Here is a 230686-nt window from a genome sequence, read left to right as displayed (position 1 = left end):
ATTACGGATTACCTCATTCAGAAGGGGCATCGCAAGATTGCTTTTGTCAGAGGCAGCAAAACTTCCGTGGGCAGCAATTACCGGTATCAGGGGTATTTGCGCAGTTTGAAGCGTTTCCATCTTGATCTGAATAAGACGATTATCTTTGAAGCGGGCGGCAACGGATATGATCACGGGTATGATATCGCGGATAAAATAATCGGCAAAATTACGGATGCTTCCGTCGATGCTGTGTTTTTTGCGACTGATGATCTGGCGGTGGGCGGTTTGCGCAAATTTTTGGAGCACGGCATTCGTGTGCCTGAAGACGTTTCGATTGTCGGCTACAACAATTACCCGATTTCCAAAATGGTCATGCCTCCGATTACGACGGTCGATCTGCATCAGCAGAAGATCATGAAACGGATCGCGGTTACACTGATCGATTTATTGGAAGGAAACAAAACGAAGGCTGAAGTGCTGAAGAAGCTGCACAAAGGCAATATTTTATACTCCGAAATTATTGAACGAGGCTCGGTCATAAATAGAAATTAGCAGGAGAGAGGGAGAGAAACTGTATGAGTGAACTAAAGCTGCCCGATGACTTTCTATGGGGAGGCGCCGTTTCGGCCAACCAGTGCGAAGGGGCATGGAATGTTGGCGGTAAAGGCGTCAGCACGGCAGACGTGGCCGCCGCAGGGAAGCATGGCGAAGCCAGGCTTTATACTGAAACGATTCAGGAAGGGGTTTATTATCCAAATCATGACGCCATCGATTTTTATCATCGGTATCAGGAGGATATCGCGTTGTTCGCCGAGATGGGTTTCAAGTGCTTCCGGACAAGCATCCATTGGACGCGGATTTTTCCGAACGGGGATGAAAAGGAGCCGAATGAAGAGGGGCTGGCCTTCTATGACCGTCTGTTCGACGAATGTCTAAAGTACGGGATCGAACCGGTGGTGACGATCTCCCATTATGAAACACCGCTGTACTTAGTTCAGAAATACGGCTCCTGGACAAACCGGAAGATGATCGACTTCTATCTAAACTTGTGCAAGGCGCTGTTTAAGCGGTTCCATACCAAAGTCAAGTATTGGATGACGTTCAACGAAATTAATGTCATCACGCTCAACCCGGAGGTTGCTGCGGGAATCCGGCCCGGGCAGGGCGACTCCAGAAGCCAAACGCTGTACCAGGCGGCGCATTATCAGTTTGTGGCCAGCGCGAAAGCCGTCAAGCTTGGGCATGACATTAACCCGGAGCTTAAAATCGGAATGATGATGCTCTACCCGCTCTCGTACGCCGAAACCTGCTCGCCGGAGGACAATCTGGAGAATATGCATAACATGGATCTGCACTATCTGTTTTCCGATGTCCAGGTCAGAGGCTATTATACGCCAAAGGCCAAAAAGTATTTTGCCCGCAACGGCATTGTCCTTGATATTACTGAACAGGATCTTCAAGACCTGCAGGCGGGCACCGTTGATTATATCGGCATCAGTTATTACATGTCCCTGGTGACAAGCGCGACCCCCGAACGGAAAATTAAAGTTAAAGGCAACATGCTGGACGGCATCGTGAACCCTTATCTGGAAAAAAGCGACTGGGATTGGCAGATTGACGCCGTAGGCCTGCGCATAGCGCTGAATAACCTGTATGACCGATACCAGCTGCCGATTTTCGTGGTGGAAAACGGACTCGGGGCCATTGACGTCAAGGTTGAGGGCGAGCCGATCCAGGATGACTACCGGATCGCTTACTTAAGCAAGCATATCGCCCAGATGAAAGAGGCCATCCTCGTCGACGGAGTAGATGTTATGGGCTATACAGTATGGGGATGCATCGATTTAGTCAGCGCTTCGACCGGGGAAATGAAGAAAAGATACGGCATGATCTACGTTGACCGTAACGACCAAGGCGAGGGTACGCTGCAGCGTGAGCGCAAAAAGTCCTTTGAGTGGTACAAAAATGTCATTCGCACCAATGGGGAAACGTTACTCTAAGGCAGAAGGAGTGGAACCGAAATGAAATTTCCTAACTTGTTCAAACCGATCCGAATCAAAAATGTTATGTTCAACAATCGCATCATCGCCACGCCGGCAGGGCCTTACAACGATAAAGCCATTGGCGGCGCCGGCGTCATCATTACGGGAAGCGCTAATGTCAGCCGCAAACGGGCCAGTTACTCGCGGCCGGACGAACCATACATTTTCGATAAATATCAGATCGAAGCTACGCGCAACCGAGTCGTCATTGCGCATCAGGCAGGTGCCAAGGCTTCGCTGGAGCTGATCCACTCCGGGCAATATGCACGGGTCGACGATTATGCGATCGGGCCTGTTGACCTGGTCAGAGCGGATGGAACCATCGTAAAGGCGATGGATGAGCAGATGATGGAGGAAGTGGCCAACGACTGGGCGGAGACGGCCTTGCGCGCCAAGGAAACCGGCTTTGATCTAGTCATGCTCCATTTTGCACACGGCTGGCTGCCGGCAGAGTTCCTGTCCCCGCTGTTCAATAAGCGGACGGATGAGTACGGCGGTTCTTTCGAGAACCGAATCAAATTCCCGAAGATGATCATCGATCGTGTACGTCAAGCCGTCGGCAATGATTTCATCGTCGATATGCGCATCAGCGCCTCGGAGATTGTGAACGGCTCGATCGAATTTAAAGATGTGCTGGAGTTTATTAAAATTGTGGAAGATAAGCTGGACATGGTGCATATTTCAGCCGGTCTGGATATCAATTACGAAGGCAATGTCCATATGGCGCCTACTATCTTCAAGGAGCATATGCCGAATGTGGAATGGGCCGCCGAAGTGAAGCGCCATGTGAAGATACCTGTCGCCGTCGTCGGGGCCATTATGAGTCCTGCGGAGGCCGAATCCATTATCGCGGAAGGCAAAGCCGACTTTGTCGCTTTGGGCCGGCCGTTGATCGCAGATCCTTTCTGGCCGCAGAAAGCGAAGGAGGGGCGGGACGAGGATATCGTACCTTGCCTGCGCTGCCAATACTGCTATCATATTTCAACCGAACGAAAAAATGTCGGCTGCTCCGTCAATCCGCGTTATATGCGGTACGACCTTGTTCCGCTGCAGCTTCCAAAATCGGATAAAGCGAAAAAAGTAGTCATTATCGGCGGTGGCCCAGCCGGAATGAAGGCTGCTCTGGTGGCGGAGGAACGCGGGCATGAGGTGATTCTGCTGGAGAAGGGCAACTCCTTAGGCGGTGCGCTCCGTTATGCTGAATACGAAGAGCTCAAGATTGACCTGTACAATTATATGAAGTATTTGATCGTTCAGATCAACAAGTCCAAGGTGGAGGTCCGGCTCGGCACGGAAGCAACGCGGGAAGTTGTCGAAGGATTGCAACCGGATGCAATCATTATCGCTATCGGAGCCTATCCATTTACACCTCCGATCAAGGGCGTGCAGCAAGACCATGTCTACGGTGCGCTTGATGTGTATACCCGGATGGAGGAGATCGGCCAGGATGTGGTGCTTATCGGCGGGGGCTCGACCGGCTGTGAGCTGGGGATTGAGCTTGCCAGACACGGCAAGAACGTGACCATCATGGAGTCCGGTAATCTTCTGGCCAAGAACGGCAACATCTTGTACCGCGTCGCCCTGGGTCAAGCCATGGACAAGCAGCCGACGCTGCACACCAAATTGAACGTGAAGGTTCAGGAGATTACCGCGAACGGTGTTGTATTTGAAGCGGAGGGTGCACAGCACATAATTCCTGCCGATACGGTCATCCTTTCCACAGGAATGAGAACCAACCCGCAACTGATCGATACATTTTACGGCATCGTACCGGATACGTTTGTAATCGGCGATGCCAATAAACCACGAAATGTGATGGATGCAACCCGAGAAGGATACTTTATTGCGAAAAATTTGTAGACCGGAGGGAACCATATGTTCGGATTTAGAAAAAAAGCGGCGGAACCCGCAATACTAGAGATCGCTTCCCCGATTCAGGGAACGATTCTTTCCTTGGACAACGTTGAAGACGAAGCCTTTTCGAGCAGAGCGATGGGCGAAGGCATTGCGATTGAACCCCATGAAGGCAAGGTCGTAGCGCCATTCTCCGGCAAGCTTGTTCATCTAATGGAGAAGAGCAAACACGCCATGATTCTAGAGCATGATTCCGGCGTACAAATTTTGATCCATGTCGGGATGAACACCGTATCGCTCAAAGGCGAAGGTTTTATCGCCCATGCTTCGAGCGGAGACCGGATCACCAAAGGCCAATTGCTTCTGGAGTTTGACATTGCCGCCATTCAAGAAGCCGGATATCCCGTTGTAACTCCCATCATTGTTCCGGGGGGTCAAGAGATAATCAAGCAGGTGGATACTTCTAATCCACATAAGGATGCTATCATTAAAGTGACGTATTAATCGATCAGAATAGAATCAAGTCCCAAACACCCCCAAGCGCTTTTCACGCATGGGGGTGTTTGCGGTTAAGGACGGATTGACCTTCAAATATAATACTGCATTAATCGTTCGATCCCAATCTTGCTTCCAATTCCTGTCTGACCTTGCTTTCATTTTTCTCATATTTTACATACTTCAGCATAATGATCGCTCCGACCGCGAAGAAGATGGCCGGCAGCCAGGTGAAGCAAAATTTAATGGCGGCCAATGATTGAGGGGTCTGTACCGCATTGGCCACATAACCCGCGCTATCCAAGATCATGGAAGGGATAAAGCTGCCAAGGCCCGAGCCCAATTTGATACAGAATGAAATTCCGACCGCCGTCAGAAATCCGCTGGCTCTAATGCCGCTTTTCCATTCCCCGTAATCGACCGTATCCGAAAGCATGGCGAAAGGCAAAGTAACCGCGATCCCGGTTCCAAGCGAAGCCAATGTCCATCCGATAATAATCAGCGTGATGTTGCTGCCGGCGAACCCGATCATAAGTTGGCCCAAGGCTGCCAGCGACAATCCGATAATTTGCGTATGGGACTTTATAAGCCGTTTGACCAGATAGGGCAGCACGGTGATCGAGATCATTTGAACAACGACAAGACCGTTTAATATAGCGGCCAAATTCTTTTGTCCCAAATTATACTCGGAGTAATAGATCACCGTCGACGATCTTGCCGTGTTGGCGATCCAATAACAAATGAATACGATAACAAGCGTAATCCAAGGCCAGTTCCCTTTAATGGCGCGGAAGCTTTGACGTATAGATACGGATTTGGCTTTCTGTGTCGTACCGATTTCTTTCGTTCCGCCGAAAGCGAACAGAAGAAGCAGAATAGCGGCGACTGCAAAAATGCCTACGGTAACGCTAAATCCCACTTGATCGTTTCCTTTACCGAAGAAATCAACCAACGGGAGCGCAAACGAAGCAGTAATCAAATACCCGATCATTCCTCCGTTGCTTCTCCAGGAGTTTAACCGGACTCTTTCATCGGAATCGTAGGTCAGATTCGGCAGCGCCGACGACATGGAAGCACTGATGCCCGTGTAAATAATACCGGCCAGAATATAGGTTACCATGGCATAAATTGTTTTTCCGGTTGTCGATAAATCCGGAACGAGAAAAGCCAGAAATACGGAAATTCCGAAAGGAATGGAAAGCCATAACCAGTAAGGGCGGCTTTGTCCCCATTTTGTCCGCGTGTGATCGATAACAATTCCCCAAACCGGAGCGTCCAGTGCATCGAAGAAGCGCGCTATAAGCAAGATCATACCTGCCGCCGCAACGGAAATTCCAAATACGTCCGTATAAAAATACATGATGTAACTCGTAAGGGTACAATAAAGCAAATTCCCCGCCGTATCGGTACTGGCGAACGCCAGTATTCGTTTTAAAGATAATTTCGATGTTTTTGGATCGGTGTCCGTCTTCTTGTCAAAGTCTGGAGTAGTCGTAGTTGCCATTTCTAGTTGTGCCTCCTCTACTGTTTAAAAGGAATAAACCGGCCGTTGGAATAAAGAATTTGGTTTGTGATTTCCCCGTTTTGAGAAATATAGTGAACATCGGCATCATAAAAATGATATTCCGTCGGATACGGAGCGTAACTCCGAATTAACAGGCCATGCTCTGTAAGTTCAATACATCCATTGATCGCCTTGATTTGATCGCCTTCTTTATAAAGGAAGGTTTTCTTACCGAATCCATCGAGGTATGCTGCAAGTTCTTCTCCCATATCCCAGTCGGCGGTTTCTTCTTCCTTATTGAACAGCTTCGAGAAAATTCCGCCATCCCGGTAAAAGGTGGATTGTCCGAACCGATTTCTTGATAAATCGGGACGATTGATATTAGGGCCCCCGACACTATAGGTGGATGCCGCTTCCCCGGTATTCAGCCTCCGGTCGGTCGCTTTCGCGTCCGTATCGTAGCAATATAAAATGCCTGCGGTAGCTCTATAAGCCGCCTTTAAATAGCGGGTATCCCGCAATTTCTCGTATACCTTTAGTGTAGCCGCCGCAGTTAATCCGCCCCATAGGGAGTGAATCATATAAGAGAGGGCTTCCCACCAGCGGTCCGGATTTTGCGCTCGGAAGTCATTGGAGAAACCGATGTTGGCAAGCAGTAATTCTCCGTATTTTTCGGCCGCTTCGATATGACCGGAGCTCGCAAGTGCGCCTGCCGCCGGACCGAATCCCGCATTATCGTAAAAATGCTCGGTTACCGCCGCTTTATAAGTGTCGCTGTCTTTGGCGACATTTCCGGCTATATCGTACCATAGCGCTTGTATTTCCCTATATTTATCCGCCAATCCCCGGTTTTTTATTTCCTCCAGCAAACCGTCGATATATAAGAAGAAGGTCCCCAGCATTTGGGCTTCTTCTTTTCCTCTAACCGTGTGGTGCAAGTCGGGATTTACCCGCAATCGGAATACTTCCGCCGCCCACTCCAAATAAGTGTCGGGGCTATTGTGCTTCAATATGCTTGGGTCAAAACGCGACAATAAATAGAACACATGACCTATATATTCGAAATCCATGCACCGGTAGAATTCACCGTAAAGGAAGGAAGGCTTTGAAAAGTCTCCATTCACAAACCATTTGGGGCGAATGTAGTTGACGCAGCTTTCTTCCACCTTTTGCACTTCGGAGATATCAGGTTGGTTGCCCAATAAATTTTTTTTCAGAACAAAACTGAGCTTCCCCAACGACTCGCCTTGATTGGAAATCGGGGAATAGGAATGCGGAACTTCTCCTTCGGCACCGCTGTAAAGCACGTTGCTGATATATTCCGCCCTATTGTTGATGATGTTTTGGATCGGACGCATTACATTAATAACCACGCTATCGATTTTTCCGTTATCGAGTTCGATGGAAATTTTATGTTCACCGGGTTCCCTAAATATCAAAGCGGCTTGATAACCGCTTTCACTTCGATTCATGGAAGACATTATACTTTGCGTCTTGCAGGCTTCATTCGCATCCTTGTACTCTACGTAAGCATCCTTCAAAGAAATATCGGAAGATAAAGTAAACGAGAAATCATAAGGCTGATGGATGATGGCTAGCGGTTCAAAATGATATACGGGATGCCCGTATTTCTTGCCGACCTGATAGAAATCTTCCTGATTCTCAAATTCCTCAAGCACAAATCGCCAAGCCTTTTCTTCGTTCGATGTCAGTGAGAATCCATCTTTGGAATAGATCCAATCGGAATTGGTAAATCCTTGAGGATATCCGCCCGCCAAAACCAATTGGTGAAACAAAATGCCGTCCAATGAAGGGGAAACGTTTTCGAAAAAATGATTCTCGTATTCGCAATAGGTTCCGACGGATTTGGTTTCGCCATCCAGCTGATAAAGGCCCAAATGGGGAGCGGAATTGCTTCTTCTCACACACGCCAATTTGGTGAAGCTCTTCGACACGGATGGAAACACGGCTGTTGAATGATGGGTTTGAATGTTCAAATCGTTAATGCGGTACATCACATAAGCAAATGATGACCAGACTCTAAAATCGGAAATCAAGACTTCATGATTTGTACGATTGATTAATTGAATCGACCAAAACAAGGCGTCCGCCGACTGTTTCAGGTCGTAATTAAAAATGATCTCCACCTCGTCAAAAACATAGGTTACCATCGCCGTTTCTTTGGACAAACTCAAATTTCCGTCCACATCATCGCTGCTATATTTTTTATCGTTCACAGCAATCCAAAAATTCCCGAATAATTTATCCTTGTCCTCATAATGTACTCTTTCCAAATAATCCTCATCGACAACCCAATTCATCCGGTGCGGGTCGTTCTTTAGAATCAGTTTTGATACATTTCCATTCGGGCTAAAATCAACTAAAAATTTCCGGTTCTCCACATGGCAACCTCCTTTGTTTCATGGGAACAGTAAAATATGAAGATAATTAAAGAAACGTGAAGAAAAATAAAGGAAATAAATTTTTGAGAAGCGCTTACTGTAATCGCTTACTATTAAGTATAATAGAAAATAACAAAATTAAAATAAACGATCCCAATACCTTTTTATACATTTTCACTTTTATGAATACCAAGTCTTAGTAATGGAGGGGACATTCAATGAATGGAGATTTAATGATTTCGATCGCGATTCCGCCTTTTCCCATATTTATTGAAGGAAACTTCACGGAGTATGGCATAGGCGCTCTGCATCCCGACCGAAAGAATCTGGAGTATTTCGACATTATTCTTGTTAAAGAAGGAGCCTTGTACTTGGTGGAGGAAGGGGTGGAATATACGGTCGGAAAAGATGAAATGTTGGTCTTGCTGCCGCATAAGCATCATTATCCGCTAAAGCCGACGGATGAAATAACAAAATTTTATTGGATACATGTCTATGTCACGGGCAACTATGAACAAAGCAGTCAAGCAAGACCGCTGGAGTCCGGTATTCCGATTCCTTCGCTTCACTTTCATAATAAATTTCATACCATTCATCTCTCCAAGAAATGTAAGCTCATTGATACGGACGATATTTACCGCAAAATACAAGAGCTGCTGGAAGGTACGACAAGGAAAGATACAAATATAACATTTTGGGATATTCAACAGCGTTTTTTTTCTCTATTGAATCTCTTGGACGGGCAAAATCAGGCGAAAGATTCAAGTGTTGTGGTCGCCGAAAAAGTAGAACAATTCCTTCGCGCGAATTTTAACAAAGATATTACTAACGAAACTTTGGTGACCAAATTTAATTTGCATGAGAATACCATCGCCAAATATTTAAAGCAGCATTACGGCTACACGCCCATGGAATATTTAAAGGAATATAGGTTGGAACGGGCAAGAGATCTCTTGCTTAAAACGGATTATTCCATACAGAAAATAGCAGAGCTTTGCGGTTATCGCTGGGTTCCCTACTTTTCCCGGTTGTTCAAACAGAAATTTGATATTTCGCCGCTTCAATACCGGAAGAATCATATTGGGACACAAGCTTAAGCTTCTGATTCTTCTTTGCAGGCAAAAAAGCACCCCTTAGAAATTCACCGGATAAACCACAGGGGGTTATTCCAGCGTCATTCTGTGGGGTGCTCTGCAAAAATCGCATCTAACGGTATTGTTTATTACTGGAGGATCTAACGAAGATAGAGACGATACAGCCAATGATTAGTAACAAAATGGGAAATCCAATCAACATGATGAGGGCTGAGTATATTCCTTCATAACTGGTTGTGTTGATGACAATAGGAATATTTACTCCGACAAATGAAAGAATGAAGAAAATTACCCCGATGGCAAGTCCAATAAGACCGAATATTTTAATAATTCCTGCCTTTGAAATTGATGAGCTTGTACTCATAGTCCGATCCCTCCCTCCGATATTCATATTCCCTAAGTAGTACGTGATAGGCTACTTCTTGAAATATATGCCGAGATTAATAATATGATACTAATTAATATATAAGTGAAACTTAATATCCATGGGTTTATTCCTATGTCTGTAACCCAGTTTGTCCCTTCTGTTGATGTTGTAACCATGAAGTCAAGATAAGGCATTTTGTTAATTGGACCTATGTACCAAATGATCATATATAATATCTCAAATGTACGGTTTGTTTTAGTAAGTACCCCTGTGGCAAGCCCAAAGCTAGGGATGAGTAGGGCAGCCGAAATCCAATATGCCACATGCGGGGCATCACCTTCCAAAATAAAACGAATCAGCATGCCAATCCCTGTTATACATGTCAGTAACAAGCCTGAGAACCAAACGGCAGTTAGCTGACGGAAAACAAAACGCGGACTCGAAGCTACGAGAAAATAAGTCTGGTAGCGATATTCCCGATTCCCCATTCCGGACCAGAACACTAACGGCCAAATCCAAGTAATGGGCCAGATCATCCATTGAGCCGAAATGTCAAGCGGCATAGATAGACCTAGGATGATCAAGATCATAGCCACAATATACCAACCTGGTGCAATACCCTTCATCATTAAACGCCATTCGGCAAATACCAGCGGCAAGAAGGATTCACGAACGGTTACCGGTGTTAGTGTCGCTGCACGGACTTCAGAGTCCGAAATTTTATTACCTAAATTCATGCCTTGAATTGCCTCATCCAAAGGGGTTGCGGATTCTTCCTGGTCGTTATCAACTGCATAGGGGACTTCCTGGAAGCGACGAAAGATTACAGCAGCCACTAATACCAGCAGGAAGGCATAAAGGAAAAGTATTAGTTGCTGTCCAATTAACGATTCTGTCCATTGTATGCCCTGCCATTCGAATAGCTGAATAGGTTTCTCGCCGAGAGTCAGGATACCTATGCCGTATGAACCTGAAAAGTTCGGCTCCAGCGCGGTAAGATCATTGACCATTCTGTCTGTAATGATGTCGGTCCCATAGGGGATGTAACTGGAGCAAGTAACGTATACGATAAAAATGATAAAGTAAATCACATTTCCGAGCGCGCCTTTTAAAGGCTTGCATGTTTCAAATAAAACGGAGAGAGCGGAAACGACGGCTAGCGTTGGAAAAGTCAGGAAGAGGAACGGCGATATCAAGTCCCATAATTCAATCTTCATAACCTCTTCGCGTACCAGTTGCATAATTATCGCCATTAAAATAACCACAAAGACGATAATGGACAAAACGGCAAAGTTGCTTATTGTTTTACCAATCAAATATTTCAGCTTACTTACGGGGGTTGCCGCGATAATTTGCCCGAAACCCGATTGTTCATCACGCTTTATACTATTTTTTACTAAATAAAATCCAAACAGCGAAAGGAATAGTGTAGTAGAAATGGCAACCGATGCTCCTACCCAAGCGGAATTGTAGATCCCGCGATAATAATCCAGATAAAGCGTCACATAACCGCCATCCGCAGGCGGAACAAAGAAGTAGGCCACCATGATCATAATCCCCAAAATGACCAGAAACGAAAATCGTCTAATCCTCTCAAGAAGATCAGCTTTTGCAATATTATATATTGTGCGGAATACTTCCACTGTAAGTTCCCTCCTGGGTACTCTTAATGTACAAATAGGCATCTTCTAGGGTTGGAGATACTTCAATGGAGCCGGGCAGCGGCGGTTGATCGGAAACAATGCGAAGTTGCAGGCCGTCCTCTCGGCGAATGGTGCTACTGATTGTCCACTTGGAGCGGGCTTCTTGAAGCTCATGATCCGCAATGACAACAGACCACACCTTGCCGTGTACTTTATGTAGGAGTTCTGAAGGGGATGATTTAGTTAGTAATTGACCCTTCGATAAAATGGCGATCTGATCGGCGGTTGCTTCTACATCAGATACAATGTGCGTAGAAAGGATAATGATTCTTTCCCCTGATAAATCCGTTAATAGATTACGAAAGCGAACCCGTTCTTCTGGGTCAAGGCCTACGGTCGGTTCGTCAAAGATAAGCAGTCTGGGATCATTGAGCAATGCCTGGGCAATTCCAATTCGCTGGCGCATCCCTCCTGAGAAGCTGCCGATCGGGCGTTTTAAAGTATCGTGTAAATTTAACAGCTCAAGTATTTCCAATATCCGTGGTCTGATTTTACTGCTGTCCAGGCCCTTCAATGCGGAAACATATTCGAGAAATTCTACGGGGTTCAATTGTGGGTATACGCCAAAATCTTGAGGTAAATATCCGAGGGTACGACGCAATTCATCGGGTTTTTTACGAATATCCGTCCCGTCCCAATTCACTTTTCCATTCGAAGGTTGCGAGATGGTTGCAAGAATTCGCATCAGAGTAGATTTACCTGCTCCATTGGGTCCAAGTAAACCTACAATTCCTGGTTTTAATTGCAGGTTTATATCCTGTAATGCCCATGAGCTTTTCCTGTACTGCTTGCTAACTTGTTGAATGTTGAGCAGCATTCCCGTGCCTCCTTAAGGAAACAAATATAATTTTTGGAAAGTAAATAATTGTAAGTCGATTATATGTTTTGCTTACTTACTTGTCTATAAAAGAAGAAGCGCATCACAGGTATATCGCCTTTCAAGCGGGTAAATAATTTACAACGAGCAAATTCATTAGCCGGAAAAGGGGTTGGTAGCCAGTGGGCAGAAAGCTATTACTGACCGGGGCGGCCGGAGTAATTGGGAATGTACTCTACAAGGGTCTGAAACAAGACGACAGGTATGACGTAATTGGAGCGGATATTGAGGCTGATGAAGCACAAGGGATCGTTAAATTGGATATAGCGGATGAAGCGCGGCTGTTGGAACTGACAAAGGGAGTCGACACCGTTCTTCATTTCGCCTGGATCAAGGACAACGAAGACTTCCTCGGAAAAGTGCTGTCAGGCAACGTGAGCGGGGCATATAAGCTATTTGAGGCGGCGGTGGAAAATGGCGTGCGGCGCGTTATTTTTGCCAGTTCCAATCATGCTACCGGTTACTATAGAACGGACGAGAAACCGGGCCCGATGGACCCTTACCGCCCGGACAGCTTCTATGGACTAAGCAAATGCTACATCGAGCTGCTGGGACGATTGTACTCGGATCAGGGTAAACTCTCTTCATTTAATATCAGAATCGGCAATTTCCCGGGGGATGACCGGCCTCATTCGGAGCGGGCAGGGCATATCTGGATTTCCGAACGGGATATGCTGCAGCTGGTTGTTTGCTGTATTGAAGCGGATGAAAAGATGGCCTATTTGAATTTGTACGGCACCTCCGCCAACAGCGACAATTATTATAATATTGATTATCTGGAGGAACTTATCGGATACAAACCCCAGGATGATGCGACCGAATTGCTTGAGCAAGCCAAGGCGGCGGGACGCAAGATACGCCAGGATGAGACCATTTACCAAGGCGGACAAGAGTAAGGAGCAAATGGGCTTTTGTTAAAGATGAATTGTTTATCTTAAGTACATGTGGGGAAAATCTTCCATAGGGAGTAGGAAGCAATTAAGACTGCTGAGACAGTCTCGCTGTTAAGGAGTTATAGAAGGGTAAAGAAATGGCATGCCACCTTCACAAAATGAGGGTGGCTTCTTAACTTTGTCGGAGTTGTAAAAATTGGAAGGGGGTACTATACTCAAGCTATCTTTAAATAAGAGGTGGTCAGTTTGCATAAGTTGAAACTAACATTAATGTTACTTATAGCTTCACTCATGCTCGGATTACTAGGTTGTACAAGCTTGCCGGCGGCAAACACTGTAAAGTTGAAGGTGATGACTCACGACAAAGAAAACAGATACTTTAATAATCAATATGGTGATATGTTCCATGCCCAGAACGATTCGATTAAGATTGAGCTTATTAGACCCAAAAGTATAAAACTTGAGAAGACGGCTCCGAACTATGTGCAAGCTCTCCAACAATCTATTGAACAAGAACAACTGGATGTTCTTCAGCTAAGTATTTATGACTATAAACTGTTGTCAGCAGCAGGGTTCTTGTTAGATCTTGACCCGTTAGTAGCGCGGGATCAATACAATATCGAAACAATTTTTCCTTCAATCACTAGCTTACTTAGGGAGCAAGGCGGTGGAAAGTTGTATGGTTTTGCGCCTACATTCCAGCGACAAGTCATCTTTTACAATATGGACCTGTTCGATCAATATGGAATTGAGCCGCCACACGATGGAATGACTTGGCAAGAACTTATCGGCTTAGCAGGACAATTTCCCACTGGTGGAGATGAGCAATCCAGGATATACGGCGGGTTCACGAGTTTTGGGTTAAACAAAGAAAACCCTCTAGATGAGCTAGGTGTGAGGATCGGTTTATCTATGGGATTAAAGGCAGTTAACCTTGATACAATGCAAGTTACAATGGATACAGAAGGTTGGAAGCAAGCGTACGAACAAGCTCAAGCGGCATTATCAACGAATGCCCTGCACAAAGGTGGATTTAACACGGATGAAGACTTCAATGAACAGCAACCTTTTGCTATGGGAAGACAAGCAATGTTGATCGCTGAAGAACCTAGCTGGGCATATAGTGTACTTGACTATATAAAAAGTGGTAAATCAGGGGTTAAACCCTTTAGAGTAGGGATGGTGGTAGGTCCAGCGGATCCATCTAACCGAGAAATAACAAGAGATCTGAACTTGAATAATGATTATGTATATGCGATTCGTGCTAACTCCTCCAATGTGGGTGCTGCATGGGAATTGTTGAAGTTTATGCAGGGTGATGAGGTTGCAGGCAAATTGGCGAGAAGGCCTGACAATGGAATACCTTCACGCATGGGTCAAACAAGCGATTTTTATGGAATTAACCTGGATGGATTCTATCACTTAACCTCAGTGCCGCCGAGTAATTACTATGATGATCCTAATGATAATATTATTACGGATGAATTCAAAGAAAAATATGGGGAGATTATCTATCGTGAATTGACCCAAGTAGAGGAGTCTCGAAAATCCCTGGATGACGCACTACAGACGATTCAACGAGATGCGCAAGCTGCCCTTAATGAAGAAGTCCTTGCCAGGAAAGTTAATGGAGAAAATGGGGATTTAAAGCCGGACAATGGCCTGACAACAGACATGACCATCAATTGGGATGATTTTAAGACGGTACCTTTTAAATGACTATGCTGCATGTTAAGCAGAGATAGGAGTCGATGATGAACAGAACGTGGTTGCAAGTAGTTATGATGCTTGTTGTCAGTTGCCTGTTAGTAGTAGGTTGTACAAGTGAATCCAAGGGGCCGATTGAACCGAACGAGAATCAAGAGACGACCGCGCTAAAGGTCATCTACCATGATTCGGAATTATTCTACAAGCAATATGGAGATGGGTTCACCACGCTTAATGATCATATCCAATTGGAAGTAATCAGTGATGCGGATATTTACGAGGATATGGGGGACAAGACGAAGGAAGAGGTGTATGCACAGTTTATCCGGGAAGAACAGCCGGATATCTTGATTCTTGATGCTCATCAGTTTAAAAACCAAATTAACGATGGAATACTGGCTGAACTTGATTCGCTAAAGACTAGAGATTTCTATAATCTGGATGGGTTCGTTCCCGGTCTTGTTGATCAACTTAGAGAAATAGGCGCTGGTCAATTGTATGGCCTTACTCCGTCGTTCTCGAGCAAGGCGATATTTTATAATAAGGATCTGTTTAGGAAGTATGGCATAGAGTTTCCATCTGATGGACTGAGTTGGTACGACATCCTTGATCTTGCCCGTCGTTTTCCTACGGAAGGGGATGAACAGACCCGAGTTTACGGATATAGCGGTGGAGATGTGTATGAAGCCCCCATGGATCTAGTTACACTGATTGACAAGATGAGCCGGGCTGAAGGATTGTCGATCGTGAATACAGATAAGATGCAGGTGACCATAGATACAGATGCGTGGAAGAAAGTGCTTCAGACCGCTATCGAAGCTGACCAATCGGGAGCTATCTTTAATTCTATGGATGAATTATTCACCAGTGGAACGAAAGAGGAGTTTTATGATAGCCAACAATTTCTCATGGGGCGTTCTGCTATACATATTGGATCTGTAACATCGCTAGCGCTTATGGATCATTTCAAGAATGATATGAATGATTATGTACCCTTTGAACTCGGTATTGCCGCTGGACCCGTCGATCCCCTTGATCCTACATCAACCTATGTAACTCCAGGTGATATATTCGCTATTAATATAGCATCAGTCCATCAAGATGCAGCATGGGAATTTATTAAATATGTGTGCAGTGAAGATTATGCTCGTGCCAGCTCCGAATCTAATGAATTGTTGTTAGGTCAGCAACTGTTATTAAGTCGATCAGGATTTATGCCTGACTATGAAGGAATCAGTTTAGAGCCGTTCTATCAACTTAAATCAAAATTGCTAAAGCGTAGTGATGAGTGGTACAAGATACCTGATCAATTCTTCAACGATTTTGCTGCGATCTTAAGTCGAGAACTAGAACTTGTAGAGAAAGGACAAAAATCCCTTAATGAAGCAGTAGCAACAATAAAGTCCGAAGCGCAAACGGTGCTTGATCAATCTGTAACTGAAATGAAATTAATGGAGTCCGTTAAATAGTACGCTAGTTTTTTAATCAATCCAGCTAAATTTTGATTCTATTTTGGATCCTCCATTTCCGTGAGATTTTAAAACAAATCGTGCATCACCCTCATATAAACTGCATTTCTTTAATGTTACTATTACGATGAAGTATGACAATCCTGAGCAGAAGTAGGAGGGTTAAAAGATGTTCGTATGGAAGCGTTCTCTTTCGATTTTGGCAGTGACAGCTTTGATAGGAATCCTGGCTGCCTGCGGCGGAAACGGAGAGACCAGAAACAATGCCGCATCCACCGCAAAGCCTGCCAACAATGCGCCGACGGAACAGACGGCGTCAGACAACGAGCCGGTCAAGCTGCGTATTATGTGGTGGGGTTCCCAGCCGCGCCATGAGGCTACGTTGGCCGCGTTGGATTTGTACACCAAGAACAATCCGAATGTTACATTCGAACCGGAGTATTCCGGTATGGACGGATACTTGGATAAGCTGTCGACGCAGGCCGCGGCCAAAAACGCACCGGATATCGTTCAGCTCGATCCGGGCTGGATGCCGGACTGGATGTCCCGCGATCAGTTGATCGATCTGTCGCCTGAGGTCGATGTAAGCAAATTCGATGAGAAATTGCTGTCCGGTGGACAGCTTAACGGCAAGCAGTATGCCATGCCGCTGGGCTCGGTCGCTTTCGGGATGGTCTATGACAAAGCGGCCATGGATAAGCTCGGAATTGCCAATCCGCAAAATGGCTGGACCTGGGATGACTTTTTCGCTTTAGCCAAGGAATCCAAATCCAAACTTCCGAAGGGGCAATATTTCTCTTTGGATTACGGCGGCAATTACTTTGTGTATTCGGCGTACCAATACGCCAAGGGAAAAGGGCAGGTTATCACGGATGACGGCCATTTCAACGTCGATCAAGCCACCTTTGTGGAATGGGCGGCGAAATTCGAAGAGCTGCGCAAGGAGGGATTGGTTCCGCCGGCAGACGTCAATGCGTCCGATAAAGAAAATGATCCGCAAATGGACTTGATGGCGGCGGGTAAAGTGTTGATGCGTTACAGCTTCTCCAACAACCTGGGTACTTGGGACAGCATCAAACCGGGCGCTTATGCGCTTGTGACGATGCCTCGCGCCGAAGAGGCGGGCGGATGGCTGAAACCGTCCATGTTCCTGGCCGTTACCAATAACTCCAAGTATGCCGTAGAAGCCAAGAAATTCGTCGACTGGTTCGTGAACAGCCAGGAGGCGGCGGACATCCTGCAAACCTTCCGCGGGCTGCCGGCCAATAAGGATATCGCCGCTTCCCTGGAAGCGGGGATGAGCGAATTGGATAAGGTCGGCTTGGGACTTCTGCGCGCCACGGAGCCGGATGGCCAGAAATGGTCGGCCGGAGCAGGCGGCTGGACGAACTTTATCGACAAAGACTGGGTGCTGGTTCGCGATCAGCTCATGTTTGAAAAAGTTACACCGGAGCAAGCTTTTGAACAACTGAAGGAAGCCGCGCAATCTTACGAAAAATAATCCAAGGATGAAGGCCCGGGACTGTCTTGTCCTGGGCCTTAAAATTATTGGAGATGGGAGCACAGGAGGGATTTTGGATGAGCACTTCTTTTGCGTATCACCCTGGGAATGGGTATGAGGCTTGGCTGCAATACCGCCGGGCCGATCGGGGAACAAATGATGAACGGTTTACAGAATATCATCATATTGTCGCATCGGTGCAGGATGAGGTGATGCGTTCTGCAGTCGATGAGCTGTCGGACGGCCTGAAGGGAATCACCGGCAGATCCGTTTCCATTACCGAAGATGCGGTATCTACGCCTTGCATCCTGCTCGGAATCTTTGGCGCAAGCAAAGCGATAGACCAGGCTATCGATGCCGATACAGCCCGTGCCGTCAAAGCGGAAGGCTTTGCCATTCAAACGGACAGCCTTACCCGTAACATTGCTGTCGGTGCGGCGACCTCCGCGGGCCTGTTGTATGGTGTATTTCACTTGCTGCGAATCATGGGTGCAGGCGGTGCCGCCGATCGTTTAAGCCTGGTTGAGAATCCCGTCAATCCCCTGCGTATGATCAACCAATGGGACAATATGGATGGGAGTGTGGAGCGGGGGTATGCCGGGAAATCGATTTTTTTCGAAAACAACCGGATAACGGGGAATCTTGAACGCATTAAGGATTACGCCCGGCTTCTTGCCTCTTGCGGTATTAATGCGATCGCGATTAACAATGTAAATGTTCATCGGGTGGAGAGCCGCCTCTTGACCGAATTTCTGCCGGAAGTTGCTAAGCTGGCGGAGATTTTCCGGAGTTATGCCATTAAATTGTTCCTAAGCATCAACTACGCCAGTCCCATGGAGCTCGGCGGCCTCCCGACGGCGGATCCGGTGGCTTCGGACGTCCGCGAATGGTGGCGCTTGGCGGCCTCCAACGTATACGCCGCTGTTCCCGATTTCGGCGGATTTTTGGTTAAGGCCGATTCGGAGCACCGGCCGGGGCCGTTCACCTACGGCCGGGATCATGCCGACGGCGCCAATATGCTGGCCGAGGCCTTGAAGCCATACGGCGGCATCGTGATCTGGCGCTGTTTCGTGTATAACTGCAAGCAGGACTGGCGCGATCGCACTACGGACCGGGCGAGAGCCGCCTATGATCATTTCAGGCAACTGGACGGAAGCTTTATGGACAATGTCATCCTGCAAATCAAGAACGGTCCGATCGATTTTCAGGTGCGGGAACCGGTTTCTCCATTGCTTGGGGCCATGCCGCGGACGAATCAAATGATCGAATTTCAAATTACCCAGGAGTATACCGGGCAGCAGCGGCATGTCTGCTATCTGGTCCCCCAGTGGAAAGAGATTTTGGATTTCGACACCCATCTTCAAGGGATGGGGACTCCCGTCAAACGCATAGTGGACGGAACGGTTCATGGCAATCCTTACAGCGGCTTCGCCGCCGTCTCCAATATCGGAGACGACACCAATTGGACGGGACACCCGCTAGCCCAGGCAAATCTATACGGCTACGGGCGTTTGGCCTGGAATCCGGAGCTATCCTCCGAGGAGATCGCCGGGGAATGGATTACCTTGACCTATGGCAACCGTGAGCCGCTTTACGGGATAATTCAAGACATGCTTATGAGTTCATGGGAGATATACGAATCCTATACGGCTCCGCTGGGCGTCGGGTTTATGGTCAACCCGGATCACCATTACGGACCCAATGTGGAGGGATACGAATATTCGCCATGGGGGACGTATCATTATGCGGATTGCCATGGCATTGGAGTCGACCGCACGACGGCGACCGGAACCGGGTATACATCTCAATATGCCGGTCCAAATAGGGAAATGTACGAGTCGCCGGCGACTTGTCCCGACGAATTGCTGCTCTTCTTCCACCATGTTCCCTATACCCATCCGCTTCATTCCGGCAAAACCGTGATTCAGCATATTTACGATACCCACTTTGAAGGCGCCGAGCGAGCGGAACGGTTGTTGGCAGCCTGGGAACGGGTAAAAGAGCATATGGACGAAGAGGCATTCCGACAGGTCGCGGACCGTCTTGCCGAGCAGGCCGAGCACGCCAAGGAGTGGCGGGACCGAATCAATACGTATTTCTTCCGGAAAAGCGGCATTGCCGACGAGCGGGGAAGAACGATTTATTGACGTCGCATTATTTATTGGGAGGGGCGGTGGATACCGCTCCTTTTTTATCGTTATATTTTGAAAGAATTCGAGCATTGCTCTCATTTAGCGCGAATTGTACCGACTGTATACTTAATCTATACCATAACGATACATAAGAGGTGACCGCCTATGAACCGTACTACAGCCGCCGTTACCCGATCCGCCGCGAAGCCCAATAAAAGGCCCTTCTTTCGAGGCAGATGGAGCGCTCCGCTTACGGGCTACTTGTTTATCTCGCCCTGGCTGATCGGTTTTTTTGCACTGACGGCATATCCGTTATTCTTGTCCCTGTACTATTCGTTCACCAATTATACCTTGATGCAGCCGATCGAATGGATCGGTACCCGCAATTATGAGCGGATCTTTACCGCGGACCCGAAATTCGTTGATTCCGTGAAGGTTACCTTTACGTATGTTCTGGCTTCGGTTCCCTTGAAGCTTATCGCCGCCCTGTTTGTCGCTATGATCCTAAGAAAGGCGGTAAGAGGAATAAGCATCTATCGCACGGCGATTTATTTCCCTTCGCTGATCGGCGGCAGTATCGGGGTCTCCCTGCTCTGGCGCAACATTTTCGGGGTCGACGGGATCTTCAACAAGATCATCGGAGTTTTCGGTTTGGAAGGAAAGGGCTGGATTACAAGTCCCGATACAGCGCTCGGTACGCTGATCCTGCTGACGGTCTGGCAGTTCGGCTCCACCATGGTCATTTTCCTGGCGGGACTAAAGCAGATCCCGAATGACCTGTACGAGGCGTCCGCGGTTGACGGGGCGAACAAGGTGACCCAATTCTTCAAGATTACCTTGCCGATGCTTTCGCCGATTCTCTACTTCAATTTAATTATGGGCGTCATCGGCGCCTTCCAGATGTTTACCTCCGCTTTCGTCATTACGAACGGCGGGCCGATGAACGCCACTTATGTGTATGCCTTGTATTTGTATGAAAGGGCATTCAGCCGATATGAACTGGGGTATGCCTCGGCACTGGCCTGGATCATGCTGGTCATGATTGTATTGGCAACGATTCTCATCTCCTACTCTTCAAAATACTGGGTATTCTATGAAACCGAATCCGGAAGGGGGAAAGGGAAATGACACAGCCAAAATGGAAGCCGGCTATCCGTCATGTGTTCATGATCCTGTTCAGCTTCATTATGGTATATCCGGTTCTGTGGTGGATCGGAGCTTCGCTGAAGCACAGCACCGAGCTGACTTCACCCGGGATATTCCCGGCCGTTCCGCAATGGAGCAATTACGTCAAGGGCTGGAACTCCATTCCGGGTCATACGTTTACGGACTTTTATCTCAACACCTTCGGGCTTGAAATTGCCGTCATCGCGACGACCCTGATCTCCTGCACATTGGTAGCCTTCGGATTTGCTCGGCTTGATTTTCCGCTGAAGGGCTTCTGGTTCTCCATCCTGATGCTGACGCTCATGATGCCGGCTCAGGTGCTGATTATCCCGCAATATGCCCTGTTCTATCAATTGGGCTGGGTAAATACGTATCTTCCGTTCATTGTTCCTCATATGCTTGCGGGCGGGGCCGGCGGGACCTTCTTCGTCTTCCTGCTGATTCAATTCATACGCGGTATCCCCAGAGAGCTGGACGAATCGGCCAAAATCGACGGTTGCTCCTGGTTCGGCATTTACTGGAGGGTCGTTATTCCTCTTACCCTGCCGGCAATCGTCACTGTGATGATCTTCTGCTTCCTGTGGAATTGGGACGATTTCCTGGGGCATCTCCTGTATCTGAATACGGTTGAGAAATACACGGTCGGCCTGGCGCTGCGGATGATCAACGATTCCCAATCCGCGCAGGAGTGGGGACAATTACTCGCGATGTCGCTGGTCTCCGTTCTGCCGGCAACACTCATCTTTATGTTCCTGCAGAAGTACTTCGTGGAAGGGATTGCGACTACGGGAATTAAAGGATAATATGTAGAAAGCATCTGTCCGAAACGGTAAAACGTCGAACTCCCTTCGCCGTTTTACCGTTTATTTCGCCTGAATCGGAAAGGAAGATAAGCCTTTGACCAATCCTTTTAAAAAATTCAGGATCGACCGTCTTTTCTTTCATAGTTTTGCCGCCGTGCTCATTGTGGTGATTGCCGTCATCGCATGGACAAGTTACTCCAATTCGTCCAAAGCGCTCGTAGAGACCACCTCTCACTACCAGCAGCAGCTGCTGGATGAACTGAATAATGAAATTTCAACCCGGCTCGTCATGATCGAGCAGATTTCTCTGTCCAGTTCACGCGACACCGAGCTGATCGATTTTCTCCTGAACAGGCAGGACGAATTCGAGCGCCACCGCAGACGCGTAGCCGTAGAAAGCGCGCTGGCGAATTTGACTTATGCCATCCCTTTGATTCAAGGGATTGATCTTTATATGAATAATCCGATCCCGAGCGAAAGGCAAAGCTATATTCAGTTTCGGGATTTTGGGACATTAGACAACCGTGAGTTCTCCAAATGCCTGGAAAAGAACGATTTTTGCTGGTCGCAAGAGTATCCGTTCCCCAGCTCGCAGGGGGAGGTCCCGGTGCTTAGCTTCGCCAGAAAAATCGTATACGATGACGATTATCTGGGCGTTCTTGTCATACATATCAAAGCGAACGAAATCCGGAAGCTGCTGACCGGCAATTCTGACGGATCCAATCGAATCCTGGCCAGTATCGAAGGGCAGCAGATCATGAAGATCGGCGATCCGCTTGATCAGAGCGACTGGTCCGAGTGGATCAATCTTAAAAACGGTAAATCGGGCTATGTCCATATCAAGGGGACTGATAAATCCGCAAATACGCTGCTGGTCTATTCCAGGTTGGATAATTCCGTCTGGACGCTGATCGAATTCACCTCGTGGAACCAGATTACTTCAAGCAGTCTGAAGCTGGCGGAATGGATCGCCCTTATCGGTATCGCCGCCGTGCTGCTGGTATTGCTTCTGACCCACTATATCAGCAATCAATTCACGAAGCCGATCAAGCAGCTTGTTACGGCGATGCGCATGTATTCCGTTGGCGGGAGCAAGGTCGATTTGCCGCAGGATTACCAGAATGAATTCGGTTATCTGTTCGCCGGGTACCGCAAGCAGAACGAGCGGATCGAGGAGCTCTACCTCTCGCTTGAACGCCGGCATGAACAGCAAAGAAAAGCCGAAATCGAAGCGCTTCAGGCCAATATCAATCCGCATTTTCTCTATAATATGCTGGATCAGCTGAACTGGATGGCGATCGAGGCCGGTCAGGAGGAGCTGAGCCGTATTTTGGAGTTGATGGGCCGAATGTTCCGGATCGGATTGTCCAACGGGAATAGCTTTATCACGATCGAAAATGAGCTGTTGCATATTCAATGTTATTTGGAAATTCAGCAGCTGCGCTGGGGCGACGGCTTGGAATACCGGATTGAGGCGGCTATGGAACTCCAGGAATTATTCATACCGAAGCTTACATTGCAGCCGTTCGTGGAGAATTCGATTGTCCATGGATTTAACAAGCAGCGTTGCGGCGAGGTTGTCATTCTGATGGAGAAAGCCGGGGATGCGCTTCGGGTGATCATCGAGGATAACGGAGCCGGACTGAAGCAGCCGGTAGAAAGGCAGCAGAAACGCCATACGGGAGGCTACGGCATACGCAATGTGAGAGAAAGAATCGCCGGGTACTTCGGAGAGGCTTACGGCGTTACATTGACGGAACGCGAAGAGGGCGGAACAAGGGTGGAGATCATGCTGCCGCTGTTAACGGAGCCCCCTTCAAAACCCGATGTATAGATACATAAATAGCATATGGCTGATAGTTTAAAATTCGTAAGCGCTTTCCTCGCGATGGAGAAAAACAGCTTTCATCGTTGCTGCCGGTTCTTGCAGAGTTTAAGGAGGTTGAAACAGGTATATGTGGAAAATCGCAATCGTAGACGACGAGCGCCAGGTGCTGCAGGGAATGAAACGTGCCATTCCATGGGATAAGCTGGAGGCGGAATGGGTCGGGGAGGCCTTGAACGGGGAAGACGGTCTGGAGATGATCCGTTCCGCACGCCCGGATATCGTGATCACGGATATATATATGCCGGTCATGAATGGGCTGGAAATGATGGAGCAGCTTAGGAAGGAAGGCTACCGCGGCAAGATCATCATATTGAGCGGGTATTCGGACTTTGAGCATGCAAGACAGGCGCTCAGGCTGCAGGTCAGCGATTATGTCTCCAAGCCCATCAGTCTGCCTACGCTTACGACTATTTTAAACAATGTGATCCGGGAGCTTACGGAAGAAGAAGGGGAACGAAAAAAGCAGGGGGAGCTAGAGTTTAAAATATCGCTGTATGAGCCATTCGTTAAGAAGGAATGGATCCGCTCCGCGGCGATCGGCACCCTGGACCATACCTATAAGGACAGTATCCATCTTCCGCCGTCCTATCGTTATTGGCTGGGACGCAAACATATGACGGTGGGCATCGATCTCCTCCGCAACGAGCGGGCAGGCTGTTTGTCCGTATCCGACTGGAATCTGTTTCGCTTTGCGGTCAGCAACATTGCTTGTGAGGTTGCCCGCAAGCTGTTTCCGGATATCGAATACACGGAGCTTCACAGCACCAGAGCGTTATTGATCATTCATCCGCAAGAAGAGGAGGGGGAGCGGCTGGAGAAAAGACTGGAGGAGCTGGGGATCCGGCTGGCCGACAGTATCGGGAGCTATCTGAAGCTGGCGGCGCGAATAGGGATCGGAGGTTTAAAGGAGGCGTGGACGGAGATTTCCGATTCGACGGAAGAAGCCTTTCGGGCCATAGACCGGGGAGCGGCGAGAATCGCTTCGGCCTATGAAGTATATCTATACCGGGAGGATCAGGGGGGAGAACAGGAGAGCGTCGCTCTCTTTCCGGTCAAATTGTCATATAGGCTTGCGAGCGCGATGAAGTCCTCGCAGGAAGCTGAAGCGCATCAGCTTGTACAAGAATATATGACCGCTCTGAAGCAGCGCACAGGAATATCGCCTGTGCATGTTCAGATGCTTGCCAGCGAGCTTTGGGGAATCATTGCCTATGCTTTATACGAATCCGGCATGGTGCTGGAAGAACTGTTTACGCATGACCAAATTGCCAAGGAGATCAGTGCTCTGGTCCTACCTGATCAATTGGCGAACTGGCTGAAAGATAAAATAACCAAGATTTGCGGCAGCAAGCAATGGAAAGGGAGCAGCAAACACCGGCAGGTCGTCGATTTCATGACCGGTTATATTCATGAGCATTACGCGGAGGACCTTACCCTTGCCGAGTTATCCGATAAAGTGTATATATCGCGGAACCATCTGTCCATTATTTTTAAGAATATAACCGGAGAAACCTTCAATACTTACCTCACCCGGGTGCGAATCGAGAAGGCGCGCGAATTGCTTCTGGAACGGAATATGCTTGTCTATGAGGTGGCGGAACGGGTCGGCTACAGAAATATTCCTTACTTCAGCACGCTGTTCAAGAAAATTACGGGAATGAACCCTACGGAGTTGATTAGATAAAAATGAATGGAGCCATCATAAGGAATCCTATGATTTGGGCGGATGTGCCGGACCTGGATGTCATCCGGGTCGATTCGTTATTCTATATGGCCAGCACCAGCATGCATTCCATGCCCGGGTGCCCGATCATGAAATCGGAGAACTTGAGAGATTGGGAGATCGTGAATTACGTTTACGATACGCTTGAAGATAACGATGCTCATCGTTTATCCGACAGAGTCGGTATATACGGCAAAGGAATGTGGGCGCCCAGCCTTCGCTTCAAGGACGGGATGTACTATGTCTGCTTCTCGTGTAACGACATGGGGCGGTTTTATGTATATCGAACGGAGGATATCGAACACGGAAAATGGGAGCGTTCGGTGATTCCCGGCCTCCGCCATGATCCGAGTCTGTTGTTCGACGATGGCCGCGTATTCGTGATTTACGGAAACGGAGATATCCGGATTACGGAGCTGACGGAAGACGCGACGGCTCTCAAACCCGGCGGAATCGATCAACCGCTGCTCCAAGGCGAACGGGAAGGAATCAATTTGCGAATCGAGGGCTGTCACGCTTACAAGCTGAACGGATATTATTACTTATTCTTTATCGAGTGGCCGGGAATCGGCAATCGCCGGAGAAGACAGATATGTTATCGCTCGCGCGATCTTCTGGGACCCTATGAACGAAAAATTCTTCTGGATGACGATATGGGATATCAAAATAATGGGGTGGCTCAAGGGGGAATTGTCGACACTCCGGATCACGACTGGTATGCCGTGTTGTTCCAGGATCACGGTGCCGTCGGCAGAATTCCCTGGGTGCTTCCGATGACCTGGGAAGATGATTGGCCCGTGATCGGAGCGGACGGAAGAGATCCCCGCGTCTTTGAGACGAAGCTGCCGGAGGCGAGTCCAAAGCCGATCGTGATCAGCGATGAATTCGATTATGGCGACAATCGCCTTGCCCTGAACTGGCAGTGGAATCATAACCCGGATCCCCGGCTATGGTCCGTTACGGAACGCCCGGGCTATCTGCGGCTCCGCACCGGAAATTTGTCGGACAGCGTGTTGCGCGCCCGCAACACGCTGACGCAGCGGACCGAAGGTCCCGTATGCCGTGCGGAGACATTGCTGGATGTCTCAAATTTGAAGCCGGGCGATCGGGCGGGATTGGTTGCCCTGCAAAACGGGTTCGGGACGGTCGGCGTCGAGGCGGATGAGGGCGGCGGCTTCCAGATCGCCATGTGTGTCAATGATGGAGAGGGAAGACCGGAAACCGTGGAGAGCATTCCGTTTTCAGGAAACCAAATCCATCTTAAAATCAGGTTTGATTTTCGGGAAAGCGTGGATCAGTCCAAATTTTACTACTCGGTGGACGGAGCGAATTGGAAGCGGATCGGACGGATATTGGAAATGAAATATACGCTGGATCATTTTATGGGCTACCGGATCGGTTTGTTCAATTATGCTACGAAACAGTCCGGTGGCTATGCCGATTTCGATTATTTCCGTTATTTCAAACAACTCTGATAAAAGGTGAATTACCCGCCCCGCAAGCCAATGTACAGTTTTTAAATAAATAATTTGAGAGGTGCCGCGCCATGGCAATGATTCAAGTGAATTTCAGTTCCACAGCAATGCGAAGAGAAGTCCCTTTTACAGCGCTGATTCCGTTGGACCGCCCGGGCATCCCTGGATATCGGCCGACGGAACGCGGTTCAATGAAGACATTATATTTGCTGAACGGATATTCCGGCAGCAATATGGACTGGATCGTATTTTCCCGGATCCGCGAGTTGGCAGACAGGCTGAATATCGCGGTTATTATGCCTTCCGGCGAAAACCACTTCTATATAGATGATGAGGATAAAGGGGAATTGTACGGAGAGTACCTGGGGAATGAACTGGTTGAATTCACGCGAGGGCTGTTTCCGCTGAGCCGTGACAGAGCCGATACATTTATCGGCGGCTTATCCATGGGAGGTTATGGAGCGATTCGCAACGGTCTCAAATACGCCGACCGATTCGGCCGGATCATTGCGTTATCCTCCGCACTCATTACCTATAAGATTGCCAATGCGTCTCCCGGGTATAGCGACGGCGTAGCCGATTACAAGTACTTTAAGCGAGTTTTCGGCGATCTTGATCAACTGACGGGGAGCGACAAGGATCCGGAAGCACTCGTAGCGCGTCTGAAGGAAGACGGGTCTCCGATTCCCGATATCTATATGGCCTGCGGGACCGAGGACTTCCTGCTGGATGTCAATCGGCGGTTTACCGGATATCTGAATCGTGTGAATGTGGACCACGTCTATATCGAAGGTCCGGGTGCTCACACATGGGATTTCTGGAACGACCATATCGGAGAAGCGCTGGAATGGGCCGTAGGAGACCGGGATTCTGCGCATTAGCCCGAGTCCGCCAAGTGGCGGTTCAGGGAAGCCGAACGACAATGTCGTTCGGTTTTTTATCTGTGAAGGTCGATATCTTGATTCCGTTTATTTAAATTTTTAGCTATTGTTTCCATAAACTACCTTGACAGTAGAAGCGCATAGGATATAGCATGAAAATATTGGCAGGGCAAAAGTTACTTGTCAGTTAAAAAATTCAAAATAGTATATTCCAGGAGGTGAAGGATTAATAAGGAAGCGTTAATAGTTTCGAGACAAATTTTTGAGAGGAACCCACAATGAAGAGCGCCAAACTTCCTATTACGATGTCCCCGCCTATTCGAGTGTACCAATACAGAGCTTACCCTCTGTCGGTGACGGCGAATTATCCGGAAACGCTTGCCTGGTTTCACAGCAATTTTATTCATCTGAAGTGCAACTTGAACTTTGGAGAGATGCAGGATCTGAATATCGACTTCATCGCCGGCAATATCTACGGGGGAATACCATGGCTTGAATACGTCGATTGCGACTTTAACCGTGGAGGCGAGGCGGATGAACACGAGATCTGCGGAAAGATCATATCAAGCATTGATGAAGGATATTATTATTACACGTTTGTGGACGAGTTCTATATTCCTAATAGGGTTGCGTATCAAAGATTTAATAACAACCATGATTTATTCATATTCGGATACGACCTGGTTCGCAGCAGATTCCATATCGCCGGCTTTGACGAGAAGATGAATTATGTGGAATCCGATATCGGCTTCGATGATTTTGTATGCGCTTCAAAAAACTGCAATATTCATTCTTCAAATTTGATCAGAATGAAACAAAACCAGGATTATTCTTTCGATAAAAACAAGGTGATTGCTAAGTTTGAAGACTATTTGCATGCAAGAAATTGCGCCGGAAGGCTGTCGGATTATGATTTTAATCATGAAACAGAGCATATGGACCATTTGAACCAGCATTTGATGACCGAAGACTGGGGATTCGGAATGGACATCTATGAACAAATCAGTTTGTACTGCGGCATGCTGCCCCAGAAAAGAGTGAAGCTGGATATACGCCCTTTTCATTGCTTATGGGAGCACAAAAAATGCATGCTGGAGCGATTGAAATACTTCCATGAAAACCGGCTCATCAATGATTCGGGGCTGATCGACACTTGCCAAGAAATTATGGTACAAGCCGATAATATCAGACTGTCCGTTCTTAAGTATACGCTTACGAATAACGAAGATATTCTAACGAGAATAAACGTCAAGATTCATGAAATCCATTCCAAAGAGCTTGGGCTGCTGCCCAAGATTATTCATCAGCTAAAGACAAGCTAGGAGGAGTAAAATGAAAATCCCCAACATTAAAAAGCTTGAAATCGATATCACTCATGCCTGTTCGCTTGCTTGCTTAAATTGTGACAGAGGGTTGTCGTTAATGCCCGGAAACAAAGACACGCATATGGATGTGGAACAAATCCGGAAATTGGTGAGCCAATCCGTTGCCCTTAACCACCCGTGGGAACAAATCAGAATTATGGGCGGCGAAGCTACGATTCATCCCGATTTCGAAGAGATCGTCCGCATTTTGTTTGCTTACAAGGAAGAACATAACCCGTCGCTGAGATTGATAGTTTCCAGTAATGGATATACCCCTGTTACAAAGAAGAAATTAATGTGGCTGGAGGAAAACTATCCTACGATAATGATCGAGAACACCAACAAAGTCGATAATTATCAAAAGGGATTTAATATAGTTCATCAGGCTCCCTGCGATCTCCCCAAAAACAAGGAGCATGAATATACGGGATGCTGGACCACGGAAGCCTGCGGCCTCGGATTAAACCGTGCCGGATTTTACTGCTGCGCCGTCGGCGGGGCGATCGATAAGTTCTTTAAATATAATATCGGAATCAAAGATTTGGCGGACGCCACGGTTGAAAACATGTCCAAGATGTTCAACCCCCTCTGTTCGAAATGCGGCAGATACGAGCATCTTAATGTAGACGACAACAACATCCAATTGGTCGTCTCCGAAACCTGGGAAGAGTGTATGGATAATTTTGACGAGAAGGTATTATTGGACAGATACTGATCTGCTACTTCAAATAACCCGTAAGATTGAGGTATATTGTATAATATGGTAAGATAACAATAGAAACAAGGAGGCTGCGCCACAGCCTCCCCGGTACAACACTTGGGTGGGAAACCTCCAAAATGTTGAGCAGAGAATAATCCGCACCTTGGCGCTAACCTGGGCGGGTTATTTTCGTTTATTCAGATATGTGAGCAGCGCGAGAATAAATACAGAACCCAAATTATACCACAGGTGTCTTCGAAATAGGCGGACGCTTGTGGTATTTTTATGGGAAATGGCTGGAGCGAGATTCAGCCCCGGCTTGCCGATCTCCGGCCGGAGGTTTATCATAAATTTGATATGTTTATGACTGTAAGGAGGATGGAAAGATGCAGTCCGGAACCGGAACAGAGAATGAGCACATGAAACCCATTAACGATAAAATGATTGAAATCCGGCGTCATCTTCATCGCCATCCGGAGGTGGCGAATGAGGAAGTGGAGACGACCCGGTACATCCGGGAGCGGCTTACGGAGGCGGGAGTGCGGATCGCTGACTATCCGCTGCGAACCGGGCTGATCGCCGAGATCGGCGGCCACCGGGAAGGGCCGGTGATCGCGCTGCGCGCCGATATCGACGCGCTGCCGATCGAGGAGCAGACGGGCTTGCCCTACGCGTCGACGATTCCCGGGAAAATGCATGCCTGCGGGCATGATTTCCATACGGCGGCGATGATCGGAGCCGCCGTCCTGCTGAAGGAGCGGGAAGCGGAGCTGCCGGGCACGGTCCGGCTGCTGTTTCAGCCGGCGGAGGAAACGGCGACGGGGGCGAAGCAGGTCATCGCGAGCGGCGCGCTGGAAGGTGTGCAGGCCGTATTCGGCATGCACAACAAACCCGATCTGCCGGTAGGCACGATCGGGATCAAGGGCGGCCCGCTGATGGCGGCGGCCGACGGTTTTGTGATTGAGGTTGACGGCGTAGGCACCCACGCCGCCGTGCCGGACGCGGGCGTCGACCCGATCGTCGCGGCCGCGCATATCGTGACGGCGCTGCAATCGGTCGTCAGCCGCAATGTCAGCCCGCTGCGGAGCGCCGTCGTCAGCGTCACGCAGATTCATAGCGGGACGGTGTGGAACGTCATCCCGCAGCGGGCGGTGATGGAAGGTACGCTGCGTACCTTTGATCTTGCGACACGGGAGCTCGTGATGGAGCGGTTCGCCCATATCGCCGAGACGGTGGCCGCGGCCTTCGGCGCGACCGCCACGGTGCGCTGGGTCGAAGGCCCGCCGCCGATCGACAACAACGACGCCTTGGCGGAGCTGGCCACGGGTGTGGCGGCCGAGCTGGGGTACAACCCGATAACGCCGCAATTATCTTCGGCGGGAGAAGACTTCGCCGTCTACCAGCAAAAGGTGCCGGGGCTTTTCGTGTTCATGGGCACCGCCGGCACGCGGGAATGGCATCATCCCGACTTTACGCTTGACGAGAGCGCCCTCCCTGTCAGCGCCGAGTTCTTTGCACGGCTGGCGGAGCGTGCGTTGCAGCAATTAACAAACTGAGAGCGACAGCCAGAATTAGCATATTCACAATAATATGATATAGAGGGGCAAAATAAAAATGCTTAGGAAAAGCGTTTCTTTATTTATGTTCTTTATAATAATTATTTCTGGCTGTTCCGCAGAAAAAGAAAAACCGTCAAACTTCAACTTAAAAGTTCTTGCCTGGAACGAAACCATATTTAATCGGCAATATGGAAGCTATTTTCTGGCGACACATCCGGATGCCAACTTGGAGGTCATATCGATTATCGAAACCATGGATCCGGAAACCAATGTTACGCAAACCATCGAAAATCTGATTAATAAAGAAAGCCCGGATGTTGTCTCGGTTCCGATGGAATCTTACCTCGTTCTAAGGGATAGCGGCAAATTGTCTTCGCTTACCAAACTGGTTCAAAGCAAAGGCTTTGACTTAACGGCTTTTTCGCCGGCCGTTATTGAATTTTTACAAGATGAGCAGGGACAACTGTATGGGTTAACCCCGGTTTTTACCGGACAGGCCTTATACTACAATAAAGATCTCTTTGATCGTTATGGTATCACGTACCCGACAGACCAAATGACCTGGGATGAATTGTTCAAATTGGCGCAAAGATTTCCCGAGGAAAATGGAAATAATGCTTCGCAATATGGCTTATATCATAAGGACGCGTCAAATCCGTTTTTGATGGCGCTGAAAATTGGCGAATCCAGCGGCCTTTCTTTTAGCAATAACGAGCAGATCACTTTATACACGGAATCATGGAGTCAAATCTTCAAGAATGTTACGGATTGCTTTAAAACTAATGTTTGCTATGACCCCAACGGAATCAAATCTAATGATTCTACACGAATTGAGCAAGTTGAACGCAGCGCTTACCCTTTTTTGATCGGAAATATAGCAATGGCGATAGACGAATCAACCCTTTATAAGACACTAACAAATACCGCTAGACAACAAGCTCCGGTGGATTTCGATTGGGGAACGGTTTCGCTCCCGGTAAGCGCGGATCATCCGAATACCGGCAATAGCGTTTATATGAACGAAATATTTGCCGTTCCTACCGTAGCCAACGAACCTGATGGAGCATGGGAATTCCTGCAATATGTATCCGGTGAAAATTACGCGAAATTATTGCCGCAGATCAATACGGTGGATTTGCCGACGAGGCCGAATTTGGAGACGATGGATGAAAGGGAGAAGTCCTTTTATCATATTGAGCATGTTAATATCACGCTTATTAATCAAATGCGCAAGTTTCCCCTGGCTTTTCTCCCAAAAATAGATGAAATCTCTCAAAAACATATGGGAGCAATCATGTCTGAGCAGCATACGGTTCGGGATGCGCTTCAATCCATGGAAGAGGAAATTGAATTCACGTTGGAACAATTGGACGCCGATTAAAATGTCAAAGCGAACCCCCCGTAACCTGAATTCAGGTTATGGGGGGTTCGCCGATGGCGGAGATTATACCTCATCATAAAGCTGCTGCAAAAATGTAATGCTCGCCTCCATATCCGGTTCCGGGGTGCTTTCGAGAATCCCGTGGATATGGGGGCGTTTATATTTCATATAGTGAAGAATGGGGCGGAAATGCAGCCGCCCTTTACCTACCGGGACGATTTCGATTCGTCCCTGTTCGACGATGAAGTCCTTCAAATGGATGACGGCGATCCGGTCGCCGAGCAGCTCGATCGCTTCGGAAATAATGTCGTCCTGCCGCAAATAGTTAGCCGGGGACATGAGATTCGCGCAGTCGAGAATGATCTGAAGATTGTTCGAAGGCACTTCGTCCAGCAGCCGCTTCGCCAGAGGCGCCGAATGAAGCGGGTGGTTTTGCCCGGCTTCGATCCCCACCGTCACGCCGAAGCGCTCGGCTTCGGCTACCATCACTCTGACGGAAGCTATAACCTTCTGGAAAGCCGCCTCCGTAAAATTGTCTGCCGTATAGCCTTCGCCTACGCTGCCGGTCTCCGTGCCGACGAGGCTGGCGCCGAAATCTCTGGCCAGCCGCAGATGCGTGCCGAAGTCGCGCAAGGCTTTCGCCCGTTTGTCCAAGTCCGAATCCACAATGTTGACATAGCAGCCGAGCACGGCGATATGAATGCCGGCCTGCCGGAAAGCGCCGCCGAAATAGGCGGCGGTTCCGGGGCTGATCGCGGATAAATCCGGGGCGCCTAAGGGAAATGACTTCTTTACGGCGAACTGGATATGGGAGAACGAATGCCGTTTGATTTTCCCGATGAGCTCATCCAGTGGAGCCCGCGCGAAATCATGGGCACGGACGCCCAAATTTAGCGGGGGAACTGCAGGGGCTGCTTTATTCACCATCGATAATTCCTTCCTTTCAACAGCAAAATAAGATTCCGATTTAGATATAATGTATAGAATTTTAGATTTTGTGAGGTACTCATCACGCCGGCGAGGTGTCATTATCTAAGGCGTAGACCGGAAATCAAGAGCATAACGCTATTTTTAAGCCAATCTGACTAAATGATTATTTACGAAATTATACAAGAATAATTATAATCTGTGAGTGTATAAAAAAGCATGAAGGAGACTGAACATTTCAAAATTTGTGGAGGATCAAGATGGCACAAATAGACCTTAATGCCGAATTTTATTACGACTCAGCAGGCGAGCAAATTGGGTTTCTGCAGCGCATAGGAAATTGTTTTACTAGAAATGTGTACTTTTTCCTAAGGCAATATATAGATCCCCATATGTTAATGAAGGCTTATGTGGATGACTTTTCAACCCGCTTGCATATTATCCCCTTGCGACAAGGTGCTTTCATTGGAGCTAAATGAAATTAATGATGCATCCAATTATGTGATAAAGAAAAATCGATTTGAATCCCGGGATCGGGGGGAAGAAGCGCTTGAAGTCATAGATTCTCTTCTCGACAAAGGAAATGTAGTTTTTGTTAATACATTAATGAAAGCCGTCCCCTATTACAAAACTTACAAAAAAGAACTTAACAAAGATGATGTCGAACTTGCGGACAGTCATTATTTCCTCATAGTCGATAAAGATGATGAAAGATATTATTATTTGGACAACTATTTGAACCATAACAAAGCGAATTTTACGCCCTATGAAAAAAACAAAAGCATGGGGGTTGCGAACAAAGCCGAATTTGTCCAAGCTTTCAATTATCAGTTCCGATGCTTCACCATTGATATCAATGCAAAAGAGCTGGCTAAACTGCCCGGCAGATTCCATGAATTGTTCAATGCGATTATAGAAAACTATAAAGGTACAGACAGTAAAAGCGACATACTATCGGGCAGAAAAGTAATTGAAAAGTACATTGAGTACTGCGACAGCCGCGCTATAAAGCTGGATGATGCCATACCCAGGCGAGACCATAATGTATACTCTTTGTCACGTACTATTTTCACCAGAAGTACGGACAGAAAGAGAATTCTATTGAAAATATTAAAAGAAAAAGATGATTCCGAGGAAAGCAGATTATGTTTGGTCCACTCGCTGGAACGAAACATCGCAAGCTGGGAGCTGGCGATCAATGGGATTACCAAAAGACATTTTACGAAACAATATGTTCTTGATCGACAACTTGGACAATGCTTTAGTAATATACTGGAAACGGAAGACTCATTGTATGATGTGATGGAAACTGAATTGGATTATTTGTGCTATACCGTATAAGAATCCCCCGCAAAGGGGGATTCTTTATTTCCGGCGTGGTGCAAGCATCTTGTCGCCCTGCCGAAAGCGCCGCCGGATTTGGCGGCGCTTTCCAGGGCCGAATGATATATTGTAGACAAATCCGTTTACAGTGGCCGGACCTCTCCGCCGGGCAGCACGGCTTCGGCAGACCCAATGAGATGACTTCTCAGTTGCTGCAGGGCGTCGCATTGTTTAATCGCCTGTGCCACCAGCCTGGCGATCTGCCGGGCCCCGACATCGGAGAAATGAGTGTCGTCGCTGATGCCGTCCGGGTAATTCGGGTGAGCTCGCTCCGGCAAATGCATGAACAGATGACGGCTTCCTTCTTGCCCAAGTGCTCCGTACAGCTGCTGCGAGGCCGCGAAAATATCGAGCAGCGGCGTGTTTGTCTCCGCCGCGACCTGCCGCATGACTTCCGGGTAAGCGCCGACGGCCAGCGGATCGGGCGCGCCGTCTTCCAGGAAGCGCCGTCTGCTGACGGAGGTCAGCAGTACCGGCGCGGCGCCGGCCCGGCGGGCGCAGGCAATGAACCGCTGCAGATTGCCCGGGTAATCCCGCTCCGGATCGGCGTAGCGGGCCGGGTCCTCCTGTTTACCGTCATTGTGGCCGAACTGGATAAACAGGTAGTCTCCGGCTTGCAGATCCTTCTCGATCGCGGCCAGCCGCCCCTCCGCAAGAAATGATTTAGTGCTCCGCCCGTTGACCGCGCGGTTATCGACCTGAACGGACGGGCCGAAATAACCTTGCAAATATTCGCCCCAGCCGGTCATCGGCTTCTCCGAGGCGCCTTTCAGCGCCGCCGTGGAGTCACCGGCTATAAATAAAGTACAAGACATCGAAAATTCCTCCTGCTTCTACATGCTTCGAACATGCTCTCAACACGTTTCCAACACGTTACCGCCAAGTACCAACACGCTCCCAGGGACCTCCGCTAAAACCCAAAATAGTTCGCGGCGTTGTTATACGCGATATCCTCGACCATCCGGCCGAGCAGGCTCAGATCGTCCGGCGCTTCGCCGCGTTCCACCCACTCGCCGATCAGCTCGCACAGGACACGGCGGAAATATTCGTGGCGCGTATAAGAAAGGAAGCTGCGCGAGTCGGTAAGCATGCCGACGAAGCCGGCAAGCAGACTGTGTTCGGCGAACAGGGACAACTGTTCGCGCATGCCGCTGCGGGTATCGTTGAACCACCAGCCGGAGCCGAGCTGCAGCTTGCCTGGGGTATCCTTTTGGAAGCAGCCCATCAAAGTCAACAGCGCAGGGTAGTCCTTCGCGTTCAAGGAGTACAGAATCGTCTTCGGCAGGCCGGACCCGGTCTCGGCGCGGTCGAGCAGCTTCGAGAGCGATTCGGTCAGCGGCAGATCGTTCAGGGCGTCGTACCCGGTGTCGGGGCCGAGCCGTCCGAACATTGGCGTATTGTTATTGCGGTAGGCGTGAATGTGAAGCTGCATCGTCCAGTCTTTTTCCCGGTAAAATCCGATCAGGGCCGTGAGCAGCTCGGTACGGTAAACGGTCACTTCTTCCTGAGAAAGGGCTTCTCCGTTCAGCCGTTTGCGGAACGTGGCTTCGACCGCGGCGGCGTCGCCGGCTTGATAACGCAGCACGTCCAGCGCATGGTCGGACAGGCGGCAGCCGTGATCATGGAAGAAATCGACCCTGGCCCGCAGCGCCGCAAGCAGGTCGTTGTACGAAGCTACCGCCATCCCGGAAGCGGCTTCCAACCGCTTCAGCCAATCCGGGAAGCCCGGCGCGTCGATGTTTAACGCTTTGTCCGGACGGAAGGTCGGCAGAACGCGGAAAGCCGGCTCTTCTTCCTTCAACAACTTGTGATACTCCAGATTGTCGGCGGGATCGTCCGTCGTGCAGACGAGCTTGACGTTCGCGTTTTTGATAATATTCCGTCTTTTGAAGTCTTCGCCGGCCAGCTTCTCGTTCACCTGCTCCCAGATGCGCGGAGCCGTTTCTTCATTTAATAGCTCTTCGATCCCGAAGAAGCGGCGAAGCTCCAGATGGGTCCAACTGAACAGCGGATTGCCGATCGCCCGCGGCAGCGTCCGGGCCCAGGCCAGGAATTTGTCGTAATCGGAGGCGTCGCCCGTAATATGGGATTCCGGAACCCCGTTGGTCCGCATTAAACGCCACTTGTAATGATCTCCGTACAGCCAGGCTTCGGTAATGTTTTTGAAAGGCTTGTTCTCGTAAATTTCTTTCGGATCGAGATGGCAGTGGTAGTCAATAATCGGCATGCGGGCGGCATGCTCATGAAACAAAGCTTGAGCCGCCTGGGTTGACAGCAGAAAATGTTCGTTCAGAAACATGGATCATGGCTCCTTTATAAGGTTACTCCGGTTTTAAAAATAGCCAGCTCGCGCACTTCGTTCTGTTCGTTGCGCGTTTTGCGCCCGCTGGCGACGGCGATGATATAATCGATGAATTGCTCCAGCACTTCCTCCATCGGGGTTTCCAACAGCGGCCCCGCGTTGAAATCCATCCAGTGCTGTTTGTTGGCGTACAACTCATTATTGGTGGCGACTTTCACCGTCGGCACAAAGCTGCCGAACGGCGTGCCGCGCCCGGTCGTAAACAGCACAAGCTGGCAATCCGCGGCGGCCAGGGCGGAGGAAGCGACGAGATCGTTGCCCGGCGCCTGCAGCAGGCTGAGGCCTTTTTTGCGCAGCTTCTCGCCGTATTGCAGCACGTCGACCACGGGAGCGGTGCCCGCTTTCTGCGTACAGCCGAGCGATTTGTCCTCCAGCGTGCTGATGCCCCCGGCCTTGTTGCCCGGCGAAGGGTTCTCGTACACCGGCTCGCCGTAAGAGAGGAAGTACTGTTTGAAATTGTTGATCAGCGACACGATGTCTTCGAACACTTGCTTATTTTCCGCGCGGGCCATCAGCATCTTTTCGGCCCCGAACATTTCCGGCACCTCCGTCAGCACCGTCGTTCCGCCCTGGGAGATGAGGAAGTCGGAAAAGGCGCCGAGCAGCGGGTTGGCGGTAATGCCGGAGAAGCCGTCGGAGCCGCCGCATTTCAGGCCGACATTGAGCTCGCTGAGCGGGACGGGCACGCGGCGGTCGTCCGAGGCCGCCGTGAAGATCTCCTCCAGCAGGGCGAGACCGGCCTCGACCTCGTTGCCGACCTCCTGGGCGACGAGGAATTTGACGCGGTCCTCGTCATAGTCGCCCAGTATGCTGCGGAATTCGGAGACGATGTTGTTCTCGCAGCCGAGCCCGAACACGAGCACCCCGCCGGCATTGGGATGATTCACGGCATCGAGCAGGATGCTGCGGGTCATCTTGTGATCGTCGCCGAGCTGCGAGCAGCCGTACGGATGCTTCAGCACCGTCACATTGTCGAAGGTGCCGAGATCGGGATGCAGCGCCTTGAATTCGGTGATCATCATCTCGGCGATGCCGTTGACGCAGCCGACGGTCGGCACGATATACAGGTCGTTGCGGATGCCGACCTTGCCGTTGCTGCGGCGGTATCCGTCGAAAGTCAGCCCCCGGTTGGGATAGGTCACCGGATGCAGGTCGGGTACGTACTCGTAGGTTTCTTCTCCGGCCAAATTCGTCTTCAAATTATGGGTGTGCACATGATCGCCTTTGGCGATCGCCGTAATCGCATGGCCGATCGGATATCCGTATTTAGTGACGATCGCCTCCGGCTCAAAATCGGTCAGCGCGATTTTATGGCCTTGCGGAATATCCTGATTGGCCTTGTAGGTCTGTCCTTCGAATGCGATCTCTTCCCCGGCTTGGATCGGACGGAGGGCGACGGCCACCGTATCCCGGGCATTCATTTTCATTAATCTTTGCATGCTATCCCGCCTTCCAAGCTTTGCTGCAGGGCGCTGCGGCTGCCCAGCTCATCAAGCTTCCGTAATCCGGCTTCCAGCTCTTCGGCCAGACCGGGTACGGACGACAAATCCTCTCCCCAGAGGCCGGCATTTTGGAGAATAACTTGAATAAAAGATTGCGGATTCTTCCAGGCCTCATCAAATACGGCCAGCACCTCCGGACTGTCCTGACGCTGAAGCTTATCGCCCCGGTAACCGAGCAGGAGCGCCGCAAAGGAAAGGGTCATCAGCTTCGGCAGTTCCCCGCGTTCTCTCCGGTAGCGCAGAAGGACGGGCAAGAGGCGGGTTTTGAACTTGGAAATGCTGTTGAGATAAATGGAAGTCAGCTCGTGCCGGATGAACGGATTCTTAAAGCGCTCCTGAACCGCTTCGGCGAAAAATTGCAATTCCTCGCGCGGCAAATCCAACATTGGGATCAGCTCTTCGTCGATCAGCTCTTTGACGAATGCGGAGAACACGCCGTCGTTCATGACGTCTTCCACGGTTTCCAGGCCGGCCAGCAGACCGAGGGACACCATGGCCGTATGCGGGCCGTTCAGCAGGTGAACCTTCCGTTCCCGGTAAGGGGTCATGTCTTCGGTGACGACGACATTCAGCCCGGCTTGCGAAAGCGGCAGCTTGTCGGCCAGCCACGCCGGCCCTTCGATGACCCAGAACAGGAACGGCTCGGCGGTGACCATCAGATTGTCGCGGTAGCCCAGCTCCTCAGCCAGCGCTTCCGCTTTGTCGCGCGGATAGCCCGGCACAATCCGGTCCACCAGGCTGCAGCAGAACGTGTTTTCCCGCTCCAGCCATGCCGTAAATTCGTCGCCGAGCTGCCATTCGGCGGCATATTGCAGCACGATCTCGCGCAGCTTCTCGCCGTTGCGGTCGATCAGCTCGCAAGGGATGATGATGAAGCCTTTCTTGCCCAGTTGAAAGCGCTTGTAAAGCAGGGCCGTCAGCTTGCCGGGGAAGCTCTTCTGCGGCGCGTCGTCCAGCTTGTCTCCGGGGTGATAGGCGATTCCGGCTTCGGTCGTATTGGAGGTGATGAATTCGAGCTCGTCATTCTCCGCCAAGGCCAGGAAAGTGTCATAGTCCGTGTACGGATTCACAAGACGGCTGACGCTGGTCATAATTTCCCGGTCGCTGACCGTCTCTCCGTTCAGTATACCGTTCAACAGCACGGTGTAAAGGTAATCCTGCTCGGCCAACATCTCACCGAGGCCCTGTCCGAGCGGCTGGACCAGCACCGCGCTGCCTTGGAACAGGCCTTTGTTGTTCATTTGCTGCAACTGCCAATCCACAAAGGCGCGCATAAAGTTTCCTTCCCCGAACTGGATCATCCGCTCGGGATAGGAGGGCAAATCGGGAAACGTACTTCTGGAAAGCGGTTGTGTCATGTTCATGTCTCGCTCCTTTTCAAAGGTTAATAATGTTTATGCACACGTGAACATTTTTATTTAAAAAAAGAGGGTGAACTCTTTTTTTAACAAAAGGAAGCTTAATAAGTCACCGACGTGACTTCGTCTTCAATTGGATAAATCCAATGAAAAGCGGCAGTAGAACGCCGATCTTCGATCCCGATTGGAAATATCCAATCAAAACGGCGATATTCGGCGGTTTCCGGCGGAAATGGGACATGCTCATTGGAATTTTCCAATCAAGCCAGGAATAAGAGTTACCGATGCCTGGTTTCATTGGAAATTTCCAATGGGGCAGAGCCGGTGCCCGGTCATGTGCCACGTCCATGGGGCAGAGAGCCGATGCCCGGTCATGTGCCACGTCCATGGGGCAGAGCCGGTGCCCGGTCGATGTGCCTTTCAACAGTCAAGCCGGCGAGCCCAATCGATGTGCCTAGCCATACCCCGACCCGACACCTCACCCGGCGCCATACTCCAAGGGAGCCGATTCAGCGCTCCGATGCGCCTCGCGATCGTTACGGTCGCCTCAAACCTCCAGCTTCGCAACGGTTTGGCGGATCATCAGCGTCGTTTTCACCAGCGATTGCTCCGGCGGGATTTGCGGGTCCTGCATGAGCTCAATCAGCTTTTCGGTACCCAGCTCGCTGATGTCGGCAATCGGTCTGCGGATCGTGGTCAGCGCGGGGTTCGTATATTTGGCGAACACGATATCGTCAAACCCGATCAGCGATACATGGCCCGGAATCGCGACCCCGGTCGCGTAGCAGGCGTTCATCGCGCCGATCGCCATATCGTCGTTGGCGCAAAACACGAGTGTCGGCGGGACCGGCAGGGCAAGCAGACGGTTCATCATTTGATGTCCGCTCTCGATGCTGTAATCGCCGGCGGCGAAATAATCGGAGCTGGACGCCAAGCTGTGGGCGAGCAGGCTGTCAAGAAAGCCCTGCTTGCGTTCCGTCGAGGACTTGAACCCGGCTCTGCCTTCGATCATCGCCAGCCTGCGGTGTCCCTGGGCGATGGCATAATCGATCGCTTCACGTACGCCGCCCTTGTCGTCGGAGACCACGTTCATGATCCCGGGATCCTCCAGGTGGCGGTTCAGCACGACGAGCGGGATGCCCGCTCTTTTGACATGGTAAATGAACTCATTGTCCGCGTCGCTCTGGCTCATGACCAGAATGCCGTCGAAACGCTGCGGCGATATGCTGTCCAAATGCTTGATGCTGTCGATCCCGTGTACCGTCAAACTGTAATTTTCGTCCAGCGCGTGATTGATCCCTTTGATGACGTCGACAAGAAAACTGGCCGAGGTTCCCTGATCAATACTGGAAAAAAACAGGCCGATGGTATACGATTTCTTCATGACCAGGCTTTTGGCGTTGAAATTGGGAATATAATTTAGTTCCGCCGCGATTTTTTCGATTTTGTCCCGGGTTTCTTTCTTGATCAGAGGATTTCCGTTCAGCGCTCTGGAAACCGTCGTATGCGAAACACCGGCGACTTTGGCGATGTCTTTAATCGTAACCATAGGACCTCTTCTTCACAGGGAATTGAAATTTGTTTTAACGATTTCATTCTAATTCCGATTTCCTAGATAAGTCAATGGTTTTATGATTTGCACACGTGAAAAATGTTATTGTACCCCGCTTTATGAAAGCGCTATAATGACAGTGATACTTGAGAAAAGGAGCGGCATAGATGCATAGAGGAAGATTATTCTATAAGATATTCATCCCCATTCTCGTGCTCGGGACCGGTCTTGTAGTCAGCTTTGCCAGCTATATCTATTTCAGCACGGTGAGCTCCGTGAATGAACGGATCGCCGACAGCAAGCAGAACTTTATTTTGCAGACCAAAAACAATTTGGAGCAGCAAATCCGGTCGATCGAATACGCATTCGATACGTACAGCACGACGACCTCGTTCAGCGATGTAGTCAAAAATCCGATCACCGAGCAGGATTTCATCGCTTACCAGAACGTAAACACCCAGCTTAACTACATCGCCACCATGGGAATGGAGCGAACGGATTACACACTGATCAGCCTGGTGCACAACTGGCAGATATCGAACGAAAGATTGACGAAATTGAGTGAAGAGGAACGGGACGACCTGCTCGAAACCTACGTGCTGAATAAAGACGAGAGCCTGTTCTGGGTCAAAACGGACCATGGGATTCGTTTTGTCAATACTCTGCCTGTGTTCTCCAAAAATAAACAGGCGATCGCCCTCTCGGACATCTCGCTGGAGTCGCTGAACCAGGCGATTCAGACCGAGGACGGCAGCGTGGTTTATATTTTAAATCGGCAAGGCGAACTGATGTATGAGAGTAATCCGGAGGAGCCCGCGCTGACCGGGAATCAATTCAAGGAGATTATTGCCGGGATCGGGGATGATCATGAACCGACGGGAATGTTGTCCCTGGAACTGTCAGGCGGCCATGCCTCCCCGTCAAAAGTCATCTATGCCGTATCCGAATATAACAACTGGATTTACCTGACGCTGCTGGATCAACACGAAATCGCCGGCGCCTTGAAGACGACCCGGTTCGGGATCATCACGATGGGAGCGGTGCTGACGCTGTTCATCATCATGGTCGCTTATATTTTGGCCGTATACTTTACAAGGCCGATCCGGCAAATCAAACGCAGCCTGTCCCTGGATAACGACGAGGCCTCCTCCAAGAACGAAATCGAAAGTATCATCCATTCCATCGATACGATTTTGACGGAGAAAGAAAGCCTCGAGAACCTGATGGAAGCCGAAAAACCGCAGCTTGAAACGCAGTTGATCATGAATCTGTTCCGCAATCGCGTTACGGCGGACGAACTGGCCGTGAAGCTGTCCAGGCTGGGATACAGGCGGATGGATGGTCACCTTTACGTTACGATGCTGATCCAGCTCGACAATTTGGGCGAACGCGAAATCTCGGACAAGGATGTGCTGCTGCTGGCGGTCAACAAGCTGGTGGAGGAACAGATTCCGCCGGAGCGCCGGATGCTGCCGATTATTTTGAACGATAAGACCCAGGCGACCATTCTGATGTTCACGGGCGAAACCGAGCAAGAAATACGCAAGCGGCTGATGGAACAGGCTACGACCTTGATGAAAAGCGCCCGGGAATATTTGAAGGTGTCGATCAGCATCGGGCTCAGCAAAACATACGACAGCCTGCTGGAAAGCAAAGAAGCCTGCGAAATGAGCAAGCAAGCACTGCATCACCGCCTCAATCTGGGCAAGGAATCGATCATCTTCTATGAAGATATCTCCCGGGTCATCTCAGGTCCGGTACTGCTTCATTATCCGGTGGAGCTGGAGTCCCAGCTGTTCGACGCCATTCGCCTCGGGGACGAGCATGAGGTCAGCCGGAGTTTGTATTTGCTGCTGGCCGAGATGATGAAGAAGAATAAGCATTCGATGAATTTCGAGGTGGCCCTGGTCCGGTTCGTAAACAATCTGATTCAACTGGAGCAGCTGCTCGGCATCGAGGTTCTGCTGAAGCAGAACAATTACGCTCTGTACCATGTGCTGCTGGATACGCGAAATCCCGAAGAAATCGAACGGATGCTGGTGAAAGAAATCATTTTTCCGATGGTCAGAAGCATGAAAGACAAGACGAACAAACAGTTCCGCAGTCTGTCGGAAGAAATCGCCGTCATCGTCAGATCCGAGTACGACCGGGAATTGACGCTGGAGCAAATCGCAGACCGGCTTCATTATAATCCGAACTATTTAAGCAATATTTTCAAAAAAGAATACGGCACGACCTTTAGCGATTACCTGATGAACTACCGGCTGGAAATGGCCAAAAAGTGGCTGGTCGAGACGGACATGACCATCCGGGAAATCGCGGAGCGGCTCCAATACCATAAACCGCAAAATTTTATCCGTTCGTTCCGGAAGAAAGAGCATGTCACGCCGGGCGAATACCGCAAAGCAAGGCAAGCCGTGTAGGAAAAAAAGGAGCCTTTTCACGAGAGAAGGCTCCTTTTTTGGTCTCTTGTCTGCGCAACATTCTTGAATGATGATGGGGTCCCAGCAAAGCAACCGGATTCGGCTCCAGAGCCGTCGCCTCACCTTGCTGGGAGCGGTTTAGCCTTTGACCGAGCCGAGCATGGCGCCTTTGACGAAGTGCTTTTGCACGAATGGATAGGCGATCAGCATCGGCAAGGTCGCGACGACGATGACGGCCATCTTGATTGATTGGGCGGGCGGAACAATAGCTACGGAGCTGTTGTCCCCCTGCATGCCGCTGGACACGATGACGATCTGCCGCAGCAGCACCTGGATCGGCCATTTCAAGGAGTCGTTGAGATACAGAATGGCGTTCATGTACGTATTCCAATAAGCAACCCCGTAGAAGAGAGAAATCGTTGCGACCGACGGGAGCGACAAAGGCAGCATAATTTTGAGGAACACGCCGAAGTCGGTGCAGCCGTCGATTTTGGCCGACTCTTCCAGAGCGTCCGGCAACGATTGAAAGAAGTTGCGCATAATGATCAGGTTGAATGCGTTGATCGCGGTCGGAATGATCATCGACCAGTAGGAGTCGATCAGATGCACGCTTTTTACCACCAGGAAGGTTGGAATCATCCCGCCGCTGAACAGCATGGAAAAGACGACAACGAAATTGATGGGATTTCTGCCGTAGAGATATCTGCGGGACAATCCGTACGCCATCAAAGCGGTCAGGGCCATGCTAACTAAGGTTCCGACCAGGGTGACACCGACCGAAACGCCCAATCCTCTAAAAATCGTCGGTGTCGAGAAAATGTACTTATAAGCGTCCAGGGAGAACGTAGTCGGAAACAGGACGAATTTCTTGGCTACGATTTCCTGGGTTGAAGCAAAAGAACTGGCGATGACATTGACAAAAGGCAAGAGACAAGCCAGAGCAATGAGCGCGAGTAGAGCGCCGTTGACAATCGTAAATATACGATCGCCGATAGAATGTTTTTTTCGTAAACTTTGAGCCACTTGAATATCCTCCTCATTCGTCGTTTGACAATTCCACCTTAACAACGAAGGAAGGATTACGTATATAATCCGCAATTGAGGTCTTTTTCGGACCGCGAAAACGGGGACGGTTACAGGCATGCTCACCAGCTTAGCTCGTAATCACCAAATAAGGCGAAACAGCCGGAAACGCCCGTTCCGAGCGGGTTCTGTAACCGCTGTCATCTGATGATTATATACGGAACGTTCTTCGTCCGTTAAGCTAAGAGCGAAATAGGAACGATCCAAGGAGGTTGCCTCAGTGAAAGCATCAAGTGTAGCACCGGTGGACGTGAGATCGGAGCCCGGACTCAAGCGGAAGAGCTCGCCCTTTCTCACCAGCTTAAAACGCAACAAATTATTGTATCTCATGATTTTCCCAGGGCTCGTCTACTTCATTGTATTCAAGTACTTGCCGATGGGGGGATTGGTGATCGCCTTTCAGGATTACCAGCCTTTCCTGGGGATCGCGGGAAGCCCGTGGGTAGGTTTCAAGCACTTCATCCGTTTATTTACGGAGCCCACGTTCTTTATGTTATTAAGGAATACGCTGATTTTGTTTGCCATGAACATCGTGATTTTCTTTCCGCTGCCGATTATCCTGGCGCTGATGCTCAATGAAGTTCGAAACAAATGGTTTAAAAACGCGGTACAAACCATGATGTATCTCCCCCATTTCATGTCCTGGGTTATCATCGTATCCATTACGTACGTGTTCCTGAATGTGGATGGTGGGGTAATCAACGAGTTGCTTGCCGCACTCGGTTTTAACAAGATTAGCTTTTTGACTTCCCCGGAGTGGCTGCGGACGGTGTATATCCTGCAGATCATCTGGAAGGAGCTCGGATGGTCTACGATCATTTATTTGGCGGCGATCACGGTCGTGGATACGCAGTTATATGAAGCGGCCGAAATGGACGGCGCAGGGCGCTGGAGAAAAACGTGGCATATCACCCTGCCGGCCATTCGTCCCGTCATTATTACCCTATTGATCCTGAAGATCGGCAGCACTTTGGATCTCGGTTTCGAGCATATGTACCTGCTGCTTAATTCCTTGAACCGCGAGGTGGCCGAAATCTTCGACACCTACATCTACACGGCCGGCCTGAAGAACGGACAGCTGAGCTTCAGTACGACGGTGGGGCTGTTCAAAGGCTTGGTCGGCTTGATTCTGGTAATGCTCTCCAACAGGCTGGCCAAGAAATTTGGGGAAGATGGAGTGTACTAATTAGTACAATCTATAAATTTACTTAAAGAGGGGTAGAAAAATGAAATTAAAAATGAAGCAGTTGACCGTATTATTGCTCACCAGCATCCTCTTGTTGTCCGCTTGCGGTTCGAACTCGAACGGCGGCGGGGCCCAAGGCGCCGGCGGAAACACCCAATCCGGCGCCGGGGGCGGAAACGCGGCGGTGGAAGAACCGGTCAATATTACCTGGATGAATATGCTGCATACGCCTACGACGCCAACTGGCGACGTCCAGAAGCTGATCGAGGAAAAAACGAATGCAAAAATCAAGTTTTCCTGGGTGCCTGACGCATCCAAGGAGGAACGGATCAATACCGCAATGGCGTCCAACTCGCTGGCCGATATCGTCTCCTTGACGATTCTGGATAACGCATCCGTACGGAACGCGCTGAAGTCGGGCATGTTCTGGGAGGTTGAGTCTTACCTGGACGAATTCCCGAATCTGGCGGCGATTTCCGATGAAAAACGGCAGGCAGCTTCGATCGCCGGTAAGCTGTACGGGGTGCCTTTCCTGAAGGACGTGGCGCGTAACGGCGTCGTGATCCGCAAAGACTGGCTGGATAAGCTGGGACTTGAGGTTCCGAAAACGACCGATGAATTGATGGCGGTGGCCAAAGCCTTCACCGAGCAGGATCCGGACGGCAACGGGGTTCAAGACACTTACGGATTTGTCGACCGTAACGACTTGATTTACGGGGCATTTAAGACACTGGGTTCTTACTTTGGCACTCCTAACTACTGGGCCGTGAGCGATGACGGGAAATTTACGCCGGAGTTCGAGACCGAAGGTTACGTCAAGGCGATGGACTATATGAAGGAATTGTATACTAACGGTTATATCAATAAGGATTTTGCCGTGACGGCCAAAACGGACCAGCAGGCAGCATTCTCTCAGGGCAAAGCCGGTATTTATGTCGGAGCCTTGTTTGACGGCAAAAACCTGCTGAATGACGCGAAAGGCATTCAGGACGACATGGAAATCCTGCTCGTTAATAATATTACTTCAACCGGCAACGAAAGCGACCGGGCGATCTGGGCCGGGAACGGCGGGATCGGCGGGCTGCTGGCTTTCCCTAAATCCGAGGTCAAAGATGAAGCGGAATTGAAGCGCATTCTGAAATTCGTGAACGATCTGATGGATGAAGAAATCTACACGCTGATGACCTATGGCATCGAAGGCGTTCACTACTCCGTCGACGCGGATATGGCCGTAACGATTTTGGATCAGAACAAATGGGAACAGGAAGTTCAGCCGTTCTCCTCTTCCCGTCCGAAGGAGCCCGGTTATAAAATTCACGATGCCGATCCGCTTAAAGTCGAAGCCTCCGCTCTGATATTGGATAATGAGCAATACGCGGTCTTTAATCCGGCAGCTTCGCTGGAATCGGAAACCTTCACGTCGATGGGCTCCGAATTGCAAAAAATCATTACGGACGCCACTTATAAATACATTCTCGGCGCCCTCGATTTGAACGGGTTCAAGGCGGAAGTCGAGAAATGGAAGAACTCCGGCGGCAGCAAGATCATCAGCGAGTATGAAGCCGCTTATAAAGAAGCCAATTCCTGATCCCTCTTCCTGACGGGAAGATAGAAACGGAAAACCATTAATAAACGGGTCCTTTCCATGAATCTGTGGCAAGGACCGTCATTTTTTCACCGGGAGGATGTATGAATCAGATGAACTGGGCTATTAAAACCGCCGAATCCGTCATGGAGCGGACGCCGAAATTGTATGAAGGCAATGAGAATAAAGAGAAATGGTCTTATGATTACGGCGTGGTGTTAAGAGGCTTTGCGCTGCTGTGGAAAATGACGGGAGACCGCAAGTATTTGCAATATATCCAGGATAATATGGACCATTTTATCCGGGAAGACGGAACTATTCTGGGGTACCGGCAGGATGAATACAATATCGACCACATCAATAACGGCAAACTGCTGTTTCCGCTATACCGGGAAACGGGCCTTGAGAAGTACCGGAAAGCGGCCGACCTGCTGAGAGCGCAGCTCGCCAGCCATCCGCGCACATCGGAAGGGGCGTTTTGGCACAAGCAGATTTATCCTTATCAAATCTGGCTGGACGGACTTTATATGGGGGCACCGTTCTATCTGGAATATTTGCTGACATTTGAAGGCGGAAACGGGCTGGACGATGTGACCAAGCAGTTTATTTTGTGCGAGAAGCATACCAAGGACGCCGATACGGGGCTGCTCTATCATGCCTGGGATGAGAAAAAAGTACAGCCTTGGTGCGATCCCGCCACCGGATTGTCCCCGAATTTCTGGGGCCGTTCCCTGGGCTGGTACGTCATGGCTTTGGCGGATACGCTGGAACTGTTGCCGAAGGAGCACAAGGATTATGCCGAGCTTGTCCGGATCCTCAAAGAGGTGCTGGCGGCGCTGCGAGCATTTCAGGATGAAGCCAGCGGCGTTTGGTACCAGGTCGTAAATATGGGCGGCCGCAAGGGCAATTATTTGGAGGCGTCGGCTTCCAGCATGATCGTGTTCGCCATCGCCAAGGGAATCCGGCTTGGGGTGCTGGAGGCAGGCGAATGGCAGACGACGCTGGATAAGGCTTACCAAGGTCTCATTACGGAATTTGTGCTGGAGACGAAGGAAGGCTGGGTCAACCTGAATAAGAACTGTCAGGTGGCCGGGCTGGGCGGACATGACCGCCGGGACGGCACGTACGCTTATTACATCAGCGAGCCGATTATTACGAACGATCTGAAAGGAGTCGGAGCGTTCCTGCAAGCCTGCGCGGAGGTTGAAGGACTTCGAGGACAGTAGAATATACGGATTGGAGGAATAACGATGCAAGTATATAACATTACGGATTTCGGCGCGGTCGGAGACGGAAAGACGCTCGCGACCGATGCGATTCAATCCGCCATCGACGCCGCGAGCGCGGCCGGCGGGGGGACGGTGTTTGTCCCGGCGGGAACATTCCTGACCGGCGGCATTAGGATGAAAAGCCATATCGAGCTGAACCTAAGCCCCGGCGCCGTGCTGTCTTTCAGCACGAACCCGGAGCATTATCCGGCGGTCACCTCCAGATGGGAGGGCGTGCTTCAGCAGGTGCATATGTCGTGTATTTTCGGCCAGGACCTGGAAAATGTCGCGGTCACGGGCAGTGGAACGCTTGACGGAAACGGCCAGCCGTGGTGGGACAAGAAGCGGAACGCGCCGGAGAAGCTGGAAATCCCCCGGCCAAAGCTGATCAGCTTCGACAGCTGCCGCCGCGTGCTGCTGCGGGATCTGAGGCTGGTCAATTCCCCAAGCTGGACCGTCAATCCGATCAATTGCTCCGATGTCACGGTCGACCATTTGTCCATCCTCAATCCCGCCGATTCGCCGAATACGGACGGGGTCAATCCGGAATCGTGCCGGAATGTGCGAATCAGCAATTGCCATATCGATGTGGGGGATGACTGCATCGCGATCAAGGCGGGCACCGAGGATACGGCGGAGCGGATTCCCTGCGAGAATATCACGATCACCAATTGCACGATGGTGCACGGCCACGGCGGCGTGGTGCTGGGCAGCGAAATGAGCGGCAGCATCCGCAATGTGACGATCTCGAATTGCGTATTCCAGCACACCGACCGCGGCATCCGCCTGAAATCGCGGCGCGGACGCGGGGGAATCGTGGAGGATATCCGGATTAGCAATATCGTGATGGAGGACGTCATTTGTCCGTTTATTTTGAATCTTTACTATTTCTGCGGCCCGCGCGGCAAGGATAAATACGTCTGGGACAAAAATCCTTATCCCGTGACGGAGGAAACGCCATGCTTCCGGCGAATTCATTTTGCTAATATTACCGCGCGCAACGTTCATGCATCGGCCGGATTCCTGTACGGCCTTGCCGAGCAATACATTTCCGAGATTACATTCGATCATATCGATATTTCCATGGCGGAGAACGCGATCCCCGGAGTTCCGGCCATGATGGCGGGAATCAGCGAGATGAACAATCGCGGCTTCTTCCTCGGGAATGTAAGGCAAATCCGTTTCCACCATGTCACGATCGAGAATCATGAGGGTCCGGCTTTTTATGTGGAGAACGGCGAGCAAGTTACCGTGGAGCATTGCGAATCGAGGAACACGAAGCAAAGCGAACGGCTGCTGGAACAGGTCACGATTGCGCCGTCTGAACAAGAAGCGGGAGAAGTTTAAAGGAGGAGACTGACGATGATTACGGAAAACAAGCGGGCGGGTTATGTCCAGAACCCGATCTTGCCGGGGTTCAATCCGGATCCTTGTATATTGCGGGTCGAAAATGTTTATTACATCGCGGTATCGACATTCGAATGGCTCCCCGGGGTCAGAATCTATGAGTCCGCCAATCTGGCCGATTGGGAGCATACGACGGACATCTTAACCCATCAAGTGGACTTGAGGGGGAATCCGAAAAACTGCAGCATTTGGGCTCCCCAGCTTAGCTATCATGACGGGTTGTTCCATCTCATGTACACCGATGTGAAAAGCACGAAGCGGCCTTTCAAAGACTGTCATAATTACTTGATCACGGCGCCTTCGATCCATGGCCCTTGGTCGGAGCCCGTATATCTTAACAGCAGCGGCTTTGATCCGTCCTTGTTCCATGACGACGACGGCCGCAAATGGCTGCTCAACTGCCTGTGGGATTACCGCATGACTGAGAGCAACAAATCCTGCGGGATCGTGATCCAGGAGTATGATCCGGCTCTCGGCAAATTGATCGGCGAACCGAAGAAGCTGTTCGATTGCACGCCGTTGCAAAAGACGGAAGCGCCCCACATCTACAAGCAAAACGGCTATTACTACCTCATTACGGCCGAAGGGGGAACCGGCAGCGGGCACGCCGTTACGGTGGCGCGCTCGAAGGAACTGCTCGGCCCTTATGAAGTGGATCCGCTGAATCCGATGCTGACCTCGCGCAACGATCCCGGTCTGGCGCTGCAATGCGCCGGCCATGGCAGCCTGGTGCAGACGCCCGACGGCGATTGGTATATGGCGCATTTGTGCACGCGTCCGCTGGAGGGGCAGTTCGCCATCCTGGGAAGGGAAACCGCGCTGCAACAAGTGTATTGGGACGAGCAGGGTTGGCTCCGCCTGACCGCGGGCGGAAATACGCCGCAGCTCGTCGTGCCGCTGCCGGGCGGAGCCGTACGGAAAGACGGCGGGAATGATTTTCATGATGATTTTTCCGGCCCTGGGCTGAAGAAAAATTGGAACACGCTGCGCATAATGGCGGATGAAAGCTGGTGCTCGCTGTCGGCCAGAGCAGGCTATTTGCGGATTCAAGCGGGCGAATCGCCGCAAAGCTTGTTCCAACACCATATCGTGGCGGTCCGTCAAACGGACAAATCATTCCGCGCGGAGACGGCCGTGGAGTCCGCTCCGGTGTTATATTTGCAAATGGCCGGGCTGCTGCTCTATTTAAACGAGGATAACTATTGTTATGCCTATGTCAGCCATGAAGAAGGGCGGGGCAAGGTGCTGCGGCTCATGTGCTGCGAGCGGGACGAATTCGAGCTTGAGCCTGTCCTGATTGACGTGGATCAAGCCTCGCAGGTTCAATTGGCGGTAGACGTATCCGAGTTGAACGGCCAATTCTATTATCGTTTGGACGACGCGGAAGATTGGCGGCCGTTAGGCGGACCCCGGAATATCGGTTTCCTGTCGGGCGGATTTACCGGCAATTTCGTCGGTATCGGCGCGCATGACATGAACCAATTCGGCGGCAGCTACGCCGATTTTGCATACTTCAAATATACGGGAAGGGATTCCGCTATATAAGGAGGACGAAGCTAAGATGGAATGGAACCCGGTCACGGAGCGGGAAAAATTGTTGAGCTTGCTTGGCGATCTCCCGTTGGAAGGCCCGATTTCAGCCAAGCTGTTAAAATCGGAAGAGCGGGACGGCTATTTGCTGGAAACGCTGGTCCTCGATCTCAACGGGATCGAGCCGGTACCGGCCTTTTTCGCCAAACCGCGGGAAGGAGTGGGGCCGTTCCCGCTCGTTATCTTTAACCATTCCCATGGCGGCAATTACGCGAACGGCCGCAATGAGCTGATCCGCAACAGTCCTTATTTGCAGGAGCCGACGTTTGCCAAGGTACTCACGGGTATGGGCTGCGCCGTTTGCTGTATCGACATGTGGGGCTTCAACGAGCGGGGCGGTAAAACCGAGAGCGAGCTGGTCAAGGAGATGCTGTGGACCGGCCGGGTGATGTGGGGCATGATGCTGCACGATAACCGCCGCCTGCTCGATTACATGTGCGGCCGCGAGGATATCGACGCCTCGCGGGTCGCCACGATCGGCATGTCGATGGGCGGGCTCATGGCCTGGTGGCTGGCCGCGCTCGACGAACGGGTCAAGGTGACGATCGATATTTGCGGGCAGGTGGAAGCCCGTACGCTGATCGCCAAACGGGGACTTGACCATCACGGCTTTTATTCCTATGTCCCCGGACTGCTGAAGCATTTTGCGACCCTGGACATCCAAAAGCTGATCGTGCCGCGCCCGCGCATGAGCCTGGTCGGCAGGAACGACCGGCTGTGTCCGCCCGAAGGCGTGGAGCTGCTGGCGGACGGGCTTCGCCGAGCCTATGAGGAGGCGGGGAAGCCGGAGCATTGGCAGCCGTTCATCGGTGGGGGCGGACACATGGAGACGGCGGAAATGCGGGCGGCCTGGCAGCCGTTTTTGGCACGGCATCTGAATTTGCAACTGCCGGGAGAGCTTGAGCCATGATTGTGCTGGTGGGCCAAGAGTCCTTATGCGATTTCGCCACGATTCAGGCGGCGGTGGATGCGCTGGAGCGTCTGCCGTCCGAAGAACCGGCCGAGATCCATATTTTATCCGGCGTTTATGAAGAGTCTGTCCGCATATACCGCTCGAATCTGTCCTTGGTCGGAATCGGACAGGTGGAAATCGTCATGAACCGCTATGCCAGGGAGCGGGACGAGCATGGGAACGAGATCGGCACATTTGCCACGCCGACCTTGTTCTTGGGCGGCAGCCGTTTGCTTGTTGAAAATATTATTATCGCCAACACGGCGGGGCAGGGGGAGAAAATCGGCCAGGCGCTGGCCGTGTATGCGCACTGCGATTTGACCGTGTTCCGGAATTGTACTTTGAAGGGCCATCAGGATACGCTGTTCACCGGACCCCTGCCGCCTTCCCCTAAGCGACCTACTTCGAAGTTCGGCGGCGTTCCGCTGCGGGAGCGGCATGCCCGCTTCCGTCAACTGTATCAAAACTGCCGGATCGAAGGGACGGTCGATTTCATCTTCGGCGGGGCGACGGCCTATTTCGAGCAATGCGAAATCCGCAGCCTGTGCCGTGTGGAAGAAGGCGCCGTGAGACCGGCGTATATCACGGCAGCCTCCACGCCGCAGGAACAAGCATACGGTTATGTATTCCGGGATTGCTATTTGACTGCGGCGGAGGATGTCCCGGAAGCCTCGGTCTACTTGGGGCGGCCGTGGCGGGAATTCGCGAAGACGGCCTTTGTCCATTGCCGGACCGGCGGGCATATTCATCCGGTCGGCTGGGACAATTGGAATAACCCGGCCAACGAGCGGACCGTACGTTACGGCGAATACGGCGTCAAGAATGCGGCGGAGCTTAAAGGGCAGCGGGCTCCTTGGACGGAATGTACCGTGGAAGCCGGAGATATGTGGAGCAAGGAGCAGGTGTTTGGCGGCATTTCCTTTTTCGAGACAGGAAAGTTGATATTCGATTGAAGATGCTAGGTTAATGTAGATTTGATGACCGGGTATTGATCAGCCTGTAAATAATTAGATGATTGTTATGCTTAAAGGAGAGGTTTGCAATGACGACTACGGTGTCTCCGGACAATTCGGCCGGGCCCGAGGTAATTACATTCGGGGAATCGATGGGGCTGCTAATCTCGGACGATTTGCGGGGGCTGGAGTACGACTCTGAACTGGACATGTCCTTCGGCGGAGCGGAAAGCAATGTCGCCATCGGATTGGCGAGGCTGGGCTTCCGGTCCGGCTGGTTCGGGCGTCTGGGCAACGACCCGCTGGGCCGCCGCATTTACAAGGCGATTCGGGGCGAAGGGGTCGACGTGTCCCGTGCGGGATTCGCGGAGGATGCCCCGACCGGGCTGATGCTGCGGGAGAAGGCGCTCGGCAAAAGCTCGGTCTACTACTACCGCCGCCATTCCGCGGCCAGCATGATGTCGCCGGAGGATCTGGACGAAGCCTATATCGCCTCCGCCAAAATCCTGCACATCACCGGCATCACCGCTGCGCTTAGTGCCTCCAGCAGGGAGACGGTGTTCAGGGCGGTGGCGCTGGCGAAGAAGCACGGGACGAAGGTGAGCTTCGATCCGAATCTCCGCCTCAAGCTGTGGAGCGCGGAGGAGGCCAGGGGGCCGCTGCTGGAGCTGGCCGCTCAGGCGGATTATTTCCTACCGGGCCTCGATGAATTGCGGCTGCTCTACAATAAGCAGCGGCTCGAAGAGTTGATCCCTGAGCTGAACCGGCTGCCCGCGGTGAAAATCATCAAGGGCGGCGAGCAGGAAACCTATTTATTGGAAGATGGAAAATTGAGCAGCGTGCCTTATTTTCTGGTCGACCAGGTGATCGATTCCGTCGGCGCGGGCGACGGTTTCTGCGCGGGCTTCCTGGCCGGTTTGCTGCGCGGAGATTCCCATACCGAAGCGATCCGGCTGGGAAATCTCATCGGCTCGATGGTCATTCAGGCCCCCGGGGACTGGGAGGGACTGCCGACCCGGGAGGAAGTCCAGGGCAGGTTGAACGGACAGGTGCATGTCGAGCGATAGCGGATGGATGGATAGTAAAGTAATCCAAACGAAAATGGAAATTAACTGTAATTTCTGTTGCTAATTTCGAACAATTCACCTACTACCAAGAAATAGATGCAAAACTTGTAGTTATTCGTGCTCATTTAAGTCCAAACGGCCCATAACTCGCCAATTAGCTGGACTTTTTCCGGTTAATTGAAGGGATATGGGCTATTCCCGTAAAATTAACTGCATGTTTTCCACTTAATTAACACCGTTTCACTCCAAAAGTAAATTCTCCATTAACCTATCGCCCCATTTATACCCCAGCACTTCCTCCACGTCCGCGACCTGGGCGATTAAAAGATCAATCTCGACCTCCGGATGCCGGCGGGCCAGATTTGGAAGCGCGATGCCCAGCTTTTCTTCGTTCCGGCTTTCCAATATAAGATCCTCCAGAAGTACAGACACTCCGGTAAGATCGCCGTATTGCTCGGGTTCAAACCGTTCGAAAGGGCCCGCAAGCGGTAAATACAAATTCCGGCCGAGGTCCAATTCTCCGGGCCGAGGCCGTATCACAAGCTGCAAGGGGCGTATGTCCTCCACCGTAAAATCGCAGTAAAGCGCCAGTCTCATCTTTAACGCCCGCTCTTCCCGCCGCTAAGCTGGCGTTCCAATTGGGACATGACGCGTTTTGTTTCCCGGGACCAATCGGCCACTTGTCGCTTTGTCTGCCGGTCCGATTCTCGGGCGGCCGCCAGCAGGCTGCCGTACAGCACCCGCCGCTGGATTTGGTCCAGCCGCCGCTCCGCGAGATCGTACGGTACACGAAAGCTCTCCGCGAGAAACGGTATCGCCTCGGAGCGCTGATCCGGTACCGGCAGCTTGGCGAACATATAAAACGGAATCGCCGCATACAGCACGAATTGCTCGGCCTCGGATTCCTGGGCATACTTGAACAAAGCGGGCATCGCCCGCTGATCCCCGGCATGTCTTAGACAATGGCACAGTTCATGGAAAAAGATCACCCGCGCGGTGACATCGTCCGCATGCTTGTTGAGGAATATCACTTGTTCCTCATTATCGGAAAAAGAAGGGCACTCCTCATATACGAGCGCTACGCCGAAGGCGCGGGCGATATGCTCGATGTCGTGCTCGACCGTACTCACGATGCCGTGTTCCTTATATTTGGCGCTGATCCACTGCTCCAACTCGGTTTCCCGGTAGTAGGAGAATAACATAAAATCACCCCAAAAGAGAATGTATGTTCGGTATGTATCGGAAAAGAAGGGCCCTCTTGAAGGGCCGGCTTCTGTCTGTTCGTCGGTTGATATTGCCTCGTTGATTTATTATTCGACGCGCGTATCCCAATTCCTCTATTTTTTCTCCGTATCGCCGCCTAGTAATTTTTTCTTCTGTTCGCGGTAAGCCCTCAGGGCGGCTTCCATCATCGCGATCTCATCCGCCGTATACGCTTCGGGCCCGCCGTAAAAGGATAAGCTCATCTTCTCGTCGGAGGGAGACGGGTCGTCGGTCCGACAGAGCAGATAATCGGCGTTCGTATCCAGCGCGTCGACGACGCTTCGCAGCGATTCCGGGTCAGGCTTGCGGTCGTTCGTCTCGTAGCGGGACAACTGCACGACGGTAAGGCCCGCTTTAAGCGCGAGGTCTTTTTGCGACATTTGTTTTTTTTCCCGAAGAAATTTGATCCGATCCCCAAGACTTTGCATAGAAACTCCTCTTTTTCCGTTTAGGCCAGCATATCATATATTACCGAATCGGTAAATGGGTTTGCAGGAAAATATTATCTTGGAAATCAATTGACATTACCAAATTGGCAATTTATAATGAATTATAGTTACCGAATTGGTAAATTAAAAGAGATTTTGATTGTAATTAGCGAATGTATACGGGATGGGAAGGATTTTTCAGGCTGAATCATCTAATAGTGGGAAATGTCCATATTACCAAATTGGCAACTAAATATAGAAGAAACTATCCTGGGAGGGATCGCCGTGGGAAGAAAACGCAATAACATTATGCTGACCGTATTTGAGACAATGCCGATGGATTACGCAGCCACGAGGGCGGCGGTAGAGAAGCGGCTGGAAGAAGTCCGGCAGTACCGGCAAATCGGATATATCCGCCGGGAAGCGGCGGTCACCGTCAGCTATGAGCCCAGATATCACGGGGCTACCCATGTGATCAGCAAGCCCGCGGAACAAACGGCGATCTCCAATGTCGACCTTGAGGCGGAGCTTGCCCGCAAATCCGAGCTGTTGGAGAAGGCGATGAACGGCCTAACCAAGATGCAGCGCGAAGTCATCGAGCGAAGCTACCTCGACGACGAAGGCGAATACGATTTCATCAGCTGCGGGGAAATGGGCATCAGCGACCGGACATACCGCCGCATCAAAGCCGATGCGATCCGCATTTTAGCTGTGGCGATGAAACTGGAGGTTTACGAGGATCGTTACGTAATCAACAGGGACGAGCCTGCGGAAAGAGAAAGTCAGGGCGAGGTACGGAATGAGAGCCAGGATCAGAGTCAGGGCCAGAGACAGAGCATGAAGAGCATATGTTAGTGTAACGGAGGGTAAGTTAGTTAGTGGGGGAATAAGTGAGTAAGTGATTAAGTAAGTACTGAGTAGAGAGTAAATAAGTAAGGGATAAGTAAGAAAGTAAAAGAGTAAGTGAATGCTGGGTAAAGAGTAAATGTGTAAGTAAGAGAGTAAGAAAAAGAAGTGTACAAGTAGGTAAGTCAGTGGGGAGTAAGCGAGTAGAGAGTAACTGAGCAAGTAAGTAATGAGTAATGGAGTAACTGTGGACAGGTGCGGAGCGAATAACGAAAAATAAATATGAGATAAGAATGCAACCGGCGGATGCCGGTTTTTTAGTTTCTACCCGGGCAATTTAGCTGGAAAATATGCAGCTAAATTCCGGTGAATCGGCTAATTTTACGAATTAGATGGAAAATCTGCAGTTAATTTGGCCGCCGGAGCCTTTTTGAGAAGAAAATACGTTGATTAGCTGGAGGTTTTCCAGTTATTTTTAGAATAGTATAGAAATTGGATGAATTAGCTGTAGGAAATACAGTTAATTCGGATCCAACAAGGAGAGTTAGGCTTGTCGGCGATATGCCTTATGTTGACGGGATGTCTAGGGAGCAAAAAGAAAGTCAATTCCCGCCCCCTTTGGATGGATCAAATCCTGGATACCGTCCAGGTTTCCGAAGTCAATGTTTCTCGCATACTAAAAATAAACGAACAAACGTTCCTGTTTTTGTCCGGTGAATGCCCGCTGCTTGTCCATTCGCTCGACTTTGGGCGTGGTAAATTTGTATTGTGGAAATCTTGACCACATCAAAATAACGCGAAAGCCGCTGATCTTCTTCAGCGGCTTTTCTGTTTGGGAGGGAAGCGGACTTGAGCGCACGCAAAAACAATAAAAATCCGCCGGTCAGAGACTTGGCGGCGGAAGAGGAATGGATGCAGCCGGAAACCTGCATCGGCTGCATCTGGGGCCGCTTTGAAGGAACCCGGCAGTTTTGCAGTCTGCCGAGGTGCGTGTTGGAGGGGTACAGCCTTCGCAAGGTGATGCCATGATTGAGGTGACCGCAAACGGCCTTCGCGAAGGGATCATCGCCCTGCTGTCGGAACGATTCCCGGATACCGGGATTTACGGAGAAGGCGGAGAAAGTTCGGAGCCGGGAACGCAAGCGGAGGCGGAAGCAGAAGCAGGAGGAGAAGCACCCTATTTTATTGTAAAGCTGCAGAACATGGCGCAGGAACAGGAATTGGGCAGGCGCTACCGCCGCACATTGTCTTTTTTGGTGAAGTATGTTCCGGCAGCCGGTCAAGCGGAGGCATCCCTGCACGAAACCGCGGAGCTGCTGTTCGCATTGTTCCGGGAAGCGGAGATCGGCGGAGCCAACTACAGCGGAAGGAAGATGAAATATGAAATTGCCGAAAATACGCTGCATTTCTTTTTTGAGTTCCATTTTCTGGTCTGGCTGCCGGCTCCGGACGAGCCTAAAATGCAATCCCTTAAAGAGGAGGGCCATACGAAAAATGGCGGCTAAAAAAACACCGAACCCGCAGGAAACTCCGGAAACTCAAAATGAAGTGAGGTTCGCCAAACGTCAATTTTTGACGTCCGCCCGGTTTACGGGCAAGCAGAAGGATGTGCTGACGATTGTGCTAGATGAGTCTCAGCGTTACACCGCGACGGAAGCGGAGCGGAAAATGAATGAATTTATTACAAGGAGCGTGAATTAATTATGGCAGGCGGAACTTTTACGGTGCAAAACAAAGTAAGACCCGGCGTATACATTAATTTCAAATCGGAGGCCAAATCGCTCGGCACTCTCGGGGATCGGGGGATCGCGGCCATTCCGGCCCCGCTCACATGGGGGAAAAGCGGGATCACCACGCTTGAATCGGATACTTACATGGAGCAGGCTTTGCCGCAGCTCGGCTTTCGGCCGACGGACGAAAGAATCGCCCATATTACCGCGGCGATGGCCCATGCCGGCAAGCTTTTGATCTACCGTGTAGGAGCAGTTGGGGGCAAAAAGGCGGCCGAGACAATCGGCAATCTAACGGCGACTGCCAAATATACCGGTACCCGCGGCAACGATTTGCAGATCGTGGTGCAGGCGAGCATCGATCAAACGGGAGCTTTTGACGTCCATACTTTGCTGGACGGTGAGGAAGTCGATGTTCAAACGGTAAGCGCCGTGGACAAGCTGGCGGCAAACGACTATGTGGACTTCTCGGGCACCGGCGAATTTACCGAGACGGCGGGGGTCCCGCTCGAAGGAGGCACCGACGGAGCCGGAACGGCGGGGGAATACGCCGATGCGTTCGCCGCTTTTGAAGCGGAGGAATTCAACGTGCTCGGCGTGCCGGTGACGGATTCGGCGATTAAGCAGCTGGCCGTTGCTTTTACGAAGCGTCTTCGCGATGAAGAAGGCAAGAAGATTCAAACAGTGCTGCACGATTATCCGGGTGCCGACTATGAGGGCGTTATCAGCCTGAAAAACAGCGTCGTCACTTCCGACGGAGTCGTGGTCGAGCCGACGGATTTGCTGTGGGAAATCGCGGCGATGCAAGCGGCGGCCGATGTGAATGAATCCTTGACCTATGCGGCGATTCCGAATACGGTCGACGTTTCGCCGAAGTATACACATTCTGAAATTGTCCGGGCCCTTGGCAACGGGGAGCTGGTTCTTAGCGTATCCAACGGGCAGGCGGTGATCGAGCAGGATATCAACACGCTGAAATCTTTTACTCCCGAAAAGGATAAGAAATTCAGCAAGAACCGCGTGGTACGCGTGCTGGACTCGACGGCCAACGATATCCGGAAAGTTTTCAGCAACAGTTATATCGGTAAAATCGATAACAACGCGGACGGCCGCAATTTGCTGAAAGGCGAAGTGATCGCTTATCTGGAGCGGCTTCAGGGACTTGGCGCGATCCAGAACTTCGATTCCCAGGCGGATATCGAGGTGCTGCAGGGGGATGAAGTCGATGCCGTCATGATCTCGCTAGCGATTCAGCCGGTAGACAGCCCGGAAAAAATCTATATGAACGTTTCCGTTAAATAAGGAGGAGTAACCCATGGCCTATTTTAATAAACAGGATGCAATCAGCGGGAAACAAGGGAAAGCGTACGTCATTATCGACGGCCGCAATGAGGAGCTTTTTTATGCCAAAACGGTAGAAGCCACGATCGAAAAGAACAAAGTTGACGTCCCCGTGCTGGGCAGAACGAATACGCCGCAGCGCTCCGCCGGCTGGAAGGGCAGCGGTACGCTGACGATCTATTACGTATCCTCGGTGTTCCGGCAATTGATGCGGAAGTACATTCAGACCGGCACCGATTTCTGGTTCGATCTGCAAATTATTAACGAGCAGCCCGGCAGCAGCGCCGGAAAACAAACGGTCATCCTCAAAAACTGCAACCTCGACAGTGTAATCGCCGCCAAATTCGACGCCACCAGCGACGATATGCTGGACGAGGAAATGCCGTTTACTTTTGAGGATTATGACATTCTGGAGCAATTCAACCCGATTCAGGGAGTATAAAGGAGAGAGAACGCGATGAGTAATTTGAGCCTGTTTTTTGCGCAAAATGTCGTTTCGGAGATTACCCAAGAGGCGATCATTTCCACCCGCTTCAAGGATGAGGCCGGCCAGCCGGTCCCTTGGAAGCTGCGGAGCATGACGGAGGAGGAAAACGAGGCGATCCGGAAATCCGCCCAGCGTAAAATCAAGGAAAAAGGGATCGTCACGCTAGATACGAATTCGGACGAATACCTGGCCAAGCTGGTTGTCGCCAGCGTTGTTTTCCCCGATCTGAAGGATGCCGAGCTTCAAAAATCGTACGGTGTACTCGGCGCGGATCAGCTGCTGCGGAAAATGCTGCTGCCCGGCGAATACGCGACCCTGCTGCAAAAGGTGCAGGAGATCAACGGCTTTGACAAAGACGTAAACGAGCTGGCGAATGAAGTAAAAAACTGATTTTAGAGGGCGACGGTGAGGCGAATGTGGCCTACTACGCCCTCCACAAGCTTCACATCATGCCGTGGGATTTCGTCGAGCTGGACCCGCGCAAAAAGGCGGCGCTCATCGCCATGATCCAGGTGCGCATCCAGGCGGAGAAAAAAGCGGCGAAAAAGTAGGACGTGCCCATCAAGGAAACTATTCTATAAAAATCGAAGCACTCTCTGATATTCGGAGGGTGCTTTTCATGCTTTTTGGAAAGGAGGTCCGAAGCTTATGCCAACGATGTCCACCGCTTTGCAATTGTATGACGGGATGTCTAATGCTGTGCAGGTGTACGACAAAACGATGCGAATGGTCCAAAGTTATTACAAACAATTGGACTCGGTGTCGACGGGGATGCATACAAGCATTACGCCATCTGTTAAAGCTTATAAGGAACTATCGAATGTTCAGAATAAAGTGATAGCGTCAGAAACTAATATTGCAGAAAAGACAAAGGAAGCCGACAAGGCCCAGAGTAATTTTGGAGCAAAAATCAAGCAAATGGGGATCGATATTCCTGCTGCATACAACAAAGCCAAATCAGCCATCCAGCAGTTAAAGCCCGCCATGGATTTTAGCGACGCATATGTGAACACCTTTTACCAGCTCGACAAGGTGAATGACAATTTGCAAACGACGGATCAATTGCATAACAAAGTATTTGCCGCCGCCCAGAGAAGCAGGGGAGACTACATGAGCATGGCTAACAGTGTTGCCGAAATGGGAAAAGCGGCGCCAAACGCTTTCAAAAGCAACGATGAGCTGATCGCGTTCCAGGAACTGCTGCAAAAGTCTTATCGCATCGATGGGGCAAGTGAAGCCGACCAGCAAAGCGCGACCGGCCAATTGACCCAGGTGATGGCCGCCGGACAGTTTCAGGGCAGTGATTTTAGCTCAATGATGGAATATGCCCCCGTACTGGCCGACGCGGTATCCAGGTATACCGGAATGAGCAAAACGGAGCTGCAATCTTTGTCCGATAGCGGAGCGCTTTCGTCGGACGTTATCAAGAACGCGATGTTTGCCGCGACGGACGAGATTAACGGCAAGTTCTCCGAAGTGCCGAAGACGTTTAGCGATCACTTCACTAATCTTAAAAATACAGCCATTCAGAATCTCGATCCGATCATCAGTAAGGTAAGCGAAATATTGAACAGTCCTGCAGTCGGGATGTTCATGTCCGTTCTGGGGGCCGCGTTGGACTCGGTATTTTCTTTATTTGATCCGTTAATTTCGGGTGCGGAGCAGTTTATCGCGGTCATCACAGATAATTTGCCGCTTATGGCGGGGCTGCTTACTACAATTGCAGCTGTCATCATTCCCCAAATGATTATCGGTTTGTGGAATATGGTCGAACCGCTTCTAATTCAAGTGGGTCAATGGATGCTAATCAATTGGCCGATCTTGCTCATCGCGGGACTGATCGGGCTACTGGTCGGCGCGCTCTTATATTTCGGCGTATCCGCCCAGGAAATCGTCGGGACCGTAGTGGCTGTATTTTTTGGGCTTTATGCGCACATTTACAACATATTTGCTTTAGTTTATAACCTGCTTGTCTCTTTCGTTGAATTCTGGATCAACCTGTTTATCGATCCGGTATATGCCATTAAGAAGCTGATTTATGATCTGGCAATGACTTTTGGAAATTACATTTACAATATGCTGCGGGCGGCCGAGGATTTTGCCGGGGGATTTATGAAAGCAATTGTTGCCGCGATTAATGGGGTGCTGAAAGGCATTGACTGGTTGCTGGAAAAAATAAACAATGTTTTCGGAACAAATTACAGTGTAAAGGGTCAATTTCTCGATGAAACGAATTCTCATGCTATTAGCGATAATTTCAAGAGCATGATGGACTCTTGGGAGGCCCCGGTCAGCGATAAAAATGTCGTCAGCCTTGAGCGTATGGAATATAAGGTGATCAGCGATTTTAGCAATAAAGGTTATGATGTCGGGGTTAATGGATATAATTCTTTGGCTAACTATAAGGATCAGTCACAAAACCCTTCCGATCTACTGGATGCATCTTCCAGTCCATTTACGGCCGGTCCAAATGCGGCAAGCGCGTTCGATTCCGGCGGCCAGATGTCCGGTCTTCCGGGCAACATTCCGAATGTCGGCAGGGTGAATGAGATCGGAAGCGTGGAGGAAGAGGTCGAGATCAGCAGCGAGGATCTGAAAATGATGCGGGAACTGGCCGAGATGAAATCGATCCAAAATTTTGTCTCCTTGACCCCGACCGTTCAGGTGACGACAGGGCCGGTTTCGAATGAGGCGAACATCGATATGATCGTGGCCAGAATCGAGCAGACACTGGAAGAAGAAATCGCATCTTCCGCGGCGGGGGTGTATGCATGAGCGAATATTCATTGACGCTGTCCGTGAACGCAGACGCAGAGGAGATCGCATTGCCCGTGCTGCCGGACAAGATCGAATTCTCCGAAGCCGGCAACAGCAAGGCCTACGAGATTTCCGGCTTGGGCGAAATCAATATCATCAAGAACATGAAGCCGGTGGAGATCGCTTTTGACGGCCTGCTACCCGCGCGCTGGTTCCCCGGGGCGGCTATCCCGCGAGAAGAAGCCTGGCTGCCGCCCTCTTTTTACCTCAAGAAAATCCAGGATTGGCGCAAAAAGAAGCTGCCCGTCAAGATCGTCGTCAATTTGACCGGGATGGAAGTCAGCTTGTTCGTAAGCATCGAAAAATTCACCTGGTCGGAAAGCGGCGGCGCGGTCGGCGATATTCAATATCAAATCTCGCTCAAAGAATACCGAGCTTTTTCCGCGAGGAAAGTTCAAGTCGCCGAACCGGCTGCGGCGGCGCAAACCGGCACGGAGACGAGTACGGCACCCGCCAATACGCCGGCACGGCCGGACACGCGGGTTCAACCCAAAACCTACACCCTGGTCGCCGGGGACTCCTTATGGAAGGTCGCCAAGCGTTTTCTAGGGGATGGGGCCAAATACAAGCAGATCCAGACGCTGAACGGAATCAAGGACAGCGAGCTCAAAAAGCTGCCGATCGGCAAAGTGATCAAACTCCCGTGAAAGGAGGAGCCGCCATATGCTTGAAGTATTGCTCGACAACAGAGACGGCGTCGTCTGGGACATTTCCGAGCTCGTCAGCGACGCCACCTGGAAAACGTCGCGGATAGGCAAGCCGGGCAGTTTTGATTTTACGATGATCAAAGGCGATAAAATGACGCTGACGAACGGGGCTGTGGTACGGGCCAAATGGGATGGAACTCCGCTTTTTTACGGCTATGTTTTTACGATCGGGAGCGGTCAGGATGAAGACGTCAGTGTGAAATGTTACGACCAGATCCGGTATTTATCCTCAAGCGAAACCTATGCCTTCAAAAATATGACCGCCGGTGCCGTCGTAAAGCGGATCGCGGACGATGCGGGTCTCAAATGGGGACATATTTCCGATACGAAATATAAAATTCCCACTTTGGTCGAGGATCAGAAAATGATCGATACGATCTGCAAAGCGCTTGATCATACCATCATTAATACCGGGATCACCTATAATTTCTATGACGATTTCGGGGCGCTGGCCCTGCGGAATGCGGAGGAGATGAAGCTGGATCTGGTCATCGGCGATGAAAGCTTGATGTACGGGTACTCTTTTGAAAAAAGCATCGACAACGACACCTATAACCGGATCAAGCTGATCCGGGACAATCAGGAAACGGGCAAGCAAGACACGTATGTCGTTCAGGACAGCGCGAATATCGCGAAGTGGGGACGGCTTCAGTTGTTGCAAAAAGTGGACGACGACAAGAACGAGGCGCAAATTGCGGAAATGCTCGATATGCTGCAGCAGCTGAAAAACCGGGAAACGAAAAAGCTGAAGCTGGAAGCGCTGGGCAATCCCGCCTTGCGGGCCGGCTGCTATGTGGCCGCGAACATCGCGGCTTTGGGCATCGACCAGTATTTTCTGGTGGAGGAATGCTCGCACAGCTTCAGCGGCGAAGATTATACGATAAGCATGGAATTGAAGGTGATCTGATGGCGCTGGGAGATAAAATACGTAAGCTGGGCAGCGACGCGGTGAGCGCCGGGAACCCGGTGGCCGTGCTGTTCGGCAAGGTAACGCGCACGAATCCTCTCGAGGTGAATGTCGACCAAAGGTTGACGCTCGAGGAGGATTTTTTAATTTTGACGGAGAGTCTGCTGCGGTATGAGGCCGATCTGACCCATTACCATCTGTCAGGCGGCGGGGCGACCCAGGACGCGCTGACGGATAAGCTCGTCATCCGGCCGGGGCTGCAAACGGGCGATACGGTGCTGCTGCTGCGGGTTCAAGGCGGTCAGAAATATGTCGTCTGGGACAAGGTGGTGACGTCATGATTCCGATTGGCGGAAGCTTGACCGGCGATGCGCAGATCGTCCGGGAAACCAGCCAGACCTATGCCATAGATTTTCAGCGCAATGCGATTACGGGAATGACGGACGGCTTGGATGCGGTGAAACAGGCGTGCGGCAAAATTTTTCGGACGGAACGGTTCGCCCATTTAATCTATGAGAGCAACTACGGATTCGAAAGTCAGGGCTTGATCGGACGAAGTCCGGGATATGTGCGGGCCGAGCTTAAACGGCGGATTACGGAAGCGCTCCTCCAGGATGACCGGATTTCGGAGGTAACGGATTTGGAAATCACGACGGAGGGGGATGAAGCGGTCGCCAGCTTCACGGTGCATTCGATATTTGGCGATTTCAGATCGGAGGTGAATACTTATGGCGGATAGTGTGACTTATGAGGCCATTTTGTCGCGGATGCTCGGGCGGGTCCCCGCCGCGATAGACAAGCGTCAAGGCAGCGTCATTTATGACGCGCTGGCCCCTGCCGCCGCGGAGCTCGCGCAAATGTACATCGAGCTGGAAAACAACCAAACGCTGTCCTTTGCCGATACGGCGACTGGCGAATTTTTGGACCGGCGCACGCAGGAGTTCGGCATCAACAGGGAGCCCGCTACGAAAGCAAGGCGTAAGGGGCTCTTTTTTGCGTCCGGAAATGTTCCTTTGGATATACCTGCCGGCGCCCGTTTTTCTACCAAAGAACTTACTTATACCGCAGTCAGCAAACTGGCGGCCGGGGAATGGCTGCTTGAATGCGAAACGGCCGGCGCAGCGGGAAACCGGGATTTCGGTACCCTTTTGCCGATCGATTATGTGGAAAGCTTGGCTCGCGCGGAGCTATCCGACGTGCTTGTCCCGGGCGAGGATGCCGAAACCGATGACGCCTTGCGTCAGCGGTACATGGAGGTCGTGAATGAGCAGCCGTTCGGCGGCAATATCGCGGATTACAAGCAGAAGCTGGGGGCGATCGACGGGGTCGGGGGCGTGAAAATTTTCCCGGCTTGGAACGGCGGCGGTACTGTCAAAGCCGCGGTGATAACGACGGATTACGCATCGCCGTCGGCAGCGCTGATCGCGGAGGTGCAAACCTTGATCGATCCGGAGGAAAACGGCGGTCAGGGCATGGGGTTCGCCCCCATCGGACACCGGGTAACGATCGCGGGAGCGGAAGAGGTTATGGTCTCCGTTTCAGCCGTGGTCACGTTGTCCAATGGGACAACCATCGGGCAGGTACGTAGCGATATCGAAGCCGCCATCGGCGCCTATCTGCTCCAGCTCCGGCAAAATTGGGCTGCGGAAGCCTCGCTTGTCGTGCGGGTGGCTCAGATCGAATCGCGGATGCTAACCGTCCCCGGCGTCGTCGATGTATCGCAAACAATGCTGAACGGTTCGGCGGCGAATTTGTCGCTGGACAGCGAGCAGATCCCCGTGATTGGGGAGGTCGTGCTTAGTGAATAAACTGCTGGACTATTTGCCGGAGTTCTATCATGATGTGACGGAATTCGTTGCATTGACGGAAATTGAAGCTTCGGAGTTCCTTACCGTCCAGGAAGCTATGGATAAGCTGCTCGATGACCAGTTTGTCATGACGGCTTCGGAGCAGGCGATCAAACGGCGCGAGAAAATGCTCGGCATCCAGGCCGATCCCAAGACGGAAAGCCTCGATTTCCGACGCAAGCGCTTGGTCAACCGCTATTCGACCAAGCCGCCGTTTACAGTGCGGTATTTGCAGCAGCGGCTGGATTTTTTGGTCGGCAGCGGGATGACGCTGGTCGGCATTGATCTAGCCGAATACGTGCTGACTGTCACGGCGAATATCGATAACGCGGATGTTTTTAAGGAAGTGGAACGAACCGTTAGCGTGATCAAGCCGGCGAATCTGATTTACCGGCAGAAGACATCGTTAGCTGATGTCATCGGCCTGGAAGAGACGATCGCCGCGCGGCCAATCACGTGGAATTACAAATTGGACGGGTCCTGGAAGCTCGGCGAGCAAGCCTTTACCGAGCTGGGACCGGAGGTGGCGGTAAGATGATGAAAGCAAGATTTTTAACCGAAATCGCAAATTACACGAATACCAAAATTGCCAAAGTCATTTTGAACGATACCGTGGAAATCGCCGATTTCACGATCAAGCAAGTTACGGAGTCGACGATCGGGATGCAGTATATGATCCCGTCTTCGCAAATCTCGCTGGTGACCAAGATCGAGCTGGCCGATGCCTCGGGGCGGGTGATCAGCTCGAACGAAGTGTATGTGCCGATCGCCTCGGACACGCTGCTTTTGCACACCATTCAAGTAAAGGAGGCTGCATCCTAATGGCAAAAACCGATTGGAACCTGCACGACACCGTGCGGCCGGAAGATATGAACGAGTTGGGCGAGGAGTTAAACAGCCACGCCGCGGCAATCTCGAAGCTGGAGACCCGCCTCGACACCGGCGAGTACGCCGACATCACCCTGCAGCCGGGCCTGCAGGTCATCTCCGCCGAGCGCGACGCGCGGTTTAGGTTGGGGGAGGTGAGGGGGCGGACGTTGGTAAATTTATTGGGAAGTGATGGCTCAGGCGAAGTGCTTAATAGACTTGCTGCTTCAGTTGCTACTGTAACATTAGATACATCCACAAATTCTTCCGCCAAAACAAGTTTATTAGTCACTTCAACTGGTACTTCGGCATTTGGAGTTTATAAAGATTTTTCGGTATTTGATAAATCTAAATACTATATTGCACTAGCTTCAATTAAAATTGGAACATCATCGAGAGCCGATCTAAGAATAACAAAGAGCGATTTTACTGTTGTTAAATCATCAGGCTATCACACGAATCAAAATTTTCAAACTTTCTTTGTATCCTTCTCTCCAACGGAACTTGAATCGATAGATACGCTTAGATTATATGCTCGTTTTGAGGGCGGTTCGATAGGACTGACTGGAAATGTGAATTCTATTCGTTTATATGAAATATCAAAAGATGAGTATATAGCCCTTTCTGGCATGACAACAGCACAAATTGAATTAAAATACCCATATACAGAAGGTATTAAGGGTGTGGATAGTCCCTATGTGATCCGTTATGGGGAAAATTTATTGCCGCCGTTTTATGAGTGGACTCAACATCCAAGATTGAGTGTGATTTCACGATATAAAGCCCAAATTAATGCAACGGCGGACTTTCACAACACTTATTATAGAATGCCACTCCCAGTAGGTGAGAAGTTTATATTTTCTGGAGAATTTTCTGGAGATGTTGGCGGATATATTCATATAAGAGCATATGATTCTGCTGGAGCTATAATTCCCGATTTAAATATTATTACTCCTCAATTCAAAACAGGACTGCACTCACTAAAATTCACTGTGCCCAATGGAGCAGAATTTGTCGAAATAGTATTTACCAATATTGGAATAGGTACTTTTACTTTGGAAAACCCAATGTTGACACTGGGCTCTGAGTCTAAAACATTTAAACCACTTAAAGACACTATGCTTGCTTTTCAAACAGAGTTACATGCAAATCCAACGGACGGAAGCAGCCCTGACGAATTATTTGAAAAAGACGGACAATACTTCAGACTAGCGAAATGGAAGAAGGTTGTTTTAGATGGGTCACAAGATTGGCAACATCCTACGGGGGCTATTTTTTCAGGATACAAACGTGTAACTATTCCTTTTTCCGAAGGCAATGGAGCGGCTACTAATAGTCAGGTTGCAACAAAGTATAATGGCTCCTTATTAACAAATTTTACGGCAGGCGATACATCCGCCTTCACGGGCGGAGACCAGATCGTTCTTAATTCATCCTTTAACCACAAAATTCAAATGACAGTACGAAATACTGATAGTGGATGGGGGGAACTTGCAGAATCAGACACGTTCAGTGGGGATGGAGCTACTAAGTCATATATATTGACGCCGACTAATACTAATACACTGATACCTAGTACAATTTCTATTAAAATTGGCGGAGTAGCTACGACAGCTTTTTCGGTGAGTGGAAATGTGATCACTTTTACCACAGCGCCAACATCTGGTACAAGCAATATTGTTGTGAGTTATACTTCGGCGTATGTTCCATCTGTGGATGAGATTAAAGCTTATTTTATGGGGTGGAGGATGTATATTGGGGGGTCTGCAACAGGAGAACCTTATAACGGTACTGGCACAAAGTCATGGGGTAAAATTTATAGTGGAGTCGGCAGTGTGAGTGGGATTCCTGGACTTGTAGCTAGTAGCGGAACAACAACCTTACCGACAACGATGAATGACCAGGGGTATACTCCTTACCAACTCTTATATCGCCTTACTTCCGGAATCGTCGAACCGATTGTATCTGAAGGTGCATTAACTTTGCATGAAGGGAAAAATATGATCGAAATTGGTACGGGGATTGTGTTACGGGAGAGAGTTACACCCCAGTACTTTTCAACAACTGATAGCTGGTATGTAAATAGTTCATATGTTGGATGGGAAGCATCACGTTTAAAAAACAAGACACTAAAAATATTGAGCCTTTATGATGACTCTTTGAAAGATAATAATTGGAAGATAGAACTATCAGGTACTACAGTATATGGTGACTCATTTGGCAAAGAAAGGGCCTGCATAAACAACTCCAATTATAATAAATCCGGAGTTTATTCAGTTACCTATATCAAACTCGATAAATTTCCCATCCAGCCAATCAGCGGAAACGTTGCTATGAATGAGAATATGCAACTGTCTGATCTAACTTCAGGTATAGCCGAAGCATTGCACCGTGTAAGTGTCGTAGAGCAAATTCCAAAATCAAAAATAGTAGAACTTTTTAGCGGTAACGTAGGTACTGCTGGAACCGTAATTAATTTTCCGGTAGATATTACACAATTCGATTATTTAAAAGTTACTGTAAATAATAACGGTTATACTGATCATATTTGGCAGTATAAAGATAGGAGTTATTTTTATTGCAGACAGCCTAATATAACGGATACAGGAAGTTCATTAGCACTTTCTATCTCAGAAATGAGATTGGATTTGCTGAATAATTATTCTGCGGTATTCTCTTTTACCAATTTATGGCAATGGTATCCGACAGTAAATTATGTAGTTCCTGTGGCAACCCCGAACAGTGTTTCTTCGGATACGCTTAAATTAGCAAAAATATCGGGTGTAAAGGTGTGAGACTATGAGACTGTCAGTGATTCTTGATTCGAATAACTTTGTTCAAAGTTATGCTCAAATTGGAAAGTTAGATGGAGGTATACTGCTAAATTTAGATAAAGAAAGTACTTTACCGAACTTGGGAAATGGAAGGTACATCGCTTTATTAAACGATGGAAATGTAATATCGGGACAGGAGAATGAAACGTCAGGTTATATCGTACCAATTCCCGCACCAAAGGCCCTATACTCACCACGTTTCAATCTGCCAGCTTGGCAAACCTACCAAGCCGCCACCACCGCAGCCGAAAAAGTCTACCAAGTCGCATACACTGCTTGGGCCTCACTCCCCGAAGGCGAGCGCGGCGAGCCCCCGGTATACGCTGCGCCGGAGCAACCGGAGCTATGGGGCGAAGGCCTGACGCCGGAAGAAATCGAAGCTCTGACGGCACCTCAGCCTCAAGAGCCAACCGAGTTGGATCGGATCGGGGCCGAACTGGTTACCCGAGAGCTTGAGGCGCTAGAAATCAAGCAGCAGAACGAAGCGCTCGGGGCACAGGTAGTTGGCCTGGAGCTCCGAGTGCTGGGACTCGAATCCGTGAACGAAGGGAGCGAATAGAATGTTTGAGAATGATTTTGAGCGTCTGAAATATTACTACGAAAAGAAATGGGCTAAGGAGGGACAGCTCCGACAATATGTCTCATTCGGAGTCATCACCCCGGAGGAATTCGAGCTTATTACCGGCACCGTTTATTAGTAAAGTTGCCATACAATTCTCTCAGAAATTTACTTCCTGAGAATGGCCGCCCGTTTGTCCGGTTTTAGCCCGATGCTTGTCCATTCATCCTAAGATTTACATGGTAAATTTATATTGTGGAAAACAAGTGAGAGACGCGGGACTCCGCAGAATTCGAAATAACAAAAAGTCGCTGTTATATTAGCGGCTTTTTGTTTTTCTCTCGCAACCTCGCCGCATACCGGAAAGGAGGTGAAATATCATTCTTGACCAAACGCTAGCTGTCATCCGCAATAAGCTGCTGGAATCCGTTCCCGGGCTAAAAGAAATCTATTATGCTTCAGCCCCAGCGGATATGAATCTTGCCAAACCTTATGCGGTCCTGGCCCATGAAGCCGATAGCGCAGGCAGTCCTTGGAAAGGGCTGAGGCATCTTATTCAGATCCGCCTTTACGCTTCCAGGGCACCCGGCACCACTACAGAACTGGATTCGCTGACCGAATCCATTACCGGAGTCTTGGACAAGCAGTTACTTGCAGATGAATCCATAGGGAATTGGATCACGTTCTTCGAGGATCAATCCGGTTCGGACATTGTCGATGAGGAACGCGATGCAATCACACGGAATTTACAATTCGCAGTTCTATCCCCGCGTCCTTTGACCGAGGAAGTTCAGGTTACCAGTGACCCTTGGCTCTCGATGCTAGTTTCCTGGACACAGAACACCTTAGGAGCGGACTGGTCCGTTTACAGCGGCAATTGGCCGGCAAAGGCGTTCGCGCCCTCCATCCTGTGGCGGATTACGGAGATGAATGTCGTTCCGAGCGGGCCGTTGCATTACGAGGTGCGAAAGCGTCTGACCGCTTTTATTCAAGCCCAGGATGCCAACCAGGAACACGCAGTTTTACTGCAACTGGTGGAGGCTTTAGGCTCGGCGGTAAAAATTCCGCTTGCGGCGGATGAACGGAAATTTGTCAGGGTGGTCAGTCCCGAAGTTAGTACCAAAACTAAGGCCACGGGTTATGAGGCTACGGAGGAAGGGCCGCTTACGGTGAGCTTGAGCCGGAGGACGGCAGCCTCCAAATTGGCGGAAGAAGGAGCGCCGCTGATGCAATTCGTTCATTATGAATCCCATTTGAGGTGAGAAACATTGAAAACGACCAAAAAAGAATCGACCAAAACCAAGGCAACTCCTGCATCAGTTCCGGTCTATTCGCTCGGTGAACTGGCCGAAAACAGCCAGACGCTTCTGGGCGTCAAGCCGGAAGTGCTGATCGGTGCCGTACACGGGACTAGCCCGGAGGCATTAAGTGTTCAAAAGGCAAAACAGCTTGTCCAACAATTTTTGAAAAGGAAGGTGCAGTAATATGGCAGGAGGAAATTGGAGCGTAAGTAATCAGCCGGTGCTTCCCGGCTTGTACATGAATTTTGTGAGCGCGGCGGGAACGGCGATCCAGCCGGGCGCGCGCGGCGTTGTGGTGGCCCCGGTAAAAGCCCATTGGGGACCGGTGAATCAATTCGTCGAGGTAAACAATGAATCCGCGATCCGGGAATTGTTTTCGGATGATGAGACGGACGGCGCAACCGCGTATACGACGCTGTATCTCGCTTTGCTGGGCGGACCTAAGCAACTGCTTGCCTACCGGATCGCAGACAGCTCGGCGGCGGCAGCGCAATTGACGCTGCAAAATACGGCGGCAGCCGAAAACAGCGTTGTACTTAAAGCGAAATACCAAGGCAAGCGCGGCAACGATTTTAAAGTCACGATTCAACCGAGCTTGTCCCTGGCCGACACCAAGGAATTGAAGCTGTATGAAGGCGGGACTTTGCTTCGCACCATCATGATCGGTGACGGGGAAGCGGACCGGGCCGTGGAAGCCATTAACAATGATGCGGGCAACCATTGGATCATCGCGGAAAAAATCGCAGATGGCATTCTCGCCGACGTATCCGGGGTGTCTTTTGCCTTCGGCGAAAGCGGCATTTCCGGAATTACGAACGCGGATTACGTAAAAGCCACGGAGGCTTTTGAGACGCAGGACTTCCATGTGCTGACGCTCGACGGAGTGACCGATGCCGCATTGCGGGCCAGTATCGTATCCTGGCTGAAGCGTGTCCGCGGCGAAGGAAAAGGCATCATCGCGACCTTCGGCGGCACGGCGGCCGAGGATTCCGGAGCGGATGCGGTAAACAAAGCCGTTTCGCGCAGTACGGCGATCGATTTTGAAGGAGCCGTCAACGTCGGGACGGGTGCGATTATGAACGGCGTAACGTATTCCTCGGCCCAGGTTGCCGCGTGGGTAGCCGGGTTGATTGCCGGCCAGTCCCTGAAGGAATCGACCACGTATGCGGCGGCGCCGTTTGAGGACGTGACCCGGCGCTGGACCCGGTCCGAGCAGGAGACGGGCGTGCAGAACGGCGTCTTTTTGCTGGTGCATGACGGGCGGAAGGTGAAGGTGCTGCGCGGCGTGAACACGCTGGTTACGCTGCAGGAAGGCCGGAACAAAGGCTGGAAGAAAATCCGCAAAATCCGCGTACTCGATCAAATCAATGCCGATTTGCAGCGCACCGCCGAGGACAATTATATCGGCAAGGTGAACAACACCGAAGAAGGACGCCTTGCGCTGATCGGCGCCGGGAAGCAATATTTGCAATCTTTGGCGCTGGACAATGTCATTGAATCCACCGGTTTCGATGTGACGCTGGATCCGCGCTTCTACGGCAGCACGGCTCAATACCAGCCGGAAGACGATCAGGTATTCCTGGCGTGGACGGCGGACGACACCGATGTGATGGAACAAATTTTCGGCACGTTTTACGTGCAATAATTTTGAGGGGGAATAGCAAATGGCACAATATCTTGATCCAGGCCGCATCATTATGGGGACGTACGGCCAGATTTTTATCGACGGGGTGTGGCAGTCCAACCTGAACCATCTGGAGGCGAGCGTCGAAGCGGAGAAACGCGAATTGAACCTCGTCGGTACGGATTACACCGTATTTAAACTGGGCCGCAAAAAAGGCACCGGCACGATGAGCGGCTACAAAGTCTCGTCCGATATGATCGAACGCGGCTTCCAGAAGTTTTCGATTATCCACAAGCTCGATGATCCGGAAGCTTACGGCTTTGAACGAATCGAGCTGATCAACTGCATGGTTGACAAAATCCAGCTCGCCAACTGGACGGCCGGCGAAGAAGTGACGGAAGAAACGGCGTTTACGTTTGAATCGTACGAGTTGAAAGACCCGATTTCGGTATCCTGATTTTAATAACACAGCGTTAAGGGAGGAAGCTCTGGGATGAGTTTGGAACAACTGAATGAACAGGACATTTTGGACGGTCTCTTCGAGACGGCAGCGAATCTGCCGGAAGAGACCGTTTTTATTAGCCGTTTGAGTTTGCGGATTACCCTGCGGGGTTTGACGTCCAGCAAGGTGGATTCGATTCGCGAGCGCTGCACGATCCGCAAGACGACGAAAGGCCAGACAACGGAAAAAATCGACAGCGAGCTGTTCAATGCGGCGCTCATTAAGGAAGCGACGGCGGCTTTGGAAGTCGTTAAAAAGCTCGAGCAAGGCGGCGAACAAAGCGTGAAATTAAGCGGCTGGGGCGACGACCGGCTCATTAGCCGCTTGAAGCTGTCCGGTGGCGAAGAGGCGGTGCGCCGTATGCTGCTGGCCGGGGAACTGGACGCGGTCGGCGACAAGGTGCTCGAAATTTCCGGCTTTGGGGTAGACATCGACGACGTAAAAAACTGATCGACTCCGGCGGCATGACGACGCTGCTGTTCCATTTGTGGACACGGCATCATCTTCGCCCCGGGGAGTTCTGGTCTCTTCCCAAAGGAGAGCGCCTATTGCTGCGGGCTTTTTCGGAGAGGGAGCTGGAGCTGATGTCTCCGCCTTCCTCGCCTTAACGCTTTCGGCCGGTGCTGTACGGAGAAAGGAGGTGGCATGTGGCTAATAAAGAAATTTTGGGATTGGAAATTGAAGTGGACAGCGGAGAGATCGACGAGACGGAGAAAAAACTCAGTAAGTTGGATAAGCTGCTGGAGCAAACGCAGAAGCGCGCCGCGATCTTGGGCAAAACAAAAATCGGGCCAAAAATCTCGCTGGACGACCGTTTCTCTTCGGCGGCTGAGAAGGTGACGCGTACCTTGTCGCAAATTCAGCGTACTAAGGTCAGCCCAATCGTTCGCCTTGGGGATCAAGTGTCCACTGCCGCTGCGAAAATCCAAGCTTCATTAATTGCAATGAGTATGAGACGATGGCGAGTTTCGGTGGCGGGGGTGGATTGGGACGAGGTTGTTGGCGGCTCATTTTCGGAGTGGATGGGCTCCGAAGGAAAGGCCACCATGAAGCAGATCTCATCTACTATAAGTACTGCTCTTGGCAGCGGCTTGAAAGATGCAATGATGGGGGCACTAGGACTAGCCGAACCGTCAAAAGAGATGTTACCCAGAAGGAGAGTCGATTTTGCGGAAGAGGACCGAAATCTGCTGCAAGAAAAGAACGGATCACCTTATGCAGAAGCTGGAAGAAAAGCGGGGGAGCAGTTTTTTCAAGCATTTCTGGGCACTTTTGATCCTAACCAGGTTACGGATACTTTGAATAAAATACAGTCTAAGAACAAAACAGAAGATGATAAGGCATCAAAGTGGTCTGAAAAAGCTAGTGAGTTTGGAGAACAATTAGTAATGGCAGTAATAGTGGAGTTATTGATGAAATTTGGAGAAAAGCTGATTAGTAAGGGACGGTTAAAGGGAAATCTGACTCCGGCCTTACCAACAACCGTAACTACAACACCTAAGGTAACTCCAGGAGGGGCAGGTTTGGAAGTTCCGGAAAGCCTTCCTCCACGCTCGTTCACCCATAGAAATTGGCTTACAAGATTAATTTATAATGTCGAAAATATCGGAAAAATAGCTCTACCTATAGCATTTTCAGCCGGAGTAGTGATTTCTTCTTATAAAATTCAAAAGTTTTATGAAGAGAAGGGTTTGCAAGATGTTGCGGAAACAATACCTAAAAGATTTTGGGCGTTTTTAACTGAGCCATCGGTTTCTGAGAAAAATGAGAAACCCGCTGAAAATATGAATTTTTTCGAAAAATTGAAAGACCAGGGGAACTATTTGGTTAATGATTACTTTAATGATCTGTGGAAATCGATGAAAGCTAACTGGGAAGTCTTAGGTGGTGATGGGAAGTATAGTATATCTGATGATGGATTAGTGCAAATTGTTAATTCACAAAATGGTTCTATACTGTATAGCGATTTAAGTAATAACAGGTTTAGTGAACAATCAAACGATAAAAATTTAATGCAATATAATTCTATGAATCCCAACAACCTATCAGGTAGTAATGTTAATGAAAATTTACCTAATCTGAACATCCTTAAAATAATGGAAAGCTTTCAGAATCCGGGACAGAGCACAACCATCAACGTTACGATCCCTTCCGGAGCGGTAAATCTTTCAGTGAACAATAAAGACGAACTCAATTACGAGGAAATCGGAAATGTGACTGCAAGAATGATTAATAACGAAATCCGTCTGGCGATGCAAAACATGGAATAAGGAGGGAAGCGCGCATGGATATTCACTTGATAGACGCAGCGGGAAAAGATTTTCTCTTTCCGGTGAATCCGGAAGAAATTACGATTTCCCGGCAGAAGTCGCTGGAGACGGTCAATATCATGTCTCTCGGGGAATATGACTTTCCGTCCGGAGAGAAGGTGAAGGAAATCGCCTTCTCTTCTTTTTTTCCGGCGGTGTATGATGCTAGCTATTGCAAATACAGCGAGATCCCCGATCCCCAGGAAGCGATGAACGAGCTCACCCGGATGATGAACAGTATCACGCCGGTGAGGCTTATTATTTCCGAAACGGCGGTCAATGTGCTGGTGACGATTTCCGCGCACAACACCACGTTTAAGGGCGGGGAGCCCGGAGACGTGTATTTTGATCTGACGGCCCGTACTTGGCGGGACATGAAAGTGCATACGAACGCGGCGGCCGCCCAAACGGCGCAAACCGCCCAGCCATCCCGTCCGGATACGAAGCCGAAGCCGAAAACGTACACGGTCAAATCCGGGGATACGCTGTCGAAAATCGCCAAGCTGGAGCTGGGCAGCAGCGCCAAATGGCAGGCGATCTATAACGCAAACGTCAAAATCATCGGCCCCGACCCGAACAAAATCAAGCCCGGTCAAAAGCTGGTGATGCCGTCATGAGTTACGAGGTGGTGCTGCAAAATAAGTATTATCTTCGCGAGCTGATCGAAAGCATTTCCCTCAGCGATTCGCTTGATCAGATCGCCTATCAGGGGTCCATTACCCTAAAAGTTTCGGCGGATTTCCCGGGCATCGAGCCCGGACAGGAGATCCGAATCAGCGGCGTGCCGTTCGGCGTGACCAACCCCGTTTATTTGCTCCATCCCGGCGTAGTGTGGGACTGCAGCAGTTCGATCAGCCAAACCAAGCATATGACGCTGACGGTCTATGACCGTACGATTTATTTGGCGAAGTCGGAGGACGAGTGTCTTTTTGCGGCGGGGGGAACCGCATCTCAACGCTTGAAAAAGCATGCCGCCGATTGGAATATCAAGCTTGCGAACGTCCCCGATACGAAAACCAAACTCAAAAAATCGGTTTACCGTGCCCAAACGATTTACAGCATGATTATGGCCGATCTGAAGGAAACGGTAAAATCCGGCGGGGAAATGTATATTCCCCGGATGACTCCTTCCGGGCTGGGTCTGTTCAAAATTGGCGGCAATGAAACGGTATGGAAATTGGAAGGCATCGAAGAAGCGACGCAAAGCCGCACGCTGGAAGAAACGGTGACCAAAGTCAAAGTACTCGGCACGGAAAGCAATGAGAATGCGTTGACACCTGTGCTGGCGATCGTTTCAGGGCAGACGGCGGAGTACGGCGTGCTTCAGAAGATCGTTCAGGATGAGGATGTCAAAACAGCCGATGCCGCCAAAAAACTGGGCGAATCCATGCTTAAAGGCAAAGGGGCAAGCTATTCCGTCTCCTGCACGGATCTCAATACGATTCGCGCCGGGGATAAAGTGAATTTTAACGGTATGGGGCTGATCGTTACGTCGGTGAATCACCAGCTTGGCGAGCCCGGCCACATGACGCTGGAGCTGTCTACTTTTGAAGATGTGAAAAGGAGGTATTTTCTTGAGCAATAATCCTTATACGGCGCTCGCGGTTACCTTGCGGGAAAATGCCCTCCACAAAACGAAAGAAGCTCTCTCCGGGATTACCGCCGAGCTCGGCACGATTACGGCTTCCGGGTTGAAGCTGGACCAGTTCAAGCATGAGATCGGCGACTATATGGTGGCGGAATTTCCGGGAACTTTGAAGCTGCCGGAATTGAAGCTTTCCGGGACTGTTACCGGAATTAAAGATGGCGAAGGGAGAAATGTTCAAGGAGAGGGCGGGTTCTCTTTTCAACCGTCGGAAACCGAAGAAGTTTCTCTCAAGCCGGTATTCAAGCCCGGGGACCGGGTACTTGTCATCCCGCTGAACGGAGGGCATGACGCAATTGTGATATGCAAGGTGGTGGGCAGAGGTGGCTAATCTTTTTCCCGAAGATATGAATGGATCCTGGGACACCGGGGAAACGGCGGAAATGCCGATCGAGGGTGTTCAATTCGGGCGAAGCTGGCGGTTTGATTTTGATCAAGGGGAATTCGTCATGACCCCCACGCGCAAAATCGCCGCGGCCGACGGCACGGAAGCCTGGGTGATGTGGTGCCAGAAAGCGATCCGCACCCCGCGCTACAGACATCTCATTTATTCGCGGAATTTCGGGCAGGAATTCGATGAACTGATCGGCAAGGGCTATACTCGGGCCGTACAGGAAAGCGAGATTCAACGGATCGCCAGGGAAACACTGTTGGTGGATCCCCGTACGGCCGGCGTGGAGGAGTTTACTTTTACCTGGGAGGGCGAATGCTGTTATTTTACTTGCCGGGTAACGAATATTCATGACGAACAATTAACATTGGAAGGGAGCGTGAGCTGATGGCGGAGCTGCCGCTTTTTTTGCAGGAGCAAACAGAAGACGAAATTATGCAGCGGATGCTGGAAAAAGTGCCATCGGATATCGACAAATCCGAGGGTTCTTTTATTTGGGACGCCCAGGCTCCCGTCGCTTTCGTGCTGACGGAGGCGGCGGGGTGGGCCCGGCAGGTGCTGAAAAACGGCTTTGCCGGAACCACCTACGGCGATTATCTGACGCTGCGCGCGGCAGAGCACGGGGTAAGCCGCCGCGAGGCCGTGGCCTCGACGGGCTTCGTGAAATTTACCGGGACCTCCGGGAAAACAATCCCATCGGGGACGATTGTGGCTACGCCCGCGGATGAAATCTCCGGGGAAGCGAGCATCGAGTTTCAAACGACGGCCGCCGTAACATTGGGCGAAAACGGGGAAGGCATGGCTCCGGTGGTAGCCATGGTTGCCGGTAAAGACGGAAATATCCCCGCAGGGGTCATCGAGATCATGTCCGTGCCGATCAGCGGGATTATCTCGGTAACGAACCCGGAAGCCATCACCGGCGGCACGGATGTGGAGTCGGATGAGTCGCTGTTGGAACGTTTTTATGCCCGTGTGCGGAATCAGGGAACGAGCGGAAACAAGGCGCAATACATTCAATGGGCCGGGGAAGTCTCCGGGGTAGGCGGCGTTCAGGTCGAGCCACTTTGGAATGGGCCGGGGACCGTGGGGCTATATTTGCTGGACATGGACAAACGCGCGGCCAATTCCGATATTGTGGCGGCCGTGCAGAAGTACATCGATCCGACGATGGACGGTCAAGGGGAAGGCGTGGCACCGGCAGGCCCGGTCGTCACGGTGATGGCGGCGGAAGAGGTGCCGATTAACATCTCCGTTCAGCTCACGCTGGCATCCGGCGCTTCGCTGAGTGAGGTTCAGGACCAATTTGAAAGCGGGGTTACCGCTTATCTCAAGCATAGCGCTTTTTCCGATTCGCTCGTCCGCGTGACTCGGATCGCTTCCGTTTTGTTGGATATTTCATCGATTATCGATTATTCCAACCTGACGGTAAACGGCCTGAGCGATTCGAACATACCAATTAACTTCGGCCAGGTTGCGGTGCTCGGGACGGTGGATGTGCATGAGTAGTGCTGTGATGACGAGCCCTTTGGGCAAGGAGATGTTCTCCTATCTGCCGGGGTATTATGAAAATTCCCGGATTATCCGGGTGGATATGAATGCCAAGGGAAGCGAACTGGACGAGCTTTACCGAGCGTTAAACGAAACGCTGGATCAGTTTTTTGTCCGGTCGGCGACCTGGGGATTGGATCAGTGGGAAGCCGAGCTCGGGATCGCAACCGACCCGGCCAAGCCGGTCGAGCAGCGCCGTGCGGTTGTCGAATCCAAACTGCGCGGTACCGGCCAATTTTCCGGACGAGTGATCAAAAATGTCGCCGAAGCCTACGACGGCGGAACGGTCGACGTGACCTTCCAACCCGCGGAATGGACTTTTACGATCAAGTTCATCGACACGATCGGGATCCCTCCCAACTTGGAAGATCTTAAGGCGGTTATTGAAGAGATCAAACCAGCTCATTTGGCCGTGGAATATGCATTCAGCTACTTGTTGATCAAAGATTTGCACGGAGTTTTAAAGCTGAGCGAAATGGAACAAATCCCTTTATCGAAATTTGCAGGAGGTGGTTCGATTGGCTAGTAATACACCTAATCTTAATTTATTGAAGAAAGACCCGGTCACGGATGGAAATGATACATTCAACATTCAGACGATGCTGAATGATAACTGGGATAAGATTGATGAGGCGATGGGGGAAGTTCGAGAGGAATTGGAGGATATTGAGATTGAGATTCCTCCGGCTTCTCTGACTGAGGCGGGGATTGTGCGGCTCTCGAATTCCACAAGCGGAACCTCAGAGAGCCTGGCGGCCACGGAGAAGGCGGTGAAGGCGGCATATGATGCAGCGGCAACGGCGCAAACAGCAGCAAACACGGCAAAGTCAAATGCCGCTACAGCTCAGTCAACAGCAAATACGGCTGTAACAAACGCGGCAGCAGCCCAGCAAACAGCAAATACAGCTAGAACGGAGGCTGCCGCTGCTCAAACAACGGCTAATACTGCAAATACTGGTGTAACAAATTTAACGAATACACGAGTAGCAACAAGGGTTCAAAATGGGAAGCTTCAATTTCTTAATGGCTCTACTTATAAGGATGTTGATTCGCTCCCAACGGGTAGTATAAGTATTTTTGTTAATGGTTTAACTGGAAACGATAATAATGCCGGGACCAATACCGCTCCTGTCAAGACAATTACCAAAGCCATATCGTTACTTCCAAAAGTAAGTTCCTATGAAAGAAGTATTAACATCATGAATGCATCAGCTGCCACTTATAATGAAAGGGTTAGGATAGATAACTTTGCTGGCGGAACAATTGACATAATTGATTTGGGCGGTGGTGCAGTAACAGTGGCTGCATTTGACATACGAAATAACTATGGTGTCGGGATCTTTATCCATAAAAATAGCAATACGCTTAATCTTGATGCAAGTTTGCTAGGAAACGGATACAACCCTGTATACGCGACTGACAATCCAGGATGTAGAATTACATTGGAAGGAATCACCTGTTATGGAACGCTCGGGACAGCCCTTCTTTTTTACGATACTACTGAAATTTATTTAGAAGATGTAATCATAGGGGCCAAAGGAACAGGAAATAAGCTAACCAATGGGGTAAGTATTAATAGAGGGACTTTGTATTTGAATGATGTTGACTCAGTATCAGATAGCCAAATGACATACGGGGTGGCAGGCGAAGATGCAACTATCTTTGGATGGGTGACCTTTGGTACTACTTCGAGAAGTTTTAACAGATGTGTGTACATTGACGATGGTAACATCATAACAAATGACTAATAGGAGGGACTGCTTATGGATGCAATTCTTTATAGCAATGTGCCGGAAAATGATCCTGCTAAAGCTGTTGTTGATATCATTCCAGAAGTAATATCGGTAACAGATACATCGATTAAGGCCAAAAGCAGAACTATTCATGGGATTAAGAAAGAGTATGTAAATTTCATTTTGGTTGAGGATTCATCTGGAATTGCAATAGGAGATACACTTCCCGATAATTTACCAAACATTCAAATGCCATTAAATGAAAATGACGAACTTAAGTCAAGGGTTGCAGAGTTGGAATTGGTGATATCAAAATTTATTAGCGGAAGGCCAAGGACAAATGACAAATATTGTAACACAAAAAAGTTAGATTAATTTCAAATGTTATATAACAAGATATTTATGGAAAGAACCATGAATCAAAATAAATTAACTATAATCGTTCTGACAATTTAACAACCTTTCAAACGCAGAAATTTTAAAGAAATGCCGGATACAGATTTTGTTGGCCTATGCGATTATGCCTAAATTGCGTTCACATTAAGTTTCGATGAGTGACTTAGGGGTTTATTTTGTTCTTTTGCGTGCGAATACAATTCAATCTCAGAATAGAAGTGGTGATTTAATTCGTCGAGTTAGGTAGGGAGTAATCAGGCGATTGTTTAGCTTTCCATTTATGACTACAGTAGCGACAACATTGGTTTTTGTATGGCTTCAAAAGACTAAAAGTTTCAGCACCAGATGGTAGCGCCTTTTTCCAGCCCTCGGCACCCCGAGGGCTATTTCTTTACAAAAAGGGGGAGACATCATGGAAGACACGGTTCAATCGGAAGTGCTCCAGCGGATCACCAGGGTGGAGACGAAGGTCGACAACATGGATGAGAAGCTGGACCGGGCGATCTCGGCCAAGGAGACGGCGGTGGAGGCGCTGCAGTCGGCCAAGTCGGCGCACCAGCGGTTGGATAAGATCGAAGACGGCCAGAAGTGGTTATGGCGGACCATCGGGGCTTCCGTCATTACGATCGTGATCGGCGCGATCCTTACGGCCATCCGGTTACAAGGCGGAGGTTAAGAATAGGTTCTATTTTTGAGATTTCTTGGTATAAAAGATAATATACAGCAGCATAGTCCAAGCAGTTCTTCCTCTCAACCAATACAATAATCCCAGGAGGTGATCCTATGGCGACAAAGTATACCAAGGCGAAATTTTTCGAATTGCTGGTACCGGTCGTGATTCAGGTCCGGCAGGAAGGCAGCCAAATATTTCCGTCCGTCCGGCTGGCCCAAGGTTGGCTGGAAACGGGCGGTACGATCAATGACTGGAACAATCTTGGCGGATACAAGGTCGGCAGCGGCAAAACAACGCCGTACTGGAACGGGGCCAGCGTCAACACCGCGACCAAAGAGGTTTACAATGGCGTGACCGTTACTACCCGAGCGAATTGGCGGGCTTACAACAGCATCTACGATTTTTACAAGGACCAGGACCTGCTGTTTGAAAATAACCGATACGCCCGCGTCCGGGCCGCCCTGACGCCGGAGGAGCAATGCCAGGCGCTCTTGGCCTGCGGTTACGCCACGGACCCGGAGTATGCGAATAAATTGATTAGTATCATCAAGGCGAACAGTCTGAAAAAATACGATAAGGAGGCGGACGGAGACATGGCAAAAATTGCCGAGCTGGAAGCGACCGTGGCCGCGCTGGAAACGCGGATCGCGGCATTGGAGAAGATCGTGAATGTTAGCGGGAACCAGGAACCCCCGAAGTGGGCGCATGAGGCGATCGGGGCCGCCAAGGCCGCCGGCGTCATCACCACATCGAACGACAAAGGACGGGCCGAGCTGATTACCCTGCAAATGCTGTATAACGCCGGTCTGTTGGACGCGGATATCCTCGCCGCGATTAAAGCTTTAAAGAAAGGGACCAAATAAGATGAAAATCAATTGGCAATCCAAATTGTCGAGCCGAAAATTTTGGGCGATGATCGTGGCCGTGGCCACTTCCGTTTTGGGAGCCGTCGGCGCTTCCGACGACACGACCGTGAAAGTGACGGGCATTATTACGGCGGTAGGCGCATGCGTAGTTTATATGCTCGCGGAAGCGTACACCGATGCCAACAACAACGGCGACAACAAAAAGGAATAAACTTATAGCGTAAACCCGTTTCATCGATCATTTTCCCCAGTATACCGAGAACAAAATATACACCACATAACCCGCGGCAAGCAGGATCGCAAATGCGCTGATCCAGAGCACGCCTTTTCCCCAGCTGCGGAACCGGCCTTTGATTTTCCACATCGCGCTTTCCCTCCTGTTTCTTGCTTTTCTAATTACTTAAGTTATTATCCACGTTTTTAAACCTTATCGAGATCCTGGAAATTCCGACCATCGCCAATCTCCGGCAAAACCGGAGTTTTTTTCTTATTGAATAAAGAACGGATGTTCGCATATAATACAAACAAACGTTCTTATTTGGAGATGGTACTGGTGAAAAAATACATCGGCCGGATCGTCGAAATCATCTACGTGGACCGGGCGGGGCGCGTATCGCAGCGGCGGATCGAAGTTCACGCGATCAAAAACGGTCTGGTGCGGGCAACCTGCTTGACCACCGGGCAGCCCAGGGCTTTTCGTCTGGACAATATATTGGCTTATGCCCCCGTGAAGGGCGGGAAAAGCCATGCTTCCTGACCTGGAGCGCAAGCTGCTGCGCATTCTGGTCAATTTCTCCCTCCAGCAGCGGCGGATGCCGATGATGGGGGAGCTTACCCGCAAGACCGGCAGAAAAGACAAAGACCTCCTCGATGGGCTGCGCCGCTTGGAGCGGGAGCGCTACATCGAATGGCCGGACCCGCCGAATCCGCAAAACATCCGCATACTGGAAATATCCGACCGTGAAGCTCTTTAATGAGATACTGGTGGAGGGGACGCCTTAGGGCGTCCCGATCTGTTTTTTTCGGATATTATCGTAATTTTGTGGGATATTTCTTTTCCTTCGCGAGCGCTAAGATTACAATAAGCGTACGAATGAATGTAAACGCTTAATTGCAAAATCCGGAGGGAGAGAGCAATATCATGGCAAAAGTGGTCTACCTGCCGCTCGACGAACGACCGTGCAATTATCTGTTTCCGCAGCGGCTCGCCGAAATGACCGATCTGGAGGTAGTCGTACCCGACATCAACATCCTTGGCCGCAAGAAACAACCGGCCGACACCGCGGCGGTCCGCCAGTGGCTTTTGAACGAGGCCGAGGGAGCGGACTATTTGCTCGTGTCCATCGATCTGCTGATCTATGGCGGGATCGTGCCGTCGCGGCTGCATCATTTGACTTTTGAAGAGTGCCTGGAGCGCCTGTCCGTGCTGAACGAAATCAAGGAGCGCCATCCAAGCGTCAAGATCCACGCGTTCAATCTCATCATGCGCGTCCCCAACAACAATAAGGACGAAGAAGAGCCGGATTACTACAAATTTCACGGCGGACAAATTTTTAAATACAGCTATTTGACCGACAAAAGCGAGCGAAGTCAGCTATCCGAAGCGGAACATGCAGAGCTGGAGCAACTGAAGGCGGCGATTCCGCCGGAATATCTGAACGATTTTGTCGGGCGCCGGGCGGTCAATCAGCAGGTGAACCACTATACGCTGAAGCTGGCCCATGAAGGCGTCATCGAGCATTTGGTCATCCCGCTGGACGACAACTCGGAGTACGGCTTCTCGCCGAAGGAGCAATCGCTCATGATCTGCCGCGTCGAGGAACTCAACATTATGGACCGCGTGCTGATCTACCCGGGAGCAGATGAGATCGGCTGCACGATGTTTGCGCATATTTTTTGCGAGTTGAAGCAGTATAAACCGGAGATTTTCGTCCGTTATTCCTCGACCCGGGGACCGCTGATCAAGCCGAAATACGAAGACCGCAGTCTGGGTGAGAGCATAAAATCGCATATCACCGCGTCGGGGGCCGTGATGGCGGACCATTCCGGCGACACTTCGCTGGTGCTGATCGTCAACTCGCCGGCGGTGGATCAGGCGGGCATGGCGGAGCAGATCCCGTTCCGGGACCGGCATCGGTCTTATTTCTCCGAGATTCATTACCGGGAAATCGCCGAGGCGATGGAGTCTTACCTGCGTAAAGGCAAGCATGTTGCATTAGGCGACGTGGCGACGTGCAACGGCGGCGATGCCGTGCTGATGAATCTGCTCAAGCAAAAAGGGCTGCTCGACCGCCTGACGGCCTATGCGGGCTGGAATACCTCGGGCAATACGCTCGGTACGGTGATCGCCCATTTCGTAATTATTTCGTACTATTTGGAGCGCCCGGATCATGCGCGTTATTCCGAAATCCTCCGGGAGAGCCGGAAGTTTTATTATGAGCGTTTGGTCGAGGATTTTATTTATCAATCCATCGTCCGTCAGGATATGTTGGCGAATGATCTGCCGGGACTGGGTGCAAGCTACTATGTGATCTCTCATTGCCTGGATGAAGTGCACGGGATACTGGCCGCTAAAATGAATCAGGCCACCGAGCGGTATTTCGGGGATATTTCGGAGGGACGGATCAAGCTGTCGCATTTGAATTTCCCTTGGACGCGCATGTTTGAAATCGGCTTCGGTTTGGATTTGGAACCCGTCACAGAATAAGAATCTCTCACTAAACATTATAACGTTATATTTACTTCGTTTAACTTAAGTGCTATTGTAAACATTATAACGTTATATAATTTGCGCATCCGATCCATAAAATAAAGAAGGTGTAGATCATGGCAGATACATTGGTGCTCCGCCGCGTGAGACGCGTGAGCGGAGAGGAAATCGACATCGTGATCAAAAATGGCGTGATCGCGGCAATTACCGGACCCGGTCAGGGTCAAGCGGAACGGGAATGGGACGGCAGCGGCGCCTATGTGTCGAGCGGCTGGATCGATATGCATGTCCATGCGTTCCCGGAGTTCGATCCGTACGGGGACGAAATCGATGAGATCGGCGTCCGCAGAGGCGTCACGACCATCGTCGACGCCGGCAGCTGCGGAGCCGACCGGATCGCCGACTTGATCGCCAGTGGGAAGCAAGCAAAGACCAATTTGCTTGCTTTCCTGAACATCTCCCGGATCGGCCTGCTCCGTATCGACGAATTGTCGCATATGGAGTGGATCGACCGGGAAATGGTCAAGCAGGCGATCTCCAAATACGGCGGTTCCATCGTCGGACTCAAGGCGCGCATCAGCCGGAGCGTCGTCGGCGACAGCGGCGTCGAGCCGCTGCGCGTGGCCCGGGAGCTGTCGGAGGCGACGGGGCTGCCGCTGATGGTGCATATCGGATCGGGGCCGCCGGATATCCGGGAGGTCATCCCGCTCTTGGCGCGAAAAGATATCATCACGCATTATCTCAACGGGAAGAAGAACAATTTGTTCGACGACGAAGGCCAGCCGCTTCCGGTGCTTACCGACGCGGTGGAGCGGGGCGTGCATCTGGACGTCGGGCACGGCACGGCCAGCTTTTCGTTCCGGGTGGCCGAAGCCGCCAAACGGCACGGCATCGACCCGGATACGATCAGCACCGACATCTACCGCGGCAACCGGCTGAACGGGCCGGTGTACAGCATGGGCCATGTACTGTCCAAGTTTTTGCTGCTCGGCTATCCGCTGGAAGAGGTGATCGCCGCGGTGACGACGCGGGCGGCGGCCTGGCTGGGCAAGCCGGAGCTGGGGCGGATCCGCGAAGGCGAGATTGCCAATTTGACATTGTTCACACTGGAAGACGGTCCTGTCGTATTGAACGATTCGGAGGGTGAAGAACGGACGGCCAGCCAAGTAATCCAAGCAAAAGGAGTTGTGGGAAATGGGGAATTCATTGAATGCGAAATACGGGCTTAAGCGCGTTATCAACGCCAGCGGGCGCATGAGCATCCTCGGCGTGTCCGCGCCGAGCGACACGGTAATGGAAGCGATGAAAAAAGGCGGGCAAAGCTATGTCGAGATCGCCGATCTCGTAGACAAGGCGGGCGACTATATCGCCCGGCTGCTCGGTTCCGAAGCGGCGGTCGTCGTCAATTCGGCCTCCAGCGGCATCGCTCTCTCCGTCGCCGCGCTGGTGACGCGGGGGAACCGGCGGCTCAGCGAGCGGCTGCATCAGGACATCATCCCCCGGAATGAAGTTATTATCTTGAAAGGCCACAACGTACAGTACGGCGCGCCGATCGAAACGATGGTCTATTTGGGCGGCGGCCGTTTGGTCGAAGTCGGGTATGCCAACGAAGGCCGGGCGGAACACATCGCCGACGCCATCACTGATAAGACAGCAGCGATCTTGTACGTCAAATCTCACCATGCTGTCCAGAAGAACATGATTTCCGTCGAGGAAGCCTGGGAAGTCGCACAGCGCAACGGGATTCCGCTTATTGTCGACGCGGCGGCCGAAGAGGATTTGCAAAAATACGTCACCTGCTCCGATCTGGCGATCTACAGCGGCTCCAAGGCGATCGAAGGCCCGACCTCCGGCATTGTGGCGGGAAAACGCACCTATATCGAATGGCTTAAGGTGCAACTGCACGGGATCGGGCGGAGTATGAAGGTCGGCAAGGAAACGAGCTTTGGTCTGCTCCAGGCGCTTGACGAATACATGGTCAAAGAGGACAAGAGCAAGGAAGAAAAAGCTTCACTGGAGGTACTGTTCCCGTTGAATGACATTCCCGGCGTGAAGGTGTCGATCGTCCAGGATGAAGCGGGCCGCGAGATCTACCGTGGACGCATTCATATCGATCCGCATCTGACGGGAACGACCGCGAAAGAAGTCGCGGTGCAGCTCCAGCAGGGAGAAATTGCGATTTACACGCGGGATTACGGGGTAAGACAAGGATATTTCGATATAGATCCACGTCCGCTGCTCGGCGACGACATCGATGTGATCGAATCGAGAATACGCGAATTGACGGGAGGCAAATAATATGTCGTTGATTGAGAAACGTTTTTACAAGGGGCGCGTTGCTTTAAACGTGCTGGCCAAAGATATTCCGAATGCCAAAGACGTATTTGAGGCGGCGGAAGGCCATGTGCTGGTCGGCGTCCTGTCCAAGGCCTATCCGACCGTCGAGGAAGCCGTCACCGCGATGAAGGCGTACGGCAAGGAAATCGACGACGCGGTGTCGATCGGCCTGGGGGCCGGCGACAATCGCCAGGCCGCGGTAGTGGCCGAAATCGCCAAGCATTATCCCGGCAGCCACATCAACCAGGTGTTTCCGGCCGTCGGGGCGACCCGGGCCAATCTCGGTGACAAAGACGGCTGGATCAACAGCCTGGTGTCCCCGACGGGCCGTCCCGGGTATGTGAACATCTCCACGGGACCGCACAGCGCGGCGGGCAGCGAAGCCGCGATCGTACCGGTCCGGTCGGCGATCGCGCTCGTGCGCGACATGGGCGGCAACGCGCTTAAGTATTTCCCGATGCAGGGTCTAAGCCGCGAAGAGGAGTACCGCGCCGTGGCCAAAGCCTGCGCCGAGGAAGGATTCGCGCTGGAGCCGACCGGCGGCATCGATATGGACAATTTCGAGGCGATTTTGAAGATCGCGCTGGAGGCGGGAGTTAAGCAGGTGATCCCGCACGTGTATTCTTCGATCATCGATAAAGATTCCGGCAACACCAACATTCAGGATGTGCGGGATTTGCTCGGCATCATGAAAAAACTGGCGGATACCTATGCCTAAAACGGTGGCGGCTTTCGGCGAAGTCATGATGCGGCTTGCGGTCCCGGGGTATGACCTGCTGTCGCAGGCGAGCAGCTTGAATTACTCCTTCTCCGGGACCGGCGTGAACGTCGCTTCGGCGTTGTCCCGCTTCGGGCACACCGGGCTGCTGGTCACCCGCCTGCCGCAAAATCCGCTCGGTGAAGCGGCCGCGGCGTATTTGCGGAAGCTCGGAATCGGTAGCGATTTCGTGCAGCGGGGCGGAAGCTACCTCGGGCTCTACTTCCTGGAGAACGGCTTCGGCGCCCGGCCGAGCCGGGTCACCTACAGCAACCGGCTGGAAAGCAGCTTCAATACGGCGCCGGAGGGCGCGTATGATTATGCCGCGATCGCGGACAAGGTTGACGCGGTTCATTTCTGCGGCATTACGCTTGCGATGAATGACGGCGTCCGCGCCCATATGAAAGCCCTGGCCCAAGCCGTGAAGGCGCGGGGCGGCACGGTCATTTTCGACTGCAATTACCGGCCATCTCTGTGGGGCGAGCAGGGCTACGCCGCGGCCAAGCCGCATTATGAAGAGATGCTGGCATTAGCCGATATCGTGTTCATGAACGAAAAGGACGCCATGCTCACGCTCGGCATGCACACCGCCGCCAAGGAACGGGATGAACAGCTAGCCGAGTTGATCCCGCTGGTCGCGGAGCGTTACGGAATCCGCGCGATCGCGGGTACGCACCGGGAGATTCACGGGGACAACTCCCACTCTCTGCGCGGTTTTCTGTATAAGGACGGCAAGCTGGTCCGTTCGAAGCGTCTGACGTTCTCCGTCTATGATAGAATAGGGGCTGGAGACGCGTTCGCCAGCGGGATTATTCACGGCGAACTGGAGCGTTTCGAAGCGGAGCGGACCGTGAATTTCGCGGCGGCGGCGGGGATGCTGGCCCATACGGTGGCGGGCGATACGCCGATGGCTTCGGAGCAGGATGTTCTCCGGGCCGTGGAAAGCTCCGTAGGCGATGTGGAAAGGTAGTGGAGTGAGAGTGAGCTTATCCCGGAAAGACCGGCCATTATATTTGCAGATTAAACATATCATCAAAGACCGGATTCTCCACGGCGAGTATGCCCTTGGCAGCAATATTCCGTCCGAGCCGCTCCTGGAGCGGGAATTCGGCGTCAGTAAAATCACCGTCCGCGGCGCGATTCAGGAGTTAGTTCAGGAAGGCTATCTGGAAAAAGGCAGCGGCCGCGGCACCAAGGTGATCCGCAACAAAGCGGCCTCGAAGCTGTCGAAGTGGAAGCATTTCACGGAGATTCTGGTCGAGTCCGGCCACTGGATCAAGAAGGAATGGCTGCGGGCGGAAACCGTCCGAAACGCGGCCGGCACGGAGCCGCACCGGCTGTTCGGCGAGCGCTGCCTGAAGCTGGAGCGAGTCTATTATTTGGACGATGCGCCGTACATTTATTACGTGCACTACTTGCCGGCCGAGCTTGAATCCGCACTGACGCTGTCTGAACTGAAAGGCCAGTCGCTCTACGAGCTGCTGGAGGAGCAAGGCATCGTCTTCGGCAAGCTTCAGGACGAGTTCGGCGTCGCTCTGGCTCCGCCGGAGGCGCGGGCAGTGCTCGGCCTGGGAGGAGGGGCGCTTGCTGGAGCGTCCGAAGCGTCCGAATCGGCCGAACTCGAAGAGTCCCGTGCAACCGGAATCCTGGGTACTCCCCTGCTCAAGCGCAGCCGCTATTCCCGCGACGAACAGGGCGGCATTATTGAATACAGCGTTGGGTATTACAACACGGAGCTGCAAAATTATATCGTCAATTACGATGTTTAGCCATGGGCTAAACCGGACAGAGCCGGGACGGCAAGTGATGATGCCCTTCGTCCCGGCTTTTTTTAATGGACTTGGGAGCCGTTATTTTGCGCAGATTCGCCGATCACGGAAACTTGCGGACACCAGCACCTTTATTTGGCCGGATAAAGCCTATTTTACCCCCGAATTCGTTAAATAGCGGCTCTAATGTCCGCTAGCCCGTCAAATCCTCCGATTTCCCAAAACAGCGTCCCACGTGTCCGTTTGTGAAGAAGGTAGATCGCGAACGGACGGGATATCGCATTAATAAGGCAGTCCACCCCTCCCATCGGCCTCACATCACATGCCACAAAAAACACCCCGATTATTCAGATGTTTTCTAAAGTTCACAGGATATTATGGTTTTCGGTAGCGCTTTATAATGGCTATAAAGGACGAACACACATCATAGCTGCAAGAACCAATTGAATTGAAAACTAAAGGGGTTACACACGAGGAGGCACACAAATGAAGATTGAGAGACATCCGGACAATCCGATTGTGGTACCGGGGGGTTACGAATGGAGAAAGGTAACCGTTTTCAATCCGGCGGTTATCATCGATAACGGGAAGTTTTACATGATCGAGCGGACGGCCGGGTCGCTGACGCCATGCAAAAACTTTCTCGGTTTGCTGGAAAGCGAAGACGGCGTGCATTTCACGCATGTGAAGGACGAGCCGATCGTTACGCCGGACATGCTCGGCTTCCCGTACGGAAGCGTGCAGGATCCGCGCATCGTCAAAATCGACGATACGTTCTACCTGAACTACGCGCTGCGCCCGTGCGCCATGAGCTATTATCCGACGGGGCGGGGCGTGCCTGAGCGCTCGATCCCGGAATATCCGGACGGCTGGGGCGAACAGGAGGGGCACTGGCTGACCCGCTCGTCGATTCTGACCTCCAAGAACCTGATCGATTGGGAGTTCCTGACCGACACGACGCCGCTGGACATCAACGACCGGGACAACATCCTGTTCCCCGAAAAAATCAACGGCAAATACGTGCTGCTGCGCCGTCCGGAAGAATATGTCGGCGAGCAATACGGCACGGAGAAAGCGGGCATGTGGATCACCTATTCCGACGACCTGATCCATTGGGAGGAGCCGAAGCTGTTGGCCAAAGGCGAGAATCCGGCCTGGGAGGGACGCAAGATCGGCGGGTCGACGCCTCCGGTTAAGACGGATCGCGGCTGGCTGGTGCTGTATCACGGCGTGGACGACGATGTGGTGTACCGCGTAGGCGCCATGCTGCTCGATCTGGACAATCCGGAGAAGATTATCGCCCGGACGCACAACTTCATTATGGAGCCGGAGACGTATTACGAGAAGTTCGGGTATCAGATTCCGAACGTCATTTTCCCGACGGGCAATGTCGTGAAGGACGGGCTGCTCTATATTTACTACGGCGTAACCGATACGGCGATCGCGCTCGCGACCGTGCCGCTGGACGAGCTGGTGGATTATATTTTGAACGAGCCGGAAAACTAAACAACAATAGACTTTGGGACGGACCGCGCAAACAGCGGTTTTTCCCGAAAACAGTTTGAAAACGCTTCCGAAAAGAAAATGTAAATTTCACATAGTTTACAAACTGTGTTACATTATATTACGTAAAATAAGATTTCATCTTAATATTTCGGATATAATCGAAGATTCATGGGATATAGACTGAAGAAAATCCCATTTATAATGAAGACATAACGAATCAGGATAAAAAACAGATCATGATTTGTTAGTTTTTAACCGGTTTTTCATTTCAACTACACAGAAAAGAGGGTTGGTTATGAACAAAACACGTAAAGGCAAAAAAGCGGTACTTCTCGGACTGGTCGCATTGATGACGCTGTTCACGGCGGCTTGCGGCAGCAACAACGCGGCCACGAACGGCGCAAGCGGCAACGGGGGAGGAGAAGGCGAGACGATCACACTCACGATGATGCACCAATGGACCTCTCCGAACGTGGACAACGAGGTGTATAAGGCGCGGATCGCCGAATTCGAGGCCCAGCATCCGAATATCAAGATCAAGCAGGACGGCGTGCCTGCCGCCCAGTACAAAACGAAGCTGCGTACGCTCGCGGCGGGGAACAACCTGGCGGACATCAACGTGGTGTGGCCAGGCGCGGACCTGGATCCGCTCGTCGCCGGCAATTTGCTCGAGCCGATCAACCATTTGATGGAGAATTGGACCTCCATTTTGCCGGAGGATGCGCTGAGCGGCTTTAATGTGGACGGGCAGCAATATGCGGTGCCGACCAAGCAATCCTTCGTCGATATTATTTACTACAATAAAGAAATGTTTGCCCAGGTCGGTTATGACCAATTCCCGGACACCTACGACAAATTCATCGATGCGGTCAAAAAGCTGAAAGCGGCCGGCATCACGCCGATCTCGCTGGGCGACAAGGAACAATGGCCGCTGCAATCGTCTTATGTTTCGATTATCGGCGACCGGTTTACGGGCAGTGACTTCCTGCCGGCCGTGCTCGCAAAACAGGCCAAATTTACCGATCCGGAATTCGTCAAAGCGCTCGGCGTGATCGACGAATTGGCGAAGCTCGGCGCGTTCAATACCGATGCGCTTAACATGGACTCGGTACAAGCTCAGGATTATTTTATCCAGGGTAAAGCGGCTATGCACATTTCTTCTTCCACCGTTGACGGCAGAGTGCGGATCAACAACGAGGAAGCGGACAAGTTCGGCATCGCGCTCTTCCCAAGCGTCGAAGGCGGCAAAGGCGACCCGAAAAAGAGCGCGGGCGTCGTTCAGTACGGCATTGCGATCAAGAGCGGTCTCGACGAGAAGAAGAAAGCCGCTGCCGAAGAGTTCCTGAAATTTTTCGTCAGCGAGGACCTCTATAAGGAATTGATCCGCAACGGTGTCGTTGTGCCGGCGAAAGTGGAAATGCCGGAAGACGGAAGCAAGTATCTGGAGGAAATGCTGGCCCTGACGGGCAACGGTACGGCTCCTGTATTTGACGCTGTGATCCCGACCCAGGTGGTCGATGTGCTGCAAAACGGACTCCAGGCATTAGTCATCGGCCAAGGTACGCCTGAAGAACTGGCGAAGGAAGTCCAGGAAGCCTTTGACAACTTGAACTAACTATCATCCCGTCATTTCAAATCCGATGTCACCAGAAAACCCGAATTCCGGGTTTTCTTCTTTCATCGGGCTTGAAACAAGGGTGCGAAGAAGGAGGAACCCCTGATGCAAACGCTAAAAGGAACCAGACTCGCGATATTCCTCGGTTTGTTTCCGGCGCTGCTCATTTACCTGGGCATTGCCATCGTGCCGATCGGCTTGTCCCTGTATTTCTCGTTTACGAACTGGGACGGCATCAGCGCGATGAAATTTATCGGCTTTGATAATTTTGTCAAAATTTTAAGCGACGATACATTCTGGCTCACCGTTAAAAACAATCTCATCATCATGGTGACCGGCCTGATCGGTCAAATCCCGCTCGGCCTGGTGCTGGCGCTGCTGCTGAACCGCGGGCTGAAGGGCTCCGGCTTTTTCCGGACCGTCGGCTTTATGCCGGTCGTCATTTCCTCGGTCATGGTCTCCCTGATCTGGGGGATGGTGTACAACACGGAATACGGGATGTTGAACAATTTGCTCGGCATGATCGGGCTCGACTCCTGGAAAATGAACTGGCTCGGCGATACCCGAACCTCGATGCTGGCGATCAGCATCGCTTATATCTGGCAAAACTGCGGTCTGTACATGGTTATTTTCCTGGCCGCACTGCAAAATATCCCGGATGAAGTCAACGAGGCGGCCGAGCTGGACGGCGCTACCGGGCTGAAACGGACATGGAGAATTACGATCCCGATGATCAAGGGAACGATTATGGTCAACGTCGTATACAGCATAAGCAACTCCTTCCGCGTCTTCGATCTGATTCAGATATTGACGGGCGGCGGACCGGCGCATCAAACAGAAGTCATGACGCTCTACATGTACAACAGCGCTTTTCTCAACATGCGCTACGGGTACGGCAGCGCGGTGTCCATTTTGATTCTGCTGTTCAGCCTGATCGTGATCACATTCGTCAACCGGATCAACCGGGAGAAGGACGCTTAAAGGAAGGGGGAAAGCAACATGAAGAGACACTCGCGGCTGTTCCAGTTATTCGCATACACATTTTTGAGTCTATTCGCTATTATTAACATAGTTCCTCTCTTTTGGATGGTGGTCAACTCCTTCAAAAAGGAGCAGGAATATGCGGCCGATCCGTTTTCCTTCCCGAAGGCCTTGCAGTTTTCGAACTACGCCAAGGCGTGGGAAGTAGCCAATATGGACGTCTACTTTTTAAACAGCATTATTATTACATTCGCCTCTTTGATTATTACGGTTTTGCTGGGGGCGCTCGCCGCCTATTTTCTTTCCCGGTTCAAATTTAAATTGCGGGGAACGACCTACAGCTTGTTTCTGCTGGGGATGCTGGTTCCGATTCACGCGACCCTGATCCCGATCTTTTTGATCATGCAGAAGCTGCATTTGCTCGATACGTACTGGTCGCTGATATTGCCGTATACGGCGTTTCACTTGTCTTTGACCATCTTCATTCTGGAAGGCTTTATGCGCTCATTCCCCAAAGATTTGGAGGAATCGGGGGTTGTCGACGGCGCGGGTGTCTACCGCATTTTCTGGTCGATCATTCTGCCGATCACTCGGCCCGCGCTGGCTACGGTTATTATTTTGAATTTTATATATAATTGGAATGAGTATTTATTCGCGCTCGTCCTGATCACTTCAACGGAACTCAAAACGCTGCCGCTCGGTCTGTCCAATTTCGCGGGCATTGAGACCGCCAGCCTCACGCTGCAGATGGCCGCATTGACCATCGCGCTGATCCCGATTCTGATCTTCTATCTGCTGCTGCAAAAGCAGCTCGTCAACGGGATGACGGCGGGGGCGGTCAAGGGCTAACCCGAGGCCGTCGGCGTATGGAGGGGAAGATTCGACATGAAACTGCGCTACCGCAAATATTTGGGAAACTTCGGACTGAAGCGTAAAGCGCTTGCGATCTTCCTGCTCTTTGTCATTCTGCCCACCTTTGGCGTGGGCGTTGTCGTTCAATACAAATTTAATCAAAGCTTAAGGGATCAATTTATCGGCTCCACCCGAAGGAATCTGGATAATGTAGCCAGCCAGCTCGGGGAACAGACCAAAATCGTCGAGGATATCGCGAATTATCTTATTTTAAACCCGGATATGCGGTCGTTCCTGCGGACATCGCCGCCGTTAAGCAATAAGCAGCAGGCGGTCTATAAACGGAATGTTGAAGAGTTCCTGACGTTTCAGCTCATGTCGCGGAGTTTCATCCGTTCGATTGAAATCACCGGATACAACGGCAATTTCATCGAGATGGGCGAGCCGTTCAGCGGCGACGAATCCGAGTGGGAACGGCGGGCCGAGGCCCGCAAAGGCGGAATTATTTGGACCGAAGCCTACAGTTTGAACAGCGGCTGGCACGGGGAAACCAGAGTGCTGTCCATGTTCCGGATTTTGAATTCTTATAACGAACTGACCAGACCCCTCGGCAGGCTCACCATCCGCATGGATGAGGCGGGGATCGTTCAATTGCTGGAGAAGGGCATCTTCGAGGACGGGGCGGGGAGCGTGTTCATTATCGGGGCGGAGGGCCAAATCATTTTGGGCTCGAAGGATAAATTCGGCCAGAGCTTCCAACCCGACGCGACGCTGCTCGGTAAGCTGGCGTCCGGCCGGGAGGGCAATTTCAACTATTCGCTCGGATCGAAGGATTATTTGACGCTGTACAAACCGGTCGAAAACACCGGCTGGAATGTCGTGGCGATGATTCCCGAAGCGACGGTCGCCGGGGAATTCCGCGATGTCAAAGTGATGATGCTGTTCATCCTGATCGCGATCCTGCTGCTCGGCCTTGCCGCCCTGATCGGGTTCCATTACACGATCATCACCCCGATACTGAGATTGAAGAAGGAAACCAACCGTGTGGCGCACGGCGACTTCAGCGCGCGCGTTCCGATTGAATCCCGCGACGAGATCTCGGAGCTGAACCATAAATTCAACGAGATGGTTTCCACCATCCAGCAATTGATCGAGCACAAGTATAAGATGGAGCTGCGGGAGCGCGAATCCGAGCTGAGATTGCTGCAAAACCAGATGGACCCCCATTTTCTTTACAATACGCTGGATATGATTCGCTGGACGGCAAGGCTCGAGAAGGCGGAGAAATCCAGCCAATTGATCGAGATGCTGTCCAAATTTTTCCGCTCCAGCGTAAACAACGGCAGCTACGAGACGACGCTGCACAGGGAAATGGAATTCGTTCAATCGTATCTGTTCCTGCAGCAGCGCCGTTTGGGGGACAAGCTTGAATATTCCTTATATACCGAATCCGGCCTTGAGCACACGATCACGCTCAAAGCGACGATCCAGCCGTTGGTGGAGAACTTTATCAAGCACGGCTTCGACCGCAACAAAGCTGTTAACGAAATCCAGGTCAATTGTTACAGCGCCGACCGCGAAATCTGGATTGATGTCATCGACAACGGGAAAGGCATGACTCCCGCGCGGCTTGAAGAAGTCCGCGCTTCCCTTCGGGGCGGGGCAAAGGACGGCAATATCCGGGAGGGAGCCATGCGCAACATTCATGAGCGGCTGTCGATATTTTACGGCAGCGGCTATGGCTTGGAGATTATCGGCACTTCTCCGGAGGGTACCTGGGTACGGCTGAGAATCCCGGCCGGAGAGAGCGAAGATCATGGTGGTGAACAGCATGAGCCATAAATTGGCGGGAAATGACAATCCGATCAAAATGCTGATTGTCGACGACGAACCTGTAATTTGCGAAGGGCTGCGCTGCACGATCGATTGGGAAGCGCTCGGCGTGAAGGTCGTGGGCGAAGCCTATGACGGTCTGGAAGCGCTGCACCTTGTAAAAGAACACGATGTCGACGTAGTTCTGTCCGATATCCGCATGGAGGGGATGGACGGGCTGCAATTGGCCGAGCGCCTGAAGGGGCAGTTTCCGAAGGTGCGGGTCGTGATGATCAGCGGTTACGAGGACTTTGAATATGCGCGCCAGGCGATCCGTCTTGGCGTCAGCGATTATTTGCTTAAACCGGTGGAAATCGAGGAATTGACCGAGGTAGTGAACAAGATCGTCGGCGGCATCCGGGACGGCGAGCGGAAAGGAACGGTCCAGGAAGCCAAGCTGTGGCTGGCGAATATGGCGCGCCATGGCATCGCTTACGGCAAAGAAGCCCCTGCCTCCTTGCGCGGAGCCCAGTTTCGCATAGTGGCGACGCAGCTGGACCGGTTCTTCGAACGGTTCGGCGCTCAGCCTCCTGAAGGATATGTCGACATTCAGGATGCCTGGATCCGGCGTGTTCGTCGCGGTCTGGAACACCCGGGGCTGCGCACGGTATCCGTCTTCGACCATGAAAATTTACTGATTACGCTGGCGGTTTCGGAAGTAGCCTTGGACCTTTACGCCTGGGCCGAGCTGCTGGACGCTTTGTTGCCGGAGCTTCGGGCGGAACAACTCTACTGTGCGGTGTCCGAGCCTTATGACGATCTGCTCGAAACGGCGGATCGCTGCGCCGAGGCGAACGGACTGCTGCCTTACCATATTCTTGCGGGCAAAGACGTCATTTTGCCGGAGAATCGCGGCTGCGCCGAATCCCGCCGGACCGCGTCCGAATTCGATGCGGCGGAATTTGCCAAGGACCTGGTCGCGGAAATGTTCAAGCAGGATGAAGCCGGGGTCGATGCCAAGGTTGCGGAGATGTTCGGCTTTTTCCGGGATCACGGCTTCTTGGGCGGCGACGTCTTGCTGGCATACGAGGAGTTGGCGGCGCTGCTGCGGCAGCGGCTGCGGAAAAGCGGGATGACCGAGCTCGACTACGGGCTTAAAAGCAATCTCGATCTGAACATCTATAACTCTTACGGCTCGCTGGAGACGGTCGTGAAAGAGGATATGCGGGAATTGCTGCGGCAAATCGACCGCCACGGCATCGACAAGTCCTACTGGATCATTGAGAAGGCCAAGAAATACATGGACGACCACTACCGCACCGATCTGAAGGCTTCCGAGGTCGCGGCCTGGCTGAAGATTACGCCGAGCTATTTCAGCTATATTTTCAAGCAGAGTACGGGAAAAGGCTTTACAGAATATATGAACGAAATGCGGATGGAGCAGGCCAAAGACCTGCTCGCCAACACGCACGACAAAGTTTTTGAGATCGCCGACAAGGTGGGTTATAAGGAATACAAGTATTTCGTTTCCGTGTTCAAATCATATACGGGAATGACGCCGAAGGAATACCGCGGGCTCAGCGCAACCAGGGAAACGGGCGGCCGGAGAGACTAAACGAGGAGCCAGCGATCATTACGACATGAAGCGGGGGAAATACCGGTGGAAACCTATAAATTGGCCCATGTGCCGATAGAGGAGCGGATCAGCGATCTGCTCGGAAGAATGACGCTGGCTGAGAAAATAGGACAGCTGAACCAACGGATGTACGGATGGAACGCGTACGCCAAGGAAGAGGGCGGCTTTGCGCTGACCGAGGAATTCAAGCGGGAAGTGGCCTGGGGTGGCGGCATGGGCGCGCTCTACGGCTTGTTCCGCAGCGACCCCTGGTCCGGCGTGAATTACGCGAACGGCATTACGGCTGCGGACAGCGCGAGAGTCGCCAATATGGTGCAGCGCTATGTCATGGAAAATACCCGGCTGGGCATCCCCGTGCTGTTGTCGGAGGAAAGTCCTCACGGGCATCAGGCGCTGGACGGGACGATGCTGCCGGTCAACCTCGGCGTCGGTTCGACTTGGAATCCCGCGCTGATGGAGCGGGCCTACGGCTATGTCGCCGCCGAAATCCGCAGTCGCGGGGCACATGTGGGCCTGGTGTCCGCGCTGGATATTCTGCATGATCCCCGCTGGGGCCGTGCCGAGGAATGCTTCGGCGAGGATCCTTATTTGGCCGCCCGGTTTACGGAGGCGGCGGTGCGCGGGATGCAGGGCGAGGACCCGCAAGATTTGACCGCCGAAGACAAGGTCGCGGTGGTCCTGAAGCATCTGTGCGCCCAGGGGTACGCCCAGGGCGGGCGCAACGCCGGTCCCGCGCCGATCGGCGAGCGGGAGCTGCGCGAGATTCATCTTCCCGGCGCCAAGGCCGGGAAGGAGGCGGGCGCCGCCGGGTTCATGGCGGCGTATAACGAGATCGACGGCGTTCCGTGCCATGCGAACAAGTCGCTGCTCACCGGGATATTGCGCGAGGAGTGGGGCTTTGACGGCATCGTCATGGCCGACGGCACCGCGATTGACCGGCTGCTGGCGCTGACGGGCAGCCATGAGGCGGCCGCCGCACTGACGCTCGACTCGGGCGTCGACATAAGCCTGTGGGACACGGCGTTTACGACGCTGGCGGCGGCCGTGGAGCAGGGGCTTGTTCCCGAAGCCGAGGTCGACCGGGCGGTGCGGCGGGTGCTGCGGCTTAAATTCAGACTGGGCTTGTTCGACCGGCCCTATGTCAATGAAATGCGCCCGCTGTCGGCGGTCGGCAGACCGGAGTTCCGCGAGGTGAATCTGCAGGTGGCCCGCGAATCGGCCGTGCTGCTGAAGAACGAAGGCGGACTGCTGCCGATCGGTGCGGAGAAGCGCCGCATTGCGGTGATCGGTCCGAACGCCGACCGGCTGTACAATCAGCTCGGCGATTATACGAGCGTGCAGCGCGACGGCAGCGGCAGCACGGTGCTGGAGGGCATCCGCAGGGTGGCGCCGGCGGGCACGGACGTCGTGTACGCCAGCGGCTGCGGCGTCCGCGACATGTCGGACGCCGGGCTGGCGGAAGCGGTGGCGGCCGCGAAGAGCGCGGACGTGTGCGTGCTGGTGCTCGGCGGCAGCAGCGCCCGCCGCTTCGACACGGAGTTCGACAGCAATGGCGAGGCGATCGTGTCGGCGGCGCAAGGCAATCCGGCGGAGATGGATTGCGGGGAGGGCGTCGACCTCGTCGACCTGGCGCTCGGCGGCCTGCAGCGGCGGCTGGCCGCGGAAGTGGCCGCCACGGGCACGCCGGTGGTGGCGGTGCTCATTCAAGGCCGGCCGCATGCGCTCACCGGCGTGGACGAGCACTGCGGAGCGGTGCTGTGCGCCTGGTATCCCGGCCCCGAGGGCGGCCGGGCGATCGGCGAGCTGCTGTTCGGCAAGGCTTGTCCTAGCGGCAAGCTGCCCGTATCGCTCCCCCGGTCCACAGGGCAGCTCCCGGTGTATTACAATCAGAAAGACCCCGGGCGGACCCGGGTCTATGTGGACATGCCGTCCGCGCCGTTGTACCCGTTCGGCTACGGGCTGAGCTACACGGAGTTTGCGTACGGCGAAGTCGGCCTGTCGCGGCGGGAAATTTCCGCCGCCGAGCTGGAAGCGGGGCAGGCGGTGACGGTCTCGGTGCGGGTGAGAAATACCGGCACCCGCTCCGGCGCGGAAACCGTCCAGCTCTACATCCGCGCGCGCGAATCCGGCATTACCCGGCGGCTGGCCGAGCTCAAGGGCTTCGCCAAGCTGGAGCTCGCGCCGGGCGAAGAGCGGGTCGTCAGCTTCAGCCTGGGCCGGGAGGAGCTCGCGATCTGGAACCGCGAGATGAAATTCGCGGTCGAACCATGCCGCGTTGCCGTGCTCGTCGGCGGCAACTCCCGCGATACAATCGGAGCTGAGCTGACGGTCACCCGCTAACGCGGCGGGCGGGTAGCTCCGCGCCGCGATGTAAGCCCCTCGCTCTTGACGATTCGAGCGGGGGGCTTAGTTTTTAAATAAGGGCCAATTTGGCCCTTATTTCCGAGATTTCCGCTGTTTTTGAGGAAATAGCGGCCAAAAAGGGCGCTATATCTCGGATTTTGGTCCTATACCCTCCATTTGAGCCGGATGTCGGGGAAATAGCGCCCCAAAATACCCTTATTTCTGCGGATAGAGCCAAATTCGACAAAATAGCGGTCAAAAACACCTCTATTTTCTAGGCGTAGGCAAATGGGGGATCTGATGAACAAGGTGTGGTAAAATATGTAAATTTAGCAACTTTACAAACTACTGTGACTTCACAAGCTTCTGTCACAAACTTCTGCATTTTGCACAACTTCCGCTTCTTCCGTTTTTTTGCAACCGTTACCCTTCTGCCGCGGATAGTGCTATTTGCCGGACAACGCCAACCTACCGCAAACGTACTCTAGTCCATCCAATTTCCAAACTGCTCAACACACCACCTATCTAACTCCAACCACTTATTTACTTTAATGAACGACTTATCTTATTACCGCACTATCCTGCTACACCACACGCCCTCTTAATCTACAACACGACATTCTTATATACACGCATCCCAACCCCGCAATTTAGATTAACCGTTCCCAATCCCAATATACTTAACTCACGACAACAGACCCTTATATTCACAGTCACCGATTTCTCGCAGATTCAAATTACCAGTGGCTTCCAACTTCCGATCACCGTACCTCCCCAAGCACCTACAACTCTCAAGCACCTATAACTCCCAAACGCGCCTATAACTCCCAAACACCCGTAAACCCCAACGCCCGCAACTCTAAACAATCGCAGCCCATAACAATCGCAATCTTCTAACATTAGTAACTTTAAACAACCATCCGCTTTTGCCCCTCAACGCTCATCCAGCCCCCAGGTTCCGGGTCATGGTGGGGCGCTGCAAGGTGCCTCTTCCCGGTTTGGTTGTTGTTCTTATTATCAGACGTCGGCACGAATCAATATCAGCGGTTGCATAACTCTTTGGTACGATGGACAATAGATGTTGGACCCATGAAAAATTTACTAATGAACCTAAGGAGAGTGAGCGGCATGGAATACACGGCACTGGTTACGGGGGCGGATCACGGCGTCGGGCTGGCTTTGACCGTGGCGCTGCTGAAGCGCGGCTGCCGCGTCTTCGCCGGCAGATACAATGCGGAAGAAGTCGCCTTGGAAAAACTGCATCAGCGCTTTGGGGATCGGTTGACACTGGTTCCGCTGGATATCGGCAGCGACGGGAGCGTCCGGGAAGCGGCCGCGGCCATCAAAGAGCGGACGGGCCGGATTGATATTTTGATCAACAATGCCGGCATCCTGGGTGACATCGAAGCCACGATTATGGACGAGTTGAATTACGACGAGATGCTCAAGGTGTTCAACGTCAATGCGCTCGGCGCTTTGCGGGTGACGCAGGCCTTGGCTCCGCTCGTGTTGAACAGTACCGCAAAATTGATTGTCAACCTATCTTCCGAAGCCGGCAGTATCGGTCAAAACCGGCGCGACAGCTGGTTTGCCTACTGCATGTCCAAAGCCGCGCTCAATATACAGTCGAGCTTGGTGCATAACGGGCTTAAGAAAGCGGGAGTACAGGTCATGATCCTCCATCCCGGCTGGGTTCAAACTTATATGCGCGGCAAACTGGACGCGGACGCCGAATGGACTCCGGCGCAGTCGGCGGAGAATATCATCGCACGGATCATGGAGCGGATCGGCCGGAATGAAGAGAACGGCTTGGGAATCGAAGAGGGCCCCCGGTTTATAGATGCCAAAGGAAAGGCGATGCTGTGGTAATCGAAGTTAATCGAGGAGAGGGAGGCAGGCATGTATGGAGCATATAACGAAAGTTAAACCTAAAGCGCTGCTGATCGGAGATTATACCGATGCGCCCTATCATCCGCTGGGAGCGGTGGAGGGACGGTTGCGGGACATTTTGGAGGAGCGGTGGACCGTGGAAGCGAGCGATGATTATGACAGCTTGCATGTTGAAGAAATATCCCGCTGCGACCTCTGCATTTCATACGCCGACCGTTGGGAGCTGCCCATGACGGACGGGCAAACGGCGGGGCTCCTCGCCTACATCGCCGGAGGCGGCGGTTTGCTGGCGCTGCATAACGGGATATCGCTGCAAGCCCGGCCGGAAGCGGCGCAGATGCTCGGCGCGCGGTTCACCGGGCATCCGGCGTACCGGGAGCTGGATTTTCGCGTCGAAAATAACGACCACCCGGTCACGGAAGGCATCCGGCCGTTTACCATGCCGGAGGAGCCTTACCGGTTTGATACGGACCACTTCAGCGATCACGAAGTGCTGCTGACCTACCGGCACGAAGACCGGGACAGGCCCGCCGCTTGGGCGCGCCGGTTCGGCCTGGGCCGGATAGTATATTTGATGCCGGGGCATCATATCGATTCCTTCCGGAATCCCGAATACGCCAAGCTGCTGTTGAACGGGGCGAATTGGGCGGGCGGAGCGTAAATGCCATGCATTGGGCCGGATTCATCGTAAAGAAGACCGGCCCTTTACTCTCCTTACTCCATATTTAATGCTTGCTATTTATCCGGTGTAGAGATAAAATATTTCCATAACAATTTGTACGTACAGCATAGCGAAATAAAGGCAAATAGAAAGTTATTGTATGTACAACTGAGATACGAAATTGAAACCGTATTCATTTTAGCTGCAATAAGTTCTGGAATGGGGAGGAATTTGCTTATGTCGAATGTCGATGTCGGTACTGGTACAGGCGGCGGGACAACGTCACCGTTCTTTGAGAAGCTCGTTCTGGAGGCCGGCGCGCTGAAACAGGTGGCACCGTTTTTCCTGGAGCACGGCAGCCGGCGGCTGTTGCTGGCGGCGGACGCGAACACCTATGAAGCGGCGGGCAGAAAGCTGGAGCAGAGCATGAGGGAGGCGGGCCTGGAGCCATCGCTCTGCCTGCTTGAGCCCGCCGAGACCGGCGACGTGGTCGCCGACGAGGCCGCCATCGTGCAGCTGCTGCTGGCGATCGAGCCGGGGATGACCGAGGCGCTGATCGCCGTCGGCTCCGGGACGATTCACGATATCGTCCGCTTTGCCGGGCACAAATGCGGCATCCCGTTCATCTCGGTGCCGACGGCGCCGTCGGTCGACGGCTTCACTTCCGCGGGAGCCCCGCTCACCATCCGCGGGATGAAGACGACCGTGCCAGCCGTTTCGCCGACCGCGATCTTTGCCGACCTGGACGTCCTGATGCGGGCGCCGCAGCGTCTCGTCGCCGCCGGATTCGGGGACATGCTCGGCAAATACACCTCCCTGTTCGATTGGAAGTTCTCCCACCTAACGGGGGGAGAGCCTTACAATGAACAGGCGGCGGAGATCACCGAGCGCGCTCTGGCCTCCTGCGTGCGGCACGCCCGTGAGATCGGCGGGCGCACGCAGGAGGGCATCACCGCGCTGATGACGGCGCTGATCGAATCCGGCATCGCCATGCTGCTGTTCGGGCAGTCGCATCCCGCGTCCGGCGCGGAGCACCATCTCTCCCATTACTGGGAGATGGAATATTTGCGCCGGGGCCGGCGGGCGCTGCTGCACGGCGCCAAGGTCGGCGTCGCCTGCGCCGAAATCTCGCGCCTCTACCACGACGCCGCGGAGCGCGGCGTGTTCCCCGGCGGCGAGCCGGAGGCGCTGCGGCGGCACGGCGAGCTCGTCCGCAGCTGGCTGGCGGACGTGCCGTCCGAGGCGGCGATCCGCGAGCTGCTGCAGCTCGCCGGGGGACCGTCCAGCCTTGCCGAGCTCGGCATCGGCGACGGGCTGTTCGCGCGCAGTTTGCGCGAGGCGCACCGGATCCGCCCGAACCGCCATACTTTTCTGCGCGCGCTGAACGAAGCTTAAGCCTGAATGAATTCGCCTTTTGGCCAATAAGAGACGCTCACACGGCGTCTTTTATTGGCCAAAATATTAGCAAACCCGTTTATGGATGCCCCCCCTTTTTTTTAACCCCTCAATAATTATCCTGAATTTACTTCAAACAATCATAAACAAACTAGCCGGTTTCGAGCGCACTAAATTAAAAAATGTAAATATATTCAAAATTACATTTAAAATCTGCATCGATTCGGCAAAATATTTTAATATAATATAAAACAAAAACCTAAAAATTCATTGTAATTTTCATGAAAAACTGCGCTGTTATCACTAGTTTCAGTTACGACAATCATTTTATTCAAAATTATATAAAAAGATTTAGGTTTTACATTTACAAATAATACCTCATTATGCTATTTTATATCTGAAAGCGGATTCATCCCAATTGTTAGAGGCGATTTAATATTTTCCAAATTCAGATAAAATATGGGGGTGATCTTTAAAAAAGTATTCTAAGATAGTTGCACAAGAGTTAAGCAATTTTTTTTATGGGAACATGTACGTACAAGTTTGGTTTCGCGTGTGGACAAAATTCAGGAAAGCTAAAATGTGATCTGATTCTATTTTGATTCTATTTGGGGGCGAAAGCTTTGAAAAAGAACTGGATAGTTTCATTATTAACGGTATTTATAGTAAGTATTATGTTGAGTGCCTGCAGTAATGGCGAAGACAAAAATACGATTACATTTTGGACGCCGCTGACCGGTGATGACGGAGCATACATGGATCAAATCGTCAAAAGTTACAATGAAACAAATCCCGAATTCAAAGTGAAGCATGTGGTGACGGCCGATATGTACACGAAGATTTCGACCGTCCTGAACTCGGGTAAAGGCATTCCGGATTTGGCGATCATCCATGCGGACCGTGTTCCCGGTTATGTAAAGCAAGGCGCGCTGGAGCCGATTGAAACGGCGATTTCCGGCCAGCCTGAAATCAAAGAAGAGAACTACCTGCCTCAAGCTTGGAGCACCGGTAATATCGGCGGCACACAATACACCGTGCCTTTGGACATTCATGCAAACACAATGTACTACAACAAGGATTTGCTAAAAAAATACAGCGTCGAATCTTTTCTGGACGACAATGTAGTAACCATCGATGAGATGCTTTCCTTGCAAGGCAAGCTTGATGAAGGCCAATACGTCGTAAACGATGCTTTGCTCGGCTGGGTGATCCTGGCGCAAGTGCAGGATTTGGGCGGGGATATCCAGGAGAACGGCAAACCGGCTGTGGACACCCCGGTGATGAAGCAGGCCTTTGAAAATGTCAAGAAGATTGCCGATGCCGGTCTGATGACTCCATTCGGGGAAGACGGTTATCTGATGTTTCAATCCGGCAATGTCCTGTTCTCCACGGACGGCACCTGGACTTCAACGGCTCATGCCGCCGTGGAAGGCTTGAATTTTGGAGTGACCAATATCTATTCGCCAACGCCGGATAAATTTACGAATCGTGCTTCTTCGCACCTGTTTGCAATGCTTGGCAACGAGAAGCGCACGAATGAAAAAGAAGCCGGAATCGGCGCATTCCTGGAATATGTTCGCGAAAACTCGATGGAATGGGCGAAGGCCGGCCAAATCGTAGCGAGTAAACAAGTCATCGAAAACCCCGAATTCCAAAATTACATGCAATCCTTCTTTACCGCGAACCAACAAGAAATCGATTCCCTTTATATATACACCTATGAATACTACCCGTATGTTGCCGAAGCGGTCGATACCTATTGTGCGGATATCGTTCGCGGAAACGTGGACTTGGATGAAACATTGAAGACCATGCAGAAATTTGTTGAGGATAAAATTGCCGAGAGCAGCAAAACGACCACGAATTAAGCCTTAGCAAAACAGTAAGAAAGAAATAATGTGCCAGAATAGTTATCCGGCACATTATTTCTCCAAAAGGAGATAGCGAAAGGATATGAAAAAGCGATCTTTTGCACCTGTTTTCTTTGTGGGTCCTCACCTGATATTATTTCTGATCTTTATCCTCATCCCCACGGTCTACGGCATTTATGCTTCATTTACGCACTGGAACCTGATGAACAATCCGGAATGGATTGGTCTTTCCAACTACAAGACCATTTTATTTGACGAAACATCAACCTTCTATAACCAGTTCTTTAACGGTTTGAAAAACACGTTGATTTTCGTGGTGATCAGCGTTCCGTTGTTGATCGTGATTCCGCTCCTTGTCGCGGTGGCGCTTGAGCACAAGCAGATCAAATTGAAAGGAACGATCCAGGCGATTATATATATTCCGGGCCTTATTTCAATTTCGGCGGCGGCCTTGATCTGGCTCTTGATATTCAATAAGCAGCTGGGGATTACCGGGAATGTATTTCACTCGCAGGTTGCTTGGGCGGCTAACCAACCGTATGCATGGATTATTATTTTCGTCATTTCCGTTTGGGGCGGCGTTGGGGGCAATATGATCATTTATCGGGCATCGATCGCGGGGGTTTCCAAGGATTTGTATGAATCGGCCGAAATGGACGGAGCCGGGTCCGTCAAAAGGTTTTTCAGCATTACCCTACCGTCCATTCGTTTTCCTCTAATTTACACATTCGTGATGACGACCGCAGCTTCCTTTAACGTATTTGGTCAGCCGTTGATGATGACCGACGGGGGTCCGAGACAAACCACCCATGTGCTCATGATGTACATCCGTCAGCTGGCCTTCGGCCACGGCGAATCGATCGCAGGCATGGCTTCCGCCATGGCCGTGCTGCTCGGGTTGGTCATTTTGGTTGTCTCGGCGCTGCAATACTACGTCATGAGTCGGAATTCCAACTAATCGCGATGAACGTCGGATTAAGGAAACGAGAGGTAGGGTGTGATCGGATGTCCAAAAAAATAAGCATCTCAAAATATATTGCGTACCTTTTTTTATTTGTCGTGTGCTTTATTTGGGTAATTCCGGTGTTGTTCGGTATCTCCACGTCTTTTCGTTCCCAAACCGAAGTCGTTTCGACAGGCTTCCGGCTGCTTCCGGTCGATTGGACGCTTGAAAACTATTTGACCGTACTTGGGAATACCTCTACGGCACCGATCCTGCGATGGATGGTGAATTCCATTTATATCGCGGTTTTTCATACGTTTTTGGTGATCGTCGTTATCTCTATGACCGGCTACGGTTATTCCCGCATGAAATTCAAAGGCAGAGACACCTTGTTTTTTACCTTGCTTGGCATTTCGTTCTTTCCGGGTGTCGTCAACATAATCCCTTCCTATAAAATCATCGATTTGTTCGGTTGGGTGAATACTTCCTGGGCTATGATAATCCCGGGCTTGGCAGGGATGGGCAACATCTTCCTGGTAAGACAATTCCTCAAGGGAATTCCAAATGAGCTCGACGAGTCGGCCCGCGTGGACGGGGCAGGAGATTTCAGAATTTATTATTCCATTATTCTCCCGTTAATCAAGCCTGTCCTGATAGTATGCGCCCTGTTCTCGTTTGTCGGCTCATGGAACGACTTCTTATGGCCGGTTATCGTTTATACGGATGTGGAAAAAATGCCTGTTACCGCGGGTCTCTTGTTACTGCAGGACATTTACGGCAACTACCGCATGATCGGCCAATTGGTAGGCTCGGCGCTGCTGGCGATCATTCCTACCCTGCTGCTGTTCGTATTTGCGCAAAAATACTTTATTCAATCGATCAATTTGAATTCGGGAATCAAGGGATAGAGGGGGATATCAATTGAAAAAATTAAGCCGATGCTTTGTGATGCTGCTTGTTATGCTTATATTAATACCTGCCGCCGGTTTTGCCGAAGGCAGTGATTCCGGCCAAGCTAAGGCGGCGAAGTCCTTTGCCAATGTGTCCGTTCACGATCCTTCCGTCATCAAAGACGGCTCTACCTATTATGTTTTCGGATCGCATATTGAAGCTGCCAAATCTAGCGACTTGATGAAGTGGACCACGTTTACGAACGGGTATACGACGCCGGGGAACACCATTTACGGCGATCTGTCCGCCAATTTGGCGGAGTCGTTCGCCTGGGCGGGGGAGGACGATTCGGACAGCAAGGGCGGGTATGCCGTATGGGCTCCGGCCGTCATCTGGAACGAGTATTACCGGAATGAGGATGGAACTACGGGAGCCTATATGATTTATTACAGCGTTTCTTCGACATATATTCGCTCCGCCATCGGGTATGCGGTCTCCCGAAATATCGAGGGACCTTACACTTATGCGGATACGGTTATTTATTCCGGTTTTACGCGGGATACGGCATTTGATGCCGACAGTGACGTTGACAAGAAGTGGAGCAATACGAACATCGCCGGATTGATTGAGGACGGGAAAATAACCGGGGTAAATTCAAACTGGTTTAACAGCGACGGTTCGTACAATAATGCGATCTACCCGAATGCGATAGACGCCGCACTATTCTTTGACGAGGAAGGCAAGCTGTGGATGACTTACGGCTCCTGGTCGGGAGGAATCTTCATTGTTGAACTTGATCCGGCGACCGGCCGGGTGATTCATCCGGGCAAAGACGGAACAACGGCGGACGGGCGGCTTGTGGACCGGTATTTCGGAACCAAGATAGCGGGCGGATTTACGAAATCGGGAGAAGGTCCTTATATTATTTATGACAAATCTTCGGGTTACTATTATTTAAATGTGACCTATGGCTGGCTTGGCGCGAACGGCGGGTATAACATGAGACAGTTTCGCTCAGTCCGGCCGGATGGCCCGTACCTGGATGCCGCCGGACAAAGCGCGGTTTTGCCGGGAGACACGGACAACTATCCCTATGGTATAAAAATGATGGGAAATTTCCTGTTTGAAAGGGAAATTGGCGAATCCGGCACCGGGATCGGCTACGGCTATGTCTCGCCCGGTCATAACTCGGTATATTATGATGAGGAATCGGGAAAGTACTTCCTTTATTTCCATACGAGATTCCCGCAAAGAGGCGAAACTCATGAGCTGCGGGTGCATCAAATGTTTAAGAATAAAAACGGCTGGCTGGTCGTTGCCCCGGAGCGTTATGCCGGCGAATCGCTGAAACCCGTCAAAGCAAACAAGGTGGCGGGAGATTATAAATTCGTGAATCATGGGCTTCAATATTCCGGAGATATTGCGTCTTCGGTAAATATTACGCTGAACAAAGATAAGACGATCTCGGGAGATGTCAAGGGCACATGGGCGTTGAACGGCAATTATAATGCCGTCCTTACCATCGACGGGGTTACTTATGACGGTGTGTTTGTTAGCGGGTGGGATCCAATTCTGGAAGAAGAAACGATGACTTTTACGGCGATTTCTTCGCAAGGTGAAGCCGTCTGGGGAATTAGACAACCCGATTTGCCAGACCGTCAGATTGTGAAAGCTGTACAAGCCGACTTAAGCCTTGGCGATACAAGCAAAGTCATGAATGATTTGACATTGCCGACGGAGGGAATGCGCGGCACCGTCATTTCGTGGTCCACTTCGGATGCGAGCGTGATTTCGGATACGGGTGTGATTTATCCGCCGGAAGTCGGGGAAGACAGCTTAAAGGCTACGCTGACCGCGACGATTACGAAGGGGAAAGCCAGCGCATCGAAGCAATTTTCAATTGTCGTCGCCCCGATCGATACGGACTACGGAGTAGTTGCCCGGTATTCCTTCGAAAATGATCTGGCGGATGCTGCCGGCCAGTTTGCGGAAGGTACCGTTACGGGGAAATTGATCGGTACGACAGACGGAACAATCACTTACGACGCCGGCGTGGCGGGGCAAGCCGCCGTATTTGATGGGAACTCCGGCATCAGGCTGGCGGATGGGCTTATAACGGGGAATAGTTATTCCGTATCTCTCTGGCTGAATCCGGAGCAGTTCACCCAGTTCACGACGAGCTTCTTTGGAGCGGCGTCGGTAAGCAGCTGGATCAGTCTTGTCCCGGAATCCTGGGATAACAACACGATGCTGTGGTCGGGTGAAGCGTGGTATGACGCAACGACCGGCTCCATAATTTCCGCGAATGAATGGCATCATGTTGCTTTTACAGTTAATGAGGGCGCCGTGAAGGTCTATGTGGACGGCGAGCAAAAGTTTTCGGGCACCGGCTTTCCGGACGTCTTTACGGGTGCGGAAGGTACATTCAGCTTGGGAGTCAACTGGTGGGATCCCCCGTTCAAGGGGATGATGGATGAACTGCGCGTGTACAATCTGGTAATCTCGGACGCAGTCATTCAGAAGCTGTCGCAGGAATATCGGACGGAATAGATAGGTTGGGCATGAATAACTGATCAGCAGCACATATAAAAAGACGCCGCACGGCGTCTTTTTATAATTATTTATGTTGTATTATATACAACACCTTCCTCCCCCAAGTATAAAGCCCCTACTTTAACGAGAATGATGTCTAAATACTCCAAGTTCTTTCGATCGGGATTCGAGGTAAACAAAAGTGAAAATGTATAAAAAGGTATTGGGATCGTTTATTTTAATTTTATTATTTTCTATTATACTTGAAAGTAAGCGATTACATTACATGCTTCTTGAAAATTTATCTTCTGCAGTATTTTGAAAGGCTTAGGGGCGAAACAGCCCTTCATTTGCCCGAAATGCTGCATTAAATGCAACAATCGTGCGATCGATCCGCTTAAGGACGCAAAATTATTGCAAAAAGTGCAGCATTCGGCCGCATGATGGCAATCTCTGCCGGCCAAGATGGCAATATCCCGTGCCACGCGCGAGTTAATAGCAAGCACCCGGAGGAAATCCCGGTGTTGCGAAGGTTATTGCGCTTCTTTTAGCTCTTCGGTACCAAGCTTCTTTGCGTCCGTTTCGGCAATACCACCTCTGTCTCGTGCACATCGTACAGTACGCGGGCCAACAGGTCCTGGCTGTAGTTGCCGAAGTTGCGGCCGAAGATGGTCAGTCCGCGTTTGTTGACCGATTTGTCGGTCACCGCTAGGCGGAGAGTGAGCTCGCTTTTGTAATCGAGCTGAATCTGCTCGATCGTGACGTCGGATATCCGGCAGCCGTCGATAAAGCTTCCCTCGTTATTGATCCGGATCAGCTTCAGCATGCCGTACTGGTTAAGATGCGGCGGCCACCAGTCGGGATTGAAGGTTCCGCGCGCGTCCCCGAAATCCCCCGGGCTGGTCCAATAGCCGATTTCAATACCGTTAAGATAGAAGAAGATGTCCGAAGGATAATTGTCGCAAAAGCCCGGCGCCTCGGAACCGAGCTCCATCGAGAACTGGATTTCCCGGAATGTTTGGTTGGGTTTGAGATAGTTCGGAATCCGGTATTCCAGGAAGCCTTCGGTCAGCCAGATGATTTCCGCGTCGATCCGCTGGGGATCGGCGAAATACCGCGGATCGTCAAAATCGCCGATAATGCTGTCTTTGGTAGCCAGTCCGCAGGTCGGCGCAACTTGATAGTTGCTGTAATGGCCGACTTGGATTTCCACTTCGTAAAGGTTCTCTACCTCTTTGCTTCTTAAATCCACCATCAGCTTATCTTTGTTGAGATAACAGATTTTTTGAATGCCGTGCTTTCCTACGGAGGTGTTGATCTCAATCAGGCCGCTCTCTTCCAGCTTTTTGATATGCATCGTGATCGCCCCGTTGCTGAGATTCAGCCTTGTGGCCAGATCGTTCAAATTCAAGGCTTGATTCTTGGCAAGAAGCTCGAGGATTTGAATCCTGATCTCAGAACTTAACGCTTTAAAAATATCGATTCCGCTCATCAAATCCTTAATGTAAATCATCTAAATATAACCCTCTTCCAATAGGAGATAATAGAATCCAAACATTTATTTTAGATAATTATAAACTAACTTGATCGATTAATAAAGCATTAAATCAAAAAATGTAAATTTGCTTAAAATTTTAGGTAAAAACAATACAAAATCACCTATATATTTCACATATAGATAAAACAAAATATCTTAATTTATTCTAATTTCCATGAAAAAAGGGTTGTTATCATTACTTTTCAAGCATAAATTATATTTAATTTAAGAAAGTATAAAAAGATTTAGGTTTTTATATTTACAAGGTCCCTCTCATATGTTATTTTATATCTGTAAGCGGATTCATTCAAGCGAATTGAAAATATTTTAGGATTGTTTAAAACAGGAAAATGGAAGGTGATCATTTGTCATCCGCGACAGCAATGCCCAAAGCAAAGATGGTAGTTGACAAATCGTTTAAAATTGCGGAAATTGACCCGCGCATTTACGGTTCTTTCGTCGAGCATCTCGGCAGAGCCGTATACGGAGGGATTTATGAGGCTTCCCACCCTACGGCCGACAGCGGAGGCTTCCGCAATGACGTCAAGGAATTGATCAAGGAACTGAACGTACCGATTATCCGCTATCCCGGCGGGAACTTCGTTTCCGGGTACAACTGGGAGGACGGCGTCGGCCCGGTGGCTGAAAGACCCAAACGGCTGGAACTGGCCTGGCGGACGGTAGAGCCGAATATGGTAGGTACGAACGAATTCGCCCAGTGGGCGAAGGAGGTCGGCTCCGAGGTCATGATGGCGGTCAACCTGGGAACGCGCGGCGTGGATGCGGCCAGAAATCTGCTGGAATACTGCAACCACCCGGGAGGCAGCTATTGGAGCGATTTGCGCCGGAGCCACGGCTTCGAACAGCCGCACCGGATCAAGACCTGGTGCCTGGGCAACGAAATGGACGGCCCTTGGCAGATCGGACAGAAAACGCCGCAGGAATACGGCAGACTGGCTTATGAAACGGCGAAGGCCATGCGCCTTGTCGATCCGGATATCGAACTCGTGTCATGCGGCAGCTCCAGCACCGGAATGCCGACTTTCCCCGAATGGGAAGCGATTACCCTGGATCATACCTATGAGGTGGCCGATTTCGTCTCCCTTCATCAATACTATGGCAACCGGGACAATGATTCGGCCAACTTCCTGGCCCGCTCGATGGATATGGAGCACTTCATCAAGACCGTCATCGCCACCTGCGATTACGTCAAAGCGAAGAAGCGCAGCAAGAAAACGATGTACCTCAGCTTCGACGAATGGAATGTCTGGTATCACTCCAACGAGGCGGACACCAAGATCGAACCTTGGACCGTCGGACCGCCGCAGTTGGAAGATATATATAATTTTGAAGACGCTTTGCTTGTCGGCAGCATGCTGATTACGATGCTCCGCCACGCCGACCGGGTCAAGATGGCTTGCCTGGCCCAGCTGGTCAATGTGATCGCGCCGATCATGACGGAAAACGGAGGACGTGCCTGGAAACAGACGATTTTCTACCCTTATTTACACGCTTCCCGTTACGGCCGCGGCGTTTCGCTGCTGCCGATCGTCGACTCGCCGAAATATGATGCGCAAGACTACACCGATGTCCCTTACCTTGATAGCGCCGTCGTATACCGCGAGGATGCGGAAGAAATTACGATTTTCGCCGTCAACCGCCACCTGGAGGAAGCGCTCGAGCTGGAGTGCGATATCCGAGGGTTCGAGAACTACCGCGTGGTCGAGCATATCGTGCTTGAAAACGAGGACTTGAAAGCGGTTAATACGGCGGACGAGGAAAAAGTCAAACCTCATTCCCGCGGAGGGGCGGAGTGCCGGGACGGCTTCGTACATGCCCGTTTATCCAAAGCTTCCTGGAATGTTATAAGTTTGAAAAAGGCTTAGGCCGCAAACAATCATGTGGGAGGGTCAAAGGTATGAAAAAGAAATGGTTTATTATGTTTTTGGTGCTGGCCATGGCAACCGTTTTGGGGGCTTGCGGCGGCAAATCTTCCTCGAATGCCGGCGGGGAGACATCCGTTCTGGATGGCGGTGCCGGTGAGAATGCGACCGAATTGTCCTATTGGACATTCGTTGAACTGCATGGACAGCATTTTGAGAAGATGCTGGAGAAATGGAATGCGGAATACCCGGATCGCCAAATCAAGCTGAATGTAACCGTAATGCCGTACGACGACATGCACAACAAGCTGTCGATCGCGCTGCAAACGGGCGTCGGGGCACCGGATATCTCCGATATCGAGCTCGGGAAATTTCCGGATTTTCTGAACGGTACGCCGCAGCTGGTAGAACTTAATGACGTCATTGATCCTTATAGAGATACCATTGTACAATCGCGTATCGATTTGTACAGCAAAGACGGCAAAAACTACGGCGTTCCTACTCACGTAGGGGCATCGGTAGCTTTCTACAACACGGCAATTCTGGAAGAGGCCGGCGTGGACTACAAGACCATTGTAACTTGGGAAGATTTCAAAAAAGCCGGTATTCAGGTATATGAAAAGACCGGAAAATACATGGGCACGGCCGACACGAGCGCAACATGGCAGCTTTCGCAGCTGCTTGCGCAGCAGGGTTCGGACTTCACCGATGAAAACGGCAACCCGACGATCAACACTCCCGAAATGGAAAAAGCGATGTCGATTCTTAAAGACCTGCAAGACAATAACGTGATTGCAACCATCGCCGGCGGACAGCCGGACACGGAAGAAGCTTACGGCGAATTCAATGCTGGCAATTATGCAACGGCTTTCATGCCGCTGTGGCAAATGTCCAGATATACGAACTATATGTCCGACTTGTCCGGCAAGATCGCGATTGCTCCGATTCCGGTGATCGAAGAAGGCATGCCTAGATCCGTCGGCGGCGGCGGTACCGGTACGGTTGTAACGAAGACGGCCAAAGACATTCAACTGGCCAAAGACTTCCTTGCCTTCGCCAAATTGTCCGAAGACGCCAATATCGAAATCTGGAATACGCTCGGATTCGACCCGGTTAATATGGACGTTTGGAACATGGAAGACGTAACGCATAACCCTGAAAATCAATTCGTGAAATACTTTGCCAACAACCCGTTCGATGTGCTGAACGACATCAAGGATGAAATCAAATTGATTAAGTCGACTTCCGCTTCTCCTACGATCAACAACATTTTGTGCACCGTGACTCTGAACGAAGTTTTTGAGGACGGCAAAGACATCAAGCAGGCGCTGGACGATGCCCAGGCTCAAATCGAACAAGAGTTAAAGTAAGCCTCATGGTGATAAGACTTGAGAGCTGCTCCTTACAGAGCAGCTCTCTTTAAAAGGAGGAGAGGACTATGATTAAAAGGTTCCTGTACTCGCAAAAGGTTGCCCCTTATGTGTTCGTACTGCCTTTTGTCGCTGTCTTTTTAATATTTTGGGTATATCCGCTGGCCAGTTCGTTTTCGATGAGCTTTCAGAAGGTGACGCTCGGTCAGGAAGCGCAGTGGGTGGGCTTCGATAACTATGCCAAGCTGATGACCGACGGCGTCTTCTTTAAGGCGGTAACCAACAGCGTTATTTATATGATTTTGACTTTGGTCATTTTGATTCCTTTTCCGATGCTGTTCGCGGTGCTGATCAACAGCAAATTTATGTGGGGAAGAGAGTTTTTCAAATCCTCCTTCTTCTTTCCGGCATTAACCTCGGTCGTGGTTGCCGGTACGATATTCCGCCTCATGTTCGGTGAAATGGACACTTCGCTGATGAACAGCGTGCTCGGTTTTTTCGGGCTGGATCCGGTCAAATTCCTGAAAGGCCAGGCTACCGGCTATATCGCGCTTTTGGTGCTGGCTACCTGGAGATGGACAGGGGTCAACATGCTGTATTTCTTATCGGGTCTTAAGAATATTCCGGAAGATTACTATGAAGCCGCCTCCATCGACGGGGCGTCGAAATTCCAGCAATTCACGAAAATTACGATGCCTCTGCTCAAACCGACGACGGTTTACGTGCTCACGATCAGTATTTACGCCGGTCTAGCGATGTTTATTGAAAGCATGATGCTGTGGAACGGCAACAACTCGCCGAAAAATATCGGTCTTACGATCGTCGGCTACTTGTATCGCCAAGGGATCGAGAAGAACAACCTCGGCTATGCGGCTGCGGTGGGGATCGTTCTGCTTGCCGTCACCATGATCATCAACTTGTCGCAATTGGCGTTCAGCGGCCTCTTCAAGAAGGAGGATAACTGATGAAAAAGGAAATCGCGTTAAAATCCGTCCTCTTCGTGTTTTTTGCCATTCTATGCGTACTTGTGCTGATTCCGTTTTATGCGATCGCGCTCGCATCCTTTAAGCCGGGCGAGGATCTCGTCAGAAACGGCCTGAACTTGAGCTTTGATTTGTCCAGAATGAGCTTTGACAACTATATCTTTCTGTTTACCGGCGATCATGTATATTTTAGCTGGTTCTTCAACTCGGTGTTTCTGACGATCGTTCAAGTCGTGCTTACCTTGCTGGTCAGCGCCACCGTCGCTTACGGGTTTTCGGCTTATGAATTTAAAGGGAAAAACTTTCTGTTCATCTGCGTGCTGCTCATTATGATGGTTCCTTTTGAAATCTTGCTTCTGCCGCTCTATAAGCTGACGAACGATCTCGGACTGATGAACAGTTATTCCGCGATTATTTTGCCGGGGATCGCGGGTGCGTCCACGATCTTCTTCTTTAGGCAGTATCTCAGCGGGATTCCGAAGGAAATCATTGCCGCCGGCCGTGTGGACGGGGCGTCGGAATACGGAATATATATGCGTCTGATTTTGCCCGTGATGAAGCCTTCTTTTGCCGCGATGGCGATTCTGAACGGGATGAACAGCTGGAACAACTTCCTGTGGCCGTTCATGGTGCTGAGCAATTCAAACAAATACACACTGCCGATCGGGTTGAAGACATTGCTCACTCCGTACGGCAACAACTATGACCTGCTCATCGTCGGCTCGTTTTTCTCGATCGTTCCGATCTTTATCTTGTTCGTGGCGTTCCAGAAATACTTTATCGACGGTATGACCGCCGGAGCGGTGAAGGGTTAAACCGCCGGATTTACCGAAAATTACAGACACCAGCTGGATAGGAGGACTGTTAAACATGGTCAAAATCGGGATTAACCCCAAAGAGACAAAAGGCACGATCAGCCGGTACCTGTATGGGCAATTCGCCGAGCATCTCGGCAGATGCATCTACGAAGGAATCTGGGTGGGGCCGGATTCGCCGATTCCGAATACGGAAGGATACCGGAATGACGTGCTGGAGGCGCTGAAAAAGCTGCAAATCCCGGTTCTGCGCTGGCCGGGCGGCTGCTTTGCCGACGAATACCACTGGATGGACGGCATCGGACCGAAATCGCAGCGGGCCCGGATGATCAACAACCATTGGGGAGGAGTGGAGGAAAACAATCATTTCGGCACACATGAATTTCTCCGTCTGTGCGAGCTGCTGGAAACGGAACCCTATATCAACGGCAATGTCGGCAGCGGCACGGTGCGGGAAATGCAGCAGTGGGTCGAATACATGACATTTGACGGGGAATCGCCGATGGCGAGCCTGCGCAAAGAGAACGGCCGGGGAGAGCCTTGGAGGCTGCCGTTCTTCGGCGTAGGCAACGAGAATTGGGGCTGCGGCGGTAATATGCGCCCGGAATATTATGCCGACCTTTACCGTCAATATTCGTCTTATGTCCGGAATTACGGGGACAACCGGGTGTACAAGATCGCCTGCGGTCCGAACACCGACGATTACCGCTGGACCGAGGTGCTGATGCGGGAAGCGCATCATCTGATGGACGGGCTCAGCCTGCATTATTATACACTGCCTACCGGCAACTGGCAGGGCAGCAAAGGCTCTTCGACCGAGTTCGGCGTCGACGAATGGTTCGCTACGATGAAGAACACGCTCTACATGGAGGAGCTGATCGTCAAGCATTCGGCCATTATGGACAAATACGATCCCGAAGGCAAGGTCGGCCTGATCGTCGATGAATGGGGCGGCTGGTACGATGTCGAGCCGGGTACGAACCCGGGCTTCCTCTACCAGCAAAATACGCTCCGCGACGCCCTCATCGCCGGAGTTAACTTGAACATTTTCCATAAATACAGCAAACGGGTAAAAATGGCGAACATCGCGCAGGTCGTCAATGTGCTTCAGGCGATGGTGCTGACCGAAGGCGACAAAATGCTGCTGACGCCGACTTACCATGTGTTCGACATGTTTAAAGTACACCAGGACGCGGAGCTGCTTGATGTGGAATTCGAAAGCCCGATGTACAAACACGGCTCGCAAATGATTCCGCAGCTCAGCGTATCCGCTTCCGTGGACCGCAAGGGCGCGATTCATATTTCACTATGCAATTTGCACCATGCGGTCAGCGCTTCGGTCACCTGCGAATTGAACGGGGTCGCGGGCAGGGAAGTCAGCGGAACTATGCTGACGCATTCCGCATTAAATGCCCACAATACGTTCCGGCGGCCGGACGAATTGGCGCCTGTACCATTTACGGGGGCGAAGCTGGAGGACGACTGGCTGCATGCGGAGCTGCCGCCCGCTTCGGTGGTCGTTCTGACGCTGAAATAAGCGGCGGGGAGCCGGAGCTATGCAGAGCCAGAACACGACGCCGCGGCGTCTTGACGGTTGCAAGGGATGCACGGAAAGCGTAAGGGTATCGCCGGAGAAGCTGGAACGGCTGATCGAGATCGCGACCCGCGGCAGGAAAGTCGTCCCGGACACGGAATACGCCCGGCGATTGGAACGGTGCGAAGACTGCCCGGGCCTGCAGTACGGCACGACCTGCCGCTACTGCGGCTGCCTTGTCGCCGTGCGGGCGCGGCTCATGGATTCCGTCTGTCCTTTTCCGTTTGCTTCCAAATGGGGAGATCAGCCGGAAACAGACAACTAGAAAATAGGCAACTGACAGATAACTAGAAATAGATAAGGAGAAACCGACATGCCAACAAATGGAGAATATATCAATCCGGTCGTGGAGCAGCGCGCCGATCCCTGGGTTTATAAACACAGCGACGGTTATTACTACTTTACCGCTTCGGTTCCGGAATACGACCGGATCGAAGTGCGGCGTTCGGCCACGATTCAAGGCTTAAAGGACGCGATTCCGAAGACGGTGTGGCGTAAATACGATACCGGCCCGCTCAGCGCCAACATCTGGGCGCCGGAAATTCATTACATCCGGGGGAAATGGTACATTTATTTTGCGGCCGCGAGAACGAGCGAAACGAAGGACGGTCTGTTCGATCACCGGATGTACGTGCTGGAGAACGAGGCGGAGAATCCGTTGGAAGGCGACTGGGTGGAGAAAGGCCAAGTCGTCACCCGCTGGGAGTCGTTCGCGCTGGACGCGACGGTTTTTGAGCATCGCGGAGAGTTGTATTATGTCTGGGCGCAAAAGGACCCGGACATCGAGGGCAACTCCAATTTGTACATTTCCAAAATGAGCGATCCCTGCACGCTGACCGGGGAGCAAACGATGATCTCCACGCCGGAATATCCGTGGGAAATCATCGGCTTCCGCGTCAACGAGGGTCCGGCCGTACTCAAGCGGAACGGGCGGATCTTTATCAGTTATTCGGCCAGCGCCACCGATTTCAACTATTGCATGGGTCTGCTGACGGCGGACGAATCCGCGGATTTGCTCGATCCGGCGGTCTGGCGGAAATCGCCCGAGCCCGTTTTTCAAACCAATGAGGAATCGGGGCAGTTCGGCCCGGGACATAACAGCTTCACTGTGTCCGAGGACGGCCGGGACGTTATTGTTTATCACGCCCGCAACTATAAGGAGATCACCGGCGATCCGCTGTACGACCCGAACCGTCATACGCGGGCCCAGGTGTTCGGGTGGAACGAGGACGGAACCCCTCATTTCGGCGTTCCGGTAAAGGACGGAGTTCCCCGCTAAAACCATCCAAAAAACCTGCTTTTTAAAGAAGATCGTTTGGCTATATGCCGGGCGATCTTTTTTAATTGACAAAAGGAAAAGGATGGGTTAATTTAACATTAAATAATTATTTAATATAAAACAAAAAGATTCTCATATTTAAAATTTATTAAATAAATAGTCGGGTGGGTGAATATGAAAATACCGCTGAAGAAAAATATCAAATTCGCGTATAACGAGGCGTTCGAGCTGATTGTATTTATGGGGATGTTCGCCTGTGAACGCCAAATGACGGAAGTGGCTGAGGAATACCGGATTGACATCGATCCGCTGAACCGGACTCTCTATGAAGACGCCAGAAGCAAGCTGTCTCCATTTATGATGAGGGAGATGGAGTTTTTCTTCGCCTATGATTTCCTTCATAAAGCCTTGGATTATACATTTTATGAACTGATCGCTGCTTCGCCGGAGCCTTTGAGTGCGGAAGCCTTCATCGCCGGAATTCAGAAAGCCGATGCCCGGGACAGAGCAGCCGCCATGGTGTTCGGCGTTTATTCCGACAAGCAGGAATCTCTGCTGCAGGGCAGAACCTGGGAACAGGCCCGGGAGGATTTGCCCTGGCTGATCGAGCGGGTGAAGCTTACGGAGCCGCCGCAGGAAGTGAAGGGGGCGCACCGGCCGCTGCTGGAATGCCTCGCTCATCCCGAAGAGGCGAAACAGCGCTATGTGGCGCTCATTTCGCAATTTTACTGCGATGTCTTCGCCGGCTGGGCCAAACGACTCCGCGAGGAATGCGAGCGCGCGCTAATCCGGTATGAGGCATTTTTTCAGGCCGATCCCGAGCGGTTTATCATCGATATTCATAAAAGCGAGCCCGCCTTGTTCGATAACCGCGCCACTTTCCATGTCAGCGTGATTTCGCAGGTCGGCAACTATCATATGTGGCCGCTGGACTATATCCATCATTTCTGGGTCATCTTCGGGGCGAACAACGATAAGGTGTTCGGTCCCGCGGCGGACCGCGAGAAGGCCGAGCTGTTCTTCAAGGCCCTTTCCGACAAAAGAAGGATGGACTTTATCATCCTGCTCCGCGAACGGCCGCGTTACGGCGCCGAGCTTGCGGCCGAACTGGGAATTACGCCGGCGGCCGTCACGTATCACGCCAACTTCTTCTTTTTTCTGGATCTCGTGGAATTCAAACGGAGCGATCACCGCTTGTACTACCATCTCAATGGGGAACGGCTGCGGGAGCTGTTGGCGCTGACATCCAGGGTTTTGTTGGATGAATGAACATTCGGAAGAATAAACATCAAGGGGGAACTTCTCATTAAAGAGTGTAGAAGGGGAGAACTTGAAATGGGGAGAAAACATGGGGAAGCTGGTTCTGACAAGGCAGCGCCAAAAACGGGCGGAGCCGGCTCGTTAAAACGGCTGATTTCGCTCTCCAGGCCTTACCTGGGCCGGTATATCGTCCTATGCCTGCTGGCCGGAATTCTGTCATTAACCGGCGTGGTCATGGCCGAATGTTTGCGGCGGATCGTCAATGCGGCGGCCGATAAGGATTTGGCCGGACTCCTGTCGGCCGGTCTGATGAGTATAACCTTGGTCGTGGCGGACGCGGCTTTCAATTATGCCCGCACCTATTTATCCGGAACGCTGGAAATCCGGTCCACCGCCCGCCTGCAAGCGAGCCTGCTCTCGAAGCTGATGCGCGCCAAAACGAAGGAAATGGACCGGTATCACTCCGCAGACCTGATCGGCCGGATTACGGACTCGGCGCCCGCGGCGCAATCCGGCATCAATCTGAAAACAGTCGAATTGTTCGGAAACGTGCTGGAAATCGTGTTTTTGCTGTCCTATTTGCTGTCGCTGCAATATATTTTGACCTTGGGAACGGTGCTGATCTGCATATTCATGCCGCTCGTCATGATCCCGTTCAGCCGCCGGCTTCGGGATTTACATGCGCAAAGGGCGCACGAAACGGCGCTTCAGCAGTCTTATGTCCAGGACGCCCTGCAGGGGGCCGAAGTGGTGCGGGCCTTTTCCCTGGCATCCAGGCTCGGCGGCCAATTCGGCTTGCGGCTGAAAGGGCTTACCGCGCTTCACCTGAAAGTGACCCGGCTGGAGGCCGTCGCCTACAATATGAACTTTGCCGTCGTGCTCGCCGGGTTGCTGTACGTTCTCTCCGTCGGCGGTTATTTCGTCATCCGGGGAAGCCTGGATGTCGGAGCCGTAGCCGCTTTCCTCATCACGTTCGACCAGCTTACCCGTCCGGTATCGGGCCTGTCCAATCTTTGGACGGAGCTCCAGGGATCATTGGCTCAGGGGAACCGAATATTTGAACTTGCGGACCTCGAGGAGGAAACGGGAACATCCGATAAAGGCACAACCGGGGCTTCAGGCCATGGCGGCGGGGAGCTCGGCACCGTCGCTTTTGAGGAGGTCGGTTTTCGCTACGGCGACAAGGACCCGGTATTGGCGGGGCTGTCATTTACGATTGAGCGGGGAAAAGTAACCGCCTTCGCCGGTCCGAGCGGAAGCGGCAAAAGCACGATCCTGAGCCTGCTCATGGCCATCTATGAGCCTGAGACGGGAAGAATACTCTGTGATCGCGGCCTGGTCCCGGATATTCCGCCGAGCGAGTGGCGAAGCCGGATTGCTTATGTTTCCCAGGAGCCGTACCTGTTCTCGGGGACGATCCGGGAAAATATTGAATGGGGACGACCCGGCGCGGACCTGTCCGCCGTCAAGGAGGCGGCCCGGGCGGCGGGCATCGATGCCTTCATCGAAAGCCTGCCGCAAGGGTATGAGACCCGGATCGGAGAACGAGGACTGACCCTGTCCGGCGGGGAGCGGCAGCGGATCGCGATCGCCCGCGCCTTCGTGCGCGAGCCGGAAATCCTGCTGCTGGACGAACCGACGGCGGCGCTGGATAGCCGTCACGAGGAGATCATCCAGCAAGCGCTCGGCAATCTGATGCGGGGCAGAACGACCGTGGTTGTCGCCCATCGCCTGTCGACCATTCGCGACGCCGATATGATCTTTTATTTGGAAGAGGGCTCCATCCTGGAGTCGGGGACTCATAAAACGCTCATGGCGGCGGACGGAAGGTACCGGGCGATGGTGGAGAAAAGCATGTCCGTTCCGGAAACCGGGCTTGCCGTCGCGGAAGGAGGATTCTTGTGAAAAAATACACTAATGCCGTTAGCAAAACGGCACCCGCGATCTGGCCGGCATTTCGCCGGCTGCTTGGATCAGCCGGGGTATACCGGGCCGGTTTTATCGCCGCCGTTCTGCTTCTTGCCGCCAAGCTGACCGTGGACATCGGCTTCGCGACAATCCAGCAGTTATTTATCGACACGATCACGGACTCGGATATGGACGCCCTGATCCGAATCACGGCCATGGTCGGCATCGCTTGCGCCGTCATTCTGATCTGCCTCATTTTTCAGCATTACTTCCGCCACGCGGTTCATTTCCGCATGACATGGGATCTGCGGGCCAAGCTGTTCGACAAGAGCAACCGCCTGCCCTTCCGGAACATCCAGGCGATGCATAGCGGCGATCTGTCTTCGCGCAACAACAAGGACGCGGATTCAGCGATGAATATGGTGAGCGGGATCGTGTATGAGCTGTTTTACAATCTGCTGCTTACGCTGCTCTCTTTCGTTTATTTGGCCCGCATGGACTTCTGGATCGCGCTGCTTGCGCTCGGCGTGGGGCCCGTCTCATTTTTTTGCAGCCGCTTCTTTGACCGCAAGCTTCGCATACTGTCCAAAGAGATATTCGCGCGGGAAGCCGGTTTAAGGGGACTGCTGCAAGAGGTCGTCCAGGGAATGACGGTTGTCCGCGCGTTCGGGATGGAGGAAGCGCTGCTGAAGCGTTATGTTCAAGACCGGGCCGAGCTTGGAACTCTGCAGCGCCGGAGAACGGTACTGAACGGCTTGCTGTGGCAAACCTCCGCCTTTATCAATAACTTGGTGATGGTCATTTGCGCCGGGCTCATCGCGTTTGTATCGCTCGGAGGCGGGACGACCGCGGGGGGAGTGCTGGCGTTCGTCATCCTGATCGGCAGGGTGCAGTGGCCGTTCGTCCAAATGAGCCGGACCTGGGGCGGCGTCCAGGAGGCGCTGGGCGCTTCCGAGCGGGTGTTCGAGATTCTCGACATGCCTTCCGAAGAGGAACCCGGAGAGCGTACAGCGACTCGGAAACCCGGTCAGGGCCGGGACTTGGAGCCGGGAGCGATGGAAGCCGCGGCGGAGAACGACGCCGCTCCTGATCATCAACCGGCCATATGGGTGCAGGATGTGTATTTCAGTCACCGTACGGACGGCAATGCTTCTTCCGAGGCTTCCCGCCCGCTCTTCGAGGGGCTGAATTTGCGGGTGAACGCCGGAGAAACGGTCGCGCTCGTCGGGCCGAGCGGGTCGGGCAAATCGACGCTGGTCCGGCTGTGCTGCGGACTTTACCGGCCGGATGGCGGAAGCGTCAGCATCTGCGGCGTCCCTCTTGAGGAACGGTTGGAGGCGGGGCGGCGGCTTACGACTTATGTGCCGCAGATTCCGTATCTGTTTGCCGGGACGATCGGCGACAATATCGCCTTCGGCACGGAGGGCAAATCGGAGGCGGAAATCAGAAATGCCGCCGCTTTGGCCGGAGCCGACGACTTCATTATGAAGCTTCCGGCTGGCTACGACACCGTCATCGGCGAGCACGGCGCCTCCCTGTCCGGCGGACAAAGGCAGCGGCTTGCGATCACGCGGGCGTTTCTGCGGCAAGCTCCGCTGCTTCTGCTCGACGAAGCGACCTCGGCGCTCGACAATGAAACGGAGAGCCTGGTGCAAGCTTCGCTGGATCTGCTGATGGAAGGACGCACGACTTTGGTTATCGCCCATAGGCTCTCGACCGTGCGGAATGCCGACCGGATCGTTGTGATGGACCGGGGGAAGATCGTCGAGGAAGGAACCCATGAAAGTCTGTTATCCCGGGAAGGGCTATATGCAAAATTGTACCGGATCCAATTTCAAGAAAACGAGGGTCCGCAAGAGGCGATGCAAGCCGGCTGACTTGATCGCTGCTGGAATTTATAACCATTCCCCGGAAACGTGATCCACGGTTTCGGGGATATTATTTTTAACCAAAAAACATCAAAATAGTGCAATAAATGAACAGGATAATGTTTGTTGAAATATGAAAATTGCTTATAATAAACTGTAAACGCTTTAATTCTTTCCGTCCCGGGAAGAATGTTTTTGTGTTTGTTTGGAGGATATGCTATCCGGCAGGGGGAAGAACAGATGTTTAAAGTGTTGATCGTCGATGATGAGCCGAAGCTGCGGGAAGGGCTGCGTACCTTTATCGATTGGAACGCCTACGGATATACGGTAGTGGATACGGCGGCGAACGGCAACGAAGCGCTGGAGAAATATAAGACCTATACGCCGAACCTGGTCATCGCGGATATCCGGATGCCGGGGATGGACGGCTTGCAGCTCATACAGCAGCTTCGTGCGCTTGATCCGATGCTGCACATCCTTATTTTAAGCGGATATGCGGATTTTGATTATGCCAAGAAAGCGATCATCCATCGGGCCGACGGCTACTTGCTGAAACCGGTCGATGAGGATGAATTAATCGATTATATTGTGAAGATCAGACAGCAGATCGAACGGGAAACCTTTGCTACACGCTGGCAGAATACGACGAAGGAATGGGGCAGGGAAGCGTTTATCCAATCGCTGCTGACCGGAAACCAGGAAGAGGCGTCCAATCTGGAGACGAATGCCCGGGAGCTCGGCCTCCTGTGGAAACACTATCAGGTGCTGCTGGTCAGCCTCCATTTGGAAGACGATGCGGATACGGAGCTTGCGGCCTCATTCCGAAAGAAGCTGGCGACGATGTTTGACGACACCGGGCGCGGCTCCGTGTTCAGCTACCATATGCAGATCGGCATCCTCTTGAAAGAACCGATTTTGGGCGTTGAAATGGACGGGGTTTATCAGGGCATCCGGAAATCGGCGTTCGAGCTGGGCGTGGAATTCACCGCCGCTCTGGGGCCGAAGGTATGCTCAATCACTGATGTGGCCGCCTCCTATGCGGCGGCGCGCGAACTAATTAAGAACCATTTCTTCCTCGGGGGCGGCAAACTGCTCTGCGAAAACACCGCGGAGGAATTCAAACCTGCGGAGCTTGCCGGTGAATCCACCGTGGAGTCCTTTACAGAGCAGCTATACTATGCCGTCGAAGTAGGCAACCGCGAGACGATGAAGGAGCTGGTTCACAGGGTTGGACAGCATCTCGTGTCGGAAGGCCACGGCGAAGCGGAGATTAAGCGCCGCTTTGTAGAAATGCTGACCTCGATTCTCGGCAAAGGTCTGAAACAATCGCCGGAACTGCAAAGCCGCAGCAAGGAGTTTTCCGATAATTTGTCCGAAATATATAAGGCGTTGACGCTTAACGATTTATATGAGCAAACGGAATATTTCCTGGAGCAGATGATGAGCAGGCTGAGCGGAAGCGGCAAGCATCAGGAAGTTAAGGTCATGCTGGATTTGATTCACCGGAATTTCAGCGATAATTTGAAACTGGAGACGCTGTCGGGAATATTTAATTACAACAGCGCCTATCTGGGCAAATTGTTCAAAAACGCCACCGGCGAGTATTTCAACACCTATCTCGACAAGGTGCGGATCGAAAAAGCCAAAAGCCTGCTCGAGGAAGGGCTGAAGGTGTACCAGGTGGCCGAGAAGGTCGGATACACGAATGTGGACTACTTCCACAGCAAATTCCGTAAATATGTGGGCACGTCTCCGTCCGCCTATCGCAAAACCGTAAATCATGCGTAATAGCAATTCAAATAAATTTTGAATCGGGGTTTCTGACGCAGCCTGCAAACGAAGGGTTGTCGCAGAAGCCCCTTTCTTTCTAGTCTCGTAACCGCCAAATTCCCCCCTCAATGGATAAAGTCCAGCCCAATCTCACAAGGCTTTTTGTGCTGGAGGAAAATCATCGCGTTTCCTTAATTTTGCTGCGGGGATATTTATTGCTTCCGAACCTTAGATTATTGCATGAAAACGTAACTAATTATCAATGTATAAAGCGCTTTCGCCCAAAGATATGATTAAGTATGCGTAATAGTATACCAAGGCTGAAAAAGGAGTCTCGGTTTTGGTTGTAACCTCAAAATTTCGGGCAGAGATGGTGTTGGACTAACATGATTAAACCTTATCAAAATTGCAATTTGCCGTTGGAGGAGCGAGTGAGTGATTTGATCTCCAGATTCACGCTCGAAGAAAAGATCGAATTGATGTGCCAATATCAGGCGGAAATTCCCCGGCTTGGCGTAAAAAAATATAAGCACGGTACCGAGGGCGCCCACGGGGTAGCTTGGCTTGGCGAAGCGACCGTCTTTCCGCAGAACACGGGGCTTGCCTGCACCTGGGACCCGGAATTGATGAAAGAAATCGGTTCGGTCATCGGGGACGAGACCCGGGTTTATTATCAGCGCGATCCCGCGCTTAACGGGCTCACGGTCTGGGCGCCGACGGTCGACATGGAGCGCGATCCGCGTTGGGGACGGACGGAGGAAGCTTACGGCGAGGATCCCCATTTGACGGGAAGGCTGTCCACGGAGCTTGTCAAAGGGATGCAGGGCGAGCACCCGTTTTATTACAAAACGGTCGCCACGCTGAAGCATTTCTACGGCAACAATAACGAAGTCGACCGGGGTAGCGCGTCGGTCAGCATCGATCCGCGGAATAAGCGCGAATATTACTTGAAGGCGTTCGAGCCGGCGTTCCGTGAAGGGCGAGCGGGCTCGATGATGACGGCCTACAACGGGGTCAACGGCAAGCCGTGCAACTTCAACGGGGAAGTCGAAAGCATCGTCAAAGGCGAATGGGGAATGGACGGCTTTGTCGTCGGCGACGCCGGCGACGTGCTGGGCACCGTAATGGATCACCATTACGTGGAGTCCTACGCCGAAGCTTTGGCCGGGTCGGTCAAAGCGGGGATCGACAGCATCACCGACGAGCAGGACATTTCCTTCCGCGCACTGCGCGACGCCCTGGAGAAGGGGCTGCTAACCGAGGAGGATTTGGACCGGGCGCTTGCCAATACGTTCCGCGTCCGCTTCCGGACCGGTGAGTTTGATCCGGAGGAGAACAATCCGTACAGCAATATGCCGGAATCGAAGCTCTGCGCGCCGGAGCACGCCGCCTTGTCGCTCAGAGCCGCCCGCGAATCGGTCGTGCTGCTCAAGAACGACGGCCTGCTGCCGCTGAGCAAGGAGTTGGCTTCGGCCGCGGTCATCGGACCGCTGGCGGACGAGGCGTTTACCGACTGGTACAGCGGCACTCCACCCTATCGTATCACGCCGCTGCAAGGCGTCGCGGAGAAGATGGCCGAGCGGCCGGTCCAGTTCCACAACGGTCTCGATAAAGTGCGGCTTCGCTCCGCCGAAACCGGCAGATACGTTACGATCGCGGGGGGAGAAGAAGCGAAGCTGAAGGCCGACGGCAACGACGCCTCGGCGGCCGAAGTGTTCGAACGCAACGATTGGGGCTGGGGCAATATTACGCTTCGTGCGGCAGGCTCCGGCAAGTACGTCACGGAAACCGAAGCCGGGCTGAGCGCCACGGCCGATGAAGCCCGGGGCTGGGTCGTGAAGGAAGCCTTCGATTTTGAAGCGCTGGCGGACGGCAGCCTGATCATGAAATCGTGCGAAGGCCGGCCGATCGCGCTTGGTGCCGACAGCGAATTGATCGTCCGCGGCGATGCCGTGGCCGAGCCCGCCCGATTCATCATTGAAGTGGTCGAAAACGGTCTCGATGAGGCGGTCAAGGCGGCGAAAGCCGCGGAAACGGCGGTCGTTGTCGTCGGGAACAGCCCGTTTATCAACGGGAAAGAGACGACCGACCGGCCGGATATTACGCTGGCGCCGGCCCAGCAGGCGCTGATCCGGGCGGTGCATGCGGCGAATCCTAACACGGTCGTGGTCATCGTCGGCGGGTATCCGTTCGCGGTGAACTGGGAGCAAGCGCATGTGCCTGCGATCGTATACACCTCGCATGCTGGCCAGGAGCTCGGCCACGCGGTGGCCGATGTGCTCTACGGCGATTACAATCCGGCGGGACGCCTGAATATGACCTGGTACAAATCGGTCGACCAGCTTCCGGATTTGATGGACTACGATATCATCAAGGGCAAACGGACTTATCAATATTTTGACGGGGAGGTGCTGTATCCGTTCGGCCACGGGCTCAGCTACACCAGCTTTGAGTACGGAGAGATCGCGCTTGACCGCGAGGCGATCGGGGCGAAAGATACGGTAACCGTGTCGGTGAAAGTGCGCAATACGGGCAATACGGACGGGGACGAAGTCGTGCAGCTGTATGTCAAAGCGAACGAATCCCGCGTCGTGCGGCCGCTGAAAACCCTCCAAGGCTTCAAGCGTCTGCATCTTAAAGCCGGAGCGGAAGCGACCGTCCGTTTTGAACTGAACGCTTCGGAGCTGGCGATATGGGACGTGACCCGCGACCGCTACTGTGTGGAAAGCGGTTCGTATACGCTGATGGCCGGTCCGTCCTCCGGGAATATCGCGGTCACGGCCTCCTTGCGGGTAGAGGGCGAGCACATTCCGCCGCGCAGTCTGCACGCGAAAGTGAGAGCGGCGAATTATGACGATTACGAACAAGTGTACATCGACGAATGCCGGGAAGGCGGAGAGAGTGTCGCCCTGAAGGGAGACAACGGCTGGATCGCCTTCCGCGACGCCGAGTTCGGCGAAGGCGCCTCCCGGTTCGAGGCGAGAGTATCCGGCCTTACTAAAGGCGGGGAAATCGTGATTACGACGGGCAGCCCGGACGGTCCGGTGGCGGGCAACTGCAAGGTGCTCGCCACCGGCGGAAGCCAGGCCTGGACGACGGTAACGGCGGAGGTGGAAGGATTGACGGACCGCCGCGATGTGTATCTGGGCCTCAAAGGCCAGGTGCGGATCAGCTGGTTTAGTTTGAAATAGAACGTTTTTCAGGCTTCGATTCGAGTCAGCAGCTTTTTGCGGAATTCCGAGGGCGAGCAATTCATCGCCTTCCGGAATACCCGGATAAAATAGCTGATATTATCGTACCCTACTTCCAGAGCGATATCGGAGATTTTCCGCTCCGGCTGGCGGAGCAGCTCGGCGGCCTGCCGAATCCGGTAGGAATTGATATAATCCATCGGGGTCTGGCGAGTCATCGATTTGAAGAACCGGCAAAACTGGCCTTCGCTCATCGGAATCAGCGCCGCCAGCTCGGACAGGCGGATCGGGCGATCGTAATTTTGCTGGATATAATGGATCGCCGTTTTTAACCGTTCGATCTTCGACGATTCGCTGCGGTTACTTGCGGTCCGGTTACAGGTCTTGGCCGCGGCGAAAATCTCGGACAGCATGAGATAGAGATGGCCCTTCACGGCTCCCGCATAACCCGGAGTTTCTTCGCTGCAGTTCTTCATGATCTCGACGATATGCTCTAGCAGGCGGAGTTCAAAAGGCTCGTTCCGCCTGATATGCCGGGGAAAAGTCGCCTTTCGCTCCTGCAGCGGAAGGATCAGGTTTTCCTGCACCGCATCGTAATGGGCGCTGGCCAGCAGGTTTGTGTCGAAGACCAGCGAGAAAAAGGTGCAGCCTTCTTCCCCGTGCGTGTGGGCGGCATGAATGTCGCCGCCGTCGATAAATACGGCTTCCCCGGCCCGGACCGGAAAATAATCGGTATCGACCTGGAACAGCGTTTCACCCTGAATACAATAGAAGAATTCGGCTTCCTCGTGCCAATGGCAGTCGATTACATGCTCCCCGGGACCGAGGCGCAGCCAATAGGTGCCGAAGGGCAGATGGGCGTCGCCGTGGGCCCGGCTTTCCTTGAGCGAGCTTCTGAGTGCTTGATCCATAGATTCACCCCATCAATATAGTGTTATATTTACACTGAATTATGTTAGAATGTTTTCTTTTTAATCAGTATAATGCAATTGTGAAAGGATAAACAGTACAAAATATTGAGAATGAAAGGGCGGTTTATACCCAATGAAATTTACCGATGGAAACTGGCTGATCCGCGACGGTTTTACGCTTTCGACCGCGGTCCAAGCCTATGACTTCATGGTTGACAACAATACATTGACGGCTTCGGCTTCGACGACACCGCTGCGCGGCCGCGGCGACATGATCAACACAACGCTTCTTACAGTGCATTTCCACTCCCCGCTTCCCGGCGTAATCGGCGTCAAGCTGGTGCATTTTGCCGGAACGGTCGACCACGGACCGCATTTTGAATTGGCCAAAGGCGGCGATCATGCGATCATTACGGAAACCGATGATTACGCGGAGCTGAAGAGCGGCGATCTCAGCGTTCGCATCTCCAAGGGCGCGCAGTGGTCGGTGGATTTCTATCGCGGGAACCAGCGGATTACGGGCAGCGGCTTCAAATCGATGGCCCATGTGACGGAAGAAGGCGGCAATACCTTCATGCGCGAAGAGCTGGACCTCAGCGTAGGCGAACTGGTTTACGGCTTGGGCGAACGGTTTACGGCGTTCATCAAGAACGGGCAAATCGTCGATATCTGGAACAAGGACGGCGGCACCAGCTCCGAGCAAGCATACAAGAACATTCCGTTCTACGTAACCAATAAAGGCTATGGCGTATTCGTCAACGATCCGACCGGCGTTTCCTTCGAAGTCGCTTCGGAAAAGGTGAAAAAAGTCCAATTCAGCGTTCCGGGCGAATCGATCGAATATTTTGTTATCGACGGTCCGCAGCCGAAGGACGTGCTCGACAAATATACGCAATTGACCGGCAAGCCTGCTTTGCCGCCGGCATGGTCGTTCGGCCTGTGGCTCACGACTTCCTTTACGACGAACTACGATGAAGAGACGGTAAACTCGTTCGTGGACGGCATGGCGGAAAGAGATTTGCCGCTGCATGTGTTCCACTTCGACTGCTTCTGGATGCGCGAATTCCACTGGACCGATTTCAAATGGGATGAGCGCGTGTTCCCGGATCCGGTCGGCATGCTGAAGCGCCTGAAAGAAAAAGGCCTGAAGATTTGCGTATGGATCAACCCGTACATCGGCCAACGCTCCCGTCTGTTTGAAGAAGGCAGACAAAAGGGCTATCTCGTGAAGAAGCCGAACGGCGACGTATGGCAAATCAATTTGTGGCAACCGGGCATGGCTCTGGTCGACTTCACCAATCCGGAAGCCTGCGAATGGTTCGCCGGCTATCTGCACGAACTCGTCGATATGGGCGTAGACAGCTTCAAGACCGACTTCGGCGAGCGGATTCCGACGGATGTCGTATACTATGACGGCTCCGATCCGGTGAAAATGCATAACTACTACACTTACTTGTACAACAAAGTGGTATTTGAAGCTCTGGAAGAAAAACTCGGCAAAAACGAAGCTGCCTTGTTTGCCCGCTCGGCGACCGTCGGCGGACAGAAATTCCCGGTTCACTGGGGCGGCGACTGCTACGCCGACTATGAATCGATGGCGGAAAGCCTGCGCGGCGGCCTGTCGCTCGGTCTGGCCGGCTTCGGCTTCTGGAGCCATGACATCGGCGGCTTTGAGAACACGGCTCCGGTCCATGTATTCAAGCGCTGGCTCCAATTCGGCCTGCTCTCAAGCCATAGCCGTCTGCACGGCAGCAGCTCGTACCGGGTGCCTTGGGCTTACGACGAGGAAGCGGTCGATGTTACCCGCTTCTTTACGAAACTCAAATGCAGCCTGATGCCATACCTGTTCGACACGGCCGTCTATGCTACGGAGAAAGGTGTTCCGACCATGCGCGCCATGTTCCTGGAATTCCCGAACGATCCGGCCGCGGAAACGCTCGACCGCCAATACATGCTTGGCGATTCCTTGCTGGTTGCGCCGGTATTCAGCGAGAGCGGCGAAGTGTCCTACTTCCTGCCTGAAGGCAAATGGACCCACCTGCTGAGCGGCAAAACCGTGGAAGGCGGCAAGTGGATTAAAGAAACCTACGATTTCTTCAGTCTTCCGCTGTTCGTCCGCCCGAACTCGATTCTGGCGACGGGAGCCAACAACACTCGTCCGGATTACGACTATGCCGACGGCGTGAACCTCGGATTGTACCAGCTTGAAGAGGGCGTGTCCGCTACCCGTACCGTCCGCAACATGAAGGGCGAAACCGAACTGCAAGTAACGGCGGTTCGCGAAGGATCCAAAGTAACGCTCAGCGCCGAGGGCGCAGGCAAAGCATTCAAAGTATCGCTGCACGGCATGGGCGAAGTCGCTTCCGTTCAAGGCGGCAGCTTGACGGAGCAAGGAACGGTCGAAGTTCCTTCGTTCAGCGGCAAGGCGGAGCTGCAAATTTCCCTGAAATAACAGATTGCCCCCGGCGGAACAATAAATTAATATTAATCTAGTACGCCGCTATCGGCACGGCTTGAATATCCCCTATTTTTGATAGGGGATATTCGGCTTTTTACGGCGTATTCAGGTTTTTGCACGGTAACCGAAGGTCAGGGAGGCAATGTCGTGATCAAAAGAGCGATTCAAGTAACGAACAATTTAAAGCTTAAGCATAAGCTGATCATTTCATATATTCTCGTGGTCATGATTCCCGTAATGATCGTAGGCGGCAGCGTGGTTAACCACTTTCGGAACCAGGCGATGGAGCAGGCGATCGAACAGACGACGAATAATGTGGAGAAGATCAAATCTCAGCTCGGCAACATGCTGCGCATTCCGATCGATGTCTCGGACACGCTGCTGCTGGACGAGGATCTGGAGAAAGTAGTCACCACGCGCTACGACAGCGTATTCGATTTGACGAAGGCTTATTTGGATTATGACGGTTTTGGAAGGTTTACCCGCGTGTATAGGGAAATCGCCGGCGTGCGCTTTTATTATGATAACCCGACCTTGATCAACAATATGGAGCTTTATCCCATTGATGAAGATATTAAAGCGACGGACTGGTACCAACAGGCGACGAAAACGAAACAGCTCAATTGGATTTATATTGACGATAATGACCAGTTTCCGGTAAAGAAGCTTAGCCTGGTTCGTAAGATGCTGTTTCCCGAAATCAATACCAGCGGCGTCCTCATGGTTTCGCTTGACCAGGTTGAACTGAACCGGATGGTGAGCCAGGAGGAGTTTGAAACACTGATCGCGGACGACCAGGGGTACGTGGTCGCATCCAAAAACACCGCTCTCGTCGGACAAACGCTGGATAGTCTCGATTTTGGCGTGGATCTCAACCAGCTGAGTAACGGGGGACACGAGATGGACATCAACGGGGAGCCTTCCTACATGGTAGTGGACGAGCTGATTCCCGACTCGAGCTCCAACGGATTGAAAATCGTGTCCGTATTTACCACGGAATCCATCGTGAAGGATGCCAACCGGGTAAGCGTGTTCGGATTGGGCATTATTTTGCTGGTGCTGCTGATTGCCCTGCTTTTCGTCTATATCGTATCGTTTCTTACGACCAACCGTCTGCTGCGGCTGAGCCGCCATTTAAACCGGCTGGCGCTCGGCGATTTGAATGTCGTTTCGCGGATCGACGGCAACGATGAAATAGGCCAGTTATCGCGCCAGTTCAACTATATGGTGGAGAGCATCAACCGGCTGATGCAGCAAGTCGTGGAAAAGACGGAGCAGAATAATACGCTGGAGTTGGCTCAGCGGGAAATCAAGCTGAAAATGATGGCCAGCCAAATCAATCCCCATTTTCTGTTTAACGCGCTGGAATCCATTCGGATGAATGCTTCTATGAAAGGCGAAAAAGAGATCGCGAATATCGTCCGCCTGCTGGGACGCCTCATGCGCAAAAATTTGGAGGTGGGACGGGAAAACGCGCCGCTTAAAGAAGAGATCGAAATGGTTCATTCATATTTGGAAATTCAGAAATTTCGTTATGAAGACCGGTTGCGCTATGAATTGAACATCGACCCGCAGGCCGTCGATATCCGCATTCTGCCGCTCATCATTCAGCCGCTGGTCGAGAACGCCGTGATCCACGGGGTCGAGGATAAGGAGGACGGGGTCGAGGTGAGTCTCGAAATCCGTTTGGTAAAAGAGAATCTTCTGGAGATCAAGGTTCGCGACAACGGTCTCGGTATGACACCGCAGCGGCTTGCCGAAGTGCTGAACAACATCTCCGGCCCGGACGAACCGGCGAATAACCGGATCGGACTGCGTAATGTACATCAGCGTCTTGTGCTGTCTTATGGCGAGGAGCATGGCTTGAACATTGTCAGCGAATACGGCAAAGGGACGGAAATCGGGTTTGCGATTCCGGTCAATGTCTAATTTTTATATGGTTTTGTTTAAAATCTATCGGGTATTTTCCGCCCCTTCTCTACATTATGATAGAACTATAGAAGAGAAGGGGGGATTGGACATATGGAAACGCTCTCAGCGAGCGCCGGGACTGGAAATGTAAGCGCAACCCCTGAACCGTCGAAGAAACGGAAGAAAGGATTCTGGCAAACCGTAGTCCGGCAGAAATACTTATACCTAATGTCCTTGCCATTTGTAATTTGGCTGTTCGTATTCAATTATTTACCGTTGTGGGGCTGGACGATGGCGTTCCAGAACTACAAGCCAGCCAAATCGTTTTCGGACCAGAAATGGGTCGGATTCAAGAACTTCGTGGACTTGTTTCAGGATGAAAGATTTTATCTTGTACTAAGAAACACGCTGGCCATGAGTATTTTGGGTATCGTGTTCACGTTTATCGTACCGATCTTTTTCGCGATTTTTCTCAACGAACTTAAAGGCAGCATTTTTAAACGGACCGTTCAAACGGTATCTTATTTGCCTCACTTTGTATCCTGGGTTGTCGTCGCGGGGATCATTACGAAGATGCTCTCGATCGACGGCGGGATCGTAAACGAAATCCTAATGTCGCTTCATATCATTAACGAGCCGATTCAGTTTATGGCTCAAGGGAAATGGTTCTGGGGAATTGTAACCGTTTCCGATGTATGGAAGGAGACCGGTTGGAACGCGATCATTTACCTGGCCGCCATCACCGGGATCGACAAGGAACTTTATGAGGCCGCCCGGGTCGATGGAGCGGGCCGCTTTAGACAAATGTGGAATATTACACTTCCGGGTATCCGCACTACGATCTCCGTACTCTTGATTATGTCGATCGGTCACCTGATCGGTATCGGCTTCGAGAAGCAATTCCAGCTCAGCAATTCGCTGGTTACGGACTACTCCGAAGTTTTGGATCTATACGCGCTTAATTACGGTATCAATATAAGCCGCTTCTCGTATGGTACGGCCATAAGTATGTTCACCTCCGTCGTAAGTATCATTCTGCTGCTCACGGCCAACGGCATCATGAAGAAAACGACGAAAGAAAGCATTATGTAGAGGAGGGGACAACGTGGCAGCAAAAGCATTCAGTGCAACCAAATCCGAGAAGGTATTCGATATCTTCAACGTTATTCTCATGACAGTGATTCTGATCGTTACGCTTTATCCTTTCCTGAACGTGCTTGCGATCTCATTCAATGATTCGACGGATACCGTCCGTGGCGGCATTTATATCTGGCCGCGCGAGTTCACATTGGAAAATTACAAAACGATCTTCAGCTATACCGGCCTGATTCAAGGCTTCAAGATTACGATCCTGCGTACGGTGCTCGGCACCATTCTCGGTTTGATCAGCTCATCAATGCTTGCATATACCCTGAGCCATCCGGAATTCAAATCGCGGAAATTCGTCTCCACCTTCCTGGCGTTGACGATGTATGTCTCCGGCGGGATGGTTCCGACTTACATGCTGATGCGTCATCTTGAACTGATCGGGACATTCTGGATTTATGTTCTTCCGGGCATTGTAAGTGCGTTTAACGTATTCATTATCCGTTCTTTTATCGACGGATTGCCTTACGCCTTGCAGGAATCGGCCAAACTGGACGGCGCCAATGATTTCAAAATTTATTACAAGATCATTCTTCCGCTGTGTAAACCGGTATTGGCGACGATTGCGCTGTTCCTGGCCGTAGGCCAATGGAACTCCTGGTTCGATACTTATCTGTATAACGGGAACAAACCTCATCTCACGACATTGCAGTACGAATTGATGAAGGTATTGGCCAGTACAAACCAAGGTGCCGGGATGGCCAACGCGAACGACCTGGCCAATCAGATGGCCCAGGTATCGCCGGAATCGATCAAGATGGCGATTACGATTGTCGTCACGGTCCCGATTCTGATCGTATATCCGTTCCTGCAAAGATATTTCGTTTCCGGTATGACTCTGGGGGCCGTTAAGGCTTAACCCTTATTGCTTTACAACAGGATCCCGCGGGGCTGCTGACAGCCCCGCAGGACCATATACCAGGCAAGGCCATTTTAAAAGGACTCTCATGAAAGCCCTTACTTGCTTGGATCGGGCTTTCAAACCGGACGATCAAGACGGTATACGCAGGCCAATCGCCTGTTATACAATATAGCTCAACTATAATTATTCTTAGGGGGAAGTAGAAATGAAGTGGAAAAGTCCAAAGACCTTTGCTGCTCTTCTGCTGGCAAGCACTTTGCTCGTCGGCGGCTGCGGAAATTCCGGTAAAGACAATGCGGCAGGCAACACGGGCAACACAGGGGGCAACAGCCAAAACGAGCAAGCGGCGGATGATACAAGCCCTATCACCTTCACCTTCTTCGGCGGGGATGCCAGCCCGAACTGGAACGGCATGAAGGACGATGTAGGTAAAGCGATTACCGAAAAAACCGGCGTTACCATTGAAGCCGAATACGATGTAGGCGCCGGCGGCGGCGAAAGCAAAATTGCCTTGATGGCCGCGAGCGGCGATGTTCCGGACCTGATTTTCGCCAAAGGCGAACTGTCCAAATTGGTCGATGCCGGACTTATCCTTGATTTGACCGACCTGATTGAAGAACATGCTCCGAATATCAAGAAGATTTTCGGCGATAACATGAATCGTTTGAAATACAGCAACGATGATCCTGCGATCTACTCGATCGTAACGAATATGGGTGTCGACAACGAATACTTCGATGCGACCGGCGGTTTCGAGATCCAGCACCGCGTATTGAAAGAACTCGGTTATCCTGAAGTTAAGACATTGCAGGATTATGAAAACGTATTGAAGGAATATTATGCGAAGAATCCGACTACGGACGGTCAGCCTACGATTCCGCTTACCTTGAGCGCGGACGACTGGAGAATCATGATCACGGTTACCAACCCGGCATTCCAAGCTACTGGAGCACCGGATGACGGCGAATACTATGTCGACCCGCAAACTTACGAAGCCAAGCTGCATTACAAACGTCCGGAAGAGAAAGAATACTTCCGCTGGTTGAACCATATGTACAATGAAGGCTTGCTCGACAAGGAAGCTTTCGTACAAAAAGAAGACCAATACAAGGCGAAAATCGCCAGCGGTCGCGTACTTGGTTTGATCGACCAAGAATGGGGCTATATGGATGCCGAGAACGCCTTGAAATCCGCAGGCAAAAACGAATACACATACGCACACTTCCCTGTAACGCTTAGTGATGAATATGTTGACCATACCTTCCAGCCTGCCGGTGTCGACGGATACGGTATCTCCATTACGACTGCCTGCGAAGACCCGGTTCGCGCCATCAAGTTCCTGGATTGGCTCGCCTCCGATGAAGGTCAAATCCTGAGAAACTGGGGTATTGAAGGCAAACACTATACCGTTGATGAGAACGGACAACGCGTCATTCCTGCCGAAATTACGGATAGAAGAATGAACGACACTAACAACTTTACCAAAGAAACAGGTTTGGGTAACCCGGCCGGATTGTATGCCGCATTCAGCGCCCGTTATGGTGACGGCGTTAAAGATTCGACAGGAAACTACTATACGATCAACTTCCCTGAACAAATCGTAGAATTGTATTCCGACGCCGAGAAAGAATCGCTCGCCGCATACGGCGCTACGACTTGGAAAGATTTGTTCCCGCAAGAAAGCGATTTTGAACCTAAGGAATGGGGCGCGCTTTACAACATGCCTGTTCCGACAGACGGCGATTACAACGTTATTTACGAAAAAACGGAAGACATCATCCGCAAACGGATTCCGGAAGCCATTCTGGCAAAACCGGATCAATTCGACAAGATTTATGACGACTTCATTGCCGAACTGAATAAAGTCGGAGCGGAAAAAATGGAAGCCGAGTATACAGAGCTCGTGAAAGCGAGAGTTTCCTTGTTCACTGGTAAAGAAATTCAATAATTTCGCCGAAATGAACAAATAGTTCAATGAAGAAAAGGCCCGTATTGATTCGGGCCTTTTCTGTTAATTTCTTCAGGGAATGGAGGCAGGAAGATGACGGATAAGGACAAGGAAAATCTGTTATGGAAGCTATGGTACAAATTGCCCGCTTCCCGCTGGGAAGAGGCCCTGCCGGTCGGAAACGGGCGGATTGGCGGCATGGTGTACGGCGGCGATCAATCCGAATTGATCGCGCTTAACGAGGACACCCTTTGGTCCGGTTATCCCCGGGATACGCAAAACTATGATGCTTTGCGGCATTTGCAGCGGTCACGGGAGCTGATATTTTCCGGGAAATATAAAGAAGCGGAGCAACTGATGAATGCGAAGATGCTTGGACGGCGGACGGAATCCTATCAGCCGCTGGGCAATTTAAAAATAGAGCATGCCGGGGAAGAAGCATCCACGGAATACTATCGGGATCTTGATTTGGAAACCGGTATTGCCGGTGTGGTTTATACCCGGGGAAATACCAGGTTTATCCGTGAAGTATTTGTCAGCGTACCCGACCAGGTATTGGCGCTGCGGATGGTATCGGAATCGGAAGCAAAGCTGAACCTGATTATTTCTTTGGATTCTCCGCTGAAGCACGAGATTTGCGATACGGGTCATGCGGGCGATTTGATCATGAGGGGCAGTGCCCCCAGTCATATCGCCGATAATTACCTCGGCGATCATCCGCAGTCGATCCTTTACGAGGAAGGCCGCGGATTGTCGTTTGAAACGCGCATCTCCGTTTGGCATGAGGGGGGAACCCTTGCCATCGAGCAAGGGCGGATCGCCGTCAGCGGGGCGAAATCGGTAACCGTGCTGCTGGCCGCGGCGACCGACTTTGCCGGACATGAGAGAATGCCGCTCGGGCCCGCTGCGGCGGCCGAGAAGTGCACGGCGGCGTTGGAGAAGGCGGCGCGTCTTGGATATGATAAGCTGCGGCAGCGCCATATCGAGGAGCATCGGGACCTGTTTGGCCGCATGAAGCTGGATTTGGGCGGTACGGAGAACATCGCGCTTCCGACCGACGAACGCTTGAAGCTCTATCAAACAGGAACAAGCGACCCGGCACTGGAAGCACTTTACTTCCAATACGGTCGTTATTTGCTGATGGCCAGCTCCAGACCGGGCACACAGCCGGCTCATTTGCAGGGCGTCTGGAATCCGCATATGCAGCCGCCGTGGAACAGCAACTATACGACAAACATCAATACGGAAATGAATTACTGGCATGCGGAGGTTTGCAATTTAAGCGAGTGTCATGAGCCGCTGTTCGGGCTGATCGCGGATTTGAGCGTTACGGGGGCGAGAACGGCGCGGATTCATTACGGAGCCCGCGGCTGGACCGCGCATCATAACGTCGATCTGTGGCGGATGTCCACGCCGAGCGACGGCGATGCGAGTTGGGCGTTCTGGCCGATGAGCGGGGTATGGCTCAGCCGTCATCTTTGGGAGCATTACGCTTTTGCGCCGGATGAAGCCTTCCTGCGGGATACCGCCTATCCGCTGATGAAGGGAGCGGCGGAGTTTTGTTTGGACTGGCTCGTCCCGGCTCCGAACGGCGAACTGGTCACCGCCCCGTCGACTTCGCCGGAGAATAAATTCCTTACGGAGGAAGGAGAGCCGTGCAGCGTATCCGCCGGATCGACGATGGATTTGTCGCTCATCCGGGAATTGTTCCAGCATTGCATTCAAGCGGCGGACGTGCTTGGCATCGATTCCGAGTGGTCCCGCCTTCTTGAGGAAACGCTGGAGAAGATGGCCAAGCCGGAAATCGGCCCCGACGGCCGGCTCAAGGAATGGCGGGAAGATTTCGCGGAAGCCGAGCCGGGGCACCGGCATGTCTCGCATCTGTACGGTTTGTATCCCGGCGATCAAATTACGCCGGAAGGTACGCCGGAGCTTGCCGAAGCCGCCCGCAAATCGTTGTCGAGCCGGATCGGCAACGGCGGCGGTCATACGGGCTGGAGCTGCGCTTGGCTGATCAATCTGTATGCGCGGCTGGGAGAGGGAGAGAGCGCGTACCGGTTCGTGAACACGCTTCTGTCCCGCTCGACCTATCCGAATTTGTTCGACGATCATCCGCCGTTTCAAATCGACGGCAATTTCGGCGGAACTGCCGGGATGGCCGAGATGCTGGTGCAAAGCCACCGGGACGGGATCGATCTCTTGCCCGCCCTGCCGAAAGCCTGGCCGTCGGGGAGTGTCAACGGGCTTAGAGCCAGAGGCGGGTATACAGTCGGCGCCGTTTGGAATGACGGCCGCCTGACGGAGGCGCGGATTACCGCTTCCTACAGCGGATGGTGCACCGTGCGCTATACGCAGCCGCTCATCATCGCTAAAACGGACGGGACGATTCTGCCGGTTGACAACGGGCAGTTCCAAACGGAGCCGGGAGAGACGTATGTCATCACAGTGAAATAAACAATCGAAATAGTCCAGGCTGTCCAAGAGGCTCTTACCGTCCTCTCGGACAGCTTTTTGTTTTTTAATGCAGCTTCCGAAACTGCTGCGGCGTCATGCCGGTATGCTTGCGGAAGGTGGCGACAAAGTGGCTGGCATCGCGAAATCCCGTTTCCTCGGCTATGCTAGTCACGGTGGAGTCCGTGCTCCCGGCCAGGCGTTCTTTGGCCTTGTGAATACGCATCTGGACGAGATAAGCGTAGGGAGAAAGGCCGAAGGTGAGGCGAAAGAGCTTGCTTAAATGCCTTCCGGATATCCCGAGCACCTCCGCGAGGGTATCCAGCCCGATATCCGGATTGCCGTAATGGATTCCCATCCACCGGAGTAAAGGCTCCAGCTTCTCCATATTGCGGGTAACCGATATGCTGCTGGCTTGTCCGAATTTGCCCAGAAGCCCGAGGAAGCGATAGGTGTCGGAAGAGATCTCCAAACCGAACGGGTCGTTGCCGCGATCGAGCCGTTCCAGCATGGCTCCGAGCAGCGGGGTGTGCGGCGAGTCCGGCTCCCAGCGGAAAAAGGCCGGCTCGCGAATGGCAAATGCCGATAAAATATGGCTCGCCGCTTCTCCGCCGAAGGTCAGGTAATAGGTGCTCCAGCCCTTGCCGTCGGACGCTTCGTAGGCATGGGGCATTCCCGGCGGCAGCAAAAGCCCGGTTTGCGCCTCCAGGAGGACCGATTCGTTTCCGTAAGTCAGCATGCCTTCGCCGGTTTCCGTTTGAATCCAGTGATAGCAAGGATATCCTTCCGGGCGGGAGACTTTTTCCTGATTCGGATTGTATCCGATACTCTCGACCAACAGGGGGAGATGCGGGTTTCCCGAAGGGGAGAAGACAAAGCGGCGGTAGGCCGGCATCTGCATAGATTTGGAGCCTCCTTATAGTTCCATATTATTATATGCAATATCAATAATATTATATTTCAACGGACTTACTTTCGAATTTACAATGGTAATATAATTATATCACTTTCTAAAGGATGTGTATTTGCAGTGATCAATGACAAGCTGCCTAAAATATGGTACGGCGGGGATTATAACCCCGAGCAATGGGATGCGGAGATTTGGAAAGAGGACGAGCGGATGTTCAAGCTGGCCGGGATCGATGTGGCGACCGTCAACGTATTTTCCTGGGCGCTCAATCAGCCGGATGAAGACACATACAATTTCTCCCAACTGGACGAGACGATGGACCGGCTTTACAAGAGCGGAGTGTACGTCTGCCTGGCGACGAGCACGGGCGCTCACCCCGCCTGGATGGCGAGAAAATATCCGGACGTCACCCGGGTCGACGTGCAGGGAAGAAAACGCAAATTCGGCGGACGCCACAATTCCTGTCCGAATTCGCCGACCTACCGCAAGTATTCCGCCCGCATGGCGGGGAAACTGGCCGAACGCTATAAGGATCATCCGGGCTTGGTGATCTGGCACATCTCCAATGAATACGGCGGTTACTGCTACTGCGACAACTGCGCGGCCGGATTCCGCAATTGGCTGAAGGAACGTTACGGCAGCCTGGACACGCTGAACAAAGCCTGGAATACCCGGTTCTGGGGCCATACGTTCTACGATTGGGAAGAGATCGTCCCGCCAAGCGAACTGAGCGAAGAATGGAACGGCAACCGTACCAATTTCCAGGGGATCTCGCTGGATTATCGCAGATTTATGTCCCACAGCCTGCTGGAGTGCTACAGATTGGAGTATGAGGAGATCAAGAAGCATACGCCGAATATTCCGGTAACGACCAACCTGATGGGCTTCTATCCGGAGCTTAACTATTTCGAGTGGGCCAAATATATGGATATCGTGTCGTGGGACAATTATCCGTCGCTCGATACGCCGGTCAGCTTTACGGCGATGACGCATGATCTGATGCGCGGTCTGAAGGGCGGGGATCCGTTCATGCTCATGGAGCAAACGCCGAGCCAGCAAAACTGGCAGCCGTACAACTCCCTTAAGCGCCCGGGCGTCATGCGGCTGTGGAGCTACCAGGCGGTGGCGCGCGGTGCGGACACGGTGCTGTTCTTCCAGCTGCGCCGCTCGATCGGGGCCTGCGAGAAATACCATGGCGCCGTCATCGAGCATGTCGGCCATGAGCATACCCGCGTCTTCCGCGAATGCGCCGAGCTCGGCCGGGAACTGGAGCAGCTGGGCGATACGCTGCTGGACGCCCGGACGGAGGCCAAGATCGGGATCGTCTACGATTGGGAGAACCGCTGGGCCACCGAATTGACCAGCGGCCCGACGATCGCCCTGAATTATGTGGACGAGGTTCATAAATACTATGATGCCTTGTTCCAAATGCATGTGGAGAGCGATATGATCTCCGTGGAAGAGGATTTCGGCAAATACGAAATTGTGATTGCGCCGGTCATGTACATGGTCAAACCCGGTTTCGCCAAAAAAGTGGAGGAATTCGTCGCCGCCGGCGGCACCTTCGTCACGACCTTCTTCAGCGGCATCGTGAACGAGAACGATCTCGTGACGACGGGCGGATATCCCGGAGAATTGCGGTCCGTGCTCGGCATCTGGGCGGAAGAGATCGACGCGCTGTTCCCGGATCAAAAGAACCAGATCGTCATGAAGCAGGCATGGGGCGAACTGGACGGCCAATTTGAATGCGGCTTGCTCTGCGATCTTATCCATTCCGAAGGGGCCGAAGTGCTCGCCGAATACGGCTCCGATTTCTATAAAGGCATGCCGGTGCTGACCGTGAACAACTTCGGTTCCGGCCGCGCCTACTACGTGGCCAGCAGCCCGGCACCGTCGTTCCTGCAAGGTTTTCTCGCCAATCTGTGCGAGGAAAAGGGCATCAAGCCTCTACTTGATGCGCCTGCCGGCGTGGAAGCGGCGCGTCGTGTGAAGGACGGGAAGGAGTTCCTCTTCCTGCTGAATCACAATGCCGACGCTGCCGCTGTAGAGATTGGAACGGATTCCAGGAAAGAATTGCTTAGCGGGGATACCGTTTCGGGAACGGTTACCGTGCCCGGACGCGGCGTTCTCATTTTGGAAAACGCTCGGTAAACGCGATTGGCCGAAAACAACGCCGGCTCCCTTAATGGGGGCCGGCCTTTTTGCTATAAGACAGCTTGCAAAATAGCGGTGTGCCATTTGGCAGGATTATCGGCGGATGATGAGGAATATAAGCCCTAAAAGGCTGCTATTTTAACTCGGTTATAGTATTGGAGGCACGTCGGGATGGAAAATGCGATCAAGCGACATTTGAGTCAGGAAGAATTAAAGGGGATTGTGGATCAGGCCTTCGGCGGACGGAAGGAGTTGGTTTCCGCCCAGGAATTGACGGACGGCTGGTTTAATTCCGCCTATACCCTTACCTTGGATGACGGCATGAAAACCGTGTTGAAGGTCGCCCCCGTATTTGCCGGTATGATGGGCTACGAGCGGGGACTCATGCGGACGGAGGTGGAAGTGCTTCGCCTGCTGAAGGGGGCCGGCGGGATACCGGTGCCCGAAGTTTACTATTATCGGGCCGGGGATAACGGAAACGAATGGTTTCTCATGGAATACGTCGAAGGTATTCCTTACAATAAAGTGAAGCAGCAACTGCCTGACGGGGACCGATGGCAAATTGAAGAAGAATTGGGGCGTTTAAGCCGCAAAATAAATGATATTCATGGCGAGAAGTTCGGCTATTATGCCCTGGAAGAGCGGCAGGGAGATAGCTGGCCCAACGTGTTCGCGGACATGGTTGCGGGCCTGCTGGATGATGCAAGGGATCGCCAGGTGACATTGCCGGCAAGCGATGAAGATATCCTGTCCCTGGTTGCGGAGCGAAGGGCGAGTCTGGAAGAAGTAACCGTTCCCAGCCTTGTGCATTGGGACTTATGGGATGGCAACGTATTTGTGGACGGGGCCGGAGTCACCGCTCTAATCGACTGTGAAAGAGCGCTTTGGGGCGACCCGCTCATGGAATATAACTTTCGTTCGTCTGCCGGAGAAATGGCAGCCTTCCGTAAAGGCTACCGGAAGGCGAACTTCACCGAAGCGGAAAAGGAGCGGATTGAGCTCTATGATTTATATCTTGCTTTAATTTTATACATTGAGTGCTCTTACCGGGGTTATGCCGACCCGAATTATATCCGCTGGACCGAAGAGTCTTTGAAGCAATGCTGGGCTGGAGTAACCGCGAACCGGAAAGTAGAATAAGAAGAAATAGGGGCTATTCTTCCAGCCGCAACTGGAGGAATAGCCCCTTTTCATTACGAAGCCGGCTCGTTCAGCTTCGTTCCAATATAGTGTCCAGCGTGGTGCGGTCAAGACCTTTAACCAGCTTGATGAGCAATTCTTTGGCGGCCGCGTAATCATCCGTATGGATGATCGAGGACGAGGTATGGATATAGCGGGAGCAAATTCCGATGACCGAGGAAGGAACCCCGATCCCGCTTAAATGCACTTGTCCGGCATCCGTACCGCCGGGGGACACGAAATATTGATACTTGATCTTGTGCGTATCGGCCGTGTCCTGAATATATTCCAGCAGCCCGCGGTGGGTCAGCATGGTCGGATCATAAATGCGCAGCAGGGCCCCTTGTCCCAACTGGCCGAAAGCCTGCTTGTCGCCGGTCGTGTCGTTCGCGGCGCTGGCGTCGAGGCCGAAGAAAATATCGGGCTGGATCAGATTCGCCGCCGTCCGCGCGCCGCGGAGGCCGAGCTCTTCCTGAACGGTCGCGCCGCAGTACAGCGTATTCGGCAGCTTCTCGCCGTGCAGAGCTTCCAGCAGCTCGATGGCAAGACCGACGCCGTAGCGGTTGTCCCAAGCTTTGGCCATAATTTTCTTCGGATTGACGAGCGGCGTAAACTCGCAGATCGGGACGATCTGCTGCCCAGGTCTGATCCCCGCGGCTTCAGCCTGCTCACGGCTGTCCGCCCCGATATCCAGATACATCGTTTTGATATCGACCGGCTTGCTGCGCTGAGCCTCGTCCAGGAGATGCGTCGGGGTCGAGCCGACGACGCCGACGATCCGGCCTTGCGGCGTAATGATCTGCAGGCGCTGCGCCAATACGGCCTGGCTCCACCAGCCGCCGATCGGCTGGAAGCGGACCATTCCGTAATCGGTTATGCCCGTCGTAATGAAGCCGACCTCGTCAAAATGGCCGGCGACCATGACCCGCGGGCCTTGTTCGTCGCCGCGCAGGACGCCGAACAAGCTGCCCAGGCGGTCCTGCACGAATTCATCCGTAAAAGGCGAAATTTGTTGCTTAAACCAAGCCCGAAGCTCGCGCTCAAAGCCGGGAGCGGCCGGAAACTCGGTCAAATGCTTAAACAATTCCATCGTTTTGTCGTTCATTTCATCGTTCTCTCCTTCCGTCATTTTATAGTATGTACCAGCGCGGACGGAATGTCCATGTTCGAAATGATGATGCAAAATCCACATTTGATTTAGCACCGTGGCTGGAACGACTCATATAATGCATCAAGGTACATTCGAGTGACGTTAATGCGGGGAGGCAGGGGGGCAAGTCATGATGGAACGATTTTCCAAGGACTGGCTGTTGATCCTGGTGTTGTTTATCCTGTTGGTCATCATCCTTGAATATCTATAACATCTTAAAACGGCGACAAGCGTTTTAGAGCGGCAGCGTTTTCCAAAGAGGAAAACGCTGCTTTTTTGTTGCGGGCCCGGGTCCAAGGGAGATGGATCATTTACCAAACATAACAAGCGGGCGATTGACAAATAATGAATACACAGCGTAAGGAAGAACCCGGCTTATAAGCTGCGGTTTTACAAGTTTAGAAGGGGGAATGGCGGTATGCCAACCAAAACGAAATCCGGCGCCCGGTTGAGGTTGAATTCCGTTTCGCTGACCGAAAAGGATTATAAGGAAATTGCCGATAAGCATAAACCGAAGCCGAACATTTTTGTGAATTGCCTAAAGGCGTTTCTCTCGGGAGGCCTGATCTGCCTGATCGGACAATGCATACAGCAACTGTTTATGTCCTATGCCGGGATGACGTCAAAAGAGGCGAGCAGTCCGACGGTGGCCGTGCTGATCATCATCTCCGTTATCCTCACTTCGTTCGGCGTTTACGATAAAATCGCGCAGTGGGCGGGAGCCGGATCGGCGGTGCCGGTAACCGGGTTCGCGAATTCCATGTGTTCATCGGCGCTGGAATCGAAGGCGGAAGGCCTTGTGCTCGGCGTAGGCGCCAATATGTTCAAGCTGGCGGGCTCCGTCATCGTGTTCGGCGTCGTCGCGGCCTTCGTAGTCGGCCTGGTGCACGTCATCTTCGGTTTGGGAGGCGTGCATTAATGAGGCTGACCGGCTCGCAAACCTGGGTATTCGAGTCGAAGCCGGCCATCATCGGCGCCTCCGCCGTCGTCGGTCCCGAAGAGGGACAAGGCCCGCTGGCGGGCGATTTCGATTTCGTATACGACAACCTGGAGATCGACGAGAAGACCTGGGAAAAAGCGGAGCGCAAACTGATGGAACACGCTTCGGCCCTGGCGCTGACGCATGCGGGGATATCCCGGGCGGACCTGCAATTTTTTATCGGCGGAGATCTGATGAACCAGATCATCAGCTCGACCTTTGCCGCCCGGAGAATCGGCGCCCCCTACCTGGGCGTGTTCGGGGCCTGCTCCACCTCGATGGAGAGCCTGGCTCTGGCCGCCCTGATCGTAGATGCCGGCGGAGCGGATTATGCGCTGGCCGGAACGGCCAGCCACAACTGCACCGTGGAGAAGCAGTTCCGCTATCCGACGGAATACGGGGCGCAAAAGCCCCTGACGGCGCAGTATACCATCACCGGCTCCGGCACGGCGGTGGTATCCTCCCGGGCGGGCGGCCCGCGCGTCACCCATGCGACGATCGGCCGGATCCAGGATCTCGGGGTCAAGGATCCGTTCAATATGGGCGCTGCGATGGCGCCGGCCGCGGCTGATACGATCGTTGCCCATTTTCGCGACACGGGCAGGGTTCCGGAGGATTACGACCTGATCGTCACCGGAGATTTGGCCTCGGTCGGTCATTCCATTGTGCTGGACCTTTTGAACCGGGCGGGCGTAACCATGAGCGAGACGGTGCTCAACGATTGCGGGCTGATGATTTACGACCGGGACAAGCAGCCTTTTGCCATGGCTGGAGGCAGCGGATGCGGATGCTCGGCGGTCGTCACTTACGGGCATATTTTGAAAAAAATCAAAAAAGGTGAGCTGAACCGGGTGCTGGTCGTTGCGACGGGAGCGCTGTTGTCCCCGCTGTCCTATCAGCAGGGCGAGAGCATTCCGTGCATCGCGCATGCGGTGGCTCTGGAAAGCGAGGAAGCCAAAGCATGATATTTCTATGGGCGTTTGTCATTGGCGGCTTGTTTTGCGTAGTCGGGCAAATCATGTTCGATGTGTTCAAACTCACTCCCGCGCATACGATGAGCACACTGGTTGTCATCGGCGCGGTGATGGATGCGTTCGGATGGTACGATCCGCTGGTCAAATTCGCCGGGGCCGGGGCGTCGGTGCCGATTACGAGCTTCGGGAATTCGCTGGTGCACGGTGCGCTGACCGAGCTTCAGCGGGACGGCTGGATCGGGGTGATCACCGGGATCTTTGATGTGACCAGCGCGGGGATTTCCGCGGCGATCATTTTCTCCTTTCTCGCCGCGCTCGTGGTGCGTCCGAAAGGATGATCCGGCAATTAATGCCGAAACAGTACACATACCGTTATGCAATGGAGCCTTCAGCCGACAAGCTGAAGGTTTTTTGCTTTGCTTTTTAAACGGCCGGTGGCAGAAAAACTTCAACCTCTTTCCAAAAAGGATCGAGTGTACTTCTCGGACTAACATCATGTACAATAGGAAGAAATACACATTATTATCAAGACCGAGTACAGGATGATCAAATGTCTGGAGGGAAAATACGTGCCCGCTAATCAGCAGTCCATTGCAATATTAACCGCCGTTAAAGACAATTTGGAATCATGCATCTTAGGCAAATCGTTTGAAATCGACCTGCTCCTTACTGCTCTCCTTGCCGGCGGACATGTGCTGATCGAGGATGTTCCGGGAACGGGAAAGACCCAGCTCATCAAGGCGCTGGCGAAATCGATCGACGGCGAGTACCGGCGCATTCAATGCAATCCCGATCTTTTGCCCAGCGATATCACCGGGGTTTCGGTATTCCATCCGCATGAGGAGCGTTTCGTGTTCCGGCCGGGACCGGTCATGAGCAATATTTTGCTGGCCGACGAGATCAACCGGGCCACGACCAAGACCCAATCGGCGCTGCTTGAGGTGATGGAGGAGCGCAGCGTGACGGTAGACGGAGCGACTTATGCGCTGCCGCATCCGTTTATGCTCTGCGCCACGCAGAACCCGATCGATTTCGAGGGCACATATATGCTGCCCGAAGCGCAGCTTGACCGGTTCATGCTTAAGCTCGGCATGGGCTACCCCGATGCCCTGACCGAAAAAAATATGCTGCACAGCCATAGCCTGGGCCAGCCTGTGGACCAGTTGAAGCCGGTGACGAACGCGGAGCAGATCGCCGCCGTCCAACGCGAAATCCGCGAGGTGCATATCAGCGAATCGCTGACCGATTACCTCCTGGAAATCGTTCGGCGCACACGGAATCATGAAGCGGTGCTTCTCGGCGCTTCGCCCCGGGCTTCGCTTGCATTTTTAGCCGCGGCGAAAGCGTTTGCTTTTCTGCACGAACGGGATTACGTCCTTCCCGACGATTTGAAGATTCTCGCGCCATATGTGCTGGGACACCGGATGTTGCTGCGCCCCGAATCCCGGCTGGACAGCTTGAATTCGCAGCGGGTGCTGGAACAAATCTTACGGCAGGTGCAAGTGCCGATCTCCGCGGGGCGGTAACCGATGCGGACGGTAATTGACGCCTGTAAGTCGGGGTTGTCCTCCTCCCGTTTCTGGAAAGTCGCTTTACTGTGGCTGTTGTGTTTGCTTTACGTCTTGTTTCAAGGCGGTAAAACCTCGCTGATGCTGTTTACGATGGTGTCGGTACTGGCTATATACTGGCTTGTAGGCGGCCTGGGCGGAATCCGGCGGATCAAAGGAACGAGAACCTTAACCCAGGACAAGGACCACGGAGGATGGCTCAAAGCCGGTGAACAGATTAAGGTCAGGCTCGAGGTACAGCTTCCGAAATTTATGCCGCTCCCTTACATCATTGTCAAGGAGCAGTTGAAAAGGCATAACGGGGAGTCCTGGGCTTTCGAGGATAGCGTGGTTCCCCGATTCGGCAAAGCGAGCCATATCGCGTATCAGACGCCGCCGCTGGAGCGGGGAAGATATATGTTTGCCGGGACGGAGTGCTATTCGGAAGATATCTTCGGGTTGATGAAGCATAAGGGCGTTTTTGAAACAGGAGGCGAATTCCGCGTTTTGCCCCGGACGGTATTCATCCCCCATTGGCAATTACAGAGCCGCAATTCGCGACTTGCCGGCCCCGAAACCGCGATCGCCATGTCGCGCCGCGAAACGACCCAAATCAACGGTGTACGCGATTATATGTACGGCGACCGGATATCCCGGATTCATTGGAATGCCACCGCGAAGACGGGATCCTGGAAATCAAAGGAGTTCGAGCATGAATCGCTGCCGAAGACGATCCTTGTGCTCGATGCGCACACGATCAGCTACTTGCAGCCGTCCCAGTTCGAACTGGCCGTATCGACCGCCGCCTCGTTATTGGAGTACGGGGCGAGAGAGAGGATCAGTATGGGGCTGTGTACCCTCGGCAAAACATTTTGCGGATTCGCCCCGGCGGAAGGATATTTGGAGCGGCAGCGGATGCTGCATCATCTGGTCGATGTCCATGCGGACGGATACGGCTCGTACATGAACAAGCTGGAGTCGGGGCGGGAATATTTCACTCCCGGCGCATTTTTTATCCTGATCAGCCCGCTGCGCGATGATAAATTGCTGGAAATCATGCGGTGGGGCAAATCGCACCGTATGGCGCCTTACCATATTCGCATCGGTGCCTCCGGGGAGAAGGAAGGCCGGGGGGACGGCTGGATTGCGGCTCTGAAAGAACGCGGAATGAAGGGAATCGCGGTTTCCTCGCTGCAGGATCTTCCGGTTAAGCTGGGAGGTGGCAAATCATGATGAAACGGTCGCCGGAACGCGGGCTCTTTTCGTGGTACCGGATCTTTTCGGTTTTTTGGCTCGTGGTGATCGCCTTGCAATGGATCGATTTCACCGAACCGATATGGCTCAAACAGACAACCTCGATCACATCCGCGACATTGCTGACGGTGGCCGCCGTCGAAATGCTTCCGCTGCGGGCCGTTTGGCGCTGGCTGCTCAAAGCGGTAATCGTGCTATTCGTTTGGCGGATCGTTCTGGTCGGCTATGGGGTATATGTCCCCGAAGGTCGTTTCTTTCCGGATCAATTGCAGGGAATGGCCCAACATTTTACGCCGTATATATGGTTTTCACTGAGCACATGGGCGCTATTCGAAATAGCGCTGGAGTTATTGACCTCGAAGAAAAGGGTTCTGCTGTTTTTGGCCGCTGACCTGGTGGCGTTTGCGATTCTGGATTCCTTCACTCCTTATTATTTATGGCAAAATGTCGCCTGGACGGTCTTTGCGGGGCTCGGCTGGCTCGTCAGCCTTCATTTCCGGGTGTTTCAGCTCAAATACCCGCACGGCTGGAACAGGCTATGGAGGCAGCCGCTTAAAATAGGCGCCAACATTCTCGCCATCTTTGCCTGCGTGCTGCTTCTGGGCGTCAATATGCCGACGGTATCACCGGTATTGACCGATCCTTATACCGCCTGGAAAAACCGCACCGGCGGCAGCGGCGGGGGCGTGGTTCCCGCGGCCGCCTCGGTGGGCGGGACCGTCACCTTCCTGGCTCAGGACGAAGTCATCTCCGGCTACAGCCGGGACGACACCGAGCTGGGCGGCGGCTTTGAGTTCAGCTACGGCCTGGTCATGACGGTCGATACGAGCGTAAGATCCTACTGGCGCGGGGAAACGCGACGGAATTATTCCGGCAAGGGCTGGTCCGACGGGGAAGAGGAAGGCCGCCAATATGATATCTACGAGGGACCTTCCACCGGGGAAGTGCTCATGCCGGAGGATACCCCGGACCCGGGCAAGCTGGAAACGATGCGGGTCGAGCAAACGATCACGATGCAGAATGAGGAAGTATATCCCGTGCTGTTCGGCGGCTATTCCATCGGCGGCGCGGAAATCCTCGATGAGGATTTCGAGAACAGCGCAACGATGATGTGGGCGCCGAAGGAAGCCGAGCTGCACTGGAGTCCCGTTATGGAGCTGGCGTCGAGCAGTTACGAACCGGATAGGCGCTTATATCCGCAAAAATACAAGGTCGTGGCGAATATCCCGCTCATTCCGCTTGAAGAAGTGCGGGCGGCGAGCTTCGACGAATTGTATGCGGGTGCCGAAACCAACGAGTATTTGCAAATTCCGCGCAATTTTCCGGAACGTGTGTCCGAGCTGGCCCGGCAGGTAACCGCCGAGGGAGACACCCCGTATGCGAAAATGGAATTGCTCCAAGCCTATCTCCGGCAAAATTTCGAATACACCAATAAGCCGGACTTGTCGCGGAAAGAGAGCGAGGATTTCGTGGACGGCTTCCTCTTCGAAATCAAACAAGGCTATTGCGATTACTTCTCGACATCGATGGTGATGATGGCCCGCTCACTCGGCGTTCCGGCGCGGTGGGTAAAAGGCTACGCGCCGGGAACCCAGCCGAATTACGAAAATATGCAGCGTTTTGGAGAAATGGACACGGCTTACCGGGTCAACAACGCGGACGCCCATTCGTGGGCGGAGCTGTATTTCGGCGATTACGGCTGGATTCCGTTCGAGGCGACTCCCGGCTTTGACGCGCCGGTGATGTATGAGCAGGAGGACGGCAGCATCGTGACTTCCGTCGACCTGACGCAGTCCGGCGGGGGGGCTGCGGCCGAAGATGCCGGGCTGCTGGATTGGATCAGCCCGAAGGCGTTGCGGATCATTTCCTTTAGCGCGCTTGCGATCCTTGCGGCCTGGGCCGTATACCGGCTGCGTTCCGCGCTCTACTACGGGTTTTATCGGCTGCGTCTGGGCCGGCCTTTGACGCTGAGCGAGAAGGCCGTACTGGAGACGCAGCGGCTACTCCGCCGGCTGCGCCACAGGGGCTACTCCCGCAGCGGCGATGAGACGCTAAGGGAAGCCTTCGCGCGCTGGAAGCTGGAGAAGCCTGAGCTTCAGGCGGCGCTGGACGGCTTGCTGCGGGAAATCGAACGGGCGAGCTACAGCCCGCAGGCCTTTTCCGAAAGTCAGTGGCGAATCGTCCGGGAGCTTACCCGCAAGCTGAATTTGCAAACCCGCAAGCGGACAAAATGGCGGTTTGCGGGGCGTATCTGATATAATTGTCATGACTTATCCCCGGTGGTTGCACCGGGGACATTTTCCTTTTTAATATATAAATATAAGGAACTCGGGGATAGAATATGGTATAGTTTGTCGTATGAAAACGAGGTGAACGTATTTGTTTGAAAGATTTTTGCCGAAACTGCGTGTGAACAGTGTATTTGATATCGATCTGGAGCAACTGTACGCACAAGGATTCAGGGGTATTATCACCGATCTGGACAACACGCTGGTCGGCGCCAAGGCTCCGCTTGCCACGCCGGAACTGGTGGAGTGGTTCGAGCGGGTCAAGAAAGCCGGATTTAAACTTGTGATCGTATCCAACAACAATTTGGACAGGGTGTCGGTGTTCGCGACCCCTTTAAATATTGAGTTCGTGCATAAGGCGGGCAAACCGGCCGGGGCTCCGTTCCGCAAAGGCATGGAGATGATGGGGCTGCCCCCGGAAGAGACGATCGTGGTCGGCGACCAGCTGATGACCGATATTTTGGGAGGCAACCGGCAAGGATTGTTTACGGTGTTGGTGCTTCCGGTGTCGATCGGGGACGAAGGCTTCGGCACCCGGATCAACCGCCGGCTGGAGCGGTTCGTGAAGCATCGGCTGGGCAAAACGGGATTATGGCTTGAGGAGGACAAACAGAAATGATGGACAAGCGGAGCGAAGAGAACGAAATCCGCTGCAGCGGCTGCGGAATCAGACTGCAGAGCGAAGAACAGAACAAACCGGGATACATTCCGCTGCAGGCGTTGGAACGGGAGCCGGTGATTTGCCAGCGCTGCTTCCGCATCAAAAATTACAATGAATCTTCGTCGGTGACGGTGGAACAGGACGAATTCCTGCGGCTGCTCGGACAAATCGGCGGGAAGGATGCGCTCGTCATCCATATCGTCGATATTTTCGACTTCCACGGCAGCGTGATTTCCGGGCTGCAGCGTTTCATCGGCAACAATCCGGTGCTGCTCGCGGTCAACAAAATCGACCTGCTTCCGAAAGTGACCAATTGGAACAAGGTGCGCAACTGGGTGCAAAAAGAAGCGAAAGAGCTCGGCCTGAAAGTCGTTGACGTGGTACTGTGCAGCGCCAAGCAGAGCAGCGGCTTCGACCGCCTGTTGGAAGCGCTGGCCGAGTACCGGGGCGATCGGGACGTATACGTGGTCGGGGCGACGAACGTCGGCAAATCGACGCTCATTAACCGGCTGATCCGGGATTACAGCGATCTGGACCAGGAGCTGACGGTATCGCGGTATCCGGGGACCACGCTGGACATGGTGCATATCCCGCTGGACGACGGACGGGAGATTATCGATACGCCGGGGATTATGTATCCGTCACGGTACAGCGAGCTCGTCAGCCCGCAGGATCTGGGGGTCATTCTGCCCGACAAGCCGCTGAAACCGGCGGTTTACCAGCTTAATGAAGGGCAGACTCTGTTTTTCGGCGGGTTCGGGCGGTTTGACTTTATCCAGGGAGAGCGTCAATCGTTCACCTGCTTCGCGAGCGGTCGCGTGCCTCTGCACCGGACCAAGCTGGAGCGGGCCGACGAGCTGTTCAGGGATCATGCTGGCGAATTGCTGGCTCCGCCGAGCCGGGAAAGCCTGGAGAAGCTCCCGGAATGGACGCGGCATGAATTCCGGATCGCCAAGGGGAGCCGGTCCGACCTGTTTATTTCCGGGCTCGGCTGGATCAAGGTGAACAATGATTCGGGGGCCGTTCTCGCCGTACACGTGCCGAAAGGAATCAAGGTGTTGGTTCGGCCTTCGCTGATATAGTCCTATTTTGGACTTCCCGATTCGTTTACGGATGAGATCAAAGGGGGAGAACTATGAGTATCATAGAGAAAGAGCGGGAGGGAGACGCGTTGCCGCTCTTGCTCGGCGTGATGGGGGATCCGATCATCCAGTCCAAATCTCCGGCGATGCACCGGGCGGCGCTTGATGCTTCCGGGATCGCGGGCATATACGTTCCGCTCCATGTGCGCGCCGGCTCCCTGCGGGAAGCGGTGGAGGGCGTGCGGGCGCTCGGATTCCGGGGCGTCAACGTCACGGTTCCGCATAAGGTCGAGGTGATGAGTTACCTCGACGAGATCGACGAGGGCGCCCGCGCGATCGGGGCCGTCAACACTATTGTCAATGACGACGGCGTTCTTAAAGGATATAATACGGATGGCATCGGCTATATCCGTTCGTTAAAGCGGGAAGCGGTCCCGGATCTCGGCGGGAAGCGGGTGCTCGTGCTCGGCTCCGGAGGGGCGGCGCGCGGCATTGTCCACGCCTTGCTCCGGGAGAATCCCGCCCGCGTTACGGTGGCGAACCGCACGGCGGAGAAAGCGCGGGAGCTCGCCCGGGAATGGAGCCAGCTCGGCTCGCTTTACGGCTGCGGCATGGAAGAAGCCGCGGGCGTGCTGCCGGAGGTCGATATTGTGATCAATACGACCTCTGTCGGGATGTACCCGGTCCCCGGGCGGACGCCGCTGGACCCCGGCCTGCTGCCTTCCGGCATCGTCGTCAGCGATCTGATTTATAATCCGCTGCGAACGGAGCTGCTGCTTCAAGCGGAGCGGAAGGGCTGCACAATTCACAACGGTCTCGGCATGTTCGTCTACCAGGGGGGCTACGCCTTCGAATACTGGACAGGTCGCCCGGCCCCGATCGACGCGATGCGGGAGGCCGTGCTCGACAGTCTAGGTTAGTGCCGAGAAACTAACTGCAAATGATACAGTTAATTTGCTCCCGGTGATAAGGATGATCTAATATAACGGGAAAACCTCCATCTAATTTCCTTTTTATCTCCCGTTTCTTAGTTGAACAGGGTGATTAACTGGAGGTTTTCCGGGTAATCGATTAAAACGGGCGAAAAGCACTAAATTAACTGTATATTTTCCTGTTAATTTGTAGCGTGTTGACGTTACGAGAACCGTCGCTTTTAATTCAACAATTTAATAATTTAGAGGAGTTTTGAACTGCATGCTTACGGGAAAACAAAAACGCTATTTACGGAGTCTCGCTCATCATCTTCAGCCGATTTTTCAGGTTGGCAAAGGAGGCACGAACGACCAGATCATCCGGCATATTTCCGAAGCGCTGGAACGCCGCGAGCTGATCAAGGTGTCCGTGCTGAACAACAATCTGGACGATCCGCGGGAAATCGCCGAAGAGCTGGCTGCCGGGGCGGGCGCCGAACTGGTTCAGTTGATCGGCAGAACAATTGTTTTATATAAGGAATCACGCGAATATAAACAGATCGAGCTTCCTTAAGATTTACTCAGGTCGGGCAGGAGGAACTGGACATGAAGAAAGTCGGCATTATGGGAGGCGCTTTTGATCCGATCCATCTGGGTCATTTGCTCGCCGCGGAGGCGGCAAGGGAGCAATACGACCTGGAGGAGGTTTGGTTCATGCCTTCGCATATTCCTCCCCACAAGCACCAAGCCGGTGTCAGCGGGGAGCAGCGGCTTGGCATGGTCGCGGCCGCGACCGCAAGCCACCCCGCGTTTAAACCGCTGGATATCGAGTTGCGCCGCGGCGGGGTATCTTATACGGTAGACACGATCAAGGAGCTTCGGGCCCTTTACCCCGAATTGGAGCTTTACTTTATTATCGGAGCCGATATGGTGAACTACTTACCGAAATGGGAAGGGATCGAGGAATTGACGGGCATGATCAGCTTTATCGGGCTGCAGCGGCCCGGAAGTTTTCTGGAGCTGGATACGCTGCCGCCGTATATTCAGGACGCGGTGCTTCTCGCCGACATGCCGCTCGTCGATATCTCGTCGAGCCTGATCCGCAAGCGGATTTCGCGCGGCTTGTCGGTACGGTACATGGTAACCGAATCGGTGTATGAATATATTGTGAGGAGCGGATTGTATGGAATACAGCCGTGAGCAATTGATCGAAATCGTCTCCGGCCAAATGCCGGCCAAACGCTGGAAGCATGTCGAAGGCGTTATGGAATCGGCGGTTATTTTGGCCGAGCGCTTCGGGGCGGATCCGGTAAAAGCGGATTTGGCCGCGCTGCTGCATGATTTGGCCAAGTTTTGGCCCGTGGAGCGGCAGGAAGCGGTAATCCGCGACAACGGGCTGAACCCCGAGCTGTTGGAGTACGACAAGCAGATGCTGCATGCGGAGGTCGGCGCGTTCATCTCCGAGCGCGATTACGGAATCGCCGATCCCGAGGTGCTGGACGCCATCCGCTATCATACTTCGGGCCGCGTCGGCATGACGAAGCTGGACAAGATCGTCTGTCTGGCCGACTATATCGAGCCGGGCAGAGACTTCCCCGGCGTCGAGAAGATTCGCGAACTGGCCAAGCTTAGCCTTGAAGAAGCGCTGATCGCCGGTTTCGATTCGACGATATCGTTTCTGCTGGAGAAGCGGAAGACGATTTTCCCGCTTACCGTGCTGGCCCGCAACGATTTGATCAGAGAGACGAAGGGTTTGCACGTTTAAGGTTTTTGAAGCTTTGAAGTTTTCGTTAAATCACCATATCCACTAATATAGGAGGCTGAATGAATGCCGGTTTCACCAAAGGAATTGCTCAGTATCGCGGTGGCAGCCGCGGAAGACAAGAAAGCGATGAATCTCGTGGCGCTCGATCTAAAAGGAATTTCCCTGATCGCCGATTATTTTGTGATCTGTCACGGGAACTCGGACACGCAGGTGCAGGCGATCGTGGGAGAGGTGCGCAAACGCGCCCAGGAAGCGGGCGCGCCGATCCGCGGGATCGAAGGTTTGAACTCCGCCCGCTGGGTGCTGCTTGATCTCGGCGATGTCGTGGTGCATGTGTTCCACCGGGATGAGCGGGAGTATTACAATATCGAGCGGCTGTGGTCGGACGCCAAAGTTGTGGAGAACGTATGAGCCTGGTCGCGGGAACGATTGTATCCTTGCCTATCGATCGCGAAGTATCGCCATACGGTTATTTTCTCAGTGGAGGCACGCAGGACGTGCTGCTTCATTATTCCGAGCTGACGCGGCAGGTTAAGCCCGGTGAAACGGTAGAAGTGTTCCTGTTCTATGACACGGAGGACAGGTTGGCGGCTACTATGAAGAAGCCGTCTCTAACGCTTGGCGAGCTGGCCCTGCTGGAAGTGGCCGACGTGCATCCGCGCCTCGGCTGTTTTCTGGAGATGGGGCTTGGCCGCCAACTGCTGCTGCCGATCCGGGAGCTGCCGGAGCTGAAGGAACTACATCCCCAGGTCGGGGACCGCGTCTATGTCATTATGGAGCATGACAAGCAGGGTCGCCTGAAGGCCAAGCTGGCCGGGGAGCAGGAGCTTGCCCCGCATACATTCCACGCTCCGCAAAGCTGGAAGAATCAGTGGATGGAAGCGGTCGTGTACAAACCGCTGCAAATGGGGACGTTCGTGATCGTGGAAGGGGGCGTGCTCGGCTTCGGAGCGATCGGCATGATCCATTCCTCGGAGCGCACCCGGCTGCTGCGGTTGGGCGAACGGGTGAAGGTCCGGATCGCGCATGTCCGCGAGGACGGGCGCGTCAATTTGTCGATGGCGCCGCGCAAAGAAATCGGACGCGAAGAGGACGCGGACCGGATTCTCGCTTACTTGGAGAGCCGCCCGGGCGGCGGCATGCCTTATTCGGACGCTACGGCGCCCGACTTGATCAAACAGCGGTTCGGCATCAGCAAATCGGCGTTCAAACGGGCGCTCGGCAAGCTGATGAAAGAGGGGAAGATCACCCAGAGTGAGAACTGGACCTATCTTGCTTCCGCTTTGAAGGACAAATCCGGCGATAAACCGGAATAAACGTCATCGTTCGATTCGAATAACCGAATACCGATGGCGGAAGTGCGAAGAAGACTAGCGGGAACGAAAGTGTAAAACGGAAAGCGCGGTGACTACCGAGATGGCATCCTACCGGAAATTTGCCTACGTGTATGATGAACTGATGGAAGATATGCCTTACCCCGAATGGATTCGCTTTGCCCGAATGGCCTGGGAGCGCCACGGCATGCCGAAAACCGTCGTGGAGCTCGGCTGCGGCACGGGCAGCATCACAATTCCGCTCGTGAACGCCGGATTTCAGGTGACCGGAATCGACCTGTCGGCGGATATGCTGGCCGTGGCCCGGCGCAAAATGGAAGGGACGTCGCAGGGCGTCCGCCTGTTCCGAGACGGCAGTGTAAGGTGGGTGCAGCAGGACATGACGGAATGGGAAACGCCCGAGCCGGCCGATTCGGTCATTTCTTTCTGCGATTGCCTGAATTATTTGCTGGAGGAAGAAGATATCGTCGCTACGTTCCGCAGAACCTACGAGGGCTTGAAGCCGGGAGGGACGTTTCTATTCGATGTTCACCATCCGAACACCCTGCGGCGGTATGAGGAAGAACAGCCTTTTGTCTGGGACGAGCCGTCGGTGGCTTATATCTGGACCTGCGAGCGGGATGACGCCCGGGACGAGATAGAGCATCATTTAACGATTTTCGCCCGTGAAGAAGAGAACGGGCCGGGCGCGTACCGACGGTTTGAGGAAACCCATACGCAGCGCGCCTACGATCCGGATTGGATGAAAAGCGAGCTGCTCCGCTGCGGCTTCCGGGACGTTGCCTGCTACGCGGATTTCGAGTGGGCGGAAGCGACCGAGGATGCGGAAAGGCTTTTTTTTGTAGCGGTAAAATAGCAAGCGGACGAGACCTTGCCCGGGATATGGGCAGGGTCTTTTTCATGGCCGAGTAATTCGAATTGTGTGCCGTATCATTCATTGAGAAAATACAAGCAACGGAGAATACATATACGCCGGAAATGTGGCGGAAAAGTCGTCTAATTTTAGGTGCTTTTTTGCAGTAATTTTCCTGATATAATCAATAGATGATTTGAGCTGGCGGGCGGGTTAAGGCGCCGGAATGCCGGTAAATTTACAATTCAATATCATGAGGAGGATCATGATGAGAGACAAGCTGACGATTTTGTTTCAAGGGGATTCCATCACGGACGGAAACCGCGATCGCGGGACCGATCTGAACCATGTGCTGGGCCATAGCTATGCGTATATGATTGCGGGCGCGCTCGGCAACCAATATGCGGAGCAAAACCCGCGTTTCTATAACCGGGGCGTAAGCGGGGACCGCGTTTCCGATCTGTACGCGCGCTGGAATGAAGACGCATTCAGTCTGAAGCCGGATGTGCTCAGCATCCTGATCGGGGTCAACGACGCCTGGAGAATCGTATCGGAGGAGCCGAGCGGAGTTACCGACAGATTTGAAAGGGCTTACCGTCATTTGCTGGACGAGACCCGGGAGGTGCTGCCTCAGACCAAGCTTGTTCTGTGCGAGCCGTTCGTCTTGAATACGGGAGCCGTTGCGGAGAGATGGGACAAGTGGACCGGGCTGATTCCGGGTTATCAAGCGGTTGTACGTGAATTGGCCAAGCAGTACGATGCGGTCCATGTTCCGCTTCAGGATGTCTTTGACGCCGCCGCCAAACGGGCCGAGCCGGCCTATTGGCTGTGGGACGGGGTGCACCCTACGGCGGCGGGCCATGATCTGATCGCCAAACGCTGGCTTGATGTGGTGGGTCAAAGCGGCCTGCTGGAACGGGTTTAACAATGATGAAGCTGAATTACCGAAGGCCGGCGGCCAATTGGAATGAAGCGCTGCCGATCGGAGGCGGCCGGTTGGGAGCGATGGTATTCGGCGGGGTGGAATGCGAGCGGCTTCAGCTTAACGAAGACACGCTATGGTCCGGCAAGCCGGGAGAACGCGATCTCCCCCGGGCCGGGGCCCTGCTGCCGGAAATGAGGAGGCTGCTTGCCGGGGAGCGTTATGCGGAGGCCGACCGGCTTGGCAAGGAAATGCTGGGTCCGTACGCTCAAGCCTATTTGCCGCTCGGGAATTTAAGGCTGCAGTTTGAGCACGGCAGTTATGCGGAGGCCTATGAGCGTGGGCTGGACCTGGAGCGAAGCGTTGCCTATGTCCGCTATCAGATCGGCGGGGTGACCTACCGCCGGGAAATGTTCGCCTCATACCCCGACCGGATCATTGTGCTCCGGCTGGAGTGCAGCGAGCCAGGAATGCTGAATTTGCGTATTTCCATGGACAGCCCGCTGCGCAGCAGAGTATTTGCCGAAGGTGGGCTTCTAATTCTTAAAGGAACCGCCCCGGAGCATGTGGATCCGAATTATCTCCAAACCGACCGCCCGGTCGTTTACGGCGAGGCGGCGGAAGGCGGCGGGGCGCTCAATTTTGAAGGCCGGGCGGCCGTGCAGCTGGAGGGCGGGACCGCCGAGGTGCTCGGCGACGGGATTTATATTTCCGGAGCGACCTGTGCGACGGTGTATTTCAGCGCGGCGACCAGTTATGGCTTGAGCCTATCGTCAGGAGCGAGAGCGGGCAAGGAAGGCGGACGCACCGACCCGGCCGCGGTGGCAGGCGAGGCGCTGCGGCGGGCGCTCGGCAGCGGCTACGCTGCGCTGCGCGAGCGGCATATCGCGGATTACCGCCGCCTGTTCGACCGGGTGGAGCTTCATTTGGGCGAACGGTTGGCCCCGGAAGGGCTGACGACGGAGGAATGGATCGCCGGTTACGGCGCTTCGGACCCGGCGCTGGTGGAGCTGCTGTACCAATACGGGCGGTATCTGCTCATTTCCAGCTCGCGCCCCGGAACGCAGCCAGCCAATCTGCAGGGAATCTGGAATGACGATACGCGTCCGCCCTGGAGCAGCAACTGGACGCTGAATATCAACACGGAAATGAATTATTGGCCGGCCGAGACATGCAATCTGCCGGAATGCCATGAGCCGCTGCTCGACATGATCGGCGAACTGGCGGAGTCCGGACGAAAGACGGCGCGGGTCCACTACGGCGCTCGCGGCTGGGCGGCGCATCACAATACGGATTTATGGCGCCAGACCGCCCCGGCGGGCGGCTATGGGCACGGCGACCCGTTCTGGGCGCTCTGGCCGATGGGCGGGGTTTGGCTGTGTCAGCACCTGTGGGAGCATTACCGGTTCGGCGGAGATTTGAACGAACTCCGTGATCGGGCGTATCCGCTGATGAAGGAAGCGGCACTGTTTTGTCTGGACTGGCTGATCGAGGACGGGAACGGCCGGTTGATCACCTCCCCTTCGACCTCACCGGAACACCGGTTTGTGGTGCCGGAAAAGGGGAGCGATGCCGCGGCGTCCGGATCGCGGATTACTCACGAAGACGATCCGGCTTCCGCCCCGGATCGCGAGGAAGAGCCTCCGGCTTCCCGGGGGCAGCGCGTTCTTGCGGGCATAAGCCAAGCTTCGACGATGGATCTCCAGCTCATCTGGGATTTGTTCACGAATTGTATCGAAGCGGCTGAAGCGCTCGGTATCGACGAGGCTTTCCGGGGAGAGCTGGCCGGGGCGCGTGACCGGCTGCTGCCGATGCAAATCGGCCGGTACGGCCAATTGCAGGAATGGTCGGCGGATTTTGAAGACGAGGACGTGAACCACCGGCATGTGTCGCATCTGTTCGGCGTATACCCGGGCCGTCAGCTTACGGATGGCGGCACGCCGGAGCTGTTCCGGGCGGCGCGCCGGTCGCTGGAGCGGCGCGGGGACGAGGGCACGGGCTGGAGCCTCGGCTGGAAGGTCGGCTTATGGGCCCGTTTCGGCGAAGGCGACCGCTCGCTGAAGCTGCTGTCCAACCTGCTGCGGCTCGTCCCGAGCGAAGGCGGCACGACCGGCGGCGTGTACGCCAACCTGCTCGACGCGCATCCGCCGTTCCAGATCGACGGGAATTTCGGCGCGACGGCCGGCATCGCCGAGATGCTGCTGCAGTCCCATGAGGGGGGACTGCATTTTCTCCCCGCCCTGCCGGCGGCTTGGCCGGCGGGCGAATTCAAGGGCCTGCGCGCCCGCGGCGGATTCCAGGTCGATCTGACCTGGAATCACGGCAAGCCGGTGCTGGCCCGGATCTATTCGCCGCTCGGAGGACCTTGCCGGGTCCGCAGCGGCGGACCGATCTCCGTCGCCGGCCCGCACGGCGAGGACGAGCTTCGCCCGGACGGCGGCTGGGCGGCGTTCGAGACGGCGCCGGGCGAAACGTATATGCTGCGCTTTGTGTAAAGAGATGAGGCTGGCTGTTGCCAGCCTTGTTTTTTTGCCGGGCTTTAAGTGCGAAGATTCGGGTGGTTGATCGGCGGCCGGAATGTCTAAAATTTAATTAGTTATTGCGTATAGTTTTAAGTATAATTAAGCGTAGATCAGTCTGCATTTTTCTAGAGAGGATTAACCGCATAATGAATGAAGCAAAAACCAAACCAGTAAACACGGCAAAGCCTAATCGGCGCCCGAAATCATCCCCTCCGCCGGTACGGATATACTCCTTGGGCGGAATCGGCGAAATCGGCAAAAACATGTACGGTATTGAATACAAGAATGAAATCGTTATTATCGACGCCGGGTTGAAATTCCCGGATTCCAAGCTGTCCGGCATCGATTACATTATTCCCGACATCACTTACCTGATTGAGAATCAGCATAAAATCAAAGGCCTGTTTCTGACTCACGGGCATGAGGATCATATCGGAGCGCTGCCGTTCGTGCTTCGCCAACTGCAGGTTCCCGTATACGGCGGCCCGCTGACGATCGGCCTGGTGCGCGCCAAGCTGGAGGAATACCGGATCCTCGGAGAAGCGAAGCTGCACGTGTTCGAAGAAAACGATCGGTACGATTTTCAGCACCTGTCGGTGCATTTTTTTCGGACCACTCACAGCATTCCCGATGCTTTCGGCATCGTGGTGGATACGCCTTACGGAGCCGTCGTGCACACGGGCGACTTTAAATTCGATTTTACCCCGGAGGACCGGCCTGCGGATTTGCTGAAAATGGCGAGTGTGGGCGGCGAGGGCGTACTCGCTCTGCTGGCGGACAGCACGAACAGCGAGAAGGAGGGATTCACCCCTTCCGAACGCAATGTGGGCGATGCGATTCTGGAATCGATCCGGCAGTGCGACGGGAGAATTCTGTTCGCGACATTCGCGTCGAACGTCCACCGGCTGCAGCAGGTCGTGGACGCGGCCATGGCATGCAACCGGAAAATCGCCGTCATCGGCCGGAGTATGGAGAAGGTATTCGCGATCGGACAGGACCTGGGTTATATTCGTATTCCCGAAGGCATGCTGATCGATGTGAAGCATATTGACCGCTACGAAGATCGGCAAATCCTCATCGTGTGTACGGGGAGTCAGGGCGAGCCCAATGCGGCGCTCAGCCGGATCGCGTCCGGAGCGCATCGCTCGGTGCAGATTTATCCCGGGGATACGGTTATTTTCTCCTCTTCCCCAATTCCGGGGAACGGGCCGAATGTCAACCGGATCATCGATACGCTCATGCGCGCGGACGCGAATGTGATCTACGGGTCCATCCATACCTCGGGCCACGGCAACCGCGAGGATTTGAAATTAATGCTCAGCTTTATTCGCCCGAAATATTTCATTCCGATCCACGGGGAATATCGGATGCTGCTAAGCCACAAGAGCCTCGCCCTGCAAACCGGGATGGCCGAGGATAAAGTATATATGCTCGGGATCGGCGACACCTTGTCGCTCTACCGGAACCGGGCCAAGCGCAGCAGAACGATTCCTTCGGGAGAAGTGTTCATCAGCAACGGCGAAATGCGGGCCCGCGAGGACGAATTGATGGAGGAGCGCCTGGAGCTGGCGCAGGAAGGCATCGTGATCGTCGTCCTGACCTTGGACCGGGAGACGGGACAAATATTGGCCGGGCCGGATATCGTGACCCGGGGATTCGTTTATATGCAGGACGCCAGACCGCTGCTCAGACGGGCGGAAGCGATGTTGAAACGCAGCCTGGCCAGACAGGCGGAGAGAGAAGCCTATGACCGGACAGTCTGGCTTCGCACGATCCATCGGGTGATGCGCAGGCACTTCATGAAAGAGGTAGGAAGAGCGCCTCACATCATGCCGTCCATTTTGGAAGTGTAATGAAGCAAACAAAGCCGGTTTGCAGAGAAATTCTCCGTCTAACCGGCTTTTTTTAAAACATTGTGGAACCTATGGGAAGGGGATTAGCAATGAACGATTTCATACATAACGGACAGGCCGCTCCCGAAGTGGTGACCTTCGGGGAAAGCATGGCGCTTTTGATTGCCGAAGGGGGAAAAGGACTGGAATATGCCCGGTCGCTGGAACCTTCGTTCGGCGGGGCCGAGAGCAATGTGGCGATCGGACTGGCGCGGCTTGGGGTGAAATCCGGCTGGTGCGGACGGCTGGGGGACGATCCCTTCGGACACCGGATCGTCAAGGCGATCCGGGGAGAAGGCGTGGACATCTCCCGCGCCCAGCTGACCGATGAAGCACCGACAGGCCTCATGATCCGGGAAAATGCCGCCGGCAAAAGCTCCGTCCATTATTACCGGAAGCTGTCCGCGGCAAGCTTTATGACTCCGGAGCATCTGGACGAAGCGTACATCGCCGGCGCCAAAATTTTGCATGTGACCGGCATTACCCCGGCTTTAAGCGCTTCCTGCGCGGAAACAGTGTCGGCGGCGATGGATATGGCCCGGCGCCACGGCGTTAAAGTCAGCTTCGACCCCAACCTGCGGCTGAAGCTGTGGAGCGTGGACGAGGCGCGCAAGGTGCTGCTGCCGCTGGCGGCCAAAGCGGACTACTTCCTGCCGGGACTCGATGAACTGAAGCTGCTGTACGAGACCGAATCGCTGGAGGCGATCCTCGCCAAGATGGACGAACTGCCGGGCGTAAGCGTGATTAAAGGCGGAGATGACGAGACTTATCTCTACGAAAAGGGCAAGCTGACCCCGGTGCCTTATTTCAAGGCGGAGCATGTCATCGACACCGTCGGCGCGGGTGACGGATTTTGCGGCGGATTCCTGGCGGGGGTGGTGCGAAACTACAGCCTGGAAGAGTCGGTACGGCTGGGCAACCTGATCGGTTCCCAAGTCATCCAAGCGGTAGGGGACTGGGAAGGTCTGCCGAGCGCGGCGGAAATCGAGCGATTGTTGAACGGAAAAGGCCATGTAGAGCGTTAATACTCTGGATGTTTCTGCTCAGGTTGATATGCCTGGAACGGATAATAAAAATGCGATTAACTGGATTTCCTCCAGTTAATAATTGCAAATGAACTTTTTGGCAAAAATAGCTGGAAATCCTCCAGTTATTTTTGCATGTTTACCGCCTTGTTGCACCAATTCGGTATAATTAACAGGAGGTTTTCCAGTTAATTTGCTTGGGTATGTGCAATCAATTAAAAATAACTACAACAATTTCCAGTTAATTTTGGCTAAGGATGAGCAGCAGGCAAGTAGGCAAGTAGGAAAGTGTTCGGCGACAAAGAAGCCCGCCCGGAGGGCAACTCCGAGCGGGCTTCATTATTCCTATTATCTTGCCATCCAGCCGCCGTCCACGCAAAGGATGTGGCCGTTCAAATAATCCGCTGCCGCGGAGGCCAGGAAGACGGCGGGGCCTTTGACGTCGTCCGGGGTTCCCCAACGCGCCGCCGGAATGCGGTCCGTAATCGACGCGGTTCTGTTCTCGTCGGCGCGGATCGGTGCGGTGTTGTCCGTCGCCATGTAGCCCGGGGCGATCGCGTTGACCTGGATGCCGCTTGCCGCCCATTCGTTGGCGAAAGCTTTGGTCAATCCGGCTACCCCGTGTTTCGATGCCGTGTAGCCCGGGACGTTGATTCCGCCCTGGAAGGACAACATCGAGCAGATGTTGATGATCTTGCCGCTGCCGCGCTCGATCATATGTCTGCCGGCGATTTGCGACAGCAGGAAGACGGTGTTCAGGTTGATGTCGATCACGTCGAACCAGTCTTTTTCGCTGTGGTCTTTGGCCGGCGTGCGTCGGATGATGCCCGCGTTGTTGACCAGGATGTCGATATGTCCCGTCAGCTTAAGCGCCTCGTCAAAAGTCGCCTGAAGCTGGCCGTGGTCGCTGAGATCGACTTCAATGGAGGATGCTTTGCGGCCAAACGCCGTGACCCGGTCCACCGTTTCCTGGCTTGAGCCTAGAGAAGCGCTTACGATATCGGCGCCCGCTTCCGCGAGTGCTACCGCGATACCTTGCCCTAGACCGCCTGCCGAACCTGTAACCAACGCTGTTTTTCCAGTAAGATCAAATAATTTCATAGTATAAACACTCCTTAGAAAGAAAATGGATAAATCACTCGATGATCGTGACTCCTGCATCTTCATAAGGCTTGGTTACCTCGGAAGGAAGCTTGTTGTCCGTAATGATCATCGTCAACTCGTTCAATGAAGCAAAAGTACGGAGAGCCGTTTGCCCGAATTTCTGATGATTGACGACCGCGATCACTTCGCGGGCCGTTTCGATCAGGGCACGTTTGAACTCGATCAGATCGCCGGTATAAATGGACAAACCGTGTTCCGGGTGAATCCCTGTCGCCGATATAAACGCTTTTTGAATATTAAGCTGCTTCACGTAAGCGGTGGCTTCCGGTCCGGCGAGCATGTTGCGAACCCGGTAGCCGCCGGGAACGACGAGACGGATATGATCTTTTGCGGCCAGTTCGCTGATAATGTACACATCGTTCGTAACGACGGTGATGGGCAGGTTATCGAGACGGCGGGCGATTTCCAGAGTTGTGCTGCCTCCGTCAAGCGCAATGATATCGTTCGGCTTGATGTGAAGCAGCGCTTTGCGGGCGATGTCGCCTTTTTCCTCCGCGTGTTTGAGCAGGGGCTCCTTTGCGGGGAGAATCCCGAACTGATCCCCTTGAGCCAGCACGGCACCGCCATGGACGCGGGTAATGAGTCCCTGCTCTTCCAGCTTGGTCAGATCCTCGCGAATCGTTTTGCCCGTGACTCCAAGTCTATCGCTCAGCTCCGCCACCGTCACCTCTTTGTTTGTCAGCAGAACTTCCATAATTTTTTCATATCGACGTATCGCGCTCATTGCCATTCAACTCTTCCGTTTAGAAATTTACCTCTTATTTTAAGTCTTTCATTGCGACGGCGTCCATATCTCCATAAGCTTTGTTGTCGCCTGCCATACCCCAGATAAATGTATAATTGCTTGTGCCCACTCCGCTATGGATCGACCAGCTTGGCGAAATGACCGCCTGTTCGTTTCTCATGACGATGTGGCGCGTTTCGCTCGGTTCACCCATCAGATGGAACACGACCGCATCCTCCGGCAGATCGAAATACATATAGGCTTCCATCCGGCGAGGGTGGACGTGCGCGGGCATCGTATTCCACATATTTCCTGTCTTCAGTTGGGTCATGCCCATAACGAGTTGCGAGCTTTGAATGCCGTTCTCATGAATGAAACGGTGAATCGTCCGTTCATTGGAGTTTTCAATGGAGCCGAGCGCCCCGGATTCCGCTTCGCCGAGCGTCGTTTTCATTGTCGGAAATTCCTTGTGCGCCGGTGCGGAGTTCAAATAAAATTTGGCTGGTTTGGCGGCATCCTTGCTCTTAAAAATAACCTCCTTCGAACCCATTCCCACGAACAGGCAGTCTTTGGTGTCCAGTTCAAACTCGGTTCCGTCGACAACGATCACGCCCGGCCCGCCTACGTTGATCGCTCCGAGTTCGCGTCTTTCCAGAAAGTAAGAAACACCGAGTTCCTTCAAATCGACCTCGAGTTTCACCTCCCGGTGAACCGGTGCGGCTCCGCCGACAATCATCCGGTCTTCGTGCGTAAGCACAAGCTCCAACTGATCGGGAGTAAACAGCTTGGGAATATGGAATTCCTTCCGCAGCCGGTCCGTGTCGAACTGCTTCACTTCATTCGGATGAGAGGCATAGCGTCTTTCCATAAAAAAATCTCCTCTTTTCGTTTATTTAGGTTTATAATGTTCATATAGGTTTACATTAATCCTTTTCGGTTCATTTTGCAAGTCATTATCCAAACCTGAATTTGGAGCCGAAAGACAATTGCTTTAAAAAGCAAGGAACGGTCTTTAATGTCCATCTTTAGTATGTTGCACAAACATGATAGGATGGAGCCATCGGTAGATCGTTCTCGTAAGGATGGGGAAGGAGAACCTGATGAACGACTTTACAACAAGAATGCGGCAGATCATTTTGAACGTCGCGGAAAAAGCCTGGAACCAGCCGCTGATGTCCAGCGGGCTATGGTTTCACGGGGATGTCCGGGATAATTTTTACTATGCGTCTTACCTGTTTGCGGCGTCGGCGGACCGGGGGGCGGAGCCGCTGTTCAAGCGGGAGGAAGGCAGGCGGCTGGCGGAGCATGTCCTAACCAGAGTGCTTCGGCTGCAAAACAGGGATGCCGCCGATCCTATGTACGGGCATTGGCCGCTTTACTTGGACCCGCTGCCGGAAGCAGCCGCGGCGCACGAGTTGCCGGCGGAACTGATGGGCAGTCTGATGGTTTATTTCCACCGACAGTTTGCCGGAATCATGAGCCAAAGTTTGGCGGAGGAGTTTGAAACTGCTCTTGTGCACGTGTATCGCGGCGGTTTTTTCCGTAAGCCGCTCACGGTGTGCAATCATCATGCGGCCAAGTATACGGCGGCGAAACTGATTTTCGGGCAGCGATTTCAGGACGGGGATCTGCTGGAGGACGGGAAACGCAGTCTGATAGAGACGCTGACGCGGTTCCGCCGTGAAGGCATGGCTGAATACGGCTGCCTGCCTTGGTTCTGGCATTGGGTCCAGGCGTTTACGTGCGCCCTTGAATTGACGGAAGACGCCGCTATCCGGAATGAGCTTGCAGCGTTACTGGATGAGCTCTGGAACTTGCGCGCGGCCTACTATCTGAGGGGCGCATGGGTAGGGGCCCACTCCCGGGGGTGGCCGCATGATGCGCCAAGAGACGCCAACGTGCTGCACGACTACGTCCAGTTCGGCGATTTCGAGCTTCCTGGAGATTTGCCGCGGACGGAGTATGCCGGCTTCCTGTTCCATGAAGCGCCGGAAAGCGCGCGGCGGCTTGCCCTGAACCGAAACGAGCCGGCGGAAGTGTGCAAGGCGGTTTTGAAAACGGTTGACGGCGAAGTGCGTAAGCTTCATTCTTACGCGTATATTACCGGACAATTTGCCGCCGGGGGGCTGTGGGAGCGGGTTCGGGAGTTTGACAACGAGCAGCTGCGCTGGCTCTTTAGTCTCCCTGTCCGTAAAGGCGGCAAGGGAAACCAGCTTTATTTATTTCATCCGGGCGAAGGGTATGACTCCTCAGGTCGCGATCCCCGCCATCAAAGCCAGTGGACGGAGGTGCTGTACCACAAAAATGCGGTGCTGGCACTATATCCGCTGCCGGAGCAGGCGGAACCCACAGTAGTCGGCGTCCTTCCGGAAGGGGAATGGATTCATGCGAAGGAAGCTTTGTTCGGCAAGGTTGACGATGTCTATTTTGCGGTGTATCTATTGGGAGGAGCCTATGAAGTGCAGGAGCGGATCGGGTACAGTCAAATCCTGTGCCATGGTTCCGGGATCGGTGCGGCCGTAGAGGCGGTTTGCGTTGAAGACGCCAAGGTCAAAAAGATCGGGCGGCTAGCGGATTTTGCGGAGCGGATGTCCGGGCGCAAGCCGGTATTTGCAAGCGAGAGCGGTACACTCTCCATCCAATATACCGGCTTGGCGGAGGGAGATTCGTTAAGCCTCGTCGCCTCGGAAAGGGGCGGCAGTGAACGCTATATAAACGGAGCAACAATTTCATTTGAAGAATACACATTCTGATTAAGAAAAGGGGAACTACCATGAAAAAACTGCAGCTTATTCAAAAAATCACGGAGGAGGGCGTAGTCGCCGTACTTCGTGGGGAGACGCCGGAGCAGGTGGTGGAGATGGCCGAGCAAGCGATCGCCGGTGGCATTAAGGTGATCGAGGTCACGATGACCGTGCCGTTTGCGCTTAAGGCGATCGAAACCTTGTCCCGCAAGTATTCTTGGGATTCGCAGGACCCTTCCAGCTACGCCATCATCGGCGTCGGTACCGTACTTGATCCCGAGACCGCGCGCGCGGCGATTTTGAGCGGGGCTCAATTCGTCGTCGGGCCGTGCCTGAACCGGGACACCGTCATGCTGTGCAACCGGTACCGGATTCCGGTCATGCCGGGAACGATGACGATCAAGGAGATCCAGGAAGCGCTGGAGCTCGGCGCGGATATCGTCAAGCTGTTCCCGGGCAACCTGTACGATCCGTCGATGATCAAGGCGATCAAGGGACCGCTGCCGCAGGCCAACATCATGCCGACCGGCGGGGTATCGCTGGACAACCTTGGCGAATGGATCAAGGCCGGCGCGGTAGCCGTCGGCATCGGCTCCGATTTGACGAGCGAAGCGTTGAAGAAGAACGATTTCTCGCTGATCGCCCAAAAAGCGGCCGCTTACAAAGAGGCGTATTTGCAGGCCAAGGGACGGTAAGCTCTTTCGGATCGAGGGAGCTGGTTCAAATTCAAATGTAACGGAAGCAAAGGGCGCCCATTTAGTTTGCCGCCAGCTTTAAGCACTCTAACGGTCATGAGTGACCGTTAGAGATGCTTATAACAAACGGATCATCTTTTAACGGTCATGCATGACCGTTAAAGACTGATAATATCAATTATTGCCCTGAATCTCACCTCTAGCGGTCACTTATGTCCATTAGAATTGCAAAAACATGTGTTTTCGCCTCTAACGGTCATAAATGTCCCTTAAATCATCGGAAATTCAGCGTTTTTAGATTCGACTTGCTTACCCCTGCAATTTTGGGCAAAGATTGCAGGGGTTCTATTATGCATTTCCTGTATAGTCATTCGCGAAGGGATGGAGATCGCGTGGATTGGCTTGAAAGATTCAACGCAGCATTGGATTATATTGAGCATCATCTTGAAGGGGAGATCGAATATTCGGCGCTTGCGCGTGCGACCTGCTGCTCGGAATTTCACTTTTCCAGAATGTTCTCGTCCATAACGGGCATCCCGCTTTCGGAGTATATTCGCCGCAGACGGCTTACCAAAGCCGCTGTTGACATCCAGGCGGGCGATGCGAGGATCCTCGACATTGCTTTGAAATACGGTTATGATTCGCCCGACGCTTTTACCAGGGCGTTCCGCAAGCTGCACGGCGTTGCGCCTAACGCGGTCAGAGAAAATAGCGTACAACTCAAAGCCTATCCCCGAATCTCCTTTCAAATCACGATTAAAGGAGATGTCGAAATGGATTACCGGATGGAGAACATCGATTTTGAAGTACGCTTTGCCGGAAAGCGGCACACGGTGAAAACGTCGCGGGCCTTTAAAACGATACCTTCCCTATGGCGGAAAGGCAAAACGGACGGCTTCATGCAAGCGTTGATTGACATGTCCTGGGAGCATCCCAAATGCAAGCTGGAGAGCCTCGTCGGGGTTTGCGGGAAAGAGGCGGCGATCATGGATGAGGAATTCGATTACTTTATGGGTATCCGCTATGATGATGAAATCCCCGAAGGCATGGAAGAATTGATTATACCTCCCTGTACGTATGCCGTATTTCCCAATGTGGTTGAAGCATGGAAGCGCCTCTATTCGGAGTGGCTTCCCGCATCCGGGTATGAACTTGCGAACCTGCCTTGCATCGAGCATTATTTGGGCCCGGGGCACAAGGTCAAGCATGAATTGTGGGTGCCGGTCATCGGAAAATAACACAACAAAGCCTGCAGCTTTAATTAGCTGCAGGCTTTGTTGTTTAATTTATGTTTAGTCCAGCGTATAGAGGGGCAGGCCGGCGGGCAGCGCCTTCGGCCGCTCGCAGCGGCTGGCCATTTCATAATATCGGCCGGAGTCGGACGATTCATGAAAAGCCCACATCGCCTCGAGCACATGATAGGCGAGCTCGCCGCTCGCCCGATGCGGTCGGCCGCGCAGCAGCGCGCAGGCCATGTCGGCGGGGCCGATCCCGCGGCTGTTGCCTTCGTAGCCCGGCAGCAGCGGCTGCTCGGTCCAGTCCTCGTCGCCGGTGCGGCGGTATTTGACCGGGCCGCCGAACGTGTTCGGATCCGGTACGAGCAGGCTGCCTTCCGTGCCGTGAATCTCGATCGGCGGCAGGCTGCTGCCGCCGAAAATATCAAAGCTGGTGATCAGGCTGGCGATCGCCCCGCCTTCAAACTGCAAGGTTCCGGCGACATGCGTCGGAACCGCCACGGGGATGACCGAGCCGCGCTTCTTCTCGCTCGTGATCACCCGTTCCGGCAATGCTTTGCCGGTAATCCCGGCGATCCGGGCGACCGGCCCGAGCAGCTGCACGAGCGCCGTCAAGTAATACGGGCCCATGTCGAACATGGGGCCGCCGCCCGGCGCATAATAGAACTCCGGATCGGGATGCCAATGCTCATGCCCGCGGCTCATCATGAACGCCGTGGCCGAGACCGGGCGGCCGATCGCACCGTCCTCGATCAGCTTCAGCGCGGTTTGGATACCCGCGCCGAAGAAGGTTTCCGGCGCGCATCCCACCAGCAATCCGCGCGTCCGCGCTTCTTCGAGTACGCGCTGGCCTTCCGCCAGCGAGACGGCCAGCGGCTTCTCCACATAGACATGCTTCCCGGCCCGCAAAGCCTGCAAGCTGACGTCGGCATGCACGGCGGGGATGGTCAGATTAATGACGAGTTCGATTTCCGGGTCGGCGAGCAATTCTTCGGTGGAACAGGCGCGCGGAATCCCGTAAGCGGCGGCCTGCTCCCGGGCCCGGTTCAGGTCCAGGTCGGCGCAGGCTACCAGGTCGAGCACCGCGAATTTGCGACAATTTTCCATATAGATGCCGCTGATTTTTCCGCATCCGATAATGCCGATTTTGATTCTGTCCATTATGCCATCCATCCTTCTAAGCGTCGTATTGGCTGTCGCCCATCCCGCTGTAATTGAATTTTCCGTCCGAAGTATCGGCCGCCTTTAGCGCCAAAGCGCGCTCTTTGCCTTCCGCGGCCCACAGCATCCCACGGGTCATCAGTTCCGTGACCGGCGGTAGCTCGACGATATCGGCATGATGCCCAAGCGAGTTGTAATAGACACGGCCAAGACCCCAGCGCTTTGTCCATACGACCGGCATATCGACGGCTTTGTTATAGCGGTGCGGCCCGTCGATTACGGGGAACCGGGTGGTAGCCAGCACTTCCACTGCCGGATCCACATGCAGGTAATACTGCTCGGTTTTCACGGCAAAGTCTTCAATTCCATCCACCAGCGGACTGGAGCTTTGTTTGATTTCTACTTTGTAATCGACCCCGTCGTTCCCCGGGTGCGCGACCCACTGTCCGCCGGTCATGAACTGCCAGTCCACATTGTTGCGGAACGAATCGCACATGCCGCCATGGCACCCGGCGAGTCCGGTCCCGGCCTGAACCGCCGCCGACACGTTATTGACGAGCTCTTGGGCGATTTCGCCCATCGTCCAGACCGGAACGATTAGATCCAGGCCGAGCAGCTTCTCGGCATCGCGGTATGCCTCGAGCGTATCGGCCACCTCGACGTCAAATTGCCGCTCCCGCAAAATGCGGGCGAATATCGCCGCGACCTGCTCCGGCTCATGGCCGTCCCAGCCGCCCCAGACGATCAACGCTTTTTTCATCATCATTCTATCTCCTTTAGATTACATTTCCGCTAGTGTGACCCAGCGGCGTTCGTTTACGGACCGCTCTACGGCTTCCAGAACGGCCTGGCATTTGACCCCGTCGCGGAAATTCGGCACGGGCTGGCGCCCTTCCGCAATCGCGTTCGTCAGCTCCAGCACCTCATGGATGAACGTATGCTCGAAGCCGATCGTATGCCCCGGCGGCCACCAGGCGTCGGAATATTCATGGGCCGGATCGGTGGCCAACACGCGCCGGAACCCCTGCACGTCTTCGTCATCGGAAGTAAAGTAAACCTCCAGTTCGTTCATCCGCTCGAAATCGAACCGGACGCTGCCGAGGCTGCCGTTGATCTCGAACGCGTTGGTCGATCGATGGCCGGCGGCAAAGCGCGTCGCTTCGAAGCTGCCGAGCGCCCCGCCGGCAAACCGCGCCAGGAAAAGGGTCGCGTCGTCCACGGTGACCTCGCCTTTGGGTGCGTCCTTGCCCTTGCCGCCCGTTGCGCTTAGACCGGTCGTCTCTTCCGCCAGCGGCCGCTCTTTGATGAAGGTTTCGCTCATGCCGATGACCTCGTGAATGTCGCCGACGAGATAGTGGGCGAGATCGATCAGATGCGCCCCGAGATCGCCGTGAGAACCGGACCCGGCGATGTCTTTTTGCAGCCGCCAGACGAGCGGAAACTCCGGATCAAGAATCCAGTCTTGCAGAAACCAGGCGCGAAAATGATAAATTTTGCCGAGCCGTCCGCTTTGGACAAGCTTTTTGGCCAGCCTGACGGCCGGGGAGAAGCGGTAATTGAAGCCGACCATATGGCGTACACCCGCGTCCTCCGCAGCTTGCAGCATCTCCCGGGAGTCGCTGAGTGTAAGCGCTAACGGTTTTTCGCAAAAAATATGCTTTCCCGCCTTGGCCGCGGCCAGGGCAATTTCTTTGTGAGCGTCGCTGGGAGCGTTAATATCGATCAGGTCGATATCGTTACGGGCCACAAGCTCTTTCCAATCCGTGACCGATTCCCGCCAGCCGAGCTGCTCCGCCGCCTTGCGGACGGCCTCGCCGTTTCTGCCGCAAAGCACCGACATTTCCGGCTTTACGGCGCCGGGGAAGAACATAGGAAGCGAACGATAAGCATTGCTGTGGGCTTTTCCCATAAATTTGTAGCCGATCATTCCGATACGCAGTTTGTTCATGCCATCCCTCCATCACGGTTGATGATTCATACGAATGCAAGTTGCAAGTCCATTATAAAAAGAAGCGAGAGAAATCTCTCGCCAGTTTATGCTTATATATAGTCAAAAAATGCACTTTTTGTTCGTTACATATTTTCCTTGCGGCGGACGGACGGAGGATATCCCTGCAGTTCCTTGTATACCCGGTTAAAGGTTCGGACACTGCCGAAGCCGCATTCGAGCGCGATATCGGTAATGCTTGCCTCGCTGTTCTCCAGTTTTCTTGTCGCATTGAGCACCCGGATCGTGTTGAGGTAAGTTTTGAAGTTCATCCCGATCGCCTTTTTAAAGGTGCGACAAAAATAGGACGGTTCCATTCGAAATCGTTCGGACATCTCATCGACCGACAGATCTTCATGGGAATGCTCTTCGATATAGGACAGAATCTGCTGAATTCGGACTTTTTTGGAGGCCGTTCTGCTCCCGGAGCCGTTCTCGGGGGAACGGACGGGAAGATGCCTTTGCAGCAATCCGCACAGCTCCAGGAGTCCGGACTGGACAAACAACGGGTACCCCGGCTTGGCCTCGCTTTTCTCCTGCCATATGCGGCGAAGAAGCGGATGGATTGGCTCGAGTTCCGGCCGGCCTGCGGATACGAACGGGGATTGGAAGCGGAATTCCGCCGGCCAGGTCGCGGATTTGCCGACCAGATCGGGATGAAAAATGGTGATGATGACCGTGGATGACAGGCCCTTGCTCTCAAAGTAGTGGATGTCATTGCTGCCGCAAATGGCCATATCTCCTTGCTTGAGCTGCCGCTTCTCCTCATTGACGCCGACGATAATGCTTCCCGACTCGACGTACACCAATTCAACCTCGGCATGAAAATGGGGGTAGAAGGACATGTCCTTGCTTTGGAAGATGGCCAGAGGTAAATTCTGATCCAGTTTCCAGTTTTGATAGAAAGATCTCATAACCATCGCTCCCTTGTTCCTCAAATCATAAAGGGAAGCGCCGGTTTTGTCTAATCCGGGCAAAGGGGAGATATTTAAAATTTGTGTTAATATAATGTTATAATACATAACATAATAACGTTAATTTAATTACAAAAGTTGTATTTTTAAATTTTTACAATTGACAAAAAGTCCATTTCTCGTGTAAAAATTGAGTTATATATAAAACTTAATACCATATACGTCATGATACCTTACATGTATTTGACAACAAGGTGGAACAAGACAAAGGTAAGGAAAGTACTCCAGGGTTCGTACATTCTTATTCTTTGTCTTTTTATTTTTCCAAAAATATATATCAGTCGAAGAAGAGGTGGTCATCAAGGACATCAGCGGATTTTTACGGAATGTCGATTCAAAAAAACAATTATGGGAGGGTACAGTATGAATCTATTCAAAAAACGATTGGCGGTTATCGCCGCATCCGCGCTTGTTATCGGTTTGCTGTCCGCGTGCGGAGCTTCGGGGGGCGGCAGTCCGGCCGCATCGGGTGTGCCAAGCACGGAGGGGAATTCCGGCGGAGACCTGACGGTCATTAAAATCGCTTCGCAATCCCCACTGTCCGGGGGATCGGCGATTCAAGGGGAATCGATCAAGCTGGGCGGTCAAATGGCGCTGGAAGAACGGGCGGAAGAGTTCAAAACGCTCGGGTTCGATTTGCAGTTCGTCCCGTATGACGACCAAGGGGACCAAAAGAAAGGCGTGGCGAACTCGGAGTTGATCGGGGCGGATCAAGCGATTCTGGCCGTGCTCGGACATCTGAATTCCGGCGTTTCGATTCCAAGCTCCGTCGTCTACGAGAAATACGGGATTCCGATGGTATCGCCGGCGAGCACGGCGACGGAATTTACCGACCGCAAGCTGAAATCGGCGAACCGGGTCGTGGCCCGCGACGATTTCCAGGGGCCGGCGGGAGCCGAATACGCCATTAAAACCGTCGGGGCGAAAAATATCTTCGTTATCCAGGACAAAACGGCTTACGGGCAAGGCCTTGCCGAAGCATTCAAAAGCGCGGCTGAAGAGCTGGGCGCCACGATCGTCGCCTATGAAGGCATCACCGTCGGCGAGAAGGATTTCAACGGTGTACTGAACCAGGTGCTGAGCAAAAAGCCGGATTTCATCTTCTTCGGCGGGATGTATGCGGAAGGCGGGCTGATCGTCAAGCAGGCGCGCGAGAAAGGAATTACCGCGCCGATTATGGGCGGGGACGCGCTCGATTCGTCCGGGATGGTGGAAATCGCCGGCGACAAGCTGACCGATGTCATGTACAGCTCGGTATCGACGGACATCACCAAGGAAAACGCGGACTGGGCCGCCAAATACAAGGAGAAATTCGGCAAAAACGTCGAGAATTACTCCGTCTACGCTTACGACGCCATGAATGTCATTCTGAACGGCGTGAAGAAGGCGATCGAGGATAACGGCGGGAAGCTGCCTACCCGGGAACAGGTTCGCGATGCGGTCCGCGGCACGGCCGATTTCGAAGGCATCGCCACGAAAGTCAGCTTCGACGACATCGGCGATAACGAATACGCCAAAGTATTTATTTATAAATTCGAAGGCGGCTCCTATCCCGGAGTAATGGTCTCTGAAATTGAGCAACCGAAATAAATCCAAGGTGGTCGGTCAGCATGATTTCCGAAATTTTACAGACGCTTCCTCAAGTACTGGTAGACGGCCTTACCTTAGGCTCGGTCTACGCCGTGGTCGCCATCGGATATACGATGGTGTACGGCATTCTCGAATTCATCAATTTCGCCCACGGGGAAATCTTCATGACCGGTGCATTCGTCGGTACGGCGGTGCTGCTCATGATCAGTTCCGCGGGCATGCTTGGCGGCATGGCCAACTGGCTGGCTTATATATTGATTCTTGCCGTGGCGATGCTGTTTACGGGAGTGATGGGCGTTGGGATTGAGCGGGTGGCCTACAGGCCGCTCCGCAAAGCGCCCAAATTGATTTCGCTGATTTCGGCGATCGGGGTTTCCTTTTTGCTGCAGGATATCGTCCGGTTTATCGCCGATCTGCGGACGGGCAATTTCATGGTGACCGGAATCTCGCTCTACAGCGACAATTTTAAAATCGGCACCTCCTCCCTCTGGAGCCGCTTTGACGATGCCTATCTGAAAACGAACACGATCATCGTAGTCGCGGTAGCTGTGGTGCTGATGATCGGTCTCGATTTCTTCGTCAACCGGACCAAATGGGGTACCGCCATGCGCGCGGTGGCCCAGGACCGGGACACCGCGTCGCTGATGTCGATCAATGTCAACAAGGTAATCGCGCTGACATTCTTCATCGGCTCGGCTTTGGGCGGGGGAACCGGCGTTTTGTTTGCCCAGCAGTACGGCACAATCGACCCGTATATCGGTTTTATTCTCGGGATGAAGGCCTTCACCGCCGCGGTGCTCGGCGGCATCGGCAACATTCGGGGCGCGATGTTCGGCGGGCTGTTTATCGGGATTCTCGAAATGTTCTCGTCAGCCAATCTCGCGGTCATCACGGGCGGCAATCTCGGCGGGGAATATAAAGACGTCATCGCGTTTCTCATTCTTATCATGGTTCTGATCTTCAAGCCGGAAGGCCTGTTCGGCAAAGCCGTAAAAGAGAAAGTGTAGGTGGGCTTCCATGGATAAATTGAAAACGCTGGGAAGTCTGAAAACCCGGCTAGGACATAACAAGGGGGCGCAAGCGGGATTGTTCGCCGCCTTTACGGCGATCGCCGCTGTGAGCGTATATTTCTCCGATAAATCGGTCATCGCCTTTTTGCTGCTGCTTGCCAGCTTGCTGCTGCTGTATTGCACCTCGTTCCCAAACCATATCAAATGGATCGTCGGGGGCGTTCTGCTCCTCGTCATTATTCCGTTCGTGTCGTCGGGCGGTCCGGCTTACCAGTCTTATATGGAGGTTGCCACGCAATGCGGCATTTACGTCGCGATGGCGCTCGGCCTCAATATCGTCGTCGGTTTCGCCGGACTGCTCGATTTAGGGTTTATCGCCTTTTTCGCCGTCGGCGCTTACACTTACGCGATATTCGCCACGCCGCAGGCCAACCATTTCATCTCCGGCGAGCTGTTCCCGCTATCGGGGGCCTCGTTCTGGGTGTTTATCCTGCTCGGCGGATTTTTCGCCGCTTTGTTCGGGATTTTGCTGGGGCTTCCCGTGCTGAGGGTGAAAGGCGATTATTTGGCGATCGTAACGCTGGGATTCGGCGAAATTATCCGGATCGTGTTTAACAATATGGACAGACCGGTCAATATTACGAACGGCGCGATGGGTTTGTCCTCGATTCAGCCGCCGAGCCTGTTCGGGTTATCGTTTACGTTTCCGAATCAATTTTATTTCATTGTTATCGCGATTCTGGCGTTCGTCATCTTTGGCGTCAGAAGGCTGGAGCATTCCAGGATGGGCCGGGCCTGGAAGGCGATCCGGGAAAACGAAATCGCCGCCCAGTCGATGGGGATTCCGCTGATCCGCACCAAGCTGGCGGCCTTTGCGATCGGCGCGTCTTTCTCCGGCATGATGGGCGTCGTGTTCGCCGCGAAGCAGACGTTTATCGATCCGACCAGCTTTACGATGATCGAGTCGATGACGATTCTGGTCATGGTGATTCTGGGCGGCATGGGCAGCGTTCCCGGCGTCATTCTCGGAGCTTCGCTGGTAACGATACTCAATCTGCAAGTGCTGACGGAGCTGACCAACTGGCTGAACCAGTTGACGCAGATGGGGATCGTTAATATCCCAAGCTCGATCTCTCCGGCCAAAATGCAGCGCCTGATCTTCGGCGCGATTCTCGTGCTGTTTGCGATATTCAGGCCTAACGGGCTCATCCGGGCCAAAAGCCGGAAGGTGGATCCCGATAAGATCAAGGCGTATAAAGTGCCCGTAAGCCTGCCCGTCAAGCACAAGATGGAGCAGAGCGGGGAGGTGCTGGAATGACGATTCTGAAAGTAAGCCGTCTGGTCAAGCGCTTCGGCGGGCTGACGGCGGTAGACGGCGTCGATTTTGAATTTCCGAAAGGAAAAATATCGGCGATCATCGGCCCGAATGGGGCGGGGAAAACGACTTTTTTCAATATGATTACCGGTATTTATAAACCGGATGAGGGCGCGATCGAGCTGGACGGGAAATCGATTGTGAATATTAAGCCGCACCAAATTACGGAACTCGGCATCGCCCGGACATTTCAAAATATCCGGCTGTTTGGCAGCATGACGGTGCTGGAGAATGTCATTGTCGGCATGCATATCCATCTGAAAGCGGGCTTGTTCGGTTCCTTGGCGCGTTTGCCGAAGGTCCGGCACGAAGAGGAAGAAGCGATGGCGGAAGCCTACCGGCTGCTGGAATATGTAGGCTTGGAGGCTTTGCTCAACGAGCAGGCGAACAGCTTGCCCTACGGCGCCCAGCGGCGATTGGAGATCGCCAGGGCGCTCGCGGCGAGACCGAAGGTGCTGCTGCTGGACGAACCGGCGGCGGGGATGAATCCGCGCGAAACCTCCGAGCTGATCGGACTGATTCAGCGGATCCAGCGTGAGCTGGACATCACCGTCATATTAATTGAACACGATATGAAATTGGTTATGGAATTGTCCGAGCACATTCTGGTGCTCGATTACGGGACGAAAATCGCGGAGGGCGGACCCGACGAAATCCGCTCCAATCCTAAAGTGATCGAGGCTTATCTCGGCAAAAGCGCGATTTTGCCCGAGACGGAGAAAGCGGAGGTGACAACATGAGCTTGCTGGAATTGAACGAAGTGCGCGCTTTCTATGGCGCGATCGAGGCGTTAAAGGGAATATCGCTGTCCGTGAACGAGGGGGAGATCGTGACGCTGATCGGCTCTAACGGCGCAGGCAAATCGACGACGCTCAAAGCGGTCTGCGGGCAGGTCAAAATTTCCGGGGAAATCAAGTTTGCGGGAAAGGATATGACCTCCAGTCCTCCTCATCAAGCCGCATTGGAAGGGATCGCGCACGTGCCGGAAGGCCGCCGGATATTTCCGAAGCTGACTGTGAAGGAAAATTTGGAGATGGGCGCTTTCTCGGTCAAAGACAAAAAAATGGTCAAGAAGCGCATGGAGCGGGCATTTGCCTATTTTCCCCGGTTAAAGGAACGGATAAACCAGGTCGGCGGTACGATGAGCGGCGGGGAGCAGCAGATGCTCGCCATCGCGCGCGCGTTGATGATGCAGCCGAAAATATTGCTGCTGGATGAGCCGTCAATGGGACTGGCCCCGATCATCGTGGAACAAATTTTCGACATTATTCAGGAATTGAACCGCGAGGGAATGACAATTTTGCTCGTCGAGCAGAATGCTTTTCAAGCGCTGCAAATCGCGCATCGGGGGTACGTGATCCAAACGGGCGAAATCATGATGGAGGACGACGCCGGCTTGCTGCTGTCGAACGAACTGGTCAAGGAGGCTTATCTGGCTTAACATGCGACCGATCCTTTACGGCATTCTCGCCTCGTTGTTTTTCTCGTCGACCTTCATTTTGAATCAGGCGATGAAATGGGAGGGCGGCAACTGGATGTATACGGCCTGTCTGCGCTTCCTGTTTATGATTCCGCTCTTACTCGTTATCGTTGCGATAAGGGGTAAACTAAAGCCTTTGCTGCTTGAGATGAAAAAACGGCCGCGGTCCTGGCTCGGTTGGAGCTTTGTCGGGTTCGGCATGATGTATGTCCCCGTCTGCTTCGCGGCGGACTATGAACCCGGGTGGCTCATTGCCGGCACATGGCAAATCACGATTGTAGCGGGGGCTTTGATGTCCCCGCTTTTTTACAAAACGGTCCCTGCGCCGGGCGGTTCGATGCGTGTCCGGGAGACCATTCATTGGAAAGGGATATCGATGTCCGCCGTCATTCTCCTCGGCGCCTTGATGATGCAGTTAAGCCAGGCGGAATCGCTGTCCGGCCGCGATCTTCTGCTCGGTGCGGCGCCGGTTGCCCTCGCCGCCTTTGCTTATCCGCTCGGCAACCGCAAGATGATGGAGGTGTGCGAAGGCAGGCTTGACGCCTACCAGCGGACGCTGGGAATGTCTTTGGCGACGCTCCCGCTCTGGCTCATCTTGTTCGTTGCGGCGTTTATCGAAGGCGGTCCGCCGAGCGCCGGACAAACGGGCCAATCGCTGCTGGTTGCCCTATGCTCGGGCGTAATCGCGACGGTGTTGTTCTTTGCGGCCACCGATATGGCCAAAGGCTCGGCTCCCAAGCTGGCCGCCGTCGAGGCGACGCAATCCGGCGAGGTCGTATTCGCCACCGCCGGGGAATTGCTGCTGCTCCCCGTCGGGCTTCCGCCGCTCATGTCCTGGATCGGCATGCTGATCGTCGTCGCGGGAATGACTCTTTACAGCGTCTATTCCGGCAGAGTCGCCACCGCCGATAACACACTGCGCGCATGAAAAGGGAATCGCCGGGCGAGGCGGCTTTGTAGTGGTGCTGTTCTCCGCCGGGGCGGGGGCATGACGGCCTTGGACGCGCCAGGCCCGTTTGGCCCGTGTGTGTCCCTTCATTGGAATTTTCCAATGAAGATTGGCGTTGGCTGTTTCTTTTTTTCGGCCGATTGGATATTTCCAATCGGCAAGCCCGATTTTCGAGGGAATGAGCGAAATGGAAGCTCCTTGATTGGATTTTTCCAATCGAGGTCGCCTAAAGGTTCATTTATTGCGCCCTTCACTGGATTTATCCAATGAAGGGCCGCGGAAGCGCAAAAATAAACCTCCGATCTCATCTATGCGATGATTCGGAGGTTTATTTTTATTTGCTAGCCGACAGAACCTTTCTCTTCTTTCTCTCTTTAACAGGTATTCTTTTAGCGAATATAGCTCAAAGTCAATTCAAGCGCGCTTTCCACCGGCACATAGTCGAAGTTCAGAGCGCTCGCCACGGTCGGATAGGTCACGGCTCCGTTGGCTACATTGACGCCTTTGCGGAGCGCCGTATTGTCGGTGAGCGCCGCGCGTACCCCTTTCGCCGCGATTTCCAGCGCATAGGGCATCGTCGCATTGACTAGGGCCATCGTCGATGTCCGCGGCACGGCTCCCGGCATGTTGGCGACCGCGTAATGTACGACGCCGTGCTTCACATAAGTGGGTTCGGAATGGGTGGTAATACGGTCGATCGTTTCGAATATGCCGCCTTGATCGATCGCCACGTCGACGATGACCGATCCCGGCTTCATCGCTTTCACCGTGTTTTCCGTGACCAGCTTAGGCGCCTTGGCTCCCGGGATGAGCACGGCGCCGATGGCGAGATCGCATTCCTGCACCGCTTCGGCAATGGCTTGCGGGCTGGACATTAGCGTCTGAACGCCGGCTCCGAAAATATCTTCGAGCTGCCGCAGCCGGTTGGGGTCCAGGTCGAGAATCGTCACCTCCGCGCCGAGACCGACGGCCATTCTGGCCGCGTTCGTGCCTACTACTCCGCCGCCGATGATCGACACTTTGCCGCGTTTCACGCCGGGCACGCCGCCGAGCAGGATCCCTTGGCCGCCGTTCGGCTTCTCCAGGAATTGCGCCCCGATCTGCACCGCCATCCGGCCGGCCACCTCGCTCATCGGCATCAGCAGCGGCAGCGTAGAGTTCACCTCGACGGTTTCATAAGCGATGGCCGTAACGCCGCTGTCCCGAAGTGCCGCCGTCAGCTTTGGCTCGGGAGCCAGATGCAGATAAGTGAACAGAATCAGCCCTTTTCTGAAATAGGCATACTCCGCGGGCTGCGGCTCCTTCACTTTCATAATCATGTCGGCGGCGGACCAAACATCCGAGGCCTGGCCGATCAGTCTCGCCCCGGCCGCCGCGTATTCCGCATCCGTAAACCCGCTTCCGATTCCCGCGCCCGCTTCAATCAGCACCTGATGACCCGAGTTCACCAGCGAGTACACGCCGGAAGGGGTAATCGCCACGCGGTTTTCGTTGTTTTTGATCTCTCTCGGAACTCCTATGATCATGTTAAGTCCTCCTTTTCCTTTTGTAAGGGAAGTTAACACAAGTATAGGACAGGTAAACCCGCTTTTGTTTGTGGGGAAAACACAAAATAAGCGGCTGGCTTTGTGGATATCGACAAAGCCTATCAAGCTTATCGGCGGAGCTTTAGTCCGAGCTTTTATCCGAGCCGAATTGCTCGGCTTTCAAGTCCAGATAGAGCGAGACCTTTTGCTCCATATTCGTTAAATCGATACCGCTGATCTCGGTGATCCGTTTCAGCCTGTAATTCAAGGTGTTCGTATGGATGTGCAGCCCATCGGCGGCCGCCTTGGCATTGCTGTCCCGGGACAAGAACACGTCCAGGGTATGAAGCAGCTCGCCATGATGCTCCGCATCGTAGGCCTTCAGCTTCTCGATGCTTTCGTTGACGCTGCCGTGCTTGCGGTTCTCCTGCCGGATCAGGTGCAGGTAACGATAATAGCCGAGATCGGGGTAGTAAACGATATGCTCCGTTTCCCGTTTGAACCGGCGTTGGATCCTTAACAGCAGCTGCGCTTCGCGATACCCTTCCTCCACCATAATGTACTGGGAAGACAGGCGGCTGCTGGCCAGGCCGATAAATTGATCCGCAAATAGGTTCTCAATTTCCTGTTTGATGAACTGAAGATAACGGAGAACATGCTCCTTGCCGTGATGATGCGCGGGGGTGAGCAGCAAAATGAGCTGATTGCGGCCGGCGGCGTGAAGAAGGAGGCGGCAATGCGACACGGCGGAGCTCTTCTCGACCGCCTGCAGCGCTTGCGTCATGAGCCGCTCTTTGATTTCGGCGGCAAATTGAAGGAGCACCACATGATAAACCGGGGGCAGCAGCACCCCGATTTTGTTGGCCATTTCGGCAATCGCCGTTTCGGACGGGGCATAACCGGTCAGGAGCTGCCAGAAAAAATCTTTGCGCGCCTCCTCCTCTTTATGGCGGTTAAGCTGGAGGAGCGCCATTTTGGCTTTGGCCGCCCGGGCCGCCTGCTTCAGCAAGCCCAGTTCTTGGGGGGTGAACGGTTTCTCATTCTCGACGACCCAGATGTAGCCGAGTGTACCGGCGTTGGAGCGAATCGCGATGGCCACACGTTCGCTAAGCCCGACATCGCTGATCGCGGCGACGCGTACGGGCTCGTCGCTCTCCTGCAGCCGGGCGATGACTCCGCCCTGCCAAAGGCTGCCGAGCACATTGTCGGGAACGCGCCGCCCGACGATAGTGGCGAGCCGGGCGGGGTCGGTCTCCGGAGCGTGCGAGCTGTAGGCGATCAGCCGGTGGCTGGCGTCCTCGATCGTAACCGGCCGACCGAGCAGATCGTTCATTTTCTCGGCGAGCATTTCAAGACTGTCGAACTGGAATTCAAACAACTCGTGTTCCGGCTTCATGCTGATGACCTCCGTCGGGTGGTGTAACTGCACTAAGGGTTGCTGTTCTTTTCGTCCGTTCGGACAAACCGGATAACCCGGAAACGTCCTATACTGGAATCACTTAACCTAAGCTAAAAGGAGTGATTCTTAATATGAAATCGACCAATTCGCCGGACCGTTGCCGGGATACGCGGGCGGAAATCTCGCTGGATGCCGTCGCCCACAATTTAAGGCTGTTTCGCCGAAATGCGGCGGAGCGATGCCGGATCATGGCCGTGGTGAAAGCGAATGGCTACGGCCATGGGGCCGCCGCGATTGCGCGGACCGCCATAGCGCACGGGGCGGATTATCTGGGAGTGGCTATTGTCGATGAGGCGGTTCAACTAAGAAACGGGGGCATCGACACCCCTATTCTCGTGCTGGGGCATACGCCACCTCATGCCGTCGCCGCCGCGATTGCCCAAGGTATTTCCCTTACCGTTTTCACGGACGAGGTTCTCCAAGAAGTCATGGAATCCGCGCGCAGATTGAAGCGCCAAGCCCGCATCCATCTTAAAACGGACACCGGAATGGGCAGGATCGGGCTATCCTCGCCGGAATCGGTGTTGGAACTGGCTCTCAAAGCCGCTTCGAGTTCTTACATATTAATAGAAGGTTTATTTACACATTTTGCCGATGCGGACGGGCATGACCGCGGATTCACCGAGAGGCAGTTCAGCTCCTTCCGAGCCTGCATCGATCTGCTGGCGGGCCATAACCTTTCCATCCCGATCAAACATTGCTGCAACAGCGCCGCCGCCATGTGTTATCCCGAAATGCACATGGATATGATTCGCGTCGGCATTGCACTGTACGGTCTATATCCTTCCGTCAATGCAAGGCTGCCCGAATATCCGCTGCGGGAGGCGATGTGTCTTAAAACGTCGGTGATCGATCTGCGGCAAATCGGAGATGGACAAACCGTCGGATACGGACGAACCTTTAAGGCGACCGCAACTCGCATGATCGCTACCGTCCCGATCGGTTATGCGGATGGTTTATCGCGCGCCCTTTCCAACAAAGGTCATGCCCTGGTACGCGGAAAGCGGGTTCCTATCGCCGGCCGGGTATGCATGGATCAGACGATGCTGGACGTCACTGAGGTCGACGGCGTACGGACGGGCGATGCCGTTACCCTGTTCGGGGGAGCGGAGACCGGGGGCGGCATCCCGATCGATGAAGTCGCGACACATATGAACACCATCCCCTATGAGGTTGTCTGTCTGATCGGCCAAAGAGTTCCACGGGTATATAAATACTCTTTAAAACCTGAATGACAGATAGGCATGTTTTACAAGAGGTATGTTAGATTATCTACCATTTGAATTACATATTAATCCAAAATACACCGACGGTAAAGCGTGTTTTGCATAAAACAGGCGATTTTTTTTGGGTAGACAGGTTTTTGATGTTACTTTACATTACGTGAAAGATGTGAAATTTTTAGGGTAGAAGTAAAGGAAAATTATGCTATATATTTATATGAAAATAGAGGGGAAAGGAAGAGGGGCCATTTGAGTTTAATCGAAACGAAGGGACTGAGGAAAGTATTCCGGCAGGCGGTCAAAGACCCGGGACTTGCCGGTGCGGTAAAGCATTTGTTTACCCAGCGTTATAAAGACAAATGTGCGGTGGAGGGCATCGATCTCAAAATCGAGGAAGGGGAGAGCGTCGCTTATGTCGGGCCGAACGGGGCCGGCAAATCGACTACGATCAAAATGCTCAGCGGCGTGCTCGTTCCCTCCGGCGGCGAGGTCGTGGTCGACGGACTCGTGCCTTACAAGCAAAGGATGGACAACGCCCAGCGGATCGGGGCGGTCTTCGGCCAGCGGACCCAGCTATGGTGGGACATCCCGGTACGGGAATCGCTCGCTTTGCTGCGGGATATTTATCAGGTTCCGGAGTCGACATTCAAAAAGAATATGGATGCTTTTACGGAGCTGCTCGGCCTGGAATCTTTTCTCCATCTGTCCGCCCGCAAGCTGTCGCTGGGCCAACGAATGCGCGCCGATCTCGCCGCCGCGCTGCTGCACGATCCGAAGATCGTCTACCTTGACGAGCCGACGATCGGTCTGGATGTCGCGGTGAAGCACCGGATTCGCGATTTTATCAAGGAGATGAACCGGGCGAAAGGGACGACGATGCTTCTGACCACGCACGATCTCGGCGATATCGAGGATTTATGCGAGCGGCTCGTCATCATCGACCAGGGCCGGATCATTTACGACGGCAAATTGCAGGACGTGAAGGACGCGTTTGCCAGAGAGCGGACGATACATATACAGTTAAGCTCGCCGCTGCCCGAGGCGGAGAGCTTGTTCCGGGATTTGCCGGATGTGAGCGTGAACCGGCCCGGCGAGGGAGCGGAGGCCGCGTTTTCGCTGTCGATCCGGTTTGACCGCTTCCGCTGCACGGCCAGCGATATTGTCAAACGCGTGATGAACCGCGGCGAAGTCGTCGATTTCCGCATCGACGAGCCCAGCATCGAAGACATCATCCGCCGCGTTTACGAAGGGCAGCTCGATTCGGTCGTGCTGGCCGAAGCCGGGAAAGGGAGTGCCTGACCGATGGCGCCGTCCTTCAAAAAATACGTCACTCTGGCGCTCTGCTCCATGCAAAATACGCTGGCTTACCGGCTTTCTTTTATCTTGAATTTTCTGTCCAGTTTTATCGGATTGATCGCCATGTACTGTCTCTGGCAGGCCATATATACGGGCAGGGACCAGCTCTCCGGCTTTACTTGGGAGCAGATGCAGGCTTATCTGTTGATCACGTTCTTCGTCAACTCCATGCTGTCCTATTACTCGGAATCGAGCATCACGAACAAAATCATCGACGGCAGCGTCATGATGGATCTGCTCCGGCCGATCCAGTTCCAGAAGGCGCGGCTTGCGGAAACCCTCGGCTCCTGCGTGCTGGAAGGGCTGCTGAGCTGCATTCTGATCGGCCTGGCGGCGATCTTCACCTTCGGCATTTCCCTGCCGCATGACTTCTGGAGCATTTTGCTGTTTGCGTTCAGCATGCTTTCCTCGATACTGTTGAAATTTTGCATCGTGTACTTGTCGGCCCTGCTGTGCTTCTGGACCACCAGCGGCTTCGGCATTTACTGGGCCAGAGTCTCGATCACCAACCTGCTCTCCGGCGCGCTTGTGCCGCTGGCGTTCTTTCCGGGCTGGCTGGAATTGCTTGCCATGGCCCTGCCGTTCCAGGGCATCGTCAACACGCCGGTCACGATCGGCCTCGGCATGACGGCCGGGACGGAAGCGCTGAAGCTGATGGCCATCCAATGGGGATGGATCGTCCTGCTCTGGCTGCTGGGCAAATGGCTCTGGTCCCGGGCGGTCCGGCAAATCACGATTCACGGAGGATAAGCGGATGAAGATCAAAAATACGCCATGGCGGCTTTTTTACTTATACTGGCGGCTTTACAGCCAACAGCTCAAGGCGATGATGGAATATTCCGCCGACTTCTATATTATGATCGGCTCCGCGGCGCTGACTCAGATCACCGGGTTTTTGTTCCTGTGGGTGGTGTTCTCGCGCATCCCGGACATTCAGGGCTGGGGACTGTGGGAAGTGGCTTTCATGTACGCCATGATTTATGTATCCGAGGGCGTCGGGTCGCTGTTCTTCGAAGGAACGTGGCGGATGCTGCGGCTGGTCAATATGGGGGAACTGGACCGCTATCTGGTCCGTCCGGTTCCGCTCGTACTGCAAATTTTCTGTACCGGGATCGGGATGAACGGGCTCGGCAACGTCGTGATCGGCGGGAGCATCATCGCCATGTCGCTGGCCCGTATCGATATTGCGTGGAGTCCGCAAACCGTGCTTATGGCGGTGCTTCTATTTGTCTCCTCGATGACGATCCGGATCGCCATCAATCTGGCGGCCAACTGCTCCAGCTTCTGGATCCGCAGCAGCGGCAACGCCTTCCCGATCATGATCCACAATATGGGCGAGTTCGCCAAATATCCGATCACGATCTTTTCGCAGGGCTTGCAGCTTTTTATCTCGATCATCGTGCCGTTCGCGTTCGTCAGCTTCTTTCCGGCCGCCGCCATCTTCGGCAAGGAGCCCTGGAGCCATTGGGGCTGGTTTAGCCCGCTGGTTGCCGTTTGCTTCGTTTTCCTGGCTCTGCAGATTTTGCGCATCGGTCTCACGCGTTATGAGAGCGCGGGGAACTGACCTTGTTTGCGAAAAGTTATCGCGATATAATAACGTAATAGTCTTTCCAACACAAATTAGCTGAAGATATTTCGGTTAATTTAACTATTTGTTTACGTTTTTTATGAATTTCTATTGACGGGACAAGTGACTTTTAGTTATTTTTGTTTTGTCCAAAAATGACGAAGTAAATAACAAGTGAAAACAACGGGGAAGGTAGGACACGATGCAAAAAATCAACTCAACACCATGTAATCCCAAAGCTTCCGATGAAGTAAAAGCTGTACTCAACTATTTAAGCGAAATATCCGGAAAGGGCATCATTACGGGACAGCACACGCAGACCATAGCTCAGGAAGAACTTCACTACATCCGGCAAACAACAGGAAAGCTGCCCGCCCTTTGCGGCTTCGAACTGCTCGGCTATTCACCGAACATCAATTATGAAGACAGCGGCGAGGAGTGCCTGCTGGAGGTCGCCGAGAATAAGGATACGCTGCAAAAAGCGTGGGAATGGGCGGAAAAAGAAAACGGCCTGATCACTTTTACCTGGCATTGGTTCTCTCCGCTTGGCGGCAGGGACAAAAGCTTTTATGCCGAGCATACGGATTTCGACGCTTCCAAGGCGATTATCGAAGGGACGGATGAATACAAGGCGTTTGTATCCGATATGGACGATATGGCCGAGATTTTGAAAGAGTTCCGCGACAAACATATTCCGATTTTATGGCGGCCTTTTCACGAATCGGAGGGGACCTGGTTCTGGTGGGGCTGCAAGGGGCCGGAAGTGGCCAAACAGTTATACCGCATTATGTATGACCGGTATACTAACGTTCATGACCTTACCAATTTAATTTGGGTCTGGAATTCCCCGTTGGTTGAAGGATATGTCGGGGACGATGTCGCCGATATCATCTCGCGGGATCTGTATCCCCCGGCCCACCAGCATACGGACCTGTGCGCCGAGTACGAAGAACTGATTCGCATCACGCCGACACCGAAGCCCGTTGCGCTGGGCGAAATCGGGCCGATCCCGAGCATTTCGCAGCTGGCGGAGTCCCGAATTCCTTGGCTGTGGTTCATGACCTGGTCCAATGATTTCGGCAAAACGGAGCTTTTTACAACGAAAGAGGAACTTTATAACGCTTATAATAACGAATACGCCATCACGCTGGATAAATTGCCAAAGCTTTATTAGGCATTTTCAAAGAGATAGGTCGCGATCCTTGTCAAAGGGCGGCCTATTTTTTTATGCCTGATACCACCGCCTCTTCGGCCTGTCCTTTTTCAATCTGAAAGAGAGATTATTGAAAATTTGTTGCAAACGGAACGGTGTTCCGTATATAATAGGAACATCGTTCCGTTTATGTTTTTCTTTTAACAATACAAAGGCGGCGATGCAATAAACCAATATCTCTTAAAGAAGGGAAGGAACATTTATTATGGAAATCAAGAATATCTCACCCGCTCCGGTCGTCTCGGTGAAGCCGATAGTTCTATCAGCCGCCCCGGGCCGCGGCGAGGATCTGCAAGTGAGAGTATCCGCGCCGACGACCGGCCGCAACTTACCTATCATCGTTTTCTCGCACGGCTCCGGATCGTCGTTGGAGGGATACGGCCCCTTGGCAGACTTCTGGGCTGCACACGGCTTCGTGGTCATTCAACCTACTCATCTAGACTCGAGGACAGTAGGACTACCTAAGGACGATCCCCGCATTCCCCGGATCTGGCGTTTCCGGGTCGAGGACATGAAGAGTATTCTCGATCAGCTTGATCTTCTGGAATCTGCCGTTCCCGGCCTCGGCGGTCGCCTGGACCGAAGCCGCATCGCCGCGGCCGGACACTCCTTCGGCGGCCAAACGGCGGGCAATCTTTTGGGCTTGCGGGTCCTCAACCCGGAGACTAAGAAGGAAGAGGACCTGTCCGACCCGCGCATCAAAGCGGGCGTGCTGTTCGCCACCGCCGGGCAAGGCGGGGACAGCCTGTCGGCGTTCGCGGCCGAGAACATGCCTCACCTGAACGTGAACTTCGCGCACATGACCACGCCCAGCCTCGTGATCGCCGGGGACCATGACGATGTCCCGCGCAAGTATCAGCTGACCGTCCGCGGGGCGGACTGGATGACCGACCCCTACTACCTCAGCCCGGGCGCCGAGAGCCTGCTCACTCTCTTCGGCGCAGAACATTCGCTTGGCGGAATCGCCGGCTACGAGGTTAAGGAAACATCGGACGAAAATCCGGAACGAGTGGCCTTGATCCAGCGGGTCACATTGGCTTACCTCCGCCATGCACTCGATATCGAGCATGCGAGTTGGTCGGCAGTGCAAAAGACTTTGTCGGAAAGTGCCAACCCGATTGGCCGCATTGAATCCAAGTAAATAGCTCTAAGAAATGCACAGTGCGCTCCCGCGCCGGCGTTGAGCCGATGAGGGAGCGCACTGTCAATTTCAGATCGATTGTTCGAAGACAGCCTCCGAGCACTTGGCGAGGCGTTAGCGGTTCGCGCGGTAGCGCAACCCGTCCACGAGCAGAGCGACAATATGTTTTGCATGCACAGTATCGCCGTTGTGCACCGCCGTGCAAAGGCTCGCGACCGCCCACAGCAATTCGTCCGGCTCGACATCGGCACGTACCTCGCCGGCAGCCGTCGCTGATTCAAGCAAGGTCTTCAGTGCCGGGCTTAGTTCCTTGACAAAGCAGACAGGCAAAGTCTCGTATGCCGGATCGTCTGAATGCAGAGCCGCCGCGAGGCCGCGTTTAGTCGCTATGAAGTCCAGGTAACGCTGCATCCAACGCTCCAGCGCCTCCACGGGTTCATATTTAGCGGCTAAATCTCCCGCGGCCTCTGCGCAAGCATCGATCTCCTGACGGAAGACAGCCTCGATCAGATCCGAACGCTGCGGAAAATGGCGGTAAACCGTACCGACGCCGACGCCGGCCTTCTCCGCAATCTCCCGAATCGGGGCGTCCACTCCCGAAGTCGCGAACACAGTCATCGCGGATTGGAGCAAAGCATTAATGTTGCGCTTTGCATCTGCGCGCACGCGAACCGCGTGGTCGCGAGACTCCAAGCCATCACCGCGGTTTTCCGTTTTATCGTTCATTAAGCAATAACCCCCATAAGTTAATCCCCAATTTACATTAACGGAATTCATTCATTGTTGCATTATACTATTAACCCTAATATGACTCAAGATAGCTTCGAAACCTGGGATGTGTATTTTTTCACAATATATGAAAATAATAACTGTATCAAATCCGAAAAGGGGAACTGGCATGATCAATGTTACAAAATTGCTTACCGGGGTCGACGGAGAAGGAGATCATTTGCGGTATTCCCTTCCGCCGGGGGCCAGGGTGCCCGGAACTTCCGCGGGCAAGGGCCCCGTGGTCGTCTGGAATGCGACGCGCGCCTGCAATCTGAGCTGCCGCCATTGTTACGCCGATGCCTGTCCGTCCAAAGACGAAGGGGAAATGTCGACGCGGGAGGCGATGGATTTCATCGATGATCTGGCCGATTTCTCCGTGCCCGTGCTTCTATTCTCCGGCGGGGAACCGCTGATGCGCAGGGATCTCGTCGATCTCGTGGCCTATGCCTCGGGCAAAGGGCTGCGCGCGGTATTGTCGACGAACGGAACTCTGATCACAAGCGGCAAAGCGCGGCGGCTTAAGGAAGCCGGGCTGCAATACGCCGGTATCAGCCTGGACGGACTGGAGGACAAGCATGACCGGTTTCGCGGCGTGAACGGCTCCTTCGAGCAGGGGCTGGCCGGGATACGCAATTGCCAGGACGCCGGGCTTAAGGTCGGCCTGCGGTTTACGATCAGCAGCTACACCTACGACGATCTAAGCGGCATCCTCGATTTGATCGAGCGGGAGAACATTAAGCGCGCTTGCTTCTATCATCTGGTGTATTCCGGGCGCGGCAGCATCCTGAAGCAAAAGGACGTTACCCGCGAACAATCGCGGCGGGCGGTGGACCTGATTATCGCCAAAACGCTGGACCTTCATCAAAAAGGCAGGCGGGTGGAGCTGCTTACCGTCGATAATCATGCGGACGGCGTTTATTTATATCAATGGATGAAGGAAAGGGACCCCGAGCGCGCCGCTCTGCTGCTTGAATTGCTGCGCCGCAACGGCGGCAACCGCTCGGGGCTGGCGATCGGCTGCGTGGATTGGCGCGGACGCGTCTATCCCGACCAATTCATGCGGGACGTCGTGATCGGCAATGTCCGCGAATCCAAGTTCAGCGAGCTTTGGCGAGAGGCGGCTCATCCGGTCATGGCCGGGCTCAGGGACAGGAAGCCGCTGCTTAAAGGGCGCTGCGGAGAATGCGGCTGGCTGGATATTTGCAACGGCAATTTCCGGGCCCGGGCGGCTTCGGTCAGCGGCGATGTCTGGGATGCCGATCCGGCCTGTTATTTAAGCGATCGGGAAATCGGCATCGTGTAAGGCCGGCAAAGGAGGAAAAAGAGATGCTTGTATCCTGGAATGTAACCAAGCGCTGCAATTTGTATTGCGAGCATTGCTACCGGGATTCGGGGCCGGACGCCCAGGTGGCCGGCCAACTGAGCACGGAGGAAGGCCGCCGTCTGATCGACGGGGTCAAGGCGGCGGGCTTCCGGCTGCTCATTTTCAGCGGCGGCGAACCGCTGGTGCGGGAGGATGTGTGCGAGCTGATCGCCTATGCGGCTTCGATCGGGCTGCACCCGGCGATGGGCAGCAACGGCACGCTGCTGACGGCGGAGAAAGCCCGCGAGCTGAAGGAAGCCGGGCTTGGAGGCATCGCCATCAGCATCGACAGCGCCGATCCCGCGCCTCACAACCGCTTCAGGAACGCGGCGGACGGCTGGGAAAGGGCGGTCGAGGGCATCCGCCATGCGCAGCGGGCGGGGATCAAGGTCCAGATTAACATGACGCTGAAAGAGGACAATGTGGGTGATTTTGAACAGGTGGCGCAGCTCGCCGAAGAGCTCGGCGTGTCGTCGCTGCATCCTTTTTTTCTCGTGCCGACCGGACGTGCCATCAATATTGAAGAAGATGCGCTCAAAGCCGAGCGCTACTATACCGTGCTGCGGAATGTGCTGCGGAAGCAGCGGACAACCTCGCTGGAGATCAAGCCGACCTGCGCTCCGCAGTTTATGCCGCTCGCCAAAGAGATGAATCTGGAAATGCGCTATACCCGCGGCTGTCTGGCCGGAATCGCTTATTGCTCGGTGCTGCCCGACGGAGATGTCCATATCTGCCCTTACCTCCCGGTCAAGGTCGGAAATGTGCGCGAGCTGCCGTTCGACGAGATTTGGCGGGACAATCCGGTCTTCCGGGATTTGCGGAATTTCAAAAAATACGAGGGTGCCTGCGGCTCCTGCCCCGATGTAAAGAGCTGCGGGGGCTGCCGGGCCCGGTCGTATTACTACAGCGGCGGCAATTTTCTGGCGGAGGAGCCCTGGTGCCACAAAAGACCGCCCGGGGCCGTACGCAAGGCGATGGAGGGATAAGCATGGAACTGGACGCAAAAGACAGAGCCCTGTTAAACCGGCTGCAGGAAGGGCTTCCCTTGGCCGAGCGCCCCTGGGACCGGGTGGCGGAAGAGCTTGAAATGGAGACAGAGGAAGTGCTCGCTAGAATGGGAAAGCTGAGGGAAGACGGCCTGATCCGCCGGATGGGCGGGGTGTTCAATCCGTCGAAGCTGGGTTATTCCGGGAGGCTGTACGCGATGGAGGTTCCCGAGGAACTGTACTACGGGGTTGCCGCCATCGTCAACAGCTACAAGGGGGTTACGCACAATTACCGCCGCCGGAGCCGGCTGAATATGTGGTTTACGTTGTCGGCGCGGACCGAGGAGGAACGTGCAGGCATTCTTGATTCGATTCGCTCCGCCGCCAGCGGGGCGAGAATCTATGAATTTCCGGCGGAGCGGATGTATAAGCTGAAGGTGTTTTTGAATATGGAAGAGGGGGAGGGGGACAGAGGATATGGACGATATTGATTTGCTGCTCATCCGCGAATTGCAGGGCGAACTGCCGTTTTCGCCCGATCCTTACGGAGAGTTGGCCCGCCGCGCAGGCTGTACAACGGGCGAGGTCCTGGGCAGATTAACCCGGATGCGGAGCCAAGGAGCGCTTAAACGGATCGGCGCGGTATTGAAGCACCGGAACATCGGATTTTACGCGAACGGACTGTTCGTGTGCAGTATTCCGGAAGAGCGTATCGATCAAGCCGGGCAAAGGCTGGCCGGACGCAAGGAAGTCAGCCATTGCTACCGGCGTACGCCATATCCGGATTGGCCTTACAATCTGTATGCGATGATCCATGGGACGACGGAGGCGGGCGTGCTGGAAGTGGTAACCGATTTTATAGTGGAAGAGAATATTGAGCATTACGACATTTTGTTCAGTACGGAAGAACTAAAGAAAACGAGCTTTTCGCTCTGACCGTCCGGCCATATTTCCCGTTTGCGGCTAAGAGCTTGTAATTTTTGCTTGACAAAGCGATAATGGAGGCGATCGCAATAAATCAAGTTAGCAAGTAGGTCGATGAGATGAAAAATAAAGTGACGATCCAGGAAATTGCCGACTTTGTCGGGTTATCGAAGTTTGCCGTTTCAAGAGCGCTTTCAGGCAAATCCGGAGTCAGTGAGCAGACCAGAAACAAGATTTTGAAGGCCGCCGGGCAGCTCGGGTATTTCAAGGAAGGCCATTACCCGACTGCCGACGGCCTTGAGCTGCGGGAGGTGGATCCCCAGCGATTTAGCGGCACGGTGCTTGTCCTGTTTCCCAATACGCGCTTTCAGAATAATGATTCGCAGTATTGGGGCCCTATAATCGAAGGGATTTCAACCCGGCTGCATCAGAAGGATTTGAATACCCTGACCCTCACGGAACTGTCCGGAGAAGATTTGTTCTCCCTGCTCAATCCGAAGGCGATCCGTGGAATCATCACCGTGGGAACGATCTCGACCCCGATATTGCTGGACATTAAACAAATGGATATTCCCGTCGTCATGATCGACCATCTCGACCCGGCTTTGCATTGCGATACGGTCTTCGTCGACAATTTCTACAGCATGAAAGAATTAATGACCAAGCTGATCAGCAGAGGATTCCGGAATTTTCAGTTTGTCGGAAATATTAACGAAACGGTAAGCAATTTCGAGCGCTGGATCGGATTTTGCGCCGCATTGGACGAATACGGAATCGAACACGAGCAAATTCCAAGCCTTGTCGGGCCGGGGGTGAACGATTCGGAGGAGACCTTCATGCAGGCGATTCGGGAGCATGAGTTGCCCGAAGTGTTCGTATGCGCCAATAATAATGCCGCGGAGCTTGTGATTGAAAAGCTGAACAGCAGTGGATTCGATATACCCGGCGATGTCCGGGTGACCGGTTTTGACAACACCCATGAACCGTTGATGCTGCTTGCGACGGTGATCGTAAATAAGAAAATGCTCGGAATGAGGGCGGTGGATCAGCTGTTGTGGAGATTGCTCAACCGAACCTCCCATTATGAAAAGCTGCTTATCAGCGCGGACGTGGTTTTCCGCGAACTGCCGGAAGCGGTTCAGGCGGAGCCCGCGCATCATCCCGGAGAGATCGGGTAAGGAAGTCTGTAAAGTGAATCTTTTCACCCGAGATAAGCCTATCCTTGGCGGAATGCCTGTAATTATTACAGGTATTCCGCTTTTCAAATTGTTCCGCACCGTATTTTTGCAGGAAGCGGATAAATCCTTTTTGCAGTGCAGAATTATGTTGACGGTCCGACTCTGGTAGCGTTATATTTGTTTTGTTGCAAATAACAACTAAAATAACAAGCCTAACAAAGCGTATTGCCAGGTTCCAAATGGATTGAAATGAAAGGATGGATCTCTGAACATGATCAACTTTGCACCATGCAATCCAAACGCTTCCGACGAAGTGAAATCGGTCTTGAACTATTTCAGTCAAGTGGCCGGAAAGGGAATTATTACGGGTCAGCACACGCAGACCTCCGTCCAAGGCGAGCTTCAATACATCAAAAAGGCCACCGGAAAACTCCCCGCGCTTTGCGGCTTTGAGCTGCTCAGCTACTCGCCGAACATTAACTATGAAACATGCAACGAGGAATGCCTTCTGGAAATTGTCGAGAACAAAAATACGCTGGAAAACGCGTGGAGCTGGGCGGAAAACGAAAAAGGCCTAATCACCTTTACCTGGCACTGGTATTCCCCGCTCGGCGGGTGGGACAAAAGCTTCTACGCGGAGAAAACGGATTTCGACGCTTCTAAAGCGATTATCGAAGGAACCGCAGAGCATAAGGCTCTGATCTCCGATATGGATTATATGGCAGGAATATTGAGGGATTTCCGCAACAGAAATATCCCGATCCTATGGAGACCGTTTCACGAGTCGGAGGGAACCTGGTTCTGGTGGGGCAGCAAAGGCCCCGAGGTGGCAAAGCAGTTATATCGCATCATGTATGACCGGTATACCAGAATTCATGAGCTCAACAATCTGATCTGGGTTTGGAATTCACCGCTGGTCGAAGGTTATGTCGGGGACGATGTCGCCGATATCATCTCGCGGGATCTGTACCCTCCGGCCCACCAGCATACGGACCTGCGCGCCGAGTACGAGGAGCTGATTCGCATCACGCCGACGCCGAAGCCTGTTGCGCTGGGCGAGATCGGGCCGATTCCGAGCATCTCGCAGCTGGCTGAATCCAGAATTCCTTGGCTGTGGTACATGACCTGGTCCAATGATTTCGGCAAAACGGAGCTGTTTACGACCAAAGAGGAGCTCCGCAGCGCCTATGACAACGATTACGCGATTACGCTGGATAAATTGCCGAGGCTTTATTAGAAGTTTCCTAAATTTAAATTAATCTATTATCGTAAGACCCCTAGCCCCTATTTAAAAGGGGCTATTTGTTGTCGTTTACTACTTGAAATTAGGTAAAATAAGCTGTATTTACTATAAAGTAAATTTTTCCAAAATCCGATGATTATATTATGAATTAAAATACTAAAATTGGGAGTGGAGGAAATTTAATGAGCTTGAGACGATTACTGCTCTTTTTCTTGGTGGCCCTCATAATTATAGGGAATTCCGGGGCATCAGTTTTAGCAGTAGAAGAACCGGAAATGCCCGAAATTCATAATTCATTCCAAGAAAGTAATTCTGAATATCGTTTGGGTACGCCCGAAGAAGACTTTGATATGGCAGAAGTTCCTTCATATGAGTCAACCGTGACTGAGAATGTCTATAAAGTAGAAGCGCTTGCGGTTGAAGAAATTGAATTTGTGATCTACCCCGGAGAGAATGTTCAATTTATAAATCCTACTAGTTATTCAAGAACAGTAGGGACAGATGCCAAAACGAATGATACCGTATTTGATTTTGCCAGTTATGACTCTGAAGGAGAACCCACCACTAGTGATTTGGCTTCAAATTACGCTAATGTAAATATTCCTCCCAACGGCGGACGATCAGTGATAACCGCCACGGATGCTCCATTAACAGTAGATATAAAGATAGACATTGAATACAGCTTTGTATCTACCCCTGCCTTAAATAAAGAGGTCTTATCCAATGGAGAAAGCTATCAATTTATAAATTATTCAAATTCAACGCTCTACATAAAGACTGATGCTTCTTCTTCAAACGGAAAACGATACGACTTTTCCATTTACGATTCTGATGGATCTTTATATAGAAGCAGTATGGATAATTCTAGTGTCTCCGTATCCTTTAGTAAGGGATATGAAATAATTGTCACCTGTATGTCTGACATTCCAATTACGGTAGGTACACATTACGATGTTGCATTCGGTGAGGAGACTGATGAGCCAGCCTATGATAGCGTAGTTTTAAATCAAGGTGAGAGCTATCGGTTTGAAAATGTAGGGGACAAGCTAGACGGAATTGAAGATGATGGGGGTACATCAGATAAATTCGATTATGTGGTTTATTTGTCCGATGGCACAGAGTCTTCAAGGGGAACAAACACCTCATCTCTTCCCAATGTAGCAGTAGGGAGAACAGTTGTTATTACACTGATTACTGCTAATCCGGTACGTATTGGTGCACCTTACCGATCATTTATGGGAAGTTATTATGGAGGGGATGCGATAAGTCGTATTACGATTTCTCCAGGGAGTTCTTACATATTTGAGAATAACGGCTCACTTAGTAACCCGGTAAAGAATAACGCAAGAGTTGTAGATGGAATTTATGATTATACAGTATATAAAGCGGATGGAAGTTATTACAGTCAAGGTTTTAATTCTATTAGTACCCCCTCGCTTCCAACAGGTGGATTTGCCGTAATTACCGTACATGGATCGAGCAGTGTTACTTTTGACTATACGGACGATTTTTCGGTAAAGGTGAGTACAGAGCCTTCTCACTTTCGTGTCACTCTTTCAAAAGGAGAGAGTTTTGAATTTACAAATATTAGCCCATCGTCACGCTTCTTATATTGTAATGCGTCAGAAGACAGCCGTTTTGACTGGGTTAAATATTACCCTGATGGAACAGAACACTCTAAACGTGAAGGATCAATGACAAATCAAAATATTCCAAGCGGAAGCAAAATTATTGTAACCGCAGTGTCAGATAGCCCTGTAACCTTTGGAGCCATATATCGATTGTTCTCTTGGAGAGATAAACCAGGGGAGGCATTCTCCAAACAGGTTGTGAATGTAAATGAATCCTTTATTTTTTCCAATCTCAGCACTAAATCAGGAACAATTACTAATAACGCCGATGAGATTGATGGAAAATTTGATTTTGTTGTCTACAAGGAAGATGGAAGTGTAGATGATAGTGGATTTGATGAAACATCAAGTGTGAGCATACCTTCTATGGGATATGCCATTGTGACGGGTCAATCATCAAGTGCGGTAACCTTTTCCTACACAGATTCATTTACGGCTGAATCCGCAAATCATCCGGCTATGCTTCGGGTCACCTTAAATGGCGGTGAGACATACACTTATACCAATATTAGTAGTGAAACGGAAAGTATTTACGTTGATTCCGTGGATGATGTCAACGAATTTGCATATGTCTTATACAAACCGAATGGTACGATTCATCAAGAGAGTGATAATCGAAATTATACAGTTCCAGTACCGGCTTCCTATTCGTTGCAAATCTCTCCATTAGATTTACCGGTGACATTTGGAGGGGTCTACACCTCCTTTGTTGGAACTTCTGGCGAAAATCCAGCTATTAAGAAGGTAACATTGTACAAAAATGAAAGTTACACGTTTACTAATGTCCAATCGTCATTCCAAACATTAAACAGTGACGCTTACTCAGAAGATTTGGCGATGTTCGATTATGCAATATACAGTTCGAACGGAGAGGTGGAGGAATTCGGACTTGATCAGATAGGTAACCTCTCAGTACCGGAAGGAAGCCAGGTGGTGGTAACAGTAGTTACTGATTTACCGGTAACCTTTACTTACGGACTAGCTTTCCAAGCTATACATAGTTCAGATCCTGCTCTGTTAAAAAGAACCTTGGAATCAAGTCAAAGCTTGGGGTTTAAGAATAAGGGTACCTTTGAGGCAAAGCTGAAAACAAATGCAAATACTTCAGAAAATCGATATTTTAATTACACTATCTTAGACCAAAATGGTGGAATAGTTAGACAAGGAGAAAATGCCACGATTTCCTATAACATTCCTGCCGGTGGCACGATTCAAGTCAAAACGACATCAGCTAATCCAGTAATATTTTTCGCTCCTTATCGGGTTTTTGAAGTCGTTGATGTTCAAGAGTTTTTATTTGAAAATCTTCTGCATTATCAGGCCTTAACCGTTTCTAAAGAAGCGGGACAAAACGGTTACTATCGGTTTACGGCGCCTGAAACGGGTCGCTACCGATTCGTAACAAAGGAACTGTTTGATTTCTCATTGCAGCCAATATTGGAGTTATATGGTCAACAGGACTTGCTTTCTCTACTTGTATCTAGCGAGGATGGAGAACAAGAATTTGGGATCGATTATACGGTGCTAGAGTTTGACCTCATCGGAGGCGCAACTTATTACTTAAAACTTACCGAGAAAACCGGTCTCCCACTTGAAGTGCAGTTGATGGCGGCAGTTATGACGATAACTCCGGAAGCAAATTTTGATTACAGCCCGGATGGACGTCTAAATCAGATTAATTTTCCGTCTGGAGATGCCCTCATTTATGAGTATGACAAAAATGGGAATTTAAAGAGAAGAACGAAAAAAGTATATCCATTTTAAATAATGCTTACAGCAAAAAAAGAAGATTTGAGGTGATATAGATGATTAAAAGAGTCCTAAGCTTTATTTTAACCATAGTCTTGATTAGTATGGGATTTTTAGAAACATCAGTCTATGGAGCTAGAGAGGAAAATCAGAAAATTGCGAGTACTTCTAGTTCAATCGCTCAAGAAAACACACTTACTATATCCGGAATAATTAATAGATTTGATGTCGACAAAGCCTGGGTCGATGAGCAACTGTCACAAGGGTATACGTTATATCAAATATATACGGCGCTTCAAAGTGGAAAAGAGAATTATGAGGCGGCAATTTCTCAATTTAATGTTTCGCGCGAAGTGGAAAAAAGCATGGATCAACTTATATCATCAACATGGGTCAATACGAGGGATTTAAGCTCCAACAATTCGGAAAGTAACACTGGTCTACTGGAGATGGAAGGTAACTATGATCAAAACGCTATAGATCATCTCTCATTACAAGACGACTATTCATTATATGAGGTTAATTATGGGGAGGATATGATTGCTACCGCCACTGGTGACATGAAACTCCGATATGAAGATTTTTCGTTGCCGGGAACTCTCTCCTTTTCGCTTGTCCGCATTTATGATAGTTCCAGAGCAAATGATGAAATAGGGATTGCTTTGGAAAATGGAACCTATGTGAATCAGACTCGTATTCGCAGAGAAGAAAGTGATTCTGCTTTGGGACGGGGATGGAGCTGGGAACTTCCTTTTATTGAAAAACTAGACGACAATCAAATTCTGAACTTTCCTGGAATAGGACGATATAAGTTATCTGAAGATTGGAATGTTGAAGGCTATCCATGGAACGATCTCGAACTTACTGAAGATCAAACCATGACAGTTGGAGAATTATCAAGTAAAACAAAACTATCAATACTTAACGGAAACCAATACTACTTCAGTGAATCCGGTCATCTTATCCTTATCACTGATAATTACGGAAATCAAATTGAATTCCACTATACTTCCCAAGGCGATGGAGTCGTTTTGTCCCGGGTTGTGAACAGCGATGGAAATGAATTGATTTTCGCATATTCGGAAGAATCTTTAACAGTGAGTCAGACGGGTACGGATAGGAAAATGGAATATCTCAAGAAGATTGAACACGGGCAGACAGTTTTGGACGAAGTCATAGACTCACTTGATAGAAGTACGAAATATTACTATTACTACCCGGAATCTCGGTTTAATTTTTTAGCAGAATTAGAAGATCAAGAGGAGCTTCAGCCAGTCAAATACTCGGCTCTGTTACTTCGAATTGTTCACCCTACCTCAGGTATAACAGATTTTGATTACATTCCAGCAAGGAAAAAAATTGGAGACTACGCAACAGACTTTGTATTTAAGATTAGTGATCGAAAAGACTTATATTCTACTACGCTTGGAGATGAACTTCTTCATCCATTATCTTTAAGTTATTCCGGTGAAGATTTAAACAGTTTTGGGCAATCTGTGACCTGGACGACTACCCTAACGACTTCCCGATCTACAGAAACGTTGAACTTTCGAAAATCTTTCCGGACTAATGATCAACCGGATATTCACTACTTGGATGAGCAGCGAAGTGATGATGGGGTTACACAGCATAAACAGCAGTTCACATATGATGAAGTAAATGGCTGGAACGCACCTTCTATTATCACAGAAAGCAACGTCCAAGGAGGAAGCGAATCTCAACCCATTTCAGTCACTTATCAGTATAATGACAAGGGATTGGTAGTAGCGGAGAACTGGAGCACTGGACAAGAGATCCTTTATGAATATTCGGAATCTGTTGCTCCGTATTTCTCGGCACTTCCAAGTCAAATTCAAACAAAGATCAGCGAGAATAAGAAGCGATTTGAACAGTTTTTATATAATGAACAAGGGAGTGTTACTCACTCCACTGTAAGAGAGAACAATTCAAGTGGGAAGCTGTTGGCCCAATCGGATTATGAGTATGATGCATACGGCAACATAATTGAAATTAAAATCAAAGATGATAACAGAACGAATAAGGTGAACTACTCTTATCAGTCCCCTTACGGTAAACATTTGCTAACGGAACAGTCCTTGACGGTTCACTCTGTAGATGGTGTTTCATCTCAAATTAAACAACGCTATGAGTATACACCTGCAGGAGAAATAAAGACGGCAGAGGATGAGGCGGGTGCTATTACTACATTTACGTATGATGCTCTTGGGCGTAATACCAAAATACTATACAGCGATCAGTCGACATCTACGATTCAGTTTGACGATGAACTGAATTCTGTAACAACAACTGGACCAGAAGGAATCATAACAATAGAAAAATACAATCCGATTGGATTATTGACACAAGAGATAATGGACGATGCTTTATTTCAATATAACTATGATGAAGAAGGAAATTTGCGAGAGTCCGTGGATGCGGAGCAAAATAAGACGCAGTTTATCTATGATGGATTCAGCCGATTAACAAAAACGATTTATGCCGATGGTTCGCAAGATGAAGTAGAATATGATTTAGTGAACCAAACTATAACTTATAGTGATCCGGCAGGAGTAAAACAAAGGGAAAGATTGGATTTGCTCGGAAATACACTGGCTGTTGAGGAATGGAGGGACGGTTCATTTTCGACTTTGGTCCAAAATAGTTACGATCTGGATGGTAACGTGATATCCGTTACTAATGGGAATGGACAACAAACAATGTATGAGTACGATGCGTTGGGTCGACTTATTTCCGTTATCGATCCGGAGCAACGTTCCACGGATTATATTTATAGTCTAGCAGGCAATTTGACTAAAATTCAGTATCCTGACAACACATATGTAGAGAAAGAATATGACGAGGCCGGAAAATTAATACGTCAGGTCAATGAGGAGAAAGCGACAGAGGCTTTTTATTACGATTCAAGAGGTAACCTTTCAAAAGCATCAGATCATTCCGGCCAATTTACCGAGTATCAGTATAACGACGATAACCTTCTTACATTAATTCGAACTCCTGATCAGCAAGTGCAGTATACGTACGATGCTATGGGACGGAGAACCAGCATGACCGATTCTACTGGCAGCACAAGTTATACCTATGATTCCGCGAATGGAGCGTTATTAACGGTTAACTATCCTGACGGGACGGTAATCGGCTATACCTATAATAAACAAACGCGGACAGGTTATTCGTTGACGGATACTACCGGAAAGACTACCACCGCTCGGTATACTCTGGATAATATGAATCGAGTTAATTCTCTTGATGTACTGTATAACCAATTAGGAACCAGAAGTTCTTTAGCTTCTAATTCGTCTTTGGATCGAATTTCATTTGATTACCGAGCCAATGGTTCTCTGGAACTTGCATCGTCCGAAGATGGACCAAGTACGTCATTTACTTATGATGGTTATAATCTGAAAGAAATGAGTGTAGAGGCTCAAACTGTTACAAGTTCTGTCTCTGCAACTGAAGCGACCTATGAAATAAATAGAGCTTCGCAGCAAGCTGCATTCAACGGATATGAGTTTGCTTATGAATATGATTCTAATAAAAACATCATCTCACGGACACAAAATGGTGCCACTGACTATTTTGCTTATGATTCGATAAACCGGATTCAGAGTGAAACCGGGCAAGGTATAAACAAAAAATATACCTATGATGAACGTGGAAACCGTCTAAATGTGGAAGGGCAGCAGGCTCGAGGACTAACAAGTGCTGATTTTACCTTTGACAGCCTCAATCGTTTGAGCCGGGTGAAAGTCGAAGGTGGTACGGAAGTGAGCTATGTCTATAACGGGGATGGCCTGCTATACGAACGAGTAGAGGGGGAACAGCGAACTCGTTATTATTATGATGAGGAAGCGAAACTTATCGCCGAAGCCAATGTAAGTAGCGGAACTCCAATCATTTCTTATACTTATATTTATGATCTGTCCGGACGTCTATGGTCACGCGTGGATCAAACCACCGGAGAAATGCAATATTATCAGTTCAATGGGCATGGTGATGTTGTGGGTCTAACTGACAGTCAAGGAAATCAACTTAACACATATACTTATGACATTTGGGGCAACCCGGAAATTGAAGAAGAAACGGTTCCTAACGTCTTCCGTTATTCAGGCGAATACTGGGATAATACGACAGATTTACAGTACTTGAGAGCACGCTGGTATGATCCTAATGCTGGAAGATTTGTATCGAAGGATTCTTATGAGGGTGAGATATCAAACCCGCTGAGTTTGAATTTGTATTCGTATGTTGAGAATAATCCGTTAATTTATACCGACCCGAGTGGACACAAACTATATGTCGAAGCTGATAATAAAGGAAAATTCGTATACACTATATCTGCAAACATGCAAGTTAGTGATGAATATATTAAATTTGTTATGGACTATGAAACCTACCATAGAACCCCATACAGGGGACAAGACCGACAAAATTTAACTATTGGATATGGGCATGTTATTAAAAAAGGCGAAGACTTTGGTGATGGATTAACACAACAGCAGGCAATGGAATTATTAAAAAAGGATATTAATGAAAGGGCGATAGTTATCAATCAATGGGCAGATGAGAATAAAATCGAATTAAATCAACAACAATTCGATGCAATTGTTGACTTTGCTTTCAATATAGGTATAGGTGCCTTTTATGACTCAACATTTGCTAGACTAATGAAATCAGGGAATAGTTCTTCTGATGAATTGAAGGAGGCGATGATGCTTTTTGTGAAAGTAAATAAAGAGAACTCTTTCGGTTTGTATCAACGTAGAATGGATCAGTGGCAAATATTTTACTCGGGTGATTATAAGAGAGATACCTTTAAAAGGCCTCCTGGGTTCTAAAATTATATCTTCAGAAAGGTAAAAATATGAAAAGAATAATGATAATTTACGGATTATTGGTGCTCAGCATCAGTTTGTTTGGATGTTCGTCTTCCGGCATAGACACGACTTCATCTCAAATAACCTTTTCAGGTTTAACCAATGATAATGATACAGAAGTAGTAGAGGGACCTACAAGCCATTCATACTATGGAAAGTGGAAAATAACCAAGGCTGTTGGCTATGGACCTGTAAGTGCATACGGTAAAGAGGATATCGATCAATTAATTGGACAGGAGGTCACTTATTCAAAGGAGAGCGCGGGTATTCCTCCTAAAGAAATAAAAAATCCTTATTATAGAGAAACAATATTTACAGAAGATGACTTTACAAATCATTATAATATTTGGCTTGAGAACATTGGTGTTAAAACAAATGAAATTAAGATCGTTCAAATATTCATGGATAAGGATTTTCACGAGAATTATTTCGAAACCGGAGGGGATTTTTTTCTTACAGAAAACATAGATAAATTGATTATGTTTGATCAAGGCGTATTTTTTGAGATGGACAGGGTTAATGATGAAAACTGAACCCTATTCGTGATAATATTGTGGAATTAAGGGCGGCAGCTTCTATACAGGCACTACCCAGAGAAATAGGTCGCAATCCTGGACAGAGGGCGGCCTATTTCTTTTTGAGATAAGTCAGTAATGCCAGAATGAACATGCCGAACATGAACATTTAGGATATCGCATCTTTGATCTCCAGATGAAATAAATTTAATTCTTTAATACAAACAACTGAGCATTGAGGGGTACAAAAATGGAAATTAATTGTTGAAAGGAGTAACCTGTATTTATTATAGGTATTATTTTTCTTTTCTTTGTAATTAATATAGGGTTTTTTATTGAAATGAAATACATTATGGGGTTGGGTAAAAGAGAAATAGTTATAACACTTGTCTTTTCAAACCTATTACTGGGAGTAGCAGCAATCCTTCAAAATAAGTGTATTGCCTACATGATATTAGGTGTATGCTTTGCCATGACCTGAATAGGGGGCGGCCTTCTTTTTGACCTTTAGAACTATATAGCCCTGCTCCTTCAGTAGCGGAATTTGGCATTTGCAAGTATAATATTCCTAATACCTATTATAAAATAGTCTGCAAGATATATAAGGAGACACCATGGGGAACTATAAGATATGCGATTTTTGCGGAAATCTATATGAACGGACGAATAACCGAATGTGCCAAAGCTGCGAGGAGGTATACCGCAAAATACGCAGCATCGTAGAGGTTAAGCCGGATACCATCGTACTCGAAATTTCCAATCAGACCGGCGTCAGCGTAAGCCGAATTCTGTCCTTCGTAAGGAACGGGTATTTTGTTATGAAGGAAGGCACGATTGAAGTGAATAATTAGCGGGTAGATCCGAACCTTGTCTTTGCCGGGATAAGCGTTCGGATTTTTTGTGGATAAATACAAGTTTTTCCCCACATCAAAAAAGGAGGGACCGCTTTGGAATTAACCTATTTGCAAACTTTTCTGGAGGTCGTCAGGTCCGGAAGCTTCACGCAGGCAGGTGAAAGGTTGGGATATGCCCAGTCCAGCATTACCACGCAGATTCAAAAGCTGGAAGAATCCTACGGGGCCGTTCTTTTCGAACGCTTCGGACGGAAAATGAAGCTGACCTCCGCGGGCGAAACGCTCCTTCAATATGCCCGGGATATTGTGAGGCTCCATGCGGAATCGAAGGAGGCCGTGTCCAGGCAAAATAAAGGCTCACTATCCATCGGAACCGTCGAGACGCTGGCCGCCTTTTTTCTCCCGCCTTATTTGCAAACATACAAGCAGGATTATCCCGAGATGAATGTCCTGATTCAACCGGCCAACGAGCCCGCCATTATTGATGCGGTAAAAGCGGGGGCCCTGGATATGGGCTTTATATTGGACCCTCCGTTTGCCGATCCCGAACTATTTAGCGCGACCATCAGGGAAGAAACCATGGTCATTGTCGCCCGCCCCGATCACCGTTTCGGCCGATGGAACGGGGTTACGGCCACCGACCTGAATGATGAATCCCTGATTTTGACCGAAGACGGTTGTACGTACCGGGCCATGCTGCTCCATGCGCTGAAGGAGGCCGGGGTCCGTTGTAACTTTTCTTACGAATTCGGCAGTCTGGAAGCGATTAAACAATGCGTTATTTACGGACTCGGAATCGCGCTCTTGCCGCAGGCCGTTGTTGCAGAAGAAGTACGCAAAGGGCAAATGATCGCCGTGCCTTTTGTCCATCCTTCATGCCGTTTTTACACCCAAGTGATTTACTCGCGGAAAAAATGGATCTCAAAGCCTTTTCGGCATTTTCTCGAGCTCGTCGCCGGACCATCTATCAAAATAAATGAAGTATAACATCATTTACTATAGATAACTCCAATGGGTAGGGTCGTGATATGATCCGTTTAAGCAATCGCAGGATTGCAAATTTCAGATCTTGCCGGGAGGTATCCGTTTTGGAAAAACAAACTTATGTCTCGCTTGTCCTGGAGACGCCCGCCGCAGCGCCGGAACATATTCAGAGGCATTACCGCAACAAGCTTGCAATGGAAACGGATGTGGCCGATGTCCGGTCCGATCTGGAGCATGGGGTGAAGGATTTTCTGCTTGTGGATGTCCGGTCCGAAAAAGCTTACGAGGAGTGCCATATTACGGGGGCCGTCAGCCTGCCTGCCGCCCGGATCAATGCGGAATCAACCGCCGAATTCTCAAAGGACCGGTTGATTGTCGTGTACTGCTGGGGACCGGCATGCAATGGCGGTACGAAAGGCGCCGCCCGCTTGGCGGAGCTGGGTTTCCAAGTGAAGGAAATGCTCGGGGGAATCGAGTATTGGAGAAAAGAAGGCGGATCTGTGGAAGGAACGCTGGGCAAGATCGCCCCGTTGATCGGATAATGAACGATAGGAACCTCGCACCGAATCCGGCGCAGGGTTCCGTCACCGTGATGTTAATGTTCACAGCTTCTTTTCGATATAAGCCAGCAGCTTGCTCAGCGAAAAAGTCAGAATCAAATAAATGGCGGCTGCGGCCAAATACGGCTCCCAGACGCGGATATATTGCCCGCGCATCGCATTGCTCCAGTACATCAGCTCCGGCGCGGCGATGAGCGCGACCAGCGAGGAGTCTTTGATCAGCACGATGAATTCGTTGCCGAAGGCGGGAATGGTCCGCTTGATCGCCTGCGGCAAAATCACGAAGCGCATCGTCTGGCCGCGAGTCATCCCCAGCGAATAAGCCGCCTCGTTCTGCCCATTATCGATCGACTGGATGCCTGCCCGGTAGATTTCCGCCGTGTAAGCGGCCGAATTCAGGGCCAGCGCGGTTACCGCCGCGACGATCGGGTTCGTCTGTCCGATAAACAGCGGCACGAGACCGAAGTGAACGATCAAAATTTGCACATACAGCGGGGTTCCGCGAAAAAAATGGATGTAGCCGTTCATCGGCAGGTTTAAAAACCATTTCGACGACATTTTGCCGAATCCGACGGCCAGGCCGAGAATCGAGCCGATCAGAATGGCCAGGATCGAAATGCCGATGGTCAGCAAAGTACCTTGCAAAAGCAGCGGACCGTAGTCCAGAATGATATCGAACCGGAAATCCAAGTGACAGCCTCCTTTTAAGTCTTGAAAAAGAGGCATGCGCAAAGCGGCGCTTTACGCATGCCTTAACGTTCGTTATTCCGCGTTTAGCACATTGTCGATGTTCGGCTCTTCGCCGAACCATTTTTGGTAGATTTCCGTGTACGTTCCGTTCTCCAGAACCGTTTTGATCGCCGGATCGAGCTTCGCCTTCAACTCGCTGCCTTTCGGCAAGAGGATACCGTAATATTCCGAAGGGAACTGCTCTTCATCGAGGATGCCCTTGAATTGTTTGCCGGGGTTATTCTTCATATACTCGCGGACGATGGCGATATCGGCCACCACCGCATCGACGCCGCCGCTGTCCAGCTCTAGCAAAGCTACCGCGTTGCTGTCGAACCGTTTCAAATTCGGGTTGTCGCCGCCCATAATCTCTGACATCAAAGACTCCGCCGTGGTCGCCAATTGGACCGCGACCTTCTTGTCTTTCAGATCGAGCGCGCCTGTAATCGGGCTGTCTTCTTTGACCAGAATCATATTCGTGGATTCAAAATAGGCAATGGAATAATCATAAGTTTCCTTCCGCTCATCCGTAATGGAGACGCTGGAAATCCCCGCGGCATAGGTCGTGCCGCTTTTTACCTCCGTCAGCATCGGATCCCAGCCGGTGTTTACGACCTCGTATTTCAGTCCCGCTTCCTTCATAACCGCTTCCAGAAAATCAATGTCGAATCCGGTAATCTTGTCTTTGTCCATGTACTCCATCGGCGCATAGGCGGCGTCCGTCGCAAATTTGTAGGTCGCCCCGTCACCGCTAGCCCCGGCTGCCCCCGTTGCTTCGGCGGTTCCCGCGGCCGTCTTGTCGGTTGAACCGCTGCCGTTTGCGCCGCAGCCGGCCAAGATCGCGATCAAACATGCAATTAGTAAAGCTCCCGTTCTTTTCCCCATACATCCACGCTCCTCCAAATATGTAACCATGGCCCCCAGATATACTGCGAAGCTATAAATTAACATGATTTTAGCAGAAAAGACGGGTGATGACTATATAAATGTAAGGTTTTATTACATATTATTCGGCAATTTTCATAAAAAACTCCCTTTAACTGGAAGGTGGTTAAAATTTAAAGAGAGAATGCGTTATATTTTCTTACATACAGGCCTGCTTTTATAAGATCGATACTCTTATTTGACTTGGGCCCATCGACAACACTATAATACGTAGTGTAAAGGGAGTGCACCTCATGAAAATGAATACGTTCAAGTATCAAGGGAGCGGGCTGGAGCGCTTTTTCGGTCCGCTTGAGGCAAAGGTTATGGAAGTGATTTGGGCGCGGACGGAGCCGACGACGATCAAGGAAGTCAATGCCAGGATCAGCGCGGACAAGCCGATGAGCTTCAACACGATCATGACCGTCATGAACCGGCTGGTCGATAAGGGCATTCTGCAAAAGAAACAACAAGCGAAATCTTATGTGTACAGCGCAGTTATCACGAAAGAGCGGTTTCTCGAAGAGCAATCGAAGGAGCTCTCTTACGACTTGGTGAAGGAATTCGGTTCCCTGGCCGTAACGCATATGATCGACGCGATGGAACAGGTGGATCCGGAGCTGCTTAACCAGCTCGAACAACAAATCCAACAATGGAAAAAGGATCGGTAGCCCATGTGGGAAAAACGTTCCGGATGGATGCTCGGCGCCGTCTTTCTGACCGCGGGCTTCGTCTATGTTCAGATGACCCTGTTTTTGCTGCAATTTGTTCTGCATGTCAGAATCCCCGTGAACCTGTTTAATTTCTGTTTCGAAATTTTGCGGTTTATCGGGTTTCCGGTACGAATGAATGTGATGCTTTTCCTGCTTGGTTCTTCTCTCGTCTGCTCTATGGTGGCTTTGCTCCGCGAAGGCTTGGCGGCATACCGCTTTCGCAGGGCGGAGCGGCTTCTCGCGGACAAAGAGGTGACGCAGGCGGCCTGCGAGGAGCACGGGCTTGACCGGAAAAGGTTTACGGTCATTGAGCATCGCGACTCCATCGCCATGACGATCGGGCTGGCGAGACCCCGTATCGTGCTGTCGACCGGCCTGATCGGCGAGCTGAGCGACAGGGAGCTTCATGCCGTTATCGCCCACGAGAAATACCATCTGCGGCGCAGACATCCGTTGGCGATTTTTCTTCTCTCGCTCGTCGGTATTGCTTTCTGGTACATTCCGATTTACCGCTGGTTCATCGGCAAGTATAAGATGCTTATCGAGCTTAGGGCCGACCGCCACGCCATCGACGCCACAGGGGGCGTCACCGATCTGGGCAGCGCGCTGCTTGTCATGCTGAAGCGCGGCCAACCGTCGCCGACCGCTTTAAGCAGCGTATCGTTCGCCGAGAACGCCATTAACCTGCGCCTCAAGCTGCTGCTCGATCCGCATTTCAAGCCGTCGTTCCGCCCGCCGCTCATTCCTTGCTTGGTATCCGTATTCGCCTTTTTCTTTATTGTATTTTAAGCATTGCATTTTAAGCCGGACAAATACCGGATATACGTCTTGCCGACAGCCTTGGGCAACGGCGTTTTTCTTCACCCATTAACACTACAATTTGTAGTGCAAAATTAGGAGGATGTATTAAAATGAACTACTTATGGGATAACAAGCATTTCATTATTATCCATTTTCCGATTGTGCTGCTGCTGTTCGGTTTTTTGTTCGACTTGGCCGGCCTGATCTGGAAGAAACGCGAGTGGCACACCGTCGCACTGATCAGCTTCGTCGCCGGGACGCTCAGCACAATCGCTTCCGTGTGGTCGGGGCCGAAAATGCCCAATCCGGCCGTCGGTACGCATGCGCAGTTCGGCAAGATCACGATGTATTTGGCCATCGTGCTGTGCATTGTACGCATCGGGATTCTGCTATGGAAGAAAAGAGACGTCGGCCGGAATTTCATCTATTTGATCGTTTCGTTTGCGGCGGTGGTGCTGGTCATGTACACGGCGCATCTCGGCGGCGAGATGGTGCACCGTCCGTTTGACGGGGGCCAGTTCCGGCAAGGGCAAACGGGCGGACAAGGCGAAGGCGGACCGAGCGGAATGCAGGGCAGACCCGACGGTACTGGAGACGGAGTGATGCGGCAGGATGGCGGCCAAGGAGCAGGTGACTCGCCTGACGGCAACGCCACGGAAGGTAACGCCACGACCGAGGATGACGCCTCGGCCGAAGGAAGCGATTTAACTGAAGGAAATGCGGGGCTATAATCATATAATCGCTCTCCGCGAGACCGGTTGGTCAGGCGGAGGGCGATTTATTTTATCCGTAGACGGCAATGATCAACAGTGACAGAAAGGCGATGCCGGACAAGGGTGTCATGATCCATTTTTCCTTCGGACTCTTGGACAATGAATTGGCTATCGTATTAAGTCCTAGATAAGCGGTGATAAACCAGATGATGAATGGCGAGAAGCGAAAGCCGTTTCCGAAGCCGGCGACATTGGCGTAATTCAGCGATACGGCCGCAAATAACAAGAGAACGAATAAGGAGATCAGGCTGACAATGCGCAGCTTATTCGGCAATCTTCCCTTGTGCTGTCCGCCCATCGTGATCTCTCCCCAGGGCACGCCCAGCGTAAGAAGCAATTGAATGCATGCGATCATGATAAACAATACGGAACATGTGATCGCTGCCGCTTGAACATAGATCTCCTGCATGGAAACCCTCCTTTAATTCCCAATTTGATTATTCCCATAACCAAGATCTTCATTGGGATAAATCCAACGATTCTCGCTTGATTGGCACGAATACTCTTTTTTCATTGGAAGTTTTCCAGTCTATTGACCGTAAATACTTTGGAATAAACGAATCTTAGGAGAATGGATTGGATTATATCCGATCAAGAGATGGCTTTTATCTTTCCGGACCGATTTTACTGGAAATTTTCCAATCAAGCCCCGCCAAAACCTCGGCAAAATTCACAACATCGAAATCGGATAGTACAGATCGCATTCGCAGTAATGCTTGTTGCATTTGGAATAATCGATCCGCTCGAAGCTGAATCTGTCCTTCAGGTTAAATTGTACGGTCGGCATCCAGGTGGTGAATATAAGCTCCCAGATTCCTTTTAATGTGGCGGATGAAATTTCTTCGGGACGGTGCGGGCCCATATAGGTAAACACGCCGTACTTGTGGGGTTTAATATGCTTTGTATTCATTTCCGGCGGGATAATGCTGTTCGGGTTGACTTGGATGGCGGGTTGATAGAATGTGTAGCCTTGAAAATCGGCGGGAACGGTCGTGAAGCCGATATAGATGTCCTGAAGGACGGGATTGATGATTCTGGGGCGGCTATTATAGAAAAAATCGACGCCAAGCCGGTTGGCCGTTCCGTTCTTGCGATTGTCTTCTACGTCCACGGCGTATTCGATGCCCGCGATGGAAAAGGCAGGCAGTACGGTAATGGACCGGAAGAAAATAATTCCCTCGCCGGCACGGCTCATAAAGTCGCTGTTAAACCTGTCCAGAATGTTCAAAGGACTCGGATTTCTGCGCCATTTGGCCGGGCTGACGCCATATTCTTCCCTGAAAATACGGCTGTAGGTTCGTTCGCACCCGAATGAATATTTGGAAGAGATAAATTCGATCGTATTCCGTTCATTCAGCAGATCGGCGAGCGACTGTGCGATCCGCCTCCTGCGGACATACTCCATCAGGCCCGTGGAGGTGGCGCCCTTCCAGATCCGCAGCAGATGGAACTTGGACATATTGACATGCCCGGAGATAATGTCCAGGTTCAGTTCCTCAAGCAGATGCTCCTCGATAAAATCCGTTGTCCTGTTAATGATTGCAAGCAAATGATGATCCATGGCGGATTTTCGCTCCAACATAGCAATTTTTGTCCTAATTAAAATATTACTCTATAGTATGATTTTACCACGAACCGTCCGCACCACGCATCAAATCTGTCAAGTGCGATAAGGGAGGATGATAGGAACCATGGACGACCGGATTCAAGAGACACTGAAACAACGATATACGGCGGCAATGAACAGTTTTATCGACAAAATCAGAGATGACCCCAACGTGATCGCGGCGATCGTCAGCGGAAGTCTTGCCTATGACGTGGTATGGGAAAAGAGCGATATCGACATGACGCTGGTGGTCAGGGATCAGACTTTGAAGCAGGATAGCTACTGCATCGTGGAGGACGGGATCGTCATCAATGTCCACTTGATGTTAAGGAGCATCTTTCGCAGAGGGATGGAGAGAAACATCGGCGGGTCCTTTTCCCAGTCCTATTTCTCAAAAGGGACGATGGTTTATACCACCGATGACAGTCTAATCGAGTTCTTTGAAGAACTCAAGGTGGTAGGAAGCGACGATATCGCCGTTTCGGCCCTGCATATCGCAAGCGAGCTTGTGCACCTGTACGAGAAGGCGCAAAAGTGGCTTACGGCACGGAAAGACCCGCTCTATGCCCAGTACTACCTGTTGAAGGCCGCGGAATGCATCGCCTATATGGAGCTTTGTCTGCGCGGGGAGGCCATTTCACGGGAAGTGATCCAACGGGTGCTTCGCGAACAGCCGGAGCTGCTCGCGCCTTTTTATCAGGATGCCATGTCCCGTCATTATACTGCTGAGGAAATCGAACAGGCGATACGACGAATCGACGGATATTTGGAGCGGCATCTCGACATCATCAAGCGCCCCGTTCTCGAATTCATGTCCGATCAGGAGATCAAAACGATCACGCTGATTTCCAAGCATTTCAGGACTCGCGGCGAGTTCATCGTCGGCATCATGGATTATCTGACGGAGAAGGGCGTCATCGAAAGAGTTTCCCAGACGATCCGCATCACCCCCAAGAGCAAGCAAGCCGTCGAGGAAATCGGCTATCTGTACATTCCGTAACCAATAAACCGAAAGGAGCATACGCGATGTCCGTCCGCACGACGATTGAAATATCCGGAGCCAAGCAGAACAATCTGAAAAATATCTCCGTGGAGATTCCGCGAGACAGGCTCACCGTCATTACCGGGGTATCGGGATCCGGCAAATCCTCGCTGGCCTTCGATGTCATCTACGGGGAGGGACAAAGACGGTTCCTCGATTCAATCTCGAACTTCGCCAAGAGCCGGATCAGTCAGCTCAAAAAAGCACATGTTGATTATGTCCGCGGTTTGTCCCCCGTTATCGCCATCGAGCAGAAGAAGGGCAACAACAATCCCCGTTCCACGGTCGGGACCGTGACCGATATCAACGACTATTTAAGGCTGCTGTTCTCTGCCGCGGGCACCGGCGCTTGCCCCGAATGCAGCCGTCCCTTAAAGCAGCTGTCCGCCGCCCAGATCGCCGAGCATATTTCCACGCTTCCCCAAGGTGCGGTCGTCGAGCTGCGCGCCCCCGTCTACAAAATATTCGGCGAAGACTATGACTATACCTTTCATCAACTGCGGGAAAAAGGCTACAGAAACCTGCTCGTCGACGGGGAGCCCTTCTCCCTGGCTGAGAAACGGGAGCTGGATGAGACGAAGGAATATTCGCTTGAAGTGATTATCGACCGCTTTACGCTCAAGCAGGACACTTACATTCAACTGGCCAAAAGCATCGAGGCCGCCATGCTGACACTGGACGAGGATATCATGATCAAGGTCGAGGTTATGGGAGGGGTGGATCCCGGATTTTATGCGGGCTACGGATGCCCGGAGCATCATACCTTTCTATGTGAAATGCAGCCGTTTCATTTCTCGTTCAATACGCCAGCGAGCGCATGCCATACCTGTCTGGGTGTCGGTCTGTCCTATGTGGTCGAGCCCCGTTTCCTGGTCGTCTCCCCGGAGAAGAGCATTAGCAAAGGGGCGCTCAAGAAAACGGTGTTCAACCCGGCGGGTAAGGACAGCTACCGGTCCGTTCTCATGTACAGCCTTTCGCAAAAGTATGATTTCAGCCTGGATACTCCGTTCAATGAGCTCCCCAAACACATTCATGATATTTTGTTCTACGGGACCAAAGGCGAAACGCTTCCGCTCCTGCAGCCGCCGGACTCGCAGAAGAAGAACTGGATCGTCGGACGCGACCGGCCTTTCTGGGGATTCGTCCACGAACTGGAGAGCTGGTACAAGCACTATATCCGCAAGACATCCACTTCTGAAGCGTTTGAGCCGACGTTTATCAAGGATTGCATGATCGAAAAGATCTGTCCGGAATGCCACGGCGCCAGGCTGAAAAAGCAGCGGCTCCAGGTGACGGTGGGCGGTAAAAATATCGATCAGCTCAGCCGGATGCAGCTTCCGGAGCTCCGGGACTTTCTGGAGTCGTTGGCCTTCGAAGAAGAGATCCGCGACGTAGCGGAATCCATCGTGCGGGAGGTTGTGACCCGCATTACGCTATTGATCGAAATCGGGCTCCATTATATCCATTTGGGGCGGAGAAGCGAGAGCATCTCCGGCGGCGAAATGCAGCGGATCAAGATGTCGACGCAGATCAGCAGCGAGCTGATGGGGATGCTGTACGTGATGGATGAGCCGAGCATCGGCCTCCATCCCCGCGATTCGGACCGGGTCATCGACACGATGAAGAAGCTGCGCGATATCGGCAATACCGTGATCGTCGTCGAGCATGATCTGGACACGATCCGCAGCGCGGATCATATCATCGAGATCGGGCCGGGGCCGGGCATCCACGGCGGGACCATCGTCGCTTCCGGTACAATCGACGATATCGCCAGCTCGCCGGACTCCGCGACGGGCCGGTATTTATCCGGCAAGTCCTCCATCCCGGTACCGAAGAAACGGCGAAACCTGGGCGATACCTTCCTCTCCATCCAGGGAGCCCGCGAGAACAATTTGAAAAACGTAGACCTCGACATCCCGCTCGGCGTCTTTATCTGCATCACCGGGGTGTCGGGGTCGGGGAAGAGCTCGCTGATCAACGAAATCCTATACAAACAGCTGAAAGTGTTGAAGACGGGAGCGCGCATCGTTGCCGGTGAGCACGATTTCCTCTTCGGCGCGGATCTCGTCAACCATGTGATCAATATCGATCAAACGCCGATCGGCCGGAACAGCAAATCCAACCCGGCGACTTATATCGGCATCTACGATAAAATTCGCGATCTGTTCGCTTCGCAGCCGGAGGCTGTCAAGCTGGGCTACCAGTCGATCGATTTCAGCCTGACGCATGCGGGCGGAACGCGCTGCGAGCACTGCTCGGGCGACGGCATCAACGTGACCAGCCTGCAGTTTATGGCGGATATCGAAACGATCTGTCCCGTATGCAAAGGAATGCGCTTTTCCCAGGAAGGCCTCGATATCAAATACCGGGGGAAGAGCATTGCCGATGTGCTTGAGATGACGGTCGAAGAGGCGGGCGAATTTTTCAGGGATCACAAATACTTGTGCCATAAGCTGGGGATCATGAACGAGCTGGGACTCGGCTACATGCGTCTGGGACAAAGCTCGACGACGCTGTCCGGGGGCGAGGCGCAAAGAGTCAAGCTCGCTTATGAGCTGTCCAAAATTAAAAGGGGTGCCCACAATTTATACATTCTAGATGAGCCGACGACAGGCCTGCATCTCTCGGATATCCAGAAGCTGCTCCTGTCGTTGAACAAGCTGGTGGATCAGGGGCATTCGGTTATCGTCATCGAGCATCATCTCGATGTCATGAAATCCGCCGACTATATCATTGATATGGGGCCGGAGGGAGGCCATCAGGGCGGCTATGTCGTGGCCGAGGGAACGCCGGAGCAGATCGCCGGGAACGAGCAATCCCATACCGGCCGGTATCTCCGCACAGTGCTTGAATGTCAGAGATAAAAGAGCGCTGATCCTATATCATAAAGAATTATTATAAAAACGCATCTTTTTCGAATGAAACCGGTGGTTGGTGATATGTGGAAAAGCCTTGCGGAATGACTTGTTTTGTTATTTAATTAGAATAAAATGGCGAGGGGCTGGGGCGGATGGAGAGATTGCAAGCACTGATCGAAGAAACTTCAACAATCGTTAATGAGATCGAAGAGGAGGAATTTGCCCGAAAACCTTTGCCCGACAAATGGTCGAAGCAGGAGATATTGGGACATTTATGCGATTAGGCGCTAAATAATGGAAGCCATTTTATCAAAATCATTTTATCCGAACAACCCGTAGCATTGGAGCGGTACGAGCAGGATGAATGGGTGAAAATCCACGATTATCAAAACAGCTACAGCAAGGCCGAACTGCTGGCATTGTGGCAGCAATTGAACAATCAGATCTTAATTACGCTCCAGCACGCAGGCGAGCGGGGGATGTGCAAGTCCTGCATTTTGGCTGACGGCGGTGAAGTGACGTTGGGGTGGCTGTATAATGACTATTTGCAGCATTTAAATCATCACCTCGACCAAATTAAACAACGCTGAGGAGAACGCATCGTCATAATCATAAGAAACAGCACGTTTCCCGATAAACCGGTAACGTGCTGTTTCTGTATGAGCGTAGCTTAAGAAGCAAACGGGGTTGCGGAGAGCTGGATGCAATTGGTGGGGCAGTTCTCGACCGCCTCTTGCAGTTCCTCCAGCAGATCCTCGGCGATGGGAGTAACTCCCCGGTTTGAATCGCCTTCATAGATGACCCCGGCGATGCCGTTATCGTCCATATCGAATATTTCCGGTGCCTCGGAATTGCACGCACCGCAGGCAATACAAGAATCCTGGTCGACAATCGCAAAATTGTTCATAGACTTCCTCTCCTCGGGCTTAATTGAATTGAATCCACGAACCCCTCCGGACTTAACTGTATGAAGCTGAACTATGCTATGGGATTGTACATTCTGATGCCATTTTACATTTGGAAAAAGTCCTTCATCAACCCCAAAAATTAACTTTAACAATAAGTTCATGGTTTGTGTCACAAACAGTGACAAATAGGTAACGGGAAGCGGTTTCAACCTTGCTGCCGCGTCAAAAAACCGGCCCCGCTCTTGCTTGTGATAAAAACCCCTTATTTTGTTAAAAATAGCTGGAAAAGAATTGGAATGAGGAGTGTCATCATGAGTTACAGCGACCGGGGGCAAGGCTCCTTGATCATTGGCATCGACGTGGGCTCGACCACCGTCAAAGCAACCGTAGTGGATCCGGACAGCAAAGCGATCCTTTGGTCGGACTATCAGCGCCATTACACGAAGCAGGCGGAAAAGGTGCTTGAAATGCTGACCGCCATCGAAAGCGGTTTTCCTCACGTACCGCGGGAAAATATGCGCGTCTTTGCGACCGGTTCCGGCAGCGGCCCCATCGCCCCGCACATCGGCGCCAAATTCGTGCAGGAGGTCAACGCGGTGACAATGGCGGTGGAGCAGCTCCATCCCGAGGTCGGGAGCGTCGTCGAGCTGGGGGGGCAGGATGCAAAGATCATCATTTTTAAAGAAAACAAGGAGACGGGAAGCAAGCAGGCATTCACGTCCATGAACGATAAATGTGCCTCCGGCACCGGTGCCACGATCGACAGATGCACTATAAAAGTCGGGATGTCCATGTCGGAGCTGGAAAATCTGCAATACGACGATGCGAGATTGCACCATGTGGCCGCCAAATGCGGGGTGTTTGCCGAGACCGATATCGTCAATCTCGTCAAAAGCGGGATTCCGGGGCCGGAAATCATGTGCTCGCTCGGGGATGCCATCGTCATGCAGAATCTGTCCGTGCTCACCCGCGGCCATACGCTGCGGCATCGCGTGCTGCTCTTGGGCGGTCCCAATACTTATTTGCCCTTCCTGCGGAATTGCTGGCGGAAGCGAATTTGCGAGACTTGGCGGGAGCGGGGGTATATTTACCCGGAAGATACGCCGGTCGAGGAATTGATCTTCGTCCCGGACAATTCGCAGTATTATGCCGCTTACGGCGCGGTACTGTACGGCCTATGCGAGCGGGCGGATGCCGGCATATATCGGGGATTGGCGGGACTTCGGGATTTTATCTCCCACGGGCGCAAAGCCAAACTTGGAGAAAAGGCCGGTCCGCCCTTGGTTCAAACCGCGGATGAGCTGGAGCGATTCCGCCGGGAATACAGCATTCCCCGGTTTGAACCGGCCGTTTTTGCTCCCGGGCAGCGCGTGCGGGCGGTCATCGGCCTGGATGGCGGATCCACTTCGTCCAAGGCCGTTTTGGCGGATGAGCGCGGCCGGATTCTGCTTAAAGAATACCAGCTCTCCAAAGGGAACCCGTTGGAGGATACCAAAGAGCTGCTGCGGCGAATCCGCGACAAGGTACGGGCACAGGAGGCCGAGCTGGAGATCGTCGGCTTCGGCGCCACCGGGTATGCCGCGGATGTATTGGAGAACACGATGCGGGCGGACGTCAACATTGTGGAAACCGTGGCCCACATGATGAGCGCCGTTCATCAATTCGGCGATACCGATGTCATTTGCGATATCGGAGGCCAGGACATCAAGGTCCTGTTTCTGAAAAACCGGGATATCCGGAATTTCAAACTGTCCAGCCAATGCTCCGCCGGGAACGGGATGCTGCTGCAGGCGATGGCCGACCAATTCGGCATCCCGGTACAGGAATATGCGGACACGGCTTTTCAGGCAAGCCTTAGCCCGAAGTTTTCTTACGGCTGCGCGGTGTTTCTCGACGCGGACCGGGTGAACTTCCAGAAGGAGGGCTATTCCAAAGAGGAAATGCTGGCCGGACTTGCGCTTGTCCTGCCGAAAAACGTCTGGCAATACGTCGTGCAGATTCCACGCATGGCCGAGCTTGGCCGCAAGTTCGTGCTGCAGGGCGGTACCCAATACAATTTGGCCGCGGTCAAGGCCCAGGTCGACTATATCAAGCAGCGGGTTCCCGATGCGGAAATCTATGTCCACCCGCATCCGGGCGAGGCGGGGGCGATCGGCGCGGCCATGGAGACGCTGCGCGTCGTCAAACGGCGCGGACATTCCACCTTCGTCGGGCTGGATGCAGCGATCGATCTGCGGTTTACAAGCCATAGCGACGAATCGACCCGCTGCGGCTTCTGCCCGAACCACTGCAGCCGGACCTTCATCGATTCGAAGACCCCGGACGGACAAACCGCCCGGTACATTTCCGGCTTTTCCTGCGAGAAAGGAACGGTGGAGGATCAAGAGGCCGTCGTCCGATTGACGAAGCAGCGGCAGGAATTGAAGAAGCAGTATCCCAATCTCGTCGAATACGAGGCGCGGAGAATGTTTCAACATATCTACGACGCCGAGCCGCTGCCGGAGCCGGAGCGGGCGGGGAATCGCACCCGGCGGGAGCGCGGCTTGCTCGGGCTGATCGGCAGACACGCAAGCAAGGCCGGGCGCGGCTTTAACCGCTCCTCCGCCGCGGCGATGGCGCGGCGGGGTGAGCTCCGCATCGGGGTTCCCCGGGTGCTCGGCATTTGGTCTACGGCGCCTTTTTGGCGGACCTATTTCGAGACCCTGGGCATAGGCGGACGCAACATCGTCTTCAGTGATTATACGAGCGGGGAAATGTGGCAGGAAGGCGGCAAATACGGATCGATCGATCCATGCTACCCGTCGAAAACGGCTCAGGCTCATGTTCATAATCTTTTGTTTAAGCACCATGAAGCAAAGCCGCTCGATTACATCTTCTTTCCGTGCATCACCCATATTCCGACGCCGCTGAACAATGTGCTGGATTCGGCCAGCTGTCCGATTGTCGCCGGGGCCCCGAATGTGATCAAAGCGGCCTTCACCAAGGAAACCGACTTCTTCGGTGCGCGCGGCATCGCTTACCTCGATCCGGCGGTGACGTTTACCGAACCGAATTTGTTGAAGAAGCAGCTCTACGAGGCGTTTGCGGAATATTTGGAGATGACGGAAGACGAAAGCGATTTTGCCGTGGACCAGGCCTGGAAAGCGCTGAACCGGTTCGATATCGAGATGCAGGAGAAGGGACGGCTGATTTTGGAGCAGGTCGAACGGGAGAACCGCCTCGCCATCTTGATGATCGGGCGCCCGTACCACTCCGATCCCGGCCTGAATCACGGCGTGCTTGAGGAGTTCCAGATGCTCGGCTATCCCGTGCTGTCGATGCGTTCGATCCCGAAGGACGAAGCCTGGCTGCGCCGCTTCTTTGCCGGCGATCTCGAAGGCGGCCGGGTGCAATCCGCGCTCGAAATCGGCGATGTTTGGCCGGAGAATTTCAGCTCCAACAGCGCGCAAAAGGTATGGGCGGCCAAATTTGCCGCGCGTCACCCGCATGTGGCCGTGCTGGACCTGTCCAGCTTCAAATGCGGTCATGACGCGCCCACCTACGGGCTGATCGACTCGATCGTGTCCGCCTCGGGCACCCCGTACTCGGCGCTCCACGAGATCGACGCCAACAAGCCGAGCGGATCGCTGCAAATCCGCGTCAAGACGTACGCCCACAGCCTCGGGCTGCATGAGGAGCGCCTGCAGGATTTGGCCCGCCAAAAGGCGGAGCTTGCCCGGCGTTTGGAGCAAAAACGCGCGGAATTGCTCGGCCTGAAGCAGGAGGGTCAAGCCGGTGCGGTCTAAAACTTGGAAGGAGCGAATCTAAAGCATGGCACTTGTCAAACAAAAAATAAAACCCGCCTCCCCGTCCTCGCTTGAAGACGCGCTGGCGGACTATGCAAAAGAACAGGAGAAGCTGCTGGGTCTCGATCAAAACAACATCGACCATTGGTTCGACCCCGTTCCCCGCCGGTTTTTGGCCAAAGACAAAGCTGCGACGACGATTCTGTTCGGGGGAATGACGATCGCTCAGGACTATTTGGCGGAGGGGGCGCTGAAGGGACTGGGTTATCGTGTACAGCATTTGCCATGCCCGGACAACGAGTCGCTGCGTTATGGCAAGGAATTCGGCAATCGCGGGCAATGTAACCCGACATATTTTACGGTCGGCAATCTCATTAAGCATTTGCTGTACCTTCGCGATGCGGAGGGCAAGTCCAAGGAGGAAATTATTGAGAATTACCTCTGCGTCACTATCGGCTCCTGCGGTCCCTGCCGTTTCGGCGCTTATGTCACCGAGTACCGGAAGGCTTTGCATGACGCGGGATTCGGCGGTTTCCGGGTGCTGTTGTTTCAACAGACGGACGGACTGAAGCAGGCGGCGGGCGGCGAATCGGCGTTAAAACTGAATGCCTCGTTTGTTATCGCGATCATGAAAGCGATCCTTTGCGGAGATATTTTGAACGCGCTTAGTAACCGGATTCGTCCTTACGAGGTGAAGCCCGGCATAACGGACGCTGCCATGGAACGCTGCAAGACGTATATCTATAAGGCTTTAAGCGAACGTAAGCCGCTTATCCCGGCGCTCGCCAAATGCCGCAAGGAAATGCAGGCGATTCCTGTCGACCGTACCAGAGTCAAACCGAAGGTGAGCATGATCGGCGAATTTTGGGCGATGACGACCGAGGGGGACGGAAATTATGAACTCCAGCGCTTTTTGGAAAGCGAGGGCGCCGAGGTGGAAGTGCAGCCGATTGCGGCTTGGGTTTTGTTTCTCGTATGGGCGGGGCGTTTCGATACAATGAAGCGGATCGATCTTCGTAAAGCTGACTCCGGGAAATACGGCCTGAAAGGGAAAAAACCGCATGCTCGTTTACGGATGTTATGGCTCGCGGACCGTGCTATCCGCATGATGTTTCATACGTTTGCCCGAACGATGGGGCTCCGGCAATATCATCTCCCCGATATGGAGGAGATCGCGCGCGTTGCGAACAAGCACTATGATAACCAGATTCGCGGCGGAGAAGGGCATATGGAAGTCGGCAAGCTTATTTGGAACATTGTCAAACGAAAAGCGCACCTGACGATCTCGGTCAAGCCTTTCGGCTGCATGCCTTCCTCCGGCGTTTCCGACGGCGTGCAATCGCTCATCACGGAGAAATATCCCGGCGCCCTCTTTCTGCCGGTCGAGACGACGGGGGACGGGGCGATCAATATTTACAGCCGGGTGCAAATGATGCTGTTTAAAGCGAAACAGGCCGCGCAGAAGGAATTTGAGGAAGCGCTGGTGCGCAAAAATTTATCGGAAGGCCAGGTCGGCGAGCTTCGGAAAGCGCCGAGATTCGCCGATCCGCTGCGGTCAAGCCGTCATGTGGTCGCCTGTACGGCGGCGAATGAGGTATACGAATTGTAAACCATACTTTGGAGGTGAATTGGACCATTGCTCTGGGTCATTCTGGCTCTCGTATTGTACATTGTCCCCATCGCGGTTGTGGTGATCCTGGAATATTCCCGTCCCCATAAAGCGATCACATGGATTGTCATTTTGCTCATGGTGCCGCTGATCGGCACCCTGCTTTATATTTTTATGGGAAAAGAATACAAGCGGGGACGCACTGATGACCCGAACGAACTTGACCAGCTGAAGCAAGTCAAACAGCGATTGTCAGACCGCTTCCGGACGCAGCGGACAAAGGAAGGTCCGGCTCCGTTTGATTTTCCCGAGGAGCGGATCTATTCGCTGCTGGAGCATTCGACGGCGATCCCTCCCGCCTACGGCAATGAAACGACCGTGTACACGGAAGGGGAAGATGCTTTTGCGGATATGCTCCGGGATATTGAATCGGCCCAAAGCCACATTCATCTCGAATTTTACATCATTCGTGAAGACGCGCT

The 230686-nt window shown here is 52.4% G+C and carries 201 protein-coding genes (2 of these 201 only partly in view); 165 read left to right on the top strand and 36 right to left on the bottom strand.

Translation table 11 applies throughout. The annotated features are described in order from the left end of the window. The 4 genes in view from V3851_RS04005 to V3851_RS03990 are tightly spaced (at most 23 nt apart) and all read left to right on the top strand, a layout consistent with a single transcriptional unit that may run on beyond the window. Window positions 1-534, top strand: partial view of a LacI family DNA-binding transcriptional regulator gene (locus V3851_RS04005; RefSeq protein ID WP_331845178.1) — the 3' portion only. It extends 501 nt beyond the left edge of the window; the window shows 534 of its 1035 coding nt (coding positions 502-1035); the start codon falls outside the window, past its left edge; it ends in the stop codon at window positions 532-534. Between the two features lie 23 nt (window positions 535-557). After that, on the top strand, window positions 558-1982 hold the full coding sequence (locus tag V3851_RS04000) for a 6-phospho-beta-glucosidase (protein ID WP_331845177.1): 1425 nt from the start codon (window positions 558-560) through the stop codon (window positions 1980-1982). Between the two features lie 21 nt (window positions 1983-2003). After that, entirely contained in the window at window positions 2004-3884 is a 1881-nt protein-coding gene (locus tag V3851_RS03995) for an oxidoreductase (protein ID WP_331845176.1), read from the top strand. A gap of 15 nt (window positions 3885-3899) precedes the next feature. Then, the gene (locus V3851_RS03990) at window positions 3900-4382 is read left to right on the top strand and encodes a PTS sugar transporter subunit IIA (protein ID WP_331845175.1); all 483 of its coding nucleotides are present in this window, start codon (window positions 3900-3902) and stop codon (window positions 4380-4382) included. A 100-nt stretch (window positions 4383-4482) separates the two neighbouring features. On the opposite strand, the gene V3851_RS03985 is transcribed toward V3851_RS03990, so the two are convergent. Further along, a complete protein-coding gene (locus V3851_RS03985) occupies window positions 4483-5877 on the bottom strand; it encodes an MFS transporter (RefSeq protein ID WP_331845174.1) in 1395 nt (464 codons plus the stop codon). 17 nt (window positions 5878-5894) lie between these two features. Next, window positions 5895-8279, bottom strand: a complete 2385-nt coding sequence (locus V3851_RS03980; protein WP_331845173.1) for a hypothetical protein — start codon at window positions 8277-8279, stop codon at window positions 5895-5897. A gap of 218 nt (window positions 8280-8497) precedes the next feature. Here V3851_RS03980 and V3851_RS03975 point away from each other — a divergent pair, with 218 nt between their 5' ends. Beyond that, a complete protein-coding gene (locus V3851_RS03975; protein WP_331845172.1) occupies window positions 8498-9376 on the top strand; it encodes a helix-turn-helix transcriptional regulator in 879 nt (292 codons plus the stop codon). Window positions 9377-9485: 109 nt separating this feature from the next. On the opposite strand, the gene V3851_RS03970 is transcribed toward V3851_RS03975, so the two are convergent. From V3851_RS03970 to V3851_RS03960, 3 genes are read right to left on the bottom strand one after another with little or no spacing between them, the layout of a single operon-like run. Next, window positions 9486-9737 carry a hypothetical protein gene (locus V3851_RS03970; RefSeq protein ID WP_331845171.1) on the bottom strand — a complete coding sequence of 84 codons (252 nt, stop codon included), beginning with the start codon at window positions 9735-9737 and terminating at the stop codon, window positions 9486-9488. A 32-nt stretch (window positions 9738-9769) separates the two neighbouring features. Further along, complete coding sequence (locus V3851_RS03965) at window positions 9770-11383, bottom strand: ABC transporter permease (RefSeq protein ID WP_331845170.1); 1614 nt, start codon at window positions 11381-11383, stop codon at window positions 9770-9772. Then, window positions 11358-12260 (bottom strand): ABC transporter ATP-binding protein, encoded by a 903-nt coding sequence (locus V3851_RS03960; RefSeq protein WP_331845169.1) that lies wholly within the window; start codon window positions 12258-12260, stop codon window positions 11358-11360. The genes V3851_RS03965 and V3851_RS03960 overlap by 26 nt, the downstream gene beginning before the upstream one ends. 182 nt (window positions 12261-12442) lie before the next feature. Between V3851_RS03960 and V3851_RS03955 the strand changes: the two genes are divergently transcribed. The 15 genes from V3851_RS03955 to V3851_RS03885 all read left to right on the top strand — a co-directional run bounded on the left by V3851_RS03955 (window position 12443) and on the right by V3851_RS03885 (window position 32963). Beyond that, on the top strand, window positions 12443-13216 hold the full coding sequence (locus tag V3851_RS03955) for an NAD-dependent epimerase/dehydratase family protein (protein ID WP_331845168.1): 774 nt from the start codon (window positions 12443-12445) through the stop codon (window positions 13214-13216). A 243-nt stretch (window positions 13217-13459) separates the two neighbouring features. Next, window positions 13460-14932, top strand: coding sequence for an ABC transporter substrate-binding protein (locus tag V3851_RS03950; protein WP_331845167.1), 1473 nt, complete (start codon window positions 13460-13462; stop codon window positions 14930-14932). A 35-nt stretch (window positions 14933-14967) separates the two neighbouring features. Then, window positions 14968-16389, top strand: a complete 1422-nt coding sequence (locus V3851_RS03945; RefSeq protein ID WP_331845166.1) for an ABC transporter substrate-binding protein — start codon at window positions 14968-14970, stop codon at window positions 16387-16389. A gap of 169 nt (window positions 16390-16558) precedes the next feature. Continuing rightward, window positions 16559-17890 carry an ABC transporter substrate-binding protein gene (locus V3851_RS03940; RefSeq protein ID WP_331845165.1) on the top strand — a complete coding sequence of 444 codons (1332 nt, stop codon included), beginning with the start codon at window positions 16559-16561 and terminating at the stop codon, window positions 17888-17890. A gap of 77 nt (window positions 17891-17967) precedes the next feature. Continuing rightward, window positions 17968-20037: an alpha-glucuronidase family glycosyl hydrolase gene (locus V3851_RS03935; protein WP_331845164.1), complete on the top strand. Its 2070-nt coding sequence runs from the start codon at window positions 17968-17970 to the stop codon at window positions 20035-20037. A gap of 150 nt (window positions 20038-20187) precedes the next feature. Continuing rightward, entirely contained in the window at window positions 20188-21150 is a 963-nt protein-coding gene (locus tag V3851_RS03930) for a carbohydrate ABC transporter permease (protein ID WP_331845163.1), read from the top strand. Then, complete coding sequence (locus V3851_RS03925) at window positions 21147-21992, top strand: carbohydrate ABC transporter permease (protein WP_331845162.1); 846 nt, start codon at window positions 21147-21149, stop codon at window positions 21990-21992. The genes V3851_RS03930 and V3851_RS03925 overlap by 4 nt, the downstream gene beginning before the upstream one ends. 94 nt (window positions 21993-22086) lie before the next feature. Further along, window positions 22087-23826 carry a cache domain-containing sensor histidine kinase gene (locus tag V3851_RS03920; RefSeq protein ID WP_331845161.1) on the top strand — a complete coding sequence of 580 codons (1740 nt, stop codon included), beginning with the start codon at window positions 22087-22089 and terminating at the stop codon, window positions 23824-23826. Between the two features lie 121 nt (window positions 23827-23947). Continuing rightward, complete coding sequence (locus V3851_RS03915) at window positions 23948-25564, top strand: response regulator transcription factor (protein ID WP_331845160.1); 1617 nt, start codon at window positions 23948-23950, stop codon at window positions 25562-25564. Window positions 25565-25566: 2 nt separating this feature from the next. Then, window positions 25567-27078: a glycoside hydrolase family 43 protein gene (locus V3851_RS03910; RefSeq protein ID WP_331845159.1), complete on the top strand. Its 1512-nt coding sequence runs from the start codon at window positions 25567-25569 to the stop codon at window positions 27076-27078. Between the two features lie 71 nt (window positions 27079-27149). After that, the gene (locus V3851_RS03905; RefSeq protein ID WP_331845158.1) at window positions 27150-27959 is read left to right on the top strand and encodes an alpha/beta hydrolase; all 810 of its coding nucleotides are present in this window, start codon (window positions 27150-27152) and stop codon (window positions 27957-27959) included. 278 nt (window positions 27960-28237) lie between these two features. Then, window positions 28238-29281: a hypothetical protein gene (locus V3851_RS03900; protein WP_331845157.1), complete on the top strand. Its 1044-nt coding sequence runs from the start codon at window positions 28238-28240 to the stop codon at window positions 29279-29281. Window positions 29282-29291: 10 nt separating this feature from the next. Next, the gene (locus V3851_RS03895) at window positions 29292-30038 is read left to right on the top strand and encodes a radical SAM protein (RefSeq protein WP_331845156.1); all 747 of its coding nucleotides are present in this window, start codon (window positions 29292-29294) and stop codon (window positions 30036-30038) included. A gap of 371 nt (window positions 30039-30409) precedes the next feature. Next, window positions 30410-31579, top strand: a complete 1170-nt coding sequence (locus tag V3851_RS03890; RefSeq protein WP_331845155.1) for a M20 peptidase aminoacylase family protein — start codon at window positions 30410-30412, stop codon at window positions 31577-31579. A 58-nt stretch (window positions 31580-31637) separates the two neighbouring features. Further along, window positions 31638-32963, top strand: coding sequence for an ABC transporter substrate-binding protein (locus tag V3851_RS03885; RefSeq protein WP_331845154.1), 1326 nt, complete (start codon window positions 31638-31640; stop codon window positions 32961-32963). 63 nt (window positions 32964-33026) lie between these two features. Here V3851_RS03885 and V3851_RS03880 read toward each other — a convergent pair whose 3' ends face one another. Further along, window positions 33027-33890: a sugar phosphate isomerase/epimerase family protein gene (locus tag V3851_RS03880; RefSeq protein WP_331845153.1), complete on the bottom strand. Its 864-nt coding sequence runs from the start codon at window positions 33888-33890 to the stop codon at window positions 33027-33029. 260 nt (window positions 33891-34150) lie between these two features. On the opposite strand from V3851_RS03880, the gene V3851_RS03875 reads away from it, so the two are divergent. Together V3851_RS03875 and V3851_RS03870 are read left to right on the top strand one after the other, a co-directional pair. Then, entirely contained in the window at window positions 34151-34369 is a 219-nt protein-coding gene (locus tag V3851_RS03875) for a hypothetical protein (RefSeq protein ID WP_331845152.1), read from the top strand. Continuing rightward, window positions 34356-35231, top strand: a complete 876-nt coding sequence (locus V3851_RS03870; RefSeq protein ID WP_331845151.1) for a hypothetical protein — start codon at window positions 34356-34358, stop codon at window positions 35229-35231. Before V3851_RS03875 ends, V3851_RS03870 begins: the two co-directional genes overlap by 14 nt. A 125-nt stretch (window positions 35232-35356) precedes the next feature. Here the strand turns inward: V3851_RS03870 and V3851_RS03865 are convergent, their stop codons facing one another. The 5 genes from V3851_RS03865 to V3851_RS03845 all read right to left on the bottom strand — a co-directional run bounded on the left by V3851_RS03865 (window position 35357) and on the right by V3851_RS03845 (window position 42044). Then, complete coding sequence (locus tag V3851_RS03865) at window positions 35357-36088, bottom strand: rhamnogalacturonan acetylesterase (RefSeq protein ID WP_331845150.1); 732 nt, start codon at window positions 36086-36088, stop codon at window positions 35357-35359. 95 nt (window positions 36089-36183) lie between these two features. After that, complete coding sequence (gene uxaC, locus V3851_RS03860; RefSeq protein ID WP_331845149.1) at window positions 36184-37572, bottom strand: glucuronate isomerase; 1389 nt, start codon at window positions 37570-37572, stop codon at window positions 36184-36186. Between the two features lie 14 nt (window positions 37573-37586). Further along, complete coding sequence (locus tag V3851_RS03855) at window positions 37587-39074, bottom strand: UxaA family hydrolase (RefSeq protein WP_331845148.1); 1488 nt, start codon at window positions 39072-39074, stop codon at window positions 37587-37589. Next, a complete protein-coding gene (locus tag V3851_RS03850; RefSeq protein WP_331845269.1) occupies window positions 39062-40495 on the bottom strand; it encodes a tagaturonate reductase in 1434 nt (477 codons plus the stop codon). The genes V3851_RS03855 and V3851_RS03850 overlap by 13 nt, the downstream gene beginning before the upstream one ends. Window positions 40496-41042: 547 nt before the next feature. Next, complete coding sequence (locus tag V3851_RS03845) at window positions 41043-42044, bottom strand: LacI family DNA-binding transcriptional regulator (RefSeq protein WP_331845147.1); 1002 nt, start codon at window positions 42042-42044, stop codon at window positions 41043-41045. A gap of 170 nt (window positions 42045-42214) precedes the next feature. On the opposite strand from V3851_RS03845, the gene V3851_RS03840 reads away from it, so the two are divergent. Further along, the gene (locus V3851_RS03840) at window positions 42215-44470 is read left to right on the top strand and encodes an AraC family transcriptional regulator (protein WP_331845146.1); all 2256 of its coding nucleotides are present in this window, start codon (window positions 42215-42217) and stop codon (window positions 44468-44470) included. Between the two features lie 138 nt (window positions 44471-44608). Here V3851_RS03840 and V3851_RS03835 read toward each other — a convergent pair whose 3' ends face one another. Further along, a complete protein-coding gene (locus V3851_RS03835; protein WP_331845145.1) occupies window positions 44609-45493 on the bottom strand; it encodes a carbohydrate ABC transporter permease in 885 nt (294 codons plus the stop codon). Window positions 45494-45881: 388 nt separating this feature from the next. Between V3851_RS03835 and V3851_RS03830 the strand changes: the two genes are divergently transcribed. The 8 genes from V3851_RS03830 (at window position 45882) to V3851_RS03795 (ending at window position 55561) form a co-directional block, all read left to right on the top strand. Then, complete coding sequence (locus V3851_RS03830) at window positions 45882-46739, top strand: ABC transporter permease (RefSeq protein ID WP_414859260.1); 858 nt, start codon at window positions 45882-45884, stop codon at window positions 46737-46739. A gap of 40 nt (window positions 46740-46779) precedes the next feature. After that, on the top strand, window positions 46780-48327 hold the full coding sequence (locus tag V3851_RS03825; protein WP_331845143.1) for an extracellular solute-binding protein: 1548 nt from the start codon (window positions 46780-46782) through the stop codon (window positions 48325-48327). Between the two features lie 101 nt (window positions 48328-48428). Continuing rightward, window positions 48429-49550 carry a glycoside hydrolase family 88/105 protein gene (locus V3851_RS03820; RefSeq protein WP_331845142.1) on the top strand — a complete coding sequence of 374 codons (1122 nt, stop codon included), beginning with the start codon at window positions 48429-48431 and terminating at the stop codon, window positions 49548-49550. Between the two features lie 24 nt (window positions 49551-49574). Next, on the top strand, window positions 49575-50939 hold the full coding sequence (locus V3851_RS03815; RefSeq protein ID WP_331845141.1) for a glycoside hydrolase family 28 protein: 1365 nt from the start codon (window positions 49575-49577) through the stop codon (window positions 50937-50939). A gap of 15 nt (window positions 50940-50954) precedes the next feature. Beyond that, window positions 50955-52544: a glycoside hydrolase family 43 protein gene (locus V3851_RS03810; protein WP_331845140.1), complete on the top strand. Its 1590-nt coding sequence runs from the start codon at window positions 50955-50957 to the stop codon at window positions 52542-52544. 16 nt (window positions 52545-52560) lie between these two features. Next, window positions 52561-53499 (top strand): dienelactone hydrolase family protein, encoded by a 939-nt coding sequence (locus V3851_RS03805; protein WP_331845139.1) that lies wholly within the window; start codon window positions 52561-52563, stop codon window positions 53497-53499. 2 nt (window positions 53500-53501) lie between these two features. Beyond that, a complete protein-coding gene (locus V3851_RS03800) occupies window positions 53502-54494 on the top strand; it encodes a pectinesterase family protein (RefSeq protein WP_331845268.1) in 993 nt (330 codons plus the stop codon). A gap of 89 nt (window positions 54495-54583) precedes the next feature. Then, window positions 54584-55561, top strand: a complete 978-nt coding sequence (locus tag V3851_RS03795) for a sugar kinase (RefSeq protein ID WP_331845138.1) — start codon at window positions 54584-54586, stop codon at window positions 55559-55561. Window positions 55562-55801: 240 nt separating this feature from the next. Here the strand turns inward: V3851_RS03795 and V3851_RS03790 are convergent, their stop codons facing one another. The 3 genes from V3851_RS03790 to V3851_RS03780 all read right to left on the bottom strand — a co-directional run bounded on the left by V3851_RS03790 (window position 55802) and on the right by V3851_RS03780 (window position 57252). Next, on the bottom strand, window positions 55802-56158 hold the full coding sequence (locus V3851_RS03790; RefSeq protein WP_331845137.1) for a hypothetical protein: 357 nt from the start codon (window positions 56156-56158) through the stop codon (window positions 55802-55804). 2 nt (window positions 56159-56160) lie between these two features. Continuing rightward, window positions 56161-56763, bottom strand: coding sequence for an ImmA/IrrE family metallo-endopeptidase (locus V3851_RS03785; RefSeq protein WP_331845136.1), 603 nt, complete (start codon window positions 56761-56763; stop codon window positions 56161-56163). A gap of 135 nt (window positions 56764-56898) precedes the next feature. Continuing rightward, complete coding sequence (locus V3851_RS03780; RefSeq protein WP_331845135.1) at window positions 56899-57252, bottom strand: helix-turn-helix domain-containing protein; 354 nt, start codon at window positions 57250-57252, stop codon at window positions 56899-56901. 285 nt (window positions 57253-57537) lie between these two features. Here V3851_RS03780 and V3851_RS03775 point away from each other — a divergent pair, with 285 nt between their 5' ends. The 36 genes from V3851_RS03775 to V3851_RS03600 all read left to right on the top strand — a co-directional run bounded on the left by V3851_RS03775 (window position 57538) and on the right by V3851_RS03600 (window position 85393). Beyond that, window positions 57538-58107: an ArpU family phage packaging/lysis transcriptional regulator gene (locus V3851_RS03775; RefSeq protein WP_331845134.1), complete on the top strand. Its 570-nt coding sequence runs from the start codon at window positions 57538-57540 to the stop codon at window positions 58105-58107. An 840-nt stretch (window positions 58108-58947) separates the two neighbouring features. Then, window positions 58948-59127 carry a hypothetical protein gene (locus tag V3851_RS03770; protein ID WP_331845133.1) on the top strand — a complete coding sequence of 60 codons (180 nt, stop codon included), beginning with the start codon at window positions 58948-58950 and terminating at the stop codon, window positions 59125-59127. Beyond that, entirely contained in the window at window positions 59124-59603 is a 480-nt protein-coding gene (locus tag V3851_RS03765) for a phage tail terminator family protein (protein WP_331845132.1), read from the top strand. The genes V3851_RS03770 and V3851_RS03765 overlap by 4 nt, the downstream gene beginning before the upstream one ends. After that, window positions 59593-59799 (top strand): hypothetical protein, encoded by a 207-nt coding sequence (locus V3851_RS03760; protein ID WP_331845131.1) that lies wholly within the window; start codon window positions 59593-59595, stop codon window positions 59797-59799. The genes V3851_RS03765 and V3851_RS03760 overlap by 11 nt, the downstream gene beginning before the upstream one ends. A 2-nt stretch (window positions 59800-59801) precedes the next feature. Beyond that, window positions 59802-61130 (top strand): phage tail sheath family protein, encoded by a 1329-nt coding sequence (locus V3851_RS03755; RefSeq protein WP_331845130.1) that lies wholly within the window; start codon window positions 59802-59804, stop codon window positions 61128-61130. 13 nt (window positions 61131-61143) lie between these two features. Continuing rightward, window positions 61144-61611 (top strand): phage tail tube protein, encoded by a 468-nt coding sequence (locus V3851_RS03750; RefSeq protein WP_331845129.1) that lies wholly within the window; start codon window positions 61144-61146, stop codon window positions 61609-61611. Between the two features lie 15 nt (window positions 61612-61626). Beyond that, complete coding sequence (locus V3851_RS03745; RefSeq protein WP_331845128.1) at window positions 61627-62046, top strand: phage tail assembly chaperone; 420 nt, start codon at window positions 61627-61629, stop codon at window positions 62044-62046. A 26-nt stretch (window positions 62047-62072) separates the two neighbouring features. Beyond that, entirely contained in the window at window positions 62073-62207 is a 135-nt protein-coding gene (locus V3851_RS03740; RefSeq protein ID WP_331845127.1) for a hypothetical protein, read from the top strand. Window positions 62208-62304: 97 nt separating this feature from the next. Beyond that, complete coding sequence (locus V3851_RS03735; protein ID WP_331845126.1) at window positions 62305-64431, top strand: tape measure protein; 2127 nt, start codon at window positions 62305-62307, stop codon at window positions 64429-64431. After that, the gene (locus V3851_RS03730; protein WP_331845125.1) at window positions 64428-65120 is read left to right on the top strand and encodes a LysM peptidoglycan-binding domain-containing protein; all 693 of its coding nucleotides are present in this window, start codon (window positions 64428-64430) and stop codon (window positions 65118-65120) included. The genes V3851_RS03735 and V3851_RS03730 overlap by 4 nt, the downstream gene beginning before the upstream one ends. Before the next feature lie 16 nt (window positions 65121-65136). After that, window positions 65137-66087, top strand: a complete 951-nt coding sequence (locus V3851_RS03725; RefSeq protein ID WP_331845124.1) for an XkdQ/YqbQ family protein — start codon at window positions 65137-65139, stop codon at window positions 66085-66087. Then, window positions 66087-66428, top strand: a complete 342-nt coding sequence (locus tag V3851_RS03720) for a DUF2577 domain-containing protein (protein WP_331845123.1) — start codon at window positions 66087-66089, stop codon at window positions 66426-66428. Before V3851_RS03725 ends, V3851_RS03720 begins: the two co-directional genes overlap by 1 nt. Beyond that, entirely contained in the window at window positions 66425-66826 is a 402-nt protein-coding gene (locus tag V3851_RS03715; RefSeq protein ID WP_331845122.1) for a DUF2634 domain-containing protein, read from the top strand. Before V3851_RS03720 ends, V3851_RS03715 begins: the two co-directional genes overlap by 4 nt. Then, window positions 66816-67895 carry a baseplate J/gp47 family protein gene (locus V3851_RS03710; RefSeq protein ID WP_331845121.1) on the top strand — a complete coding sequence of 360 codons (1080 nt, stop codon included), beginning with the start codon at window positions 66816-66818 and terminating at the stop codon, window positions 67893-67895. Before V3851_RS03715 ends, V3851_RS03710 begins: the two co-directional genes overlap by 11 nt. Next, complete coding sequence (locus tag V3851_RS03705; RefSeq protein WP_331845120.1) at window positions 67888-68472, top strand: putative phage tail protein; 585 nt, start codon at window positions 67888-67890, stop codon at window positions 68470-68472. Before V3851_RS03710 ends, V3851_RS03705 begins: the two co-directional genes overlap by 8 nt. Further along, entirely contained in the window at window positions 68469-68756 is a 288-nt protein-coding gene (locus tag V3851_RS03700; protein WP_331845119.1) for a ketopantoate hydroxymethyltransferase, read from the top strand. Before V3851_RS03705 ends, V3851_RS03700 begins: the two co-directional genes overlap by 4 nt. Then, complete coding sequence (locus V3851_RS03695; RefSeq protein ID WP_331845118.1) at window positions 68756-71596, top strand: hypothetical protein; 2841 nt, start codon at window positions 68756-68758, stop codon at window positions 71594-71596. The genes V3851_RS03700 and V3851_RS03695 overlap by 1 nt, the downstream gene beginning before the upstream one ends. 118 nt (window positions 71597-71714) lie before the next feature. Next, complete coding sequence (locus V3851_RS03690; RefSeq protein WP_331845117.1) at window positions 71715-72194, top strand: hypothetical protein; 480 nt, start codon at window positions 71715-71717, stop codon at window positions 72192-72194. Window position 72195: 1 nt separating this feature from the next. Then, entirely contained in the window at window positions 72196-72333 is a 138-nt protein-coding gene (locus V3851_RS03685) for an XkdX family protein (protein WP_331845116.1), read from the top strand. Window positions 72334-72667: 334 nt separating this feature from the next. Continuing rightward, a complete protein-coding gene (locus V3851_RS03680; RefSeq protein ID WP_331845115.1) occupies window positions 72668-73456 on the top strand; it encodes a hypothetical protein in 789 nt (262 codons plus the stop codon). A gap of 6 nt (window positions 73457-73462) precedes the next feature. Then, window positions 73463-73678, top strand: coding sequence for a hypothetical protein (locus V3851_RS03675; protein WP_331845114.1), 216 nt, complete (start codon window positions 73463-73465; stop codon window positions 73676-73678). A gap of 1 nt (window position 73679) precedes the next feature. Further along, the gene (locus V3851_RS03670) at window positions 73680-75140 is read left to right on the top strand and encodes a phage tail sheath family protein (RefSeq protein ID WP_331845113.1); all 1461 of its coding nucleotides are present in this window, start codon (window positions 73680-73682) and stop codon (window positions 75138-75140) included. 19 nt (window positions 75141-75159) lie between these two features. Beyond that, the gene (locus V3851_RS03665) at window positions 75160-75576 is read left to right on the top strand and encodes a phage tail tube protein (RefSeq protein ID WP_331845112.1); all 417 of its coding nucleotides are present in this window, start codon (window positions 75160-75162) and stop codon (window positions 75574-75576) included. A gap of 36 nt (window positions 75577-75612) precedes the next feature. Then, entirely contained in the window at window positions 75613-76071 is a 459-nt protein-coding gene (locus V3851_RS03660) for a phage tail assembly chaperone (RefSeq protein ID WP_331845111.1), read from the top strand. A gap of 197 nt (window positions 76072-76268) precedes the next feature. Further along, on the top strand, window positions 76269-77891 hold the full coding sequence (locus V3851_RS03655) for a hypothetical protein (RefSeq protein WP_331845110.1): 1623 nt from the start codon (window positions 76269-76271) through the stop codon (window positions 77889-77891). Window positions 77892-77905: 14 nt separating this feature from the next. Next, window positions 77906-78547 (top strand): LysM peptidoglycan-binding domain-containing protein, encoded by a 642-nt coding sequence (locus V3851_RS03650; protein WP_331845109.1) that lies wholly within the window; start codon window positions 77906-77908, stop codon window positions 78545-78547. Further along, window positions 78544-79515 carry an XkdQ/YqbQ family protein gene (locus V3851_RS03645; RefSeq protein ID WP_331845108.1) on the top strand — a complete coding sequence of 324 codons (972 nt, stop codon included), beginning with the start codon at window positions 78544-78546 and terminating at the stop codon, window positions 79513-79515. The genes V3851_RS03650 and V3851_RS03645 overlap by 4 nt, the downstream gene beginning before the upstream one ends. After that, window positions 79505-79906: a hypothetical protein gene (locus V3851_RS03640; protein WP_331845107.1), complete on the top strand. Its 402-nt coding sequence runs from the start codon at window positions 79505-79507 to the stop codon at window positions 79904-79906. Before V3851_RS03645 ends, V3851_RS03640 begins: the two co-directional genes overlap by 11 nt. After that, window positions 79899-80354, top strand: coding sequence for a DUF2634 domain-containing protein (locus V3851_RS03635; protein WP_414859249.1), 456 nt, complete (start codon window positions 79899-79901; stop codon window positions 80352-80354). The genes V3851_RS03640 and V3851_RS03635 overlap by 8 nt, the downstream gene beginning before the upstream one ends. Beyond that, window positions 80354-81472: a baseplate J/gp47 family protein gene (locus tag V3851_RS03630; RefSeq protein WP_331845106.1), complete on the top strand. Its 1119-nt coding sequence runs from the start codon at window positions 80354-80356 to the stop codon at window positions 81470-81472. The genes V3851_RS03635 and V3851_RS03630 overlap by 1 nt, the downstream gene beginning before the upstream one ends. Then, a complete protein-coding gene (locus V3851_RS03625; protein ID WP_331845105.1) occupies window positions 81465-82040 on the top strand; it encodes a YmfQ family protein in 576 nt (191 codons plus the stop codon). Before V3851_RS03630 ends, V3851_RS03625 begins: the two co-directional genes overlap by 8 nt. Beyond that, complete coding sequence (locus V3851_RS03620) at window positions 82033-83262, top strand: tail fiber protein (RefSeq protein ID WP_331845104.1); 1230 nt, start codon at window positions 82033-82035, stop codon at window positions 83260-83262. The genes V3851_RS03625 and V3851_RS03620 overlap by 8 nt, the downstream gene beginning before the upstream one ends. Window positions 83263-83277: 15 nt before the next feature. Then, the gene (locus V3851_RS03615) at window positions 83278-83622 is read left to right on the top strand and encodes a hypothetical protein (RefSeq protein ID WP_331845103.1); all 345 of its coding nucleotides are present in this window, start codon (window positions 83278-83280) and stop codon (window positions 83620-83622) included. A gap of 433 nt (window positions 83623-84055) precedes the next feature. Next, window positions 84056-84319 carry a hemolysin XhlA family protein gene (locus V3851_RS03610; protein ID WP_331845102.1) on the top strand — a complete coding sequence of 88 codons (264 nt, stop codon included), beginning with the start codon at window positions 84056-84058 and terminating at the stop codon, window positions 84317-84319. Between the two features lie 107 nt (window positions 84320-84426). Further along, the gene (locus V3851_RS03605) at window positions 84427-85179 is read left to right on the top strand and encodes a glycoside hydrolase family 73 protein (RefSeq protein WP_331845101.1); all 753 of its coding nucleotides are present in this window, start codon (window positions 84427-84429) and stop codon (window positions 85177-85179) included. Between the two features lies 1 nt (window position 85180). After that, window positions 85181-85393 carry a phage holin family protein gene (locus V3851_RS03600; RefSeq protein WP_331845100.1) on the top strand — a complete coding sequence of 71 codons (213 nt, stop codon included), beginning with the start codon at window positions 85181-85183 and terminating at the stop codon, window positions 85391-85393. 27 nt (window positions 85394-85420) lie between these two features. Here V3851_RS03600 and V3851_RS03595 read toward each other — a convergent pair whose 3' ends face one another. Next, window positions 85421-85546 carry a hypothetical protein gene (locus V3851_RS03595; RefSeq protein WP_331845099.1) on the bottom strand — a complete coding sequence of 42 codons (126 nt, stop codon included), beginning with the start codon at window positions 85544-85546 and terminating at the stop codon, window positions 85421-85423. Between the two features lie 186 nt (window positions 85547-85732). On the opposite strand from V3851_RS03595, the gene V3851_RS03590 reads away from it, so the two are divergent. The 22 genes from V3851_RS03590 (at window position 85733) to V3851_RS03485 (ending at window position 113701) form a co-directional block, all read left to right on the top strand. After that, window positions 85733-85939: a hypothetical protein gene (locus V3851_RS03590; RefSeq protein WP_331845266.1), complete on the top strand. Its 207-nt coding sequence runs from the start codon at window positions 85733-85735 to the stop codon at window positions 85937-85939. Next, a complete protein-coding gene (locus V3851_RS03585) occupies window positions 85929-86156 on the top strand; it encodes a hypothetical protein (protein ID WP_331845098.1) in 228 nt (75 codons plus the stop codon). Before V3851_RS03590 ends, V3851_RS03585 begins: the two co-directional genes overlap by 11 nt. A 167-nt stretch (window positions 86157-86323) precedes the next feature. Then, window positions 86324-87889: a DUF4127 family protein gene (locus tag V3851_RS03580; protein WP_331845097.1), complete on the top strand. Its 1566-nt coding sequence runs from the start codon at window positions 86324-86326 to the stop codon at window positions 87887-87889. 119 nt (window positions 87890-88008) lie between these two features. After that, window positions 88009-89121 carry an amidohydrolase/deacetylase family metallohydrolase gene (locus V3851_RS03575; RefSeq protein WP_331845096.1) on the top strand — a complete coding sequence of 371 codons (1113 nt, stop codon included), beginning with the start codon at window positions 88009-88011 and terminating at the stop codon, window positions 89119-89121. After that, on the top strand, window positions 89087-90190 hold the full coding sequence (locus V3851_RS03570; RefSeq protein ID WP_331845095.1) for a DgaE family pyridoxal phosphate-dependent ammonia lyase: 1104 nt from the start codon (window positions 89087-89089) through the stop codon (window positions 90188-90190). The genes V3851_RS03575 and V3851_RS03570 overlap by 35 nt, the downstream gene beginning before the upstream one ends. 1 nt (window position 90191) lies before the next feature. After that, complete coding sequence (gene dagF, locus V3851_RS03565; protein WP_331845094.1) at window positions 90192-90947, top strand: 2-dehydro-3-deoxy-phosphogluconate aldolase; 756 nt, start codon at window positions 90192-90194, stop codon at window positions 90945-90947. Continuing rightward, on the top strand, window positions 90940-91956 hold the full coding sequence (locus V3851_RS03560; RefSeq protein ID WP_331845093.1) for a sugar kinase: 1017 nt from the start codon (window positions 90940-90942) through the stop codon (window positions 91954-91956). Before dagF ends, V3851_RS03560 begins: the two co-directional genes overlap by 8 nt. Then, window positions 91943-92755 (top strand): GntR family transcriptional regulator, encoded by an 813-nt coding sequence (locus V3851_RS03555; RefSeq protein WP_331845092.1) that lies wholly within the window; start codon window positions 91943-91945, stop codon window positions 92753-92755. Before V3851_RS03560 ends, V3851_RS03555 begins: the two co-directional genes overlap by 14 nt. Window positions 92756-93241: 486 nt before the next feature. Next, window positions 93242-94261, top strand: a complete 1020-nt coding sequence (locus V3851_RS03550) for a glycoside hydrolase family 130 protein (RefSeq protein WP_331845091.1) — start codon at window positions 93242-93244, stop codon at window positions 94259-94261. Between the two features lie 295 nt (window positions 94262-94556). Continuing rightward, a complete protein-coding gene (locus V3851_RS03545) occupies window positions 94557-95876 on the top strand; it encodes an extracellular solute-binding protein (protein WP_331845090.1) in 1320 nt (439 codons plus the stop codon). A gap of 105 nt (window positions 95877-95981) precedes the next feature. After that, window positions 95982-96857, top strand: coding sequence for a carbohydrate ABC transporter permease (locus V3851_RS03540; protein WP_331845089.1), 876 nt, complete (start codon window positions 95982-95984; stop codon window positions 96855-96857). 18 nt (window positions 96858-96875) lie between these two features. Continuing rightward, the gene (locus tag V3851_RS03535) at window positions 96876-97706 is read left to right on the top strand and encodes a carbohydrate ABC transporter permease (protein WP_331845088.1); all 831 of its coding nucleotides are present in this window, start codon (window positions 96876-96878) and stop codon (window positions 97704-97706) included. 36 nt (window positions 97707-97742) lie between these two features. Continuing rightward, the gene (locus V3851_RS03530) at window positions 97743-99551 is read left to right on the top strand and encodes a cache domain-containing sensor histidine kinase (RefSeq protein ID WP_331845087.1); all 1809 of its coding nucleotides are present in this window, start codon (window positions 97743-97745) and stop codon (window positions 99549-99551) included. Next, on the top strand, window positions 99541-101136 hold the full coding sequence (locus V3851_RS03525) for a response regulator (protein ID WP_331845086.1): 1596 nt from the start codon (window positions 99541-99543) through the stop codon (window positions 101134-101136). Before V3851_RS03530 ends, V3851_RS03525 begins: the two co-directional genes overlap by 11 nt. A 45-nt stretch (window positions 101137-101181) precedes the next feature. Then, window positions 101182-103497, top strand: coding sequence for a glycoside hydrolase family 3 N-terminal domain-containing protein (locus V3851_RS03520; RefSeq protein ID WP_331845085.1), 2316 nt, complete (start codon window positions 101182-101184; stop codon window positions 103495-103497). A gap of 1131 nt (window positions 103498-104628) precedes the next feature. Beyond that, on the top strand, window positions 104629-105369 hold the full coding sequence (locus tag V3851_RS03515; RefSeq protein WP_331845084.1) for an SDR family oxidoreductase: 741 nt from the start codon (window positions 104629-104631) through the stop codon (window positions 105367-105369). Window positions 105370-105403: 34 nt separating this feature from the next. Then, window positions 105404-106051 (top strand): ThuA domain-containing protein, encoded by a 648-nt coding sequence (locus V3851_RS03510; protein ID WP_331845083.1) that lies wholly within the window; start codon window positions 105404-105406, stop codon window positions 106049-106051. 114 nt (window positions 106052-106165) lie between these two features. Beyond that, window positions 106166-107446 carry a sn-glycerol-1-phosphate dehydrogenase gene (locus V3851_RS03505; protein ID WP_331845082.1) on the top strand — a complete coding sequence of 427 codons (1281 nt, stop codon included), beginning with the start codon at window positions 106166-106168 and terminating at the stop codon, window positions 107444-107446. A 674-nt stretch (window positions 107447-108120) separates the two neighbouring features. Further along, a complete protein-coding gene (locus tag V3851_RS03500; RefSeq protein WP_414859259.1) occupies window positions 108121-109314 on the top strand; it encodes an extracellular solute-binding protein in 1194 nt (397 codons plus the stop codon). Between the two features lie 85 nt (window positions 109315-109399). Then, window positions 109400-110275 carry a carbohydrate ABC transporter permease gene (locus V3851_RS03495; RefSeq protein WP_331845080.1) on the top strand — a complete coding sequence of 292 codons (876 nt, stop codon included), beginning with the start codon at window positions 109400-109402 and terminating at the stop codon, window positions 110273-110275. A 47-nt stretch (window positions 110276-110322) separates the two neighbouring features. Continuing rightward, on the top strand, window positions 110323-111168 hold the full coding sequence (locus V3851_RS03490; RefSeq protein WP_331845079.1) for a carbohydrate ABC transporter permease: 846 nt from the start codon (window positions 110323-110325) through the stop codon (window positions 111166-111168). A gap of 40 nt (window positions 111169-111208) precedes the next feature. Beyond that, window positions 111209-113701, top strand: a complete 2493-nt coding sequence (locus V3851_RS03485; RefSeq protein ID WP_331845265.1) for a LamG-like jellyroll fold domain-containing protein — start codon at window positions 111209-111211, stop codon at window positions 113699-113701. Between the two features lie 529 nt (window positions 113702-114230). On the opposite strand, the gene V3851_RS03480 is transcribed toward V3851_RS03485, so the two are convergent. Continuing rightward, window positions 114231-115196 carry an ArsR/SmtB family transcription factor gene (locus V3851_RS03480; RefSeq protein ID WP_331845078.1) on the bottom strand — a complete coding sequence of 322 codons (966 nt, stop codon included), beginning with the start codon at window positions 115194-115196 and terminating at the stop codon, window positions 114231-114233. 422 nt (window positions 115197-115618) lie between these two features. Between V3851_RS03480 and arfA the strand changes: the two genes are divergently transcribed. The 12 genes from arfA (at window position 115619) to V3851_RS03420 (ending at window position 133141) form a co-directional block, all read left to right on the top strand. Beyond that, window positions 115619-117106 (top strand): arabinosylfuranosidase ArfA, encoded by a 1488-nt coding sequence (gene arfA, locus V3851_RS03475; protein WP_414859258.1) that lies wholly within the window; start codon window positions 115619-115621, stop codon window positions 117104-117106. A gap of 32 nt (window positions 117107-117138) precedes the next feature. Beyond that, window positions 117139-118473: an ABC transporter substrate-binding protein gene (locus tag V3851_RS03470; protein ID WP_331845077.1), complete on the top strand. Its 1335-nt coding sequence runs from the start codon at window positions 117139-117141 to the stop codon at window positions 118471-118473. A gap of 68 nt (window positions 118474-118541) precedes the next feature. Next, entirely contained in the window at window positions 118542-119438 is an 897-nt protein-coding gene (locus V3851_RS03465) for a carbohydrate ABC transporter permease (protein WP_331845076.1), read from the top strand. Beyond that, entirely contained in the window at window positions 119438-120271 is an 834-nt protein-coding gene (locus V3851_RS03460) for a carbohydrate ABC transporter permease (protein ID WP_331845075.1), read from the top strand. Before V3851_RS03465 ends, V3851_RS03460 begins: the two co-directional genes overlap by 1 nt. A 55-nt stretch (window positions 120272-120326) precedes the next feature. Then, complete coding sequence (locus V3851_RS03455; protein ID WP_331845074.1) at window positions 120327-121808, top strand: alpha-N-arabinofuranosidase; 1482 nt, start codon at window positions 120327-120329, stop codon at window positions 121806-121808. 19 nt (window positions 121809-121827) lie between these two features. Next, window positions 121828-122130 carry a DUF6171 family protein gene (locus tag V3851_RS03450; RefSeq protein WP_331845073.1) on the top strand — a complete coding sequence of 101 codons (303 nt, stop codon included), beginning with the start codon at window positions 121828-121830 and terminating at the stop codon, window positions 122128-122130. 48 nt (window positions 122131-122178) lie between these two features. Then, window positions 122179-123144 carry a glycoside hydrolase family 43 protein gene (locus V3851_RS03445; protein WP_331845072.1) on the top strand — a complete coding sequence of 322 codons (966 nt, stop codon included), beginning with the start codon at window positions 122179-122181 and terminating at the stop codon, window positions 123142-123144. A gap of 174 nt (window positions 123145-123318) precedes the next feature. After that, complete coding sequence (locus V3851_RS03440; protein ID WP_331845071.1) at window positions 123319-124413, top strand: ArsR/SmtB family transcription factor; 1095 nt, start codon at window positions 123319-123321, stop codon at window positions 124411-124413. A 66-nt stretch (window positions 124414-124479) separates the two neighbouring features. Further along, window positions 124480-126309, top strand: a complete 1830-nt coding sequence (locus tag V3851_RS03435) for an ABC transporter ATP-binding protein (RefSeq protein WP_331845070.1) — start codon at window positions 124480-124482, stop codon at window positions 126307-126309. After that, window positions 126306-128189, top strand: coding sequence for an ABC transporter ATP-binding protein (locus V3851_RS03430; RefSeq protein WP_331845069.1), 1884 nt, complete (start codon window positions 126306-126308; stop codon window positions 128187-128189). The genes V3851_RS03435 and V3851_RS03430 overlap by 4 nt, the downstream gene beginning before the upstream one ends. Before the next feature lie 231 nt (window positions 128190-128420). Continuing rightward, window positions 128421-129968, top strand: a complete 1548-nt coding sequence (locus V3851_RS03425) for a response regulator transcription factor (RefSeq protein WP_331845068.1) — start codon at window positions 128421-128423, stop codon at window positions 129966-129968. Window positions 129969-130336: 368 nt separating this feature from the next. Continuing rightward, on the top strand, window positions 130337-133141 hold the full coding sequence (locus V3851_RS03420; RefSeq protein ID WP_331845067.1) for a glycoside hydrolase family 3 protein: 2805 nt from the start codon (window positions 130337-130339) through the stop codon (window positions 133139-133141). 8 nt (window positions 133142-133149) lie between these two features. Here V3851_RS03420 and V3851_RS03415 read toward each other — a convergent pair whose 3' ends face one another. Beyond that, window positions 133150-134052 (bottom strand): AraC family transcriptional regulator, encoded by a 903-nt coding sequence (locus tag V3851_RS03415; RefSeq protein WP_331845066.1) that lies wholly within the window; start codon window positions 134050-134052, stop codon window positions 133150-133152. A gap of 133 nt (window positions 134053-134185) precedes the next feature. Between V3851_RS03415 and yicI the strand changes: the two genes are divergently transcribed. The 6 genes from yicI to V3851_RS03385 all read left to right on the top strand — a co-directional run bounded on the left by yicI (window position 134186) and on the right by V3851_RS03385 (window position 144831). After that, a complete protein-coding gene (gene yicI / locus V3851_RS03410) occupies window positions 134186-136504 on the top strand; it encodes an alpha-xylosidase (protein ID WP_331845065.1) in 2319 nt (772 codons plus the stop codon). A 153-nt stretch (window positions 136505-136657) separates the two neighbouring features. Beyond that, entirely contained in the window at window positions 136658-138439 is a 1782-nt protein-coding gene (locus V3851_RS03405; RefSeq protein ID WP_331845064.1) for a sensor histidine kinase, read from the top strand. Between the two features lie 93 nt (window positions 138440-138532). After that, on the top strand, window positions 138533-139513 hold the full coding sequence (locus V3851_RS03400) for an ABC transporter permease (RefSeq protein ID WP_331845063.1): 981 nt from the start codon (window positions 138533-138535) through the stop codon (window positions 139511-139513). A gap of 13 nt (window positions 139514-139526) precedes the next feature. Continuing rightward, window positions 139527-140426: a carbohydrate ABC transporter permease gene (locus V3851_RS03395; RefSeq protein WP_331845062.1), complete on the top strand. Its 900-nt coding sequence runs from the start codon at window positions 139527-139529 to the stop codon at window positions 140424-140426. Between the two features lie 208 nt (window positions 140427-140634). Continuing rightward, window positions 140635-142377: an ABC transporter substrate-binding protein gene (locus tag V3851_RS03390; RefSeq protein WP_331845061.1), complete on the top strand. Its 1743-nt coding sequence runs from the start codon at window positions 140635-140637 to the stop codon at window positions 142375-142377. Between the two features lie 93 nt (window positions 142378-142470). Continuing rightward, window positions 142471-144831, top strand: coding sequence for a glycoside hydrolase family 95 protein (locus V3851_RS03385; RefSeq protein ID WP_331845060.1), 2361 nt, complete (start codon window positions 142471-142473; stop codon window positions 144829-144831). A 64-nt stretch (window positions 144832-144895) separates the two neighbouring features. Here V3851_RS03385 and V3851_RS03380 read toward each other — a convergent pair whose 3' ends face one another. Next, window positions 144896-145729 carry an AraC family transcriptional regulator gene (locus V3851_RS03380; protein ID WP_331845059.1) on the bottom strand — a complete coding sequence of 278 codons (834 nt, stop codon included), beginning with the start codon at window positions 145727-145729 and terminating at the stop codon, window positions 144896-144898. A gap of 129 nt (window positions 145730-145858) precedes the next feature. Between V3851_RS03380 and V3851_RS03375 the strand changes: the two genes are divergently transcribed. Further along, window positions 145859-147889, top strand: a complete 2031-nt coding sequence (locus tag V3851_RS03375; RefSeq protein ID WP_331845058.1) for a beta-galactosidase — start codon at window positions 145859-145861, stop codon at window positions 147887-147889. A gap of 174 nt (window positions 147890-148063) precedes the next feature. Further along, on the top strand, window positions 148064-149032 hold the full coding sequence (locus tag V3851_RS03370; protein WP_331845057.1) for a phosphotransferase family protein: 969 nt from the start codon (window positions 148064-148066) through the stop codon (window positions 149030-149032). A 70-nt stretch (window positions 149033-149102) separates the two neighbouring features. Here the strand turns inward: V3851_RS03370 and V3851_RS03365 are convergent, their stop codons facing one another. After that, entirely contained in the window at window positions 149103-150176 is a 1074-nt protein-coding gene (locus V3851_RS03365; RefSeq protein WP_331845263.1) for a M42 family metallopeptidase, read from the bottom strand. A 463-nt stretch (window positions 150177-150639) separates the two neighbouring features. On the opposite strand from V3851_RS03365, the gene spoVAC reads away from it, so the two are divergent. From spoVAC to V3851_RS03270, 19 genes are all read left to right on the top strand, one after another. Then, window positions 150640-151140: a stage V sporulation protein AC gene (spoVAC, locus tag V3851_RS03360; RefSeq protein ID WP_331845056.1), complete on the top strand. Its 501-nt coding sequence runs from the start codon at window positions 150640-150642 to the stop codon at window positions 151138-151140. Continuing rightward, entirely contained in the window at window positions 151140-152165 is a 1026-nt protein-coding gene (spoVAD, locus tag V3851_RS03355; protein WP_331845055.1) for a stage V sporulation protein AD, read from the top strand. Before spoVAC ends, spoVAD begins: the two co-directional genes overlap by 1 nt. Next, window positions 152162-152512, top strand: coding sequence for a stage V sporulation protein AE (gene spoVAE / locus V3851_RS03350; protein ID WP_331845054.1), 351 nt, complete (start codon window positions 152162-152164; stop codon window positions 152510-152512). Before spoVAD ends, spoVAE begins: the two co-directional genes overlap by 4 nt. A gap of 231 nt (window positions 152513-152743) precedes the next feature. Then, window positions 152744-153700 (top strand): AAA family ATPase, encoded by a 957-nt coding sequence (locus V3851_RS03345; protein WP_331845053.1) that lies wholly within the window; start codon window positions 152744-152746, stop codon window positions 153698-153700. Between the two features lie 3 nt (window positions 153701-153703). Continuing rightward, window positions 153704-154954: a DUF58 domain-containing protein gene (locus tag V3851_RS03340; RefSeq protein ID WP_331845052.1), complete on the top strand. Its 1251-nt coding sequence runs from the start codon at window positions 153704-153706 to the stop codon at window positions 154952-154954. Then, window positions 154951-157230, top strand: coding sequence for a transglutaminase TgpA family protein (locus V3851_RS03335; RefSeq protein WP_331845051.1), 2280 nt, complete (start codon window positions 154951-154953; stop codon window positions 157228-157230). Before V3851_RS03340 ends, V3851_RS03335 begins: the two co-directional genes overlap by 4 nt. Before the next feature lie 124 nt (window positions 157231-157354). After that, window positions 157355-157882: a YqeG family HAD IIIA-type phosphatase gene (locus tag V3851_RS03330; RefSeq protein WP_331845050.1), complete on the top strand. Its 528-nt coding sequence runs from the start codon at window positions 157355-157357 to the stop codon at window positions 157880-157882. Then, complete coding sequence (gene yqeH / locus V3851_RS03325) at window positions 157879-159006, top strand: ribosome biogenesis GTPase YqeH (protein ID WP_331845049.1); 1128 nt, start codon at window positions 157879-157881, stop codon at window positions 159004-159006. The genes V3851_RS03330 and yqeH overlap by 4 nt, the downstream gene beginning before the upstream one ends. A 53-nt stretch (window positions 159007-159059) precedes the next feature. Beyond that, window positions 159060-159926, top strand: a complete 867-nt coding sequence (gene aroE / locus V3851_RS03320) for a shikimate dehydrogenase (RefSeq protein WP_331845048.1) — start codon at window positions 159060-159062, stop codon at window positions 159924-159926. A gap of 274 nt (window positions 159927-160200) precedes the next feature. Further along, a complete protein-coding gene (gene yhbY, locus V3851_RS03315) occupies window positions 160201-160491 on the top strand; it encodes a ribosome assembly RNA-binding protein YhbY (RefSeq protein ID WP_331845047.1) in 291 nt (96 codons plus the stop codon). Between the two features lie 32 nt (window positions 160492-160523). Further along, on the top strand, window positions 160524-161117 hold the full coding sequence (locus V3851_RS03310; RefSeq protein WP_331845046.1) for a nicotinate-nucleotide adenylyltransferase: 594 nt from the start codon (window positions 160524-160526) through the stop codon (window positions 161115-161117). Further along, complete coding sequence (gene yqeK / locus V3851_RS03305; RefSeq protein WP_331845045.1) at window positions 161101-161682, top strand: bis(5'-nucleosyl)-tetraphosphatase (symmetrical) YqeK; 582 nt, start codon at window positions 161101-161103, stop codon at window positions 161680-161682. Before V3851_RS03310 ends, yqeK begins: the two co-directional genes overlap by 17 nt. 63 nt (window positions 161683-161745) lie before the next feature. Then, window positions 161746-162093 carry a ribosome silencing factor gene (gene rsfS / locus V3851_RS03300; RefSeq protein WP_331845044.1) on the top strand — a complete coding sequence of 116 codons (348 nt, stop codon included), beginning with the start codon at window positions 161746-161748 and terminating at the stop codon, window positions 162091-162093. Continuing rightward, a complete protein-coding gene (locus V3851_RS03295; protein ID WP_331845043.1) occupies window positions 162090-162998 on the top strand; it encodes a CvfB family protein in 909 nt (302 codons plus the stop codon). Before rsfS ends, V3851_RS03295 begins: the two co-directional genes overlap by 4 nt. 100 nt (window positions 162999-163098) lie before the next feature. Continuing rightward, the gene (locus V3851_RS03290; RefSeq protein WP_331845042.1) at window positions 163099-163872 is read left to right on the top strand and encodes a class I SAM-dependent DNA methyltransferase; all 774 of its coding nucleotides are present in this window, start codon (window positions 163099-163101) and stop codon (window positions 163870-163872) included. 262 nt (window positions 163873-164134) lie between these two features. Continuing rightward, the gene (locus tag V3851_RS03285; RefSeq protein ID WP_331845041.1) at window positions 164135-164794 is read left to right on the top strand and encodes an SGNH/GDSL hydrolase family protein; all 660 of its coding nucleotides are present in this window, start codon (window positions 164135-164137) and stop codon (window positions 164792-164794) included. A 5-nt stretch (window positions 164795-164799) separates the two neighbouring features. Continuing rightward, window positions 164800-167286 (top strand): glycoside hydrolase family 95 protein, encoded by a 2487-nt coding sequence (locus tag V3851_RS03280; protein ID WP_331845262.1) that lies wholly within the window; start codon window positions 164800-164802, stop codon window positions 167284-167286. A 173-nt stretch (window positions 167287-167459) separates the two neighbouring features. Beyond that, window positions 167460-169166, top strand: a complete 1707-nt coding sequence (locus V3851_RS03275; RefSeq protein WP_331845040.1) for a ribonuclease J — start codon at window positions 167460-167462, stop codon at window positions 169164-169166. Window positions 169167-169255: 89 nt separating this feature from the next. Beyond that, window positions 169256-170230, top strand: a complete 975-nt coding sequence (locus tag V3851_RS03270) for a sugar kinase (protein ID WP_331845039.1) — start codon at window positions 169256-169258, stop codon at window positions 170228-170230. A gap of 348 nt (window positions 170231-170578) precedes the next feature. Here the strand turns inward: V3851_RS03270 and kduD are convergent, their stop codons facing one another. Genes kduD through kduI form a run of 3 tightly spaced genes read right to left on the bottom strand, consistent with a single transcriptional unit; the run spans window position 170579 to window position 172986 of the window. After that, window positions 170579-171331 (bottom strand): 2-dehydro-3-deoxy-D-gluconate 5-dehydrogenase KduD, encoded by a 753-nt coding sequence (gene kduD, locus V3851_RS03265; RefSeq protein WP_331845038.1) that lies wholly within the window; start codon window positions 171329-171331, stop codon window positions 170579-170581. A 34-nt stretch (window positions 171332-171365) separates the two neighbouring features. Beyond that, the gene (locus tag V3851_RS03260; RefSeq protein ID WP_331845037.1) at window positions 171366-172118 is read right to left on the bottom strand and encodes a DeoR/GlpR family DNA-binding transcription regulator; all 753 of its coding nucleotides are present in this window, start codon (window positions 172116-172118) and stop codon (window positions 171366-171368) included. A gap of 34 nt (window positions 172119-172152) precedes the next feature. Next, window positions 172153-172986, bottom strand: coding sequence for a 5-dehydro-4-deoxy-D-glucuronate isomerase (gene kduI / locus V3851_RS03255; RefSeq protein WP_331845036.1), 834 nt, complete (start codon window positions 172984-172986; stop codon window positions 172153-172155). 232 nt (window positions 172987-173218) lie between these two features. Here kduI and V3851_RS03250 point away from each other — a divergent pair, with 232 nt between their 5' ends. From V3851_RS03250 to V3851_RS03240, 3 genes are all read left to right on the top strand, one after another. Next, on the top strand, window positions 173219-174871 hold the full coding sequence (locus tag V3851_RS03250) for a hypothetical protein (protein ID WP_331845035.1): 1653 nt from the start codon (window positions 173219-173221) through the stop codon (window positions 174869-174871). Window positions 174872-174891: 20 nt separating this feature from the next. After that, window positions 174892-175557, top strand: coding sequence for a bifunctional 2-keto-4-hydroxyglutarate aldolase/2-keto-3-deoxy-6-phosphogluconate aldolase (locus V3851_RS03245; RefSeq protein ID WP_331845034.1), 666 nt, complete (start codon window positions 174892-174894; stop codon window positions 175555-175557). A gap of 392 nt (window positions 175558-175949) precedes the next feature. Next, window positions 175950-176795 carry an AraC family transcriptional regulator gene (locus tag V3851_RS03240; protein WP_331845033.1) on the top strand — a complete coding sequence of 282 codons (846 nt, stop codon included), beginning with the start codon at window positions 175950-175952 and terminating at the stop codon, window positions 176793-176795. Window positions 176796-176849: 54 nt separating this feature from the next. On the opposite strand, the gene V3851_RS03235 is transcribed toward V3851_RS03240, so the two are convergent. From V3851_RS03235 to V3851_RS03220, 4 genes are all read right to left on the bottom strand, one after another. Next, window positions 176850-177953, bottom strand: a complete 1104-nt coding sequence (locus V3851_RS03235; RefSeq protein WP_331845032.1) for a Gfo/Idh/MocA family protein — start codon at window positions 177951-177953, stop codon at window positions 176850-176852. Window positions 177954-177969: 16 nt separating this feature from the next. Beyond that, entirely contained in the window at window positions 177970-178713 is a 744-nt protein-coding gene (locus tag V3851_RS03230; RefSeq protein WP_331845261.1) for a ThuA domain-containing protein, read from the bottom strand. 21 nt (window positions 178714-178734) lie between these two features. After that, window positions 178735-179901: a Gfo/Idh/MocA family protein gene (locus V3851_RS03225; protein WP_331845031.1), complete on the bottom strand. Its 1167-nt coding sequence runs from the start codon at window positions 179899-179901 to the stop codon at window positions 178735-178737. A gap of 125 nt (window positions 179902-180026) precedes the next feature. Beyond that, entirely contained in the window at window positions 180027-180854 is an 828-nt protein-coding gene (locus tag V3851_RS03220) for an AraC family transcriptional regulator (protein WP_331845030.1), read from the bottom strand. Between the two features lie 423 nt (window positions 180855-181277). On the opposite strand from V3851_RS03220, the gene V3851_RS03215 reads away from it, so the two are divergent. The 6 genes from V3851_RS03215 to V3851_RS03190 are packed head-to-tail and all read left to right on the top strand — an operon-like array spanning window position 181278 to window position 187297. Further along, entirely contained in the window at window positions 181278-182504 is a 1227-nt protein-coding gene (locus tag V3851_RS03215; protein ID WP_331845029.1) for a branched-chain amino acid ABC transporter substrate-binding protein, read from the top strand. 20 nt (window positions 182505-182524) lie between these two features. Then, a complete protein-coding gene (locus V3851_RS03210) occupies window positions 182525-183511 on the top strand; it encodes a branched-chain amino acid ABC transporter permease (RefSeq protein WP_331845028.1) in 987 nt (328 codons plus the stop codon). Between the two features lie 10 nt (window positions 183512-183521). Next, the gene (locus tag V3851_RS03205; RefSeq protein ID WP_331845027.1) at window positions 183522-184832 is read left to right on the top strand and encodes a branched-chain amino acid ABC transporter permease; all 1311 of its coding nucleotides are present in this window, start codon (window positions 183522-183524) and stop codon (window positions 184830-184832) included. Next, complete coding sequence (locus V3851_RS03200; protein ID WP_331845026.1) at window positions 184829-185629, top strand: ABC transporter ATP-binding protein; 801 nt, start codon at window positions 184829-184831, stop codon at window positions 185627-185629. Before V3851_RS03205 ends, V3851_RS03200 begins: the two co-directional genes overlap by 4 nt. Next, complete coding sequence (locus V3851_RS03195) at window positions 185626-186330, top strand: ABC transporter ATP-binding protein (protein WP_331845025.1); 705 nt, start codon at window positions 185626-185628, stop codon at window positions 186328-186330. Before V3851_RS03200 ends, V3851_RS03195 begins: the two co-directional genes overlap by 4 nt. Before the next feature lies 1 nt (window position 186331). Further along, window positions 186332-187297 carry a DMT family transporter gene (locus V3851_RS03190; RefSeq protein WP_331845024.1) on the top strand — a complete coding sequence of 322 codons (966 nt, stop codon included), beginning with the start codon at window positions 186332-186334 and terminating at the stop codon, window positions 187295-187297. A 410-nt stretch (window positions 187298-187707) separates the two neighbouring features. On the opposite strand, the gene ald is transcribed toward V3851_RS03190, so the two are convergent. Together ald and V3851_RS03180 are read right to left on the bottom strand one after the other, a co-directional pair. Continuing rightward, complete coding sequence (gene ald, locus V3851_RS03185) at window positions 187708-188844, bottom strand: alanine dehydrogenase (RefSeq protein WP_331845023.1); 1137 nt, start codon at window positions 188842-188844, stop codon at window positions 187708-187710. A gap of 142 nt (window positions 188845-188986) precedes the next feature. Continuing rightward, window positions 188987-190240, bottom strand: a complete 1254-nt coding sequence (locus V3851_RS03180; protein WP_331845022.1) for a PucR family transcriptional regulator — start codon at window positions 190238-190240, stop codon at window positions 188987-188989. Window positions 190241-190374: 134 nt separating this feature from the next. Here V3851_RS03180 and alr point away from each other — a divergent pair, with 134 nt between their 5' ends. The 6 genes from alr (at window position 190375) to V3851_RS03150 (ending at window position 196803) form a co-directional block, all read left to right on the top strand. After that, complete coding sequence (gene alr, locus V3851_RS03175) at window positions 190375-191538, top strand: alanine racemase (RefSeq protein WP_331845021.1); 1164 nt, start codon at window positions 190375-190377, stop codon at window positions 191536-191538. 237 nt (window positions 191539-191775) lie between these two features. Beyond that, a complete protein-coding gene (locus tag V3851_RS03170; protein WP_331845020.1) occupies window positions 191776-192825 on the top strand; it encodes an ABC transporter ATP-binding protein in 1050 nt (349 codons plus the stop codon). A gap of 3 nt (window positions 192826-192828) precedes the next feature. Beyond that, window positions 192829-193632 (top strand): ABC transporter permease, encoded by an 804-nt coding sequence (locus V3851_RS03165; RefSeq protein WP_331845019.1) that lies wholly within the window; start codon window positions 192829-192831, stop codon window positions 193630-193632. A gap of 4 nt (window positions 193633-193636) precedes the next feature. After that, complete coding sequence (locus V3851_RS03160; protein WP_331845018.1) at window positions 193637-194446, top strand: ABC transporter permease; 810 nt, start codon at window positions 193637-193639, stop codon at window positions 194444-194446. Window positions 194447-194651: 205 nt separating this feature from the next. After that, window positions 194652-195623: a glycosyl hydrolase gene (locus V3851_RS03155; protein ID WP_331845017.1), complete on the top strand. Its 972-nt coding sequence runs from the start codon at window positions 194652-194654 to the stop codon at window positions 195621-195623. Window positions 195624-195867: 244 nt separating this feature from the next. Next, entirely contained in the window at window positions 195868-196803 is a 936-nt protein-coding gene (locus tag V3851_RS03150; protein ID WP_331845016.1) for an alpha/beta hydrolase family protein, read from the top strand. Window positions 196804-196917: 114 nt separating this feature from the next. Here V3851_RS03150 and V3851_RS03145 read toward each other — a convergent pair whose 3' ends face one another. Next, complete coding sequence (locus tag V3851_RS03145; protein ID WP_331845015.1) at window positions 196918-197529, bottom strand: TetR/AcrR family transcriptional regulator; 612 nt, start codon at window positions 197527-197529, stop codon at window positions 196918-196920. Between the two features lie 172 nt (window positions 197530-197701). Between V3851_RS03145 and V3851_RS03140 the strand changes: the two genes are divergently transcribed. From V3851_RS03140 to V3851_RS03100, 9 genes are all read left to right on the top strand, one after another. After that, complete coding sequence (locus tag V3851_RS03140; RefSeq protein ID WP_331845014.1) at window positions 197702-198877, top strand: radical SAM/SPASM domain-containing protein; 1176 nt, start codon at window positions 197702-197704, stop codon at window positions 198875-198877. Window positions 198878-198900: 23 nt separating this feature from the next. Further along, complete coding sequence (locus V3851_RS03135) at window positions 198901-199923, top strand: radical SAM/SPASM domain-containing protein (RefSeq protein ID WP_331845013.1); 1023 nt, start codon at window positions 198901-198903, stop codon at window positions 199921-199923. A gap of 2 nt (window positions 199924-199925) precedes the next feature. Beyond that, window positions 199926-200414: a siroheme decarboxylase subunit alpha gene (gene ahbA, locus V3851_RS03130; RefSeq protein ID WP_331845012.1), complete on the top strand. Its 489-nt coding sequence runs from the start codon at window positions 199926-199928 to the stop codon at window positions 200412-200414. Continuing rightward, window positions 200401-200859 carry a siroheme decarboxylase subunit beta gene (gene ahbB / locus V3851_RS03125; protein WP_331845011.1) on the top strand — a complete coding sequence of 153 codons (459 nt, stop codon included), beginning with the start codon at window positions 200401-200403 and terminating at the stop codon, window positions 200857-200859. Before ahbA ends, ahbB begins: the two co-directional genes overlap by 14 nt. Before the next feature lie 107 nt (window positions 200860-200966). Continuing rightward, a complete protein-coding gene (locus tag V3851_RS03120; protein WP_331845010.1) occupies window positions 200967-202025 on the top strand; it encodes a LacI family DNA-binding transcriptional regulator in 1059 nt (352 codons plus the stop codon). Window positions 202026-202296: 271 nt separating this feature from the next. After that, a complete protein-coding gene (locus V3851_RS03115; RefSeq protein WP_331845009.1) occupies window positions 202297-203262 on the top strand; it encodes a glycosyl hydrolase in 966 nt (321 codons plus the stop codon). A 188-nt stretch (window positions 203263-203450) separates the two neighbouring features. After that, window positions 203451-206663 carry an RHS repeat domain-containing protein gene (locus V3851_RS03110; protein WP_331845008.1) on the top strand — a complete coding sequence of 1071 codons (3213 nt, stop codon included), beginning with the start codon at window positions 203451-203453 and terminating at the stop codon, window positions 206661-206663. 41 nt (window positions 206664-206704) lie between these two features. Beyond that, window positions 206705-211504, top strand: coding sequence for a glycoside hydrolase family protein (locus tag V3851_RS03105; protein ID WP_331845007.1), 4800 nt, complete (start codon window positions 206705-206707; stop codon window positions 211502-211504). A 26-nt stretch (window positions 211505-211530) separates the two neighbouring features. Further along, entirely contained in the window at window positions 211531-212076 is a 546-nt protein-coding gene (locus V3851_RS03100; protein ID WP_331845006.1) for a hypothetical protein, read from the top strand. Window positions 212077-212170: 94 nt separating this feature from the next. Here the strand turns inward: V3851_RS03100 and V3851_RS03095 are convergent, their stop codons facing one another. Then, entirely contained in the window at window positions 212171-212227 is a 57-nt protein-coding gene (locus V3851_RS03095) for a putative holin-like toxin (protein ID WP_325354540.1), read from the bottom strand. Between the two features lie 445 nt (window positions 212228-212672). Between V3851_RS03095 and V3851_RS03090 the strand changes: the two genes are divergently transcribed. The 3 genes from V3851_RS03090 (at window position 212673) to V3851_RS03080 (ending at window position 214438) form a co-directional block, all read left to right on the top strand. Further along, the gene (locus V3851_RS03090; protein ID WP_331845005.1) at window positions 212673-212909 is read left to right on the top strand and encodes a hypothetical protein; all 237 of its coding nucleotides are present in this window, start codon (window positions 212673-212675) and stop codon (window positions 212907-212909) included. Window positions 212910-213005: 96 nt separating this feature from the next. After that, window positions 213006-213899 (top strand): LysR family transcriptional regulator, encoded by an 894-nt coding sequence (locus V3851_RS03085; RefSeq protein ID WP_331845004.1) that lies wholly within the window; start codon window positions 213006-213008, stop codon window positions 213897-213899. Between the two features lie 101 nt (window positions 213900-214000). Further along, entirely contained in the window at window positions 214001-214438 is a 438-nt protein-coding gene (locus V3851_RS03080) for a rhodanese-like domain-containing protein (RefSeq protein ID WP_331845003.1), read from the top strand. Between the two features lie 60 nt (window positions 214439-214498). On the opposite strand, the gene V3851_RS03075 is transcribed toward V3851_RS03080, so the two are convergent. Together V3851_RS03075 and V3851_RS03070 are read right to left on the bottom strand one after the other, a co-directional pair. Then, a complete protein-coding gene (locus tag V3851_RS03075; RefSeq protein WP_331845002.1) occupies window positions 214499-215146 on the bottom strand; it encodes an amino acid ABC transporter permease in 648 nt (215 codons plus the stop codon). Window positions 215147-215218: 72 nt separating this feature from the next. Then, a complete protein-coding gene (locus V3851_RS03070; RefSeq protein WP_331845001.1) occupies window positions 215219-216070 on the bottom strand; it encodes a basic amino acid ABC transporter substrate-binding protein in 852 nt (283 codons plus the stop codon). A gap of 293 nt (window positions 216071-216363) precedes the next feature. Between V3851_RS03070 and V3851_RS03065 the strand changes: the two genes are divergently transcribed. From V3851_RS03065 to V3851_RS03055, 3 genes are all read left to right on the top strand, one after another. Next, the gene (locus V3851_RS03065; RefSeq protein ID WP_331845000.1) at window positions 216364-216780 is read left to right on the top strand and encodes a BlaI/MecI/CopY family transcriptional regulator; all 417 of its coding nucleotides are present in this window, start codon (window positions 216364-216366) and stop codon (window positions 216778-216780) included. Window positions 216781-216783: 3 nt separating this feature from the next. Next, complete coding sequence (locus V3851_RS03060) at window positions 216784-217611, top strand: M56 family metallopeptidase (RefSeq protein ID WP_331844999.1); 828 nt, start codon at window positions 216784-216786, stop codon at window positions 217609-217611. A 122-nt stretch (window positions 217612-217733) separates the two neighbouring features. Further along, window positions 217734-218354: a DUF2231 domain-containing protein gene (locus V3851_RS03055; protein WP_331844998.1), complete on the top strand. Its 621-nt coding sequence runs from the start codon at window positions 217734-217736 to the stop codon at window positions 218352-218354. 52 nt (window positions 218355-218406) lie between these two features. On the opposite strand, the gene V3851_RS03050 is transcribed toward V3851_RS03055, so the two are convergent. Both V3851_RS03050 and V3851_RS03045 read right to left on the bottom strand, forming a co-directional pair. Next, complete coding sequence (locus V3851_RS03050; protein ID WP_331844997.1) at window positions 218407-218805, bottom strand: hypothetical protein; 399 nt, start codon at window positions 218803-218805, stop codon at window positions 218407-218409. Window positions 218806-219066: 261 nt separating this feature from the next. Then, window positions 219067-219978 carry an AraC family transcriptional regulator gene (locus tag V3851_RS03045; RefSeq protein ID WP_331844996.1) on the bottom strand — a complete coding sequence of 304 codons (912 nt, stop codon included), beginning with the start codon at window positions 219976-219978 and terminating at the stop codon, window positions 219067-219069. 97 nt (window positions 219979-220075) lie between these two features. Between V3851_RS03045 and V3851_RS03040 the strand changes: the two genes are divergently transcribed. From V3851_RS03040 to V3851_RS03025, 4 genes are all read left to right on the top strand, one after another. Next, window positions 220076-221002: a nucleotidyltransferase gene (locus tag V3851_RS03040; RefSeq protein ID WP_331844995.1), complete on the top strand. Its 927-nt coding sequence runs from the start codon at window positions 220076-220078 to the stop codon at window positions 221000-221002. Window positions 221003-221028: 26 nt separating this feature from the next. After that, the gene (uvrA, locus tag V3851_RS03035) at window positions 221029-223908 is read left to right on the top strand and encodes an excinuclease ABC subunit UvrA (protein WP_331844994.1); all 2880 of its coding nucleotides are present in this window, start codon (window positions 221029-221031) and stop codon (window positions 223906-223908) included. 146 nt (window positions 223909-224054) lie between these two features. Continuing rightward, the gene (locus tag V3851_RS03030) at window positions 224055-224186 is read left to right on the top strand and encodes a hypothetical protein (RefSeq protein WP_331844993.1); all 132 of its coding nucleotides are present in this window, start codon (window positions 224055-224057) and stop codon (window positions 224184-224186) included. Window positions 224187-224270: 84 nt separating this feature from the next. After that, window positions 224271-224492: a hypothetical protein gene (locus V3851_RS03025; RefSeq protein WP_414859248.1), complete on the top strand. Its 222-nt coding sequence runs from the start codon at window positions 224271-224273 to the stop codon at window positions 224490-224492. 80 nt (window positions 224493-224572) lie between these two features. Here V3851_RS03025 and V3851_RS03020 read toward each other — a convergent pair whose 3' ends face one another. After that, entirely contained in the window at window positions 224573-224809 is a 237-nt protein-coding gene (locus V3851_RS03020) for a ferredoxin (protein ID WP_331844992.1), read from the bottom strand. A 312-nt stretch (window positions 224810-225121) separates the two neighbouring features. Here V3851_RS03020 and V3851_RS03015 point away from each other — a divergent pair, with 312 nt between their 5' ends. The 3 genes in view from V3851_RS03015 to cls are tightly spaced (at most 27 nt apart) and all read left to right on the top strand, a layout consistent with a single transcriptional unit that may run on beyond the window. Next, the gene (locus V3851_RS03015; protein ID WP_331844991.1) at window positions 225122-228595 is read left to right on the top strand and encodes a BadF/BadG/BcrA/BcrD ATPase family protein; all 3474 of its coding nucleotides are present in this window, start codon (window positions 225122-225124) and stop codon (window positions 228593-228595) included. A gap of 25 nt (window positions 228596-228620) precedes the next feature. Further along, the gene (locus V3851_RS03010; protein ID WP_331844990.1) at window positions 228621-230204 is read left to right on the top strand and encodes a 2-hydroxyglutaryl-CoA dehydratase; all 1584 of its coding nucleotides are present in this window, start codon (window positions 228621-228623) and stop codon (window positions 230202-230204) included. 27 nt (window positions 230205-230231) lie between these two features. Continuing rightward, window positions 230232-230686, top strand: partial view of a cardiolipin synthase gene (cls, locus tag V3851_RS03005; RefSeq protein WP_331844989.1) — the beginning only. It continues 961 nt past the right edge of the window; only the first 455 of its 1416 coding nucleotides appear in the window; it begins with the start codon at window positions 230232-230234; the stop codon falls past the right edge of the window.

Origin of the sequence: Paenibacillus haidiansis, assembly GCF_036553665.1 — a bacterium.
Classification (GTDB): Bacteria; Bacillota; Bacilli; order Paenibacillales; family Paenibacillaceae; genus Fontibacillus; species Fontibacillus haidiansis.
Note: the sequence above shows the minus strand (reverse complement) of the source record. Positions and strands in the feature narration are given on the sequence as shown.

Coding starts and splice junctions, on each gene's coding strand:
- V3851_RS03030 (WP_331844993.1), top strand. CDS start 224,055: ATGGAGAGATTGCAAGCACTGATCGAAGAAACTTCAACAATCGTTAAT.
- V3851_RS03750 (WP_331845129.1), top strand. CDS start 61,144: ATGGCCTATTTTAATAAACAGGATGCAATCAGCGGGAAACAAGGGAAA.
- V3851_RS04000 (WP_331845177.1), top strand. CDS start 558: ATGAGTGAACTAAAGCTGCCCGATGACTTTCTATGGGGAGGCGCCGTT.
- V3851_RS03120 (WP_331845010.1), top strand. CDS start 200,967: ATGAAAAATAAAGTGACGATCCAGGAAATTGCCGACTTTGTCGGGTTA.
- V3851_RS03665 (WP_331845112.1), top strand. CDS start 75,160: ATGGCACAATATCTTGATCCAGGCCGCATCATTATGGGGACGTACGGC.
- V3851_RS03645 (WP_331845108.1), top strand. CDS start 78,544: ATGAGTTACGAGGTGGTGCTGCAAAATAAGTATTATCTTCGCGAGCTG.
- V3851_RS03960 (WP_331845169.1), bottom strand. CDS start 12,260: ATGCTGCTCAACATTCAACAAGTTAGCAAGCAGTACAGGAAAAGCTCA.
- V3851_RS03830 (WP_414859260.1), top strand. CDS start 45,882: ATGATTTTCCCAGGGCTCGTCTACTTCATTGTATTCAAGTACTTGCCG.
- V3851_RS03310 (WP_331845046.1), top strand. CDS start 160,524: ATGAAGAAAGTCGGCATTATGGGAGGCGCTTTTGATCCGATCCATCTG.
- V3851_RS03790 (WP_331845137.1), bottom strand. CDS start 56,158: ATGAGACTGGCGCTTTACTGCGATTTTACGGTGGAGGACATACGCCCC.
- V3851_RS03010 (WP_331844990.1), top strand. CDS start 228,621: ATGGCACTTGTCAAACAAAAAATAAAACCCGCCTCCCCGTCCTCGCTT.
- spoVAE (WP_331845054.1), top strand. CDS start 152,162: ATGATATTTCTATGGGCGTTTGTCATTGGCGGCTTGTTTTGCGTAGTC.
- V3851_RS03855 (WP_331845148.1), bottom strand. CDS start 39,074: ATGCAAAGATTAATGAAAATGAATGCCCGGGATACGGTGGCCGTCGCC.
- V3851_RS03455 (WP_331845074.1), top strand. CDS start 120,327: ATGGTCAAAATCGGGATTAACCCCAAAGAGACAAAAGGCACGATCAGC.
- V3851_RS03600 (WP_331845100.1), top strand. CDS start 85,181: ATGAAAATCAATTGGCAATCCAAATTGTCGAGCCGAAAATTTTGGGCG.
- V3851_RS03230 (WP_331845261.1), bottom strand. CDS start 178,713: ATGAAAAAAGCGTTGATCGTCTGGGGCGGCTGGGACGGCCATGAGCCG.
- V3851_RS03575 (WP_331845096.1), top strand. CDS start 88,009: ATGGCAGATACATTGGTGCTCCGCCGCGTGAGACGCGTGAGCGGAGAG.
- V3851_RS03535 (WP_331845088.1), top strand. CDS start 96,876: ATGAAGAGACACTCGCGGCTGTTCCAGTTATTCGCATACACATTTTTG.
- V3851_RS03490 (WP_331845079.1), top strand. CDS start 110,323: ATGTCCAAAAAAATAAGCATCTCAAAATATATTGCGTACCTTTTTTTA.
- V3851_RS03195 (WP_331845025.1), top strand. CDS start 185,626: ATGAGCTTGCTGGAATTGAACGAAGTGCGCGCTTTCTATGGCGCGATC.
- V3851_RS03470 (WP_331845077.1), top strand. CDS start 117,139: ATGAAAAAGAAATGGTTTATTATGTTTTTGGTGCTGGCCATGGCAACC.
- uvrA (WP_331844994.1), top strand. CDS start 221,029: ATGTCCGTCCGCACGACGATTGAAATATCCGGAGCCAAGCAGAACAAT.
- V3851_RS03700 (WP_331845119.1), top strand. CDS start 68,469: ATGATGAAAGCAAGATTTTTAACCGAAATCGCAAATTACACGAATACC.
- yhbY (WP_331845047.1), top strand. CDS start 160,201: ATGCTTACGGGAAAACAAAAACGCTATTTACGGAGTCTCGCTCATCAT.
- V3851_RS03615 (WP_331845103.1), top strand. CDS start 83,278: ATGGATGCAATTCTTTATAGCAATGTGCCGGAAAATGATCCTGCTAAA.
- ahbB (WP_331845011.1), top strand. CDS start 200,401: ATGGACGATATTGATTTGCTGCTCATCCGCGAATTGCAGGGCGAACTG.
- V3851_RS03145 (WP_331845015.1), bottom strand. CDS start 197,529: ATGAACGATAAAACGGAAAACCGCGGTGATGGCTTGGAGTCTCGCGAC.
- V3851_RS03710 (WP_331845121.1), top strand. CDS start 66,816: ATGGCGGATAGTGTGACTTATGAGGCCATTTTGTCGCGGATGCTCGGG.
- V3851_RS03850 (WP_331845269.1), bottom strand. CDS start 40,495: ATGACACAACCGCTTTCCAGAAGTACGTTTCCCGATTTGCCCTCCTAT.
- V3851_RS03940 (WP_331845165.1), top strand. CDS start 16,559: ATGTTCGTATGGAAGCGTTCTCTTTCGATTTTGGCAGTGACAGCTTTG.
- V3851_RS03055 (WP_331844998.1), top strand. CDS start 217,734: ATGAACTACTTATGGGATAACAAGCATTTCATTATTATCCATTTTCCG.
- V3851_RS03285 (WP_331845041.1), top strand. CDS start 164,135: ATGATGAGAGACAAGCTGACGATTTTGTTTCAAGGGGATTCCATCACG.
- V3851_RS03580 (WP_331845097.1), top strand. CDS start 86,324: ATGGCAAAAGTGGTCTACCTGCCGCTCGACGAACGACCGTGCAATTAT.
- V3851_RS03105 (WP_331845007.1), top strand. CDS start 206,705: ATGATTAAAAGAGTCCTAAGCTTTATTTTAACCATAGTCTTGATTAGT.
- V3851_RS03680 (WP_331845115.1), top strand. CDS start 72,668: ATGAATCTTGCCAAACCTTATGCGGTCCTGGCCCATGAAGCCGATAGC.
- V3851_RS03040 (WP_331844995.1), top strand. CDS start 220,076: ATGATAGGAACCATGGACGACCGGATTCAAGAGACACTGAAACAACGA.
- V3851_RS03595 (WP_331845099.1), bottom strand. CDS start 85,546: ATGTGGAAAATCAAAGGCCGGTTCCGCAGCTGGGGAAAAGGCGTGCTC.
- V3851_RS03555 (WP_331845092.1), top strand. CDS start 91,943: ATGTGGAAAGGTAGTGGAGTGAGAGTGAGCTTATCCCGGAAAGACCGG.
- V3851_RS03845 (WP_331845147.1), bottom strand. CDS start 42,044: ATGGTTACGATTAAAGACATCGCCAAAGTCGCCGGTGTTTCGCATACG.
- V3851_RS03210 (WP_331845028.1), top strand. CDS start 182,525: ATGATTTCCGAAATTTTACAGACGCTTCCTCAAGTACTGGTAGACGGC.
- V3851_RS03480 (WP_331845078.1), bottom strand. CDS start 115,196: ATGATTTACATTAAGGATTTGATGAGCGGAATCGATATTTTTAAAGCG.
- V3851_RS03630 (WP_331845106.1), top strand. CDS start 80,354: ATGGCGGAGCTGCCGCTTTTTTTGCAGGAGCAAACAGAAGACGAAATT.
- V3851_RS03190 (WP_331845024.1), top strand. CDS start 186,332: ATGCGACCGATCCTTTACGGCATTCTCGCCTCGTTGTTTTTCTCGTCG.
- V3851_RS03250 (WP_331845035.1), top strand. CDS start 173,219: ATGAACGACTTTACAACAAGAATGCGGCAGATCATTTTGAACGTCGCG.
- V3851_RS03825 (WP_331845143.1), top strand. CDS start 46,780: ATGAAATTAAAAATGAAGCAGTTGACCGTATTATTGCTCACCAGCATC.
- V3851_RS03720 (WP_331845123.1), top strand. CDS start 66,087: ATGGCGCTGGGAGATAAAATACGTAAGCTGGGCAGCGACGCGGTGAGC.
- yicI (WP_331845065.1), top strand. CDS start 134,186: ATGAAATTTACCGATGGAAACTGGCTGATCCGCGACGGTTTTACGCTT.
- V3851_RS03445 (WP_331845072.1), top strand. CDS start 122,179: ATGCCAACAAATGGAGAATATATCAATCCGGTCGTGGAGCAGCGCGCC.
- V3851_RS03570 (WP_331845095.1), top strand. CDS start 89,087: ATGGGGAATTCATTGAATGCGAAATACGGGCTTAAGCGCGTTATCAAC.
- V3851_RS03780 (WP_331845135.1), bottom strand. CDS start 57,252: ATGCAAAGTCTTGGGGATCGGATCAAATTTCTTCGGGAAAAAAAACAA.
- V3851_RS03945 (WP_331845166.1), top strand. CDS start 14,968: ATGAACAGAACGTGGTTGCAAGTAGTTATGATGCTTGTTGTCAGTTGC.
- V3851_RS03975 (WP_331845172.1), top strand. CDS start 8,498: ATGAATGGAGATTTAATGATTTCGATCGCGATTCCGCCTTTTCCCATA.
- V3851_RS03895 (WP_331845156.1), top strand. CDS start 29,292: ATGAAAATCCCCAACATTAAAAAGCTTGAAATCGATATCACTCATGCC.
- V3851_RS03515 (WP_331845084.1), top strand. CDS start 104,629: ATGGAATACACGGCACTGGTTACGGGGGCGGATCACGGCGTCGGGCTG.
- V3851_RS03660 (WP_331845111.1), top strand. CDS start 75,613: ATGAGTTTGGAACAACTGAATGAACAGGACATTTTGGACGGTCTCTTC.
- V3851_RS03810 (WP_331845140.1), top strand. CDS start 50,955: ATGATTACGGAAAACAAGCGGGCGGGTTATGTCCAGAACCCGATCTTG.
- V3851_RS03200 (WP_331845026.1), top strand. CDS start 184,829: ATGACGATTCTGAAAGTAAGCCGTCTGGTCAAGCGCTTCGGCGGGCTG.
- V3851_RS03460 (WP_331845075.1), top strand. CDS start 119,438: ATGAAAAAGGAAATCGCGTTAAAATCCGTCCTCTTCGTGTTTTTTGCC.
- V3851_RS03050 (WP_331844997.1), bottom strand. CDS start 218,805: ATGCAGGAGATCTATGTTCAAGCGGCAGCGATCACATGTTCCGTATTG.
- spoVAC (WP_331845056.1), top strand. CDS start 150,640: ATGCCAACCAAAACGAAATCCGGCGCCCGGTTGAGGTTGAATTCCGTT.
- V3851_RS03340 (WP_331845052.1), top strand. CDS start 153,704: ATGCGGACGGTAATTGACGCCTGTAAGTCGGGGTTGTCCTCCTCCCGT.
- V3851_RS03900 (WP_331845157.1), top strand. CDS start 28,238: ATGAAGAGCGCCAAACTTCCTATTACGATGTCCCCGCCTATTCGAGTG.
- V3851_RS03935 (WP_331845164.1), top strand. CDS start 17,968: ATGAGCACTTCTTTTGCGTATCACCCTGGGAATGGGTATGAGGCTTGG.
- V3851_RS03805 (WP_331845139.1), top strand. CDS start 52,561: ATGGAATGGAACCCGGTCACGGAGCGGGAAAAATTGTTGAGCTTGCTT.
- V3851_RS03560 (WP_331845093.1), top strand. CDS start 90,940: ATGCCTAAAACGGTGGCGGCTTTCGGCGAAGTCATGATGCGGCTTGCG.
- V3851_RS03435 (WP_331845070.1), top strand. CDS start 124,480: ATGGGGAGAAAACATGGGGAAGCTGGTTCTGACAAGGCAGCGCCAAAA.
- V3851_RS03420 (WP_331845067.1), top strand. CDS start 130,337: ATGATTAAACCTTATCAAAATTGCAATTTGCCGTTGGAGGAGCGAGTG.
- V3851_RS03295 (WP_331845043.1), top strand. CDS start 162,090: ATGAGCCTGGTCGCGGGAACGATTGTATCCTTGCCTATCGATCGCGAA.
- V3851_RS03165 (WP_331845019.1), top strand. CDS start 192,829: ATGGCGCCGTCCTTCAAAAAATACGTCACTCTGGCGCTCTGCTCCATG.
- V3851_RS03115 (WP_331845009.1), top strand. CDS start 202,297: ATGATCAACTTTGCACCATGCAATCCAAACGCTTCCGACGAAGTGAAA.
- V3851_RS03090 (WP_331845005.1), top strand. CDS start 212,673: ATGGGGAACTATAAGATATGCGATTTTTGCGGAAATCTATATGAACGG.
- V3851_RS03785 (WP_331845136.1), bottom strand. CDS start 56,763: ATGTTATTCTCCTACTACCGGGAAACCGAGTTGGAGCAGTGGATCAGC.
- V3851_RS03045 (WP_331844996.1), bottom strand. CDS start 219,978: ATGTTGGAGCGAAAATCCGCCATGGATCATCATTTGCTTGCAATCATT.
- V3851_RS03610 (WP_331845102.1), top strand. CDS start 84,056: ATGGAAGACACGGTTCAATCGGAAGTGCTCCAGCGGATCACCAGGGTG.
- V3851_RS03890 (WP_331845155.1), top strand. CDS start 30,410: ATGCAGTCCGGAACCGGAACAGAGAATGAGCACATGAAACCCATTAAC.
- V3851_RS03465 (WP_331845076.1), top strand. CDS start 118,542: ATGATTAAAAGGTTCCTGTACTCGCAAAAGGTTGCCCCTTATGTGTTC.
- V3851_RS03160 (WP_331845018.1), top strand. CDS start 193,637: ATGAAGATCAAAAATACGCCATGGCGGCTTTTTTACTTATACTGGCGG.
- V3851_RS03625 (WP_331845105.1), top strand. CDS start 81,465: ATGAGTAGTGCTGTGATGACGAGCCCTTTGGGCAAGGAGATGTTCTCC.
- alr (WP_331845021.1), top strand. CDS start 190,375: ATGAAATCGACCAATTCGCCGGACCGTTGCCGGGATACGCGGGCGGAA.
- V3851_RS03280 (WP_331845262.1), top strand. CDS start 164,800: ATGAAGCTGAATTACCGAAGGCCGGCGGCCAATTGGAATGAAGCGCTG.
- V3851_RS03525 (WP_331845086.1), top strand. CDS start 99,541: ATGAGCCATAAATTGGCGGGAAATGACAATCCGATCAAAATGCTGATT.
- V3851_RS03270 (WP_331845039.1), top strand. CDS start 169,256: ATGAACGATTTCATACATAACGGACAGGCCGCTCCCGAAGTGGTGACC.
- V3851_RS03290 (WP_331845042.1), top strand. CDS start 163,099: ATGGCATCCTACCGGAAATTTGCCTACGTGTATGATGAACTGATGGAA.
- V3851_RS03885 (WP_331845154.1), top strand. CDS start 31,638: ATGCTTAGGAAAAGCGTTTCTTTATTTATGTTCTTTATAATAATTATT.
- V3851_RS03725 (WP_331845124.1), top strand. CDS start 65,137: ATGCTTGAAGTATTGCTCGACAACAGAGACGGCGTCGTCTGGGACATT.
- V3851_RS03820 (WP_331845142.1), top strand. CDS start 48,429: ATGAATCAGATGAACTGGGCTATTAAAACCGCCGAATCCGTCATGGAG.
- V3851_RS03100 (WP_331845006.1), top strand. CDS start 211,531: ATGAAAAGAATAATGATAATTTACGGATTATTGGTGCTCAGCATCAGT.
- V3851_RS03715 (WP_331845122.1), top strand. CDS start 66,425: ATGATTCCGATTGGCGGAAGCTTGACCGGCGATGCGCAGATCGTCCGG.
- V3851_RS03670 (WP_331845113.1), top strand. CDS start 73,680: ATGGCAGGAGGAAATTGGAGCGTAAGTAATCAGCCGGTGCTTCCCGGC.
- yqeK (WP_331845045.1), top strand. CDS start 161,101: ATGGAATACAGCCGTGAGCAATTGATCGAAATCGTCTCCGGCCAAATG.
- V3851_RS03180 (WP_331845022.1), bottom strand. CDS start 190,240: ATGAAGCCGGAACACGAGTTGTTTGAATTCCAGTTCGACAGTCTTGAA.
- V3851_RS03015 (WP_331844991.1), top strand. CDS start 225,122: ATGAGTTACAGCGACCGGGGGCAAGGCTCCTTGATCATTGGCATCGAC.
- V3851_RS03650 (WP_331845109.1), top strand. CDS start 77,906: ATGGATATTCACTTGATAGACGCAGCGGGAAAAGATTTTCTCTTTCCG.
- V3851_RS03135 (WP_331845013.1), top strand. CDS start 198,901: ATGCTTGTATCCTGGAATGTAACCAAGCGCTGCAATTTGTATTGCGAG.
- kduI (WP_331845036.1), bottom strand. CDS start 172,986: ATGGAAAGACGCTATGCCTCTCATCCGAATGAAGTGAAGCAGTTCGAC.
- V3851_RS03245 (WP_331845034.1), top strand. CDS start 174,892: ATGAAAAAACTGCAGCTTATTCAAAAAATCACGGAGGAGGGCGTAGTC.
- V3851_RS03875 (WP_331845152.1), top strand. CDS start 34,151: ATGGCACAAATAGACCTTAATGCCGAATTTTATTACGACTCAGCAGGC.
- V3851_RS03585 (WP_331845098.1), top strand. CDS start 85,929: ATGCTTCCTGACCTGGAGCGCAAGCTGCTGCGCATTCTGGTCAATTTC.
- V3851_RS03485 (WP_331845265.1), top strand. CDS start 111,209: ATGCTGCTTGTTATGCTTATATTAATACCTGCCGCCGGTTTTGCCGAA.
- V3851_RS03995 (WP_331845176.1), top strand. CDS start 2,004: ATGAAATTTCCTAACTTGTTCAAACCGATCCGAATCAAAAATGTTATG.
- V3851_RS03910 (WP_331845159.1), top strand. CDS start 25,567: ATGAATGGAGCCATCATAAGGAATCCTATGATTTGGGCGGATGTGCCG.
- V3851_RS03530 (WP_331845087.1), top strand. CDS start 97,743: ATGAAACTGCGCTACCGCAAATATTTGGGAAACTTCGGACTGAAGCGT.
- V3851_RS03730 (WP_331845125.1), top strand. CDS start 64,428: ATGAGCGAATATTCATTGACGCTGTCCGTGAACGCAGACGCAGAGGAG.
- V3851_RS03735 (WP_331845126.1), top strand. CDS start 62,305: ATGCCAACGATGTCCACCGCTTTGCAATTGTATGACGGGATGTCTAAT.
- V3851_RS03970 (WP_331845171.1), bottom strand. CDS start 9,737: ATGAGTACAAGCTCATCAATTTCAAAGGCAGGAATTATTAAAATATTC.
- V3851_RS03760 (WP_331845131.1), top strand. CDS start 59,593: ATGGCGGCTAAAAAAACACCGAACCCGCAGGAAACTCCGGAAACTCAA.
- V3851_RS03540 (WP_331845089.1), top strand. CDS start 95,982: ATGCAAACGCTAAAAGGAACCAGACTCGCGATATTCCTCGGTTTGTTT.
- V3851_RS03335 (WP_331845051.1), top strand. CDS start 154,951: ATGATGAAACGGTCGCCGGAACGCGGGCTCTTTTCGTGGTACCGGATC.
- V3851_RS03905 (WP_331845158.1), top strand. CDS start 27,150: ATGGCAATGATTCAAGTGAATTTCAGTTCCACAGCAATGCGAAGAGAA.
- V3851_RS03370 (WP_331845057.1), top strand. CDS start 148,064: ATGGAAAATGCGATCAAGCGACATTTGAGTCAGGAAGAATTAAAGGGG.
- V3851_RS03260 (WP_331845037.1), bottom strand. CDS start 172,118: ATGAGCGCGATACGTCGATATGAAAAAATTATGGAAGTTCTGCTGACA.
- V3851_RS03215 (WP_331845029.1), top strand. CDS start 181,278: ATGAATCTATTCAAAAAACGATTGGCGGTTATCGCCGCATCCGCGCTT.
- V3851_RS03865 (WP_331845150.1), bottom strand. CDS start 36,088: ATGTCTTGTACTTTATTTATAGCCGGTGACTCCACGGCGGCGCTGAAA.
- yqeH (WP_331845049.1), top strand. CDS start 157,879: ATGATGGACAAGCGGAGCGAAGAGAACGAAATCCGCTGCAGCGGCTGC.
- V3851_RS03500 (WP_414859259.1), top strand. CDS start 108,121: ATGTTGAGTGCCTGCAGTAATGGCGAAGACAAAAATACGATTACATTT.
- V3851_RS03985 (WP_331845174.1), bottom strand. CDS start 5,877: ATGGCAACTACGACTACTCCAGACTTTGACAAGAAGACGGACACCGAT.
- V3851_RS03400 (WP_331845063.1), top strand. CDS start 138,533: ATGGAAACGCTCTCAGCGAGCGCCGGGACTGGAAATGTAAGCGCAACC.
- V3851_RS03150 (WP_331845016.1), top strand. CDS start 195,868: ATGGAAATCAAGAATATCTCACCCGCTCCGGTCGTCTCGGTGAAGCCG.
- V3851_RS03060 (WP_331844999.1), top strand. CDS start 216,784: ATGTGGGAAAAACGTTCCGGATGGATGCTCGGCGCCGTCTTTCTGACC.
- V3851_RS03140 (WP_331845014.1), top strand. CDS start 197,702: ATGATCAATGTTACAAAATTGCTTACCGGGGTCGACGGAGAAGGAGAT.
- V3851_RS03415 (WP_331845066.1), bottom strand. CDS start 134,052: ATGGATCAAGCACTCAGAAGCTCGCTCAAGGAAAGCCGGGCCCACGGC.
- V3851_RS03685 (WP_331845116.1), top strand. CDS start 72,196: ATGTTTGAGAATGATTTTGAGCGTCTGAAATATTACTACGAAAAGAAA.
- V3851_RS03605 (WP_331845101.1), top strand. CDS start 84,427: ATGGCGACAAAGTATACCAAGGCGAAATTTTTCGAATTGCTGGTACCG.
- V3851_RS03755 (WP_331845130.1), top strand. CDS start 59,802: ATGGCAGGCGGAACTTTTACGGTGCAAAACAAAGTAAGACCCGGCGTA.
- V3851_RS03155 (WP_331845017.1), top strand. CDS start 194,652: ATGCAAAAAATCAACTCAACACCATGTAATCCCAAAGCTTCCGATGAA.
- V3851_RS03365 (WP_331845263.1), bottom strand. CDS start 150,176: ATGAACGACAAAACGATGGAATTGTTTAAGCATTTGACCGAGTTTCCG.
- V3851_RS03380 (WP_331845059.1), bottom strand. CDS start 145,729: ATGCAGATGCCGGCCTACCGCCGCTTTGTCTTCTCCCCTTCGGGAAAC.
- aroE (WP_331845048.1), top strand. CDS start 159,060: ATGAGTATCATAGAGAAAGAGCGGGAGGGAGACGCGTTGCCGCTCTTG.
- dagF (WP_331845094.1), top strand. CDS start 90,192: ATGTCGTTGATTGAGAAACGTTTTTACAAGGGGCGCGTTGCTTTAAAC.
- V3851_RS03925 (WP_331845162.1), top strand. CDS start 21,147: ATGACACAGCCAAAATGGAAGCCGGCTATCCGTCATGTGTTCATGATC.
- V3851_RS03425 (WP_331845068.1), top strand. CDS start 128,421: ATGTTTAAAGTGTTGATCGTCGATGATGAGCCGAAGCTGCGGGAAGGG.
- V3851_RS03235 (WP_331845032.1), bottom strand. CDS start 177,953: ATGGACAGAATCAAAATCGGCATTATCGGATGCGGAAAAATCAGCGGC.
- V3851_RS03840 (WP_331845146.1), top strand. CDS start 42,215: ATGCATAGAGGAAGATTATTCTATAAGATATTCATCCCCATTCTCGTG.
- V3851_RS03765 (WP_331845132.1), top strand. CDS start 59,124: ATGATTGAGGTGACCGCAAACGGCCTTCGCGAAGGGATCATCGCCCTG.
- spoVAD (WP_331845055.1), top strand. CDS start 151,140: ATGAGGCTGACCGGCTCGCAAACCTGGGTATTCGAGTCGAAGCCGGCC.
- V3851_RS03275 (WP_331845040.1), top strand. CDS start 167,460: ATGAATGAAGCAAAAACCAAACCAGTAAACACGGCAAAGCCTAATCGG.
- V3851_RS03070 (WP_331845001.1), bottom strand. CDS start 216,070: ATGGGGAAAAGAACGGGAGCTTTACTAATTGCATGTTTGATCGCGATC.
- arfA (WP_414859258.1), top strand. CDS start 115,619: ATGGTAGTTGACAAATCGTTTAAAATTGCGGAAATTGACCCGCGCATT.
- V3851_RS03990 (WP_331845175.1), top strand. CDS start 3,900: ATGTTCGGATTTAGAAAAAAAGCGGCGGAACCCGCAATACTAGAGATC.
- V3851_RS03550 (WP_331845091.1), top strand. CDS start 93,242: ATGAAGATTGAGAGACATCCGGACAATCCGATTGTGGTACCGGGGGGT.
- V3851_RS03930 (WP_331845163.1), top strand. CDS start 20,188: ATGAACCGTACTACAGCCGCCGTTACCCGATCCGCCGCGAAGCCCAAT.
- V3851_RS03495 (WP_331845080.1), top strand. CDS start 109,400: ATGAAAAAGCGATCTTTTGCACCTGTTTTCTTTGTGGGTCCTCACCTG.
- rsfS (WP_331845044.1), top strand. CDS start 161,746: ATGCCGGTTTCACCAAAGGAATTGCTCAGTATCGCGGTGGCAGCCGCG.
- V3851_RS03440 (WP_331845071.1), top strand. CDS start 123,319: ATGAAAATACCGCTGAAGAAAAATATCAAATTCGCGTATAACGAGGCG.
- V3851_RS03880 (WP_331845153.1), bottom strand. CDS start 33,890: ATGGTGAATAAAGCAGCCCCTGCAGTTCCCCCGCTAAATTTGGGCGTC.
- V3851_RS03915 (WP_331845160.1), top strand. CDS start 23,948: ATGTGGAAAATCGCAATCGTAGACGACGAGCGCCAGGTGCTGCAGGGA.
- V3851_RS03205 (WP_331845027.1), top strand. CDS start 183,522: ATGGATAAATTGAAAACGCTGGGAAGTCTGAAAACCCGGCTAGGACAT.
- V3851_RS03795 (WP_331845138.1), top strand. CDS start 54,584: ATGACGACTACGGTGTCTCCGGACAATTCGGCCGGGCCCGAGGTAATT.
- V3851_RS03510 (WP_331845083.1), top strand. CDS start 105,404: ATGGAGCATATAACGAAAGTTAAACCTAAAGCGCTGCTGATCGGAGAT.
- uxaC (WP_331845149.1), bottom strand. CDS start 37,572: ATGTTTCTGAACGAACATTTTCTGCTGTCAACCCAGGCGGCTCAAGCT.
- V3851_RS03450 (WP_331845073.1), top strand. CDS start 121,828: ATGCAGAGCCAGAACACGACGCCGCGGCGTCTTGACGGTTGCAAGGGA.
- V3851_RS03385 (WP_331845060.1), top strand. CDS start 142,471: ATGACGGATAAGGACAAGGAAAATCTGTTATGGAAGCTATGGTACAAA.
- V3851_RS03225 (WP_331845031.1), bottom strand. CDS start 179,901: ATGAACAAACTGCGTATCGGAATGATCGGCTACAAATTTATGGGAAAA.
- V3851_RS03110 (WP_331845008.1), top strand. CDS start 203,451: ATGAGCTTGAGACGATTACTGCTCTTTTTCTTGGTGGCCCTCATAATT.
- kduD (WP_331845038.1), bottom strand. CDS start 171,331: ATGAAATTATTTGATCTTACTGGAAAAACAGCGTTGGTTACAGGTTCG.
- V3851_RS03545 (WP_331845090.1), top strand. CDS start 94,557: ATGAACAAAACACGTAAAGGCAAAAAAGCGGTACTTCTCGGACTGGTC.
- V3851_RS03695 (WP_331845118.1), top strand. CDS start 68,756: ATGGCAAAAACCGATTGGAACCTGCACGACACCGTGCGGCCGGAAGAT.
- V3851_RS03745 (WP_331845128.1), top strand. CDS start 61,627: ATGAGTAATTTGAGCCTGTTTTTTGCGCAAAATGTCGTTTCGGAGATT.
- V3851_RS03390 (WP_331845061.1), top strand. CDS start 140,635: ATGAAGTGGAAAAGTCCAAAGACCTTTGCTGCTCTTCTGCTGGCAAGC.
- V3851_RS03065 (WP_331845000.1), top strand. CDS start 216,364: ATGAAAATGAATACGTTCAAGTATCAAGGGAGCGGGCTGGAGCGCTTT.
- ald (WP_331845023.1), bottom strand. CDS start 188,844: ATGATCATAGGAGTTCCGAGAGAGATCAAAAACAACGAAAACCGCGTG.
- ahbA (WP_331845012.1), top strand. CDS start 199,926: ATGGAACTGGACGCAAAAGACAGAGCCCTGTTAAACCGGCTGCAGGAA.
- V3851_RS03020 (WP_331844992.1), bottom strand. CDS start 224,809: ATGAACAATTTTGCGATTGTCGACCAGGATTCTTGTATTGCCTGCGGT.
- V3851_RS03220 (WP_331845030.1), bottom strand. CDS start 180,854: ATGAGATCTTTCTATCAAAACTGGAAACTGGATCAGAATTTACCTCTG.
- V3851_RS03815 (WP_331845141.1), top strand. CDS start 49,575: ATGCAAGTATATAACATTACGGATTTCGGCGCGGTCGGAGACGGAAAG.